At 57.5% G+C, this 229951-nt stretch carries 210 protein-coding genes and 1 rRNA gene (1 of these 211 cut by a window edge); 91 read left to right on the forward strand and 120 right to left on the reverse strand.

The window, feature by feature from the left end; genetic code table 11:
* The 6 genes from rrf to CFT68_RS00030 all read left to right on the forward strand — a co-directional run.
* Positions 1-85 (forward strand): 5S ribosomal RNA (rrf, locus tag CFT68_RS22470); the annotation flags it as partial.
* A gap of 467 nt (positions 86-552) precedes the next feature.
* On the forward strand, positions 553-2616 hold the full coding sequence (locus CFT68_RS00010) for a vWA domain-containing protein (RefSeq protein ID WP_088841387.1): 2064 nt from the start codon (positions 553-555) through the stop codon (positions 2614-2616).
* An 86-nt stretch (positions 2617-2702) separates the two neighbouring features.
* Complete coding sequence (locus CFT68_RS00015; RefSeq protein WP_170934655.1) at positions 2703-3194, forward strand: DUF4199 domain-containing protein; 492 nt, start codon at positions 2703-2705, stop codon at positions 3192-3194.
* Between the two features lie 39 nt (positions 3195-3233).
* The gene (locus CFT68_RS00020; protein ID WP_088841389.1) at positions 3234-3758 is read left to right on the forward strand and encodes a DUF4199 domain-containing protein; all 525 of its coding nucleotides are present in this window, start codon (positions 3234-3236) and stop codon (positions 3756-3758) included.
* Positions 3751-4737, forward strand: coding sequence for a glycosyltransferase family 2 protein (locus CFT68_RS00025; protein ID WP_088841390.1), 987 nt, complete (start codon positions 3751-3753; stop codon positions 4735-4737). Before CFT68_RS00020 ends, CFT68_RS00025 begins: the two co-directional genes overlap by 8 nt.
* Positions 4738-4821: 84 nt before the next feature.
* Complete coding sequence (locus CFT68_RS00030) at positions 4822-5952, forward strand: glycosyltransferase (RefSeq protein ID WP_088841391.1); 1131 nt, start codon at positions 4822-4824, stop codon at positions 5950-5952.
* Between the two features lie 95 nt (positions 5953-6047).
* Here the strand turns inward: CFT68_RS00030 and CFT68_RS00035 are convergent, their stop codons facing one another.
* Entirely contained in the window at positions 6048-7145 is a 1098-nt protein-coding gene (locus CFT68_RS00035; protein ID WP_088841392.1) for a glycosyltransferase family 9 protein, read from the reverse strand.
* A 60-nt stretch (positions 7146-7205) separates the two neighbouring features.
* Positions 7206-8570 (reverse strand): adenylosuccinate lyase, encoded by a 1365-nt coding sequence (purB, locus tag CFT68_RS00040; RefSeq protein ID WP_088841393.1) that lies wholly within the window; start codon positions 8568-8570, stop codon positions 7206-7208.
* A gap of 167 nt (positions 8571-8737) precedes the next feature.
* Between purB and CFT68_RS00045 the strand changes: the two genes are divergently transcribed.
* Positions 8738-10879 (forward strand): biosynthetic peptidoglycan transglycosylase, encoded by a 2142-nt coding sequence (locus tag CFT68_RS00045; protein WP_088841394.1) that lies wholly within the window; start codon positions 8738-8740, stop codon positions 10877-10879.
* Between the two features lie 139 nt (positions 10880-11018).
* On the opposite strand, the gene CFT68_RS00050 is transcribed toward CFT68_RS00045, so the two are convergent.
* The 3 genes from CFT68_RS00050 to hemG form a co-directional block, all read right to left on the reverse strand.
* Positions 11019-11972: a TerC family protein gene (locus tag CFT68_RS00050; RefSeq protein WP_088841395.1), complete on the reverse strand. Its 954-nt coding sequence runs from the start codon at positions 11970-11972 to the stop codon at positions 11019-11021.
* Between the two features lie 58 nt (positions 11973-12030).
* Positions 12031-12831: a polyprenol monophosphomannose synthase gene (locus tag CFT68_RS00055; protein ID WP_088841396.1), complete on the reverse strand. Its 801-nt coding sequence runs from the start codon at positions 12829-12831 to the stop codon at positions 12031-12033.
* A gap of 291 nt (positions 12832-13122) precedes the next feature.
* Complete coding sequence (gene hemG, locus CFT68_RS00060; protein WP_088841397.1) at positions 13123-14457, reverse strand: protoporphyrinogen oxidase; 1335 nt, start codon at positions 14455-14457, stop codon at positions 13123-13125.
* A 136-nt stretch (positions 14458-14593) separates the two neighbouring features.
* On the opposite strand from hemG, the gene CFT68_RS00065 reads away from it, so the two are divergent.
* Positions 14594-15130, forward strand: coding sequence for a D-glycero-alpha-D-manno-heptose-1,7-bisphosphate 7-phosphatase (locus tag CFT68_RS00065; protein WP_088841398.1), 537 nt, complete (start codon positions 14594-14596; stop codon positions 15128-15130).
* A gap of 79 nt (positions 15131-15209) precedes the next feature.
* On the opposite strand, the gene CFT68_RS21705 is transcribed toward CFT68_RS00065, so the two are convergent.
* The 3 genes from CFT68_RS21705 to CFT68_RS00070 all read right to left on the reverse strand — a co-directional run bounded on the left by CFT68_RS21705 (position 15210) and on the right by CFT68_RS00070 (position 17274).
* Complete coding sequence (locus tag CFT68_RS21705) at positions 15210-15359, reverse strand: hypothetical protein (protein WP_170934656.1); 150 nt, start codon at positions 15357-15359, stop codon at positions 15210-15212.
* A 181-nt stretch (positions 15360-15540) separates the two neighbouring features.
* Complete coding sequence (locus CFT68_RS21710; RefSeq protein ID WP_170934657.1) at positions 15541-15696, reverse strand: hypothetical protein; 156 nt, start codon at positions 15694-15696, stop codon at positions 15541-15543.
* Positions 15697-15870: 174 nt separating this feature from the next.
* Entirely contained in the window at positions 15871-17274 is a 1404-nt protein-coding gene (locus CFT68_RS00070) for a type III PLP-dependent enzyme domain-containing protein (RefSeq protein ID WP_088841399.1), read from the reverse strand.
* A gap of 285 nt (positions 17275-17559) precedes the next feature.
* Between CFT68_RS00070 and CFT68_RS00075 the strand changes: the two genes are divergently transcribed.
* Positions 17560-18534, forward strand: coding sequence for an arginase (locus tag CFT68_RS00075; RefSeq protein WP_088841400.1), 975 nt, complete (start codon positions 17560-17562; stop codon positions 18532-18534).
* Between the two features lie 108 nt (positions 18535-18642).
* Here the strand turns inward: CFT68_RS00075 and CFT68_RS21390 are convergent, their stop codons facing one another.
* Complete coding sequence (locus CFT68_RS21390; RefSeq protein WP_141106376.1) at positions 18643-19086, reverse strand: hypothetical protein; 444 nt, start codon at positions 19084-19086, stop codon at positions 18643-18645.
* Positions 19087-19445: 359 nt separating this feature from the next.
* On the opposite strand from CFT68_RS21390, the gene CFT68_RS22215 reads away from it, so the two are divergent.
* Positions 19446-19637, forward strand: a complete 192-nt coding sequence (locus CFT68_RS22215) for a YbaY family lipoprotein (RefSeq protein WP_212590350.1) — start codon at positions 19446-19448, stop codon at positions 19635-19637.
* Between the two features lie 47 nt (positions 19638-19684).
* Positions 19685-19864: a YbaY family lipoprotein gene (locus CFT68_RS22220; RefSeq protein WP_212590411.1), complete on the forward strand. Its 180-nt coding sequence runs from the start codon at positions 19685-19687 to the stop codon at positions 19862-19864.
* 16 nt (positions 19865-19880) lie between these two features.
* Here the strand turns inward: CFT68_RS22220 and CFT68_RS00085 are convergent, their stop codons facing one another.
* Positions 19881-20642, reverse strand: a complete 762-nt coding sequence (locus CFT68_RS00085) for a TerC family protein (protein WP_088841401.1) — start codon at positions 20640-20642, stop codon at positions 19881-19883.
* 415 nt (positions 20643-21057) lie between these two features.
* On the opposite strand from CFT68_RS00085, the gene argS reads away from it, so the two are divergent.
* The 6 genes from argS to CFT68_RS00120 all read left to right on the forward strand — a co-directional run bounded on the left by argS (position 21058) and on the right by CFT68_RS00120 (position 27379).
* The gene (gene argS, locus CFT68_RS00095) at positions 21058-22851 is read left to right on the forward strand and encodes an arginine--tRNA ligase (RefSeq protein ID WP_088843616.1); all 1794 of its coding nucleotides are present in this window, start codon (positions 21058-21060) and stop codon (positions 22849-22851) included.
* Between the two features lie 143 nt (positions 22852-22994).
* Complete coding sequence (locus CFT68_RS00100) at positions 22995-23576, forward strand: LOG family protein (RefSeq protein WP_088841403.1); 582 nt, start codon at positions 22995-22997, stop codon at positions 23574-23576.
* Positions 23577-23779: 203 nt separating this feature from the next.
* On the forward strand, positions 23780-24358 hold the full coding sequence (locus tag CFT68_RS00105) for a glutathione peroxidase (protein WP_088841404.1): 579 nt from the start codon (positions 23780-23782) through the stop codon (positions 24356-24358).
* Between the two features lie 129 nt (positions 24359-24487).
* Positions 24488-25156 (forward strand): HAD family hydrolase, encoded by a 669-nt coding sequence (locus CFT68_RS00110; RefSeq protein ID WP_088841405.1) that lies wholly within the window; start codon positions 24488-24490, stop codon positions 25154-25156.
* 154 nt (positions 25157-25310) lie between these two features.
* Complete coding sequence (locus CFT68_RS00115; protein WP_088843617.1) at positions 25311-26267, forward strand: 1,4-dihydroxy-2-naphthoate polyprenyltransferase; 957 nt, start codon at positions 25311-25313, stop codon at positions 26265-26267.
* 185 nt (positions 26268-26452) lie between these two features.
* Positions 26453-27379 carry an NAD(P)/FAD-dependent oxidoreductase gene (locus CFT68_RS00120; RefSeq protein WP_088843618.1) on the forward strand — a complete coding sequence of 309 codons (927 nt, stop codon included), beginning with the start codon at positions 26453-26455 and terminating at the stop codon, positions 27377-27379.
* 63 nt (positions 27380-27442) lie between these two features.
* Here the strand turns inward: CFT68_RS00120 and CFT68_RS00125 are convergent, their stop codons facing one another.
* A complete protein-coding gene (locus tag CFT68_RS00125; RefSeq protein WP_449404430.1) occupies positions 27443-29116 on the reverse strand; it encodes a DEAD/DEAH box helicase in 1674 nt (557 codons plus the stop codon).
* 138 nt (positions 29117-29254) lie between these two features.
* Positions 29255-30280, reverse strand: coding sequence for a Gfo/Idh/MocA family protein (locus CFT68_RS00130; RefSeq protein WP_088841406.1), 1026 nt, complete (start codon positions 30278-30280; stop codon positions 29255-29257).
* Positions 30281-30344: 64 nt separating this feature from the next.
* On the opposite strand from CFT68_RS00130, the gene CFT68_RS00135 reads away from it, so the two are divergent.
* The 5 genes from CFT68_RS00135 to CFT68_RS00155 all read left to right on the forward strand — a co-directional run bounded on the left by CFT68_RS00135 (position 30345) and on the right by CFT68_RS00155 (position 34335).
* On the forward strand, positions 30345-31088 hold the full coding sequence (locus CFT68_RS00135; protein WP_088841407.1) for a class I SAM-dependent methyltransferase: 744 nt from the start codon (positions 30345-30347) through the stop codon (positions 31086-31088).
* Positions 31089-31133: 45 nt separating this feature from the next.
* Positions 31134-31460 carry a hypothetical protein gene (locus CFT68_RS00140; protein ID WP_141106377.1) on the forward strand — a complete coding sequence of 109 codons (327 nt, stop codon included), beginning with the start codon at positions 31134-31136 and terminating at the stop codon, positions 31458-31460.
* Positions 31457-32134 (forward strand): ATP-binding cassette domain-containing protein, encoded by a 678-nt coding sequence (locus tag CFT68_RS00145; protein WP_088841409.1) that lies wholly within the window; start codon positions 31457-31459, stop codon positions 32132-32134. Before CFT68_RS00140 ends, CFT68_RS00145 begins: the two co-directional genes overlap by 4 nt.
* Positions 32135-32151: 17 nt before the next feature.
* On the forward strand, positions 32152-33297 hold the full coding sequence (locus tag CFT68_RS00150) for a CaiB/BaiF CoA transferase family protein (RefSeq protein ID WP_088841410.1): 1146 nt from the start codon (positions 32152-32154) through the stop codon (positions 33295-33297).
* Positions 33298-33486: 189 nt separating this feature from the next.
* Positions 33487-34335 carry a hypothetical protein gene (locus CFT68_RS00155; protein ID WP_245815237.1) on the forward strand — a complete coding sequence of 283 codons (849 nt, stop codon included), beginning with the start codon at positions 33487-33489 and terminating at the stop codon, positions 34333-34335.
* A 290-nt stretch (positions 34336-34625) separates the two neighbouring features.
* On the opposite strand, the gene trpS is transcribed toward CFT68_RS00155, so the two are convergent.
* From trpS to CFT68_RS00195, 8 genes are all read right to left on the reverse strand, one after another.
* Positions 34626-35603 (reverse strand): tryptophan--tRNA ligase, encoded by a 978-nt coding sequence (gene trpS / locus CFT68_RS00160; RefSeq protein WP_088841411.1) that lies wholly within the window; start codon positions 35601-35603, stop codon positions 34626-34628.
* Between the two features lie 7 nt (positions 35604-35610).
* On the reverse strand, positions 35611-36264 hold the full coding sequence (locus CFT68_RS00165; protein ID WP_141106378.1) for a hypothetical protein: 654 nt from the start codon (positions 36262-36264) through the stop codon (positions 35611-35613).
* 34 nt (positions 36265-36298) lie between these two features.
* Positions 36299-37048 (reverse strand): queuosine precursor transporter, encoded by a 750-nt coding sequence (locus tag CFT68_RS00170; protein WP_088841413.1) that lies wholly within the window; start codon positions 37046-37048, stop codon positions 36299-36301.
* A gap of 127 nt (positions 37049-37175) precedes the next feature.
* Complete coding sequence (locus CFT68_RS00175; protein WP_262490700.1) at positions 37176-38108, reverse strand: ribonuclease Z; 933 nt, start codon at positions 38106-38108, stop codon at positions 37176-37178.
* A 143-nt stretch (positions 38109-38251) separates the two neighbouring features.
* Positions 38252-38626, reverse strand: a complete 375-nt coding sequence (locus CFT68_RS00180; protein ID WP_044002696.1) for an STAS domain-containing protein — start codon at positions 38624-38626, stop codon at positions 38252-38254.
* A gap of 109 nt (positions 38627-38735) precedes the next feature.
* A complete protein-coding gene (locus tag CFT68_RS00185) occupies positions 38736-39557 on the reverse strand; it encodes a DUF4198 domain-containing protein (RefSeq protein ID WP_088841414.1) in 822 nt (273 codons plus the stop codon).
* A 152-nt stretch (positions 39558-39709) separates the two neighbouring features.
* Positions 39710-41548 carry a glycosyltransferase gene (locus CFT68_RS00190; protein ID WP_088841415.1) on the reverse strand — a complete coding sequence of 613 codons (1839 nt, stop codon included), beginning with the start codon at positions 41546-41548 and terminating at the stop codon, positions 39710-39712.
* A 109-nt stretch (positions 41549-41657) separates the two neighbouring features.
* Complete coding sequence (locus CFT68_RS00195) at positions 41658-43502, reverse strand: alpha-amylase family glycosyl hydrolase (RefSeq protein WP_245815238.1); 1845 nt, start codon at positions 43500-43502, stop codon at positions 41658-41660.
* Positions 43503-43795: 293 nt separating this feature from the next.
* Here CFT68_RS00195 and CFT68_RS00200 point away from each other — a divergent pair, with 293 nt between their 5' ends.
* The 3 genes from CFT68_RS00200 (at position 43796) to CFT68_RS00210 (ending at position 46611) form a co-directional block, all read left to right on the forward strand.
* Positions 43796-44197: a DUF6960 family protein gene (locus CFT68_RS00200; protein ID WP_088841417.1), complete on the forward strand. Its 402-nt coding sequence runs from the start codon at positions 43796-43798 to the stop codon at positions 44195-44197.
* Positions 44198-44363: 166 nt separating this feature from the next.
* Positions 44364-46214, forward strand: coding sequence for a PAS domain-containing sensor histidine kinase (locus CFT68_RS00205; RefSeq protein WP_088841418.1), 1851 nt, complete (start codon positions 44364-44366; stop codon positions 46212-46214).
* Between the two features lie 7 nt (positions 46215-46221).
* Positions 46222-46611, forward strand: a complete 390-nt coding sequence (locus CFT68_RS00210) for a response regulator (RefSeq protein ID WP_088841419.1) — start codon at positions 46222-46224, stop codon at positions 46609-46611.
* A 53-nt stretch (positions 46612-46664) separates the two neighbouring features.
* On the opposite strand, the gene CFT68_RS00215 is transcribed toward CFT68_RS00210, so the two are convergent.
* Positions 46665-48671, reverse strand: a complete 2007-nt coding sequence (locus CFT68_RS00215; protein WP_088841420.1) for a carboxypeptidase-like regulatory domain-containing protein — start codon at positions 48669-48671, stop codon at positions 46665-46667.
* Positions 48672-48884: 213 nt separating this feature from the next.
* Positions 48885-50234 carry a YfcC family protein gene (locus CFT68_RS00220; protein WP_088841421.1) on the reverse strand — a complete coding sequence of 450 codons (1350 nt, stop codon included), beginning with the start codon at positions 50232-50234 and terminating at the stop codon, positions 48885-48887.
* 367 nt (positions 50235-50601) lie between these two features.
* On the opposite strand from CFT68_RS00220, the gene CFT68_RS00225 reads away from it, so the two are divergent.
* Together CFT68_RS00225 and CFT68_RS00230 are read left to right on the forward strand one after the other, a co-directional pair.
* Positions 50602-50847: a hypothetical protein gene (locus CFT68_RS00225; protein ID WP_088841422.1), complete on the forward strand. Its 246-nt coding sequence runs from the start codon at positions 50602-50604 to the stop codon at positions 50845-50847.
* A 45-nt stretch (positions 50848-50892) separates the two neighbouring features.
* Positions 50893-52470, forward strand: a complete 1578-nt coding sequence (locus tag CFT68_RS00230) for a glycosyltransferase family 39 protein (RefSeq protein ID WP_088841423.1) — start codon at positions 50893-50895, stop codon at positions 52468-52470.
* Here CFT68_RS00230 and CFT68_RS00235 read toward each other — a convergent pair.
* On the reverse strand, positions 52430-54652 hold the full coding sequence (locus CFT68_RS00235) for an efflux RND transporter permease subunit (protein ID WP_088841424.1): 2223 nt from the start codon (positions 54650-54652) through the stop codon (positions 52430-52432). The genes CFT68_RS00230 and CFT68_RS00235 overlap by 41 nt on opposite strands.
* Positions 54653-55231: 579 nt before the next feature.
* Between CFT68_RS00235 and CFT68_RS21715 the strand changes: the two genes are divergently transcribed.
* The 3 genes from CFT68_RS21715 to CFT68_RS00250 all read left to right on the forward strand — a co-directional run bounded on the left by CFT68_RS21715 (position 55232) and on the right by CFT68_RS00250 (position 60116).
* Positions 55232-56146, forward strand: coding sequence for a UbiA prenyltransferase family protein (locus CFT68_RS21715; protein ID WP_088841425.1), 915 nt, complete (start codon positions 55232-55234; stop codon positions 56144-56146).
* A gap of 91 nt (positions 56147-56237) precedes the next feature.
* On the forward strand, positions 56238-58853 hold the full coding sequence (locus CFT68_RS00245; protein WP_088841426.1) for a PEP/pyruvate-binding domain-containing protein: 2616 nt from the start codon (positions 56238-56240) through the stop codon (positions 58851-58853).
* A gap of 204 nt (positions 58854-59057) precedes the next feature.
* Entirely contained in the window at positions 59058-60116 is a 1059-nt protein-coding gene (locus CFT68_RS00250; RefSeq protein WP_141106379.1) for a hypothetical protein, read from the forward strand.
* Between the two features lie 256 nt (positions 60117-60372).
* On the opposite strand, the gene CFT68_RS00255 is transcribed toward CFT68_RS00250, so the two are convergent.
* From CFT68_RS00255 to CFT68_RS00290, 8 genes are all read right to left on the reverse strand, one after another.
* Positions 60373-61617 (reverse strand): phosphotransferase family protein, encoded by a 1245-nt coding sequence (locus CFT68_RS00255; RefSeq protein ID WP_088841428.1) that lies wholly within the window; start codon positions 61615-61617, stop codon positions 60373-60375.
* 17 nt (positions 61618-61634) lie between these two features.
* A complete protein-coding gene (locus CFT68_RS00260; RefSeq protein ID WP_088841429.1) occupies positions 61635-62771 on the reverse strand; it encodes a DUF3419 family protein in 1137 nt (378 codons plus the stop codon).
* Between the two features lie 72 nt (positions 62772-62843).
* Positions 62844-64292 (reverse strand): AMP-binding protein, encoded by a 1449-nt coding sequence (locus CFT68_RS00265; RefSeq protein WP_088841430.1) that lies wholly within the window; start codon positions 64290-64292, stop codon positions 62844-62846.
* Positions 64293-64532: 240 nt separating this feature from the next.
* Positions 64533-65135, reverse strand: a complete 603-nt coding sequence (locus CFT68_RS00270; RefSeq protein WP_088841431.1) for a hypothetical protein — start codon at positions 65133-65135, stop codon at positions 64533-64535.
* Between the two features lie 140 nt (positions 65136-65275).
* Positions 65276-66946: a M28 family peptidase gene (locus tag CFT68_RS00275; protein WP_088841432.1), complete on the reverse strand. Its 1671-nt coding sequence runs from the start codon at positions 66944-66946 to the stop codon at positions 65276-65278.
* A gap of 180 nt (positions 66947-67126) precedes the next feature.
* The gene (locus CFT68_RS00280; protein ID WP_088841433.1) at positions 67127-67483 is read right to left on the reverse strand and encodes a hypothetical protein; all 357 of its coding nucleotides are present in this window, start codon (positions 67481-67483) and stop codon (positions 67127-67129) included.
* 42 nt (positions 67484-67525) lie between these two features.
* Positions 67526-68830, reverse strand: a complete 1305-nt coding sequence (locus CFT68_RS00285) for a PAS domain-containing protein (protein ID WP_088841434.1) — start codon at positions 68828-68830, stop codon at positions 67526-67528.
* 283 nt (positions 68831-69113) lie between these two features.
* The gene (locus CFT68_RS00290) at positions 69114-69563 is read right to left on the reverse strand and encodes a GNAT family N-acetyltransferase (protein ID WP_088841435.1); all 450 of its coding nucleotides are present in this window, start codon (positions 69561-69563) and stop codon (positions 69114-69116) included.
* 223 nt (positions 69564-69786) lie between these two features.
* On the opposite strand from CFT68_RS00290, the gene CFT68_RS00295 reads away from it, so the two are divergent.
* The 4 genes from CFT68_RS00295 to CFT68_RS00310 all read left to right on the forward strand — a co-directional run bounded on the left by CFT68_RS00295 (position 69787) and on the right by CFT68_RS00310 (position 73596).
* On the forward strand, positions 69787-70266 hold the full coding sequence (locus tag CFT68_RS00295) for a GNAT family N-acetyltransferase (RefSeq protein ID WP_088843622.1): 480 nt from the start codon (positions 69787-69789) through the stop codon (positions 70264-70266).
* A 206-nt stretch (positions 70267-70472) separates the two neighbouring features.
* Positions 70473-71453, forward strand: a complete 981-nt coding sequence (locus CFT68_RS00300; RefSeq protein WP_088841436.1) for an aldo/keto reductase — start codon at positions 70473-70475, stop codon at positions 71451-71453.
* Between the two features lie 116 nt (positions 71454-71569).
* Positions 71570-72106: a DUF4136 domain-containing protein gene (locus CFT68_RS00305; protein ID WP_088841437.1), complete on the forward strand. Its 537-nt coding sequence runs from the start codon at positions 71570-71572 to the stop codon at positions 72104-72106.
* A gap of 374 nt (positions 72107-72480) precedes the next feature.
* The gene (locus CFT68_RS00310; protein WP_088841438.1) at positions 72481-73596 is read left to right on the forward strand and encodes a glycoside hydrolase family 43 protein; all 1116 of its coding nucleotides are present in this window, start codon (positions 72481-72483) and stop codon (positions 73594-73596) included.
* Between the two features lie 245 nt (positions 73597-73841).
* Here the strand turns inward: CFT68_RS00310 and CFT68_RS00315 are convergent, their stop codons facing one another.
* Together CFT68_RS00315 and CFT68_RS00320 are read right to left on the reverse strand one after the other, a co-directional pair.
* Positions 73842-75047, reverse strand: coding sequence for a Gfo/Idh/MocA family protein (locus CFT68_RS00315; RefSeq protein WP_088841439.1), 1206 nt, complete (start codon positions 75045-75047; stop codon positions 73842-73844).
* A 65-nt stretch (positions 75048-75112) separates the two neighbouring features.
* Positions 75113-75934, reverse strand: coding sequence for an aldo/keto reductase (locus tag CFT68_RS00320; protein WP_088841440.1), 822 nt, complete (start codon positions 75932-75934; stop codon positions 75113-75115).
* Positions 75935-76092: 158 nt separating this feature from the next.
* Here CFT68_RS00320 and CFT68_RS00325 point away from each other — a divergent pair, with 158 nt between their 5' ends.
* Positions 76093-76377 (forward strand): hypothetical protein, encoded by a 285-nt coding sequence (locus CFT68_RS00325; RefSeq protein WP_088841441.1) that lies wholly within the window; start codon positions 76093-76095, stop codon positions 76375-76377.
* Between the two features lie 106 nt (positions 76378-76483).
* Here CFT68_RS00325 and CFT68_RS00330 read toward each other — a convergent pair whose 3' ends face one another.
* Positions 76484-77362, reverse strand: a complete 879-nt coding sequence (locus CFT68_RS00330; RefSeq protein ID WP_088841442.1) for a pirin family protein — start codon at positions 77360-77362, stop codon at positions 76484-76486.
* A 237-nt stretch (positions 77363-77599) separates the two neighbouring features.
* Here CFT68_RS00330 and CFT68_RS00335 point away from each other — a divergent pair, with 237 nt between their 5' ends.
* Complete coding sequence (locus CFT68_RS00335) at positions 77600-77836, forward strand: glycine zipper domain-containing protein (protein WP_141106380.1); 237 nt, start codon at positions 77600-77602, stop codon at positions 77834-77836.
* A gap of 121 nt (positions 77837-77957) precedes the next feature.
* Here CFT68_RS00335 and CFT68_RS00340 read toward each other — a convergent pair whose 3' ends face one another.
* Complete coding sequence (locus tag CFT68_RS00340) at positions 77958-78608, reverse strand: HAD family hydrolase (RefSeq protein WP_088841444.1); 651 nt, start codon at positions 78606-78608, stop codon at positions 77958-77960.
* Positions 78609-78819: 211 nt separating this feature from the next.
* On the opposite strand from CFT68_RS00340, the gene CFT68_RS00345 reads away from it, so the two are divergent.
* The 4 genes from CFT68_RS00345 (at position 78820) to CFT68_RS00360 (ending at position 84165) form a co-directional block, all read left to right on the forward strand.
* A complete protein-coding gene (locus tag CFT68_RS00345; protein WP_088841445.1) occupies positions 78820-81021 on the forward strand; it encodes a TonB-dependent receptor in 2202 nt (733 codons plus the stop codon).
* Positions 81022-81191: 170 nt separating this feature from the next.
* Complete coding sequence (locus tag CFT68_RS00350) at positions 81192-81884, forward strand: hypothetical protein (protein ID WP_088841446.1); 693 nt, start codon at positions 81192-81194, stop codon at positions 81882-81884.
* Between the two features lie 282 nt (positions 81885-82166).
* Positions 82167-83288, forward strand: a complete 1122-nt coding sequence (locus tag CFT68_RS00355; RefSeq protein ID WP_088841447.1) for a sensor histidine kinase — start codon at positions 82167-82169, stop codon at positions 83286-83288.
* An 85-nt stretch (positions 83289-83373) separates the two neighbouring features.
* Complete coding sequence (locus tag CFT68_RS00360; protein ID WP_088841448.1) at positions 83374-84165, forward strand: LytR/AlgR family response regulator transcription factor; 792 nt, start codon at positions 83374-83376, stop codon at positions 84163-84165.
* Between the two features lie 169 nt (positions 84166-84334).
* Here the strand turns inward: CFT68_RS00360 and CFT68_RS00365 are convergent, their stop codons facing one another.
* The 14 genes from CFT68_RS00365 to CFT68_RS00430 all read right to left on the reverse strand — a co-directional run bounded on the left by CFT68_RS00365 (position 84335) and on the right by CFT68_RS00430 (position 100758).
* Complete coding sequence (locus CFT68_RS00365) at positions 84335-85126, reverse strand: LytR/AlgR family response regulator transcription factor (RefSeq protein WP_088841449.1); 792 nt, start codon at positions 85124-85126, stop codon at positions 84335-84337.
* A gap of 18 nt (positions 85127-85144) precedes the next feature.
* Positions 85145-85654: a DoxX family protein gene (locus tag CFT68_RS00370; protein ID WP_088843623.1), complete on the reverse strand. Its 510-nt coding sequence runs from the start codon at positions 85652-85654 to the stop codon at positions 85145-85147.
* A 23-nt stretch (positions 85655-85677) separates the two neighbouring features.
* On the reverse strand, positions 85678-86730 hold the full coding sequence (locus tag CFT68_RS00375) for a sensor histidine kinase (protein ID WP_088841450.1): 1053 nt from the start codon (positions 86728-86730) through the stop codon (positions 85678-85680).
* A gap of 2 nt (positions 86731-86732) precedes the next feature.
* Positions 86733-87665, reverse strand: coding sequence for an alpha/beta hydrolase (locus tag CFT68_RS00380; RefSeq protein ID WP_170934658.1), 933 nt, complete (start codon positions 87663-87665; stop codon positions 86733-86735).
* 256 nt (positions 87666-87921) lie between these two features.
* Positions 87922-89046 carry a 3-isopropylmalate dehydrogenase gene (gene leuB / locus CFT68_RS00385; RefSeq protein ID WP_088841452.1) on the reverse strand — a complete coding sequence of 375 codons (1125 nt, stop codon included), beginning with the start codon at positions 89044-89046 and terminating at the stop codon, positions 87922-87924.
* Complete coding sequence (gene leuD / locus CFT68_RS00390; protein WP_088841453.1) at positions 89034-89633, reverse strand: 3-isopropylmalate dehydratase small subunit; 600 nt, start codon at positions 89631-89633, stop codon at positions 89034-89036. The genes leuB and leuD overlap by 13 nt, the downstream gene beginning before the upstream one ends.
* Positions 89634-89792: 159 nt before the next feature.
* Positions 89793-91190: a 3-isopropylmalate dehydratase large subunit gene (leuC, locus tag CFT68_RS00395; RefSeq protein ID WP_088841454.1), complete on the reverse strand. Its 1398-nt coding sequence runs from the start codon at positions 91188-91190 to the stop codon at positions 89793-89795.
* A 46-nt stretch (positions 91191-91236) separates the two neighbouring features.
* The gene (locus CFT68_RS00400) at positions 91237-92403 is read right to left on the reverse strand and encodes a 2-isopropylmalate synthase (RefSeq protein WP_088841455.1); all 1167 of its coding nucleotides are present in this window, start codon (positions 92401-92403) and stop codon (positions 91237-91239) included.
* 437 nt (positions 92404-92840) lie between these two features.
* A complete protein-coding gene (gene ilvA, locus CFT68_RS00405; protein ID WP_088841456.1) occupies positions 92841-94112 on the reverse strand; it encodes a threonine ammonia-lyase IlvA in 1272 nt (423 codons plus the stop codon).
* Positions 94113-94192: 80 nt separating this feature from the next.
* Positions 94193-95260, reverse strand: coding sequence for a ketol-acid reductoisomerase (gene ilvC / locus CFT68_RS00410; protein WP_088841457.1), 1068 nt, complete (start codon positions 95258-95260; stop codon positions 94193-94195).
* Positions 95261-95448: 188 nt separating this feature from the next.
* Positions 95449-96054 carry an acetolactate synthase small subunit gene (gene ilvN / locus CFT68_RS00415; protein ID WP_088841458.1) on the reverse strand — a complete coding sequence of 202 codons (606 nt, stop codon included), beginning with the start codon at positions 96052-96054 and terminating at the stop codon, positions 95449-95451.
* A 139-nt stretch (positions 96055-96193) separates the two neighbouring features.
* Positions 96194-97957, reverse strand: coding sequence for a biosynthetic-type acetolactate synthase large subunit (ilvB, locus tag CFT68_RS00420; protein WP_088841459.1), 1764 nt, complete (start codon positions 97955-97957; stop codon positions 96194-96196).
* On the reverse strand, positions 97914-99638 hold the full coding sequence (ilvD, locus tag CFT68_RS00425; RefSeq protein WP_088841460.1) for a dihydroxy-acid dehydratase: 1725 nt from the start codon (positions 99636-99638) through the stop codon (positions 97914-97916). The genes ilvB and ilvD overlap by 44 nt, the downstream gene beginning before the upstream one ends.
* Before the next feature lie 214 nt (positions 99639-99852).
* Entirely contained in the window at positions 99853-100758 is a 906-nt protein-coding gene (locus CFT68_RS00430; protein WP_088843624.1) for a branched-chain amino acid transaminase, read from the reverse strand.
* A 486-nt stretch (positions 100759-101244) separates the two neighbouring features.
* Between CFT68_RS00430 and CFT68_RS00435 the strand changes: the two genes are divergently transcribed.
* Positions 101245-102789 carry a hypothetical protein gene (locus tag CFT68_RS00435; RefSeq protein WP_088841461.1) on the forward strand — a complete coding sequence of 515 codons (1545 nt, stop codon included), beginning with the start codon at positions 101245-101247 and terminating at the stop codon, positions 102787-102789.
* Positions 102790-102897: 108 nt separating this feature from the next.
* Here the strand turns inward: CFT68_RS00435 and CFT68_RS00440 are convergent, their stop codons facing one another.
* From CFT68_RS00440 to CFT68_RS00465, 6 genes are all read right to left on the reverse strand, one after another.
* The gene (locus CFT68_RS00440) at positions 102898-104544 is read right to left on the reverse strand and encodes a sensor histidine kinase (RefSeq protein ID WP_088841462.1); all 1647 of its coding nucleotides are present in this window, start codon (positions 104542-104544) and stop codon (positions 102898-102900) included.
* A gap of 44 nt (positions 104545-104588) precedes the next feature.
* Positions 104589-105038 carry a hypothetical protein gene (locus tag CFT68_RS00445; RefSeq protein ID WP_088841463.1) on the reverse strand — a complete coding sequence of 150 codons (450 nt, stop codon included), beginning with the start codon at positions 105036-105038 and terminating at the stop codon, positions 104589-104591.
* Positions 105039-105050: 12 nt separating this feature from the next.
* Positions 105051-106097: a hypothetical protein gene (locus tag CFT68_RS00450; RefSeq protein ID WP_088841464.1), complete on the reverse strand. Its 1047-nt coding sequence runs from the start codon at positions 106095-106097 to the stop codon at positions 105051-105053.
* Between the two features lie 521 nt (positions 106098-106618).
* Complete coding sequence (locus CFT68_RS00455) at positions 106619-107485, reverse strand: hypothetical protein (RefSeq protein ID WP_088841465.1); 867 nt, start codon at positions 107483-107485, stop codon at positions 106619-106621.
* Positions 107486-107728: 243 nt separating this feature from the next.
* Positions 107729-108397: a CPBP family intramembrane glutamic endopeptidase gene (locus tag CFT68_RS00460; protein WP_170934659.1), complete on the reverse strand. Its 669-nt coding sequence runs from the start codon at positions 108395-108397 to the stop codon at positions 107729-107731.
* A 157-nt stretch (positions 108398-108554) separates the two neighbouring features.
* Positions 108555-109016, reverse strand: coding sequence for an ABA4-like family protein (locus tag CFT68_RS00465; protein ID WP_088841467.1), 462 nt, complete (start codon positions 109014-109016; stop codon positions 108555-108557).
* Positions 109017-109227: 211 nt separating this feature from the next.
* On the opposite strand from CFT68_RS00465, the gene CFT68_RS00470 reads away from it, so the two are divergent.
* A complete protein-coding gene (locus CFT68_RS00470; protein ID WP_141106381.1) occupies positions 109228-109881 on the forward strand; it encodes a hypothetical protein in 654 nt (217 codons plus the stop codon).
* A 78-nt stretch (positions 109882-109959) separates the two neighbouring features.
* On the opposite strand, the gene CFT68_RS00475 is transcribed toward CFT68_RS00470, so the two are convergent.
* The 8 genes from CFT68_RS00475 to CFT68_RS00510 all read right to left on the reverse strand — a co-directional run bounded on the left by CFT68_RS00475 (position 109960) and on the right by CFT68_RS00510 (position 118061).
* Positions 109960-110394: a hypothetical protein gene (locus tag CFT68_RS00475; RefSeq protein ID WP_088841469.1), complete on the reverse strand. Its 435-nt coding sequence runs from the start codon at positions 110392-110394 to the stop codon at positions 109960-109962.
* A gap of 281 nt (positions 110395-110675) precedes the next feature.
* Positions 110676-111809, reverse strand: coding sequence for an AMP-binding protein (locus tag CFT68_RS00480; protein WP_088841470.1), 1134 nt, complete (start codon positions 111807-111809; stop codon positions 110676-110678).
* Between the two features lie 473 nt (positions 111810-112282).
* Positions 112283-112792, reverse strand: a complete 510-nt coding sequence (locus CFT68_RS00485; RefSeq protein WP_088841471.1) for a hypothetical protein — start codon at positions 112790-112792, stop codon at positions 112283-112285.
* 59 nt (positions 112793-112851) lie between these two features.
* Positions 112852-113214 (reverse strand): DUF6370 family protein, encoded by a 363-nt coding sequence (locus CFT68_RS00490; protein ID WP_088841472.1) that lies wholly within the window; start codon positions 113212-113214, stop codon positions 112852-112854.
* A gap of 124 nt (positions 113215-113338) precedes the next feature.
* Positions 113339-114163 carry a 1,4-dihydroxy-2-naphthoyl-CoA synthase gene (gene menB / locus CFT68_RS00495; protein WP_088841473.1) on the reverse strand — a complete coding sequence of 275 codons (825 nt, stop codon included), beginning with the start codon at positions 114161-114163 and terminating at the stop codon, positions 113339-113341.
* A gap of 130 nt (positions 114164-114293) precedes the next feature.
* Positions 114294-116234 (reverse strand): 2-succinyl-5-enolpyruvyl-6-hydroxy-3-cyclohexene-1-carboxylic-acid synthase, encoded by a 1941-nt coding sequence (menD, locus tag CFT68_RS00500; protein ID WP_088841474.1) that lies wholly within the window; start codon positions 116232-116234, stop codon positions 114294-114296.
* A gap of 175 nt (positions 116235-116409) precedes the next feature.
* Positions 116410-117633 carry a chorismate-binding protein gene (locus CFT68_RS00505; RefSeq protein WP_088841475.1) on the reverse strand — a complete coding sequence of 408 codons (1224 nt, stop codon included), beginning with the start codon at positions 117631-117633 and terminating at the stop codon, positions 116410-116412.
* Positions 117630-118061 carry a hotdog fold thioesterase gene (locus CFT68_RS00510; protein ID WP_088841476.1) on the reverse strand — a complete coding sequence of 144 codons (432 nt, stop codon included), beginning with the start codon at positions 118059-118061 and terminating at the stop codon, positions 117630-117632. Before CFT68_RS00510 ends, CFT68_RS00505 begins: the two co-directional genes overlap by 4 nt.
* A 208-nt stretch (positions 118062-118269) precedes the next feature.
* Between CFT68_RS00510 and CFT68_RS00515 the strand changes: the two genes are divergently transcribed.
* Both CFT68_RS00515 and CFT68_RS00520 read left to right on the forward strand, forming a co-directional pair.
* The gene (locus CFT68_RS00515) at positions 118270-118896 is read left to right on the forward strand and encodes a histidine phosphatase family protein (protein WP_088841477.1); all 627 of its coding nucleotides are present in this window, start codon (positions 118270-118272) and stop codon (positions 118894-118896) included.
* 207 nt (positions 118897-119103) lie between these two features.
* Positions 119104-120786, forward strand: a complete 1683-nt coding sequence (locus CFT68_RS00520; protein WP_088841478.1) for a pyruvate dehydrogenase complex dihydrolipoamide acetyltransferase — start codon at positions 119104-119106, stop codon at positions 120784-120786.
* Between the two features lie 90 nt (positions 120787-120876).
* On the opposite strand, the gene CFT68_RS00525 is transcribed toward CFT68_RS00520, so the two are convergent.
* On the reverse strand, positions 120877-121455 hold the full coding sequence (locus tag CFT68_RS00525; RefSeq protein WP_088841479.1) for a hypothetical protein: 579 nt from the start codon (positions 121453-121455) through the stop codon (positions 120877-120879).
* 143 nt (positions 121456-121598) lie between these two features.
* Here CFT68_RS00525 and CFT68_RS00530 point away from each other — a divergent pair, with 143 nt between their 5' ends.
* The 4 genes from CFT68_RS00530 (at position 121599) to CFT68_RS00545 (ending at position 126528) form a co-directional block, all read left to right on the forward strand.
* Entirely contained in the window at positions 121599-124148 is a 2550-nt protein-coding gene (locus tag CFT68_RS00530) for a TonB-dependent receptor (RefSeq protein WP_088841480.1), read from the forward strand.
* 200 nt (positions 124149-124348) lie between these two features.
* A complete protein-coding gene (gene hslV / locus CFT68_RS00535) occupies positions 124349-124885 on the forward strand; it encodes an ATP-dependent protease subunit HslV (protein WP_088841481.1) in 537 nt (178 codons plus the stop codon).
* A gap of 18 nt (positions 124886-124903) precedes the next feature.
* The gene (locus CFT68_RS00540) at positions 124904-125413 is read left to right on the forward strand and encodes an STM3941 family protein (protein ID WP_088841482.1); all 510 of its coding nucleotides are present in this window, start codon (positions 124904-124906) and stop codon (positions 125411-125413) included.
* A gap of 143 nt (positions 125414-125556) precedes the next feature.
* Positions 125557-126528: a deoxyhypusine synthase family protein gene (locus CFT68_RS00545; protein WP_088841483.1), complete on the forward strand. Its 972-nt coding sequence runs from the start codon at positions 125557-125559 to the stop codon at positions 126526-126528.
* 120 nt (positions 126529-126648) lie between these two features.
* On the opposite strand, the gene CFT68_RS00550 is transcribed toward CFT68_RS00545, so the two are convergent.
* The 6 genes from CFT68_RS00550 to CFT68_RS22295 form a co-directional block, all read right to left on the reverse strand.
* Positions 126649-127557 (reverse strand): DUF3667 domain-containing protein, encoded by a 909-nt coding sequence (locus CFT68_RS00550; RefSeq protein ID WP_088841484.1) that lies wholly within the window; start codon positions 127555-127557, stop codon positions 126649-126651.
* Positions 127558-127727: 170 nt separating this feature from the next.
* Positions 127728-128492, reverse strand: a complete 765-nt coding sequence (locus CFT68_RS00555) for a hypothetical protein (RefSeq protein ID WP_088841485.1) — start codon at positions 128490-128492, stop codon at positions 127728-127730.
* Positions 128493-128625: 133 nt separating this feature from the next.
* Positions 128626-129450, reverse strand: coding sequence for a DUF3667 domain-containing protein (locus CFT68_RS00560; RefSeq protein WP_088841486.1), 825 nt, complete (start codon positions 129448-129450; stop codon positions 128626-128628).
* Between the two features lie 176 nt (positions 129451-129626).
* Complete coding sequence (locus CFT68_RS00565) at positions 129627-131015, reverse strand: DUF937 domain-containing protein (RefSeq protein WP_088841487.1); 1389 nt, start codon at positions 131013-131015, stop codon at positions 129627-129629.
* Positions 131016-131224: 209 nt separating this feature from the next.
* A complete protein-coding gene (locus CFT68_RS22290) occupies positions 131225-132013 on the reverse strand; it encodes a PLP-dependent transferase (protein ID WP_317044088.1) in 789 nt (262 codons plus the stop codon).
* A complete protein-coding gene (locus CFT68_RS22295; protein WP_317044105.1) occupies positions 132010-132252 on the reverse strand; it encodes a PLP-dependent transferase in 243 nt (80 codons plus the stop codon). Before CFT68_RS22295 ends, CFT68_RS22290 begins: the two co-directional genes overlap by 4 nt.
* A 410-nt stretch (positions 132253-132662) precedes the next feature.
* Between CFT68_RS22295 and CFT68_RS00575 the strand changes: the two genes are divergently transcribed.
* Complete coding sequence (locus tag CFT68_RS00575; protein WP_088841488.1) at positions 132663-132995, forward strand: hypothetical protein; 333 nt, start codon at positions 132663-132665, stop codon at positions 132993-132995.
* A gap of 97 nt (positions 132996-133092) precedes the next feature.
* Here CFT68_RS00575 and CFT68_RS00580 read toward each other — a convergent pair whose 3' ends face one another.
* The gene (locus CFT68_RS00580) at positions 133093-134127 is read right to left on the reverse strand and encodes an N-acetylmuramoyl-L-alanine amidase family protein (protein ID WP_245815239.1); all 1035 of its coding nucleotides are present in this window, start codon (positions 134125-134127) and stop codon (positions 133093-133095) included.
* Between the two features lie 309 nt (positions 134128-134436).
* Here CFT68_RS00580 and CFT68_RS00585 point away from each other — a divergent pair, with 309 nt between their 5' ends.
* Positions 134437-137907 (forward strand): PAS domain S-box protein, encoded by a 3471-nt coding sequence (locus tag CFT68_RS00585; RefSeq protein WP_088841489.1) that lies wholly within the window; start codon positions 134437-134439, stop codon positions 137905-137907.
* An 8-nt stretch (positions 137908-137915) separates the two neighbouring features.
* Here the strand turns inward: CFT68_RS00585 and CFT68_RS00590 are convergent, their stop codons facing one another.
* Positions 137916-138632 carry a LytR/AlgR family response regulator transcription factor gene (locus CFT68_RS00590; protein WP_088841490.1) on the reverse strand — a complete coding sequence of 239 codons (717 nt, stop codon included), beginning with the start codon at positions 138630-138632 and terminating at the stop codon, positions 137916-137918.
* 470 nt (positions 138633-139102) lie between these two features.
* On the opposite strand from CFT68_RS00590, the gene CFT68_RS00595 reads away from it, so the two are divergent.
* Both CFT68_RS00595 and CFT68_RS00600 read left to right on the forward strand, forming a co-directional pair.
* Positions 139103-139411 carry a helix-turn-helix domain-containing protein gene (locus tag CFT68_RS00595; RefSeq protein WP_212590351.1) on the forward strand — a complete coding sequence of 103 codons (309 nt, stop codon included), beginning with the start codon at positions 139103-139105 and terminating at the stop codon, positions 139409-139411.
* Between the two features lie 177 nt (positions 139412-139588).
* A complete protein-coding gene (locus CFT68_RS00600; protein WP_088841491.1) occupies positions 139589-140350 on the forward strand; it encodes an SDR family NAD(P)-dependent oxidoreductase in 762 nt (253 codons plus the stop codon).
* On the opposite strand, the gene CFT68_RS00605 is transcribed toward CFT68_RS00600, so the two are convergent.
* From CFT68_RS00605 to CFT68_RS00615, 3 genes are all read right to left on the reverse strand, one after another.
* Positions 140347-140562 carry a hypothetical protein gene (locus tag CFT68_RS00605; RefSeq protein ID WP_088841492.1) on the reverse strand — a complete coding sequence of 72 codons (216 nt, stop codon included), beginning with the start codon at positions 140560-140562 and terminating at the stop codon, positions 140347-140349. The two genes, CFT68_RS00600 and CFT68_RS00605, sit on opposite strands and share 4 nt — an antisense overlap.
* A 148-nt stretch (positions 140563-140710) precedes the next feature.
* The gene (locus CFT68_RS00610) at positions 140711-141181 is read right to left on the reverse strand and encodes a hypothetical protein (protein ID WP_088841493.1); all 471 of its coding nucleotides are present in this window, start codon (positions 141179-141181) and stop codon (positions 140711-140713) included.
* 100 nt (positions 141182-141281) lie between these two features.
* Positions 141282-141860 carry a 2'-5' RNA ligase family protein gene (locus CFT68_RS00615; RefSeq protein WP_088841494.1) on the reverse strand — a complete coding sequence of 193 codons (579 nt, stop codon included), beginning with the start codon at positions 141858-141860 and terminating at the stop codon, positions 141282-141284.
* Between the two features lie 254 nt (positions 141861-142114).
* On the opposite strand from CFT68_RS00615, the gene CFT68_RS00620 reads away from it, so the two are divergent.
* Both CFT68_RS00620 and CFT68_RS00625 read left to right on the forward strand, forming a co-directional pair.
* The gene (locus CFT68_RS00620) at positions 142115-144277 is read left to right on the forward strand and encodes an AsmA family protein (protein WP_141106382.1); all 2163 of its coding nucleotides are present in this window, start codon (positions 142115-142117) and stop codon (positions 144275-144277) included.
* 160 nt (positions 144278-144437) lie between these two features.
* Positions 144438-145088 carry a response regulator gene (locus CFT68_RS00625; protein ID WP_088841496.1) on the forward strand — a complete coding sequence of 217 codons (651 nt, stop codon included), beginning with the start codon at positions 144438-144440 and terminating at the stop codon, positions 145086-145088.
* Positions 145089-145346: 258 nt separating this feature from the next.
* Here CFT68_RS00625 and CFT68_RS00630 read toward each other — a convergent pair whose 3' ends face one another.
* From CFT68_RS00630 to CFT68_RS00640, 3 genes are all read right to left on the reverse strand, one after another.
* Entirely contained in the window at positions 145347-145790 is a 444-nt protein-coding gene (locus CFT68_RS00630; RefSeq protein WP_141106383.1) for a hypothetical protein, read from the reverse strand.
* Between the two features lie 136 nt (positions 145791-145926).
* Positions 145927-146175, reverse strand: a complete 249-nt coding sequence (locus CFT68_RS00635) for a KGG domain-containing protein (RefSeq protein WP_088841498.1) — start codon at positions 146173-146175, stop codon at positions 145927-145929.
* Positions 146176-146505: 330 nt separating this feature from the next.
* A complete protein-coding gene (locus CFT68_RS00640) occupies positions 146506-147132 on the reverse strand; it encodes a chemotaxis protein CheB (protein WP_170934661.1) in 627 nt (208 codons plus the stop codon).
* 40 nt (positions 147133-147172) lie between these two features.
* Here CFT68_RS00640 and CFT68_RS21720 point away from each other — a divergent pair, with 40 nt between their 5' ends.
* From CFT68_RS21720 to CFT68_RS00660, 5 genes are all read left to right on the forward strand, one after another.
* Positions 147173-147412, forward strand: coding sequence for a hypothetical protein (locus CFT68_RS21720; RefSeq protein WP_170934662.1), 240 nt, complete (start codon positions 147173-147175; stop codon positions 147410-147412).
* A gap of 135 nt (positions 147413-147547) precedes the next feature.
* On the forward strand, positions 147548-150250 hold the full coding sequence (locus CFT68_RS00645) for a PAS domain S-box protein (RefSeq protein ID WP_088841500.1): 2703 nt from the start codon (positions 147548-147550) through the stop codon (positions 150248-150250).
* 281 nt (positions 150251-150531) lie between these two features.
* A complete protein-coding gene (locus CFT68_RS00650; RefSeq protein WP_141106384.1) occupies positions 150532-150894 on the forward strand; it encodes an STAS domain-containing protein in 363 nt (120 codons plus the stop codon).
* A 514-nt stretch (positions 150895-151408) separates the two neighbouring features.
* Positions 151409-151774, forward strand: coding sequence for a hypothetical protein (locus CFT68_RS00655; RefSeq protein ID WP_088841502.1), 366 nt, complete (start codon positions 151409-151411; stop codon positions 151772-151774).
* Between the two features lie 34 nt (positions 151775-151808).
* The gene (locus CFT68_RS00660) at positions 151809-152321 is read left to right on the forward strand and encodes a PAS domain-containing protein (protein ID WP_212590352.1); all 513 of its coding nucleotides are present in this window, start codon (positions 151809-151811) and stop codon (positions 152319-152321) included.
* 84 nt (positions 152322-152405) lie between these two features.
* On the opposite strand, the gene CFT68_RS00665 is transcribed toward CFT68_RS00660, so the two are convergent.
* Complete coding sequence (locus CFT68_RS00665) at positions 152406-153431, reverse strand: SMP-30/gluconolactonase/LRE family protein (RefSeq protein WP_088841504.1); 1026 nt, start codon at positions 153429-153431, stop codon at positions 152406-152408.
* A 217-nt stretch (positions 153432-153648) separates the two neighbouring features.
* Between CFT68_RS00665 and CFT68_RS00670 the strand changes: the two genes are divergently transcribed.
* A complete protein-coding gene (locus CFT68_RS00670) occupies positions 153649-155289 on the forward strand; it encodes an amidase (RefSeq protein WP_088841505.1) in 1641 nt (546 codons plus the stop codon).
* Positions 155290-155481: 192 nt separating this feature from the next.
* Positions 155482-157377 (forward strand): ABC-F family ATP-binding cassette domain-containing protein, encoded by a 1896-nt coding sequence (locus CFT68_RS00675; protein WP_088841506.1) that lies wholly within the window; start codon positions 155482-155484, stop codon positions 157375-157377.
* Between the two features lie 129 nt (positions 157378-157506).
* Here the strand turns inward: CFT68_RS00675 and CFT68_RS00680 are convergent, their stop codons facing one another.
* On the reverse strand, positions 157507-158520 hold the full coding sequence (locus CFT68_RS00680; RefSeq protein WP_088841507.1) for a methyltransferase: 1014 nt from the start codon (positions 158518-158520) through the stop codon (positions 157507-157509).
* A 292-nt stretch (positions 158521-158812) separates the two neighbouring features.
* Between CFT68_RS00680 and CFT68_RS00685 the strand changes: the two genes are divergently transcribed.
* The gene (locus CFT68_RS00685; RefSeq protein WP_088841508.1) at positions 158813-160162 is read left to right on the forward strand and encodes a type IX secretion system plug protein; all 1350 of its coding nucleotides are present in this window, start codon (positions 158813-158815) and stop codon (positions 160160-160162) included.
* Between the two features lie 100 nt (positions 160163-160262).
* On the opposite strand, the gene lepB is transcribed toward CFT68_RS00685, so the two are convergent.
* On the reverse strand, positions 160263-161420 hold the full coding sequence (gene lepB / locus CFT68_RS00690; protein ID WP_088841509.1) for a signal peptidase I: 1158 nt from the start codon (positions 161418-161420) through the stop codon (positions 160263-160265).
* 544 nt (positions 161421-161964) lie between these two features.
* Here lepB and CFT68_RS00695 point away from each other — a divergent pair.
* Together CFT68_RS00695 and CFT68_RS00700 are read left to right on the forward strand one after the other, a co-directional pair.
* A complete protein-coding gene (locus tag CFT68_RS00695; RefSeq protein ID WP_088841510.1) occupies positions 161965-163263 on the forward strand; it encodes a cation:proton antiporter in 1299 nt (432 codons plus the stop codon).
* Positions 163264-163414: 151 nt separating this feature from the next.
* Positions 163415-164869 carry a M48 family metalloprotease gene (locus CFT68_RS00700; RefSeq protein ID WP_088841511.1) on the forward strand — a complete coding sequence of 485 codons (1455 nt, stop codon included), beginning with the start codon at positions 163415-163417 and terminating at the stop codon, positions 164867-164869.
* A 1-nt stretch (position 164870) separates the two neighbouring features.
* Here the strand turns inward: CFT68_RS00700 and CFT68_RS00705 are convergent, their stop codons facing one another.
* The 4 genes from CFT68_RS00705 to CFT68_RS00720 all read right to left on the reverse strand — a co-directional run bounded on the left by CFT68_RS00705 (position 164871) and on the right by CFT68_RS00720 (position 167440).
* Positions 164871-165428, reverse strand: coding sequence for a suppressor of fused domain protein (locus CFT68_RS00705; protein ID WP_088841512.1), 558 nt, complete (start codon positions 165426-165428; stop codon positions 164871-164873).
* Positions 165429-165507: 79 nt separating this feature from the next.
* Positions 165508-165717, reverse strand: a complete 210-nt coding sequence (locus CFT68_RS00710; protein WP_088841513.1) for an alkylphosphonate utilization protein — start codon at positions 165715-165717, stop codon at positions 165508-165510.
* A 26-nt stretch (positions 165718-165743) separates the two neighbouring features.
* Positions 165744-166841, reverse strand: a complete 1098-nt coding sequence (gene ychF / locus CFT68_RS00715) for a redox-regulated ATPase YchF (protein WP_088841514.1) — start codon at positions 166839-166841, stop codon at positions 165744-165746.
* 254 nt (positions 166842-167095) lie between these two features.
* A complete protein-coding gene (locus tag CFT68_RS00720) occupies positions 167096-167440 on the reverse strand; it encodes a DUF3276 family protein (RefSeq protein WP_088841515.1) in 345 nt (114 codons plus the stop codon).
* Positions 167441-167757: 317 nt separating this feature from the next.
* Between CFT68_RS00720 and CFT68_RS00725 the strand changes: the two genes are divergently transcribed.
* A complete protein-coding gene (locus CFT68_RS00725; protein ID WP_088841516.1) occupies positions 167758-168678 on the forward strand; it encodes a DUF58 domain-containing protein in 921 nt (306 codons plus the stop codon).
* A 37-nt stretch (positions 168679-168715) separates the two neighbouring features.
* Complete coding sequence (locus CFT68_RS00730) at positions 168716-168997, forward strand: hypothetical protein (RefSeq protein WP_088841517.1); 282 nt, start codon at positions 168716-168718, stop codon at positions 168995-168997.
* Between the two features lie 25 nt (positions 168998-169022).
* Here CFT68_RS00730 and CFT68_RS00735 read toward each other — a convergent pair whose 3' ends face one another.
* From CFT68_RS00735 to CFT68_RS00750, 4 genes are all read right to left on the reverse strand, one after another.
* Positions 169023-169646: a DNA-3-methyladenine glycosylase family protein gene (locus tag CFT68_RS00735; RefSeq protein ID WP_088841518.1), complete on the reverse strand. Its 624-nt coding sequence runs from the start codon at positions 169644-169646 to the stop codon at positions 169023-169025.
* Positions 169647-169675: 29 nt separating this feature from the next.
* Positions 169676-170329, reverse strand: coding sequence for a metallophosphoesterase (locus tag CFT68_RS00740; protein ID WP_088841519.1), 654 nt, complete (start codon positions 170327-170329; stop codon positions 169676-169678).
* A 119-nt stretch (positions 170330-170448) separates the two neighbouring features.
* Entirely contained in the window at positions 170449-171720 is a 1272-nt protein-coding gene (locus tag CFT68_RS00745; protein WP_088843626.1) for a cation:proton antiporter, read from the reverse strand.
* 170 nt (positions 171721-171890) lie between these two features.
* Positions 171891-172916 carry a threonine aldolase family protein gene (locus CFT68_RS00750; RefSeq protein ID WP_088841520.1) on the reverse strand — a complete coding sequence of 342 codons (1026 nt, stop codon included), beginning with the start codon at positions 172914-172916 and terminating at the stop codon, positions 171891-171893.
* A gap of 98 nt (positions 172917-173014) precedes the next feature.
* Here CFT68_RS00750 and CFT68_RS21725 point away from each other — a divergent pair, with 98 nt between their 5' ends.
* Entirely contained in the window at positions 173015-173173 is a 159-nt protein-coding gene (locus CFT68_RS21725; protein WP_170934663.1) for a hypothetical protein, read from the forward strand.
* A gap of 288 nt (positions 173174-173461) precedes the next feature.
* On the opposite strand, the gene CFT68_RS00755 is transcribed toward CFT68_RS21725, so the two are convergent.
* The 12 genes from CFT68_RS00755 to CFT68_RS00810 form a co-directional block, all read right to left on the reverse strand.
* Positions 173462-173962, reverse strand: coding sequence for a metallophosphoesterase family protein (locus tag CFT68_RS00755; RefSeq protein ID WP_088841521.1), 501 nt, complete (start codon positions 173960-173962; stop codon positions 173462-173464).
* 145 nt (positions 173963-174107) lie between these two features.
* Positions 174108-175031, reverse strand: a complete 924-nt coding sequence (locus CFT68_RS00760; RefSeq protein WP_088841522.1) for a universal stress protein — start codon at positions 175029-175031, stop codon at positions 174108-174110.
* 42 nt (positions 175032-175073) lie between these two features.
* Complete coding sequence (locus CFT68_RS00765; protein ID WP_088841523.1) at positions 175074-175802, reverse strand: sulfite exporter TauE/SafE family protein; 729 nt, start codon at positions 175800-175802, stop codon at positions 175074-175076.
* A gap of 78 nt (positions 175803-175880) precedes the next feature.
* Complete coding sequence (locus CFT68_RS00770) at positions 175881-176567, reverse strand: hypothetical protein (RefSeq protein ID WP_141106385.1); 687 nt, start codon at positions 176565-176567, stop codon at positions 175881-175883.
* Between the two features lie 90 nt (positions 176568-176657).
* Complete coding sequence (locus CFT68_RS00775) at positions 176658-177119, reverse strand: FixH family protein (RefSeq protein ID WP_088841525.1); 462 nt, start codon at positions 177117-177119, stop codon at positions 176658-176660.
* A gap of 57 nt (positions 177120-177176) precedes the next feature.
* Positions 177177-178586, reverse strand: coding sequence for a cytochrome c oxidase accessory protein CcoG (gene ccoG / locus CFT68_RS00780; RefSeq protein WP_088841526.1), 1410 nt, complete (start codon positions 178584-178586; stop codon positions 177177-177179).
* 153 nt (positions 178587-178739) lie between these two features.
* On the reverse strand, positions 178740-179621 hold the full coding sequence (locus CFT68_RS00785) for a cbb3-type cytochrome c oxidase N-terminal domain-containing protein (protein WP_088841527.1): 882 nt from the start codon (positions 179619-179621) through the stop codon (positions 178740-178742).
* Entirely contained in the window at positions 179615-179884 is a 270-nt protein-coding gene (locus CFT68_RS00790) for a hypothetical protein (RefSeq protein ID WP_088841528.1), read from the reverse strand. The genes CFT68_RS00785 and CFT68_RS00790 overlap by 7 nt, the downstream gene beginning before the upstream one ends.
* Positions 179878-180087, reverse strand: coding sequence for a hypothetical protein (locus CFT68_RS00795; protein ID WP_088841529.1), 210 nt, complete (start codon positions 180085-180087; stop codon positions 179878-179880). The genes CFT68_RS00790 and CFT68_RS00795 overlap by 7 nt, the downstream gene beginning before the upstream one ends.
* 95 nt (positions 180088-180182) lie before the next feature.
* On the reverse strand, positions 180183-182378 hold the full coding sequence (gene ccoN, locus CFT68_RS00800; RefSeq protein WP_088841530.1) for a cytochrome-c oxidase, cbb3-type subunit I: 2196 nt from the start codon (positions 182376-182378) through the stop codon (positions 180183-180185).
* Between the two features lie 408 nt (positions 182379-182786).
* Entirely contained in the window at positions 182787-182951 is a 165-nt protein-coding gene (gene ccoS, locus CFT68_RS00805) for a cbb3-type cytochrome oxidase assembly protein CcoS (protein ID WP_088841531.1), read from the reverse strand.
* An 85-nt stretch (positions 182952-183036) separates the two neighbouring features.
* Positions 183037-185463 carry a heavy metal translocating P-type ATPase gene (locus tag CFT68_RS00810; RefSeq protein ID WP_245815240.1) on the reverse strand — a complete coding sequence of 809 codons (2427 nt, stop codon included), beginning with the start codon at positions 185461-185463 and terminating at the stop codon, positions 183037-183039.
* Between the two features lie 178 nt (positions 185464-185641).
* On the opposite strand from CFT68_RS00810, the gene CFT68_RS00815 reads away from it, so the two are divergent.
* The 4 genes from CFT68_RS00815 (at position 185642) to CFT68_RS00830 (ending at position 188149) form a co-directional block, all read left to right on the forward strand.
* Entirely contained in the window at positions 185642-186127 is a 486-nt protein-coding gene (locus CFT68_RS00815) for a hypothetical protein (RefSeq protein ID WP_088841532.1), read from the forward strand.
* Between the two features lie 21 nt (positions 186128-186148).
* Positions 186149-186547: a group III truncated hemoglobin gene (locus CFT68_RS00820; protein ID WP_088841533.1), complete on the forward strand. Its 399-nt coding sequence runs from the start codon at positions 186149-186151 to the stop codon at positions 186545-186547.
* A gap of 390 nt (positions 186548-186937) precedes the next feature.
* Positions 186938-187636: an NUDIX hydrolase gene (locus tag CFT68_RS00825; protein ID WP_088841534.1), complete on the forward strand. Its 699-nt coding sequence runs from the start codon at positions 186938-186940 to the stop codon at positions 187634-187636.
* A gap of 27 nt (positions 187637-187663) precedes the next feature.
* Positions 187664-188149, forward strand: a complete 486-nt coding sequence (locus tag CFT68_RS00830) for a hypothetical protein (RefSeq protein WP_088841535.1) — start codon at positions 187664-187666, stop codon at positions 188147-188149.
* A gap of 87 nt (positions 188150-188236) precedes the next feature.
* Here the strand turns inward: CFT68_RS00830 and coaD are convergent, their stop codons facing one another.
* From coaD to CFT68_RS00845, 3 genes are all read right to left on the reverse strand, one after another.
* Positions 188237-188707: a pantetheine-phosphate adenylyltransferase gene (coaD, locus tag CFT68_RS00835; protein WP_088841536.1), complete on the reverse strand. Its 471-nt coding sequence runs from the start codon at positions 188705-188707 to the stop codon at positions 188237-188239.
* 123 nt (positions 188708-188830) lie between these two features.
* A complete protein-coding gene (locus CFT68_RS00840; RefSeq protein ID WP_141106386.1) occupies positions 188831-189739 on the reverse strand; it encodes a DUF3822 family protein in 909 nt (302 codons plus the stop codon).
* A 76-nt stretch (positions 189740-189815) separates the two neighbouring features.
* Complete coding sequence (locus CFT68_RS00845) at positions 189816-190328, reverse strand: NUDIX domain-containing protein (protein WP_170934664.1); 513 nt, start codon at positions 190326-190328, stop codon at positions 189816-189818.
* Between the two features lie 132 nt (positions 190329-190460).
* On the opposite strand from CFT68_RS00845, the gene CFT68_RS00850 reads away from it, so the two are divergent.
* From CFT68_RS00850 to CFT68_RS00880, 7 genes are all read left to right on the forward strand, one after another.
* The gene (locus CFT68_RS00850) at positions 190461-190925 is read left to right on the forward strand and encodes a PaaI family thioesterase (RefSeq protein WP_088841538.1); all 465 of its coding nucleotides are present in this window, start codon (positions 190461-190463) and stop codon (positions 190923-190925) included.
* Between the two features lie 86 nt (positions 190926-191011).
* Positions 191012-193234, forward strand: coding sequence for an ATP-binding protein (locus tag CFT68_RS00855; protein WP_088841539.1), 2223 nt, complete (start codon positions 191012-191014; stop codon positions 193232-193234).
* A gap of 107 nt (positions 193235-193341) precedes the next feature.
* Positions 193342-194766 (forward strand): ATP-dependent DNA helicase, encoded by a 1425-nt coding sequence (locus CFT68_RS00860; protein WP_088841540.1) that lies wholly within the window; start codon positions 193342-193344, stop codon positions 194764-194766.
* Between the two features lie 171 nt (positions 194767-194937).
* Complete coding sequence (locus tag CFT68_RS00865) at positions 194938-195474, forward strand: DUF1573 domain-containing protein (protein WP_088841541.1); 537 nt, start codon at positions 194938-194940, stop codon at positions 195472-195474.
* Positions 195475-195685: 211 nt separating this feature from the next.
* Positions 195686-196735 (forward strand): aldo/keto reductase, encoded by a 1050-nt coding sequence (locus CFT68_RS00870; protein ID WP_088841542.1) that lies wholly within the window; start codon positions 195686-195688, stop codon positions 196733-196735.
* 133 nt (positions 196736-196868) lie between these two features.
* Positions 196869-197867: an aldo/keto reductase gene (locus tag CFT68_RS00875; protein ID WP_088841543.1), complete on the forward strand. Its 999-nt coding sequence runs from the start codon at positions 196869-196871 to the stop codon at positions 197865-197867.
* A 92-nt stretch (positions 197868-197959) separates the two neighbouring features.
* Positions 197960-198874 carry a helix-turn-helix domain-containing protein gene (locus tag CFT68_RS00880; RefSeq protein ID WP_088841544.1) on the forward strand — a complete coding sequence of 305 codons (915 nt, stop codon included), beginning with the start codon at positions 197960-197962 and terminating at the stop codon, positions 198872-198874.
* Positions 198875-198881: 7 nt separating this feature from the next.
* On the opposite strand, the gene CFT68_RS00885 is transcribed toward CFT68_RS00880, so the two are convergent.
* From CFT68_RS00885 to CFT68_RS00905, 5 genes are all read right to left on the reverse strand, one after another.
* A complete protein-coding gene (locus CFT68_RS00885) occupies positions 198882-199259 on the reverse strand; it encodes a DUF423 domain-containing protein (RefSeq protein WP_088841545.1) in 378 nt (125 codons plus the stop codon).
* Positions 199260-199318: 59 nt separating this feature from the next.
* Complete coding sequence (locus CFT68_RS00890) at positions 199319-199984, reverse strand: YggS family pyridoxal phosphate-dependent enzyme (protein WP_088841546.1); 666 nt, start codon at positions 199982-199984, stop codon at positions 199319-199321.
* 11 nt (positions 199985-199995) lie between these two features.
* Positions 199996-201045, reverse strand: coding sequence for a vWA domain-containing protein (locus tag CFT68_RS00895; RefSeq protein WP_245815241.1), 1050 nt, complete (start codon positions 201043-201045; stop codon positions 199996-199998).
* 117 nt (positions 201046-201162) lie between these two features.
* Entirely contained in the window at positions 201163-202104 is a 942-nt protein-coding gene (locus CFT68_RS00900; RefSeq protein WP_088841547.1) for a hypothetical protein, read from the reverse strand.
* Positions 202097-202999, reverse strand: coding sequence for a DUF58 domain-containing protein (locus tag CFT68_RS00905; protein WP_088841548.1), 903 nt, complete (start codon positions 202997-202999; stop codon positions 202097-202099). Before CFT68_RS00905 ends, CFT68_RS00900 begins: the two co-directional genes overlap by 8 nt.
* A gap of 38 nt (positions 203000-203037) precedes the next feature.
* Between CFT68_RS00905 and CFT68_RS00910 the strand changes: the two genes are divergently transcribed.
* The gene (locus CFT68_RS00910) at positions 203038-203400 is read left to right on the forward strand and encodes a DUF4296 domain-containing protein (protein WP_088841549.1); all 363 of its coding nucleotides are present in this window, start codon (positions 203038-203040) and stop codon (positions 203398-203400) included.
* A gap of 18 nt (positions 203401-203418) precedes the next feature.
* Here CFT68_RS00910 and CFT68_RS00915 read toward each other — a convergent pair whose 3' ends face one another.
* The 6 genes from CFT68_RS00915 to egtB all read right to left on the reverse strand — a co-directional run bounded on the left by CFT68_RS00915 (position 203419) and on the right by egtB (position 209805).
* Positions 203419-203751, reverse strand: coding sequence for a tRNA-binding protein (locus tag CFT68_RS00915; RefSeq protein ID WP_088841550.1), 333 nt, complete (start codon positions 203749-203751; stop codon positions 203419-203421).
* 118 nt (positions 203752-203869) lie between these two features.
* Positions 203870-204454: a DUF922 domain-containing protein gene (locus CFT68_RS00920; protein WP_088841551.1), complete on the reverse strand. Its 585-nt coding sequence runs from the start codon at positions 204452-204454 to the stop codon at positions 203870-203872.
* Positions 204455-204585: 131 nt separating this feature from the next.
* Positions 204586-205962 carry an MATE family efflux transporter gene (locus CFT68_RS00925; protein ID WP_088841552.1) on the reverse strand — a complete coding sequence of 459 codons (1377 nt, stop codon included), beginning with the start codon at positions 205960-205962 and terminating at the stop codon, positions 204586-204588.
* 137 nt (positions 205963-206099) lie between these two features.
* A complete protein-coding gene (locus tag CFT68_RS00930) occupies positions 206100-207197 on the reverse strand; it encodes a pyridoxal phosphate-dependent aminotransferase (RefSeq protein WP_088841553.1) in 1098 nt (365 codons plus the stop codon).
* A gap of 192 nt (positions 207198-207389) precedes the next feature.
* Entirely contained in the window at positions 207390-208400 is a 1011-nt protein-coding gene (egtD, locus tag CFT68_RS00935) for an L-histidine N(alpha)-methyltransferase (RefSeq protein ID WP_088841554.1), read from the reverse strand.
* Positions 208401-208509: 109 nt separating this feature from the next.
* Positions 208510-209805 carry an ergothioneine biosynthesis protein EgtB gene (gene egtB, locus CFT68_RS00940; RefSeq protein WP_088841555.1) on the reverse strand — a complete coding sequence of 432 codons (1296 nt, stop codon included), beginning with the start codon at positions 209803-209805 and terminating at the stop codon, positions 208510-208512.
* Positions 209806-209987: 182 nt separating this feature from the next.
* On the opposite strand from egtB, the gene CFT68_RS00945 reads away from it, so the two are divergent.
* The 6 genes from CFT68_RS00945 (at position 209988) to CFT68_RS00970 (ending at position 217444) form a co-directional block, all read left to right on the forward strand.
* Positions 209988-211070 (forward strand): o-succinylbenzoate synthase, encoded by a 1083-nt coding sequence (locus tag CFT68_RS00945; RefSeq protein ID WP_088841556.1) that lies wholly within the window; start codon positions 209988-209990, stop codon positions 211068-211070.
* 152 nt (positions 211071-211222) lie between these two features.
* Positions 211223-212533, forward strand: a complete 1311-nt coding sequence (locus tag CFT68_RS00950; protein ID WP_141106387.1) for an aspartyl protease family protein — start codon at positions 211223-211225, stop codon at positions 212531-212533.
* 115 nt (positions 212534-212648) lie between these two features.
* Positions 212649-213815, forward strand: coding sequence for a lysophospholipid acyltransferase family protein (locus CFT68_RS00955; protein ID WP_245815242.1), 1167 nt, complete (start codon positions 212649-212651; stop codon positions 213813-213815).
* A 98-nt stretch (positions 213816-213913) separates the two neighbouring features.
* Positions 213914-214855 carry an alpha/beta hydrolase gene (locus CFT68_RS00960; RefSeq protein ID WP_141106388.1) on the forward strand — a complete coding sequence of 314 codons (942 nt, stop codon included), beginning with the start codon at positions 213914-213916 and terminating at the stop codon, positions 214853-214855.
* Between the two features lie 212 nt (positions 214856-215067).
* Entirely contained in the window at positions 215068-215571 is a 504-nt protein-coding gene (locus CFT68_RS21730) for a phasin family protein (protein ID WP_088841559.1), read from the forward strand.
* 181 nt (positions 215572-215752) lie between these two features.
* The gene (locus CFT68_RS00970; RefSeq protein WP_088841560.1) at positions 215753-217444 is read left to right on the forward strand and encodes an ABC1 kinase family protein; all 1692 of its coding nucleotides are present in this window, start codon (positions 215753-215755) and stop codon (positions 217442-217444) included.
* A 258-nt stretch (positions 217445-217702) separates the two neighbouring features.
* On the opposite strand, the gene CFT68_RS00975 is transcribed toward CFT68_RS00970, so the two are convergent.
* Positions 217703-219439, reverse strand: coding sequence for a phospho-sugar mutase (locus tag CFT68_RS00975; protein WP_088841561.1), 1737 nt, complete (start codon positions 219437-219439; stop codon positions 217703-217705).
* 209 nt (positions 219440-219648) lie between these two features.
* A complete protein-coding gene (gene hppD, locus CFT68_RS00980) occupies positions 219649-220782 on the reverse strand; it encodes a 4-hydroxyphenylpyruvate dioxygenase (protein WP_170934665.1) in 1134 nt (377 codons plus the stop codon).
* 166 nt (positions 220783-220948) lie between these two features.
* On the opposite strand from hppD, the gene CFT68_RS00985 reads away from it, so the two are divergent.
* Positions 220949-221335: a hypothetical protein gene (locus CFT68_RS00985; RefSeq protein ID WP_088841563.1), complete on the forward strand. Its 387-nt coding sequence runs from the start codon at positions 220949-220951 to the stop codon at positions 221333-221335.
* A gap of 156 nt (positions 221336-221491) precedes the next feature.
* A complete protein-coding gene (locus tag CFT68_RS00990; protein ID WP_088841564.1) occupies positions 221492-221836 on the forward strand; it encodes a DUF952 domain-containing protein in 345 nt (114 codons plus the stop codon).
* A 79-nt stretch (positions 221837-221915) separates the two neighbouring features.
* Here the strand turns inward: CFT68_RS00990 and CFT68_RS00995 are convergent, their stop codons facing one another.
* From CFT68_RS00995 to CFT68_RS01005, 3 genes are all read right to left on the reverse strand, one after another.
* Positions 221916-223814 (reverse strand): ABC-F family ATP-binding cassette domain-containing protein, encoded by a 1899-nt coding sequence (locus CFT68_RS00995; protein WP_088841565.1) that lies wholly within the window; start codon positions 223812-223814, stop codon positions 221916-221918.
* Positions 223815-223934: 120 nt separating this feature from the next.
* Positions 223935-225476 carry a hypothetical protein gene (locus CFT68_RS01000; protein WP_088841566.1) on the reverse strand — a complete coding sequence of 514 codons (1542 nt, stop codon included), beginning with the start codon at positions 225474-225476 and terminating at the stop codon, positions 223935-223937.
* Between the two features lie 24 nt (positions 225477-225500).
* Positions 225501-225734, reverse strand: coding sequence for a hypothetical protein (locus CFT68_RS01005; protein WP_088841567.1), 234 nt, complete (start codon positions 225732-225734; stop codon positions 225501-225503).
* A gap of 106 nt (positions 225735-225840) precedes the next feature.
* Here CFT68_RS01005 and murI point away from each other — a divergent pair, with 106 nt between their 5' ends.
* From murI to CFT68_RS01030, 4 genes are all read left to right on the forward strand, one after another.
* Positions 225841-226671, forward strand: a complete 831-nt coding sequence (gene murI, locus CFT68_RS01010) for a glutamate racemase (RefSeq protein WP_088841568.1) — start codon at positions 225841-225843, stop codon at positions 226669-226671.
* 63 nt (positions 226672-226734) lie between these two features.
* The gene (locus tag CFT68_RS01015) at positions 226735-227427 is read left to right on the forward strand and encodes a hypothetical protein (RefSeq protein ID WP_088841569.1); all 693 of its coding nucleotides are present in this window, start codon (positions 226735-226737) and stop codon (positions 227425-227427) included.
* A 28-nt stretch (positions 227428-227455) separates the two neighbouring features.
* Positions 227456-228646: a glutathionylspermidine synthase family protein gene (locus CFT68_RS01020; RefSeq protein ID WP_088841570.1), complete on the forward strand. Its 1191-nt coding sequence runs from the start codon at positions 227456-227458 to the stop codon at positions 228644-228646.
* A gap of 634 nt (positions 228647-229280) precedes the next feature.
* Positions 229281-229951, forward strand: partial view of a T9SS type A sorting domain-containing protein gene (locus tag CFT68_RS01030; RefSeq protein ID WP_088841572.1) — the 5' portion only. The gene runs 2500 nt beyond the window's last position; only the first 671 of its 3171 coding nucleotides appear in the window; the start codon lies at positions 229281-229283; its stop codon lies off the right edge, out of view.

Raw genomic sequence — 229951 nt, forward strand, 5'->3', positions numbered from 1 at the left:
CTCTTCCCATTCCGAACAGAGTCGTTAAGCCCCGGAGCGCCCATGGTACTGCCTTCACCGGCGGGAGAGTAGGTCGCCGCCAACCTTACTAGTGCACCGAGCTGCCCCCTTGTGGTGTGTGTCCCTCCCCCCCCGGGTAGGCGATGCCCCCGACGGAGGCAGCTCGTTGTCGTTTATACCATCCCCAGCCCGCCTCGGCATAGGCTGTTTAAGCTGGTGGTACTGGTCGGCGAGATGCCCAATGCCGCGGCCGCTAATTAGCGTCGGCTGCTGGATGAAGGCGCCTCCTACTGCCTCCGCGAAATGGCCCAGGTACCTAATATCAGCAGGTGCCTGGGCCATTTCGCTTATCCTATCTAGCTTGTGCTTAATGTGTAACGCCAGTAAGTGAGCTAAGCTATGCACGTATGTATAGCTGCCACTTAACCATTATCATCTTCAAATTGATATGTAATTTTTTGCTCCTCCAATTCATAGTAAAATCATAAGAGGCCTATTTATACGTTTGGGAGTAGAACTTTGTATCTACCTTCACCAGATACTACCTGATAGATGGTCTTCACATATCCTTGGTTTCTGCTAGGCTTAGTTGCAACCGCAATACCGGTTGTAATTCATCTGTTTGAGCTAAGGCGGCCGCAACGTGTTTTTTTTACTAACGTGGAGTTCATCCGTGAGGTGAAATTAATTGCCGCAAAACAACGCAAGCTGAAGCATCTGTTAGTACTCCTTGCCAGAGTTGGATTTATAATCTTTTTGGTTCTTCTTTTTGCCCAGCCTTTTATCCCTGCAAAAGACCAAGGTGATAATACTAGCGGTGCAGTCAGCATCTTGTTGGACCAGAGCGCAAGTATGCAACAGGTTGCTAAAAGTGGCGAATCAGCCTTTGAGGTAGCATTAAAAGAAGCAGAGGAATTGCCTTTGGCATTTCCTCCAACTTCCAGGTTCGTTTTACTGGGCCAGCGCGAAACTTCCACCGCTGCTGCATACCGAGCTAGTATTCAGCAGTTGCAACCCTCTGGGCATTTTAGAGGCATAGCCCAAATGTTAAGGCTTGCTCAGACGGGATTAGGTGGTAATAAAGGGCCCGTTTTTGTTTTCTCAGATTTCCAGAAAAATGACGCTATTACTCAGGCAATAGAGTCTATCGATACTGCTAAACAAGTGTATCTGGTGCCGGTTGCAGGCGAGGCAGGCTCTAATGTTTTTGTAGACAGCGTATGGCTGGATGATGCTTTTATAAGAGCTAATGTTGATGCACTGCTGCGTATACGGCTCCGCAACGGGGGCAACAAAGACGTTGCCACCTGCCCAACAAAGCTGTTCGTAGGTAATAAACAGGTAGGTGCGTTTCAGGCTGCTATACCGGCCAAACAGAGCATTGTTACAGCTGTACGTGTGCGCTTAGAAGGCACTGAAACACAGGCATGCAGGGTGGAGGTAGAAGATGTACCTGTCGAATTCGACAACACCTACTATTTCATGCTACAGCCATCTGCACGAATCAAAGTAGTAGAAATTGCGACTACTAGTTCATTAGATAAGCTATACGGCAACGAGCCGCTGTTCTCTTATCAGCATGTACGGCCGCAGCTTACCGATTACCGGGCCATTGCGGATGCAAATTTGATTGTATTACGAGAGGCAGAAAGCCTTTCTAGTGGCCTACAGCAAAGTTTAAGGCAAGCAGCACAGCGAGGTGCTACGATTGTAGTGGTGCCCTCCGCTTCTAAGCAAGCACAAGTGGCCTACAACACACTTTTCCGGGAATTAGGAATTGGCCGTATTCAATGGGAGACAAATGCTGCTGGTGTTACACCGGTATTGCGCGATGTAGCCGAGCCCAGCAAGCAAAATCCCTTCTTTCATGACGTTTTTGCTACCAAAAACCGGCCAGCAAGTATGCCAAAAGCTGCTCCGGTATTACGCTGGACCCGATCTGGAACGGATGTGCTGCAGCTACGGGATGGAGATGGATTTCTAGCGGCTTTTCCTAGTGGCAAAGGCAGCGTGTATTTGTTTTCGTCACCATTTAATCAAGCCTATTCTGATTTCACTCAGCATGCGTTGTTTGTGCCTGTGATGTATCGGTTGGCGATGCAGAGCCATCAGCAAGTGCAGCCACTGGCCTACCAGCTAAGTGAGCAGACTTTTAGAGTGAACTTACCCGAGCAACTGCCTGCTACCGCTAATCGGGAAGCAGTTTATCGCTTACGGCATGATAGCGCTACTTATATTCCTGCCCAACGTGTACAGGATGGCCGTTTGGTTATGGATGTGCCTCCCGGAATGCAGGAGCCCGGCTATTATGAACTATTACGCGGCGAAGCAATGATCAGCAAACTGGCTTTTAACTTTGATAAGCGCGAATCTGACTTATCGAGTTATTCTGCCGCTGAGTTTCGGCAATTGGTTGGCGACAATCATCCGAATGTACGAGTGTACGAGCCAGGGGCAGGGCAGACGGTGGCAGCTCAGTATAAGGCTACGCGTGTGGGAGTGCCTCTGTGGCGCTATTGCTTGGTAGGTGCATTAGTTTGTTTGCTTGCTGAAGCATTCTTACTTCGTTTCGCGGGGCGCAAGCACATTGCTGTTCCAGTGGCCCAGGCTGCATAGGTTGAGCAAAGCTTGTATCTTGCCGCATCACTAGTTTTTTGCGTTTGGAACCTGCCAATTACCCTTCTACTCCTGCCAGTCCAGTGTTGCGTACTGCCGTTTTGTGTGGCGCGGCTACAGGTGTACTTTGCCTTAGTTGGATACTGTTTTTGTATCTGACCAATAACAATCCTTATGGGCTGAAACGGACCTTGTCCGACTTTTTCCCACCTATTGCTGCTATTGTCAGTCAGATTCTGTTGAGGCGTTATTATGCTAACGGACCTGGCCTAGGCCGCTCGATAGGTGTAGGCCTCACTACAACTTTGATTGGGGCAAGCTTAGCTGCGGTTGGCATCTATATATTTGCCCGGGTAGCCGACCCTGACCTGATCAGGCAACATCTTACAGAGGCCAAGCAGATGTTGGCAGCTGCCAAGGATATGTATTTAAAGCAGACGAACGGCCGGCAGCAATACGAAGCAACACTTCGCAATCTGGCCCAGACCCCACAGGCGTTTGCTCAGGATGAGTTTGTGAAGAAGATGTTGTGGGGAGTAGTCTTGAGTATACCAGGTGGGGTGTTTTTGCGGAAATAATATACCTTCCCATCATTCTTTCACTTATTCCTACTCACAATGGAAAACACTACTACACCTACAACCCCTTCTTCTGTTGGCATTCGCTACGGACTCATCACTGGTTTGATAGCGACTGTTGTATCGTTGCTACAGTTAGCGCTTATCAGTGATCCAGAAACTCCACTGAGATGGTTAAGCTTGGTCATTATGGTGGTAGGAATAGTGCTAGCCCATAAAAGCTTCAAGAATATGAACGGCGGCTTCATGTCCTATGGCCAGGGCTTGAGTATCGGTACAATAGTTTCGGGTGTTACAGGAGCGCTGAGCGGCATTTTTAGCTATATCTACATGTCTTTCATTGACCCCGATTATATGAACCGGGTGATGGAGATAACTCGTAGTCGCATGGAGGAGAAAGGACTCGACGACGCTCAAATTGATCAGTCCATGGCAATGGTATCCAAATTCAGCGGAGGCCCGCTTACCATCGTCTTCGGTATTTTAGGCGCTCTGCTATTTGGGTTTATTATCTCGCTGATTATTTCAGCTTTCACGAAACACACCCGTCCCGAGTTTGAGTAAGCGTTTGCCGCATCATTATCCTGTTGAGCTGTCTATTGTCATTCCGCTGCTCAACGAGGCCGAATCTTTACCCGAGCTTACTCGCTGGATTCACCGTGTGCTGGCCCAGCATGGCCTAACGTACGAAGTCATCCTGATTGACGACGGCTCGACAGACACTTCCTGGGAAGTAATTGAAGACTTAGCTCTGGAAGACACCCACATTCGGGGCATCCGATTCAACCGGAATTACGGTAAATCGGCGGCTCTGAATGTGGGCTTCAAGGAAACTACCGGCCGGGTAGTGTGTACCATGGATGCCGACCTGCAGGACTCGCCGGAGGAACTGCCGGAACTCTACCGCATGATTACGCAGGATGGCCTAGACCTCGTTAGTGGCTGGAAAAAAAAGCGGTTCGATCCGCTGAGCAAAACCATCCCGACGAAGCTGTTCAATGGCGTGACACGCTGGATTTCGGGCATCAATCTGCACGATTTCAACTGCGGCCTGAAGGCCTACGACAGCCGCGTGGTGAAAAGCGTGGAAGTATACGGCGAGATGCATCGTTACATTCCGGTTATTGCCAAATGGGCCGGCTTCCGCAAAATTGGCGAGAAAGTGGTGCAGCACCAGGAGCGCAAATACGGCACCACCAAGTTTGGGCTGGAGCGCTTCGTATATGGCTTCCTGGACTTGATGAGTATCACGTTCGTGAGCCGGTTTCGGCGGCGGCCGATGCACTTTTTTGGCGCTTTGGGCACGCTCTCATTCCTGCTAGGAATGCTGATAACACTCTGGCTGGTGATTGAAAAAGTATGGCTGGCCGCCCATAACCTACGGGCCCGCGATGTAACAGCACAGCCATTGTTTTTTCTGGCTCTGGTGGCCGTAGTTATTGGCGTTCAGCTCTTTTTAGCAGGTTTTCTGGCCGAAATGGTGCAGCTCAACGGCTCCAACCGCAACGACTACTTGGTAAAGGAGAAGCTGAATTTAAATTGAACTCCCTGCGTGCAAAAACCTGCTCTCTAGGCCTCTTATAGAACCAGGAGCAGGTTTTTGACATGCAGGCAGAAATCCAGTTATATGAAAGTCGTTATCATCGGACCAGCATATCCACTGCGAGGTGGCCTAGCTACTTACAATGAGCGACTTGCGCGGGCATTTCAGGAGGCAGGTGATGAAGTGCGACTTGTCACGTTTTCGTTGCAGTACCCCGACTTTCTGTTCCCGGGCCAAACGCAATTCAGCACCGAACCTGGCCCCACGGATCTGGATATTGAGGTAAGTCTGAATTCGGTGAATCCGCTGAGCTGGTACACAGTCGGGAATAAGCTGCGGCGGGAGCGGCCCGATCTGGTCATATTTCGGTTCTGGCTGCCCTTTATGGGGCCAGCTCTAGGCACCGTGGCTCGCTTAGTGCAGCGCAACCGCCATACCCGCGTGGTGGCCATTACCGATAATGTGATTCCGCACGAGAAGCGCCCCGGCGACCGACCTCTGACGAAGTATTTCCTGTCGGCCTGCCATGGTTTCGTGACGATGAGCCGCTCTGTGCTAGCCGATTTGCGCCGCCTGCACTTCAAGCAACCAGCCCAGTACAAACCCCATCCGCTGTACGACAATTTTGGGCCATTGAAGCCGAAAGCAGAGGCACTACGTGGCCTAGGCCTATCTCCCGAGTTTGGGTATTTGCTGTTCTTTGGTTTTATCAGGGCCTACAAAGGGCTGGATATCTTGCTGGAAGCCTTTGCTGATGAGCGACTAGCGCAGCTGCCTGTGAAGCTCATCATAGCTGGCGAGTATTATGAGGATGCCGCGCCTTATGAAGTTCTGATTGCCCAGCACAACCTCGAAAGCCGCCTGATCAGAGCCACGGACTTTATTCCGAATGAAAAAGTGGTGGACTATTTCTGTGCCGCCGACCTGATTGTGCAGCCCTACAAAAATGCCACCCAAAGCGGCGTCTCGCAGATTGCCTACCACTTCGAGCGGCCCATGCTCGTGACCGACGTAGGAGGCCTCGCCGAGCTGATTCCGGATGGAGAGGTGGGCTACGTGGTGCCGCCTAAGCCCAAAGCCATTGCTGATGCCTTGGTGGATTTCTATCAGCACCAGCGCGAAGCCGAATTTACGGCTGGTGTGTGGGCGAAGAAGAAGGAATTCTCGTGGGAAGAAATGGTGAAAGCCCTGAAAGAGGTGGCCAACGTGGCCTAGGCCACTGCAGGTGCCTTCTACAAAGCAAAAGAGCCTCACCTGCGAACAGGTAAGGCTCTTTTTTAATAATGATATATCACGGCACTTTGTAACAGTTACCGAGGCACGCTCGCCTGCACAGCTGCAAACACTTTTTCTGCGGGCAACTCTTCCATGCAACTAGTTCCGAGCTTGCAGCTGCCCCGGTAGAAGCACACGCACTGGCGGTTGGGCTGCACGAGTTGGCCTCGGCCGTAGAGGTCGAATTCGTAGGGGTTGAAGATATTATTCATCAGAATGGTAGGCTTCCGCAAGGCAATGCTGATGTGCATAGCCATCGTCACTTGCGTTACAATGCCATCCATTTGGTGCATCATGTTGATGAACTGTTCCAAGGGGAAGGTACCCAGATACGCTGCGCCGGTAGCTGCCTGGAGGCGCTGGTTGCGCTCATCCTCGGCTAGGCCACCCAGCAGCACCGGGGCATAGCCGGCGTGTTGCAACTGCCGGATCAGCGAAACCCATTTCTCATCTGACCACAAGCGGGTCGTCCACCGGTCGCCGCAGCCAGTGTTCAGGCCGATGCGTAGGCCACCCGTTGGCAGTTGGGTCCAGTCGTAGCCTTTGTCTTCGTGCGTGTCGAACACGTATTCCTCGCCCCGGAATTCGTAGCCGCACAGCTCGAATATTTCCTGCACGTAAGGCTTCTCGTTCTGAATACTCAGTTCGTCGAACACGCCGGTCAGGAACTTGTGGTTAGCCAGCGTATTACTAGGCCATGCTACACCATATTCAGGGTGCAAGCGGTATCCAAACTTCTGATGCGCCTTAATGGAATCGTGCAGGGCGCAGGCTTCTTTGTCCTTGTCGAGGTTGAAGAGAATATCAAATTCGCGTTGCTGCAAATGCAAAACGGATGGCAAATCCAGCTTCAGCACTTCCTCAATTTCGCCGGCCGGCAGAATGGCCGGCGTGAGCGTAAGCCACGTGATTTTGGCTGCCGGATATTCCTGCCGTAACCGCCGCAGCAACGGTGTCGTCCGAATTACGTCGCCAATGGCGCCAAGTTTAATAATCAGGATACGCTGCTGGATAGGCGCATACACCGGGCAATTGGCGCACTGGTAGCCGTGCTCCTTGTTGGGGCGGCAGGGAATATCACCGCGAAAATGGCGGCAGTCGGGATGGACAGGAATGCCGTTGAGGTCGGGCATGAGAAACTTATAGATAAAGCATCTGTCGTCCTGCACAAAGGCAGAACGACAAGGTGAAAATTACATGCCCACGTAGCTGCTAGGCGAAATGGCGCGCAGCTCCTCTTTCACACCGTCGTTTACATCTAAAGTATCGATGAACTCCCGAATGGTGTGTTCTGTGACGGGTCCGTGCGTGCGGGTAAGCGCTTTGAGGGCGTTGTAGGGGTCAGGGTAGTTCTCGCGGCGCAGAATGGTTTGGATGGCCTCGGCCACTACCGGCCAGTTCGCTTCCAGGTCGCGGCGCAGGGCTTCTTCATCAAGGGCCAGCTTATCGAGGCCGCGCTGCAGGGAGGCCAAGGCAATGAGCGTGTGGCCTAGCGGCACTCCCAGGTTGCGCAGCACCGTAGAATCGGTAAGGTCACGCTGTAGGCGGCTGATGGGGAGCTTAGCGGCGAGGTGCTCCAGCACGGCATTGGCTAGGCCCAGGTTGCCTTCCGCGTTTTCAAAGTCAATGGGGTTCACTTTGTGAGGCATGGCCGATGAGCCTACTTCGCCGGCCTTGATGGTCTGGCGGAAGTAGCCCATTGAGATATACTGCCACACGTCGCGGGCTAGGTCGATGAGAATAGTGTTGAGGCGCTTGAGGCCGTCGCAGAGAGCTGCTAGGTGGTCGTAGTGCTCAATCTGAGTGGTCGGGTGGCTGCGCTTTAGACCCAGACGACCTTCCACAAATTGCTGGGCAAACTGATGCCAGTCGGTGGTAGGGTAGGCCACATGGTGGGCGTTGAAGTTGCCGGTGGCCCCACCGAATTTTGCTCCAAAAGGCACCTGCGCTAGCAACTCAACCTGGCCATCGAGGCGTGCTACAAATACTTCTATTTCCTTACCTAAGCGGGTAGGGGAGGCCGGCTGACCGTGAGTGCGGGCCAGCATCGGCACGGCGGCCCAATCATTGGCACGCCCTGCTAGCTGGTTGCGTACGCTGGCGTAGGCCGGCAGCAGTGTATGAATAAGCGCGTGCTGCAGGCTGAGCGGAATGGCGGTGTTGTTGATGTCTTGCGACGTGAGGCCGAAGTGAATGAACTCCAGATACTGGCCTAGGCCTAGCGCCGCAAACTTGTCGCGCAGGAAATACTCTACCGCCTTCACATCATGGTTCGTGACCCGCTCGTGCGCTTTCACGGCCTCTGCATCGGTCACTGAGAAGCCCGTATAGAGGCCACGCAGGGCGGGGAATACTTCGGCATCAACTTCTGTGAGCTGGGGCAATGGCAGTTCGCAGAGGGAAATAAAGTACTCTACCTCCACCAGCACGCGGTAACGAATCAGAGCCAGCTCCGAAAAATACGGGGCCAGCGGCGTGGTTTGCCGGCGGTAGCGGCCATCGAGCGGCGATATGGCAGTGAGTGGAGAAAGAACGGCGTAGTCGGCGGCAGAAGACATGCGTAGAAGGAGTTGGTAGGCCAAGTGCGCCAAAGGTAGCGAAAGGTGGGCCGTAGGGCCAGAACACGCGCGGGCCTTTTTCGCTACCTTTGTTTTCCGAGCGGCGGCGGGTTCGGCACGAATCTGGTACGAGCCGGCCGCGACTTCCTTTCTCCCTGACTGTTCGCGTGACTCCAGCAACCAAACGTAAAATCGGCATCGGCTTAGGCATTCTTGTCGTATTGCTCGCCGTAGGCCTAAGTATTTTCCTGCTCAAGCGGCAGCAGCTGCTCGATTATGCCCTGCAGCAGGTGAAAGCCAAAGTAGAGCGGAAGTTCCCCGTTAAGCTCACCCTCGGGCCCGCTCGCTTCACCGATCTGAATACCGTTCGGCTGGAAGGCATGAGCCTGGTACCAGCCGCCCAACCCGCCGATACGTTGCTGAAAGCTCAGGCCGTGCGCGCCTCGCTGAGTGTGCGCAGCCTGTTTGCTGGTAGGCCAGTGTTCAGCAATCTGGAAATAGATGATGCTCGCCTGACGGCTCATAAAACCGCTACCACTGATAACTATTCGTTTCTCTACCGCAAGAAAAAAGGCGAGCGAGTAGTGCCCCGCGACACGACCAAAGGCACCAACTACGGACTGCTGGCCAACCAGCTCCTGGAAGCGGCCTTCGATAACGTGCCTGTAGAAGCTGATTTTCGCAATTTCCTGGTCACGTACCGCAGCCCGCGCCACTCAGCCACGCTCACTATGCCGCGTCTGGCAATTAAGGATGGCGACATCACGGGCCAGCTCACGGCAGTTGTTGACTCCGTAACTAACCGGATGGGTGTGCAGGGTCGCATTGATGCCGGCGACTACCAAGTAGATGCCCGAATTTTTGGCCTCGATAAGCGCCCCGTGATCCTGCCGTATGTGCAGAGCCGGTATGGCGCCCGGGTGCAGTTTGATACTATCCGGGTGAGCCTGACGGACAAGAAAATGAATGACGATGAACTTACGGTAAAAGGCACGGCTTCCGCCACCAACTTCATCGTAAACCACCCCAAGCTCTCCGACAGCGACGTGCGCTTCCCACGCGGCGGCATCGACTTCGTGACGCGTCTAGGCCAGGCCTCGTTTGCGCTGGAGAAGGGCACAAGAGTGCTCCTCAATAAGATGGAGTTCTTTCCGGAGCTTTCGGTACGGCGGCTGCCGGTGCCACAACGCGTGATTGGCAAGCAAATCAATGGCCTCACCAACCGCAACCAGTTTCTGGCCGGCCTACAGGTGAAGCTGAATGTGGAATCGGCTGAAACGGCCGCCAACGACTTTTTTGCCTCGCTGCCCGAGGGCATGTTCGAAACGCTGGAAGGCACGCAGGCTGAAGGCACGCTCAAGTATCGCCTCAAAGCGAACTTGGACATGAACAAGCTAGATAGCCTTCAGTTTAACTCAGGACTGCAGGCCACCAAGTTTCGCGTAACCCGCTTCGGCCGCGAAAACCTGAACAAGCTCAACGAACAGTTCCCGTATACGGCCTACAACGACAAAGGCGACTCCGTAAAAACCTTCCTCGTAGGTCCCTCTAACCCAGAGTTCACGCCCTACAATCAGGTCTCTGATTATCTGAAAGCCGCCATCATGACGGCCGAGGACCCGCGCTTCATGACTCACCGAGGGTTTATGGAAAAGGCCTTCGTGAAATCAGCCATCCAGAACCTCAAGGAGCGGCGTTTCGCTCGCGGCGGCAGCACCATCTCGATGCAGCTGGTAAAAAACGTGTTCCTGACGCGCAAGAAAACCATCGTGCGGAAAGTGGAGGAAGCACTGATTGTTTGGATCATTGAGAACACGCGCTTGGCCTCTAAAGAGCGGATGCTAGAGGTGTACCTCAACATTATTGAATGGGGACCGAAAATTTATGGCGTCGATGAAGCCGCGCGCTTCTACTTTGATAAGCAGCCCGCCAACCTCAATTTGTCGGAGAGCCTATACCTGGCCAGTATTATTCCGCGGCCCAAGTACTACCAGCGTTCTTTCAACCAGTACGGCGAGATGCGCGGTTCAGCCCGCTACTTCCACCGGCTTATTGCCGACCTGATGCTGCGAAAAGGCCTGATTTCGGAGGGAGACCGGGGCACCTTAAGCTACAGCCTCAACTTCCCCGGTCGGGCCCATGGCTCCATCTTCCGGGCCGTGCGCGACACCGTGCGTACTGTGCAACCCGCCGATTCCTCGCAATTTGAGCCGCTCAACCTGATTGACTTGCTAGGCGGCGCCGCGGCGCCCGACGCCGGTGTAAACCAGGAAGTGCCCGCCACCCCGCCGCCACCCCCAAAGCCCTAGGCCACCTGAGAGGTCTTAATTATCACACAGGCCCCGCTAGCAGATACTAGCGGGGCCTGTGCCATATGTAGGAGCTTAACGATATGAGCCACGCAAGTGGCCTTTGGCTGCTAGGCCACTTGCGTGGATAAGATGCCGCCTATTCTGGTTGTTCGGTGCTAACAGGGTCTGGTACTTCTAGCTTCTTTGGCAGCAGCAACGATATGACCACTGACATAACCAGAATAAAGCCTACCACGGCCAAAGAAATGCCCATCGGAATGTGGTATATCTCCTGAAAAAGCAGCTTGCCACCAATAAAAATCAGGATGAGCGAGAGGCCGTAGTGCAGGTAATGGAACAGGCGCATCAGGCCTTCAAGCGCGAAGTACAGCGCCCGTAGGCCTAGCAGAGCAAATACGTTGCTAGTGTACACGATAAACGTATCGCGCGATACAGCCAGAATTGCCGGGATAGAATCGACGGCAAACATCACATCGGTTGTTTCCACCATCACGAGCACCACAAATAGGGGCGTCGCGAACCGTAGGCCATCTTTCTGGACAAAGAACTTGCCTTCGTGAAGGCGGCTGGTAATGGGCAAGTGGCGGCTCAGAAACTTGACAACCGGATTATTGTCGGGGTCGATTTCTGGCTCGCCGGCGCTGGTAGCCATTTTTACGCCAGTATACACGAGGAAGGCACCCAGCACATACAACAGGAAGTGGAATTTGGCCAGCAAGGCCGCCCCAACCAGGATAAAGGCCGCCCGCAAGACTAAGGCCCCAATAATCCCCCAGAACAGGATTTTGTGCTGGTACTGCTGCGGAACCTTGAAGTAGGTGAAGATGAGCAGAAAGACAAATAGGTTATCAACGCTCAGGGATTTCTCAATCAGGTAGCCTGTGAGGAACTCCATGGCGGCCTGCTTGCCCAGCCAACGATAAACCAGATAGTTGAAGGAAAGCGACAGCGCAATCCAAAAAGCACTCCACCCAAGTGCTTCCCGCATGCGGACCACATGTGCTTTGCGGTTAAATACCAGCAAATCAAGTAGTAACAACGCCACCACAAAGGCGTTGAAGGCAAGCCAGAATAGAGGAGTGTTGTCCATGCAGCCAAAAGATACGTATCCAGCGCCAGTTACTAGCGCGGCTGTATACTTCTGCTGCTTACCGGGTTTCGGGAGTTGGGGTTGCCGACATGGTAGCTGAGGCAGGAACAGCCGTTAGGGCTGCCGCCGGACGCTCAAACCGGCGAAACCAGCTGCTGATCTTCATTCGGATAACGCCCAGGAAAGCTTCCTGCACAATACCCTTGCTCATTTTGGAGGTTCCCCGGGTGCGGTCAGTAAAGATGATGGGCACCTCCTTAATGCGGAATCCAAATTTGTAAGTCAGCCATTTCATCTCAATTTGGAAGGCATAGCCCACAAACCGGATCTGATCAAGCGGAATGGTGCGCAGCACACGGGCCGTGTAGCACTTGAAGCCGGCCGTAGCATCCATGATGGGCATGCCGGTGATGAAACGCACGTAAGCCGAGGCAAACCACGACATAAGCACCCGGTTCATTGGCCAGTTCACCACGTTCACACCCTGAATGTAGCGCGAACCAATGGCCAGATCATATTCTTGGTGGGCGCAGGCGTCGTAAAGCCGAATTAGGTCGTCGGGGTTATGCGAGAAGTCGGCGTCCATCTCGAAAATATACTCGTAGCCGTGCGCCAAGGCCCATTTAAAACCGTGAATGTATGCGGTACCCAGGCCCAACTTGCCCTTACGCTCCTCCAGAAACAGGCGCCCTGGAAACTCAGGCATCAGGTTGCGGATAATGGCAGCAGTGCCATCAGGCGAGCCATCATCAATGATGAGCACATTGAAAGCTTTGGGCAATGAAAAGACCTTGCGGATGATCAGTTCCGCATTTTCACGCTCGTTGTAGGTCGGTATCAGGACAAGCCCGTTATTCATAGTCCAAAGGTATGTGGCGTGGTCGACTTATTTAGCGTCGGAAATAGAACAGGAATAGCTAATGCAGAATAAAGGAAGAAACAGCTAAGTAAGAGCAGGATCAAGGACATAAATACACTCCCCAAATTGCATGCAGGAAACGTATTCTTTCTGATGTTTATAACCGCGCACCGGGTGCATTATGTTCATCCTGGAGGCCGCAAATCTACTTATTCAGTAGAAAGCTAAGCAGTATATCTAAAATACTATTTCTATATGGATCACCTACGAATTTTGCTGGATAAATAGATTTTAGAGGAGTGCAGGAAATAGCTTGCCGGCCAACTCTTTGGCGTGGCGCACACAATCAGGCACACCGACGCCGGCTCGCCAATTGGCCGTAGCATGCAGCCCGAGCGGCGCCAGGGCATCGATAGCAGCATGTGCGGGCACAATGCGGGCATCAAACTGCGGAATAGCCCGCTCCCAATAGTAACGGTACTGCCACACCGGAGCTCCTTTTATGCCATAATAACGGCTTAGCTCAGCATGTACGGCGGCCTTTTGATCTGCTTCTGGCTCGCGAGCGTTGGCTTCATACTGGCTGCCGCCTACAAACGTGGTAAACAATACCTGCCCGGCCGGCACCCGATTTGGGAAAATAGAACTGGTCCAGACGCTGCCAGCAGCGTAGGCCTGTTCTGCCTTAGGGTGCAGAGCCCCGAATCCATCAAGCGGGTGTTGCACATCGGCGCGCTGATAGGCCGTGTATATGGCCGCCATTGGGGGATAATACACTTGACCTAGCGCGGCGGCAGCCTCCGGGAATCCGGGCTGCAGCAGGTCGGCAGCGGCGTAAGCGGGGAGGCACAGCACCACGGTATCATAGCGGCGCGGGGCGGGGCCGGCAGTGGTTTCTAATTCCCAGCGACCATCTTCGTCATCGCGGTGCAGAGAGGTGACAGCTGCTCCAATGTGGGCGCGGCGTAGTTGGGCAAGCAGCTTATCGGTGAGGGTTTGCAGGCCGTTGCGCAGGGTAAAGATGCGCCGGCGGCCGGCGGCTCCATCCTTTTTCTTCATGAGGCCGCGCAGCACGGAGCCGTGCGCCTGCTCCAGCGCCGCCAGCTGCGGAAAGGTTTTGTGCAGCAGCAGTTGCTCCGGGTCGCCGGCATAGATGCCCGAGATAAATGGGTTCAGGGCATAGTCCACGACTTCGGAGCCGAAGCGGCGGCGGAAAAAACTGGCTAGCGTTTCGGTTGGGTCGGGGGGCAGGGGAGGGCGCGTTAGTTCGCGCAGAATATTCCATTTGCCTTTCAGATTGAAAAATTTGCCCGTTAGTAAGCTCGGCGGTGTGCCTGGCAGCTGGCGGTATTTCCCATCACGCAGCACGTAGCGGTTCTGGCTCACGGCCGCTGCATCCTGCACCTGGTCGGCTAGGCCTAGCGCCTGTACTAGCTCTTCCAGCTCAGGGCTGAGCTGCAGCGAGTTCGGCCCGGTTTCCAGCAGATACTCGCCCTGGCGCTCTGAGCGCACAATGCCGCCGCCGCGGGGCGAGGCCTCAAACAGATCATAATGGGCTCCGGCTTTTTGCAGATGCCAGGCCAGGGTGAGGCCCGAAATGCCGCCGCCAATGATGGCTACATTCATGAAAACAGGGGTGCGAAGTAGATATGCAGCCACAAAGGTACTGCACCCTGGCCTAGCGAGGGTACGGTAGCGCCTAAGTGTGGCAACAAGTGGCCTAAAGCCCTGGTAACCGGGTCGCTGTTGTAGCTTTGGGCCAATGAATCCTCCTGTACCCACCCCGCCCCGCGGAAAAGCCGTGTTCCTGGACCGCGACGGCGTGCTCAATGAAGAAATTGGCGACTACGTATGGCAGCCGGAGAAATTTATGGTGCTGGATGGTGTGCCCGAGAGTCTGGCCCGCCTGAAGCAGGCCGGCTATTATCTGGTAGTCATCACTAACCAAGCGGGCATCGCCAAAAAGCTGTATACTGAAACCGATGTGCAGGCCTGCCACGAGAAGCTCCAGCTTGCCTGCGGAAACCTGCTTGATGCGCTCTATTTCGCCCCATCTCACCCCAGCGTATCGGAGTCTTTATCCCGCAAGCCCGACTCGCTGATGCTGGAGAAAGCAATGGCGCGCTTTGCCCTCGATCCGGCCCAGTGCTGGATAGTCGGCGACCGGCACCGCGATATACAGGCAGGGGCCAAGGTGGGCGTGCGTGGCATTCTGGTAGGCCACTCCGAAACCGCCGACTATCAGCCGCACGTTGCCGATTTAAGCGCCGCCACCGACCTAATTCTGGGAGCGAGCTAAGCCACTGGCCTAGCAACAAAAACAACGCGCCCACCTTTCCAATGGGAGACGGTGGGCGCGTTGGCAAGAGAAGTCTAGCCTACTGGCGCTCCGTGGGAACTTCCGCGCTGGCCGTGATGGTAGTGGACACGTGCGTGGCCGGTTTGGTGGTGGAATAAGCGGGACATTTGGTACGGCACGACCCAAGCGTAACCCCACCGAGGACTGCGAGTATAAGCAGTTTTTTCATGTTTTAGTGCAATTATTAAGAGGGCTTCACAATTCCAAACCTCTTGTAGCAAGTATGTTCCGCTTCGGAACGCTACCCAAGTGCAATTAATTGCACAGATGCACTGATTTTTTTCTACCATAAAAAAGCTCCTTCCGCTAGCAGCAGAAGGAGCTTTACAAGCTCTTTAGCAGAACCAAAATTACTGGCGGGGCGAAGCGGGAGCCGTGCTGGCCGAGATAGGGAACGACAGGCGCGAAGCCTCTTTCGTGCTCGAGTACGCTGGGCACTGCGACTTCTTATTACAGGCGCCCAGGCCTAGGGTGGCTACGCAAGCCAGGAGTAGAACTTTCTTCATGAGAATGGTAAATTGTAAAGACGAGCTGATTCGGAAAGGTAAAGGTAGATGAACCCCAGGCCGCGTCCAAGTTGCCGCGTTGATGTTTCTCCGGAAGGTGGCCTAGGCCAGTAAAAAGCCCCATGTCTGCCGTTTAACTGGCCTAGACATGGGGCTTTACAGTATTTCTAGGAACTATTGCTGGTAGCCCAGAATACGCATCATCGACTCGCCGGTTTGCTCTTCGGCAAACACACGGTCAGTAAGGGTGCCATCCTCGGCGCGGTCCAGAATGACCATTTTGGGGGCCGGAATCAGGCAGTGCTTGATGCCGCCGTAGCCTGAGAGGCTTTCCTGGTAGGCGCCGGTGTGGAAGAAGCCCACGTACAGCGGCTCCGTATCCTTAGCGGGCTTGCGCTCCGGCAGAAACACCTGATAGATGTGTTTCTCAGCGTTGTAGTAGTCCTGCGAGTCGCAGGTGAGGCCGCCGAGTTGGATTTTCTTGTACTGCTTGTTCCAGCCGTTCAGGGCCAGCATAATGAAGCGCTGGTTCAGGGCCCAGGTATCGGGCAGGTTCGTGATGAACGAGCCGTCAATCATGTACCACAGCTCCTTGTCGTTCTGCAGCTTCTCATCGAGAATAGAGTAGAGCGTTGCGCCCGACTCGCCCACAGTGAAAATGCCGAATTCCGTGAAGATATCCGGCTCCGGCACGCCTTCTTCCTGGCAGATGCGCTGCACCGTGCGCAACACTTCCTCTACCATATACTGGTAGTCGTACTCCTTCTGGATGCTGGTCTGAATCGGAAGGCCACCCCCAATGTCGATGGTAGTGAGGGTAGGGCACACTTTGCGCAGCTCGCAGTACTGGTGCACAAAGCGGCTCAGCTCCGACCAATAATAGGACGTGTCCTTGATGCCGGTATTGATGAAGTAGTGCAGCATCGTGAGCTCGAAGCGCGGATCATGCTTGATCTTCTGCTCATAGAGCGGAATAGCGTCGGAGTAGCGGATGCCCAGGCGCGAGGTATAGAACTGGAAGCGGGGCTCTTCATCGGAAGCCAAGCGCATACCCACGTTGCACTTTTCGCGCACGTTGTCGTGGTAGTAGGCCACTTCGTTTGGCGAGTCGAGGATGGGCATGCAATTCACGAAGCCATCATTAATAAGGCTAGTGATTTCGCGCTTGTATTCCTCGGTCTTGAAGCCGTTGCAGATAATGAACGTGTCCTTGTTCACCTTGCCTTTGGCGTGCATGGCCCGGATGATGCTGGTATCAAACCACGACGACGTTTCAATGTGGACGTCGTTTTTCAGGGCCTCTTCTACCACAAAGCTGAAGTGCGAGGCCTTGGTGCAATAGGCGTACGAATATTTGCCGGTGTAGCCGGTTTTCTCAATGCCCACCCGGAACCACTCTTTAGCCCGCTGAATCTGGGAGCTGATTTTGGGTAGATAGGTGAGGCGGAGCGGCGTGCCGTGCTTTTCTACCAGGGCCATCAGGTCGATGCCGTGGAAGCGCAGCTCATTTTGCTCTACTTGAAACTCTTGAGTGGGGAAATCGAAGGTTTGGGAAATCAGGTCGTGATAGGTATCCATTCGGAGGAAAGAGGGTCTGGAGGCTCAATGCAGGCTGCAGCACGCAGTAAATCAGGTTACTGACGAGAAGCCGCCACGAATGAGCGCGGAAACAATAGAAGAAACTGGACTGTGTGCGCGCTTTTTGCGAACTTAGTACCCGCAAAGATACCCCCTCGCGGGGGTTTTGGTTGTGCTATGTTCGTTGGTTGCGCCGGAAGGTCTGTGCGCGTCAAGCCTGAGGGGCGCTAGGCCCCTCAATCGGCAAGCATCTAAACCACTTAACCCTTTTCCTGCCAATGTAATATGCGACGTATTAAGCTTCTGGAAGTCCGCTCCGAACTCGGGGCCGGAACCCGTGGTGCCAGCCTGGGCGTAGATGCCCTCAAGGTGGCGTGCCTCAACAAAGGATCCGACTACTTCCGCCGCTTCAACTCGGTCAGTGTTCCTGACCTGAACCACGTGCTTTTCGAGAAAAACCACTTTCCGAAAGCCAAGCACATCGATTCTATTTACACGGTGCAAAAGGGCATAGCCAGCGCCGTAGAACAAACCCTGCGTTTCGGCGAGTTCCCGCTGGTGCTGGCCGGCGACCATAGCAACGCCTCGGCCACTATTGCGGGCATCAAGGCCGCCTATCCGCACAAAACGCTGGGCGTCGTCTGGATAGATGCCCACGCCGATATTCACTCGCCCTACACCACGCCCTCGGGCAACATGCACGGCATGCCGCTTGCAATCTCGCTCGGCGATGATAACCGCGAATGTCAGCGCAACCACGTAGAGCCAGAAACCGAGTTTTTCTGGCGTAAGCTCCAGAACCTGGGCGAGCCGGGCCCCAAAGTAACGGGTGAGCACCTCGTGTATGTAGTAGTCCGCGACACGGAGCACGAGGAAAACGCCATTATAGAGCGCCTGGGCATCAAGAATTACAAGCTAGATGAAGTAAAGGCGAAAGGCACGCGCCAGGTAGCCCGCGAAATCTATGAGCGGCTGCGCTTCTGCGACATGGTATACATCTCCTTCGATGTTGACTCCCTGGATTCGCGCTTCAGCAAAGGCACCGGCACGCCCGTAGAAGAGGGCCTGAATGTGGAAGAAGCCATCAGCCTGTGCCGCGCCCTGCTAGACAATGACCGGGTGGTGTGCTTCGAGATGGTGGAAATCAACCCCACCCTCGACAGCGAAAATACCATGGCCACCAACGCCTTCGATATTCTGGAAGCCGCCACCGACGCCATACAGAACCGGTTGCGCATGGAGGAAGTGGTGAGCCGGTAAACTGATATTTTTAATAGGTTGGTGCATAAGTTTATAGAAGACTAGCCTCCAATGCATTTACAAATGCATTGGAGGCTAGTCTTCTATAAACTTATGGAATGAGAGTTCTTATTTGTTGGTAATAGTCATTTTGAAGGTATTGGTACTAACATCAAATGTTGTAGTACAGTTGTACTGTACCCCAGTCTCACTTTCCGTATAGGGTACGATATATGGCCGAGTAGATGGTAATATAGCATCAGTCGGTAATGTGCCTTCCCAAACAGAAGTTCCTACCCCTTTGGGAGTAATCATCCATTTGGTCTGAGTCATCTCAGTGCAGCCTATTCCTGCATTTAACCCAGTTAAAGAGTGGATCATACATACGCTACGATCATATTTCTGTGTATAAGCTCCATTTCCATTTTGGGTGGCTCCGCCTGTATTATCATAAATGCCATTCTGCTGATTTTTAACAGACTGTGGTTTTACTTGTTCTGCTTCTTTGCTACAACCAGCTAGCATAAGGAGACTACAAAGCAGGGTAATTCTGGAATTGGAGATGTTCTTCATGATTTTTGCCTTTAAGGTTAAGATACCGTGGAATTATAGAACTAATATACTAACCAATATTAGTATTTATTAGAAAAATAAAAATAAAAGTTGTCATAGTTATATTTATGGTTTCTTGAAATTTTGCAAATATTCTTCTCACTAAATCAAAAGATTATGATTTTATGTACTTATCTGTTTTTGTTTAGTAGCTAGACGCTGGTACATTTTGTCCTATGTTTTCAGTGTGCCAGTGCAATCATTCTTAAACGTGATGCCTAGATAAGTTTCTTTAAATGAAGCGGATATATTAGGGGGTGCTGTCGTATCCGCTTTTTGTTGTTTCTATGAAATGCCGTTTTTTCTTGCTCACGCTTAGTATGGCCGCCTCGTTAGTATCATGCACCGCCACACCTTCTTCGCCGGGCACGGCAGGCACAGCAGCTACTTCTGCCGTGGCCATCGTGAAGAATTCTGTAACGGGCACCCTGGCATACCGGGGGAGGATAGCGCTACCAGCTACGGCTGTGGTGCGCGTACAGCTGCTGGATGTGTCGCGCCAGGGGATGTAGCTGCTGCCGTCATCAATTCCGTTACGCTACAAGCCAACGGCCGGCAGGTGCCCTTGGCATTTACGCTGCACTACGACACAGCCCGCATTCAGGAAAACGCCACGTATGCCGTGCAGGCCCGCATTTCATCCAACGGGCAACTCTTATTTCACATTGATGTGTCGTACCCTGTCATCACACGCGGCAACCTGAAGCAGGTACAGATACAGCTGCGCATGAACAAATAAGGGCCGTTAAAGTGGCCTAGCGGCTGCGCTGGTGATAAGGAACACCAAACAGCCACGAGGTAAGCAGTGGAACGGCGAACATGGCCACCGTGAGCACCGTAAGGCCAGCATCGGCGGTTTCGCTGCCTAGGAAGTGACTGATGGGGTGGTTTGGCCGAAAGTGCTCGAACAAGGAGAGTAGCAGTTTCAGGCCCAGCAGCGCAATAACCAGGAAAGCGGCCGTTTCCAGGAACGGGTATTTGCCCATCAGCAGCACAAACGCCTGCGCCACCAGCCGCATAGCCAGAATGCCAATGAATACGCCGGCACAGATCAGGATCAGGTTATCGGTGAAAGCCACCACGGCAAACACGTTGTCGATGGAGAAGGCCAGGTCCATGAGCTCAATCAGGGCCACGGTGGCCCAGAAGGGACCTAGCAGGCCGATGGTGCTGCGGTAGAGCCAGCTTTTGTCCTTATCAATATCCTCCTCGGAGCCGCCTTTGCTGGAAAAGTGGTCGTAGGCCAGGTAGAGTAGGTACAAGCCACCGAGGGGTTTCAAATACCAGAACTCAATCAGGAAGGAAGCAAACAAAATGCACAACCCCCGAAACACGTAGGCTCCAATGATGCCGTAGCGTAAGGCCTTGTGCCGTTGCTCTTTGGGTAAGTCAGACACCATGGTGGCCAGCACGGCGGCGTTGTCCACGGAAAGCAGACTTTCGATGATAATTAGATTTCCCACGATGGCCAGCGCGGCCAGGGGATTGTCGAGGATTTGTTGAAGATGGATGTTCATGCGGAGGGCGCAAGGTACTGACGAGTGGCAATACACGCAGAAAGAGCTAAACAGTTGCCAGGCAAAAATCTCAGTTCAGTATTTCCTACTGGCCTCTGCCTGCCATAGTTGGACGAGTGGCCTACGCAATTTTTTCGGGGGCTTCCGGCCGGGCTTTCTACCTTTGCAGTTGCGGAAGCTGAATGTAGCAGCCGCGTTATTTCCCCATGAAGCTGATTATCCGGACCCAAAATCAACGACGACTCTAGCGTAAGCTAGGGTTTGGCCCACCGCCGCACAGCCTGTAGTAAGGCAGCGGCCGTTGGTAGGCCAGCCCGTGGTTTACGCTGCATCGGTGGTATCGTCTTTTAATATTCATCTTCCGGAATCCTGAAACCGGGCTTCCTCATAAGCGTTTCGCTTTCTCGTGGTATCTGTGCAACAACTAGAACAAACCCTCAAGGCTGCCCTCGGCGCAGCTATCAAGAATATATTCGACGTTGAGGTAGCCTCGCCCCAGCTCGCGTTGCAGCCCACGCGCAAGGAGTTTGCCGGCCAGTTTACGCTCGTGACGTTTCCGTTCACCAAAACGCTGGGTAAAGGCCCCGAGCAGATTGGCCAGGCCATCGGCGACTGGCTGGTTGCCAACGAGCCGCTGGTGTCGGGCTACAACGTGGTGAAGGGCTTCCTGAACCTGGAAATTGCCGACTCGGCCTGGCTGGAAGTGTTTGAGCAGCTGCGCCAGACGCCGGCCGGCACGCCCGTAGAAACCGGCGGCCCCCAGAACGTGGTGGTGGAGTATTCTTCGCCCAACACCAACAAGCCGCTGCACCTAGGACATCTGCGTAATAACTTCCTCGGCTACTCGGTGGCCGAGATTCTGCAGGCTACCGGCGCCACCGTCACGAAGGCTAACCTCGTCAACGACCGAGGCATCCACATCTGTAAGTCGATGCTGGCCTACCAGCAATACGGCCACGGCGAAACGCCCCAAAGCGCCGGCATTAAAGGCGACCATCTGGCCGGCAAGTATTACGTGCTGTTTGAAAAGCACTACCGCGAGCAGGTGCGACAGCTCGAAGCTGAAGGCGTGCTGCCCGACGTAGCCAAGCGCCAAGCTCCCATGATGCTGGAAGCCCAGGACATGCTGCGCGCCTGGGAAGCCAACGACGAAGAGGTGGTAAGCCTCTGGAAGCAGATGAACGGCTGGGTGTACGAAGGTTTCGATGAAACCTATAAGAACATCGGCGTCGATTTTGACAAATATTACTACGAGTCGGGTACGTACCTGCTGGGCAAGGAGCGGGTAGGAGAAGGCCTGCAGAAAGGCGTGTTCTTTAAGAAGGAAGACGGCTCAGTGTGGGTGGATCTGAAGGAAGAGGGACTCGACGAAAAACTTCTGCTCCGCGCCGATGGCACCTCGGTGTACATCACCCAAGACCTGGGCACGGCCGAGCTGAAGTTCCAGGACTTCCACTACGACCTCTCGGTGTACGTTATTGCCGACGAGCAGAACTACCACATGCAGGTGCTGAAGGCAGTGCTCAAGAAGCTGGGCAAGCCCTACGCCGACGCCATCTACCACCTCAGCTACGGCATGGTAGACCTGCCCTCTGGCAAGATGAAAAGCCGCGAAGGCACCGTAGTAGACGCCGACGAGCTGGTGCGCGAAGTGGTAGAAGCCGCCAAGCAAGCAACCCTCGAAAAAGGCAAAACCGAGGGCCTCTCGGAGGACGAGCTGACCCAGCTCTACCACATGCTGGGCCTGGGCGCGCTCAAGTACTACCTCCTGAAAGTAGACCCCAAGAAGCGCATGCTCTTCAACCCCGAAGAATCGGTGAAGCTGGAAGGCGACACGGGTCCTTTCGTGCAGTATTCTCACGCCCGGATTGCCGCCATTCTGCGCAAAGCCGCTGAAATGGGCATTCCGACGGACGCCGACACCAGCACCATCACGACGCTACCGGCCTCGGCCCGCGAAATGGTGCAGGAGCTGGGCCGTTACCAGAGCGTAGTGCAGGAAGCTGGCCGCACGTTCTCGCCGGCCGTAGTAGGCCAGTTCGCCTACGATATTGCGCGGGCCTACAACCGCTTCTACACGGAGGTGAAAATCTTCACAGAGCCCAATGAAACCCACCGGGCCTTCTATGTGGCCCTGTCGGCGCAAGCGGGCAAGGCCATCAAAGCCAGCCTAGGCCTGCTCGGCATTCAGGTGCCCGAGCGCATGTAATTTCTCAACATCAGGAGGCTGAGCTTGCCAACGTCGCCTGATTCTTGTTTTTTGAGTTCAGCAGCAACGCTAGGTCCTGGCGTTGCTGCTGTTTTTCTTTAGCCATTCATCTGAGCGAGGAGCGATGCTGCTTGCTATTGCCTATGAAAAGCGTAGCCGTGTATTGCGGTGCCAGTGCCGGCACCAACGAAGTATATACCCAACAAGCGCTGGCCATGGGGCAAGCGCTAGCCGAGCGTGGTTTCACGCTGATATACGGCGGGGGCCGCGTAGGCCTCATGGGCGCCGTAGCCGATAGCGTGATGCAGCATGGCGGCAAGGCCATCGGGGTAATTCCTGACTTCCTGGCCGATAAAGAGCTAGCTCACACCGGCCTCACGGAGCTGCACATCGTGAAAAGCATGCACGAGCGGAAGCTGCTGATGGCCGAGCTAGCTGAAGGCTTCGTGGCCATGCCCGGCGGCTACGGCACCCTGGAGGAGCTGTTCGAAGTCCTGACCTGGGGCCAGCTAGGCCTGCACCGCAAGCCCATTGGCGTGCTGAATGTGGAAGGCTACTACGACCACCTGCTTCGCGCCCTCGACCACATGGCCGACGAAGGCCTGCTGCGCCGCGAAAACCGCAATCAGCTCCTGAGCAACCCCAACCCCCACGGCATGCTCGACGATATGCTGGCCTACCAACCTATAGCGCTGGAAAAGTGGCTCACGCCGCGCACTACGTAATTTACTTTCACAACTCGTCATGCTGAGCGGAGTCGAAGCATCTCTACCGCTTCGCTGCAATAGGCCTAGGCCAGTTGGTTAGCCAGAGGTAGAGATGCTTCGACTCCACTCAGCATGACGGTTATGTGACAGTCAGGCCACCTGCCGCGAACAATGCGTATATCCGTTGGTTTGTCACTGACAACTCCCTTCAACCTTCTCCCATGAAAGCCTTTGTTCTGTTGGGTGCGCTGCTTGCTGGCGGCCTGTCTTTTTCTCACCAAATTTCCTCCCGCGCCATGACCACTGAAACCACTGCTCCTACCACCGGCACCGTGTACGATTTCACCGTGAAATCCATTGATGGCAAAGATGTGAAGTTGAGTCAGTATAAGGGCAAAAAGCTCCTCATCGTGAACACGGCCTCCGAGTGCGGTTATACGCCGCAGTATAAGGAGCTGGAGGAGCTCTCGAAGAAGCACGGCGACAAGGTGACGGTACTGGGCTTTCCCGCTAACAACTTTGGTGGGCAGGAGCCCGGCACCAACGAGCAGATTTCTACCTTCTGCGAGCGTAATTATGGCGTAACATTCCCGCTCTTCAGCAAGATTTCGGTAAAGGGCGACGATACGGCCCCGCTCTATAAATTCCTGGCCGACAAGTCGAAGAACGGTGCCGTGAGCGATGCTCCCGACTGGAACTTCTGCAAGTATCTGGTAGATGAGCAGGGCCATGTAGTGGGCTTTTACCCTTCCAAAGTGAAGCCCATGAGCGACGAGTTGGTGGCCGCTATCCTCAAATAGAGGGTCTGATATAGGCGGCAGCCTGCGCTTTCCTTGCTGCTGAAGCACGGACGGCGCAGGCTGTTTTTCTTTGTGCCAATAGGAACGCAAGGTTCTCTACCTTCGCCCTGAATTCACCCCGCAACCCGCATGATTCGCACCGTTATTTTTGATATGGATGGCGTCATTGTCGACACCGAGCCCGTGCACCGCTACGCCTATTTCCGCCATTTCGACGACCTGGGCATTCAGGTTTCTGATGAGGAATACGCAAGCTTTACGGGCGCCTCGACCAAAAACGTTTACCAGCATCTGAAGGAAAAACATGGCCTAGAGCACCCAGTAGAGCAGTTGGTAATGGGAAAACGGGAGTTCTTCAACCGTGCCTTCGATGAAAAGCCCGACCTGGATCTGCTGGACGGCGTACGCACCCTCATTGAGGACTTGCACCAGCATGGCCTACAGCTGATTCTGGCGTCCTCGGCCTCTAAGTCTACCATTGATCGGGTGATGAAGCGGTTTGAAATAGGACCGTACTTCACCGATTTGGTGAGCGGCGAGGATTTTCCGCGCTCCAAGCCCGACCCGGCCATTTTCGAGCATGCGGCCTCGCTCTCCAAAGCACCAAAAACTGAGTGTGTGGTGATTGAAGATTCTGCCAACGGCGTGACGGCAGCCAAGGTTGCCGGGCTCTACTGCATCGGCTACAGCAGTGAGCATTCGCCCCTGCAAGACCTCAGCCACGCCGACCTGGTGGTAGGCCACTTCTCCGAGCTGACGGCCGCCCGGATTGCGGCCATTAACACGAAGGCTGAATAAGGCAGATAACTTGTCGTGCTGAGCAGACTCGAAGCATCTCTACCGCTGGATATTCAATTGGACTTGGGCTATATAACGAAGCGGTACAGATGCTTCTATCCCTGGCCTGATGCGCCACATGCTCAGCAGGACGTTCTTTTTTCATTTTACCCGTATGGCATCTTCCGCCGCCTCCGCTGTTTCTGTTTCTCCTGCTAAAGCCTGGCTCTCCGCTTTTCGACCCCGCACCTTGCCGTTGGCCTTGGCCAGCATTATGGCGGGCGGCTTTCTGGCGGCCAGCCACGGACAGTTCCGGGCATCCGTGGTGAGCCTGGCGGCTCTCACCACCATCCTGCTCCAGATCCTGAGTAACCTAGCCAACGACTACGGCGACTCCCAGAACGGCGCCGACAGCGTGCACCGCGAAGGGCCGCAAAGGGCTGTACAGAGCGGCGCCATTAGTCCTACTCAAATGAAGAAGGGCATGGGTGTGTTTGGGTTGCTGTCGCTCCTGAGTGGCCTAGGCCTGTTGTGGGTAGCACTGGGCACGGCCGGCGCCTGGATTTTTGTCGCGTTTTTTGTGCTAGGCCTGTCGGCGATCTGGGCCGCCGTGAATTACACCGCCGGCTCCAAGCCCTACGGCTACGCTGGCCTCGGCGACCTATCGGTATTTATTTTCTTCGGGATAGTAGGCGTATGCGGCACCTACTTCCTACAGGCCTACAGCCAAGTGCCTAGCTTGACGGATACTTTGCCGCTACCCGTGCTGCTGCCCGCTGCCGCGCTGGGCTGCTTTGCCACGGCCGTGCTCAATGTGAACAACATCCGCGACATCCGCTCCGATGAGTTGGCCGGCAAAATCACGATTCCGGTGCGCATGGGTCCCGTTCGCGCCCGCCGCTACCACTGGCTGCTGCTACTGCTGGGCTTTGGTTGTGCGGTGATTTATGTGTCCCTTACGTATCATTCGCCCTGGCAGTGGCTGTTCTTACTCTCGGCGCCGCTGCTGTTGCGCAACGCCCGCGCCGTGTGGCAGCGCCAAGACCCTATGCAACTAGACCCGTTGCTGAAGCAAATGGCCCTTACTACGCTGGTATTCACGCTGCTGTTTGGGCTAGGCCAGGTGCTGTAGAGAGTTGGTTTGGCTGTTTGCTTCTAAAGAACTTCCTCCTACTTTAACTACTCAAATACGCCTCTCAGCACTTGGTCTTGGCCAGGTGCTGAGAGGCATATTTGTTTAATGAAACATTGTTGCATTACATTTCATGTTATCATATATTTGTATGTGAAACAATGTTGCATTATTTCAAAAATGCTATGAATGAGATAGATGTGATTGTAGTAGGAGGGAGTTACGCCGGGCTAAGTGCGGCTATGCTACTGGGCCGCTCAATGCGCCACGTACTGGTCATTGATAATCAGCGCCCGTGCAATCGGCAGACACCGCACTCGCATAGCTACCTGACCCGCGACGGAGAAACACCCGCCGCTATAGCCGCCATTGCACGGGAGCAGGTGGCCCGGTATCCCACCGTTTCCTTCCTCACCGATACCGTAATCAGTGCTGAAAGACTTGAAACTAGCTTTCAGGTGCAAACCCAATCCGGCAAAACCTTCTCCGGGCGGAAGCTTCTGCTGGCTACCGGCGTGATAGATGAGCTGGCCCCTATTCCGGGCATCGCCGAGTGCTGGGGAATCTCAGTGTTGCACTGCCCATTCTGTCATGGCTATGAGGTGCGGGGGCAGCGGCTAGGCCTATTAGCCAACGGCACGACCGGCGCCGAGCTGGTGAGCATGATCCGAAACTGGAGCCAACGGCTCACCTTATTCACGAATAGCCCGGCTGATTTCACTCCCGAACAACTGGCAATCATCCAGCAGCATCAGGTACTTGTAATCGAGACGCCTATTACTGAGCTAGAGCATACTGCTGGCTACCTAACCGCCGTGCGCACTACCGATGGCCAGGAACACAAAGTAGAAGCCATATTTGCCCGCTTTCCCACGCACTTGGCTAGTGACTTACCCCAGCAACTCGGCTGCACGCTTACGGAAACAGGGCACATCAAAGTCACGGAGTTCGGAGACACCGGCGTTCCTGGGCTATACGCCGCCGGAGATGCTACAACGCCCATGCGGCAAGTGGCCGTAGCAGTGGCCAATGGTGCCAAGGCCGGTGCCGCCATAGTCAGAGAGCTGATAATGGCGGGATTATACGCCGACCTTACACCTTTTAACAACTAGTAAATCAATATCACACAAAAAAGCCCCGCTACTTTCGCAGCGGGGCTTTTTATGGTCTATTTATTACTCAGCGCTTGGGGCAGAAGTAGTAGCTTCAGCAGCGGGAGCAGAGCCTTCGGGGCGTGGGCCACGGCCTCGGCCACCGCGCTTGCGGCGGCGCTGGCCTTCCCGCTGTTCACCATCGGCGCGGGGCTCGGCAGTGCTGGCTTCGCCTTCCGGGCGCGGTGGGCGAGGGGCACGGGGCTCACGAGGTGGCCTAGTTTCGCCTTCCGGGCGTGGGGCGCGTGGTTCGCGGCGCGGGCGGCTCTCGCTGTCTTCGCGGGGGGGGCGCTGGTAGGGAGTAGCAGGGGCCTGTCCGGCGTCGAGGGCGGCTAGGGCCGCTTGGGCTTTGGCAATGCGCTCAATGTGCTTGGGGTCTTTGGGGTCGGGGGCGCCGGCGCGGGGTGGGCGGCTGCCGTCGCGGGCGCCACGGCCACCTCCTTCGGGGCGAGGGCCACGGTCGCGGTTACTGCCGCCGCTGCCACCCGAACGGCCGCCACGCTCGGGCCGGCCACCGATTTTACCGCGTAGGCCAGCAAAGCGCTTAGGATCAAACTCAGGAGCATCGCCCAGGCCTAGCTCTTCGGTGATGTTCTTCTTCTCGATTTCGCGCTCAATCAGCTGCTCAATCTTCACCACGCGGTCCTGATCCTGGTCGGAGATGAAGGTGATGGCGGTGCCTTTGGTAGCGGCGCGGGCGGTGCGGCCGATACGGTGAACGTAATCCTCGGCAGCGCGCGGGATGTCGTAGTTTACTACGTGGCTCAGGGAGTCGATATCAATACCGCGGCTCAGCACATCAGTCGCCACCAGAATGGGGAACTGCTTGTTCTTGAACTCGCGCATGATTTGCTCGCGCTCCTCCTGCGTCCGGTCCGACGAGATGCCCTGGGCCACATAACCCAGCTTATTGATGGCGCGCACAATACCGCTTACGGCCGCTTTCTGGCTCGTAAAGAGCACCATGCTCTGCACATCCTGGGTCTTGATGATGTGCTCCAGCAGGTAAATCTTCTGGCGGTCGAAGGCCATGTAGAACTGCTGGTCGATGCCGGCGGCAGGCTTGGAAACGGCCAACCGGATTTCATCAGGGTTCTTCAGAATCTGCTGCGAGAACTCCCGGATTTTGTTGGGCATGGTGGCCGAGAACAGCAGCGTCTGGCGCTCCTTAGGCAGCTGGCGCACAATGTTCATGATGTCATCGGAGAAGCCCATGTCCATCATTTTGTCGGCTTCATCCAGCACCAGATACTTAATCTGGTCGAACTTTACGTAGCCCATCTGCAGGTGCGCAATAAGGCGGCCCGGTGTGGCAATGATAATATCGGCGCCAGACGTGAGAGCACGCTTCTGTTGCTCCCAGTTCTCGCTTTTGCCGCCGCCGTAAATAGCGATGCTGCTAGCCTCAACGAAGTAGCCGAAGCCCGTTACCTGCTCATCAATCTGGGTGGCCAGCTCACGCGTGGGGACCAGAATGAGGGTGGAGGTATTGCCGTGCTTGGCGTGCGAAATCTTATCGAGCAGGGGCAGCAAGTAAGCGGCCGTTTTGCCGGTGCCAGTTTGGGCGCAGGCAATCAGGTCCTTGCCTTCAATGATTTTGGGAATGGCCTGCTCCTGGATGGGCGTGGCATTCTGGTAGTTCATGGCGTCCACGCCGGCGAGTAGGTCGTCGTGGAGGTTGAATTCGTGAAACGTCAAGGTTCAGCGAGTTAAGATGATAGATGGCTGACCTTGGTTTCCTGGTCAGCGAACCGCTTATTGTATGACAACAAAGATAGGAGGATTTCGTGCCGTACAGTCGGGCTCCTATTTTCAACAGGCCTAGGCCGCTATCTGTTATTCACTCGTTTGCTCCAAGGCTTGCAGCTGCCAGAAAAGCTCCTCCTCGCGCACCGGAAACGCTCGCCCATGCATCAGCGACTGATACACGGCCTCGAACAGGCCCATGTAATTGCCGCGCGGTGTAGGTACTTCGGTAGTGGATTTTTCTCCGTCCGGCTGCACTACGGTCAGGGCGCCTTCCGAGCCAGGCAAGTCGTGTCCGTAGGCCTCCTCCGTGGGCTTGAGTCCTTTGTCGAGCTGGGTTTCCTGCACATCGGTGCGCTGCTGCTTGTAGCTGCCTTGCGTGCCGTGCAGCACGTAGGCGGGGCCCGGTGCGGCCACCAGCAGGCTGCCAGATACAAACACGTTCAGGCCGCCGGGGTAAGAGAGGTGGAAGTGAAAATAGTCATCGACGCGGGAGCCGAAGCGGTGGCTGGCCAGCGTTTTGTGCACTTTTTCGGGCTTCCCAAACAAGCTCAGGGCCTGATCGAGCACGTGGGGCCCGAGGTCGAAGCTCAGGCCGGCGCCCGGCGTAGTAGGATCTTCTTTGAATACTTTGGTATGAATGGGCATTTTGTACCGCTCGAACCGAAAGTGTGCTTCAATCAACTGGCCTAGCTGCCCGCTTTCCACCACTTGTCGCACTGCCTGAAAGTCACTATCCCAGCGTCGGTTTTGGTAGCCGAACACCTGTAGATTCAGCTGACGGCCCAAGTCAAACAGCTCGGTAATTTCAGCGGAAGTAGTGCCCACAGGCTTTTCGATGAGTACGTGCTTGCCAGCCTGGAGCGCCTGCTTAGCCAAGGCAAAGTGGGTGTCATTAGGCGTATTGACAACGACTAGCTGAATCACCGGGTCTTTCAGTAGCTCCTCTACGCTGTCGTAGCTGATGATAGCGGGATAATCGGTGGCGGCTAGCTTGCGGCTGCGCTCCGTGATGGCGCGGAGCTGGAAACCCGGATGCGCGGCCAGAAACGGGGCGTGAAAAATGCGGCCCGACATGCCGTAGGCCAGTAGGCCCGCTTGGATGGGAGAATTCATTCGCTGTTCGTGAGTCGTTTTCGTACTCAAGTGTACGAACAACTCGCCATTCCCTCTGAAGTCTATGCCCGCTCTCGACCGTTTCTCTGCCCAAGCCGACCTCTACGCCCGTTACCGTATCGATTACCCAGTGGAGCTCTACGATTTCCTGCTGGCCCAGGTGCCCCGCCGCGTGAGAGCCTGGGACTGTGCCACCGGGAACGGGCAAGTAGCCGCCGTGCTAGCCACGTATTTCGAACACGTAGACGCCACCGACATTAGTCAGGCCCAGCTCGCCCAGGCCCCGGCTCTTCCTAACATCACCTACCAACTATCTTCCGCCGAGCACACACCTTTCGCGGATAGTTCATTCGATCTGATAACCGTAGCGCAGGCGCTGCATTGGTTCGATCAGGAGGCGTTCAACCAGGAAATCAGGCGCGTAGGCCACCCCGGCGCTACTATTGCGGAGTGGGGCTACGGCCTGGTGCACATCAGCCCCGAGCTAGACCCACTGATTCAGAAATTCCACGACGAAACCATGGGGCCGTACTGGGACGACAACCGCTGGCACATTGTGGATGAGTATGCTCGCCTGCCATTCCCGTTTGCCCAGGTGCGGCAGGCGCATTTTCCGGTACGGCGGCAGTGGTCGGCGGAGTGGTTTCTGAACTACCTCCGCACATGGTCGAGTGTGGCGAAATACCAGAAGCAGCACAACCAGCAAGACCCCGTGCTGCTCATTGCTGATGAGCTGACGCAGCTGTGGGGCGCTGGCGAGCGGGAGCTGCAGTTTCCGGTATTCCTGCGGACTGGTCTGATAGAATAAACCAGCCCAACCAGCGTTGTGCACCTGATCCAGAACGCCGGCTGCATGACCATTTCTACCTATCTGCGGGCGCTAGGCCTGTTTTACCGCACCGTGGCGCTGTTTACCACGCTGTTTTCGCTGTTGGTTGTGGGCGCCGCTGTGGCTGGTCCGTTTGGCAGCTGGCCTTTGCCGCTCACTGCAGGCCTATTCCTGACGAAACTGGGTACGCTCCCGGTGGTGTGGTACCTCTCGGAGCAGCTGAGGCCCCACCAGTATTGGCTGTATCTGAATCTTCACGTATCGCACTGGCAGCTGTGGGCCGGTATTGTAGCAGCGGATACTGCTGTATTCACCGCAGCGGTAAAGCTGCTGCATTGGCTGGCGGCATGAGGCCAATAGAGCCACATGTGCTGGAGGCCGATGGCATTCAGCTCTCGTTTGGGGAGCGGCGCATTCTTTCCGATGTGTATCTGCGGGTGCAGACGGGGCAGGTGGTAGGCCTGTTGGGACGAAACGGCTGCGGCAAATCAACGCTCCTACAAACCATTTTTGGCGGCCGGCGCGTGGCCGATGCGTCGGTGCGCGTGAATGGGCGGCGCGTGGTGCCCGCTTACCGTGAGCCGGGTTTGCTTAACTATTTGCCCCAAGTGCCTATGTTTCCTGACCGCCTCACGTTGGCGGAGGCCGCGCGTCTGCTGCAGATAGATGTCAAGCAGGCGTTAGAAGGCTTTCCGGAGCTGCAGGCGCAGCTTTCCAGGCCTATCGGGGAGCTTTCGGGCGGCACTACGCGGCTTGTGCAGGTGCTGCTCCTGCTGCACGCCGACACGCGTTTTTCGTTTTTCGATGAGCCGTTTTCGGGTATTATGCCCGTGCATATCGAAACGCTTTCCTCCCTGATTCAGCATGCCAAAGCCCGCAAAGGAATCCTGCTCACCGACCACCGCTACGCCGAGGTGCTGCCCCTCTGCGACGTGGTGTATCTGCTGCACGGTGGCCGGCTGGAGCAACTGCCCCACGGTAACTACACCGAAGCACTGCGCGACCGGGGCTATCTTGCGAGCTGACCCATCAGCCGCCCGTTATGCCTGCTCCTTTTTCCTCCCCTGCGCTTCCTTTCACTGGCCTACGCGTGTTGGAACTGGCTTCCGTGCTGGCCGGGCCGCAGGTAGGCCAGTTTTTCGCGGAGCTCGGCGCCGAGGTGCTGAAAGTAGAAGCCCCCGCCGGCGACGTAACGCGCACTTGGCGCACCCCGGCCGAAGCCCCGGATTCCAGTATTTCGGCCTACTTCTCCTGCGCCAACTGGGGCAAGCTTTCCGTGGTGCTGGACCTGACTACGCCTGAAGGGCAGGCGGAAATCCAGCGCCTCGTAGGCCACTCCGATATCGTGCTGGCCAGCTACAAACCCGGCGACGCCGAGAAGCTGGGCGTCGATTATGCGGCGTTATCGATTCAGAATCCAACACTGATTTACGGCCACATCACGGGCTATGGCCCCAGCGTAAACCGCGCCGGCTACGATGCGGTGCTGCAAGCCGAAGCGGGCTTCATGCACCTCAACACCCTGCCCGGCCAGGAACCCCTCAAGATGCCGGTGGCTATGGTAGACCTACTCACGGCGCATCAACTCAAGGAGGGCCTGCTCACGGCGCTCTATCGGCGTGAGCGAACTGGCCTGGGCGCGCTGGTGCAGGTCTCGTTGCTGGAAAGCGCGCTGGCTTCTTTGGCGAATCAGGCGGCCAGCTACCTAGTTACGGGCCGAGATCCGCAGCCTATGGGCTCGGGCCACCCCAGCATTGTGCCCTACGGCACCGTGTATGAAGCCGCCGATGGCGTGCGCCTGCTGCTGGCCGTAGGCGCCGACCGCCAATTTCAGCAGCTCTGCGCCGTGCTAGGCCACCCCGAGTGGGCCGATGATGCTCGGTTTCAATCTAACAAAGCCCGCGTGACACACCGTACAGAGCTGGAAGAGCTGCTGCGCCAGCAAATTGCACTGGTAGCCGGGGAGGAGTTTCTGCAGGAGTTGGAAAAACGACAGGTGCCGGCCGGTGCGGTGCGCACGGTAGGAGAGGCGCTGGGCCACCCATCGGCCCACGAAATGCTGCTGCCGGCTACTGCTGAGTTTCCGCACCAAGGCTTGCGCACGGTGGCTTTCCGCAGTGATGCGTGGCCCGTAAGCACAGAGTTGCCTGCTCCTCCACCATTGGGCAATCGGCTTGCCGACGCGTAATAATTGCTGCAGCCTCGCCCACAATACCGTGTGTTGGCCGGCATGGGCTGCAGGCAACCGAAACTCCCAGGCGGCTACTTTGCGTAGGTACTAGCGTCTGGCAGTACAAGGGTGTGGCCTGGGCCGCATCAGAAACTGAAATTTCACTTATTCCGGTGTGCCTTGTTGGGTGCGCCTTTTCTTCTTTGCATGGACGAAACGCCCCATACCTCCGCCGCCAATTCTGTCTCTCCAGCTCACCTGCACGATGACACGCCCGGCGCTCCGGCCATAAATACTGGCACCGGCTCGCCCAACACCGACAACGCCAAGCCCAACGAAGCGGGCTCCCCCGGCGAGGCGCCCACCGACCGCCTGGACCTGATTTTTGAGGGCCTGAAGCAGAAATCATCCGCCAAGCAGGCCATTTACCGCAACACCCTCAACACCTTCGATACGCTTCGGATGGTGTCGCAGGAGCTGGTGGTGGAGCTGAGCCGCCGCATTACGCCCGTCGATAACACCGTGATAATCGAGTATCGGCCGGTGAATGAGATGGAGTTTCACATCCGGTTCTCCGGCGATTTGCTGGTATTTGTGCTGCACTCCAACATCGTCACTTTCCCCGACGACTACGGCCCCATGCCCACCAAATACGTGGAAGAGGACTTCCGCCGGCGCTTCTTCGGGCACATCATGGCCTACAACTTCACCGCCGACAGCATCAAGTACCAGCGCATGAACGACCCCGGCTACCTCGTAGGCCGGTTGCTCATCAATATCGATAACCACTATTTCCTGGAAGGCGTGCAGCAGCTGGAACTGCCCGACAACGACATGTCGGACAACAAAGTCACAGCCGATGGCCTAAAGCTATTCGTGGAAAGCGCCATGATTGCCGCCGTCAACAACGACCTGATTGCGCCGCCGCTGGATGATATCCAGAAAATCAGCGTGAAGCAGAAGCTGGAAAACCAGCAAGTAAGCCGCGCCAGCAAAGTGGGCTTCAGTTTCTCCCGAGAGGAGCGCCACCAAAACATCGACGGCCTGCCTTATTAAGAGGTGAGATGGTGAACTAGCGAACTAGTGAATTTGCTGTGCGACTGGCCTAGACTGCGCGGTAAGCCTGTCATTGCGAGCGGAGCGACGCAATCCTTCCTTGTCTTTGCACGAAACATTGACCTATTCAAAAGCCCTTACTTCCACACAGGAAATAAGGGCTTTGAGTTTATGAAAGCTCCTAACTGTGAAAAGGAACGATTGCTTCGTCGTGCCTCCTCGCAATGACAGGGCTAGAGTGGCCTACAGCCCATCAAATTCACCATTTCACTAGTTCACCACTTCACCTTCTACCGCCGCGAATAGCCTACTTTTTCGCGCACTTTGTTCAGGACTTCGGAGCCGTAGGCCTGGGCTTTGCGGGCACCTTCGGCCAGCTTGCGGTCTATTTCCGGTAGGTTGTTAATGTAGAAGTTGAACTGCTCACGTTCCGTAGCAAAGCGGGTTTTAATCACTTCAAACAGCGCCTGCTTGGCGTGGCCGTAGCCGTAGCCGCCATTGAGGTAGTTCTGGCGCATGGTTTCCACATCGGCCGGAGAGGCTAGCAGGGAGTAGAGCTTGAACGTGGTGTCCGTTTCTGGGTTCTTGGGAGCTTCGAGCGGCGTGCTGTCCGATACGATGTTCTTAATGTTTTTCAGCAGCGCTTTGTCGTCGGCGAAGATATCAATGATGTTGCCGTAGCTTTTGCTCATCTTCTGGCCGTCCAGGCCAGGTACGGTCATCAGCTCCGCATCTACGCGCGACTGCGGCAATACAAAGGTTTCGCCGTAGCGGTTGTTAAACGCCGAGGCTATGTCGCGGGCAATTTCCAGGTGTTGGATCTGGTCTTTCCCCACCGGCACCACTTCGGCATCGTAGAGCAGAATATCGGCCGCCATTAGCACGGGATACGTGAACAGGCCCGCATTTACATCCGACAGTCGGTCCGACTTATCCTTGAACGAGTGGGCGTTGGCCAGCATCGGGAACGGCGTGAAGCACGAGAGGTACCACGTCAGCTCCGTCACTTGCGGCACATCCGACTGGCGGTAGAACATGTTTTTGTCCGTATCGAAGCCGCAGGCCAGCCACGAGGCCGCTACCGCGTACGTGTTCTGGCGGAGAAGCTCCGCGTCGCGTACGGTCGTGAGGGAGTGCAAGTCAGCAATGAACAACAGCGACTCATTCGTGCTGCTTTTCGACAGCTCAATGGCCGGAAGGATGGCGCCGAGTAGGTTGCCCAGGTGCGGGCGGCCAGTGCTTTGGATGCCGGTGAGAATGCGGGACATAAGAAAGTCAGTTGGAAGTACTAGAGGTGAGCAGTTCGTATTTCTGCCCCGAATTGAGTGCCCTTATAAGCTTTGGCAACTCATATGTAGTGATGCTGCGGTTCTGGATTAACTGCACTAAGTCGGGGCGTTGGGCAACGTAGGGCAACAGATCCTCTCGAAAATGAGCCCCACCACCGGTAAACCAGCTCCCTTGAATAGCCAAAACCGAAGTGCCCCTAGCCCAGCGCAATAAATACACTTCATTCTGGGACTGACCACCTGTCATAACGCCTCCTGTATTCATGGCTGGGGCACCCGTTGTGAATGCGTAACGCATCAGAACTACTTGGCCACTGTCAAGTTGCTCTACGAAAGCCTGTTCGACTACAGAGTCATACAGCCCCTGTTTTACTTCAAAGTCACAAGCTACAGTATAGGTGCGCTTTTCTATTCGAAAAGAATGTACTGCTTCTGGAGTCAGCTTGGTGCTTTTACCCTTATCATCTTTAACTAATAGGATGGTACTGCTCTTAAGCTTCAACTGACCATCCATTCGATGAGTACGGTCATTCAGCAACACATAGGAACCTGGCTTGTACGTGTTGAAAGGTTGTATTTGGGCGGTAGCAACCCGAGCAGAGAATAAACCTACAAGAGGGAGTAGGAGAAGAAAGCGCATTCGAAGGAATTATATGCTTGTTGGATACTGCGTATTACACACTAACATTCGCTGCGGCTTCCTGCTGTAGCTCCGTGGTTTCCTCCTGGCCCAGATAGCGGTCAATGAGGAAGTGCGCGAGGTACAGCACAGGGGTCAGCAGAATTGCTGCCGCGAATTTATACCAGTAATTGGTGTTGGCCACGCTCAGGACCTGATCCAGCGTCCAGTTTCCGAACAGGTAGAAAGCCACATACAGCACCACAAATGAATCGACAAGTTGGGAAACGAGCGTGGAGCCCGTGGCACGCAGCCACACAAAGCGGCCCCCGGTAACGCGCCGTATCAGCTGGAAAATGGTGGCGTCCAGCACCTGCCCAATCCCGAAGGCTGTAATGGAACCCGCAATAATGCCCAGGCCCTGCCGAAAAATACTTTGGTAGGCATAGTCGATGTTGAAGGGGCGGCCTTCCGCATCGGTCTTGTTGACATCAAGCCAGAAAGCGGCGGGCGGCAGCTTGGTAGTGGCATAAATCACGAGGAACGCGAACAGAATGAGGCCTACGGTGAGGTAGCTCACGCGTAAGACCCCCGCCTTGCCAAAATACTCATTGATAATATCCGTCGTGACGAACACCACGGGCCAAATGAGCACGCCTGCCGTGAGGTTGCCGGGCAAGCCCATCAGGGCATCAACGGAGAAAATCTTGACGCCAATGATTTCGGCCAGCAGAGCATTTACAATGAAAATACCGCTGAGAACAAGGTAGAGCTGCTGTTTTTTGTGCGTAAAAGAGTGAGGCATGCGCGCAGGAATGAGGGGAGGTAGAAACGCAGATAGTGCCGTATTGCCAAGTAAGCAAGGCTGATTCGGGCGTTTGATTCGGCTAAGAACTGGCCTAGGCTCAAATCGTTTTATTTCCTGCCCCCACTTACTCCGCTAGCTGCACAGTGAGGCCTTCTACGGCCAGCTCTGTCCACTCAAACATGGTTTTGGCTTCGGCCAGCAGCGGCTGTAAGTCGCGGTAACGAGACGAAAAGTGGCCTATGAGTAAGCGGTGCACCTGCGCTTTTCGGGCCAGCAGACCCGCCTGGCGCGCCGTGGAGTGGTGCGTGGTGTGGGCCCGGTCGCGCAAATCGTCCATAAAAGTGGCCTCGTGGTAGAGCAGATCAACGCCGCGCACCAAGTCGGCGAGGCTCTCTGTGTAGAGCGTATCGGAGCAGTAGGCGTAGCTGCGGGCGCGCTTGGGCTGGGTTGTTACGTCGGCATTCAGCGCCACTACCTGGTTGTTTTCGTCGAACACGTCTTCGCCGAGCGTAAGGGCAGTCAGCTGAGTAGGCGTCAGGCCCGCGGGCAGCCGCTCGGAGAGCAGCCGGCGGCGCTTAGGCTTTTCCCGAAATAGGAATCCGCAGCACGGAATACGGTGGCGCATGGGCAAAGTGTGTACCGTCACGTACTTGTCCTCAAAAATCTGGGCGTGCTGCGTGGTATCAATGGCCGTGAACTCCAGCTCGAAGTTGAGGTGCGTGTAGGAGTGTCGAAACTGCATGGTCAGCACTTCATCAAGCCCTGCAGGCCCAAACAGCCGCAGTGGCTCGGTGCGGCCGTTGAGGTGCATGGTACCCAGCAGCCCGAATAGCCCGAAGAAATGGTCGCCGTGGAGGTGGCTGATAAAAATGGTATGGATACGCTGATGGCGGATTTTCTGCTCCATCAGACGCCGTTGGGTGCCCTCGCCACAGTCGATCAGGTACTGGGTACCGCTCACCGTGAGCACCTGGGCCGTGTGGTGGCGGTCCATGAACGGGGTGGCGGAGGCACTGCCCAGAATTTTCAGCTCAAAATCCAAAATGGCTTGCGGCAAGTGGGCTAGGCCACCAGCGGTTAAATGATAAATAGAAAGAGCGGCCTTCTATAGGCCTAAGCCAAAAGAAAAAGCTGCTGGCCGGTAGCCGTCAGCAAAAGACTAACAGCTAACAGCCAACAGCTTCACAGCCTTACGAAAAGCTATTCTTTGCTGGTCAGGTCCCGCTCGATGGCGTGGAGGAAAATCCGGTCGATACCTTCTTCTACGGTAGGCAGAATGTGCAGAACCGACTCCAATTTGGAGATAGTAATGAGCTTCATCACGTGGTCTTGCAGGCCGGTAAGAACCAGTAGGCCACCCGTTGAGTTGCACAAGCGGTTAGCAATCAGGATAGAGCTAAGGCCCGACGAATCCGTGTACTTCACATTGCTGAGGTCGAGGATGAGGTTGTTGATACCCTCGGCATTAAGCTTCACGAATTCCGACTTCAGATCGGGCGCGACAGTAGTGTCGAGCTTCTTTTCGTCAATCGTGATAATCGTGTAGGTTTCTTTTTTATCTATGGAGTACTTCATACCGGCGGTCGTTCGGTGTTTATGGGAATTGCGAAGGTAACAAAAAAACTATTCGTGCACTGCAGGGTCGGCAATGGACAATCGGGAGAAATAAAAGCTGCATAAGCCGTTATTGTTTCCCGGAAAAGGCAAAAGTTAGGGTACTCCAGGTGCTCTGCCAGTCGGCTTGAGTGCGGTTGGACGAGGGAACCATCCGCACGGTACTTATCAAATAATGGCCGGGACTTAGTAATCGTAACAGCACGCGTCCGTTTTGGTTACTGTGGAGCTGTAGCGGCGGCTGAGCCGGAGAAACACCCCGCTGCCACACGCGCACCAGCTGCCCAGCCACGGGGCGGCCTTCGGCCAGGACTCGCAAGGTAATAGACATTCCCGGTTTGAGAAAATATGGGTTCTGCTCCGGCAAAATTTCAAGCGCTAGGCCAGTCGGGCGACTCCAGGCGCGGGCCGTATCGGAGGGCACGGGGGCACCTACTTGCAGCAGGGTAGTGGCACAGCGGCGGTAGGCCTCCCGCGCCGGCTTCTCTGCCTCGCCGCGCTCTTTGCGCTGAGCCAGCACGTGTTCCAGGCCCTCCGCCCGCAGATACGCTGCAAACGGCTGGGGCTCCATCGTCAGGAAGGCATTGTCGGTAGCCAGGGCCACCAGGTGGGTGCCGGGCTGCCGGAACGTGAGCGTAGTCTGTAGCGTGTCGGCGGCGGGGCTGGTGAGGTCCTGTAGGCCAGTGGGGGTAGCGTGCAGCAGTTGGGTAATGCGCCTGGCGTGGCCCTTCCAGTGGGTGCCCCGGAAGTTTTCGCCCGTGAATATCCGCACCTGCATGGTTGTACCGGGCAACACCGTAAACTGCGCAGGCTCCAGCCAGAACTCGCGCGCTACCACCGTGCCGGCTAGCAGCACAAACGGGAGCACAAGCAGGCGGGAAACACGCTTCATGCAGCAAAACAAGAGAGCTACTATTAAGAAATGATGAAGCTTGAGAAACGTAACTGGCCTAGCATGGTGCCGCGCCACCAATGAGCGGTTCTGCCAGTGCTAGGCCAGTAGTGCTTTCCGGGCCGCCGATAATTCGCTGCCCCGTCTGGAAATTAGTAGCGTTCCAGCGCCAGGGCATAGGCCCGCTCGTAGTAGATGCGCAGATTTTTCCAGTCAAACAGCTCTGAGGAGCTTTCCACGTTGTTGCGCTGCATGATTCGCTCGCGGCGGGTGAGCTGCACAAACTCCCACAGCATTTCGGTAAGCTCCTGCGCCGATTCCTCAAAGCTTTTCTCCTGGCGGTGCACTACAAAAATGCCTTTGTCCTCGTGGTTCGCCACATTCTGGAGCACATAGTCGCCGAAGCCCGAAAGGTCGCTGGTAATGGCCGGCACGCCACGGGCGGCGCACTCCAGTGGCGTATAGCCCCAGGGCTCGTAGTAGCTCGGGAAGATGCCCAGGTGGCAGCCGCGCACAAACTGCCCGTACTCCATGCCAAACAGAGGAGAGCTAGGCGAAACAAAATCAGGGTGATACACAATCTTCACCCGGTCGTGTGCATTGTTCACCAGGTTGGCCCGGCGCACAAAGTTCAGGATGTCGTCGTTGGCATCATCGATGAGGTTGTGCGTGATAACCGGCGGCAGCGCCTTGGTTTTCCAGCTTTGCAGCGTGCGGCGGTAGCGCAGCTTCCAGTAGTCGTCTACCATGCTGCTCAGGTCGGGCAGGCGCTGGTCGGTGCTGGCGGCGGCGGCAAAGAACAGCCGCTCGCCTACCTGGCGCTCAATGGCCTCACAGGTGGCGTGCACCTCGTCCAGCACGGCCCGGCTTTGTAGCACTTGGGGGTTGATACTGTGGAACGGCCGCTTCGTGATGAAAAACATCACCACGTTGCCTTCTAGTCCACTCTGCTGCAGACGGTAGTTCAGGCGGGCCAGGGCTTCCAGCGTCAGGTCGAAGCCCTTGTTGTGGTACTCGTAACGACCGCTCGTGAACAGGTACAAGGTGTTATCCAGATCAAAGGAATAGCTCTGGAAGAAGTGCGCCATCACGAACTCGTGAATCTTCGACTTGTACTGCTGGTGCAGGTTCTGGAACTCGTGCAGGGCCACAAACCGCTCAATGTTGAGGCCGTTGGGCAGCACCGCGTCCGGAATTCTATCCAGCAAATAAATGCATTCCCGCACCGTCAGTTCACTTACCGTGGTAAAGACGTGGGAGCCGTGCGCGGCTGCCCGCTCAATAGTTACGGCCGTTTCGATGTTGAAGCGCTGCGCCTCTGCTGCCCAATCTACCTGCATGAGGTGATCGTAGAAATTGGGGTCGTTCATGGCCAGATACCGGCCTAGCAGCGTAGCGTGCGTGGTGAACACAATGTGCAGCGGCACCTGCTCGCGGCGCAGATCCGGAATGGCCACGCCCGTCATCCACTCATGAAAATGGGCCAGCACCCGTTGCGGCGGCACCATCTCATCCGTCAGCGTCTTCAGAAACACCTTCGCCAGGTAACCGAATGCTTCTACCTGGTGCAGGAGGTCGTCGTTGTCGGGCGTCGGGATGTGGTGGTGGTCCCAGAGGTCAGCTTTGATCTGGCCCAGGCGGTCGTAGGCCTGGTAGGGGTTGATGAGCACCACGCGGGGCCGGCCCGTCACAAGCCAGATACCAATCTGAACGTCATATCCCTGGCGGCGCATTTCGCGCACGGCATTGGCATAGGGGTCTGAAGAGGTAGCTAGTTGATAGTCATCGTAGGGCTCAAACTCGCCCTGGGCCTGGTGGGCGAAGTAGGGGCCTAGCAGGCAGTACCGCTCGTCCCAGACCTCTACAGTAGCGGGTACTTTGCTGCGGATAACGGTATAGATGCCGCCCACCTGATTGCAGACCTCCCAGGCTACTTCTACGAGCAGTGCGTCGGGCGCAATTGGTTCGGGGGAGGTAATTGGTACTTGCATGGCGGATAGTTCGAGTGGGAGTAGTGGCAAGATAAGAGGGGAAGTGAGAAAAAAAACGTCATGCCGCGGCAAGCGCAACATGACGTTCTCTTGGTTTTCAGCAGGTGGCCTACGCGGGCTCCTGCGAAATAATCAGGACGGAATACGGAGCCAACCCGAATGAGCCGTGAAACGGATAGCCGTCGTACTCGCCTTCTTCAGCCTGGGTGTCCATGCTCTCGAAGTTGCCAAACTCCTCATCGTAGCCTTCCCAATCGGAGTTGAACCGCACGCGCCAGTGGCCGCCGTGGGGCAGCCCGATGGTGTAGGCCTCTTGGGTGCGGTCGGCGAAGTTGGCCAGAACGATGGTCGTGTCGCCGGGGCCACCGTCGCCGTCGGCCCAGCGGCAGTACGCCAGCGTTTTGTCTTCGTCGTTTACGTGAAATACTTCGGTGTGCTGGCCCTGGAGGCCACGCGTGTGGCCGGCCAGGTTGCGGCGCAGCCCAATCAGGTCGCGGTACATGTGTACCAGACCTGCATGCTGCTCCGCGTGTATCCATTCCAGGGGCTGATCATCGGAGAAGTAGCCATCGGCCAGCATTTCCTGGCCCTGAAACATCATCGGGATGCCCGGCGCCGTGAACACCAGCGCCGCACCCAGCGTAGCGCGTTTCTTCGGGAACCAAGTATGGGCATCGCCGGGCATAATTTCCTCCGTCACCCGCGACTTGCCATTGGCTACTTCGTCGTGCGACTCCGTGTAAATAATGCGCTGAAAAGCGTCGCCGTTGTAGGTATGGCCAATGATATCGGCCACGGCCGTTATGTTGCGGTCGGCGTCGGCTGGCGTCACCAGCGCGTCGCGGATGATGTTTACGAAAGCCGCATCCCACTGCGAGGCAAAGCCCTGGCCATCATCCGTAGTAGGCCTCGTGATGTACTCATTGCCCTGCAAGTCTTCGGCAATGGTGATTTTCCAGGGCATTTTGGCTTGAATCTCTTCATTAACCCACTTCATCAGGCTCCAGCCTTCGGGCAGGTCGCGGGAAGGGTCGTTGGAGCCATCTACATTTCGGATGTGGGAGATGGAGTCGCAGCGTAATCCATCTACGCGGTAGTCTTCCAGCCACATCAGAGCGTTGTCGAGGATGTAGCGGCGCACCTCTTCGCGGCCGTAGTCGGGGCGGTTGTGGCCCCAGGGCGTTTCGGCGCGCCAGTCGTTGTAGAAGTAGATGCCGCCGCCGTCGTTTTCCTGCCAGCCATCAAACTGCCAGAGGTCCAGGTCGCCGGGTCCGAAGTGGTTGTACACCACGTCCAGAATTACGGCAATACCGTGGTGGTGCGCCTGCTTCACCAGCTCTTTAAAGGCCTGGGGCCCGCCGTAGTCGGTTTCCAGGGCAAAGGGGTGGGCCGGGTTGTAGCCCCAGCTGCGCCCGCCCGGAAACTCTGTGGGCGGCATAATCTCAATAGCGTTGATGCCTAGGCCACTCAAGTAGTCAAGCTTATCCACTACGTCCAGGAAAGTGCCGGGCTTCTCAGGGTCGGGCGCGTTGAAGGTGCCCACGTGCAGCTCATAAATCACCAGCTCGTTCCAGGCCGGCATCTCGAAGTGGTCATCTTCCCAGTCAAAGCTGTGGTCGGGCACTACGGAGTTCCCGGCCGAGTGCGTGACTTCGCGGGCGTAGGGGTCATGGCGGGTTAGCTCGCCGGTTGGAGTTTTCAGCCAGAACTTATACTCCGTGCCCGAAGGCAGATTAGGGAAATCAGCAGCCCAATAGGCGTCGGCTTCGTGGGTAAGGGGGTGCGTGGTGGTTTTCCATTCATTGAAGGGGCCTACCAGCGCAACGGCTGTAGCGGCCGGCGCCCACACCCGAAACGTAGTGCCGTGAGCGTGCGGAATGGCGCCCATTCCGGGTTGTAAGGTAGCAGCAGGTGTGGTAGAAGTAGGAGCGGAGGGCGTGGCTAGGTCGGGCATTGGTGTGTAGGAAATACTGCATCGAAGTTCAACAGTGTTCCCTCTTACTCCATAGTGCAGCTTCAGGTTATGCGTGGGGCTTACCGGCCGCATCGGGCGCCGCTCCAATGCCCACAGACGGTTGAGGCGCATCGTTCGGGCCAGAGCTGTTCGGGTGCTTTTATGCTGTGGCTGCCGGGCATTTACTACACAAGGTGCCATACCTTCGGGGGCGTTTTATGCCTCTTTTAGGGCGCCGGAAACCTCCTCCAGCAGGTGGTTGTTATCCTGCCTCCAACCTTTTATCCTACCCTGTGCCCCGCCCGAAACCCGTCATCTACGGCCTGTATTCCTGGACCCCCGACTACGGCCTGAGCTATATTCATCCGGCCAACCGCCGCACCTTTGAGTGGCTGGAACCGCTGGGAAAAGTATTTGAGAAAATTGATGAAACCGACGACTGGATTCTGCTCCGCTACGATGAGCAGCAGTTCAAAGTCAGCGGCGAGCTGTTCAAGGAGCTTTATCAGAAGCCGCCGTTCAGCTTCGGCGATATCGTGCAGGAAGTAAGCCCCGAGTCTGGGCGCCCGGCGCACCAAGGCCAGGTTTCCGACGTGTATTGGGACGAAGCCGCCGACAAAGCCCGCTTTCAGATTGTGGAAAAGAAGCGCAAAGTGAAACGCGTTTTCGAAGCCGAGGAGCTGCGTTTTGCCTAGGCTAGTAGGGCGCTTCACTGGAAACGTTCCACTGGTCTGGTGCTAGTGGGTTGGTGCTGTAGTAGCCCGGGCAAGCACAGCAGTAGTTAGAGAAAAAACTATATATTCCTTCTTTGAAGCCTAACCGCAGCCTCCAAAGACGGCTCCACCCTTAGCCCTGCCGCAGATGAACGTGCATGATGTAACTCCCCTGAATAGATACCAGGGGCAGAATTCTGAAGCATTGTTCTTTCTGAATCCTGAGGGCGAGTTCACGTTTCTCAGTGAGCCGTTTGCCCGCCTTACTGGCAGCCCGGCCGCCGCGCTGGTAGGCCAGTCGCTGGCCTCTTTACTTCCCGCTGCAGAGCAGCAGGAGGCCACTGCCCGGGTGCTCCGGCACGCCCAACAGGGCGAAGTGCTCACCTTTGAAACGGAGCTACTTCGCCCCGGCAGTCAGCCGCAGCCGGTTGTCCTGACGTTGCTGCCGCAGCTCACCCGCCAGGCTCTGACTGGCCTAGTGGGCACGGCCCGCGCCCCGGAGGATGCCACCCGTGCCCTGAAGGCGCAAGGGGTAGATATATCCTTGATTTTCAAGACGGTTACGGATATTGTTTTTGTACTGCAGGTGGAGCCTGAGGAGCAGTACCGGTTTCTGTTTGTGAACCAAGCATTCGAAAAGGTGACGGGCCTGACAGCTGAACAGGTAGTAGGCCACCTGGTGCAGCAGGTGATTCCCGAGCCTTCTCTGCGCTTAGTTAAGGCCAAGTACCGCCAGGCCCTGGAACAGCAGGAAATAGTGACCTGGATAGAAGTAAGCCACTATCCTACGGGGCAGCTGGTAGGTGAAGTATCCGTGACGCCGGTACTTGATGCCGCTGGTAACGGCTGGCAGCTGGTAGGCCGGGTGCACGATCTGACGGCGCAAAAGCGGGTAGAAGAAGACCTGCGCATCAGCAATGAGCGCTTTGCCTACGCCCTCAAAGCCACGGCCGTGGCCCTCTACGACTGGCACATTGCGCCGGACACTCTCCTCTGGGGCGAGGGATTTACCGCGTTGTTCGGCTACACTCCCGGCAATGAGCCTCCTACCGTTCAGCAGTGGGCCGAGCGCCTCCATCCGGAAGATGAAGCACGCACAATGGATGATCTGTACTACACCATTCAGCAAACGCAGCAGGAGACTTGGCAGCAGGAATACCGGTTTCGGTGCGCCGATGGCTCCTGGGCCACAGTGCTGGAACGGGGCTGCATCATCCGCGATGAAGCGGGCCATGCCGTGCGCATGATTGGGGCTATGCAGAACATTACGGAGCGTAAAGAAGCTGAGGAAAAACAACGCCACATGACGCAGGAGCTGTTTCGGCAAAACGCCGATTTGCAGCAGTTCACTTACATCATCTCCCACAATCTGCGCGCCCCGCTGGCCAACGCCCGCGGCTTTGCCGATTTGCTGCCCCGGCTAGACAAGAATTCTGACATGTATGATAAGTCGGTGCAGCATCTGCAAACCAGCCTGCAGCAGCTAGATGCCGTTATTACCGATGTCAACACCATTCTCTCCATTCGCGACCGGACTGAGCTGGGCCGGCCGGAGCCGGTTTCCTTGCGTTTGGTGTGCCACCAAGTGTGCCAAACGCTGGCTCAGGCCCTGCGCGAATGTGGCGGCACCGTGAATTGCACCATGCCCGAGGAGTTGAAGGTGCCCGGTGAACGCGCTTACTTTTACAGTATCTTCTATAATCTGCTGGCTAACGCTGTAAAGTACCGCTCCGATGCACGTCCTTTGCACGTGGAGATAGCTGCCTCCCACACCCCCGAGCAGGGCACCGTAGTAACGATTACGGACAATGGAATGGGGTTCGATTCTGATAAGGCCGGCAACGACGTGTTTCGGCTCTACAAGCGGTTTCACCCTACCATGCCGGGCCGGGGCTTAGGCCTATTTTTGGTGAAGGCGCATATTGAGGCCATGCATGGGCAGGTGGCGGTAAGTAGCCGTATAGAGGAAGGAACACGTTTCACGTTGTTCTTTAGATAAGCCCGATATGAGGACATTTCTTATTGATGATGATAACCTGGGTAACTATCTCACGGAAAGCTTATTGAGGGTTGAAGGATTTTCCAGCTCCATCCAAACGTTTGAGTCGGCCGAAAATGCGCTGGAGGTGTTACAGCAGCGCCCGGCAGAGCTGCCAGAGATTATTTTCCTGGACCTGAACATGCCCGTCATGAACGGCTGGCAGTTTCTGGACGCGCTGGCCCCGTATGCCGACGTGCTGCGGGACCATTGTCATATCTATGTCCTTACCTCGTCGTTGGCGTTATCTGATCTGGAAAAAGCCAAAACCTACGATCTGGTGACCCGCCTGATTCATAAACCCATTGATGTGGAAGAGCTGCGTACCATTCGGGCGCAGCTGAAAGACAACGGCTGAGCGCCTCCAGGCGGCCGGGTTGGCCGGCCGCACTACCGCACTGCGGACCCAGTTTAGCGGTGCCCACCCACTGCTAGGCCCACCCGCACCAGCACTGGCCGGGGCTGAAACGGGGCGGTCTGGCGGGCCTGGTCCTGAAGCTTCACCTGCACCTCCGGGGAGGAAAGCGGCACGCGGGCCGTCGTGCGCGTCAGGAAAAACCCTTGTTTCTCTTCCAGCAGCAGCTCATTGCGTTCCGCCGTCTGAACGCGGTAGCTGGCTTCCGCAAACAAGTGCAGCGTGCTGCTGAGCTGAATTTCCAGCCCCAGCTGCGGCTCCAGAGCATGTGTCACGGACTGTAGGCCTATGGCCAAGCGATCGGCATCGAGAAGGGTGCCGGCCACGCGTAGGCCAGTATCGGGGTTATCGAAACGGCCCAGGCGCTGCCGGATGGTGATGCGGCTGTAGTCGAGGCCGGCGCGCACATATACTGGCCGCGCCCGCTCAGAAAGGTTGTGGGTGTAGCGCAGCCCGGCGCTTTGTAGGCCACCCCGCAAAGCGCCGCGCAGGCTACCCGCACCGTAGTGGAGCTGCCAGTCTGGCGTAAGCCACAGCAGATAATCGAAGCGCGGCAGCAGGCTTACCCGGCGCGGCGCCACCGTGGCCGTAGTGGTGGTGGCAAACGAAGAACCGGCCGGTCGGTAGGCCACCTGCATCCCCCCCGCCGCAACGGAAACCGGCACTAGTTCCAGACTCGATGAATAGCTCAGCCGCTCCAGCAGGCCCTTGCGGCGCGGCGCGGGTGGTGGTGCGGCAGCCGGCACCGCGGCCACCGAATCGGGGGTTACGGGCCGCGCTGCGGCCACAGCGGTAGAGTCGGAGAATAGCTGCTCGGCTTTGCGCTGGCGTTCCTCATCCAGCAATTGCTGCTCTACTTGCTTGGGCAACACCAGCGTGGTGAAGTTCTGCCAAAACGTAGAGTCGTAGGCCACCGAGTTGCGCAGAAACACCTCCTCCGGCCGAAAACGGTCGGCGTAGGCGGGCCGGCGGGAGCGGGCCGTATCAATGGCGGTGGTTATAAACTCGCTGGTGTGCTGGTACTCCCGGCCCGGCTGCTGGCTCACGGCCTGGTCCCAGACGCGCTTGAGGTACCAGCGGCCAGCGTAGCGCTGATAGCTTACCTGGCGCGCCCGCCGGTTGTACGCATAGCCGCCCATGGCCGCAAAACCGGCCTGGTAGCGCCGTACGCCCCCTAGGGTCAGGCTAAAATCGGCCCCCAAAAATGCGTAGGAGTCCAGATTAATAAACATCCGGCCCTGGTAGTTGGCCTTCGCCGAGCGCGGCGTAAATGAAATGGCATACACTGGCCTACCGTTGTAGGTCGTCACGTCGGCAATCTGGTAGTCGTACTCCGCGAAGTGCGCCTTGCTGATAAAATCGGCGCGGTTGTACACAAAGTCGAAGCGGTGTGGAATGAGGGGGCCGGCCTGCCAATTCAGCTGGGTGCGGCTGGTGTCGCGGGCTTCGTATTTGCGGGTTTGCTGCAGCTGCACGTCGCCGCTGGTGTGGGCGGTACGGTAGGTTTCTTTGCGCACCTGCAGCACGCCCTCGGCCAGGTAGAGGTAGTGCCCATCCGGCAGGTTGCTCGACTCCCGGTAGAAGCCCGTGAGCTGCACCGGGCGCGTGGCGTAGTTGCGCGGAATGCGCGCCACGGCAGCCCGCACAATCCCCAGTGCCGAGCCTGATACCGTGACGTTGGCGAGCTGGGTGGGCGCCGGCTCCAGCAACACCTGCACCTCCTGGCCTACGGGCACAGGCAGCGGCACCGTGGCCCTCTTGTAGCCAATAAAGGTGATGTCCAGTGCCTGCGGCTGGTATTCTGGCGGAATGCTGATGGAAAAACGGCCTTCCTCGTTGGCGCTGGTGCCGAGTTGGTTGCCCCTGATGCCCACCAGCGCATACGGCACTGGCCTATGCGTCTGGGCATCGAGCACGCGCCCTTTCACTACTACCGCCTGCTGGGCGGCAGCCGCGAACGACAGCAACCACAGCAGGAGGCCCAGAACCACAAAATGCCGCATAGACGTAAAGTAACAAGCTGGGAACTACTTCTTACGCACACACTCCCTAAACGAGTAGGATGGAGTTAGCGTGGCCGGCATGGATACAGCCCGCGTAGATATTCGCTACTAATATGCTGCTGATGCGCCTAACAGCGCACAAGAGTTCAAGCGGCTCTCTAAATAAGCCTGTTCAGAAGATTTCAGCGCCCCTATTGTTGTGCTAGGCCACTCCTACACACCCACGGCAATTCCGATAACAACCGCCACCGCACCCAAGGCTAGCAGCAGCAGATACAGAGGGAGCGCGAATTTCCACCATTCATCAAACCGTACGCCGCAGGCCGCCACAATGGCCATGAGGGCGCCGTTGGTAGGTGTAATCAGCTCGCAGAGGCCGGCACCGTACTGGTAGGCCAGTACCGTCACCTGGCGGGAGAGGCCGATGAGGTCGGAGAGGGGCACGAGCAGGGGCATAGTAAGGACGGCCTGCCCACTCACGCTGGGCACCGGTAGGTGCAGGGCCGTGTGAACGCCCATCATGCCCAGGGCCGCCACCCACGCCGGCAACCCCGCCAGCGGCGCCGACAACCCGTTTACAATGGTATCGACAATCTGGCCTTGCTCCAGCACCACGAAAATGGCGCGGGCAAAGCCAATGAGCAGCGCCGAAAACGCTATGTCGCGGAAACCATCGATAAAGCCCTCGGCGGTGCCCGTGAGGCCTAGGCCACCCAGCAGGCCCGCCAGAATGCCCAGCCCGAAAAACAGGGCTGCCATCTGCTCGAACTCCCAGCCCAGCTTCAGCACACCATAGGCAAAAAAGGCAAACGTGACGAAAAGCATCAGCAGCACCAAGCCGTGGTTGCGGCCCGGGTGCGCGGCGGCCGCCGGATCGGCGGTATCGGCGGTTTCGGGCTGCACGCGGTGGCGCTCGGCGTAGCGCACGGTGCCGCCAATCCAGATGAGCAGGGCCAGGGCCAGGAATACCATCCGGAATCCGCCCCCGGAAAGTAGTGGCAGCTGCGCAAGTTTCTGGGCAATGCCTACCTGAAACGGGTTCAGAGGGCTAAAAGCGGCGCCCACAGCCGCCGAGCCCAGACTAACGGCCGCCGCCGTGAGCGTGGGGTAGCCAATGCGGCGCATCAGAATCAGGAGCACGGGCACCAGCGGCACAATTTCCTCCTGCATGTTTTCCAGCGCGCCCATGGTGGCAAACAGCACCGAGATAATCGGAATGACGACAGCCTCGCGGCCCCGAAACTTAGTCAGCAGCCAATCGACACCGCTGCGCAGGGCGCCCGTTTGGTCTACCACCGTGAAAGCGCCGCCCGCCAGAAACACCAGAAAAATCACGGAAGCGGCGTCAATGAGTCCTTTCGGAATATCTACAATGGCCTGTAGGGGGCTAACTGGCGTAGCAGGCACGCGGTGGTAAGAGCCGGCCACTACCACGTCGCGGCCCGTGGCCACATCCGTATGGCGCTCAAATACGCCGGCCGGCAACACGTAGCTCAGCAGGCAAGCCAGCAAAATAAACCCCACCAAGAGCACCAGCGGGTGCGGAAAGCGAATCGTCTTCATCCCGCGAAGATGGGGAAATGAGCAATAAGGTAGGAATGGGCAGTGGATGCTCTAGCTCGTCATGCTGAGCCACAGGCGAAGTCCCTCGCGTGCTGACATCACTATGCTAGCCGTCATGCTTGATCTGGCGTCCGCTTGTCGAAGCATCTCTACCGCTTCGTTGCTGAGGCCTAGGCCACTTGATTAGTTAGAGGTAGAGATGCTTCGGGTGCGCTCAGCATGACGGTTACTCCTGCAAAGTGCTTCGCCTTCATCTCTGCAGGAGAGAATAAGTGGCATATTGGGTTTAGCCGTTTCGCATTATCTGTACCTCGGTATTTCGCCACTCCCGGAACCTGGCGGCGGTATCTTTGGGTTCTGCAAACCCATGAAACTCGACGCGTTTAAAGCCCTGCACCTGTACCGCCAGACGGAGCACCTGCGCAGCCACGGCCATCTGCTGGCCGAGCGCCGGCAGGATAGCTTCCGGTTGCGCCTCTTCGCGCTCGGTGATTTTTACGCCGAGGAGTGGCGTGTGTGGGACGAGGAGCGCGTGCTGTTCATTCACCTGTTTCAGCATCCCGTCGGCCTACGCGACTATCTGGAGCTTATTCGGCTGCCGAAGGAGTTCTAAGCCACTTGGCGCAGCAGGAAGTATAGTATTTACTATATTTTCAGCATGAAGCCTTCGCGTTTGCTGCCCGTACTGCTGGCCCTGCTCAAATTTCTTTCGGGATATCTGCTGGCTAGCTCGGCCTACGAGCTGCACCGCGATGAGTATCTGTACCTCAATTATGGGCAACACCTGGCCTGGGGCTACATAGAAGTTCCGCCCCTCACGGCCGCGCAAAGCTGGCTTACGCTGGCCATGGGCGGTGGGTATTTCTGGGTGAAGTTCTGGCCTCTGCTCTGGGGCAGCCTCACTATATATATAGTGGCTCGGGCCGCGCAGAGGCTGGGCGGCGGCACCTGGGCGGTGGTGCTGGCGGGCTTATGCTACTTACTAGGCGGGTTTTCACGGCTGAACTTCCTGTTCCAGCCGAACTCATTCGAGGTTTTTGCTTTCACGCTCTCCTGCTATTGGCTGATCCGGTATCAGCAGGAGCCCCGGTCGCGTTTCCTTTATGGGGTAGGTGCGGTGTTGGGGCTGGCTCTGCTGAATAAGTATTCCACGCTGTTTTTTCTGGCGGCGCTGGTGGGCAGCCTCCTGCTCACGCCCACCCGGCGGGTGCTGAGTACCCGTGCCTTCTGGCTTGGGGCCGGGCTGGCCCTGCTGCTGTGGCTCCCGAATATGGTGTGGCAGGTGCGCCACGGTATTCCGTTTCTGCACCACATGCAGGAGCTGCACGACACCCAACTGGTAAACGTATCATTGGCCGATTTCTGGAAAGACCAGGTGCTGATGTGCGTGTCCGCGGTGTGGGTGTGGGTACCGGGGCTGCTGGCCTTGCTGTTGTATAAGCCGTTTCGGGAGTACCGCGCTGTAGGCCTCATCTACTGCTTCGGGCTCCTGATTCTGAACTTGCTGCACGGCAAGAGCTACTACGCATTAGGATATTACCCAATTCTGTTTGCTGCCGGGGCCGTGTGGTGGGAGCAGCGGCTGCAGCACTGGCCTAGCGCGCAACGGTGGCTGCGGCCGGCGCTGCTGGTACTGCCGGTACTGCTAATGCTGCCACTGTATCCGTACCTGACCACGGTGTATGCGCCGGCGCATCTGGAAAAGCTGGGAGTGGCCTACCGCGGTATTGGGGTGTTGCGCTGGGAAGATGCCAAGGACCACCCGCTGCCCCAGGATTTTGCTGATATGCTGGGCTGGCAGGAACTCGCCGACAAAACCTGGCAGGCCTACCAGGCCTTGCCCGATTCTACACGGGCCCGCACGCTCATAAAGTGTGATAATTACGGGCAGGCGGGTGCCATCAACTATTTCAACCGCCACCGCGCCATGCCGGCTGCCACCAGCTTCAATGGCAGCTACCTGTACTGGTTTCCGCTGGTGCCCGCCCGGCCCTACCGGCATATGCTGCTCGTAGGCGAAGGCAACCCGACTGAGCTGGTTTCTTACTTTCAGGAGTTCCGGAAAATGGGCGAAATCACCAACCCTTACGCCCGCGAGAAAGGCACTTCCATCTACCTCGGCACCTACCCGAGTAAGGCAATTATGGCCCGCGTGTACCGGGAGCATCAGGAAGAGTTGGCGCAGTGGGAGGGGCCTACTCCCGATCAAAACGCTCCAGTAGCAGCGGGAAGATGATAACTTCGCCGTAGAGGGCGGCGGCAATAGAAAGCGAAGTGAGGAGGCCGAACAGGAAAACGGTTTGCAGGGAAGCCAGCATCATCACGGCATAGCCGCCAAACAGCACCGCGCTGGTGAGCACAATGGTAGGACCGACGTGCGCAATGGTGACGTGGCGGGCGGCATAGGGACCCAGGCCTGCGCGGCGCTGCTCCCGGTACGCATGAATGAAGTGTACGGTATCATCGGTGCAGAAGCTGAGCACGATGGCCGCAATGCTGGCCGTGGCGGTATCCAGCGCAATGCCGGCCCAGCCCATCACGCCCAGCAGTACCACCACCGGAAACACATTGGGAATCAGAGCCAGCAAAGCCAGCCGGAAGTTGCCCACGAAAGTCCACACCAGCCCCAGCACCAGCACAAACGACAGCAGCAGGCTGTTGGTCTGGGAAGTCGTGACGTAGTCGGTGATGCGGGCGTAGAGCGGCTGGTAGCCGGCGGGCCGCACATTGGCCACCGGGCCTAGCGTGTGGCGGGCCATGCGCAGCAGCGTATCGGTGGTGGCGGTGAGCTGCCGCGCCGAGAGCATTCGGCCCGAAACCGTGATGCGCCCCGTGCCCGAGGGCTTGTGCTCAAACTGGCCTAGCAGCTGCGGGTAGTCGTTTTGGAGGCGCGAAGCAATATCCTTCACGGCCCCTGACTGGCCTAGCAATTGCCCGCCCCGCGGCCCGTAGCGCGTTTCAAGCCCCGCCTGATACAGGGAATGAAAGCCAAATACTTCGCCGGCGCTGTGCAGGGTCCGGGCCGAATCGGAGAATGCCGCCGCTGCCCGTAGCACGGCTGGGCTGGAGAGCGAGTAGCCGGGGCGCGGCTCAACCAGCAGTTCCAGCGGCAGATACGGCCCCCAGGCGGCTTCCAGTGCTTGGTGGTCGCGCACCACGATGTTATCAGTTGGCAAATAGCCGAGCGTGTAGGTGTCGGCGCGCAGGCGGGTAGCGCCCCACAGGCCTAGGCCTACCAACACCACCGAAACCACTGTGGCCAGCCGCCGGTGCCGCAGCACAAAGCCGTAGAAAGCCACCAGCCGCGTGCTGGTGGTGTGCGTTGCGCGGGGGCTAGGGGCGGCATGGGGCAATAGCAAAACGCCCAACCCGAAGGTGAAAACCAGGCAGAGCGCAATGCCCAACGCCGCAAACACGCCAAACACGCGCAGAATGGCCATTGGGCTGCTGAGCAGGGCCAGAAACCCCGCCACCGTTGTGAGCATGGTGGCCAGACAAGGACGGGCGAGGTTACGCAGGGCCTGTAGGGTATCGGTGGGGCCGGTGCTGCCGGGCCCAGCAAGGTGGTTGCGCTCATTCACCACGTGCAGGGCATCCATGAGTCCCAGCAGAATAATGATAACCGGCAGCAGCACCGTCATGAGGTTAAGACGGTAGCCCAGCAGGCCATACAGGCCTAGCGTGATATAGGTGGCCAAGCCCACAATGCCCAGCGTGTACAGCAGCAGCCACAGATTGCGGTAAAGCAGCCAGAAAACCACAAACATCAGCACGTAGCCCAGGCCCAGAAACAGCCCAAAATCCTGCTGGGAAAGCGCATTGAGGCCCGCATACACCACGCCCACGCCGCCCAGCCAGGCGCGGCCTTTGGGTACATGCGCTTCCGTTAGTGTCCGCAACTGGCCTAGAATCTCGCCGCGGCGGTCATCAAAATCGGGGCTACTCCGCAGTACCACCAGCAGCCGGGCCGTACGATAATCGGGACTGAACAGCTGCGCTCGGAGCGTTGGCTGCCGCGCCAGGTAGCGCTGCACAGCTGCCGGAGTGGTGGTAGAATCCAGCAGCTGGCGGGCTGAGTGTAGGCCATCGGGCGCCGGCACGGAGGTAGTGCCCGCGCCGAGTACGGCCGCTACATCGGGGTGGTGCTCCAGGGCCTGGCTCAGCTGCCGCAGCCGCCGGAAGTTGCGCGACGTGAGCAGCGTAGCCGGGTCATGCACGCCAATGATAACCACCTCATCATTGCCGAAGCGTTGCTGAAAGGTGTGGTAGGCCACCAGGGCCGGGTCGCCTTCCAGAAACCAGGCAGAGAGTCTGTTATCAACCTGTACGCCGGCCTGCACACCTGGCCACAGTGCTACGCACGCAGCAGCTAAAGCGGCCAGAAACAGAAAGCGCCACTTGTAAAGCGAAGAAATCATAGAAGGGGGGTAGCGGCACCAACTGCGAAGTAGCCGATGCTGCCCCGAAGAAACCTGCTTTTATGGCCTTCATTCTGAAATAAGTACCGAATGAATGACTTTTCAACCAGATATTTTACGTGTTTAAAGGCCTTGTTAAGTGTTGTTATATGTCTGATATACAAGTAATTGAAAAGTATTGTAGGTGTGTTCTATTTAGACATTGACGCAATGCCTAATTTTCTATATACCGGTATCAGAGGCGCCATTCTTTCCCTATTGTTGCAAGCAGAAAGCCGCTCGTAAAATGCATTGGTTTTGCTAAGCTGTACGATAGGCAAAGGTGAAATAGGATGGAAATGACGACGTCCGAACTGTCATGCTGAGCGCAGTCGAAGCATCTCTACCTCTGACTAACCAACTGGCCTAGGCCTCTGCAACGAAGCGGTAGAGATGCTTCGACTGCGCTCAGCATGACAGTTTGTGTGGCAACGACACCACACCAAATGCTTCGCCTCCAACTCCACGTGACGGACTATTTTAGGCTGCTTACAATCCTCTCAACCTCGCTCCAATACCTCGAAACCCGTGACGCACGCCATGCTTTTTCCCGCTTCCCGCTCATTTGGGGCCTATTTGCAGGAGCGTTTTCCGCCTGTGAACATGGCGCTCTTTGCCATTGTGTTCCTGACGGTGCGGGCAGTGGTGGTGGCGGCCGGTGAGCCAGCGGGGTTTGGGTTGCGGGAGCTGTTGGGCATTGGGGCTACCATCTCATTCTTCTACCGGCTGCGGGTGTTTGATGAGGTGAAGGATTACGCCACCGACCTGGAGCATCATCCGCAGCGGGTGCTGCAAACGGGGCGCGTAACGTTGCCGCAGTTGGGGGCGGTGGCCGTGTTGGGCAGCCTTGGGGAGATGCTGTGGTCGTGGTGGATGGGACCGATGGCGCTGGCCGGATGGGGCATAGCCGTGGGCTACAGCCTGCTGATGCGCTACGAGTTTGGCGTAGGCCAGTGGCTGCGGCAACGGCTGGTGCTGTACGCCGGCACCCACCTGCTCGTGATGCCCCTCGTGATTTTGTGGCTCTGGTGGGCGCTGGCCGGCCCGGGTTACTTGCCGCAGGTGTTCTGGCTGCTGGCGGCCCTCAGCCTGCTGGGCGGACTGGCTTTCGAAATAGCGCGCAAAATTCGCCCCGCTGCCACCGAGGTGCCCGGCCTCGATTCTTACTCGCGGGAGCTGGGCTACGGCGGTGCCATTGGGGCGGTGTTGGTGGTGCTGCTGGCAGGGGTGCTGGTGCAGGCGCGGCTGCTGGCTTTGCTGCAGGCCGGGCCGGTGCCCCTGGTGGTGCTAGGCCTGCTTTACCTGCTCACGGCTGTGCATTATGTGTTGGCCTGGCGCCAGCCAGACACCGGGCGCCTGAAGAAAGCCGAGCTACTGACCTCCCTGTTCATGCTCGTCAGCTACGTTTCTATTCTCATCGAAATACATGGTCTAGGCCACCGCTTCGCCATCTAGCTGCCTATTTCCAGCACCATAAAACGCAGCACTCCGCTGCGTAAACTTCTGAGTCCCTCTGTGGGAACCACCGCCAGTTCAGCTACCACTCATGCTACTCCTCCCTCACACACCAGCCGCCGTGCGCCGCACCTACACACCAGGCGGGAAGGCGGCCGGACTGCAGAAATTGCAGGAACTAGGGCTGCCGGTGCCTCCCTTCGTAGTGCTGCCCGCTGAAACGTTCGAGCCCCGGCTACAGCCCCTGCCTACCACCCCTGAGGGCCTAGCACAACGCAGTAACGAGCTGCGCTCCTTTCAGTTATCGGCGTCAGATGCAGCGGCGCTAGATCATACTCTGGCCAGCTGGGGATTCCCTGAGCGGCCCGTAGTGGTGCGCTCCTCCGTCGCGGATGAAGATGGCGCCACCGCAGCCTTTGCCGGCCTCATGGATTCCTTCCTGAATCTTACTACGCTGCCTGATGTGCTGGCAGCTATTGGCGCTTGCGCGGCCAGTGCCTACTCAGAGCGGGCCGTGGCCTACCGTCAGCAAAAGGGCCTGCCGCTGGCCGCCCGCCCGGCAGTGGTTGTGCAGCGGCAGCTAACGGCAGAGGTGAGCGGGGTGCTGTTTACTACCTATCCGGAGTACCCGCTGTACGAGGCTATTCATGTGGTGCGGGGCTTTGGAGAAGGGCTGGTGGGCGGGCATTTCGATCCGCAGGAAACCTACCTAAGCAAGGCCACGGGCGCCGTGTGCGGGCAGCGCCAGCCGCTACAGCCAGAGCAGCTGGTGGCCGCTCCGAGTGGTTCGGGGTTATGTTTGGCGCCGGTACCGCCGAATCTGCAGGCCACCGAATGCCTCACGGCAGAGCAGCTGCAAAATCTGCACGAGGCGGCGCAGCTCCTGGAAAAGCACATGGGCCATCCGCAGGATGTGGAATTTGTGGTGGCCGAAGGCAAGGTGTGGCTGGTGCAGGCGCGGCCCATCACGCAGCCCATTCCGGAGGTGGTGGTCTATGATAACTCCAACATTCAGGAAAGCTACTGCGGCGTCACGACGCCCCTCACGTTCCGCTTTGCTCAGCGCGCCTACGCCACCGTGTATCGCCAAACGATGCGCGTACTAGGCCTGCCTCAGCACGTAATCGACGGGCATGAAACCGTGGTGACCCAGCTGCTGGGCCTGGTGCAGGGGCGCATTTATTACCACATCAACCACTGGTACCAGGGTCTGCTGCTGCTGCCATCATTCCGCCAGAACAAGGAGGATATGGAGCGCATGATGGGCCTGGAAGAACCCGCAGATGTAGTGCAAACTCGCGTGCGGAGCCTCCCGGAACGCCTCCGGATGCTGCCGCGCCTGCTGCTGAACCTGAGCCGGCTGCTGCGTGCTTTCCAGCAGTTGCCCAAGCAGATTACCCGCTTTCAAGCCAACTTCCAGACTCACTATGCGCGTTTCTATCAGCTGACCCTACCCACTCTTTCGGGAGCAGAGTTGCTGGCCGAAAAAGCGCGCCTCGATGCCGGTTTGCTGCAGCAGTGGACCACACCCATCGTGAATGATTTTCGGGTGATGATGGCCAACGGCCGCGCCCTACGCCAGCTCCGCCGCAGTGGCCTAGGCCACCCCGAGGAGTTTCTGCACCGCTACCTCTCAGGCGACGATACGCTGCCAAGTGCCCAGATGCCGCGCCTCATGCAGCAGTTGGCCCAGCAGACCGCTGCCCATCCCAATCTACGCGCCCTGATACTAGCACTGCCCCCCGATGTGCACACCCAGGTAGGCTACCTCGCGCCAGCTTTTCATGCGTCCGCCACCGAGTTCATTCAGCAATACGGCGACCGGACCGTGGGCGAGCTGAAGCTCGAAACCCGCACCATGCGCCTGGAACCGCGCATCTTCTATCAATACCTACGCAACTACCTGGTGGGCCCCAGCAGCCTCAGCACGGCATTGCCTGGTGGTGGCACACCGTTGAGCCAAAGCGCCGACGCCGATCTGGCCCAAGCCCTGCTAGGCCACTCCTGGTGGCAGCGCCGCCAGACGCGCAAGGCCCTAGGCCAGTTGCGCAGCGCCATTCATGCCCGCGAGGCCCTGCGTCTGGAGCGTACCCGGCTGTTCGGAATGTATCGGGCGCTGTACCTGGCCGCCGGGGAGCTACTGGCAAACACAGGTGGCCTGGCCACGGCCCGCGACGTCTTTTACCTGACAGAAGATGAAATTGACTCGGCTCTACAGCCCCAGAAAAATGCGCCGGTAGCTAATTATCAGCCTTTGGTAACGCTTCGGAAAGCAGAGTTTGCGGCCTATGCGCAGGTAGAGGTTCCGGCTCGTGTGACCGTTCCGGCAGCGCCCTCTTTCACGGCGCAACCAGACCTGAGCTCCGACGCAAGTAGCGTAGGCCACTTGCGCGGCACCGGCTGCGTGGCGGGCGTGGTGGAAGGTGAAGTATTGGTGATCCGCGGCCCCGAGGACAACCTGGATGTGGCGGGCAAGATTGTGTGTGCCCTGCGCACCGACCCCGGCTGGGCCGTGCTGTTTCCCAACTGCCGCGCCGTGGCCATTGAGAAGGGTTCCGCGCTTTCGCACTCCGTTATTCTGCTCCGCGAGTTGGGCATCCCGACCATCATCAACGTACCCCGTCTCACCGCCAGCCTGCAATCTGGCCAGCACGTGCGCTTTGATGGCGCTGCTGGTGAGCTACTGGTGCTGGCGGAAAGCGAGTAGTAATCCTGTCTGTCATGCTGAGCTTGCCGAAGCATCTCTACCGCTTCGTTGAGTTGATCCTAGGCCAGTTGATTAGCCAGCGGTAGAGATGCTTCGGCAAGCGGACGCCAGATGAAGCATAACGTTCTTTTTCATGACGTTCTCTTTCAAGTAATACTATCACGTCCACGAAGCCGCCACCATATCAACCTGTTTAGTCGCTCTATGGATACCAGTTTACTACACGCTTCTCCTTATTATGGCATGCTGCCGGCTGGCTTTTTTGAGGTGGCCGCACCGGCGCAGTCCACGCGCCCGGATAGGCAGGCATTGGCTGCTTTGTTTGCCGAAGAGGCCGAGCGCTATGATATCGTTTTCTATACTGATAATAGGCACGTGCGGCTTGTAGGCCTGTTTCCGAAGGAAGGCGGAGAGGCCCGATTCGGGTTTTGGGAAACCACTCCCGATGCCGCCGCCAATGCCCGCGCCTTTGCGGCGCTGGAAGCGGAAGCCCGCCGCCGGAACTGCCCGGCCATCACCGGACCCCTGGACTTCAACACGTTCCAACGGTACCGGCTGCGGCTGGGTGCGGCGCCTTCCTGGGGGCGCTTCGACCGGGAGCCCGTCAACCCGGCTTACTATCCTGAGTTGCTGGTAGGGCTCGGTTTTCAGGCGCATCTTACCTTCGAGAGCCGCCTGATCAGGCCCGAAACCGTGCCCGCGGTGTACCTGGAAAAACAGCCGCTGCTGGATGCGCTGGCCGCCATGCCGTTTGACTTTCTGCCCCTCACCGCTGAGACGTGGCCGCACTACGAAGCAGAATTGTTCGAGTTGGTGCAGGCGGTTTTCGGGGCTAATCCGGCGTACCGGGCGGTGTCGGGGGCGCAGTTTCGGGCGTTGTACAACAGCACGTATGCCGCCGGGCTGTGCCCGCATACCTCGGTGCTGCTGCGCGAGAAAGATTCCGGGCAGCTGGCGGCCCTCAGTCTGTGCCAGCCCAACTACGCCCCGCTAGGCCTGCCTGCCGCGCTACCGCCCAATTTTCAGCGCGACTACCCCAAGCTCACGGCTCCCACGCTGCTGGCCAAAACCGTTGGCGTACACCCCAGCTTCCGCAACCGCGGCCTCATGAATGCCCTGGGCGCCTACGGTATGGTGCACTTCCGCGAGTGGTATCAGCAGGTGATTTTCTGCCTGATGCGAACCGATAACTTCTCCCTGCACTTCACGGATGGTCTCCCCGCCGAAACCGCTCATTACGCGCTGTATCGAAAGGAGCTATAAAACAACGCTGGGGCATCAGCCTAAGCTACAGCAGTTATTCTAGCCGTGCAGTCGGCGTGATCCCACCCCCGGTCAACGGAGACAAGCGCTGGTTTAAATAGCACGTCATCCTGAGCAGAGCGAAGGATCTTTTCACGTCAGCACGAAGCGCTAGGCCAGTCGTTCCAGCCTTAGAAGATCCTTCGCTCCGCTCAGGATGACGTGCTTTAATAAAAGCAGATTCAAGAATAAATCAGCTGTGCGATACTTGATGATGCTACGCCGCGGCTACTTCCTGTGGCGCGGCTACCGGCTGGGGTAAAAACTCTTCCAGTGTGTCAAAAAAACTGTTGACTACGCGGGGTAGAAAAGGGTAGGGGCTCACGGCGTGGGCCATCAGGTACATGCCCAGGCGATGCAAGCCGAAGTTCAGCGCAGCCACTCCGAAAGTATGGCGGAAGGCCTCGGCATCGGGGTAGGCGCCGGTGAGCTGGTGGAGCTGCTGGCGGTAATACTCCAGGTAAGTGCCGCGCAGGGCGTAGCGGTCGGTATCCAGCACAAAGCAGAGCAGCTCGGCTACATCGTAGTGCGGCACGTGGTAGGTGGCCAGCTCCCAGTCGTAGGCCACGAACTGCAGCTCCCCGGCTGGCGTACGGCGGAAGCAGGTGTTGCGCGGATTCAGGTCGTTGTGGATGAGGGTGTGAGGCTCGGCCGCCAGCGTGGCCGCGTGCTGCGGTAAGTCGGCCAGGGCCTGGCGGAGGTGGCCTACGCGACTGGCGGAATACAGCTCAGGGAAGTGCGTGGCGGCGCTGTCGAGTAAAGCGTGCCAGAGGGGCTTCTGCTCCAGCAGATACGCGGGGCCGGCACACTCGCCGTTGGCCAAAGCAGGCAACCGAGCTGGAGTGTGGAGGTGGCCGGCGTGCCAGGTGGCCAGCTGGGTGAGGGCCGCGCGCAGGTGGGCATCGGTCCAGCGTTCGGGGTGCATCACGGAGTCCAGCAGCTCCACTTCTTCCAGAAATTCCATCAGCACCACATACACGCCGTGCTCCTCATCGGCATACAGGCCCCAGATTTCGGGTAGCAGCGGGTGGCCGGCATGCTGCTCGTACACAGCTAGTTCGCGCCCGTGCGTATCGGCAAAGCCAGTGCGAAATGTGTAGGCCGGGTAGCGGGAGGCCAATGGTTCGCCGGTGGCCTGGGCCAGGCTTGCGAGCATAGCCGCTACCTCCGCGCCGGGGGGCTTCAGCTTCAGCACCAGGCGCCGCGAGTGGGTGTGGCCGGCACTACTCCAGGTTATTTCTACGCCGAAGTGGCCTACGGGCCGGGCCGCGTGCCCCGCCGTGAGCACCGCCAGAATACTGGCCGAGTTATCTACCGCAAAAGGGCGCACGTGCAGCACGCGTAATTCGGCATCGGCACCGGGTTGGGCGCGCAGCAGGCTTTCCAGAAATGCAGGCGCAAAATAATGGGCAGGATCCATGGCGGAAAAAGGCAAGGCGTGAAACGAAAGGGGCTGACGCATAAGGACTAAGCTGCTGCTCAGAAGCGCACGTAGGCCAGTGGCCTGGGCTGCTCCACCGGTACTGGCATGCGCTGAGAATCGAAAACGCGCACACTGCGGAAGTAGAAGCAGCCATCGGAAGCAGTGAGGTCCTGAGCCAGATCCTGGACGAGGGGTAGGCCAGTCTCGGCCTCGCCCTGCGGCTGCAGCAGGTTCCAGAACACCAGCCGCAACGGCCGCTTCGGGTCGTGGAGCAGCGCCTGCGATACGTGCTGAAACTCGGCAGCACTCACGTACTCGAAGATGTTGGAGAGGCTGGCTTTCGTGACATGACGACCCGCGGGCGACAGCAGGAAATCGATGGCCTCTCCCTCCCGAATCTGGAGGCGCGGGAGCCGCTCGCGCAGGGCCGCAAAGTTGTGGGCCTGATAGCAGGGCGGAAGCAGACTTTCGGGAAGCGCATCGGGCCCGAAAATGAAGAAGCGCAGGAAGAAGTTGTCGCGGGCCAGCTGGGTGCGCAGCTGGTGGCGCAGGCGCTCATAAAACGCCTCCCCACCCGATTCGGGCGCATAGCGGAACAGCTGTGGGTCGCGCCCTTTGCTGAGATTGGCCTCATCAAAATACCGGATAAACTGCGTCTGGAATACGGTGCCGTGCAATTCGCGCTCAAAAAAATCAGTTTGAGCACTCACGGTGCTGAAGCCGAACAGCTGGCACAGCGCTGCCTGCGTGGCAGCGTCCAGGCTCGGCAAAAAGCCGGTCAGGTAGGTTTCCAGGCGGCCCGCCGTGAGTAGTCCGCCCGGATGGCTGCTGAAAAAAGGCGCCCAGTAATGGCGCAGCACGGTAGGCAGCGAAGGCGCCACCTCCGCCCAGGTAGCAGCCACCTGCGCCGGCCCCTGTAGGCCTAGCAATGCCTGAAACACCTCCGCCGAGTGATACTTGATCAGGTAGCACTTAAAGGACAGCAGGTGGTTTTGCACCGGGTTCAGGTCAAGAGCCGTGACGCGCCGGGGGCCGGCCAGCAGGGCGTTGAGCGCATTGCAGCCCGCCGAGGTTATCACCAGTACTTCATCGGTGGGGCTGAGGTTGAGGGCTTGGTAGAGCGTGCGGCTGTCTTCCCACACCAAGGAGTAGCGGACACGGTCGAGGGCGACGTTGTAGAACTCGGAATTCATGGCAGAGAGCAGATACAGGAGAAGACGAAAGGAGGAGCCGGAAAGCCCGACCGGAGTTGCAGCCCAGCGGCGCTAGGCCAGTTGGGAATAAAGGATCTTGGAGTGATGCCGCCCATCTACTGGCAGCTCTGCTCGAAAGAGAAATTCAATGCCCAAATCTGAGGGGAACCACTGGCTTAGCACTTTCCGCAAGGCCGGTTCCAGATCAGCGGGGCCCTGCACATACACTCTAAAGCCTTCAGCAAAAGGGCATGCAGCCACCCGCTCAGCGCCGCAAACCTCGCTCAGGGCGTGCTCCAGCTGATAGTGCTGCACCCCGGCCACCAGGGTTTCGTTGCCTTTGCGGCCCGTGAGCACCAACTGGTGCTGGTCGTTGAGGTAGCCAAAGTCGCCGGTCAGGAACCACTCTGAGCCGGTCACAGCTACGTGCGGGCCGCGCACAGCCAGTTCGCCCACCTCGGCCCAGGTGCCCGCCGGCGTCCGAACGTGGCCTAGCGGGCGCAATTCCCAAGTCAGCTCGGGCCGCAGGTGGCCTACGCAGTAGCCGGCAGCGGCTGGAGGAGCAGGAGCCGCTGCCGCATCGCGGATGGCCAGCGGCTCCGCTTCCGAAGAACCATAAATAACGAGACGCCGGGCCGCCGGGAAAAAGGGCTGCAAGGCCAGCAGCAGGGCTTCCGGCACCGGCGAGCCACCGATGCCCAGTGCCACCACGGCCGGGAAAGCAGCGGGGTGCTGCTCCAAATAATGCAGCAGGCGGCGGAAGTAAAACACGTTGCCGGTGAGCGTATGGATGCGGCCGGTGCCCAGCTGTGCCACTACCGCGGCTGGCTCCAGGCGGCGCACATCCAGGGCTGGCACGGCGGGCAGCACGCTGGTAACGCCGGCGGCTAGGTTGTGCAGCAGCACATTGGGGAACAGCGGAAAATCGTGCTGGCCGGGCAGGGGCGGAAAGGCGGCTTTGAGTACCTCATGCTGCGCCCGCAACACCGCATGCGTCCGGACTACCGTTTTGGGTGAGCCGCCCGTAGAGCCCGAACTGTGCGAAATAAGCGCGGCCTGCGTAGGCAGCACCGGCTGCGGCAGCAAAGCCGGCGCCACGGCTTTTTCCACTGCCGGTGCGGCCAGCAGCCGCAACCCCCGGAGCCGCGTGAGCAGGCGCGCCCAGGTGGGCACCGTTTCGGCCACCAGGCCTACCCGAATACCTTGTTGCTGCGCCAGCTTCCGCAGACTTTTAGCCGTGCTGCCAGCCGGAGGAAGCACCGGTATCGCGCCCACTGCCAACAGGCCTAGCAGCCCACTGAGCAGCGCGGGGCCCACGGGCAGCGCCAGAAGCACCTTCTGCCCGGGCCGCACGCCCTGGCGGAGCAGGTGCGCCCCTACACTTCCAATGCGTGCCAACAGGTGCTGGCCAGTATCGGGGGTGGGGGCGGGAGTGCCGGGAAGAGCTGGCCAGTGCACCCACTCCCGCCCGGGCTGGGCGGTGAGGTTGGCGTGAATCAACTCATAGAAATTGGCAGACATAGCAACGGGCGCGGGGGCAAAATCAAGAAGGGAAACAGGCCGCCAGGAGGTAGCCGAAGCGTGTTTCAAATGGAGCGTTATTCCGACCCGAATCAAAACCACAACCCGCTTATTCCTGACTTTTCAGTTAGGTGCTTCCGGTAAGTAGAAACCTGTTTTCTGGCTCAGAATGACACAAAAAAGTCCCGGTAGCTGGTGGCTGCCGGGACTTTAAGCGAAGTATAAATTCTGGCGAATATATCAGGGGCGCTCAACTTCCAGAATCTGCTCCTTCGTGAGCATGATGTTGAGGTCGTAGCGGGTGAGCTCTACCGGCTCGGCGGCGTAGAACTCGGGCTTGTCGAGCTTCTCTACTTCGCGCTGGCTTTCCATCTCGTAGTTGTTCGGGAGCAGCTTCACGCTATTGCCCGTTACATCCTGCACCTTGAGCAGGGAGTAGTGCCCATTTTCCGTCCGGATGTGGTATAGGTCGCCTTTGTGAGGGGTTTCCACAAAGAGCTGAGTATCCTTCTGGCTGGTGCCGTGTAGCACCAAACCCGATAGCACCGTGAGCAACAGCAGCGCTAGGCCACTAAAGTGCCAGCCCGGTACGCGCACTTGTTGCTGCACCTGCAGCATCGTCTGTTTCAGGGCCGGGTCCATTTCCTGGGGCTGTAGCACCTGCCGGCAATGGCGGCACTCGGCGGCGCCGGTTTTGCCCAGCGAAAACATGGGGACCCAGTAGAGATGGGCGTAGCGCCCGAAAATGCTCACCCGCCGGCTGTTGGGGGCGGCGCAGGTGGGGCAGGCGCCAGGTACGGGCTCAGTAACCAGGTGGGATGCGCGGTGGCCGTAAATGATCATGGGGAGCGGAAAGGCAGGCTAGTTGCCAGGGCGTGGAGTGGGAGTCTGCCGCCGACTGGCCTAGGCCTGCTACATATGTTAGGTGCATAATATTCGGCTTTTTGAACCGAATTTCCATACTTCTGCCCCGAAAATGTGGCTTAGCGCTGCTGCGCGAACCGCTGCCCGAAAAAGTCGCCGGAATTCCAGGTGGGTCGGGCGGGGTTTTGCGCCACCAGATACCCGATCAGGAAGTTCAGCTGCACGTATTTCTTGCCAGCTTCAAAGTCGAAAACACCGCTGGTATCGTCTTGGGGCTTGTGGTAGGTGACGGCCCGCCATTTCTGCACCTGCTCGCTGAGGTTGTTCTTGCCATCGGCGGTGCGGTTGCCGTATTTGATGTGCAGGGCCGGAATTCCCTGCATCACGAAGCTATACTGATCGGAGCGGATAAAGCGGTTCTGGTCGGGCTCGGGGTCGGCCTCTACCGTCAGGCCCAGATATTGCGCCGCTTCCGCTACGGGCTGGCTGAGAGTGGAGTGCTGGGCGCCCAGCGGCACCACCGAGAGCAGGGGCGCAATGATAGTAGGCATATCAGTATTCACATCGGCCACAATGTTGGCTTTGGGCACCGTCGGGTTGGAGGCAAAGTACGCCGAGCCCAGCAGGCCCAGCTCCTCGCCGGTTTGCAGCACAAACAGCAAACTGCGGCTGGGCTTCTGCTTGAGGTGGGAGTAAATGTTGGCTATTTCCAGCACCGAGGCCGCACCGGACGCGTTGTCATGGGCGCCGTTATAAATAGAGTCGCCATTGACGGGGGCGGCCACGCCCAGGTGGTCGAGGTGGGCGGAGTGCACCACGTATTCGTCGCGCAGCTTCGCATCGGAGCCCGTGATTTTGCCTACCACATTGTAGCTATCGAAATCCTGGTAGGCAGAGCGGTACTCGGCGCGCAGGGTGGTAGGCAGTGCTGCCGAGGCCGGCTTGCCCTGCCGCAGCGCTGCCAGCACCTGCCCCGAGTCGAGGGCGGCGGTGCGCAGCAGGTTCTGGAAGGCGCTGGCCCCCAGGTTGCCGACCACCTGCAGGCCTACGTTCGGGATAAACGTGCGCGAAACCGCCACCTTACCTTCCGCATTCAGTACACTGGTGGTAATGCGCTTGGTGGTAGGCGAGGGGGCAGTGCGCGGGGCTACGGTGGCCGCTACCAGCACGCCTACCGCGCCATGGCGGGCGGCGTTTTGCATGGTCATGAGCAAATCCTGACTGGCCGCTGCTACAGTGCTCGGGAAGTTGCGTGGAGCGCCGCGCACAATCATCACCAGCTTGCCTTTCACATCGAGGCCGGCGTAGTCATCGTAGCCCAGCTCGGGCGCGCTGATACCGTAGCCCGCAAATGCCACCGGCGCCTCTACCGTGGCGGCAGGCTGCTCTGGGTGAGGATTGAACACGAAATCGGTGGCGTAGGCCAGGGGTTGCGGACTGGAGCCCGGCGCTGCATCGCGGCGGGTGAGGGTAGCGCCGAGCAGGGCCGTGGCCCGGCGCAGACGGACCCGTTGCACGTAGGTGCCGTTTTCGCCGGCTGGCTCTACGCCCAGCTGGCGCAATTGTGCCGTTACGTACTCAACGGCCATCTGATAGCCCGGTGTGCCAGCCTGCCGACCCTGGAGCTTATCATCGGCCAAATACCAGATGTGGGATTTGATAGCCTCGGGGCGCACCTTGCTGAGGGCGCGGGCCACTTTTTTCGGGACGGGAGACGGCTGGGTAGGTTGGGCCGCCGCCGGAAGCGCCAGCAGCGAAGCCGCTGCCAGAAGGAGAGCTGCTAATTTCATAGGCCCAAAATACACAGCTCGGCCTTACCGCGTGGCATTGGCTGCCGGTATAGGGTCCAACTGGCCTAGCCAGGCTGGTAATGCCGGCCAAGATACAGGTGGCCGGCATTACGATTTTACGGAATGGCCTGACACAACAAGAGAGGCCTAGGCCTCTCTTGTTGTGGTGTGAAAGTCAGATTAAGCTACCGTAGAGGTTTCTACCGCTTGAAGCAGGTCCTCAATGCGGGTAGCGTGGGTGTCTATGCGTTCCAGGCCGGCGCGGGCCTCCTCTATTTGGCCGCGTTGGTACTGCTGCACCAAAGAGCGGGCCGTATCCAGCATGCGCGTTAGCTCAAACTGCAGCTGCTGCACTGCCGGCACGGTGCCGTAGCGCGGTTTCACTACCGCCTCCAGCCACTCGCCCAGCGGATTTTGGCGAAGGGAAAATAGCGCCTCATCGGGCTCTCGCACGCCATACAGCACCGAGCGAAGCCGGGATTTGAACAGCACCTGTTTAATCCGGGCCTGTTGAAAATCCAGGTTGGTTATGTCCATACTACGAAGAATAGTTGCCCGAAAGCAGGGTGGGAAACTATTTTATTGAACATTCTTTCCTGCATCTTCCAAGGCCAGCCGGGCCTTTACGAGGTCCGTTACATCGAAGGCAAACACGGTGATACCCGCTTTCTGCCCGCTTTCCTTGAACTGCTGATAGGTGAAATTGAGGAAGCGCCGCTGCAGCTGTCCGCTGCCATCCAGATCCAGCATAATGGACTGCTCATTGCCGATAAAGGTCTCGCCCGTGTTGTATACGCCATCTAGTAAGCCCACAAATCCTTGCTCAATCACTTCCGGCAGAGCTTCCGCTACGGTGCGGCCCACCAGCTCGCGGTGCGGAAACAGCTTCTGGTACTCGGGGTTCACAAACTCGAAACGGTGCTCGGGGCCACGCAGAATGCAGATCATGGCTGGCGTCTGCATGAACAGGTTGAAGAACGTCTCGCGCTGCTGATTGGCCAGCTGGTAGGCCTGGTAGGCCTGGTCGGAGAGGAGGGCCTGCTGCTCGTTGGTTTCCAGCAGTTCCTGCACCAGCTGCTTCTGATCCTGAATATCGGTTCCGCCACCAACCCACATCGTAATCTGGCCATTGGCATCTACGCGGGGCAGGCCGCGCATAAGCAGCCAGCGGTACTGCCCGTCGTGGCGGCGCAGGCGGTATTCTACCTGGTACGGTTGCCCGGTGGCAATAGCTGTCTGCCAGAGATGGCGTACGCGCTCCTGGTCCTCGGGGTGGATGTTCTCCATCCAGTTGTTGTTCAGCTCTGCCTCCAGGGGACGCCCCGTAAACTGCAGCCAGCGCGAGTTGAAGTAGTCCCGCTCACCGGTAGGGGTGGCCGTCCAGACCAGAATCGGAACAGACTCCTGCACGAACCGCATCCGGTCCTGGCTTTCGGCCAGCTCGCGCCGGGTTTGCTCGGCCTGGAGCTGGGCGCGGTACTGCTCCGTTACATCCTGCGTGCGCTGCAGAATAAATTGCAGTTCACCTTGCGGGCTGAGAATAGGGTAGTGGGTAGCCTCCCAGTACAGCTCCTCTAGGCCACCTCCTTGTTCAGCGGGGCGCTCCAGGTCGTACCGGATCAGGGGCATAGTGTGCGGCTCCAGGTGCCGACGTACGTGCTCGTGCGATTCCCGGATAACGGCAGCCGACTGCTCATCGGTAGCGGGGAAGGCTTCGAAAAAGGGCTTGTCTACGACTTCCTCCCGGCTTTTCAGCGACACCGCTACGTGGCTGTCGGTGTTGTCGATGATGGTTGCCTCAGCGTTTGGGGCAATGAGCAGGAAATTTTCGGGCAGCGAGTGAAACAGGTACTGATAGTCAACTGGAAAAGCGGACGCAGGCATAAGGTAGGAAAGGCGGTAGTTGTGGGATAAACAAGGGCGCTGCCACTGCAGGCAAGGGCAGAAAAACAGCAGCCAAAGAGTAGCTCTGTTACTAGGCTAAAGGCGCTGCAAAGGATAATACAATGCGTCTGGCACGAACCCAATCAGAAGGCTTGAGTAGGCAAAGGTCAGCAAAAAGAAGAGACAATCTATTCTTGATAGTTGAGCTCGGTGTTCTGCCAGTTGAACGGCTAAATTGCCAAGCTGAACAGTAAAATCAGAAGTAAGAAGCCCCTAGGCCAGGTTACGCCCGCACCATATGAATGTGCGGAATACCATCTTCCAGGTAGCCTTCACCCACCTGCTGAAAGTCGAAGCTCTCGTAAAAGTCCTGCAGGTAAAGCTGCGCCCCTATCTGGATGGGCTGCTCGCCGAACAGCGTACCAACAGCCGCTATAGATTGCCGCAGCAACTCGCGCCCCAGCCCAAAACGCCGCGCCTTTGGGCTCACAACCACGCGCCCAATACTGGCCTCGGGGTAGCTGATGCCGGCCCCGAACAGGCGCGTGTAGGCCACTAGCTCGCCCTCTTCGGAGTGGCCTAGCAGGTGGTAGGCCACCTGGTCCTGGCCATCAATGTCCTGGAAAGCACAGGTTTGCTCCACCACAAACACTTCGGAGCGCAGCTGCAGCAGGGCATAGAGTTCCGTAAGGGTGAGGGCGTGAAAGGGCTTGGAGGTCCAGGTGAGCGTCATGACGGGAGAGAAGGTGTGGTGTAAGCAGAAGGTCTACAAAGATTGGCGTTAATCCTTACAGACCGGCGTGTGGGGCAACATTGAATGGAAATCAACCCACAGAAACCAGCCTCAATAGAGGGCCTATCAGACGATAGGGTATATTGAGTGCAGGCTCGTCCAGCACCTTCTTCATGGGAGAAGTCAGAGCCAATGGAACCCAAAAATGACCCCAAGGCAGGCTATGCAGAACAGACAAGTACAGCTCAGACAAACCCAAACTGCTGACCTGGAATACCTCTTTCAACTTCAGCAGGACAAGGAGGCTACGTATTTGGCTGCCTTTACTCCGCCAGACCACAGTTCTAAAGAGGCATACCTTGAAAAATTCACCAGGTTTCTGCAGGGCCCCACCATCCATATGCTGACGATTTTGGTGGATGAAGGCATTGCCGGCAGCATTGCAAAGTTTGAAATACACGGCGACGCAGAAATTACCTACTGGATAGGCCGAAGCTTCTGGGGCGAAGGAATTGCAACAGCCGCGCTAAAGGAATTGCTGGTCATCGAAAGTACACGGCCTATTTTCGGTCGAGTGGCATTTGATAATATAGGCTCGCAGAAAGTGTTGGAGAAGTGTGGTTTTCTGAAAATCGGCACCGACAAGGGGTTCGCCAATGCGCGGCAGACAGAAGTGGAAGAGTTTATCTATAAGCTGTCCTGAGAAGTACCCGAATCTATGGCGGCTGCCTAGTTGAGTTGGAGCCGTTGGTGAGACGGTATGCTATGGCTAGCCAGTGCAGTGGGCTTAAGGAATACCCTACACAATGGATGGGTACGGCCAACTGAATTACATGCGAAGACGGCTGGAAGGCGTATAACCCTTTCCTACGCTAGGCCATATCTGGTCACTCAACCAACATAATTCGCATGGACTATATCCGCTTGGGGGCCACAGGCCTCAAGGTTTCCAAAATATGCTTGGGCACCATGACCTACGGCACGCCCACCGACCGCTGGCCCTGGGCCCTGAACGAGGAGCAGAGCCGCCCGTTCATCCAGAAAGCCCTGGAGCTGGGCATCAACTTCTTCGACACGGCCGACGTGTACTCCAACGGCGCCAGCGAGGAAGTAGTAGGCCGCGCCCTGCGCGACTTCTCTACCCGCGACGAAGTGGTGATTGCCACCAAAGTGTTCAACCCGATGGGGCCAGGCCAGAACGATAAAGGCCTTTCGCGCAAGCACATTATGAGTGCCATTGATGCCAGCCTCAAGCGTCTGGGCACCGATTACGTGGATCTCTACCAGATTCACCGCTGGGATTACGACACGCCCATTGAGGAAACCCTGGAGGCCCTGCACGACGTGGTGAAGGCCGGTAAAGCCCGCTACATTGGGGCCAGCAGCATGTTTGCGTGGCAATTCGCACAGGCCTTGTATCTGGCCGATAAACACAACTGGACGCGCTTCGTGAGCATGCAGCCGCACTACAACCTGGTGTACCGGGAGGAGGAACGCGAAATGCTGCCGCTGTGCCAGGACCAGAATATCGGCGTGATTCCGTGGTCGCCGCTGGCGCGGGGGCTGCTCACCGGCAAGCGCACCAAGGAGCGCAACGAAACTGAGCGCGCCCGCACCGATGCCTTCGGCAAAAGCCTCTACAGCCGCGACGATGACTTTACGGTGGCCGACCGTGTAACGGAAATAGCCGAAGCCCGCGGCCTGCCGAACGCGCAAATTGCCCTGGCCTGGATGCTCTCGAAGCCCGTCATCACGGCGCCCATTGTGGGAGCCAGCAAGCCGGGGCACCTGGAGGATGCTGTGGCGGCGCTGTCGGTGCAGCTTTCGGAGGAAGAAATCCGGCGGCTGGAAGAGCCGTACCAGCCGCATCCGGTGCTCGGGTTTTCCTGAGTTGCCCGTAGGGGTTGCCTAGGCCACCCTGGCACCTTCTGCGGCTGGCGTACGTTCGGGAAGTGTGGCTTCCTGATAAGGGAGCTGCGCTTCTCTGATCTTTATCTTCAATACCTATGAAAGCTTCTGTGTTTGTAGTTATGCTGGCGCTGGCGGGTTGCGCGGCGGAGCAGCCCAAAGCCACCTATCAGCAGCCTAACGCCAATTTTGCGGCCTACAAAACGTATAATTTCATGGACGTGAAAGCGCGCCAGCAAGGCGAGGCGCCCACCTACATTACGGGCGTGCCGGAGCTGAAAGAGGCCGTGCGCCAGGAGCTGGAACGGCGCGGCTATCAGCAGTCTGCCACCCCCGATTTGTGGGTGAATATCGGCGTTGTGACGGAGGACAAGGTGCAGACCCGCGAAACGAACATCCGGGATGCGCCCCGCTACATTGGGCAGCGCAACTATCACTGGCAGAGCGAGCAGGTGGTGGTGAATAAGTACTCGCAGGGCACCGCTTCTATTGAGCTGGTAGATGCCGCCCGCAACGAGCGGGTGTGGGAAGGCACGCTCACCAGCATTCTGGCCCGCAACGCCGATAAGCGCGCCAAGCGCATCGACAAAGCCACTGCCGAGCTGTTCGCCACCTATCCGGTGCCGGCCCGATAGCCACACTGGCTACATTGGCCGGAGCCTGGCAATTCTTTTACCACAAGCCTCGGCAGTTGCTGGGGCTTGTGGCATTTATGGGGGTGGCCTAGGCCACTCCTTGCAGGCATAGCAGCGGCTAACGACTGATTTTATGGGGTGGAAGGGGGGAGTGAAAACTGGCCTACCGATAAAGTTTTTGGCTATTGTGGGCAGTTGGGCTATCGGGAACGTTTGCGAATGACTACCGCAAACGATTAGATAGTTTATCTGGCCTAGCAACTGTTTAGCAGCGGTTTGGCAACTATTGCAGGCGTCTATATTTGGTGGCGCTGGTATCGGCCAGCAGACCTGCACTACCACTCTCACCCTCTTTTCCGCTGCCTTTGAAACGTATGTCTCACTTCCTGCTGAAGCCGACTCTGCCTGCCCTGGCCGTGCTGGCCCTGCTTGGCGCCTGCCAGAGCAACCCGTCTTCCACCGAAAGCGCTGCCTCTAAAGCTGCCGATGCCAATCGGGAAGCGGCGGGCACCAACGATAAGAAGTATCTGTCGGAGCCCCTGATCAAGGAAATCTACACCGCCGACCCCTCGGCGCACATCTTCAACGGCAAAATCTACATCTACCCCTCGCACGATATCGAAACGGGGATGCCGGAAAACGATAACGGCGACCATTTTGCCATGCGCGACTACCACATTCTGTCCATGGACAGTATTGGCGGCAAGGTGACTGACCACGGCGTAGCACTCGATATCAAGGATATTCCGTGGGCCGGCCGCCAACTGTGGGCGCCCGATGCGGCGTTTAAGAACGGCACGTACTATCTGTACTTCCCCGTCAAGGATAAGCAGGATATCTTCCGGATTGGCGTGGCCACCAGCAAGTCGCCCACGGGGCCGTTCAAAGCCGAGCCCAAACCCATTGCGGGTAGCCTGAGTATCGACCCCGCCGTGTTTACGGATACTGATGGCAGTACCTACATGTACATGGGCGGCATCTGGGGCGGACAGCTTCAGCGCTGGCGCACCGGCAAGTACGATGGTAGCAAGCCGAAAGAGCAGGAACCAGCTGCCAATGAGCCGTCAGTGGGGCCACGCGTTGCCAAACTAAGCAAAGACATGCTGAGCTTCGCTGAGCCCGTGAAAGAGGTGAAAATCCTCGATCAGGATGGTAAAGTGCTGCTTTCCGGCGACAACCAGCGCCGCTTCTTCGAGGGCGCCTGGATGCATAAGTACAACGGCAAGTATTACCTCACCTACTCTACCGGCGATACCCATTTGCTGGTGTATGCCACCAGCAACTCGCCCTACGGCCCCTTCACCTACCAGGGCGTATTTATGAACCCCGTGGAAGGCTGGACGACGCACCACTCCATCATCGAGAAAGATGGCAAGTGGTACCTCTTCTACCACGACACCCAGCTTTCCGGCAAAACCTGGCTGCGCAACGTGAAAGTCACGGAGCTGAAGCGCAACGTAGATGGCAGCCTTCAAACAATAACCCCCTAAGTGGCCTAGCGCCTATAATGCACAACGCCCAGATCTGCCTGCAGGTCTGGGCGTTGGTTTTTTATGTGAAGTGGAACCGTAACAAGTACAAAAAAGACCGTCATGCTGAGCTTGTCGAAGCATCTCTACCGCATTGCTAACTTCTTTGATTCCTAGGCCGAGATGCTTCGGCAAGCTCAGCATGACGGTTAGTTTGGCAATGTCAGCAGGATGCTCCACGTCTTCTTTACCTATCATTCACTGGCCTAGCGGCTGTTCGTTTTGTCCAGCACCTGCTGAATTTCCTTGGTAGAAACCTTCTGGCCGGTTTCGGCGGCGCGGTAAATGGCCTGCAGAATCTGGACGTCGCGCAGGCCCATTTCGCCGGGCACGCGGGTAGGCTTGTTGTTCAGCACGCAGTCGGCGAAGTCGTCCATCTGGCGGCCTTGCTGCGGCACGTTGGGCAGGTTCATGGGGCCTTTGCTGGTGCGCCCTGCTAGGCCACCGTACCCGAAGGCGGGCTGCAACTCCAAGAAGCCCTTGCTGGCTTCGGCGCGCAGGCGGCTGTTGAGATTTTCGGCGTAGCTGGTGCGACAGTCGGCCACGGCACCGTCGGCAAACTGCATCTGCCAGTTTACGCCGGCTTCCACTTCCTTGAACAATCCCTTGGGGTCGGGGTTGGGCGCGAGCTTAGCCGTGACGGAAACCGGCAGCTGGCCTTTGGTGTAAATCACGCCCTGCACGCAGTAAATACCCATATCCATGAGCGGCCCGCCGCCGGCCAGCTTCTTGTTCACTCGCCAGGGCGTGTCGTTGCCAAAGCGGAACCCGTTGTCGGCTACCAGCTTCGTGATGGGCCCGTAGGCCTGTTGCTGGCCCAGGCGCATCATTTCCTGATGGTGGGGCTCGAAGTGCAGCCGGTAGCCGATGCTGAATTTTTTGCCGGCCTTCTGCATAGCCGCGAGCATGCGGCGGCACTCCTCGGCGGTAGGGGCCATGGGCTTCTCGCAGATGACGTGCTTGCCAGCCCGCGCAGCCCGCTCCACGTACTCGGCGTGCAGGCCTACGGGCAGCACAATGTAGATAATGTCGATGTCGGGGTTATCGGCAATCCGGTCGAAGGTCTGGTAGTCGTAGATGTTCTTGTCGGGGATGTTGTACTGCTTTTTCCACTGCGCGGCTTTGCTGGGTGTGCCCGTCACGATGCCTGCCAGCTTGCAGAGTTTGGTTTCCTGCAGTGCCGGGGCCAGCTGTCCCGTGCTGTATTTGCCCAGGCCTACCAGTGCCACGCCCAGCTGCCGGCCGCTTTGCAGAGCTTCCACGCTGGCGGGCCCGTAACTGAGTTCCTCCAGCCATGATAGAGGCGCGCCCAGCGCGGAGGTGCCCACCAGCGTAGCGCCCAGGCCAAGTGAAAGGTGGCGCATAAACTCCCGGCGGGAAGCAGCAGAACGAATAGGATCAGGAGAAATCATAGAATATAAAGATTGATTTTCAAGTAGATACCGCGTTTCGTGGCAGCTGGTTACTTATAGGTGTTTTATAATGCCCGTACATACGCCGCCATTTTCTCGCGGGTGGCCACATCCGGCAACGGGCCTTCACCGGCCCGTAGGTTATCGGCAAGGTGTGCCGGATTGCTGGTACCCGGAATCACGCACGTAACTGACGGGTGGGAAACGATGAACTTCAGTAGAAACTCGGGCCAGCTCGCTATGTCTAGCTCCTGCGCCCAACCGGGCAACGGCTGATGACGCACTCGGGCCAGCAGACTGCCCTCCGTAAACGGCCGGTTGATGAGGGTGGCCACGCCCCGGTTGGCGGCGGCAGAGAGCAGGCGTTTCTCGGCGTGGCGGTCCAGGATGGAGTAGTTGAACTGTACAAAGTCGATGGGTTCTGTGGTCAGCACGCGCTCCAGCTCCGTGTGCATGGCATCGGTGTAGTGCGTGATGCCGATGTAGCGGATCTTGCCGGCTGCTCGCCAGTCGCGCAAGGTGGGTAGATGAGTTTTCCAGTCCACCAGGTTATGAATCTGCATCAGATCCAGCGAGTTGCGGCGGAGCTTGCGCAGCGAGGCCTCCATCTGCCGGATGCCGGCATCGCGCCCCTGCGTCCAGACTTTGGTCGCGTAGAAAAAGCTGTTCTGCGCATCTAGCGTAGCCGTAATATCTCCCACCACTTCTTCTGAGCGGCCATACATCGGCGACGAATCGATGAGGGTGCTGCCGGCCGCGTGCAAGGTTTGCAGGGTCTGACGCAGGGGCGGAAAAGCGGTGGTATCGTTTACGTCGAAGGTTTGCCAGGTGCCCAGGCCTACGGCGGGCAGTAGTTCTTGCGTGGCCGGAATCAGGCGAGTAAGCATAGGAAAAAAGTAGGTAGGATACTTTTTACGGAAAAGCCGGACCAGCGTAAAAGGCAACGGTGGCCTACAACTGGATTATACCCCGAAACGCTAAGCACGGCCATCCTCGCAGGCCAGAATTCGTATTACTGATACCTTTCATTAGACCCTCAACTGTTATGCGTAACAAGAAAAACAACACCAAAACCTGGGTAGGCGCCTCTCTGGCCGTGCTGGCCGCCGGCACCGCGCTTACCTACTCCCGGAAGCTCTGGCCCTTTGCCGCCAAAGCCAGCCAAAATGATTCGGGCGCTGCCAATAGCAACACTCGTAAAGGAGGCAAGCCCGGTGCGGCCGCCAAGGTAGATGTGGCCCTGACCAATGAAGTAGCCGAAGCAACGCAGTCGAGCCCCAAAACGGAGCAAAACTTCACCGACGAAGGCGCTACCGGCAACAACGACTAGGCCACTCAAACAGACTACCAATGGCCTAGACACATCCGCGGCCGGCACCTCCCCGAAGCATATGCTTCGGGGAGGTGCCGGCCGCGGATCAGTTATAAGATGTGGGCTATTCGTTTTCCGGGAAAGCTCCCATGCCGCCGCTTTCAAAGTCGGCAATGGCTTGCACCAATTCCTGGTTGGTGTTCATCACGAAGGGGCCATACGTGGCCAGGGGCTCTTCAATGGGGGCGCCAGCCAGCACCAGCAAAACCGCATCAGTAGTAGCGGTAACCTGAATATTGGGCGAATCCCAGCCAAACACAACTAGCTGTTTGGTGGTGGCGGCCTGGTCGCTGTGGAGCAGAATATCACCCTTCACCACGTAAATCCCCACGTTGTATTCGGCGGGAAGGTGCACGGTGGTGGTGGCACCTTGAGTGAGGTGCACATCCAGCAGCGTGATGGGCGAGAAGGTTTCGGCGGGGCCGGTGGCGCCCCCGTAGGTACCCGCAACTACCCGGATGTGGCCTAGGCCATCGGGCGTGGGCACGGCCGGGATGGTGGCGCCCACAATGTTCTGGTAGCGGGGAGGAGCCAGCTTGTCTTTCTTGGGCAAATTTACCCAGAGCTGCAGCAGCTCCAGGGTGCCACCGCGCCGGGCAAATTCCTTTTCGTGGCGCTCCTCATGGAGCAGGCCCGCGCCAGCCGTCATCCATTGCACGTCGGTAGGGCCGAGGGTGCCGCTGTGGCCGGCGGTATCGCGGTGCGCCAAGTGGCCCTCGTACACCACCGTCACGGTTTCAAAGCCCCGATGGGGGTGGGGCGGCGTGCCCAGGGGCGCATCTGTAGGGGCTACGGCCATGGGGCCGGTATGGTCGATGAGCAGGTAGGGGCTCAGTTGGCGGATGCGGGGGCCGGGCATCGGGCTGGTCACATCAAACCCATCACCCACAAACTTCTTGTTGCCATCAATCACCTGAAAAATACGGCGGCCGGTAGGGGTCATAAAGGAAATGCTAAGGAATGCCTGATCAATTCAAGGGTAATAAGTCCAGACCAGCCAAATGGTTACAGGCATCTTGCCCTGAGATGGTGGTTAGGCCCTTATCCCACCTGAGTTGTAGGCCACTTTAAGAACAGGCGCTATTTGTAGTATACAACTAAAAAATATGACAATCGTTGTATTAAATAGTGCTTATGCTTGGCTGACAAGGACTTGTCGTTGGATTTAACCCCCTGAAAAATGAGAACCCTACGATTTGCTTTCGTGGCTGCGGCCTGCTTTTTATTCTCCGATTGCAGCACCAGTAAAGGAACGGGCACCGTGGTTGGTGGTGCCGGTGGTGCCGTAGTTGGCGGAGCCATTGGCGGCACCCCCGGAGCTATTATTGGTGGAGCGGCAGGTGCCGTAGGCGGCCGGGCCATTGGCAAACAGCGCGACAAGAAGCGCGCCGAGCGCGAAGCTCGTCGTAACCAATAGCTTGGGTAGTGGCCTAGCGTACTTGTGGCTGCTGGCTTCTTAGCCTAACGCCCGCTTCTCGCCACTATGTAGCGGCAGGGAAGCGGACGTTATGGCGTAAGGCGTTGCTGCGCCGGCGCCTTTACAAAAGGCGTTGCATAAACGGATCGGTGAAATCAGGAGCGAAGTGTACCACGTTGTGCAGGTGGGTAAATTCCTCCACTTGGTGGGTGGTAGTGAGAATAACGGTTTGCATACCGGCACGTTGGGCCGCTTCGGCCCCTTTGGGGACATCCTCAAACACCAGGCACTCGCGGGGCGCTACACCAAGCTGTTCGGCCGCCTTCAGGAACGTTTCGGGGTGGGGCTTGCTCAGCGTCACGTCATCGGCGCTGACGATGGCCTGGAAGTAGTGCCGGATGTGCAGATTGTCGAGCACGAAATCAATATTGAATGGAATGGCCGCCGAGCCAATGGCCAGCAGGATGCCGCGCTCATTCGCCTGCTTCAGAAACTCCGCTAGGCCAGGCAGGAGCTGCAGATGCGGTAGAAATTCCTCCTGATACCGGGCCTCCTTGATAATGGAAAGGCACTCCATCTCCGGCTCACTGAATTTCTCCGGCCCGAAAAGGCGCATCAATACCTCATTATTTTTGCCGTACATCTGTGGCTTTAGCTCCTCCCAGCTAAACTGGGCGCCCAGCTCCGTTTGCAGCACGTGCTGCCAGGCGCTGGTGTGGTAATCCATGTCATGAATCATGGTACCATTGAGGTCAAAAAGGAAGGCTTTCATAGCGGAGTAGATGGGGGAAATGGCACTAGGCTGCAAATTCAGCTTTTTTCTTCAGTTGAATTTTTCGGCTGCCCCTGTGAGTGGCGTATTTTACAAGGGCCAGATAGGGGTTTTTACACTTCATCGGCCACATCCGACGCTTCGGTAACAGCAAATTTCATCTGCCTCAACAGCGGGCCACTTTTGGTCCATCACTTCGCTGCCACTCCCGATGAAACGTCTGCTACTCCTCACTCTGCTGTTCCTGACCCCGGCTCTAGGCCTGTTGGCTCAAATTCCTACCACCGTCAGCGGCACCATCCGCGATGCGGCGGGGCAGGCGCTGCCGGGCGTAAACGTGTTTCTTAAAACCACCTTCGATGGAGCCAGCACAGACTCGCTAGGCCACTTCCGGTTCGAGACTGCGCAGCCTGCGGGCAGCTACGTGTTGCAAGCCAGTCTGCTGGGATTTGTGACGGTAGAGCGGCCCGTAACGCTGAACCAGGAGCCGTTACGGCTGGAATTGGTGCTGAAAAGCACACCCCACGCCCTGAGCTCTGTGGTGATTACGGCTGGCGCATTCGAGGCCAGCGACGAGCACCGCAGCGCCGCCCTCAATACCCGTGACGTGCAAACCACCGCCGGCGCCCTGGCCGACGTGTCGGCGGCGTTTAACACGCTGCCGGGCACCACGCGGGTAGGGGAGGATGGCATGCTTTTCGTGCGGGGCGGGGCTGCTTCCGAAACCAAAATCTACCTCGATGGGCTGCCTGTGCAGAACCCCTACAACGCTACTGTGGCGGCGGTGCCCGCGCGGGGCCGGTTTTCGCCTTCGCTGTTCAAAGGCACAGTGTTCAGCACGGGCGGCTACTCTGCCTTGTATGGGCAGGCGCTATCAGGCGTGCTGCTGCTGAACTCCACTGATCTGGCCCCCGAAACTCAAACCGGCGTTTCTGTGAGTTCCGTGTTTGTGGGTGCCTCCCGCACTAAGCGCTGGGAGCGGACGTCCCTTGATGCCACCCTCGACTACACCAACCTCACACCCTACCAGCACCTGCTGCCCCAGAACGTGACGTGGTTTCAGTCGCCTAGGGGAGTGAATTCCTCGGTGGGGTTGCGCCACCGCACCGGGCAGGCGGGCATGCTGAAAGTGTATGGTACATGGAGCCAGCAGCAGCTCCGCATCGGACAGCCGAGCCCCGAGCCGGCCGGCACCCAGCGCGTGGCTCTGCGCAGCACCAATGGCTACCTCAACACCACTTTCCGAAGCCCTTTGCGCCACGGTTGGAGCTTGCAGAGTGGCCTAGGCCTGAGCCGCGACGACCAGCACCTCGCTCCCGACGCCGTGCGCCTTCGCACCCTGGAGCAGGCCGCTATTGCCCGCGTTGTACTCATCAACGACTCCGCTGCGGCGCGCTGGAATGTGAAAGTGGGCGCTGAGGTGCTGGCCCAGAAAGTCGTGCAGCAGGTGCAGCCCGATGCCGCAGTAGCTACCACCTACACTCCGTCGTTTGTGGAGCGCCGCGTAGCGGGCTTCGTGGAAAGCGACTTCCAGCTCTCCGACCGGCTGGCGGGCCGCCTGGGCGGGCGCGCCGAATACTCGGCGCTGCTAGGCCACTGGAACGCCGCCCCGCGCCTCGCTCTGGCTTACCAGACCACCGAAAACAGCTCCCTCTCCGGCGCCTACGGCCGCTTCTACCAAACGCCCGACAACAGCCTGCTGCTGGTGCAGCCTAACCTGCGCTTCGAGCAAGCCACGCACTCGGTGCTTACCTACCAATACACCCACGACCGGCAGCTGTTGCAGATAGAGGCCTACAGCAAAACCTACCGCCACCTCACCCGCTTCGATGGTCAGCAGGTGCGGGATGCCGCGGCCTACAACAACGGTGGCTCCGGCTACGCCCGCGGCCTAGATATCCTGTGGCGCGACCGGAAAACCGTCAAGAATCTGGAGTACTACATCAGCTACGGTTTCCTGGATACCAAGCGCCAATACCGCCAGGACCCCGTGGCGGCCGTGCCCACGTTTGCGGCGCGCCATAATGTGTCGGTGGTGGGGAAATACTGGGTGCAGAGCCTGCACATGCTGCTGGGTGCCACCGTCAGCTACGGCAGCCCCCGCCGCTACCACGACCTGAACGCACCTGAACAAGGCTACAACCAGGGCCAGCTGCCCACTTATCAGGATCTGAGCCTGAATGCCAGCTACATCACCCGTCTGTTTGGGCAGTACACCGTGGTGCACCTGGCCGCCAACAACGTGCTGGGCCGCCAGAATGTGTACGGCTACCGCTACGCCAGCCAGACTGGCCTAGACGGCACCTACAACCGCGTGGCCATCACGCCCACTGCCCCACGCATGGTGTTTCTGGGCGTGTTCATCTCCATCAATAAGAACCGCGCTGCCGACGTGAATGAGCGGCCGGAGTAGATTTTGTTGGCTAGTAGCTGTCGGCTTAGTGAGGGGTTGGGTTTCGAAACTGCTAACAGCTACTTGAACACACTTCATCCGGATAATCCGACGCTTCGGTAACGGCAAATTTCTTCCTGGCTGGGGCTAGGCCACCTTTGAATCATCAACCACCACAAACCCTTCTTCGCATGAAAACTACCCTGTTCACCTTCGCCCTCGTAGCCGCTTCTTTTGCCTCCCTAGGCCAGTCGGCGGCTCCCATTGCTGCTCCCACTACGGCGGCAACGGATGCTTACACCACTATGATGGCCGCCACCATTCAGGAGTTGATGAGCACGGGCGACGCCGCGAAGCTGAAACAGGTAGATGCCAAGCTGGAGCGCGCGGCCGCCGTGGCTCCCAAAGAGTGGCTGCCGCGCTACTACCAGGCCTACGCCCGCCTCATTACTTGCTTCGTGACCAAGGAAGATGGCGACACCAAAGACAAGTACCTCGACCAGGCCGAAGCGGCCCTGGCGCAGGCCCAGAACCTCGGTGCTGAGGAGTCGGAGCGGCTGGTATTGCAGGCGTACATTTACCAGGCCCGTCTAGGCGTGTCGCCCATGCTGCGCTCCATGAAGTACTCCGGAATGGTGATGGAAACTCTTGCTGAAGCTAAAAAGGTAAACCCTGCTAACCCACGCATTTACCTGGTGCAGGCCAACAACGTGTACTACACCCCCGCTATGTTTGGGGGCGGCGCCGATGTGGCTAAGCCCTTATATGAGGAAGCCAAGACCCGCTTCACGGCCTTCCAGCCCAAATCGGTGCTGATGCCCAACTGGGGTGAGCGGCAACTAACCGGCCGCTTGAAGAGCTACGAGACGGCTTCCACTAATTAATCTGCACAAAGAGTTGGCCGCTAGCCGGTCAGGCTGAGCGCCGGGGAAGCATCGCACGCGCTGACGTTGCCAGGTTGTAGTGACACAACATGTTGCGTCTGGGTGCCGGAACAACTGGCCTAGAACAGCGCAACCTGAGCATCGACAAGAGGCCACATATTGCGTCTCGTCGTTGCTCAGTCTCTGGTCTAACCAAGGCAAGCGGATACTTCTAGGCCACACTAGCCAGCCGTTTTTCAGTAACTTTTCGCCTACTTTATCAGCCTAGTGAGGCAGTCACTTATGCTTGAATCTGTTGCAGCCTCGTCGCCTACTATGCTTGCCGAAGCCACTCAACCCGCGCCGAAGTACTCCGCTGCCGATCTGGGCAAACACTACCCGCACCGACGCTGGATGGTGATGTTGGGCCTGATGCTGGTTATGTCTGTGGGCCTGACATTCCTGTTTTGCCGGGACTGCAAGATCTGGAGCGAGGATTTTCTGGTCACATTTGGCTACAACTTCTGCTACACCACTGGCCTATGGCTGGCCAATGGCTACCCCAACGAATGGCTTAACCGCCGCGTCGATTGGACGGTGCAGCCCATCCGACGCTTTCTCATCACGCTGGCATTCTCGCTGGTGATGTCGGTGCTGGTTATTCTGCTGGTTACGGGCGGCTTCCTGGTATTTTATCATCACCGGCCGCTCAGCTCGCTTACGTGGCGGCCGTTTGTGGTGCCGCTGCTCATTACGGTGGTGGTGTCGTTGTTTCTGCACAGCCGCTCGTTTTTGCTGGGGTGGCGCGAAGCGGCTATTCAGGCCGAGCGCCTGCAGAAGGAAAATGCCCAGGCCCAGGCCGACAGCCTGCGCCGACAACTCGACCCGCATTTCCTGTTCAATTCCCTGAATGCCCTGACCTCGTTGGTGGAAGAAAACGACCCAGCCCGCGCCTCTCGCTTTATCCGGCAGCTCAGCCAGGTGTACCGCTACGTGCTCGATAGCCAGGAGCAGGAAGTGGTGCCGCTGGCCGAGGAAATTCGCTTTGCAGAGGCCTATCTGTTTTTGCAGCGCACCCGCCTGGGCGAAGGGGTGCAGGTAGAAATGCACCTGCCGCCCGCCACCGAGCTGGAAACGCTACTGGTGCCACCGCTGGCCCTCCAGTTACTGCTCGAAAATGCCCTCAAGCACAACGCCACTTCCCAGCGCGACCCGCTCCACATAAGTATCCGGCTGGATGCGCCGGCCCGAACCCTTGTGGTGCGTAACACCCGCCGCCCGCGCCGCCTCGCCGAGGGCGAATCCATGGGCCTGGGCCTCAACAACCTCAAGGCCCGCTATGCCTTCCTCACCACTCAGCCGGTGTCGGTAGAACAAACCGATACCGAGTTCAGCGTGACGCTGCCCGTGCTGGAATTGCGGTAGCGAAGTGGCCTAGCACACACTTTCCCGCTACCTTGGCCGCTACTTCATTTTCCTCTATTGCTTTCTCAGAATACTCCCTGCTGCTATGGCCTCAACCGCTACCCTTCGGGCCCTGATTATTGAAGATGAGCCGCTGGCTGCGCGTCGCTTGGCGGAGCTGCTACGCAAGCAGCCGGTGCCGGTAGAGGTAGTGGGCAAGGCGGAGTCGGTGGCCGAGGCGGAGGCATTGTTACAGGCAGTGCGGCCGGCACCGGATGTGCTGTTTCTGGACATCCATCTGGCCGATGGGCTGAGCTTCGAGCTGTTTGAACGCCTCGAAATCACCAGCCCCGTCATCTTCACCACGGCTTATGATAAGTATGCGCTGCGGGCCTTTAAAGTGAACAGCGTCGACTATCTGCTCAAGCCCATTGACCCCGAGGAGCTGACGGCAGCCCTGGCTAAGCTGCAGCGCCAGCGCGAAGCTGCAACCCCCGCCTTCGATGCGAACCTGCTGGCCCAGGTGCTGCGCCAGGCCCAGCCGGCCAAGGAGTATAAGTCGAGGTTTGTGGTACGGGTAGGGGAGCACCTGAAGGCCATTCCGGTAGAGCAAATTGCGTACTTCGCCAGCCTCGAAAAGGTGACGCTACTGCACACTCGTGAAGGCCGCAAGTTCGTGGTGGACTACACGCTAGAACAACTCGAAGGCATACTCGACCCGACAGAGTTCTTCCGCCTCAACCGCGCCTACCTGACCCACGCCGAGGCCATTCACGACATCATCCACTACACCAACTCCCGCCTCCAAACCATCCTCAAGCCCACCGCCCCGGACAACGACACCGTGCTGGTGAGTCGGGAGAAGGTAGCTGCGTTTAAGGCGTGGCTGGATAAATAATCAGGCTTAATGGGTAGGCAACTTATAAACAGACCGTCATGCTGAGCTTGTCGAAGCATCTCTACCTCTGACTACTCAACTGGCCTAGGCCTATTGCAACGAAGCGGTAGAGATGCTTCGACAAGCTCAGCATGACGGTCTTTTGCAGTCGTTCTAGTAAGCTTCTTGTTCACCCTTCCAACCAGCTCTTCACCGCCGCGGCTTTCTCCCGGCTTACCAGCACCTCGTCACTGGGGGCGGGCTGCAGGTCCAGCAGCAGCTTGCCATTGAAATGCGGGTGCAGGCGCTGCACGGCAGGGAGTTGGGCAATGAACTGGCGGTTGATCCGGAAGAACTGCGTGGGGTCCAGCAGGCTTTCCAGTTGCTCTAGGGTGTAGTCGACCACGAAGCGGCGGCCGTCGGTGGCGGCGAGGGTAGTGGTTTCGTGGCGGCTCTGGAACCAGGCCACTTGTGCGGCGGGCAGGGGCAACAACTGTTCTCCGCTACGCACTAGGAAGCGGGTTTTGTATTGGCGGTCGGGGCGGGGCAGCGCATCCAGCAGGCGCTCCAGGCGGTGGGCCGTATCGTCCTTTTCGGGGAGAGGGGCGGCAGGTGCTTGCGGAGCCGTGCGCCACTCCCGCAGCTTGGTGAGGGCGGCCTGCAACTCGGCCAGTTTCACGGGTTTCAGGAGGTAGTCGACGCTGTTGGCTTTAAAAGCCCGGATGGCGTAGGCGTCGTAGGCCGTCGTGAAGATGACAGGGCTGCGTACTATAGTTTGCTCGAATACTTCGAGGCTGAGGCCGTCGGCGAGCTGAATATCGGATAAAATTAGGTCGGGCGCGGGGTGGGCATCGAGCCACTGCAGAGCGCCCGCTACACTATCGAGCACGGCAACCACTTGCGCTTCGGGTGCCGCTTGGCCTAGCAGGCGCTGCAGCCGTTCGGCGGCCGGATATTCGTCTTCGAGTAGCAGAACTGTCATCAGTATAAAGTGTGCGAGCTAGAAACTGGCCTTCATTAGAGGGCTGAAAAACCATTCGTAAAATGTTGTCACGAACGGCAGATATAGGGCAAAATACCACGTCCAGGCCATAAAAAGCAGCTGCAGCGGAATCCGGAACCAGAGGTAGCGTGGGCCTGGGCCATCGGGCGTGCCGGTTTGGTAGTTGAGGTGGCCTAGCGCCGCGTAAATGTTGGCTGGCAAAATCAGCACGAAGAAAGCCAGCAGACAATAGGCAGTTCGCTCACGCCATTCGGGTAGCAACATGCCTACCGCGGCGGCCAATTCCAGCACCCCCGTGGAGTACACCAGAGCTTTCTTCGCGGGCAAAAATTCCGGGAGCATCCGCATCATGCCTTGGGTAAAAGCAAAGTGCCCGATGGCGGTAAACACCAGCATGGCCGACATAGCTCCATTGCCAGCCAGCACAAAATCAGCCTGGCCCTGCAGGAAGTAGGTGCCGGCCGCCAGCACACCAAATGCAAGCAGAAGAACGAGTAGTGGTTTCATGGCAAGCAGCGTAAAAGAGTGGCCTAGGAGGCGCTCAGCAGCGGCAGCCGCACCCGAAACCAACCGTCTGCAGATCTGACTTCTACTAGCCTAGGTGCCCGCAGCAACTCGTATCGGTGGCGCACGTTGCGTAGGCCAGTTCCGGTGCCGGGTGCCAGGCCCGCCGTGCGCGGCCGAAGCGTATTTTCAACGGTGAAATAGCCTGCCGCGGTATCGGCCGAGAGGCGCAGCTCCAGGGGGTGCTCTCGCGAGGCCACGTTGTGCTTCAGGGCGTTTTCTACCAGCAGTTGCACGCTTAAGGGTGCTACGAAGTGGCCTAGCGCAGCGGACGGCACGGCGGTAGTTACGCGCAGGTTGTCGCGGAAGCGGGCTTTGTGCAGGGCCAGAAACGTATCCACAAAAGCCAGCTCTTCGGCCAGCGGCACGGTGGTTTTGTCGCGGGTCAGGAGCACGTAGCGGTACACGTCGGCGAGTTGCTCCACGAACTGTTGGGCGGGCTCGTTCTCCGGCTCGATGAGGGCGGAAAGAGTATTCAGGTTATTGAACAGGAAATGCGGATCTAGCTGACTTTGCAGCGCTTCCAGCTGACTTTGCACGCCGGCACTCTGAAGCTGCTCGGCCCGGCGCACATTCTCGGTCCATTGCTGAAAGAAGTGGCGGCTTTCGTAGATGAGCTGTACCACCACCGTAGGCACCATGTTCAGTCCAAACTCAAACCAGAAGGTGGCCGCATCTAGCTGCCCGCCCTGCGTCCAGGCCGCCACATTGCCCAGGCCTAGCGTGACCAACATGGCCGTGAGCGTGTTGGTGCCGGCCAGCCACCACAGCCGCCGGGCAGTCTGCTCTACCCGCGGCATGCGCCGGAACAGGCCTAGCCACAGCGCCCGCCCCGACAGCCAAAAGGCCGTAGTAAATACCAAGGATATCAGCCACGCCACCACCAGCTCCTGCCAGCTACGCACATGCAGCAGCCCGCGCGGCAGCAGTACCAGCAGCGCCAGCACGGGCACCCCGATAAACACAAACCGCCGGTCGTTGAGCGGGTGAAGAGGCGAAAGCGCGGCAGGCTCAGGCATGGTTACGACTTGCGGGGAAGTTTCTGCACGAAGCTAACGACTGCCTGCTTAAACCGGGCGGGTTGCTCCAGAAAGGAATTGTGCTTACCAGGCAGCACAACTACCTGCTGCTTCGGAAACCGAAAGGTCTGGGGAGTAGCCCCGGTGGTGCGGTCGTCCTGGCCTACAATCACCAGGGTAGGCATGGTGAGTTGGGCCGAAGCGGGCACATAGTCCTGGCCATAATCGGGCAGGCGGCCGCTGAATACCTGCGCGGCAAAGTCCTGGTTGGCAGGCACCGCCCGGCTTACGCGGCTGGCGCGAGTGGCCAAGGAATCGGCGGAGTACTGGAGCTGGTAGGCCAGTTTCTGCTGTTGAAGCGCGCCCATCAGCATGCCAAAGCGCTGCATCAGGGGCAGGGCGGGGTTGGGCTGCGCGGCGGTAGGCAGCAGCGAGGTGCCGTATTGCAGCATGCTTTCCAGAGAAGCCGTGGGATTTAGCACGCCATTCACGAGCACTAGTGCCTGCACCCGCTCGGGGTGTTGGGTGGCGTAGGCCGTGGCAATGGTGCCGCCAAACGAGTGCGCCATCACCACCCATTTCTCTAGGCCTAGGTGCTGCCGCAGCTCTTCCAGATCCTGCACCATGCGGGCCATAGAGTAGTCTTTGCGTGCAGAGCTAGCAGAGCGCCCACTACCGCGCTGGTCGAAATACACCATGCGCAGCTGGTCTTCGAGTTGGTTACCGCCCAGCTTCTCAAACGAGTAGCTGCCCGCGCCGGGTCCGCCGTGCACAAACACACACGGTGTGCCCTTGCCTGAGACCTGGACAAACAGCTTAACTGAATCGGAAGTGAGCAGGGTAGTAGCACCGTTGGTGAGCGTGGCCGGCTTAGTTTGCGCTATAGATTGGCCTAGGCCAGTCAGGAACAGCAAGCAGGCGAACAGGAAACGCATCGGACGGAGTTGAAGGCTGGTCATGGGAGTGTGGAGTGGCAGTGAAGGAATGACTAGGGGCGCAACTGCATCAAACCTCCAGAAAATCACGGCTCATTTCCAGCCTAACCAAGTCGAAACGCCCCAGCAGCAGGGCGAAGTGGCGGAACGAATGGGGCCAACTGAGGGAGGGGCTACGGCCTAAATAACAAGAAAGCCCAGCCGCCCGGCATTGCTGCCGGACAACTGGGCTAGGGTCCCCACCCATACTTCTTCTCTAAATAATAGTGCTCATCCCGAGCCTGATGTTGTTGCGGTGCACCTCACAATCGGCAATGTCCAGCACGCTGTAGGCAATGAAGTTGCCCACCTGCTCGGTGGTATACAGCGTGGTTGGGTTAAGCTCCGGCGTTACTACTCCTTGGTCGAGGGCGTGCTGCACGGCGTCGCGCACGCAGTCGGCTTCCTCTTGCAGGTGGAAGTGGTCGAGGAGCATGGCGGCCGAGAGGATGGTGGCAATGGGGTTGGCAATGCCTTTGCCCTTTGCCTGCGGGTAGGAGCCGTGGATGGGCTCAAACAGCGCCGCACCATCACCCACGGAAGCCGACGGCAGCAGGCCTAGCGAGCCGGCAATAACCGACGCCTCATCCGAAATAATATCCCCAAACATGTTCTCCGTCAGGATGACATCGAACTGGCGCGGGTTCAGGATGATTTGCATGGCCGCGTTATCCACGAACAGGTAGTCGAGGGCTACGCTGGGATACTCAGGTGCAATGTCCTGCACGGTTTCGCGCCAGAGGCGGGAGGTTTCCAGCACATTGGCCTTATCCACCAGCGTGAGCTTGTGGCGGCGCGTTTCGGCGGCCTTGAAGGCGCGATGCGCAATACGCAGGATTTCGTCGCGCGAGTAGGTGCAGTTGTCATAGGCCCAGGTGCGGTCCTCGCTACGGCCTTTCTCGCCAAAGTAAATGCCGCCGGTCAGCTCCCGGAAGATCAGAATATCGGTGCCCTGAATACGCTCGGCTTTCAGCGGCGAATGTTCCAACAGTTGGTCGTAAGCCGTGATGGGGCGGATATTGGCGTACAGGCCTAGGGCCTTGCGCAGGCCTAGAAGGCCCTGCTCGGGGCGCACCTTGGCTGTGGGGTCGTTGTCGTACTTGGGGTCACCGATGGCGCCGAGCAGCACCGCATCGGCGTGGCGGCAGGCGTCGAGGGTGGCATCAGGCAGCGGGGTGCCCGTAGCATCAATAGCGCAGGCGCCCATCAGCTGGTAATCGAACTCGAACTCGTGCCCAAAGCGGCTGGAAATGGCGCGCAGCACGCGCACCGCCTCGCTACATACCTCGGGGCCAATACCGTCGCCGGGCAACACCACAATACGCTTGCTTAGAATACCCATGACCGCTGTTGTTCGTAGGCCGTGATGGCCGCCTCCTGGCTGATTAGAAAATCGATGTCGTCGTACCCATTGATCAGGCACTCTTTTTTGTATAGGTCTAGGTCGAAGTGAATGACCTCATTTCTGCCTGGTACGGTGAGCGTTTGTGCCTGCAAATCCACGGTCAAGGCGGCCTGCGGATTTTGCGCCACCACCTCAAACAGGCCTAGCAACACCTCATCCGACACCTGCAAGGGCAGCAGGCCCGTGTTGAGCGCGTTGCCCCGGAAAATATCGGCGAAGTAGCTGCTAATAACCACTCGAAACCTTGCATCATACAAGGCCCAGGCGGCGTGCTCCCGGCTGGAGCCGCACCCGAAGTTCTTGCCGGCCAGCAGAATCTGGTGGCCTACGTAACGGGCATCGTTCAGCACAAAATCGGGCTTAGGCTGCCCGTCCGCGGTGTAGCGCCAATCGGCAAAGAGGTTCTCGCCAAATCCTTCGCGGGTCGTCGCCTTCAGAAAGCGCGCCGGAATAATCTGGTCCGTATCCACATTTTCTATCGGAAGGGGCACCACGCCGGAGCGCAGCGTCTGGAATTTTTCCATGGGGTGGGGAAGGGAATTATTTACACAAGAGTGTCATGCTGAGCGCAGTCGAAGCATCTCTACCTCTGGCTAACTCTAAGTGGCCTAGGCCTCTTGCAACGAAGCAGTAGAGATGCTTCGACTGCGCTCAGCATGACGGACTAATGAGTGGTTTTTATGTTAGTTTAAATACTGTGTGATGTCAACCAGACGGCCTTCTACAGCGGTGATGGCCGCTACCAGTGGCGAGGCCAGCAGGGTGCGGGCGCCAGGGCCCTGGCGTCCTTCGAAGTTGCGGTTGGAGGTGGAGACGCAGTAAGCACCCGCCGGAATCTTGTCGTCGTTCATGGCCAGGCAGGCGCTGCAGCCGGGCTCGCGGAGCTCGAAACCTGCGTCGGCCAGCACCTTGTCGAGGCCTTCGGCAATGGCTTGCTGCTCCACTTGCTTGGAGCCGGGCACGATGATGGCCTCCACGTGGGCCGCCTTCTGCTTGCCCCGCACGTAGGCCGCCACCGTGCGCAAATCCTCAATGCGCGAGTTGGTGCAGCTCCCAATGAACACGTAGTTAATTTCCTTGCCCAACAGCGACTCGCCCGGCTGAAAGCCCATGTAGCGCAACGACTTGTCGAAGCTGGCAGCCTCGCTACCCCCATTAAGCATCGGAATGTTAGCCGAGAGCGGAATGCCCATGCCGGGGTTGGTGCCGTAGGTAATCATAGGCTGAATGGCCGAAGCATCGAACTGAAGCTCCGCCTCAAACACCGAATCCTCATCGGAGTACAGCGTTTGCCAGTGCGCCACGGCCCGGTCCCAGTTCTCGCCCTGGGGCGCAAAGCGCCGGCCTTTCAGGTATTCGAAAGTAGTAGCATCGGGGGCGATTAGGCCGCCACGGGCGCCCATCTCAATGCTCATGTTGCAAACCGTCATGCGGCCTTCCATGCTCAGGCTCCGGATGGCGCTGCCGGCGTACTCTACAAAGTAGCCAGTCGCTCCGCCGGTGCCCAACTGAGAAATGACATACAGAATCAAATCCTTGGCCGAAACACCGGGCCGCAGGTCGCCATCCAAGGTGATGCGCATGCGCTTGGGCTTATCGAGCAGCAGGCACTGCGAGGCCATTACCTGCGTTACTTGGCTGGTGCCAATACCGAAGGCAATGGTGCCAAACGCGCCGTGGGTGGAGGTGTGGCTGTCACCGCACACCATCGTTAGGCCCGGCTGCGTGATACCCAACTCCGGTCCAATGACGTGCACAATGCCTTGGTACCGGTGGCCTAGGCCATACAATTCCACGCCAAACTTGGCGCAGTTCTCTGTGAGCTTATCCACCTGAGAGCGGGACAGCGGGTCCTGAATCGGTTGGTCCTGGTGGCGTGTGGGCACGTTGTGGTCGGCGGTGGCTACAATCTGCTCCGGGCGGTGCAAGGTGAGGCTGCGGGCCGTTAGCTCGTCAAACGCCTGGGGGCTGGTTACCTCATGAATCAGATGGCGGTCGATGTAAAAAACCGTGAGGCCGCCAGCTACTTCGCGCACCACGTGCGCGTCCCAAATTTTATCAAATAAGGTTTTAGACGACATGAGAGAGGGTGGGATAATTAATCGGAACGACATGCTGCTATTACTGTTACTCCACCGTCACCAACTGCTCTTGCTCCACCATCACGTGCAAGTCGTCGTCAACCACTTCTTTCTGGCGGTCGGCCAGCACGAGGAACGAGGCGTAGGCTTTATTGAGCGCGGTGCGGTCGAAGTCGTAGCCGATTTTCTGGAGGCGGTAGGCCAGGGCAGCGCGGCCGGAGCGGGCCGTAAGCACGATGGCCGAATCGGGCATGCCCACCTCGCGCGGGTCAATGATTTCGTAGGTCTCGCGGTGCTTAATGACACCGTCCTGGTGGATGCCGCTGGAGTGCGAAAACGCGTTGGCGCCCACAATAGCCTTGTTCGGCTGCACCGGCATCGACATGAGGTGCGACACCATGGCTGAGGTTTCGGCGAGCAGTTTGGTGTTGATGCCCGTTTCGAAGTTGAGGTAGGGATGCTGGCGGAGCACCATTACGGCTTCTTCCAGAGCCGTATTGCCAGCCCGCTCGCCCACGCCATTGATGGTACATTCTACCTGCTGGGCGCCGTTGAGCACGCCCGCAATGGAGTTGGCGGTGGCCATGCCCAAATCGTTGTGGCAATGAGTAGAGAGACGCACGTGCTCAATGCCACGCACATTATCCGCGAGGTATTTGATCTTGGCGCCGTATTCACTGGGCAGGCAATAGCCAGTGGTATCTGGGATGTTCAGCACCGTAGCGCCGGCGCGGATAGCGGCCTCGCAGACTCGGGCCAGAAACTCATTGTCGGTGCGGCCCGCGTCTTCGGCGTAAAACTCCACGTCTTCCACGAAGGATTTGGCCAGCTTCACGGCCGCCACGGCGCGCTCCAAGACCTTCTCCGGGGTAGTGCAGAGTTTGTACCGGATGTGCGAATCGGAGGTGCCAATACCCGTATGAATGCGCGGATATTTTGCTGATTTCAGGGCCTCGGCGGCTCTAACAATATCGGTTTCCACCGCCCGAGAAAGGCCGCAGACCGTAGCGTAGCGTGTCTGGGCCGCAATGGCCGCCACCGCCGCAAAGTCGCCGGGACTCGATACCGGAAAGCCGGCCTCAATTACGTCCACACCTAGTAGCTCCAGCTGGCGGGCAATCAGCAGTTTCTCGTCCCGGTTCAGCTTGCAGCCCGGCACCTGTTCCCCGTCGCGCAGGGTCGTGTCGAAGATGTGGATTTTTTGAGTCGCCATGTCTCTTGGGTTCAGTCAGCGAAATGTGCTGCCCGCAAGTACATGGCCTAGGTGTGCGAATGAAAACAGTTTGTTGGCAAGCCTACTATTTCTAAAAGATGATTTATAAATTATAAATTACTGATGATGAATTGATTGTATATTAATGAAATACAATGGCCAACATCCTAAAGAACGTAGCTCCCCTCCTCAGATGAGGAGGGGCTGGGGGTGGTTGAAATGCCTAGAACGACTCTATTTAGAACAACCTATCAGCCCGTCATGCTGAGCTTGCCGAAGCATCTCTACCGGTTCGCCGCTGTTCTAGGCCAGTAGGTTAGCCAGAGGTAGAGATGCTTCGGCTCCGCTCAGCATGACAGGCGTTGTAAACAACGATTGGACAACCACCCCCAGCCCCTCCTCATCTGAGGAGGGGAGCTACGTTCTTTCAAATCGAACTACACCAGCAAACTTAGGAAATCTTGCTTGCCGTTGAGGTATTCGTAGCCGAAGCCTTCGGCGGCCATGCGTAGCTGAATGCCCTCTATGTCGTGAGGGCGCTGCACTTCTAGGCCTATAAAGACGGGGCCTTTTTCCTTGTTGTTCTTCTTGATGTACTGAAACTGGATAATGTCGTCACCTTCGTGGAGGACGTGGTTCACGAAGCGGCGGAGGGCACCGGGTTTCTGGTTGAAAGTCACCAGGAAGTAGTGCTTGCGGCCTTGGTGGCGCATGGCGCGCTCCTTGATGTCCTCCATGCGGGTGATATCGTTGTTGGAGCCACTGAGCACGCACACCACCGTTTTGCCCCGGATCTGGTCGGCGTACTGGTGCAGGGCCGAGACGCTGAGCGTGCCGGCCGGCTCCAATACAATGCCTTCCTCGTTGTACATCTTCAGCAGGTCCTCGCAGACCTGGCCTTCCGGTACCAGCGCCACCTCATCCAGCAACTCCCGGCACAGCTCAAAAGTCAGCTCGCCGGGGCACTTTACGGCGGCCCCATCCACGAAGCTCTCGATGTGCTCTAGAGGTTGGCGTAGGCCAGTCTGGATAGCGCGCTGCATGGAAGGTGCGCCCAGCGGCTGCACGCCAATGAGCTTAGTATGAGGGCTCAACTGCCGAAACACGCTGCTGACGCCTGAGGCTAGGCCACCTCCGCCAATGGGCATGAAGCAATAATCAATGGAGCCGGGCGCGTCGCGCAGAATCTCTAGGCCTACGGTGGCTTGGCCCTCCACAATGGCCAGATCATCGAAGGGGTGCACGAAGGTTCTGCCGCGCTGGTCACAGAAGTCTTTCGCGGCCTTGTAGGTATCATCGAAGGAAGCGCCAGTCAGGACAACTTCTACCTGGTCTTTCCCGAACAAGCGCACCTTGTTTACCTTCTGAGCCGGGGTTTGGGCCGGCATGAAAATATGGCCTCGTAGCCCCAGCAGCTGACAGGCGTAGGCCACTCCCTGCGCGTGGTTGCCCGCGCTGGCGCACACCACATCCTGCCCCGACTGCTCCCTGCTCAGACCAGCCATCTTGTTATATGCCCCCCGAATTTTGTAGGAACGCACCACCTGCAGATCCTCGCGCTTCAGATACACCTGCGCCCCGTAGGCGTCCGATAGGCCTAGATTGTGCTGGAGCAGCGTTTTGTAGATAACGCCGTCCAGCGTGCGCGCCGCCCGTTCCACGTTTTCCAGCCGCACCGTGGGGGCAGAGGTTAGGGTTTCTGGTTCCATAGGGGTAGTTATGAGCAGAAAAAAAGAACGTCATGTCTGGACTGCGCTAGACATGACGTTCTTGATTATTCAAATGGCTATTAGCTTAGTTCTTCCACCTTTTCGGTGGCTTTGGAGCGCAGCTCACGCACGGTGGCTCCTGTCTGCCACAGCTCCGAGTCGCGCACTTCTTTCAGCTCCGCTTCCAGGTCTTGGCGGTAGCCAGGGGTAGAGCCACGCTGGATGGTGCGGGCGGCTTCTTTGCCGGAAGCTACACTGTCGTAGAGCTCATTGAGCACGGGCAGGGTGGCTTCGCGGAAGCGACCTTTCCAGTCGAGGGCGCCGCGCTGGGCGGTTACGGAGCAGTTGCTGAACATCCAGTCCATGCCGTTTTCGCCAACTAGGGGCACGAGGCTCTGGGTGAGTTCTTCCACGGTTTCGTTGAAGGCCTCAGAAGGGGAGTGGCCGCGCTGACGCAGCACTTGGTATTGAGCCTCTATGATGCCCGCCAAAGCGCCCATCAGCACGCCCCGCTCGCCGGTGAGGTCGGAGTACACTTCGCGCTTGAAGTCGGTTTCAAACAAGTAGCCCGAGCCTACCCCGATACCGAGGGCAATAGCCTTCTCGTAGGCCTGTCCGGTAGCATCCTGGAACACCGCAAACGACGAGTTCAGGCCACCGCCCGCCACAAACAGGCGGCGCAAGCTGGTGCCGCTACCCTTGGGAGCTACCAATACCACGTCCACATCAGCAGGCGGAACGATGCCGGTTTGGTCGTTGAACGTGATGCCGAAGCCGTGTGAGAAGTACAGCGTTTTGCCGGGCGTGAGTTTGGCTTTCAGCGTAGGCCACACCGCAATCTGGCCGGCATCGGAGAGCAAGTTGGCGATGATGGTGCCGCGCTCCGCTGCTTCTTGAATGTCGAAAAGTGTTTCGCCTTCTACCCAGCCATCGGCTTCCGCCTTGCTCCACGACGCAGAGTCGCGGCGCTGCCCAATGATGACGTTGAAACCGTTGTCGCGCAGGTTCAGCGCCTGGCCGGGACCCTGCACGCCGTAGCCAATCACGGCAATGGTTTCGTCTTTTAGGATAGCGCGAGCTTTCTCTAAAGGAAATTCGTCGCGAGTAACTACGTGCTCTTCTACGCCGCCAAAGTTGATGGTTGCCATGATGTTGGGTATTGGGTTGGAAGATGAATTTGTGTCGGTTTGTTGGCTTTCTGGCCGTCATGCTGAGCGGAGTCGAAGCATCTCTACCTCTGGCTAATCAACAAGCTTAGCAATGACTCAACGAAGTGGTAGAGATGCTTCGACAAGCTCAGCATGACGTTCTTTTTTGCTCACGACGGCAAGCGTTTTTACATCGTGAACACCTTGTCGCGGCTGTTGAGGTAATCGTTTTCACTGACCTCGTGGCTGGGTTCCACTCGCTCAAACTCGCGGAGTTTATGGTGAAAGCCCTGGCTGTTTTTGATGATGGCAATGCGGGCCGAGCGCACAAACTCAATAAGGCCGTAGGGGGCCAAAACGGACAGGAGTTTGTCGGTTTCCTCGCGGTGGCCGGTGGTTTCGAATACCGTATAATCTTTCCGAATCACCACGACGCGGGCGCCATGTTCTCGTAGCAGGCGCTCCACAATCACGCGCTCGGCAATGACGTCAGTGGGAACTTTGTACAGCGCCATTTCCTGCCAGATCACGTCCTCGTTGGTATTGAAGTACACCTTCAGCACCTCGATCTGCTTTTCAATCTGCCGGGCAATTTTGCGTACTACCTCCTCGGTTTCCACCACCACGATGTTGAAGCGGTGGATTCCTTCGATTTCGGAAGGGGAGGTGTTGAGGCTCTCGATGTTGATTTTGCGCCGGGAGAAAATGATGGCAATGCGGTTCAGCAGTCCCACCTGATTCTCGGTGTAGGCCGTGATGTTGTACTCCTGCCGCTCGATGGGTTGCTGGTTCATGTAATTTGCCTCTATCTGAACGTCATGCTGAGCGGAGCCGAAGCATCTCGCGTGCTGACGTTGCAATGCTATTAATTACTCTCTAGCGAGATGCTTCGGCTCCGCTCAGCATGACGTTCTGCTAGGCTTTCAAATCGTTCTACTTCAACCTTATCTCCCCAACCCCACAGCCTTGGGGAACCATGGGGAAGATGTTGTTCTCCTTCGTCACCATGACCTCCAATAGGAAGGAGCCAGGGTGCTCCAGCATTTCGCGGAGAGCGGGTTGTAGCCCGGGGCGTTTATCCACTCGGCGGCCGGCAATGCTGTAGCCGCTGGCCACCATCACGTAATCGGGGCTGGCAATATCCACGAAGGAGTAGCGCCGGTCGTGGAACATCTCCTGCCACTGGCGCACCATGCCCAGGAACTGGTTATTGAGCAGCAGAATCTTCACGTTGGCGCCAGTTTGCATAATCGTGCCCAGCTCCTGGATGGTCATCTGGATTCCGCCGTCGCCGATAACGGCGACTACCGTGCGCTCCGGCGCCCCAAACTTGGCCCCAATGGCGGCGGGTAGGGCGAAGCCCATGGTGCCTAGGCCACCGCTGGTGATGTTGCTGCGCGTGTGGTTGAGCTTGGCGTAGCGGCAGGCTACCATCTGGTGCTGGCCTACGTCGGTCACGATGATGGCCTCGCCCTGGGTCAACTCGTTTAGCTGCTGAATCACCTCGCCCATGGTCAACTCGTCGGAGGTCGGGAAGAGCTCGTCCTGGATGACGGCCGCTATTTCCTCCGCGTCGTGGTCCTGGAAGCGTTGGCGCCACTCGGGGTGCGTGCGGGCTTCGATTAGCTCGGTGAGCAGGGGGAGGGTTTCCTTGCAGTCGCCCCACACCGGCACGGTAGCTTTCACGTTCTTGTCGATTTCCGTGGGGTCTATGTCGAGATGAATGACCTGGGCTTGTTTGGCGTACTTATCTAATCGGCCAGTTACCCGGTCGTCGAAACGCATGCCGATGGCAATGAGCACGTCGCACTCGTTGGTCAGCACGTTGGGGCCGTAGTTGCCGTGCATGCCCAACATACCCACGTTGAGGGGATGGCCGGTTGGCAGCGCGCCAGCACCTAGGATAGTCCAGGCGGCCGGAATACCGCTTTTCTCAATGAACTGCTTGAACTCCTGCTCTGCCTGGCCTAGCAACACGCCCTGGCCCCAGAGCACCAACGGCCGCTTGGCTTGGTTGATGAGGGCGGCAGCCTGCGCCACGTACTCGTGCCGAATAAGTGGCCTAGGCCGATAGCTGCGGATATGGGTGCAGGGTTGGTAGGGCTCGAAGTCAGCCTTCTGAATTTGAGCGTTTTTGGTGATGTCAATCAGCACCGGACCAGGCCTACCGCTGCGCGCGATGTAGAAGGCTTTGGCCAGTACCTCCGGAATCTCACGCGCATCCGTTACCTGGTGGTTCCACTTGGTAACGGGCGTTGTGATATTGATGATGTCGGTTTCCTGAAAGGCATCCGTACCTAACAGGTGCGCGAATACCTGCCCCGTGATGCATACCAGCGGCGTGCTGTCAATCTGGGCGTCGGCTAGGCCAGTCACGAGGTTAGTAGCGCCGGGTCCGCTGGTCGCGAAGACGACGCCCACCTTGCCCGACGAACGCGCATAGCCCTGCGCCGCATGGATGCCGCCCTGCTCGTGGCGCACCAACACGTGATTGAGCTGCTCCTTGAAGTCGTAGAGCGCGTCATAGATCGGGATGATGGCGCCGCCGGGGTAGCCGAATATGGTATCCACGCCCTCCGCCAGCAGCGCGTGCAGCGTGGCCTGCGCGCCCGAAAGTGTCTGGGTGCTAGGCTCTGCCGTGGCTACGGCCGTTTCAGGCGAGGTTGGCACGGGCTGGGGTTGTGGGTTCAAGTACATGGTCTTCCTGGTAATCGGTGATACAGCCGCGGCTCGCGTCGCTGACCGTGCGGATATACTTCAGCAGCACGCCTTGTTGCACGTTGGGCCAGGGCCGCTGCCACTGCTGGCGGCGTAGCTCCAGCAAGGCGTCATCTACCTGCACATCAATGGTGTTGGTGCCGGCGTCCAGCACAATCCAGTCGCCATCTTCCACTAGGGCAATGGTGCCGCCGTCGTAGGCCTCCGGGCAGACGTGTCCGATAACAAAACCGTGGGTGCCGCCTGAAAAGCGGCCATCCGTAATCAGGGCCACTTTGTCGCCTAGGCCGGCCCCAATTATGGCCGAGGTAGGCTTGAGCATCTCGGGCATGCCGGGCCCGCCCTTGGGCCCCACGTAGCGAATCACGACGACCTGGCCGGGCTGAATCTTGCCCTGCGTGATGCCTTCGTTCAGTTCTTCCTCGGAGTTGAACACGATGGCCGGACCTTCAAACCGGAGGCCTTCTTTTCCTGTGATTTTCGCAACGGCGCCCTTCTCGGCCAGATTGCCATACAGAATCTGAATGTGACCATCGGCCTTGATGGGGTTGTCCAGGGGGCGCAGCAAATCCTGCTCGGCGCCGAGAGGCTGCACGTCGGCGAGATTTTCGGCTATGGTTCGGCCTGTTACCGTCAGCAGGTCGCCGTGGAGCAGGCCTAGGTTCAGTAGCGTTTTCATCACGGCCGGCACACCGCCTAGTGCCGAGAGGTCTTCCATCAGGTACTTGCCACTAGGCTTCAGATCAGCCAACACCGGCGTGCGGTTGCTCACGGCCTGGAAGTCCTCCATCGTGAGGTGCACGCCGGCGGCGTGGGCAATGGCAATCAGGTGAAGCACCGCGTTGGTAGAGCCGCCGAGCACGGTAGTCATCACCAGGGCATTTTCGAAGGCCTCGCGCACCAAAATGCCGCGGGGCTTGAGGTCGAGTTCTAGCAGGCGGCGCAGGTAGGAGCCAGCCGTGAGGCACTCCTGCTGCTTCTCCTGGCTAACCGCCGGGGAGGACGAGGAAAACGGGACGCTCATGCCCAGCGTTTCGATGGCCGCCGCCATGGTGTTGGCTGTGTACATGCCCCCACACGCCCCCGGACCCGGACAGGCGTTGTGGATGATGCCCCTGTAATCCTCGTCCGATATCTGTCCCTGCAGCTTCTTGCCGTAGGCCTCAAAGCACGACACAATGTTGAGCTGCTGCCCCTTAAAGGTGCCCCCCTTAATAGTGCCTCCATACACCATCAGGGAAGGCCGGTTCAGGCGCGCCATGGCAATAAGGGCGCCGGGCATATTCTTGTCGCAACCCATCACGCAGGCCAGCGCATCGTAGTTGTGCGCCCCGGCCATAGCTTCAATGGAATCGGCAATTATTTCCCTGGAAACCAGGGAGTAGCGCATGCCCGCCGTGCCGTTCGTAATGCCATCCGAGACCCCAATGGTGTTGAACCGCAACCCCACCAGACCCTGCTCCTGCACGCCTACCTTCACCTGATCGGCCAGGCCATTCAGGTGCATGTTGCAGGTGTTGCCCTCGAAGCCCGTGGAGCAGATGCCCACGAACGGCTTGCGCAAATCAGCATCCGAAAGACCCGAGCCAATCAGCATGGCTTGGGACGCTGGCAGGCTGTCGTCCTGGGTGTAGATGCGGCTGTATTTATTCAGGGCCATTGGATGGAGTTTGTGCTGTTTTATCGGAGAAAAAGGCCGTCATGTCGAGCTTATTGAGAATCTCGCATGCTGACGTTGTCACACTATCTGTCATGCTGAGCGGAGTCGAAGCATCTCTACCGCTTCGTTGAGACGTTGCTAGGCCAGTTGATAGAGGTAGAGATGCTTCGACTCCGCTCAGCATGACGACCTTTTTAGTGTGCTAGGCCACTACCTACCGTTGCTCTGCGAAGCTGGCGTTGCGGCTCACTGCTTGCCCCGTCACCAGCGCGTGGTAATGGCCGGCCAGCATGCCGCCAATGGAATGCTGGAACGACTTTTCAAACACCACATCATCCACGGAGGCAATGCCGATAACCTCGGCCGCGGTGCCCGTCATGAAGGCGGCAGAAGCGGTGCGTAGCTCCTCCGGCGTGAAGAACTTCTCGTGCACCGTGATGCCGGCCTCGCGGGCCAGGTCAATAATAGTGTTGCGGGTGATGCCGCGCAGAATGCTGCCTTGGGGGGCCGTGTATAGCTCCCCGTCGCGCTCGAAGAAGAAGTTGGCGCCGGGGCCCTCGGCCACGTAGCCGTTCATGTCCAGCAGCAGGGCTTCATCATAGCCGCGGCCCTTGGCCTCTGTGCTCGCAATGATGGAGTTGACATAGTGGCCGCCTACTTTGGCCTCAATAGGCACCGCCTTGGGGTTGGGGCGCTCGTAGGGCGAGATGGTGAGGCGCAGGCTTTGGTCGCCGAGGTATTTGCCCCATTCCCACACCGCAATCAGCAGGTTGCTGGTAGTGGCGGCTTTCAGGCTCATGTTGGGTGTGCCGGCAAACACCAGTGGCCGGATGTACGCGTCGTTCAGGTTGTTGCGTTTCAGTACCTCATAGCTGATGCGCGTAAGCTCCTCCACCGAGTACTCTAGCGGCAATCCAATGCACTTGCACGAGTAGTGCAGCCGCTCGTAATGCTCCTCTGCCTTGAAGATGCGGGTGCCGGCGGGCGTATTGTACGCCCTGATGCCTTCAAAAACGGAGTAGCCGTAGTGCAAGGATTGGGCATACACGCCACAGGTAGCCCGCTCAGCCGGCACGAACTCGCCATCCAGAAAGGCAACGGTGTTACTGGTAAAATACATAGTGGTAAGCAGAAAATCGTACAAAAAAGCCTTCCTGAGCGCTGGGCTGAGAAAGGCTGGTCGAATCAGGACAAGGCGCTTCCTTTCAGCCCGGCAATGGCAGAATAATGACTAGCAGGACGGGATGGGAAGCAGTGGTCATGGAACGCGGAAGTGGAAGCAGGAAGAGGGATGGGGGAGTGGCCTACTGGAGCCTTGGTTTGCTGCAACTCTTTGCAGGGAGTAGCATCCGCTGATGGTGTCTTCAGAGGGAGCAACCTGCGTGATAAGGGCCCGCAAGCCGGCCGTTACGTGCGGAAGAAAAATTGCAGACCAGAAGGTGGAAAAGTGCTCAGGCATATCATCTTTACGATCTATTGATGAGCACAAGTACACTAGCCTATTCTGGTAGCTCAAACTTTCTTCTTCAGGTGTTACTATTTCTATATGTTTATTTTAAATAAATAAATATCTGTATAACAGTGATTTAACTTTTGGCCTCATACAATGCCCAACGAAAGTTCCGATCCGGTTTTTCAATTAATCAAGACCCTGACCCGCACCGAAAAGCGGCACTTCCGGCTGTTTGCCAACCGGCAGGGCTCCACTGATGGGCTAAAGTTTTTGCAGCTTTTCGATGCGCTGGATGGGCAGGAGAAGTACGATGAGGAGCGCGTGCTGGCCCAGGTGCCGGCCATCAAGAAAGTACAAGTAGCCAACCTCAAGGCGAATTTATATAAGCAGCTGCTAGCCAGTCTGCGCATGTACCACGCCGGCCATAACCTCGATATTCAGCTTCATGAGCAGCTGGATTACGCCCGCGTACTCTACAACCGCGGCCTCTATCAGCAGAGCCTGCGCATGCTGGAGAAGATAAAGGCCACGGCCCACCAATCCGAGATGCTGCACATTGTGCTGCTGGCCCTCGATTTTGAGAAGCTGATTGAAGGGCAGTACATCACGCGCAGCCTGCGGGGGCGGGCCCGGGAGCTGTCGGATGAGGCTACGGATACGGTGGTGCACCTGGCCCGGGAGCACGAGCTGTCCAACCTGGCGCTGCGCATGTACGGGCGCTACCTCAAAATTGGACACACCCGCAACCAGCAGGATTACGAGAAAATCACGGCCTATTTCCGCGACGGTTTGCCCACGCTGGACCCGCGGCAAGCTGGTTTTTATGAGCAGCTCTACTACTACCAGGCACACGTGTGGTACTACACCATCACGCAAAACTTCCGCCTGTGTTTTCGCTACGCGCAGAAGTGGGTAGATCTGTTTGAGAATAACCCCACCATGCGCGAGCAGCAGGCCATGCTCTACATCAAAGGCCTGCATAACCTGCTGATTACGGCGCACAATATGCTGTACTATAGCAAGTTTGAGCAGGTGCTGACGCAGCTAGAGGCCTACGCCGCTGATCCCGACCGGCGCACCAGCCCCAACATTGAAATGCTGTTGTTCCTGTATATCTACACGAACCGGCTCAATGGGTATTTCATGCGCGGGCAGTTCACCGAAGGCCTCACCATTATCCCGGAACTGCTGGAAAAGCTGGACCACTTCCGCATTCAGCTCGACTCGCACCGGCGCTTGGTGTTCTACTACAAAATTGCCAGCCTCTACTTCGGCAGCGGCCAGCCCGACAAGGCCATTGAGTACCTCAACAAGGTGATTTTCTTCAAGGAAGCGAACCTGCGCGAGGACATCCAGTGCTTTGCCCGCATCCTCAACCTGATTGCCCACTACGAGGCCGGCCGCGACGAAGCCCTGGAGTATCAAATCCGGTCGGTGTACCGCTTCTTGGGCAAAATGAACGACCAACAGCAGATGCAGGAGGCCATCTTCCAGTTCCTGCGCAACCTCGGCGATGTAGCGCCTTCGCAGCTCAAAGAGGCGTTTATTAAGCTCAAAGACAAGCTGATTCGTATTGCCGAAAACTCCTTCGAGCGCCGCCCCTTCCTCTACCTCGATATCATTTCCTGGCTGGAAAGTAAGATCGAAAACGTGCCCGTGCAGGAGGTCATTAAACGTAAATTCAAACAGCTGAAGTAAGCTGTGTTGGGAGCACAATAAGGTGCCACTTTTGGGGCTCAGGTGCTAGCCCTTTACTCTGCAAGTGAACGAAGATTGGTATACCGAGGATATAACGTTCATCTCTTATTAAACTATAGCGGACGTTGATAGTGGTAATCGGATTGTAAATGCCGTGAATGCATCTTTCTGTGTGTCAACAGATATGCTTCCCTTGTGCATTTTAATAATATCCTGGCTGATGAATAGGCCTAGGCCTATTCCCTTGGAAGTAGGCTTGGTTGTGAAGAAAGGAGAGAATAATTGTTGCCTTTCAATATCTGACATCCCATTGCCATTGTCTTCAATTCTTATTTCTGCAAATTGGTCATTGACACTAGTTTTGACAATGATTTTAGGTTGAAATGATTTGTCTATAATTGATTTTTCATTTAGAGAATAGACGGCGTTGCTGATAATATTATAAATAACTGAATTCATTTCTGCTGGTAAGATCTTAATAGAGCAGTCGTTTTCAGGTTCGTGCATCAACTCAAGTGAAATACCACCTTGAGCACTATTGATACTGTTTCTGTACAAGGCAAGCTGACTATCTATAAAAGAATTAAGAGTAGTCCCAACAAAAACATCGGACTTTATCTGTAGGATTTTGTCCATGCTTCTGATGATTCTCGTCATGTTATGCCCATGCTCCTGAATCTTTTCCGTATTAGCTTCAATCATGGAGAGTAATGGCATTAGCTCATGCTGAAGATGGTCATCTTGTACGTATACGTCTTTAGCTAATAGCTCTTTACTTTCATCCAATAGCTCATTAGATACTGCGGCAAAGTTGTTTACGTAGTTTAACGGATTAAGCAAACGGTCAACTAGGCCTTTGGTAAGCTGACCAATGGATGCTAATTTTTCTTGCCGAATTAATTGCTCCTGCGTTTCTTTTAGATCGGTAAGCGTTTTATTAAGGCCCTCAAATAAATCATCAGATTTCTCTTTTTCCTTGATCAATTCTTTGGTTCTGTCTTCTAGCTCCTGACGAGCCGCCGATAAGTCAGTGACCATTTTGTTAAAGGCTAAACCAAGTTCGCCTATTTCGTCCCTTGACTTACTGAATACTCGTTGAGTAAGGTCGCCTCTGCCCACCTTTGTAGCAGCATCTCGGAGTTTTAGTACTGGAATGGAAATATTTCTGGCTAGGCCAAAGCCGATAACAATACCTATGCTGAAAACTAGAAAGCTAAAGAATAAAGAGGTGATGCGAATTTGTCTTTTGCTTTGAATTATTTCTTTGGTGGAAAAAGCCAAAGCAACTTCCCCGTGCATAAGGGCGGTGCTGAATGCAGTTCGCTTTACAACTATTGAGTCGTTAGATATGGCATCAACATCAATCTGCTTGCTGTCAGGGTACGTTTTAAAAACGGTTCTATTTATTTTAAAGCTAGAATGGGTCTTATTCCACACCGTATCGGTTTGCAATAAACTAACAAATCGGAGCAAGGGGTCTTTTTTAACAAAATCCATAGCAGTCTGAACGCCTTCGAAATTTTGTTCAGTCATGGCTATTTTAACGCCAAGCGCAACAGTATTTGCTTGGTTTTGCACTTCCTTATTGAAATTACTAAGAAGTGTTCTTTCTTGTATTGCGGGTAAGTAAAATAGAACGAAGAAGGAAAATAGCAATACTATACTAGTCACCGTCATCCATATTTTAGTCTTGACCGTGAGGCGTAAGCCTTTTATAATTTGAAAAAGTTGTGGTTTGGGTAAATTAGTTACCATAGCGCAGATATAGGTAAGCAATTAGTGCTTCTAGTGGATGGGCGTTACAAAGACTTCTTTCCATCAATAGCTATAACCTTATTGTTAGCCGAGGCTTGTGTGACAATGCCAATTGCGCCGCTTGTCTGTGAAACGAATTCTTCAAGATCAGATTCGCTATTGAAAAAATTTGGTGCAGCAGCCTTGCCTTGAAATACCAGAGCAAGCCAATATTTATTTAGATCATTTGGGCTCATGTTGTAAATCTTTTTGCTGGTAACAACCCCTATTGGTGTATTGCTTTTTAGAAGTGCTATAACTACTTTACTGCCATCTGGCCAGCGTAGTTTTTCTCCTCGCATCACAGACTTAAGCTGCTCTATTTTCATTTCGGCTGGTATTGCTTTTCCATTCGCAATCACCACAAGATTACTATTGTCTTGAGAATTAGCCGGTAGCGAGAGGTATACAAAAAAGAGAAAGGGTAGAGTAAGGCGTCGGTAAATCCAATTCATCGCGTATATAAGTTAGAAACCGACTGCTACTTGAAAGATCAATTTGTCTGGTGTGCCAACTGTTGATCTTTGTATATGTTGATATTCAAGCTTGAGCACGGCTAAATAGCTTATTTCATACCGTAGGCCACCAACAAATGATCGGACGTTGTTATTTAAATAATACACCTCTTTATTGCGATATTGAATATTGTCGAGCCTGATATACGGAATGATTTTATCAGTAATTCTAAAACCTGCATATGCATACGAAGCTAATGCCTGCTGCATTCCAAGGCTGTCGGACCTGTTTATAGCCATGCTGCTTTCTGCTAAGAGCTCATACCTTTTAGAGAAGACAGAATCGGTGTAGGAAACCGAGGCGGTCATTATATTTTGAGTGACCTTAGACGGAATCAGGGTGTTAGTGCCGCCAGAATGATTGTGCGACATACTGCCTTTCGAAAGGACATCATGATACAAGGAGGCCCCTAGGCGGAAGCCATCAACGGGCTTCACGTGCACAGCGGCTGTCAGCGATTTGAAAGGGTTATTATCAGCAATATCTCCTGAGCCTAGCCCATTGCCAACCATAACGTCATAGCCAAACCGGAGTCTGCCAAGGTTTTGCCCTTGTAAGCTGATGCCAGTAGTGTGCAGTGGTATTATACCCTCGGAAAAAACTAAAGGGCGCTCAACCGTTGGAAAGAAAACTCGGCCATGGTGGTAAGTATCATTCCAATAGTTGATGGGAGTATGGTGTTTGCCAATTAAGACGCTATGATTGCCCGCATAATTGTATTTCAATATTATGCGTTCTACACTGATATCGAAATCGGTGGGAGAATCCAAGGAATATTTAAAAACGGTTTCCCCCAGAAATGATAATCTCTCGGTTATCTCTGATGTAATAAATAAGTCCTGCTCACCAAGCCCAAAATTCGCTTTGCCTTTTTGGTAATAAGAATAGGCATCTACAAACCCTCTTATCTGGGTACGCTGGGCCACTACCCGGTGTGCCGAGCACAAGAGTAGAGTACTGATGAATAAAAGGATTAATGAGTACTTAGTTCTTTCCATACCTGCTGTTTGAATTTATTCGATAAATGAAGGAGGTGATGTCACCAACTGAAAAGCGGGTAGTCGATTACGCAGGTAGTGGTCTGCGTTGCGTACTTGCTGGGCGCCAACTGCTTATACACTAGGCAATAGATACAGGGAGAAAAGGACGTTACTACATAGCTGCCGGCTTAGGCGATTACTGTTAGCTAAAGGCTCTTTCAGGGCCTGAATCATAAGCAACGTAGGGGTGTGTGTAATGTGGTTTTATTCAGTTTATATGAATAAAATTTATTAAAATGTTTCTAAATGTATGTTATTCTCTGCAGTTCAGCTAATGGTTATGGAGGGTATTTTTTAGGAGTATCCACTTGTCAGCAGAAGCTTATTCCCGATAGGCCTTTTCTTAGTTCTGGCGCATTAAAAAGCCCTTGGCAACCATATTGGCGCCAAGGGCTTTTCCTACTCTGCTCTAGTGTACTTAGCTTATAAGAAGCTGTGCAGTGGGCGTGGTGATTGTGATTCTTGCCCGATGGCAATAGTTACCACCTTAGAAACGGACTGGCCTGCATAGCTTGTGCAAACAGCGCTGCTACCAACCCAGTGTACATTGCTGCTCCCAGCCACGTAATCAGTACGGCGCGAGAAGGTATCTTTCGGCTGACCCACCAGCCAAATAGGGGAACCACTTGCAGCGCATGCAGGCCTAGAAAGTGGGCAATTCGCAGGTCGCCGGCCCGGGTGCTCCAGCCGAGGCCCGGTAGGCCAGGACCGCCATCGGGGGCACCGACGGTGTGCTGGTTGAGGTGAATCATCATGCCGCCCAATACGCTCCCGATGAGGAATAGCAACAGGCCTAGGCGCACGCCCCACACATAGCCAGCGGGGCCATCTGGGCGGTACCGCCAGACCAGGTACACGGCCCACACTGTCAGGAGCGTATTGACCAGGATAAATACGCCCATGAGGCTGAACAACAGCCCATCGAAGGCAGTGGCATTGTTGAAATGAGAAGTGGTGCCGCGAGCCGCTTGCGTAGCGATACACGCCATTTCTACCGCCATGCTTAGGCCTATACCCCAGCTGATGCGGCGCACGGCGCGTTGCGCCGGAGAGGGTAAGTCGGCGAGCAGCCAGGCCAGCGTCCAGAGGTAGAGCAGGCCTGATAGCGCGAACTTGATCGGCTTCACCCAAACTGGTAGGCCAGTCACTGCCCGCGTATCAAAGGGCAGCAGCACCAGTGCCAGCAGCAAAAAACCTACGTGCAGCCAGCCCACCCACGACAGCACCGGATTCACGCGGTGCAGTACCCGCAGCCAATCGGCAATAAACCTCAAGGGCGAGGAGTGGGCTGTGCTCGGTTGAACGGGGTATGTTGAAGCGGGCTTCAGGGGATAAGTGGCAGCCATTGCAGTAGAGCGTTAAGTAAAAGCGGGGAATAAGTAGGTTGCGAATCCATACATGGGCGGTTCCTAATTTCTGGCAGGATATTACTGCTAACCACAAAATTATTGCGCCTTATAATCTGTCTGTATTGATTAGGATATTCGCAATGCCAAGCTATTTCTTGTGGCTGGTATGAGCCGAATGCTAGAAAATATGCAGCAGCGTGAATTGGATGAAATAGGTATATGGCTTACTGTGGCATGTATTCAAAATAATAATGTTCTAAGCGTGTCATAGTAATTTAAATAAAGGATAGTAAGGCCGGTCAGATTTATAAACCCATGTGTCAATATAGAATACCATAGATTCTGTTTAATGAGTAAAACGATGCCCAGAATAATTCCAATAAAACCCGTGCTTAAAACTCCACTCCAGCCCTGATAGGCGTGGCACATTCCAAAAATTATGGAGGTGGATAGCAAGCCGATTATGTTTCCTGTTGATGCATTAGAAAACAGAGCGAATACCCTCGTTAAAAGGAACCCGCGAAATAAAATTTCCTCCAGAAGTCCGCCCAGAATAAAGCCTACTATAACCCAGCCTGCGTAAATAAAAATATTGTTCTTAAAATCGACTTGAGTCAGATCGATCGGTGTGTTAGTTGTTTTTTCAACAAGAGGGTTAAAAAGAGTCTCGACAAATAACTCAATTGCCACACCTAATACTGCCGAAACCGCAATTGCTTTCAACCAACTGAGGGGTTGCACAAATCTCATGGAATTGAGCAAAAGTGGCCTCGCCTTGCTTCTTCTTATGTAGGCAAATACAAGAATAAAAGCGCCAATTACTCCAACCTGTGGAATGCCCAGGATTAAGGCAAAGCAAAGGATAGTGAGGATCAACTCGGTTTTGGGTAACCTAGTGAGGTAGCTCATGCGGAGGGGAGTGTTGGCTACTGACCGAATAGCGGCCGTGGCGCGGAAGGGGTATGACATAATGGGGTTGGTGAAATGATTAGCTCCGAGATAGTGCGGTTGGTGCTATGCAACCTGGGTCCTGCGCATCAACAGGAGGGCGCTTTACTGCTAAGTGTTAGGGCGTGGCAGCGGAAACCGGAGCAGCAACTTCGCAGGCGTAGAAGCGCCGCACCAGGCTGTAGAGCAACAGCCCCACCGGCCCAAACAGGAACGTGAGCAGCAGGCACGGCACCAGCAGCAGGTGTGGTACGCCGCGCCGGCGGGCATCGAGGGTTTCCCAAATACCGATGCTCATATCAAAGCATAAGTAATGCACCCAGCCGGCCAGCAGCGCCCACGGGCTGCGGAACAGGGCCGCAACCTCTGCTAAGGAGCTAAATCCGCCTTCGGAAGTGTGCGGCCCCAGGTAGTGTGACCCGATCAAAAGGGTGTAGGCCACTGCCAGCACCAAGGGCAATGCGCCACTGAGCACTACTTGCCGGGTGCCACGCCAGCGCGGGGCCAGCAGCAGCAAGGCCCAACCCAGCATTGCTACAAAATTGGCTAAGGAAAACAGCAGGTCGGGGGTGAGTGCCATGCGGGGTAGAAGTTTCTTGAGCCAAACTTGCACAATGTAGGTAGCATTGCCGCGTCAAAACGGGGTGAACCGTCAGGGGAAACGGGTAAACCGGAAGAAGCCGTAGGCCAGTTATGCCGCGCATAGAACACCGTTCAGCTAGTCCGCGTACCTTTGCAGCGTGAAGGCAGCATTTTTACCGAGACGGGCTTACCTGGTTACCCTATTCCTTGTGGGGGGAGCCGGAGTGGCCTACGCTGCCCCAGGAGCTCTTCTGAAAGATGATTCCACTTTCGTGCGGCAGTCGCACCGCCGGGCCGTATTCCAGTTTGATCAGCGCTTTAGCTTGCTCAATGGAAAGGTGGTCGGCATCAATGGCCTCAAAGGCGGCATAGAGTGGCGTGGCCGCTGGCGCGCGGGCTTGGGCTTGTACCGTCTTTCGGGCGGCGTGCCTACCCGCATTGCGCAGCCCGAAGGCACGCCCAGCGGCACCCGCGACGAAGTGCGGTTTCGCTACTTGGTGGCCTACGGCGAGTATGTGTTCATCGGCAACCCGCGCTGGGAGCTGAGCACGCCGCTACAGCTGGGCGCGGGCAGCTACTATACCAAGTATTATTTCCCCGATGGCGGCATTCGGCGCACCGACCGGGAGGTGCTCTTCGTGCTAGAGCCTTCTATTGCCGCGCATTACCGCGTATTTCGTTGGATTGGCGTGGGCGCGGGCACGGGCTACCGGCAGGTGATGGCCGCCGGCAAACAGCCCCAGGACGATATGAGTGGCATCATCTTCTTTGGCCGTGTAAAGTTTTTCCTCGGCGACTTTATCAAAGTAGTGCGGGGCCGCGAGCGGCTGTTCTCGCAGCAAGGTCTGGAAAGCCACAAATAGCCATTCTACGCAAAAAGCACCACCAGCCCGTAGGCCAGTGGTGCTGCGCAAATGCATGAGAAATCCGTTGAGGCTGGCCTAGCGCGGAGCGCCGATGCCTTTGGCCGTGAGTGGGCGTCGCAGCATGTAGCGGTACACGAAATTGCCGGGAGTGCTGGCGCCTTTAGCGCTGGCGGGTTCCTCCAGAATCTGCACAATTTCCCAGCCCAGAGAGCCCATATAATTCAGGGCGCTGATGGAAGTGGCAAACACCTGAATTTTGCCCGCTTCCCGCATCACCTGCTCGGAACCGCCCAGCTTCTCATAGCCATAGCCGAAGTCGACGTAGATGTCGCCGCTCTTTTCTTTTTCCGGCTTGCCACTCGGTATGGTTCCCGTGCGCATCAGCTCACAGAACTCATACCGCACCGGCTCCAGTGGGCCAGTTCGTACGCCCGGGTTTGGGGCTTGTGCCGCCGCCGTAGAAGCAGCCAAGGTGCCAGCAAGTAGCAGAGAAGCGAAAAGGTGTTTCATGTAATAAGGTTGGAAGAATAGTCACGCGAAGTGTTGTAGAAGGCCTGTCAAGGAGCTTTCTACAGCGCGCGGCTATCAGGTTGTGAAGGTGTGTGGGAAGTTGAGTTGATGACGAATGGCTGCTTTCCCGCAATCAGGTTGAGAGAAAGCAGCCCGATGTGATGCAGGCAAGACTTCAGCGCGAGGCCCAAAGCGTTGTATAAAACAGCGAATATTTCACGGCAGTAAGAAAGCGAAACGCCCTGCGTAAAGCAAACCGCTGCAGGCTGCTGCTAGGCCACTTACCGCTGATGGGCAGACGGCGCCGCGGCCTGCCCCCGAATGGTGCCCAGCCGGTCGAGCTTGCCAGAAGCCGTGGTTTTGAACTGCGGCACGTAGGCCACTTCGCGCGGACGCTCGTACTTTTCCAGTCGCTCCGAGAGCAGCGAGAGTAACTCTTGCTGCTGATGCGGCGGCAGCGGTGGGCCTTCAACAAACGCCGTAACCTGCTCTCCCAGGCGCGCATCGGGGCGGCCGGCCACAAATGCGCGGCGGGATAGGCCTAGCTCCGTTAGGGCCACTTCCAGCACAAGTTCTACTTTCTCGGCCTGCACCTTCACGCCTCCGCTGTTTATCACGAAATCGGCGCGGCCCAGCCATTCAAACGTGTGATTTTCGGGCTGCAGATTTACCCGGTCGTTGGTGGTGATGAGCTGGTCGTTGGTAACGTCGGCGCGCACCGTAAGGCAGCCGCGCTCATCCTGGCCTACCTGAATTCCGGGCAGCACCTGGTACAGCGGCGACACGTTGGGGCCATTAAGGCGGCGCAGGGCAATGTGCGAGGCGGTTTCCGTCATGCCATAGGTCAGGTACACCGGCACCTTCAGCTTCTGAATTTCCTTCTCCAGGCTTTTCTCCACCGATGCGCCGCCTACCAGAATGGCCTTCATGCGGTTCAGGCGCGGGCCGTGGCCATTGGCCAGTACCTCACGCAGCTGCAGCGGCACAAAGGAGGCAAAGTCGAAATTGCCGGTGGGCACCAGCACCATAGGGTCGGCCTGGGGCTCTACAATGGTCAGGTGCATATTGCGCTCAAAGGCCCGCACCAGCATCATGATGCCGCCCACAAACTCGCAGTTCAGGCACACCAGCATCCGGTCGCCGGGGCCCAGGTCGAAGTAGTCGCCGGTGCGGCGTGCCGAGGCTTCCAGCTGCCGCCGCTTCATCTGTACCAGCTGTGGCTTTCCCGTTGAGCCAGAGGTGCGCAAGCCAAACTCCTGCGCCCCGTTCAGCCACTGCCGGCAGAAGTCGAGCACGCGGGCCTCGTAGCCATTAAGGTCGGTGGGCGAGTTGGCAGGATACTGCTGAATATCGTGGTAGCGGAACTCACGGCCGTTGAGCAGCAGAGAGTCGGGGAGGAGCGTGGAGGCGGACATAAGCGGTGCAGAAGACAGGGCAAATATTCAGAGCTATAACCGCAAAAGCATACGTAGCTCCTGCAAAACCGGCAACAAAACCTGCTTCCCCTTGACATTGAAGCCGTTAAAACCGTATATTACCTACGTCACCAAACTCCCACCGCCATGCTCCCTACCGTATCAAGTCCGTTTGCCTTGGCTAAAACCTTTGTTTTCCGACGCTACCTCACTGTCCGGAACCGCATAGCGGCTCCCACCACTAACCCGGTTGCGGAGGCAGCGCGCAAAGCCCGAAAGCTGCTCAAGAAACGCGCAAAGGACGAACGACTTCGTAACTTTTTCGGCTGGTGCGAGGGTTGCGCCGGGTACGGCTCCATATTTTAACCAACAACTTATAACGCAAAAAGCGCCACCCAGATCGGGCGGCGCTTTTTGCGTTATAGGGTAGGCTGAGCCGCGGGTTAATGCACGAACCACACGAAGCTAGAATATCAGGTAGCTATGGCGATGGTGGTAGCGCCAGCAGCCATTGCCATACTGTAATTGGCGCAATGGACTGTGGTAAGCAAAAGCAGCTCCTTGTAGTCGAGAGCCTCAAACTCGTTGGTGCTTGTGAGCATGTAATTGCAATTCAGCGTGTTCCACTTGAAAGAGGGCTGCACCAGCAATAGCTCTCGTTCATCCTTATTCTGCAAGACATACGTGTTCTTGAGCAGGCTTTTCAGCTTGAACACGTAGGCTTTGCTGGTGGCTTTCGACTTGATCAGAATAGTGCCACCCCAGTTCATCTTAAAATTCAAAAGCACCGCCTCCTGGTCTCTCACCTCGATGGTAGTTCCCCAGAAACCACGGGGCGCAATCTGAAACGTAGAGCCATCGGCCAGCGCTATAACGGCCTTGAAGGAGAACCATTCGGTGTAGTGCAGGGCCCCCAGTATCTTGTCAGCCTGCAGTAGCTGAAAGTCTCGGGTGCCGTTGGCTAATATGGTATAATCTGCCATCGTGCTAAAAAATAGAGGCTGGTTCAGGCACCTGATCGAAGAGTAAGGACCGCCCTCTACTAGTGCGCTTTTGCAGGTTCCGGAACAAGTTTGAAGTATGTAGCCTTGAAACGTCCATCTGCTACTTCGCCCTGTACCTGCGCTTTCCGGACGGAGTTGCAGAAGCCGTCTTTAGCATGCGCGTCGCCGTGCGAGTCGATGGTGGTGCCGTCTACGAAGTAAGCTTTGCCATCCATCCGAATGGCCAGGTCGCAGCTCTTGCCCGGCAGGCCTAGGCGGCACTGCCCGCAGGCGGCGTCTACCAGCAGAAGCTCTTTGTTTTTATCAGGCGAGGCCGTGCTGGCGGCGGTGGGGGCAGTTTGGGCTTGTGCGGTTGCTACGCCCGCGAAGCTTAGCAACAGCAGTGTCAACAGGAATTTCATACGGAGAGGCATCAGGGGAAATATACTTGTGGCAATATAGCCAGAGGCCAGCTAAGCGAACAAAAGAAAACGGCTCGCACCCCGAGGCGCGAGCCGTTTCAAGAGGCCTATGCCACTTGGTCCGTTATGGGAACTTGGGGAACTTCGAGAAGTCGGGCTTGCGCTTTTCGATGAAGGCGTTTTTGCCTTCTTTGGCTTCTTCGGAGAGGTAGTAGAGCAAGGTGGCGTTGCCGGCCAGCTCCTGAATACCCGCCTGTCCATCCAGCTCCGCGTTGAAGCTCGATTTGAGCATGCGCAGCGCCAGAGGGCTCTTTTCGAGGATTTTGTTGCACCACGCCACGGTAGTTTCCTCGAGCTTATCGAGAGGCACCACCTTGTTCACGAGGCCCATATCAAGGGCTTCTTGGGCGTCGTACTGGTCGCAGAGGAACCAGATTTCGCGGGCCTTCTTCTGGCCTACCACGCGGGCCAGGTAGCTCGCACCAAAGCCCCCATCAAACGAGCCTACATTCGGGCCGGTCTGGCCGAAGCGGGCGTTATCGGCGGCAATGGTCAGGTCGCAGACTACGTGCAGCACGTGGCCGCCGCCAATGGCCCAGCCCGCCACCATCGCCACCACGGGCTTGGGAATAGAGCGGATCATTTTCTGCAGATCCAGCACGTTCAGTCGGGGAATGGTGTCCTCGCCTACATAGCCGCCATGGCCACGCACGCTCTGGTCACCACCCGAGCAGAAGGCTTTACCACCTTCACCCGTGAAAATGATAACCCCGATATCGGTGCGGTTGCGGCAGATATCCATGGCCTCAATCATCTCCTGCACCGTGAGGGGCGTGAAGGCATTATGCACCTGCGGGCGGTTGATGCTGATCTTGGCGATGCCGCCATGCTGCGTGAAGAGAATTTCGCGGAACTCCTTAATCGGGGTCCAGGTAATTTGTTCGGCCATAGTTAATGGGTGGTTTAAGACACTGCGCTATCTGCGAAACCTTCGGTGCTCTCCATGGGCTACAAGTCGTAGATGCCGTTTTAGGCCGCCGAGGGCGCGGAAGGTTTCGCAGATGGCGCAGTGTCGTTCTTTAGGAAGAGAAAGAAGTCCGGACCATGGCCCGGTAATGTTCAAAGAAGTCGGCGTTGGTCTTGCTGTCGGTGGTGATTTCGAGCAAGCTGGCGCCGGATTCGGGTGCAAAGAAAACCGGTAAAGCCGATTCTAGTTCAGCAAAAGAAGAAACGGCCGTGTAGCGCAGCCCAAAGTCGCGGGCGGTGTTCTCGGCCCGGAGCATCTGGCGCGTCTCGAAGAACTCCTCCAGCTCCGGCTGCTGGCGCGGCCCATCAATCATGCGGAAGATGCCGCCGGCGTGGTTGTTTAGCAGAATTACGCGCAGGTTGGGCGTGGGATAGTTGTGCCAGAAGGCGTTGCGGTCGTAGAAAAACGCTACGTCGCCGGTAAGCAATACCACTGGCCTAGCGGGCTGCGCCAGCGCCGAGCCGATGGCCGTGCTGGTACAACCATCAATCCCGCTGGTGCCCCGGTTCGCAAATACCTCTACCCGGTGGCCTACGGGCAGGCCCAGAATGTTGGGGTAGCGCACCGCCATGCTATTGGCCAGGTGCAGCGCCGACTGATTGGGGAGGCGTTGGAGGCACTGATAGATGGCCGTGAACTCATTGAACGGCTGGTTGGGCTGCTGCATGAATTCAGCCAGGAAATCGGTGGCCCAGTTTTCGGCGGCGAGCCAGGGCTTGAGGTAGGCAGCTTTGGCAGTAGCTTCCGTCTCGGAAAGCTGTGCTCCGCTGCTAGGCCAGGCCAGGCGCACCGGGCCAGTAGGAGCAGGGCGGGGCGCTACGCGGGTAGCATCGGGCTGGGCCACGTGCGCCTCACTCCCCAGCCCTCTCTCCAAAAAAGGAGAGGGGGAGCCTGACGATTCAGCTCTGTTTACATCAGGCTCCCCTTTCTTGGAGAGGGGGCCGGAGGGTGAGGCAACCGCTGCGAAGAAATCAGCCGGCTCCATGCGCACCGTTTTGGTGAGCGACTGGAACGTGTCGGCCACTACGCCCGCTGACTGAATGTGCCAATGCTGGGCCGGTCTGGCGTTGCGCAGGTAGAGCTTCAGAGCTTTGGAAATCAGTGACTGGCCGAAGGTAATGAGCAGCTCAGGCTTCAGGGCTTCCTTCAGCCCCAGCTCCGGCACAGCCATAAACACATCTTGGTGGCCTAGCGGGCGTAGGCGCTGGTCGAAGCTTGGGGCAGCGGGCAGGTGCAGGTTCGCAATTAAGTCGCCCACCACGGGCACCTGGTAGGCCACGGCAAACTGGCGCAAAGCCAACAGAAGTGCTTCGTCGGCAGGGTGCTGCCCGGCCACCACTACCACCCGACTGGTACCACTGATTTCAGCCCGAAGCTCTGCCAACACGTTGGCGGGCAGTTGGGGCCGCCCTGGCAGCTCACGAGTAACCTTAACGGCCTCAAACTGCAGCTCTTCGCCAGCTTTCGGATAGAAAGGCTCCCGTAGCGGGATATTCACCTGCACCGGACCTGCCGGAAACTGCTCTGCTAGGCCTATGGCTTCTGACACCACGCGCGTGGCGTGCCACTTGGCATCGGCGTGCGTGGTATCGGCAGGGAACGTGAAGGAGCCTTTGGCGTGGGCACCGTACAAATCGGTTTGCCGCACCGTTTGGCCATCCAGCTGATCAATCCACTCCGGCGGCCGGTCGGCGGTGAAAACCACCAGAGGAATCTGCTGAAAAAAGGCTTCGGCCACGGCAGGCGCGTAGTTCAGGCCCGCCGTGCCGGAGGTGCACACCAGTGCAACCGCCCGCCGCTGGGTCTGGGCCAGGCCTAGGCCTATGAAAGCCGCTGCCCGCTCATCCGGCACCGTCCGCACCTTAATAGCCGGATGCCTCGCAAACGCAATGGTGAGCGGCGCACACCGGGAGCCCGGCGACAACACTACATCGGTAATGCCTAGCTGAGCACAGATTTCCGGGATGTTATGAACCGCTTGAAGGGAAGACATTGCAGTAAAATTGATAGGGGACAAAAGGAGCTAAAAAGGCACGTCATCCTGAGTGTGCGAAAGATCTAGTCAGGTATGAACGACAGGCCTAGCGCCTCGTGCTGATATGATAAGATCCTTCGCAAGCTCAGGATGACGTGCCTTTAACCGGCAGGATGGGGCTTTTAGCGTTAATTCAATCATGCAGAATCGCGCTAATGGTGCGCAGCTTCAGCTCCGTCTCCTGCCACTCGCGGGCAGGTTCAGAGTCGATAGTGAGGCCAGTGCCGGCGTAAAGTATGGCTTCCTGAGGGCGGAGCTGGAGGCAGCGCAGGTTTACGTACAAGCGCGCCACGCCCGCTTCGGGCAGGTTCACGGGGCCCAGGAAACCGGCGTAGTAGGCGCGGTCGTAGCCTTCGTGGCGGCGCAGGAAATCCAGAGCGGGCTGCTTGGGTACGCCGCCCACGGCCGGGGTGGGGTGGAGGAGGCGGAGCATATCGGTGCCCAGCGTAGGGAAGGGAACCTGGGCGAGGTGCACGGCAAAATCGGTACGCAGGTGCAGAAGCTGGCCCGCCGCTACGGTTCGAGGTCCTTGTTCATCGTACTCGCGGAGGCGCAGCTGCTTGAAGCAGTTTACAATATAGCGGGCCACCATGGCGTGTTCTTCCAGGTCTTTGTGGGCCCAGCGCGCGGTGGCGGGTTTCATGCCGGGCAGCAGCGGCTGGGTGCCGGCCAGCGCCATCGTCCGGAACACCTGCTGGTCGTCGATTTCGGCAAGTACCTCCGGCGTGGCGCCCAGCCAGGTGCCCACCCCCGGCGCACTCACCAAGGATACAAACGCATTGGGGTAGCGCTCCTGTAGTTCCTCAAAGGCCGTCAGGGCATCAAACCCGGCGGGCAGCGGCTTGCGCACCGCTCTGCTCGACACCACTTTCCGAACCACGCCCGCCTCAATAGCCGCCACGCCGGCTGCTACCAGCGCTTCGTACTCAGTCTGAGAAGCCGTGGCCGGAGCCGGCTGCTGACTGACGTGCCAAGGCAGCTCCTGGGTGTCCGGCAATGCTGAAAAGCGCTGCCGCAACTCCGGCAAGCGGGCCGCCGCCGTAGCACTCACCTGAATTTCCTCGGGGTGGCCTAGGTCAAAAAACAGATCAGCGGGCAGAAACAGCGGCGGGTTGTGGTCGGAATCCCAGAAGGGAAAAAACGCAAAACCCGCCGGCGCCGTAGCCTCCAGCGCGGGCGGCAGGCCCACGTACGCCGAATCGGTTTTGATGCTGAGGCAGAGCCGTGCGTGCACAGCGCCCGGCAGCCGCCACAGCGCCACTGGTTTACCACTGGTGAGGGCCAGCGCCACCAGGCGCCGAAGCCGATCAGGGGTAGTTAGGTTTGGGTTCCAGGGAATGCGCTGTAGGCCACTCATGCCTTCGGAGCTGCCGCTGGTAAGTCGATAATGGCCATGGTAATGCGGCTGATGCAGACCAGTGCGCCGGTTTCCTCGTGCGTAATCCGGATTTCCCAGACCTGTGTGCTACGCCCCACGTGCAAGGCCGTGGCCCGCCCAATTACGTGGCCGTCGCGTACTCCTTTGAGGTGGTTAGCATTAATTTCGAGGCCTACGCACGCTTGTTTGGTGGGGTCGATTTTGGTGGCGGCGCCCACGCTGCCCAAGGTTTCGGCCAGCGCTACAGATGCGCCGCCGTGCAACAGGCCCATGGGCTGGTGCGTGCGTCCATCAACCGGCATGCGGCCTTCCAGGTAGTCGTCGGTGAGAGCGGTTAGCTCGATGCCCAGGGCATCGGCGAGGGTAGGGCGGGTGCCAACCCATTGTTTAATTTGCTCCAGCTTCATGCGTGAGAGAGTTGCTGCTTCATGGGGCATCCTACAGGTGGCCTAGGGTTCTCGTCAGGCTAGAAGGAATTGCTGATAGCATAACCATTCTGGCGGGAAAAGGTCCTACGCACTAGTTCGGACGACAAAAGGAACCAAACGCCCAAACGTATCCGTCCGGACGAAAAGGCCGTACTTTAACGGCATAAACAGCAAAACTAGCGGGAAAGTGAGCGTCAAAAAAATATACCTGATTCGGCACGGGCAAACCGACTTTAACGTGCGGGGTATCGTGCAAGGCAGCGGCGTCGACTCCTCGCTAAATGAGGCCGGACGGCGGCAGGCGGCGCGTTTTTTTGCGGCTTATCGACACATTCCTTTTGATAAAGTTTATACCTCCGTGTTGCGGCGCACGCACGAGTCGGTGCACGATTTTCTGGCGCTAGGCCTCCGGCATGAGCAGCACGCGGGCCTCAACGAGATTAGCTGGGGCACCCGCGAAGGCACCCGCATCACGGCCGAGGAAGACGAAGAGTACTTTGGTGTATTGCAGCAGTGGCGCGCCGGCCAAACCAGTGCCCGCCTCGAAGGCGGCGAAAGTCCCGACGATGTGGCGGCCCGTCAGCGCCCGGTTATTGAGCTGCTGACCTCCAGGCCCGAAGAAGAAACGGTACTGGTGTGCATGCACGGCCGGGCCATGCGCGTAATTCTGTGCCAAATGCTGGGCTACCCGCTAAGCCAGATGGACAGCTTCGAGCATCACAACCTCTGCTTGTACCAGCTTGATTACACCGGCTCTATGTTCACCGTCCGGAATTTTCTGGATGTTAGGCATTTACAGGAAACGCATGTGTAACTGCTACGGCTGACTTTCCTGATTAAAACCCTGCTATTTTGCTCGGGTAACACCTGGCAAAACAGTGAAGTACATAAATAAGGCCTTGTAGGCCACCTGGGGCGAAAATTCGCTGTTCTAGGCCTGTCATTAGAAGACGCGCTATAGTTTGCACCCCCGGATTTTCGGGCTAATTTTGGCCCCACTCAATTCCAACCGAAGAAGCTGATGGCCGAACTCATAAAAATGCCCAAAATGAGCGACACAATGACCGAAGGGGTTATTGCTTCGTGGCTCAAAAAAGTAGGCGATAAAGTGAAATCAGGGGATATCCTGGCCGAAGTCGAAACCGACAAGGCGACGATGGAACTCGAAAATTACGAAGACGGCACCCTCCTGCACATCGGTCCGAAAGAAGGCGACGCAGTACCCGTGGATGGCCTATTGGCTATTGTGGGAAAAGAAGGAGAAGATATTTCTGCACTACTAAATGGCGGCGGTGCTCCGGCTCCGGCGGCTCCAAAAGCAGAAGCAGCCCCCGCGCCTGCCCCCGTGGCAGCACCAGCTCCGGTCGCCGCGCCGGTAGCGGCTGCCCCAGCTGGCAACGGCAAGAAAGCCACCATCATCCGGATGCCCAAAATGAGCGACACGATGACGGAAGGCACTATTGCCGCCTGGCTCAAAAAAGTAGGTGACAAAGTGAAGTCAGGTGATATTCTGGCGGAAGTGGAAACCGACAAGGCGACCATGGAGCTGGACAATTACGAAGACGGAACCCTGCTCTATATCGGCCCAAAGGAAGGTGAAGCTATTCCGGTTGATGGTATTTTGGCCATCATTGGGGAAGAAGGCGCCGACGTTCAGGCCCTGCTCGGTGGTCAGTCGGGTGGTAGCGCGGCTCCGGCTCCGGTGGCTGCTGAAGCGGCTCCAGCCGCTGTTACGGCCTCGGCTTCCGCTTCGGCGGCAGAAGCTGCACCTGCCCAAAATGGTGGCCGCATTTTCGCCTCGCCGCTGGCCAAGAGCATTGCCAAAGACAAAGGCATTGACCTGAGTACTATTAAAGGATCTGGCGAGAATGGCCGCATCGTGTCGCGCGATGTAGAAGGCGCTCAGCCTTCCGCCGCTGCACCTGCCGCTCAAGTTGCGCCGGCTCCACAGGCCGCCCCCGAAGCTCCTGCCGCTACCGCGGCACCGGCCCAGGCCACTCCGGTTGCCCCCGCAGCCGCCGAAGGCACCTACACCGACACGCCCGTGTCGCAGATGCGCAAAGTCATTGCCCGTCGTCTGTCGGAAAGCCTGTTCACGGCGCCGCATTTCTATCTCACGATGGAAATCCTGATGGACCGTGCCATGGAGGTTCGTACCCAGCTCAACACTTTGTCGCCGGTGAAGCTCAGCTTCAACGACATGGTGATCAAGGCCGCAGCTGTTGCCCTGAAGCAGCACCCCGTAGTAAACTCCTCGTGGCTCGGCGACAAAATTCGCCAGAACAAGGTGGTGAACATCGGAGTAGCCGTTGCAGTAGACGAAGGATTGCTAGTGCCCGTAGTGCGCAACGCCGACGGCAAAGGCCTCTCGACCATTGCTACGGAGGTGAAAGAACTCGCTGGCAAAGCCAAGAGCAAGAAGCTGCAGCCCGCTGAGTGGGAGGGAAGCACCTTCACCATCTCGAACCTGGGCATGTTCGGCATTGAGGAATTCACGGCCATCATCAACCCACCAGATGCCTGTATCCTGGCAGTGGGTGGCATCAAGCAGACGGCCGTGGTAAAAGACGGTCAGCTGGCCATCGGCAACATCATGAAAGTGACCCTTTCGTGCGACCACCGCGTGGTAGACGGTGCCACTGGCGCTGCCTTCCTCCAGACGCTGAAAAGCCTGCTGGAAGACCCAATGCGTATGCTCATCTGATAAGTCAAGCGCTTATAAAGCAGGAAAGCCGGCCCTACCTAGGGTCGGCTTTTTTGTTTGCTGGTAGCGGCCCAATAACTATCGTTGTGGCTATTGCCGATGCCAGAGGCCAGCTCGTTTGGTAGTGAAGGCTACCAGGCCCTCTGCCCGGGAGAAGTAAGCGTTAGTTAGGGTGTCGGTTAGGTGGGCAGCTGTGGGCACACCCATGCGGCCCAGGTAGCGGTAGGTACGGCCACCAATCATCGTATCCTGCGCCACAATGGGGTTGCCGAGGCGAGGTACTTCGTAAGAATTAAACGAGGTGCGGCCGGGGCTGTTGGACGTATTGATGACGCCGCAGCGCGAACCCAGGTGGGTTACCGTAATAGAATTCGATATGGCCTCCAGCGTCAAGTTCAGCAATGAGTCGGGACCGTTGCGGTAGTGTAGCGTAATGATTTCGGTTTCAAAAGAGCCTGCCTTGGACTGGCCCTGCAGAATCTGCTCTTTGCGTGCTACCGTGATGGTGCGCACCTGCCCAGCGGAGTTACGAAAGGTAAGCACCTGACCATGCTGCTCCCGCAGCCATTCTTTGGTATAATCAGGAACTTCGGATTGGTCCAGCGAATCTACTACGTCGCCGCAGGATGTGAGCAGCAAGCTCATGCCCATAATATATACTAGCTTCATCGCGTAAGCTTAAGGAAAATATTCTGCAGGCCACCTGGCAGCAGACTCCTTACCAAACTTTATTGCAAAACCCCTATACTTGCCGGCAGTGGGGGCAACGCCGGAGGCACCCGATTGTTAATATATTCAATCGTGTAAAGGGTATGAAGCAGAATCTACTAGCAGCAACGCTGTGCATTGTAAGCACAGCCGCTTTTGCCCAAGGGCAGGCCCTGACGGGCCAAGTGCTGGACAGCGCAGGAAAGCCCGTGATTGGGGCTACTGTAGTCGAAAGAGGTACCAACAATGGCACGGCCACCGGCAACGATGGCCGTTTTACGTTGCGCACGCGCACGGCCAACCCACGCCTGCAAATCAGCTCGATTGGGTACGCCTCGCAGGAAGTGGAGGCCACGGGTGGCGAGGTGAGTGTGCGGCTAAACGATGCCTCTACTGGCCTAGGCGAGGTGCAGGTGGTGGGCTCGCGCAGCCAGAACCGCTCCGTAACCGATTCACCGTCGCCGGTGGATATTATTGACCTGCGGGAGGTGACCACCAAAACCGGGCAGCTTGATGTAAACCAGCTGCTGCAGTTCGTGGCGCCTTCGTTCAACTCCAACCGCCAGACCGGCTCCGATGGCGCCGACCACGTAGACCCTGCCACGCTACGTGGCCTAGGACCCGACCAGACGCTGGTACTCGTGAACGGCAAGCGCCAGCACCAATCGGCCTTGGTGAACCTGTTTGGTACCCGTGGCCGCGGCAACACCGGCACCGACCTGAACGTGATACCCGCCGCCAGCATCGAGCGGATTGAGATTCTGCGCGATGGTGCGGCGGCTCAGTACGGCTCCGATGCTATTGCCGGCGTCATCAATATTGTGCTGAAAAGCTCCGTGAAAGAGCTGACGGCCAACGTAAACTACGGCGCCTACGATGCCAAATACCGCCGCGACGACGAGAAGTTTGATGGCGGCAACTTCAACGCCAACCTGAACTACGGCATAGGCCTAGGAGACAAGGGAAGCTTCGTGAATGCTACCCTCGACTACAACAAGCGCGAGCACACCCAGCGGGCCGCGGTGCCAGCCCCCGATGGCCTGGCTCGCCGCGAGTACGGCGACCCGGAAATCAGCAATACGTCTGCTTACCTGAACTCCCGGTTTGCACTTAGTGATAAGTCGTACGTGTACGTGTTTGGCGGCGGCAACAAGCGCAAAGGTGATGCCTTCGCCTGGACGCGCTTCGCCGACGACGACCGGAACGTGCCCGCCATCTACCCCAACGGCTTCGACCCCATCATCACCAGTGATATTGTAGATGCCTCTGCCGTAGCTGGCCTACGCACGGCCGTGGGAGGCTGGGAGTTGGATTTGAGCAACAACTTCGGCTCCAACCGCTTCGAATACGGGGTGCGCAACTCGCTGAATGCTTCGCTGGGTGCCAGCTCGCCGACTTCGTTTGATGCGGGCGGGTTCCAGCTCCAGCAAAACGTGGTAAACCTGGGCCTAACGCGGAACTATAAAACTGTGCTGCAGGGCCTAAACCTGGCGGCTGGCGCAGAGTGGCGCCGCGAATGGTACTCGCTGTTTGAGGGCGAGGAAGCCTCCTACAAAAATTATAATCCTGATTTATCGGGTGGCTCCCAGGGCTTTCCGGGTTACCAGCCCAGCGACGCCATCAAGGCTCAGCGCGACAACTTTGGGGTGTATGTAGATGGGGAACTGAGCGTGACGCAACGCTGGCTGCTGGCCGCTGCCCTGCGCTACGAGCATTACTCTGACTTCGGGAGCACGCTGAACTACAAAGCCTCCACCCGCTACAACCTCACCGAGTTCCTGACGCTGCGCGGCACCTACAGCACTGGGTTTAGGGCGCCGTCATTAGCACAAATCAACTTCAACTCCACCTTCACCAACTTTATCAACGGGGAGCCGGTGGAGGTGCTGCTGGCCCGCAACAACAGCGCCGTCACGCAGAAGCTAGGCATCCCGGAGCTTAAGCAGGAAACCTCCAACAGCGCCAACGTAGGCCTCACCAGCCGCATCGGTTCCTCCTTGAGTCTGACCTTGGATGGCTACTACATCAAGGTGAAAGACCGCGTGGTGCTCACCAGCCAGTTCTCATCCGATGACCCGGTAATTGGTGCTGATTTGCAGGCTCTGAACGTAGATCAGGCGCAGTTCTTCGCTAATGCTGCCGATACCCGTTCGCTAGGCCTGGATGTGGTCCTGAACCACACGCTCACACTCGGCACTGGCCGCCTGAACTCCACGCTGGCCGCCAACTTCAACAAGCTGCGCATTGATCGGGTGCAGACTTCGGGCCGCCTGACGGGGCGGGAGGAAGAGTTCTTTGGGCCGCGGGAGCAGGCCTTCGTGAAAGCCTCGGCGCCTCCCTCCAAAATCAACCTCACCTTTGACTACCAACTCGGTCGCTTCGGGGCCTTGGTTCGTTTCGTGCGGTTCGATAAGATTACGCTCATCGACTTCAACGGCGACCCGATGAAGTACGACAGCCGCATCACCACTGATCTGACCCTGAACTACGCCCTCACTAACCACTTGCAGTTCATTGTGGGGAGCGCCAACGTGTTCAACAAGTACCCTACGCTGTTCAACCCCCAACTCACGGAAACCGGCGGCGCCTGGGACCCCGTGCAGATGGGCTCCAATGGTCGGTTTTACTTTGCTAAATTGCAGGCCCGTTTCTGATACTTGTTTAGTCAGGAGATGGAAGTCAGCTGTCGGTTTTCAAAACGGGCAGCTGACTTCCTTTTTCCCAGTATGTAGAGACGCATACGTGCATCTCAGGGTCTGAAATACTGGCCTAGAACACACTAGACGAATAACTCTGGTAACGGGAGGCGCAAAATGTTGCGTCTTTACCCCTTTAAGCACTATTCTCACCTGATATGAAAATCCGTTCCACTACCGTGCTGGGCGTGCGCCACAACGGCCAAATTGCCCTCGGCGCCGATGGCCAGGCCACCATGGATAAGCACGTGGCCAAGAGCAACGTACGCAAGGTCCGTAAGCTGCAGGATGGCAAAGTAGTCACTGGCTTTGCCGGCTCTACCGCCGATGCCTTTATGCTGCTCGATAAGTTTGAGGAGAAGCTCAACGGCTACGGCGGCCAGCTGCGCCGCGCTGCCATTGAACTGGCCAAAGAGTGGCGCAAAGACCAGTACCTGCGCAAGCTGGAAGCCATGATGGTGGTAGCTGACAAAGACGAGCTGCTCATTATTGCGGGCACCGGCGACGTGCTGGAGCCCGACTTCGATGTGGCCGCCATTGGCTCCGGCGCCATGTACGCCCAGGCTGCCGCGCTGGCCCTCAAGAAGCACGCGCCCCACCTCACGGCCCGCCAGATGGTGGAAGATGCTCTACACATTGCCGCCGACATCTGCATCTACACCAACCACAACCTGATGATTGAAGAGCCCAGCTAGGCCACTCCTGTGCGTCGCATGACTGAAGACCTGATTTATTACAACTCGCGCAAGCGCCATGCTCTGTTAACCCTAGGCGGGTTGGCGTTTGTAGCCATGGGGGTGTTCATGATCGTGACCAAAGGCAACTGGGGCCTAGGATTGATAACCATTGCTTTCTTTGGCACTGGCGCTGCCATTGGCGCCAAGCAGTTTTTTGATACTCGACCGCGTCTGCAAATCACCGATGAAGGTATTCTGGACCGCACGTTGGGCGCAGGCCTGATTCTCTGGACTGACATCACCGATGCTTACGTGCGGTCTATCAACCACGAATACTTTATCTGTCTGCAACTGCGTGATGAACAGGCCTACCTGAGTCGTTTGTCGCCGCTGAAGCGGAAGCTAGCGGGTGCTAACGAGGCGCTGGGCTTCACGCCGCTTTCCATCAACCTGAGCGGTGTCGATCTTAACCCCGAGCAGCTGCTAGAGTATATTCTTAAACAGAGCGCAGCTGCGCAACTTTCCCCCAACAAATTCACGGAGTAAGCCTGTCCTAGGCCTGTTTTTGTGAGCAACCCAGCCGTAATAGTACGCTATTCAGAATCTTCGATATAGCAAATGCGTATTGAACGATTCCGGGCTGTAATTTGATTGTACACCGCACACCCATTACCATAGAACCCCAATCCATGCAAATCACCAACTTCCTCAAGCACCACTACCGCCACTTCAACGCCGCGGCGCTGATTGATGCCGCCGAAGGCTACAACAAGCACCTCGCCGATGGTGGCAAGATGATGATTACCCTCGCCGGCGCCATGAGCACCGCCGAAATGGGCATCCAGCTGGCCGAGCTGATTCGCCAGGACAAGGTGCAAATCATCAGCTGCACGGGTGCCAACCTGGAAGAGGATATCTTCAACCTGGTCGCCCACGACTTCTACGAGCGCGTGCCTAATTACCGCGACCTGACGCCCGCCGACGAGCAGGCCCTGTTGGAGCGCCACATGAACCGCGTAACCGATACCTGCATTCCGGAAGAGGAGGCCATGCGCCGCCTGGAGCACTCGGTGCTCAAGTTCTGGGAGAAGGCCGACAAAGCCGGCGAGCAATACTTCCCTCACGAGTTCTTCTATCAGATCCTGAAATCAGGCGAGCTGGAGCAGTACTACCAGATTGACCCCAAGGATAGCTGGATGCTGGCCGCTGCTGAGAAAAACCTGCCGATCATCTGCCCCGGTTGGGAAGACTCCACGCTGGGCAACATCTTCGCGGGTCACGTTATCTCGGGTGACATCAAGAACGTGCACACCGTACGCACCGGCATCGAGTACATGATTTACCTGGCCGACTGGTACACCCAGCAAGCCACTGATGCCAGCCCAGTAGGCTTCTTCCAAATTGGCGGCGGCATTGCCGGCGACTTCCCGATCTGCGTAGTACCGATGCTGCACCAGGACCTGGGCCGCACCAGCGTTCCACTGTGGGGCTACTTCTGCCAGATTTCGGATTCGACCACGTCGTATGGTTCGTACTCCGGTGCCGTGCCGAACGAGAAAATCACCTGGGGCAAGCTAGGCCAGGATACGCCCAAGTTCATCATCGAGTCGGATGCTACCATTGTAGCGCCGTTGGTGTTTGCCATGGTGCTAGGCCAGTAATTGCCGCCTGAAGCAATAACAAGAAAAGCCCGCCGCTGACTGTCAGCGGCGGGCTTTTTATGTGTAATCAACTGCCTTCTGAGTGAATAGTCTGGAACAAGCCTATTCTTTGTTTGCCACTTAATGAGCCGGTGCGGGAGTCGATATAACTTTATGCTGGAGCCGTTGCTGCTGGTCTACCTCTTTTTTAATTGTGCTCAATTTCAACCCCACCCCAACCATGCCCAAGAGCATAGATGGTACGATGATGCCCAGCACAAACGGAAAAAAACCTCGTATCAGACGACCTGCCAAGCTCAGGCCCGTATGCGCCAGCATGGAACCGTAGGCCCAGGTGGCGTAGCTCAAGCTTAGTAGCGACATTATATACCCCACTTTTGTGATGTAGACAGTACCGGAGTAAAAATAGGAGACGGGTAGGGAGAATAGAGTTATAGAGTTGCAAACCGCCGTGATGAATGCCGCAATAACAAGACACTCCGCATAGTTGTAGCCCCCACGGCGTAAAAAAAGCCGCGCAAACGCGGCTATCACCGGCACCAGTCCTACATACACCCAACTCATGTATTTGGCCACGAATTCAACGCCCGCCTTTTGTGCCTGCCATACGGCCTCTGGGATGGCAGGGTCGCGCGGCGGCAGCAGATCAACGTGTAGTGTTGAGGAAATAAAAGCGTAGATACCAGTCACCAGCAGCAGCAATGACAGCGGCGGGAAGTGGTACTTGCGCTGCCCAGCCAGATAGCTGCGGATGGTGGAGCCGGGGCGGGTAAGAATGTTCCAGATGGAGTAAAAAATGCCCTTGTCCACGTGCCAAACCGAGTGGGGAATGTCGTGGAGCATGTGGGCCATCGTGAGGCGGTGGGTATGGTGAGCGTCTTGCCCGCAGTGCCCGCAGAACTGCTTAGGCACTAGGGTGCCGCAGTTCAGGCAGGTGGCGGGGCCATGCTCGGGGGCGTGGCTCCCCGCTGCCCCGTGGCTGGATTGGGCTAGAGCGAGGTCGATAGCAAGGGTAGAGGTAGCTTCCATATAAGTCAACGTGGATTTTTTGAAATAAAGGCACTTATTCTAGAAATAGCAAGCAAAAAGGCCTGTCACTGAATACTAGCGACGGGCTTTTATTTCTATAGTATAGGTCAAGAAGCCAACTTATTTTTTCTCCTTAAGCTTTAGGCAACCTAACTTAGTAAACTGACCTTCTACATCCCCGACGTATTCAACCACAAGTTCAACCCTGGCGTGGCGGCGTTGGCGCGCTTTACGTAGGCCTGTATGCGCTCAGGAGAGCCGGAGTAATTGGCTAGCAACAGCAACGCACGCGCACCCGCGGACACCTGCGGCGGCTCTGGTAGGCCATTAGCGGCAATAGTAAACTGCGAGTATACGCCCGGCGTCAGAGTGGTTGGCGTGGCGCTGAGGCGTTGCAGAGAGTCGCGGAGGACTTCTACGGATGCCTGGCTTTGCGGCAGCATAGTGGTAGCGTAGCCCCACACGATATTTTTGGGCATAAAGCGTAGCTCCGGCAGCGTCACGTTTACTACGCTGGGGTCGTTGGTGGTGAGGCGCAGGAAAGCACTCTGAATTTCCAGGGTGCCGGTGGTGCTGCGGGTGCCGGCCTGCAGGCGTAAGGGGTAAGTACCCGCGGCTAACTCCGAAATATCAATACTGGAGCGCGCCGGCCCGATAGACGTCAGGCAAATGCCCGTCGGGGCCGCAACTCCAGAAAAAGCAAAGCTCAGGTTCTTGTCGGCCCGCTCGTAGCTAGTGCCTAGGCAATAATTAGAGCACGGGTATTGGCCCTTGTCCTGAAAGTTGAGAAAGAGCTTGCGTGCCTGCCCCTCACGGCTTTCCAACGCTTGCATCTGAATAGGACCCGCGAAACTATCCGCCGGCTCGGGGGTAATGTCGGAATCGCAGCTGCTGAGCAGCCCAACAGATAGCAGGGCAACGTAAAGAAAACGCATAAGGTAACGGAGTAAATGAGGTGAGAACCTGCTAGCAAGCACAAGCCAGCTGTTTTTTGAGAGGAGCCTCTAACCCCAAAAAGAGTTGCAAGCGCTGCTTATGTAGTGCCTTACTCCATAAAGCGTGAGTGGCCTAGCGTTGCCAATAGACGCTCAACTGCTGCCAATTGACGGCTACCAACAGGCCTACAGCCGAGAGTAGCGTAAGCAGGTAAGCTCCTGCCGCCGTAGCAAACCCCCGCAGCCATTGGCCGGCCTTGGTGAGGCCGGTGCCCTGCAGCAGGCTGGCATACGCCCACGTTTGATACACGAATGTGAGAAGCAAAACGCCGCTCATCAGTTGCTGCCCGCTCCGGGTACCGTTCAGGACGTACAAGGCCGGCAGCGCCAGCAACGAAAAGAAATGGAAAGTGCCCGTAACGTACGTTGTTACGGTGAGGCATTCGGCGTAATTGAAGCCGCCCCGGCGCAGAAACAGCCGGGCCACCAGCGCCGCTAAGGGCAGCAGCGCCACCGTAAACCAGTTGATATATTTCGAGAAGAACTGTAGGAAGCGTTCCTGCATGGCTTGTATGGCCGCTGGCACGCTGGGGTCGTGTGCGTTGTATGGGCGCAGGTGCAGAGTTACATAGCTGAACGTGATAAGCCCCGTGATGAGAAGCAGGTAGGTTAGCGGTGGGAAAAACGGAGCCCGCTGGCCCGCCAGATACCGCTGCAGCGTAGGGCCGGGGCGCCGTAGCATCTGGCCTAGCGTGTACGGCAAGCCTTTATCTACGTGCCAAATGGAGTGCGGAATATCGTGAAGCCAGTGCGCCAGCGTGATGCGATGAGTGGCGGCCGACTGCCCACAGTGTGAGCAGAACTTATCGTGTAGCGGCGTGCCGCAGCTCAGACAGGTCGGGTGGCCTACGTGAGACGATGAACTGAAAGGAGCGGAGGGCTGCACAAGTGTTTCCATAGAGTAAAGCCAGGTCAAGCAATTGCTCAGGAAATATACCTTAAAAACGATATGTATAGGACTGTTTGCCAATCAGTCACTTAGCCTACCGGCAAGATGGCTAGGCCTATCTGCGTCAGCAAAAAAAAGCCCCCACCTACTTACAGGTGGGGGCTTTTTCTGAAGGAAGGGAAGAATTACTTCTTCGTCACGCGCACGTCTACGCGGCGGTTCTGGGCGCGGCCTTCGGGCGTATCGTTAGAGGCAATGGGGTGCTCCTGACCGTACCCTTCCGCAGTCACGCGGCCGGCGTCGATGCCATTGTTCAGCACCGCTTTGCGAGCCGCATTGGCGCGGTCGGCGCTCAGGGTCAGGTTCATATCGGCTTTGCCTTTGTTATCGGTGTAGCCGCCCAGCTTTACAGCTGCGTTCGGGAAAGCCTTCAGGATAGCCGCCAGATTCTTCAGCTGCGCCTGCGACTCCGCCGTGAGCGTCGACTTGCCCGTGTTGAAGTACACACGGTCCAGGCTCATCCAGCCCTGCGTTTTATCGGTGCTGACGGTCTGGTTGGCGTCATTGAGGAAGTTGTACAGCCTCGACTCGAAGGAGTTGCTGCCCACGTTCAAAGTCGTGCCATCAGAAAGCTTGATGGCCGTGTTGGCGCCCGTATCATAAATATAGTTGCCGCTGGCCTCGTCGTAGCTGCCAACAGGAGCGGTAGCCACCGGCGCCACGGCTGCTGACGTGGTGGTGTCAGTCATGGTGGTTTCGGTGGTCGTGGCCGTGGTAGTATCAGCGTCTTTATTGCAGCCGCGCATGAAGTAGAACAGCGCTGCCAGCACGGCTAGCAATAGCAGCAACCAAGGCCAGCGGCTGGGGGTAGCAGCAGCTGTTTCTACGTCGCGGGCAGTATCCCGAACGGCGTCGCCGGTGCGGTGCGCAGCGGCCGAAACCGTATTGCCTACCGTGTTTGCCGTGGCACTGGCTGCATTGCCAACCCCTGTGGCAGCAGCTCCCAGGCCTAGGCCAGATAGCACAGAGCCCAGGCCGCCTGGCAGGTTGCCTAGGGCGCCCATGATGCTGCCGCGCTGACTACCGAGGTAGTTGTTGAAGCCGTTGGCATCCAGATTATTATCGGCGACGTGCTTGCCGAGTAGGCCTAACACCACCGGCACGGCCATGTGCAGGAGGCTGCTGGTGGTAGAAGTGCGCACGCCTGCCTGCTGGCTTACGCCTTCCACTGCAGTCGTGTAATGATTACCAAATACGGAACGAAGCAGCTCGGTGCCTTTATTCAGGAGGCCGCCATCAGCAGCCGGGGAGGTGCTGTTTACATTCATGCCGCCCAGCAGGCTGCTCAGGTTGCCCAAAATACCGCTGCTGTGTGCCTGGTTAGCCATTCCAAACAGCTCAGATGAGCCACCGGGCTGCTGCGAACGGGCAAACAGACCACCCAGTACCAGTGGTATGATGCTCCGCAGAGCGGTACCGATGCTGCTTTCGTTTTCACCCAACGTGGTGCTGGCCTGGCGCACGGTGTCGCCGCTGAAGTAGTTCTGCGCAAGTTCTATTAGGTTCTGACTCATGGACTTTGGGAGTAAAAGGATGAGAATATAGCCGCATACGCAACCATGGTGCTTAAGTCTAAATTATATGGATATTTCTATGTTAAACGCTGCCATTGCTGGTTTGAATTCGTGCTGATGCAGCCAAAAAAAGCCCGCCGCTATATCCTGCGGCGGGCTGTGCTACATAACGTACTGTAGTGAAGCGGAAGCTCCTGGTTTGCTTCTCTCTAGGCCAGTTCCGCCACCCGAACCTCTTTCGGAATTCCTACCGCTTCAAACGCCTGGCTCAGATCCAGCATCAGATCCTGCGGATCTTCAACCCCAATACTCAGGCGCACCATTTGGCTGGTAATACCCATTTGTAGCTGGTCGGCGGGGGTAATGTCGGAGTGGGTCATTGTGGCAGGGTGCTCGGCCAGGCTCTCGGTGCCGCCCAGGCTTACGGCCAACTTGATGAGGCGTAGGGCGTTGAGGAAGTGGAAGGCCTCGGCCTCACCACCCCGGATATCAAAGGAAATCATGGAGCCGGGCGAGAGGCAATGGCGGCGGTAAATGTCCTGCTGCACGGGGCAGTGCTCCAGGTGCGTGAGGTAGTACGTGCGCTCCACGAGCGGATGCTCCCGCAGCCAGTCGGCAATAACCTGGGCTGAGGCGGCGGCGCGCTCCATGCGTAGCTTGAGGGTTTCGAGGCTGCGCATGAGCATCCAGCCGGTGTTGGGGTCGCACATGGTGCCCATAAAGGTGCGCATGGCTTTAATTTCCTTCATCAGGGCCTTGCTGCTGAGGGCCGCGCCCGCAATCAAATCGGAGTGGCCACCCAGGAATTTGGTAGCCGAGTACAGCACCACATCGGCGCCGTGCTTGAGCGGATGCTGGAAAACAGGACCCAGGAAGGTGTTGTCCACCACCAGGCGTACGGGCTTGTCGGGGGTGGCATACTGGCGGGCCAGGGCGGCGCAGGCTTCCAGATCTACGAGGTGGTTGGTAGGGTTGGCGGGCGTCTCCACAAAAATCATGGCCAGGCGGCCAGCTCCTCAGGCGTGGCGGTGGGCAGGAAGCCCTGGGCCTCAATGCCAAACTTGCGCAGCACGTTTTTCAGGAAAAAATCGGAGCCGCCGTACACGGGTTCGGAGTGCAGCACCACGTCGCCGGGCTGCAGCAGGGCCAGCAGGGTGGTGCTGATGGCCGCCATGCCGCTGGCGAAGCTGGCCGCTTCCTCGGCGCCGTCCCAGAGGGTGAGGCGGTGCTCCAGAATTTCGAGGCTGGGGTTGTTGAGGCGGGAATAAAGAGGCGGGAATAAATCAGGCCCATTTCCTCATCTGGGCCCTGCTGGCGCAGTCCGTAGGCCAGTTCGAAAAAGGCTTTGCCCTCTTCGGCATTCTTAAACACGAAGGTGGAAGTCTGAAAAATGGGCGGCTTGATGGCGCCTTCGCTCCAGGCAGGCGTGTAGCCGTAGCTCATCATTAGGCTCTCGGGGTGGAGGCGCTGCCCGTTTATACAGGCATGGTCTTGAGGGTTAGTCATGACGGGAAAGGTTGGGTGGGTGGGAAAATTGGGTTCTGCGAAGGTAGCTTTTCCCGGCAAGTAGCTACTCGCAACTGAAAAGGCCACCGCAACCCAGAGCCGCTTACCTTCGTCCCGACATCATCCTAGCTGCCCCTTGCCATGCCCCTCGACACCGCCAGCTTCCTGCTTCACACGCCCGAGTCCGAGAAAACCACCATTCATATCCGGTCGGCCGATGGCCTGAGCACTACGCCCTGCGAGGCACTGCTCATTGCCCAAACCAAACGGCAAAAACTGTACATCACGCTGGAAAAAAAGCGGCGCTACCTGGGCTACACCCAAGTTCCCAACTCCGAAGAGGAGGAAATTGACTTCCTGCGGGACTACGAAGAAGTGGAAGCCCTCCTGGAAGATGCCGGCCTCGACGGAGTCTATGATGGCGAGCAAGGGATTCTCTATCACAATCTGCTGTTCCTCCTCATGAACCCCTAAGGTTCAGTTGTCAGTTGTGATTTGTCGGTTTTTAGTAATAAAAATGCTGATAAATAACAACTTGCAACCAAAAATTCACAACCGGCAACTCCCTAACCTAGCGGCCGCGGTAGTCGGCCAACAGGCCTTCGTAAATCCAGTTGGCCAGGGCCTGCCGGTTGTCGGCTACCAAAAAGCGGCGCTGGTCTTTCTGGTTCCGAATGTTGCCAAGCTCCATGAATACGGCCGGAGCATGGCTGTTGCGGACCTCATACAGGCTGCTGCGCTCCGATACATTACCCGAGTAGGGGCGGTTAGGCTGAGCGCGTTTGTAGCGGTTCGTGAATACGGAGTGGATGTTCTTGGCCAGACGTAGGCCAGTAGCACTGTTGGCATGATGGTAAAAGAACACATCAATGTTCTGACCCTCGCTGCGGCTATCTACGTGCAGCGCCAGCAGACGCTGGTAGGCGCCTTTGTGGCGGGCGTGCAACCGGTTCACCTCCGATATGCGCTGGCGCAGGCGGCCAAGCTGACTGAGCGGAATGCGCTGCTGCGGATAGGTCATCTCATCATGGTCCAGCTTCAGCACGTTCTCATCCCGGATGCCGTCATTGGGGTCCTGCACCATTACGTACACAGTGGCGCCGTGCTCCAAGAGCACGCGGGCCAGGCGCACCGTTACATCATAGGCGTACTCATCTTCTGATAGCTTGGCGCTACCGTACTGGCCTATAGCGCCTGGGTCGGGCCCGCCATGCCCCGACGACAGGTAGTACACGGCCCCACCCAGCGCCCGGTCTCGAACCTGAGGGGCGCCATACTGCCCGCCAAATAGCTGCGAAAGAGGAATGGGCTTTTTGCTGGTAGCAGGGGTAGCAGCAGTGGTGCGGGCGGCTGGTTTCTTCTTGGTAGCGCTGCCAACATTGGGCAGCAGATATGCCCGGCCGACCACCAGCGTCTTGTTGCGGCCCAGGCGCTTTTTGTTCAGCTCCTGAAACTGCCGCAGATGCCGGCTTGGGCTGAGTCCGTGCCGCAGGAGCAGCGTCTGGTAGCCGTCGCCGGGTTTAGCTACGGCCCTCCGATAGGAGCTTTGGCTAAAGGCCTGAGTAGAAAACAGAAAGAGCAGAACGAGGAGAGCAGCGGTGCGCAAAAGCAGAGAACTATAAGGATACTTAGGGGAGCTGGTTTCGGCCTAGGCCACTACAACCGGCTGAGCAGGCGCCAAAGCGGTACTGAGGCAGTACGCGTTTTGGACATATGGTACTACAAAGGAGGTGGTAAAAATTCAGAATACGAACAAAAACTACCACAGCCCAACGCTAGGCACCCCGGAAATGGTACGTAAACGAGGCCTAGGCCACTGCCTGGCAGCGGTAGCCACACGGGCCAAAGTACACGGCATAAAAAAAGCGGAGTTAGGTTACCGCCTCGTATTTTTGAGTGTCCCTCACCTGTTTTTATGGCACTTCCCTCGTCGCAGCCCTCTTCAAACCTCCATGCTCGTATTGAGGAGCTGGAACTGGCCCTCCAGCAAGCCAGGGCCGCCCAAAAGGTGCTGCAGCAGGAAGTTGCGGAGCTGCGGGACATTGCCAATATTCCGCAGCAGAACCCCAATCCTATTTTGCGGGTCGGGCTGCAGGGAGAACTGCTCTACACCAACCCAGCGGCCCAGCGGCTTTATGCCGCTGCATCCGAAGCCGATCAGCTCTTATTGCAAAGCCAGGCCCGGGCGCTAGCCACCCAAGTGCTGGCTACGGGGGCTGCGGTGCAGGTAGATATGCCCGGTGCAAATGCTGGCAGTTACACGGCCTACGTGCAGCCTTTCCCCGAGGAAGGATACATTAGTATGTATCTGGTAGATATTACGGCCCGGGTGCAGGCACAGCAGCAGCTGGCGGAGCAGCGCGCTTTCTACGAAACTATCCTCGATGAGCTGCCCAGCCAGATTGCCGTCTTCACGCTGGAGCAAAAGTACTTGTATCTCAATGCCTTTGCCTTGCCCAATGCCCAGGCCCGGCAGGCACTCGTAGGCCAGGGGGTGTTCGAGCTGGCCGCCTCGCAGGGGTGGCCTACAGCGTTGGCTGAGAAGCGCCAGGAGCAATTCAGGCGGGTCGTGCAGGAACAGCAGCAAATGGTTTGGGAAGAAGCGCTGGAACTGCCCGATGGCCGCATGCGCTATGCACTGCGGCACTATCAGCCGGTGTTTGATAAGAGCGGGAAGCTGCAGCTGATAATCGGGTACGGCTCAGACGTGACCCAGCGGCGCGAGGCAGAGCTGCAGAAGATTGCAGACGAAGCAAAAATCAGAGCCCTCTTCACGGCCCTGCCCGATACCATTGTGGTGCTTGATGCCCAGGGCCGGGTGCTGGAAGCCAAGCCCGGCACCACGGCGCTAGGCCACCCCGGACAGCCGCTGGAAGGCGCCATGCTGGCCGATCTGCTGCCGCCGCCGGTAGCACAGACCCTGGGGGCCCTCATTGCCGGCGGACTTACTCAGGCTGTGCAGGAGCAAGGGTTTGAGCTGCCCCTGCCCGATGGTACCGTTTCATACCACAGCGCCCGGCTGGTAGCCTTGCAACAGGGGGCAAGCCTCCTGATTATGGCCAATATCACCCGCGAGGAAATGGCCCGGCGGGAGCTGCTGGAACAGCAGCAGTTTATGCAGCAGGTACTCGACACCAGTCCGAGCGCTATTCTGGTGCGGAATGCAGCCGGCCAAGTCTTGTTTCATAACCGAACTGCCGAAACGCTGCTCACCGACGCGGCCCAGGCGCACCAACTAGCTGCCCAGGCCCCGGAAAGCATTCAGGCCAAGGAGTTGGCCCTCTATGCCGAGTCGGATGCCTATGTGCTGACGACCGGTGAGCAAACCGATCAGGAAACCCCCATGACGCTTCCTTCGGGAGAGATACGGTGGTTCCAGGTAGTGAAGCGCCCCTTGCGCGTGACCGATGGCAGCCTGCATGTGCTGGTGGTAAGCACCGAGATTACGGCCATCAAGCAGGCCCAGCAAACGCTGGAACGCAATGAAAAGCAGTACCGCGACCTGATGCAGTACTCCCAGGCGCTCATTTGTACCCACGACTTATCCGGTAAGCTCCTGACTATAAACCCCGCAGTAGCCCAGTTTATGGGAGTGCCCGCCGAGCAGCTGCCCGGCCGTAACCTCCTGGAAGGCTTGTTGCCGGAGCATCAGGCAAAGTTGGCGCAATACCTCACGGAAATAGCCCGGAAAGGCGAGCAGCGGGGCGTAGTAGAAATGCAGACGGGCTTTGGGGAGCGGCGCTACATCCTCTACCAGAACTACTTGGTGCAGGAAGAAGCGCGCGTGCCCTATGTAATTGGCTACGGGCAGGATATTACCGAGCGCATTCTGGTAGAGCAGGAGCTGAAGCGCGCTAAAGAAGAAGCAGAAGCCGCCGTACGCTCCCGCGAGAACTTTCTGGCCAACATGAGCCATGAAATCCGGACGCCCATGAACGGCGTGATGGGCATGGCAAATCAGCTCAGCAAAACAACACTCGATGCGCGCCAGCAGGAGTTTTTGCGTATCATCCGCAGCTCCGGCCAGCACCTGCTCAGTATTATCAACGATGTGCTGGACATGGCTAAAATTACCTCCGGCAAGCTGGAGTTCGAGCAAACCCCCTTCAACCTCTGCGATTCGATGGGGCAGGCCTTGCAACCGCTCGTGCTGCAGGCCCAAGAAAAGGGCCTCGCAGTGCACGGAACTATGCTGCGCGAGTCGTGTCCGCATCCGTGGGTGCTCGGCGACCCGTATCGCATCAATCAGATACTAATCAACCTCGTCAGCAATGCCGTGAAGTTCACGCCGGCGGGAGGCAGCATCACGGTAATCAGCCGACAGGTAGCCGAAACCCAGGATACGCTCACGGTAGAGTGCAGCGTCACCGATACCGGTATCGGGATTGCGCCGGCGCAACAGGCGCGGGTTTTCGAGGGCTTCACGCAGGCCTACGCCGATACCACCCGCCGCTTTGGTGGCACGGGGCTGGGCCTGAGTATCTCTCAGGCGCTGGTAGAGCAAATGGGTGGCCAGCTGAAGCTGGAAAGCGTGGTAGGCCAGGGCAGCAGGTTTTCATTTGAGCTCACGCTGCCCCGCACAGCCCCCGCCGCCGCTGCCGCAACGCCCGCCATCAATTTGGGAACGTTGGAGGGCCGGCGGGTGCTGCTTGTGGAAGACAATGAAATCAACCGCCACATTGCGCGCCTCTTGCTGGAAGAGTGGGGCATGACCGTAGATGAAGCCGAAAACGGGCCGGAAGGCCTAGCGCTTTATAGCCAACAGGCCTACGATGTGGTGCTGATGGATATCCAGATGCCCGGCATGAGTGGCCTAGAAGCCACCGCTATCATCCGGCAGCTACCCGATGCCATCAAGTCTGGGGTGCCTATTCTGGCCCTCACTGCCAACGCCTTCCGGGCCGATAACGAGCGGTACCTGGCCGCCGGCATGGATGCCTGCCTGACCAAACCCTTCGAGGAAGGAGCACTGTACCGGCAGCTGGAGCAGTTGCTGAGGCCCGGTACCCAGCCTACGCCGCCACCCGTGCCCAGCTACAACCTCGCCAAGCTGCGCGAAATGGCCCAGGGCCACGAGGCCTTTGTGGGTAGAATTATCCGCTCTTTCCTCACGAATATGCCGGGCAGCTTAGCGGAGCTGGAGGCTGCTGCCGCTACCGGCGACTGGCAGCGGGTGGCCGCCGTCACGCACCACATCAAGCCCAGCTTGGATTCCTTGGGGGTGCCCCATGTGGCTGAAGTTGTAAGGCAGCTGGAGCGTATCGAAGAAGTGACCAGCTCAGAACACCCCTCTCGGCAGCAGGCGGTGGCCCGGCTGGTGGTTCAGGTACGGCAGGCGCTGGAAGCGCTTCCCCAGGAGCTCCCGCCTGATGCTGCCCTGGCCTAGCGCCTGCGCTAAAGCCCGCGCAACGACTTATAAAAGGTGTCTTGGTAGGATTTGCCCACCGGTACTTCGTGTTTGCCCAGCTTTAGCAGGTTGTCCTCTACACTATCCACTAGGTTCGTATTCACAATGTAGCTGCGGTGTACTCTGATGAAGTGCGCAAAAGGCAGCCGCTCGGCCAAGGACTTGAGCGTGAGGTACACAATGTGCTTCTGCGTTTTCGTGACGAGCACAGAATACGTGGATAAGGCCTCTATGTACAATACCTCATCGAAGTTGATGCGCAGCACCCGGGAGCCTACTTTCACGAACAGATCGGAGTCGGGGGCGGTGGGCTGGGGAGCTTCCGAAGGAGCTTCGTTGCGTTGTACCACGCGCGCTACCGCCTGCCGGAATCGGGTAACATCAACCGGCTTCACGAGATAATCGACGGCCTGCATGTCAAATGCTGTAACGGCAAAATCGCGGTGCGAGGTGACCATGATGATGGCGGGGGCAGGCTCAGGAAGCAGCTGCGGCAAATCGAGGCCGGAAAGATGGGGCATCTCAATATCCAGCAACAGCAAGTCGGCGTGGCCTCCCTGGCGAAAGTAATTCAGGGCCTCAACGCCACCGGACAGGGAGGCGGCCAATTCCAGATCCGGATCCAGCGCTACCAAGTGTTCCAGAGTCAGGCGGTTGATTTCGTTGTCATCCACGATGACACAGGCAAGCGGCGAGAGAGGCATGTAAGAAACGTGGGTACTACGGACGAGCTATAAGGATGCGGCAGCTATAAACGATTCTTTTCGAGATGCGGATTGCAGGCAGCAGGGCCAAACTTTCAATTTATATATCCCAAAGTGGGAGTGGCCGCTTAGACAAAGCATCTGGGTATAAAAATGAAAACAGAGAGGGCAAAAAGTGGAGCTTTTCGGTAAGCGGCAGGCTTTGTCAGCTGAACGGTATCCGGTGCCAGACCGAGCGCTCTGGCCTGTTTCACTCGGATAGCAAACCAGTGCTGGCTCTTGGTCCACAAAGAAGTCGGGCACTGGCGCTGTGGAGAAAAGCTCCCCTTGGTCCAACATTTGGGCTGAGGCTCCGCTTATCTTTGAACTGGCCTAGGGCAAAGGGCGGCACCCAAACGCCCGGCATGCCTTGGGCCTGCCTTGGCAGCGCAGTGCCTGCAAGGCTATAGTTGGAATGACGCTGAAAACCTATGGCAACTCCTCTTCCTAAAAAAGTCCTGGCCCGCCAGCACGAGATTACTGCCGATTTTTTGCGGGCACTGGACCGGCACTTAGCTGATTTGGAGGTGGGTAAAGCCACCGAAATGCTGGAAATCCGGGATTTCGCCGACCAGTTGCATCTGCATCCTACTCACCTGAGCAACATCATCAAGCTCACCACGGGCCATGCTCCCTGCTACTTCTTCGAGGCCCGAATTCTGGAGCTGGCCCAGCGCCGCTTGTGCGAAACCAAGCTGCCCATTGCCGAAATAGCGGCCCAGCTCACCTACGACCCCTAGAACTTCACAAAATTCTTCAAGCGCTTTGCCGGCCTTACGCCCAAGCAGTACCGCGAGCAGGTGTGGGCAGAGGGGCGAGTGGTAGAATCGGAAACAGTCACCATTTAAACTGTAACTGTCACCATAGTTTCGGGTGGTAGGGCGTGCAATTTTGTGGCGTAACCTAACCCCGTATTCATGAGCACAAACAAGATAGCCCTCGTCACGGGCGGAAGCCGTGGCCTGGGCAAAAACATGGCGTTGCAGCTGGCCCAGGCCGGCCACGATGTAGTCCTGACCTATCATAGCCGGCAGGAAGAAGCACAGGTAGTAGTAGGCCAAGCGGAGGCACTGGGGCGCAAGGCCGTAGCCCTGCAGCTAGACTCGGGCAAAGCAGCCACCTTTCCGGCGTTTGCGGAGGCACTAGGCCACTCATTGCAGGCCAGATGGGGCCGCAACAGCTTCGATTTCCTGATTAACAACGCCGGCATCGACGTGGCCCGGCCCATTGCGCAGACCACCGAAGACGACTTCGACCAGTTGCTGAATGTGCATTTTAAAGGTGTCTTTTTCCTGACCCAAACTCTGCTGCCCCAGCTGGCCGATGGTGGCGCAATCGTGAACCTCTCAACGGGACTTACGCGCTTCACTACGCCTGGCTACGCGGCCTACGCCTCTATGAAAGGCGCCGTGGAGGTGTTCACAAAGTATCTGGCCAAGGAGCTGGGCAGCCGGGGCATCAGGGCCAACGTGGTGGCGCCGGGCATCGTCAAAACCGATTTTACAAAAGCAGCCCGCGAAGCGCACCCGCAGCTAGAGGCCTACATGTCGGGGCAAACGGCGCTGGGCCGCATTGGCGAGCCAGAGGATATTGGGGGCGTAGTGGCGTTCCTGTGCTCCGATGCGGCCCGGTGGGTGAATGCCCAGCGGCTGGAGGCTTCGGGTGGCTACTCGCTCTAGGCCACTTGGCGGTCGGGGGTGCCATCAAAATCTCCGCCCGAAACGCTGGCGAGGATGGCTAGCTCCCGGCGCAATACCGATAGCAGCACCCGATGGTTAGCCATGGCATCCGGCCGCGCTTCCAGCTCCTTCAGATGATCCTGAATGAGGCTGGTAAACTCGGTGGAAGAGAACCGAGGCTGTGAGGTGGATGAGTAGTTGAGGGGTGGCATGAGTAAGCCAGAAAGCAGGAATGCCTAAGTAAAAGTATATACGCTGGTTTTTGAGCAAAGTACTCAATTTGCCAAAACACTTCATAACAAAATGAGCCGGCCTCCCATAAAAGGAAGCCGGCTCATGTGTGATAATGTAACCTCGACGTTAGAATCGGAAAGCAGGACGGGCCGGGTTCCAGATTCCCCACGGAATCATGATCAGCACCAATATCAGCGCAATAAGGAACCAGGTGAAGGCTTTCTTGTGCTTCAGTACAGCATCCGGGGCTTTTTTGGAAAGCGTGCGGCCTACCTGCGCGGCTATCACGGCCAGCAGCATGCCCACCAGGTGCTCTACGGCAAAGAAACGGCTGCCCGCATCTTTCATAACGGCGCCACCGGCGGTTTCAAAGGCTTTTATGCCATAAGGGCTCAGGCCGAAATACAGGATCAGGCCCAGCAGCAGCTGCAGGTGCATAGAGCCCACGAAAGCGGCGCCCATGCCGTTATCAGCCCCCGTCCAGGCCTTGCGGCCCTGCCAGCCCGAGAAGGCCCGGAAAATGGCAATCAGTCCGAAAATCAGCACCAGCCAGCGCGACCAGGAGTGCAGCGCCAAAACAAGAGAGTAAGCAGTCATACAAGGAAAAGGTGAGTTGGAAACGATAAAGGTCGGGGGAGGCGGCGAAAATGCGGCACCGCTGGCCGGAAATTTCGGGTGCCCGCTGCGGCCGAGTGGCCTAGGCCAGCTGCTGAAATAGGTCGGGGGTGGTTTCTTGCTTGTGGCCCTCAAACCCAAAGGATTTCTCCTGCAGAAACTGTTCGCCCTGCTGCCGCAGAATGGTAATGTTGTTGATGGTAAGCTGCAGATTGAACGTTTGGTTATTGAGGTACTGCAGCACGGGGCCCAGAAGCTCGGGCGTGGTATCGTGCAGGGCCAGCGAAATGTGCGGTAGCCAGCAGTCGGGGCCACTGAACTTATCGGTGCGCAGGCACAGCGGTGCGGTGGCGTGCAAAATGCGCTGGTGCAGGTGATTGAGGGCGTCGGAGCGTAGCACCGGAATATAAATCACGGGATTGGGTCCCGGGAACAGGCCTAGGCCTGTAGTGAAAGCCGTGAAGGGGCGCGTAGTGCGGGCTACATCGCGCAGCACTTGCTTCAGGGAGGAAAGCTTCCGGACGCCGGCCAGCTGGTAGGTGAGATGCGGGTCGGGAGTGGCCTGCACATCATCCAGACCAAATTCCGTTTCCAGACTTTTGATAATCCGGTTGATGCGGTCGGCGTTCTGGGGGTTGAGCAGAGACGTTATTGCAAGCATATGCTGATTATCTGAGCGGCCTAAAGGAAATTAGTAGTGGGCACCTTGGGTAACAAAGCAGCCAAAGGTGTGCCACGGCCTACTTTCTTACAACCGCTACCACGCCCAACCGGGGTTGGAAGGCCGGCAAATAACTCGATTTTTTAACGTGGTAGCCTCCGATATGAAGTTTTCGGTAGAAAAATTTAGGCGCAAAGGTTTAAAAAGCAATCAGAGGGGAGACTTTGTTCGTAGTGCGGAACTACTGTCTGCTTGTGCTTTACGAACCTACTACATCCGCTCCTGTTTCGGAGGAGCCCCGCGTTCAGGCTGCCCGCCCCTGGTGGTGGCTATTGGGTGTGCTGCTCCTACTGACGGTGGGCGTAGCCGTAGCCCTGCAACTGCTTGACCCCTGGCTGCGCCAAAAGCTGGAAAAGCAGGTAGCCACCAGCAGCCACGGCCGCTACCAGCTGCGCATTGCCACGCTGCACACCAGCCTATGGAAGCGCACGGCTACCCTACGCGGCATACAGCTGCGCACCAGCAAAACCGCCCCCGATTCAGTGGGCAAGCCCCGCGCCGATTTAGTCATTGGAAGGCTTGAAGTGGCGGGCGTAGGACTGTTGGCGCTGTTGCGCAAACAGGTGGTGCCCATTGATAGCATTGTGCTGGATTCTGTAGGCCTACGCCTGGCGTCGCTACCGGCTGCCGGCAAAAGCCCTTCGAAACCGCTCCACCAGCAGCTGCCTTTGGATGGGGTGCGCGTAGGCCTGTTCCGCCTGGGGCATGTACACGGAAGCTACGGCCCAGCCCAACAGCCTACGGTACAACTGGGCCGCGCCAGCCTGCAGCTGCGTGATGTGCTTCTGAGTGCCACTGGCGCCGCCGACTCGCAGCGAGTGGCCTACGCCACTACCGTGGCCGCTGATGTGCATGGCCTGACTCTGCAGGTGCCGGAGCACCGGGTGCAGCTGCTGCACGCCGGCTTTTCCTCCACTCAGCAGCGCCTCACCCTCGATTCGGTGGTGGTGCATCCGCAGAAGCCCATCAACAACCAGCGCGACAAAACGGCTCGTATCAGTCTGGCACTGCCTCGGCTGGAGTTGACGGGCCTGAACGCCGCCCAGCTCGCCCATCAGCATTTCCGGGCCGATACTTTGCGGCTTACCGGGCCCCGCCTGGCCCTCACCCTACCAACCGTGAAACCTGCTTCTTTGCATGTGCTGCTGGCGCCTTATCTGCAGCAGATGCGCCTGAAGCGGCTGGAAATGACGGGCGGCAGCCTGCGGGTAGCGGGGCTGGAGCAGGCGCCGGTAATAAGCAATGTGCGCGCCTTCGCTACCAATATTCAGGTGCTGCCTTATAAGCGCCCAACCAACACACTTTACTACGCCGAAGCCTGGTCCATCCGGACGGGGCTTGCCGTCATGACCTTCAATGCTCCGTATTACAATGCCTCGTGGCAGCAGCTCCAGCTGGATAGCCGGCCCGGCACCTTGCGGCTCGTAGGCGTGAAAGTGCTGCCTACCATGTCGGCTACGGAAATGGCCCGCCGCAAAGGACACCAGGCCGCCAACCTCATGATCCGGCTGCCGGAAGTGCTAGTGGCGGGCCTCGATTACCGCTTGGCTCAGCGGGAGCACGTGCTGCATGCTACCACCCTCACGCTGCGCAAGGCAGAAATAAACAGCAAGAACGACGGCCGGTTTCCCATCAATCCGGCTATTTCCATCATGACGCCGGAAGCGCTAGGCCAGGTGCCGTTCCGGTTTGATGTGCGCCGGATGCGGGCCGAGCAGGCTACCATCCGGATGGCCTACCGCGCCCCCCGCGACCCAGTGCCGGGTACCATGTCGATCAACCGCCTCTCCGTTACGCTGCGCAATGTCAGTAACGAACCGCGCCGCATGAATGCCGCCACACCGCTTACGGGCGAGGCTACCGGGTGGCTGCAGAACCGTTGCTACGCCCAGGTAAAGCTGCGCGCCAATGTGCTCGACGATAGTGGCCTACACACGCTATCGGGCAGCTTCGGGCAAACCCCTTTGTCCATCCTCGACGATATGACGGTTCCAACGCGCGGCATCCGGTTTAAGAGTGGCACCGTGCAGCACATCCGGTTTCAGATGACGCTGGACCGCACCTCGGCACGGGGCACCTTGTGGGGCCGATACTCCGATCTGAAGCTGCAGTTGCTGAACCAGAAGGAGCGCCCCGGCCTGCTGAAGCGCGTCGAGACATCCTTGGTCAACGGCATCGTTCTGCGCGACAACAACCCCCGCAAGCCCGGTAAGCCCTTGGAGCCCGGTCGGATGGATTCCAGGCGCGAACGGCGGTTTTCAGTTTTCTCCTTGTGGCGGCAGGGGCTGGTGAGTGGTATGCTGCATAGCGCCGGCGTGCCGGCTCCCCTCGCCAAGAAGCTGAGTGAGAGTGAATAGTACCCGGAAAGTTGATATTTTTACAGGAACACTACGTGCGTATAAGTACGCAGCATCGTCCGTTATATGCGTATTTCAAGGCCTTGGCGGAACATTTGCTGGCCTGCCATCGTCGTAAGAAGGAAAAGGGTTTGAGTCCTTTTTTGCTTTCCGCTTCGCTATGATTCGTATCATTTTAGTTGATGACCACACTATAATCCGGGATGGTGTCCGGGCGTTATTATCTGATCAGGAAGGGATTGAAGTAGTGGGCGGCGCCGGCAACGGTCAGGAACTGCTTGACCTTCTGGCCCATACGCCCGCCGATGTAGTGCTCATGGATATCAATATGCCCGTGATGGACGGGGTAGAGGCAACCCAGCAGCTGCAAGCGCAGTTTCCGCAGGTGCGCGTGCTGGCTCTCTCCATGCTCGACCACGAGGAATATGTGAACCGCATGTTTGAGGCCGGTGCCTTGGGCTATGTGCTCAAGAACGCCGGCAAGATGGAAATCGTGTACGCCATCCGGACGGTGGCTTTGGGAAAACAGTTTTTGTGCGCCGAGCTGGGTGTCAAGTTCCTGTCCAGGCTCATGCAGGCTCCCGCGCTGGATACCACCATTTCCCCTAAAAAAACCGACTCCCTGTCGAAGCGCGAAACCGAGGTGCTGCAACTGATTGCGGAAGGCCTGACCAACGCGGAAATAGCCGATAAGCTTTTCACCAGCAAGCGCACCATCGAAACGCACCGCCAGAATATCATTGAGAAGACCCAGGCCAAGAACACCGCCGCCCTCATCAGCTACGCGGTGCGCCAGGGCCTGCTCGACTAGCCTTCTCAACTACTGCTCAAAACGCCACCAGCTCGGGGCGGCGGCTCGCTAGGCCACTAGCAGCTGCCGCCCCGAGCTGGTGGCGTTTTCAAGAAAGCTCAGAAAGAACGTGAAAGGGAGGGCGCAGGCGCTGGTCGGCCGTTAACCAGCCTGGCACTCAGCTGATGCAGGCTGGTAGGCTGCAGAATGCATGGATAGGTGAGGGGCGAAGCCAAACATCAGGGAGCGGCAGGGCCGGGTGGGAAAGGAATGCTTGGCTTAGCCATGGCGGAACAGGGCCACCCCTGACTTAGCTCCCGATACGTTGACATTGCCCGGTTGCTTGCCCGTCAGGTAGGTAACCGGGCTCAGCAACCACGCCAGACTGGTAGCATGCAGTCGAATAAAGGAGTAGGTGCCGGTTATTTCGGCCCCGGAAAACGTGAGGAGCATGCGGCCCGAAGCTATGGCCGCGCGTAGGCCACCACCCGTAGCAGGGAAAGGCTCGTAGGCCTGCTGGCAGGGCCCTTGCGCAACCAAAGCGGGAAGCTGAAGAGCTTCAGTTGACTCCAGCAACAAGCTGCGCTCCAGCTTGCCCGTAGCTTTCCGGCCCGCCATAGTTGGCAACACCCAGTGCATGTACGGACGCTGCCGAACAAGCAAAATCAGATGCTGCAACGAATCAGCAGGGCCTCCATACAATGCAAATCGGATACCTGACATACAGAGAACACGGAAGAGGAGAGGAAGAACAGAACAGAACAGACAAAAGCCCCGGAATAATCCGAGGCCTTATCATAGTGCGACAATAACCAAAGAAGCAGCCTACGTAGTAGTCAGCGAAGGTTAAGAGGGCATATTAGCGGCTGGCGCTAGTACTCGCACGGCTGGTGGTGCGGCTGGCCTGGCCTCCCTTTCGGCCGGCGGCGCGGGCTTCTTCCGACGTGAAACGGTGCCCACGGCCACTCTCATGCGAAGCCCGTCCGCCTTCGCTGGCGATGCGGCGCTGCATTTCGGGGTCCATGCTGGCGAAACCACGCTTGCTGGTATTGTTGGCAGCCTTAGGTGCGGCAGAAGTATTGGGCAGGTTTTTCGATGTGGTGGCCATGGTGAGGGGGATGAAATGAGTAGTATTTAAATCTACTCTTTCAACGGCGCCCGGCCATGCATCAGTTGCCTTTTAACTTGCGAAATAGGGCGTTAAACGCGTAAATGGTATGTTTTACGGATGAGTTGTGCTACTAATACGGATGAGCTCTGCTACTAATACGGATGAGCTTTTGCGTGCCTACTGAACAGCTTCGGTGGGCTGCGCGCCGGACTTTGTCTGCTTGCCTCCCGTGGCGCTGCTCAGCAGGAAATCGCGCAGCCGATTGATGTGCTGCTTAAGCTCCTCCACACGTTCATGCTGCTTCTCACTCCACTCTGCCGAGCCGTGCTAAGCCATGCTGGTCAGGAGGTTTTTGCGCTCCTCCATCATCCGGATTGCCACCCACAAGGTTTCTTCCAGCGGGGCCTGCCCGGCTTCCAGCAGTGCCTCGGCCGAAAAAGCGTGCCGCGTGTGGCAGCGGTAGCGCAACACGTTGCCAGACTTCATTTCCCATAACGAGCCCCCGCAGTCTAGGCAGGTAAGCGTGACCTGTTGCCCAATTCTCTCTATTTCCTCGGCTGTTCCCACAACACGTTCCGCAATAGCAGCTTCCGCTTGAAGATCGTTTGGAATAGCCAGCTGGGGGTGGCGAGCCGAAGAATGCCGGGTAAGCTGCACCAGCAAGGCCCTCATCTCGGCCAGCGGCACCGAGTAGTCTATATCTACGTTGCGCAGGGCACTTTCGGGCATGCTGGAAAACTCCGCATCGGCGGGATTCTGCACCACCGCCGTTCCTCCACACCGCTTGATAAAGTCTAGGCCAGCGGTACCATCGTGCAGCATACCCGTGAGCACTACCCCAATTACATGAGAGCCATAGGTAACTGCCGCCGACCGGAACAAGGCATCGGCGGCTGAGCGGAAACTGTTTTCACGGGGGCCGTTGGCTACCACAGCGCCGACGAGGAGCTGCAAAGCACAAACGAGGAGGCCATGACCAACCGATGCCGAAAAAGTGAAAGGCCAGCCCCTCAGTATCCTCAACGGCGGGGCCTGGAGCCAGCCGGAACTACAACGCCGGCTTTTGTTGCTGCTGACGGCCGAGGCCCTGCAGCTCGATGATCTGGAGCTGGAAGCCGATTTTATGCCCGTAGGCCACCACCAGGTGCGGGTATATGGGCGGCGTATTATGAGCGAAGGCAGTCAAACAGAACGTATTCTGCTCAGCATCGAGCTGATTGCTGGTAAGGCATAACTTGTTGATTATGTTTGTGTAGGCCTGTCTGAAGGGTAGGTTTTGGAGAACGAATACACATCGCAGATTGTAGCGTATGTTGCATAGGGCCGAGAGACGCCTCCAAAGTAGAAGCAGCCAGCTAGTTTTTATACCATGGATTTCGCACCAGATATGCCCCACCACGACCCGCAATCAGATTCGGCGCAGGCCTTGCGCCACCTACGGGATGATGCGGAGCGTAAGCGTCTGGTTGCGCAAAGCATAGAAACCAAAACGCCGGAAGAAGTCCGGCAGCTGGCTCAGGGGCTGCAGATTCATCAGATAGAGCTGGAAATGCAGCTTGAGGAATTGCAGCGGGCCCAAGTCGAGAGTGAAAGCATTCGGGCACAGTACGTCGACCTCTATGATTTTGCCCCGATAGGCTACTGCACCCTCACCCAGGCCGGCGAAATCAGGCAGCTCAATCTCCACCTTAGCAACCTGCTAGGCCACACGCGGCGGGAATTATTGGGCCGGAGCTTTGCCCTGTTTGTGGCACTGCCGCAGCGCAACGAGTTCAGCGAGTTTCTGGAGGCCGCCATGCAACAGGAGCAGCGCCAGTCCTGCGAGGTAGAAATTCGCTGCTCCTCCGGGACCAGCATTTTTGCCCGGCTGCAAGGACTGGCCTACACCGATGCAAATGGCGAAAGGCTCTGCCGCCTCGTGGTGCTGGATGTAACCCCCCAGCGCACAGCTACTGAGGCGCTAAAAGCAAGTGAGCTGCGCTTTCGCACCCTGTTTGAGCAAAGTGCCGATGCGGTACTACTCGTCGAGAATGGGTACTACATCGACTGCAACAATGCGGCAATGCGTCTGCTCGGGGCCACCGACAAAAGCCAGATACTGGGCAAAACCATTCAGGAAACCTCGCCGGAATTTCAGCCGAACGGACAACGCTCCAGCACCTTGGTTATGGAGTATATGTTGCGGGCTCAGCAGCAAGGCAGCTACCGGTTTGAGTGGTTGCGCAACCGCCTGACCGGAGAGGCTCTCTGGATGGAAATAGTAGTCACGCCGCTGGTAGTGGAAGGCAGTACGGTACTGCACGTGCTCTGGCGCGACATCACGGAGCGCAAATTCAACGACCAGCGTCTGCGGGCAAGCGAGGAGCGGCTGCGGCTGGCCCTGCAGGGCTCTGCCATGGGCGTGTGGGTTTGGGATTTGAACACCGATGAGCTGTATTGGGACCAGCGCGCCCAGGAAATCATCGGCCACCCGTTTAATGCGAATCCGGTGTCGTTCAGCCGCCTTATGGCCGCCATTCATCCCGAAGACCTGGCCAACGCTTCGGCCGTGTTGTTGCGCGCCCGTCAAAATCAGCAGCCATTTGAGCTGGAGCACCGCGTAGTATGGCCCGATGGTACTATTCGGTTTGTAACCACCAGCGGACAGGTGCTGCCTGTGGCGCCCGGCGAGCCTCTGCGCCTCACTGGTCTTATCCGCGACGTAACGGCCCGCTACGAGCGGGAAGAAGAGCTGGACTATAAAAACCGACTGCTAGAGCATATCGTCAATAATACGCCCGTGATACTGGGCCGCCTCACGCCGGAAGGCAAGTATCTGGAGCTGATAGGCAAAGGCTTGCGGCGCATGGAAATAGCCGATAATCAGCTGGCCAACCAGAGCATATTCGATCTTTTTCCGAACGTGTCGGAAGAGGTGAAGCCCTTGCTGGCGGGGCAGCAGGTCAGCTTTATTAGCAGGGGGCCTCACAATGACGAGATGCTGTACTTTCAGAACTACGGCTTCTTTGATGAGCAAAAGAAGCAGGCGATTCTGTTCGCTATCGACATAACGGCCTCGGAGCAGATGAAGGTGCAGCTGCATACGGAAAAGGAGTTCACGGAGCAGCTCCTGGATAGCACCGTTGACATGATTGCCGCCCTCAACCAGGAAGGCCACATAACCGCCTGGAACCATACGGCCGAAATTCAGACCGGCTTATCGGCGGAGCAGGTGCTAGGCCACCCTCTGCGCGAGTTTCAGCTGAGTAACAACCAGACGGAGTTTTGCGCTTCCATAGATAAAGCGCTGCACGGCGAGCCTGTAACACGCCTGGGCTGGAAAGATATCATCCGGACTGGAGCGTATTACGATGTGTATCTGGTGCCCCTCTTGCGCGACAATGCGAACGTGGGGGCGCTATTGATTATGCGCGAGGCTACGGCCCGAGAAGAGCTGCTGATTGAAACAACCCGCCTGAAACTGCGCCAGCAGAAAGAGGTGCTGGATGCCATCCTGACCGCGCAGGAAGACGAGCGCCGCCGCATTGCCGAAGCCCTGCACAATGGCGTAGGCCAGTTGCTGTATGCTATTAAGCTACACTTGGAGAATACGGCCGAGCTCCCGCGCACCAATGCCGGCCTGGCCTTGCTGGACGAAGCTATTCGGGCCACCCGGGGCATTTCCTTCGAGCTTACGCCTGGTGTGCTGGAAGACTTTGGGCTGGAAACGGCCCTGAAGGAACTGGTGAAGCGCATCCCCAAGCCCCCCATCCGGCTGCACTGTGATATTCCGCGCAACCTGCCCCGGACCATTCAGGTGGCGCTGTACCGCATTGTGCAGGAGCTGCTCAATAATATCATGAAGCACGCCAAAGCCGGTGAGGTATTCGTGTACCTGGAGCAGGTAGACCAGCAGCTGCATCTGAGCGTGGAAGATGATGGCATCGGCTTCGAGTACCAACAAACCACGCCTTCCAAAGGCATTGGCCTGAGCAGTATCCGCAACCGGGTAGAGCTCCTGAACGGGCACTTCACCATTCAGTCGCGGCCGGGCCACGGAACTATTGTGACCATACAAGTGCCCCTGGCCTAGCGAATGGCAGCAGTAGGCTCATTATGAGATAAATACGGACAATAATTAGGTTTTAAATTCTGAAAACACGTATTTATAACGAGTATAAGTCAAGTAGTAAGAAGTAGATTTGTTTGGACGGAAGCTAGGTTGCTGGCTTCTCAACAAAAGAGGATGTTGGGTTCAGTTGGTCTTATTAGTGGCTAACTGACAGCTGCCACAGCCTAGGCTGCCGTGGCGTAAGGATGATGGGAAAAGCACTGGTAGTGCTTGCGATGTTGAGGTAGGTTGAAGGCACTAATATGCGCGTGTATAGAGAGATTTTACCCAATAGTTTCCTGCTGATTTTAACGGGTTCCGGCGAATCGAGTGTGGCGGTGCTGCTGCTCACGGAGGCCCTGGAACAGGCCTGCCACAGCGGGAAAACCAGCATCTGGGTTGATTGCAGCCAGGTGCAGCAGTTAAGCACACTGGAGCTGGCAGTGCTGGAGCATTACTCAACCGAGCTGCTGGTGCGGGGCATCACGCTGGTGGTATGCCACCCGCCGGATTCGCTCTCAACCGCGCTGCCCAAGGCACATCTGCTGCTGGCGCCCTCCCTGCTGGATGCGGAGCTGCAATGCCGCTCGGCCGCTATGCAGCCGCCTTGGCCGCTGGCCGCCTAGGCCACCCGGCAGCCCCCAGCTTCCCCCTGAGCTGGCTGTTATCGGAGAGGCAACGGTAGTGGCGGGGCGCCCCAGGTGGCCTATAGTACAGGGTAGCAAGCCGCCCCCACCCACGCCAGGGAAGCAGGGTAACGGGCAGGAGGTGCACCAAGTGTTGATATTTTTTAAGAAATTCAGGCCAGAATGCCAGGCGGGCGCTCTGGCCTGAGCCTTTTTCTCTCGCTACTTCTCCCGCTGGCTTTCGCGAGGGGCAGCAGGATAAGCGTCAAGCTATCAGGGAGAAGCGCTGGTTTTTCTTGGATTTGAACAAGCACAAGTAACTCTGGCGCTGAACCAGGCAAGGCAAATTTCGCACCCGACCTAACCTGGATGTACGCAGTAAAATGCACACGGCCTCTTACTGCCAATGAACTCTTTCCTGAATATATAGCTTCTTAAAGCCCTGCCAGCTCCCAGCTGAACAGTAGGGGGCACGTGTGCCTGCTGCTTTCCTTCGGGATACTTACTTTATTCTATGTCTGAACCACTTTTTGACATTAACCTGCAACAGTTTCCCGACGAGTATCTGACGGGGGAGTGGTGTGTTGCGGATCGGATTCTAAACCGAACCGACCCTACTACTTCTCTGGCGCAGGCTACGTTTTTTCGGCTTCAGCCCGGTTCCATGCAAATTGAAACGCCTAGCCTCCAGGACCACGGAAACTGGTCGGTGGAACGCGATGCCTTGCTGAACCGCCCGTACCTGGAGCTGCAGCTCGCCGCCGAGAAAACCCGTGCCCTCGTTACGCGCCTGCGCCGCTCCGTGGATGGGCAACACAGCCAGTTGAATTTATACTTTCAATCGGGGATGGAGCTGCAGTTAGCGCAGCCCTCCTGCTAATTGCCCGTTCTTTGCGATGGAGACTACCGTAGAGATGACTAAAAACGAACAATTCCGGTTTTTTGCCGACATGATTCCCCAACTGGTATGGTTTACGGACCCCACGGGCTTCCATACCTACTTCAACCAGCGCTGGATTGATTTCACGGGCTACACCCTGGCTGATAGCGTAGGGCCCGATATGTGGAACAACCTGCTGCACCCCGATGACCGAGCACACGCCCGTGAGGTGTGGGGCCGCTCTCTGGCCACCGGCGACTTCTACGAAATAGAGTATCGTTTCAAGTCCAGCACTGATGACTACCGTTGGTTCCTGGGCCAGGCCCAGCCTCAGTTCGATGAGAACGGCCAAATACAGCAGTGGTACGGCACCTGCACCGATATTCATGAGCAAAAAATGACCGAACTGGCCCTGCGCAAGCGGGAGCAGGAACTGGAACAGGCCTACGCCGACCTCGAAGTGAAAGTGACTTTCCGCAATCTGGAACTGGAGCGCGAAGTGCAGGAACTGCGCAAAAAGTTGGAAAGCAACTCCAAGCTGGCCTAGGCCACTCAGAATAAAACGAGTAAGCCCGTCCTGCTGAACACAACGTTCAGCAGGACGGGCTTGCTTATAATAGTGCTGGCAGTCTTAAAACCGCACGCGGGCAATCGTGAATACCGATACCGGCTGGTTTGCCTGCAGCGCATTCAAGTTAGAATACAGCACGTAGCTGTCGGCGCCGCTGCGGCGGGCCAGGGTAGTAGGGTACTGCGGCGGCGTAGAGAAGGTACCCGAAAGCGTGGCCGCTCCCCAGGCATTAGCAGTAGTGAGGCGGTACACTTTGGCCTGGGCATTCGTGACGACCTGCAGCGTGGTATTATCCTGCAGCAGCATGCCATCGGCTCCTTTCAGGTCCTGGCTGATGCTGACTTTCGTGAAGCTGGCGGGGTTGCTGATGGGTACTTTGAAAAGGGCCCCTTCATCAGACTTCGCTACCAACAGGTAGCCATCGGGGTGATATACAATGCCGTTGAGGCCGAACATGCCCGCTGGTGCGGCTAGCTGTGCGTTTTCTAGGAAGATGGAGGCCACACCCTGCGCATCTACTTTGTAGATGATGGGGGAGAAGCTGTCGGTTACGTAGGCATTGCCCTGCGCATCCACTGCAATATCGTTGGCGAAGTGGTTTTGCGTAGGGCGTAGGCCACCCAAATCGGTGGTGGAAATGAGCTGTCCGTTGTCGCTGTTGAAGATGGCCAGCCGCGCCAGTTTCCGCAGCGTAGCCGCCGACGTGCGTTGCGTGTTATAGCCAGGGTCAGATACGGCTACTAGCAGGCGGCTGCGGCCTTCGTCGAGGTTCATGCCAATACTGGAAACCAGCGCCGCATTCTCGGCGAAAACTGAATACGTGCCATCGTCTTTCACCTGGCCTACGGTGCCGGCGGTTTGGGAGCTGACGTAATAGCGCGTGTTTTTGGCATCATACTGAACGCCTTCCGGAAACAGATTGGCCTGCGTGAAAGCTACCGTTTCTGGTAGGCTGGGGGCAGCATCGTTGTCGTCGTCATCGGAACAGCTGGCCGCTGAAAACAAGAGGCCTACGCTCAAGACGGACAGCAGGAGCGCGCGGGAGCGGGTAGAGCGAAGGGTGATGGTTGGTGAAAAAGACGTCATAAGAAGCTATAGCAAGTCTGAAAATGCAGTTAATCATACGGTTAGCCTGGTGGGCATGATGAGCGTAAGCCCATATTTTGCACCTCTGGCTGATGCTGGAGATTGAGTAAGATTAACACGATGAGTGCTAGGCCAGTGTCGGCCCGAATTTTCTTTTGCGGCAGTCTTTCCAACGTGCAGGCGCGGGACCTATCTTGAGGGCGTAAACCCTGTTTCTATGAACCGCCGAATATTCCTGCGTAACGGCTCCCTCGCCGGCCTTGCTCTTTCCACCTTTTCCCTTGGAGCCTGCTCCACCGACAAAACCCAAACGCCCGCCGCTGATGCTGCCACCCCCAATGGCACGCCCGACACAGCCGATACGTTCGAGCTGCACGAAACCACCGTGGCCGATCTGCAGCAGAAGATGGCCAGCGGTGCCCTCACGGCCCGCAGCATCACAGAGCTGTACCTGAAGCGCATTGAGGCCATCGACAAAGCTGGCCCCAACCTCAATTCCGTAATCGAGCTGAACCCTGATGCCCTGACCATTGCCGACACGCTGGACAAAGAGCGCAAAGACGGCAAAGTGCGTGGCCCTTTGCACGGCATTCCAGTCCTGATTAAAGACAATATTGACACCGCCGACAAGCAGCAAACCACCGCGGGCTCATTGGCGCTGGCGGGCCACAAAGCCGCGCAGGATGCATTTATTGTGAAGAAGCTGCGTGAGGCCGGGGCCATCGTGCTCGGCAAAACCAACCTGAGCGAGTGGGCTAACTTCCGCTCCACGCGCAGCACCAGCGGCTGGAGCAGCCGCGGCGGCCAAACCAAGAATCCGTTCATTCTGGACCGTACGCCCAGCGGCAGCAGCGCCGGCTCGGGCGCCGCCGCTTCCGCCAACCTGTGCGCCCTGGCCATCGGCACCGAAACCGATGGCTCGATTGTGTCGCCGGCCTCATGCAGTGGCCTAGTGGGTTTCAAGCCGACCGTAGGCCTATGGAGCCGCGCAGGCATCATCCCTATTTCGGCCACCCAGGACACAGCCGGCCCCATGACGCGCACCGTCCGCGACGCGGCCGTGCTGTTGGGCGCCCTGGCCGGTGAGGATACCGCCGACGGCGTAACCAAGGAAAGCAACGGCAAAACCCAGCCCGACTACACCAAATTTCTGGATGCCAACGGCCTCAAAGGCAAGCGCCTAGGCGTGGAGAAAGGCCACCTGAAAGGCGCCTCCGACGCCATTCCGCTCCTGAAAGCCGCCGTAGAACTCCTAAAAGCGCAAGGCGCCACCATAGTGGAAGTAGAGGTGGAGAAGCTGACAGACCCGCTCGGGGAAGCAGAGTACGATGTACTGCTTTACGAGTTCAAGGACGGCGTGAATAAGTACTTGGCCACGGCCAATGCGTCCATCAAAACGCTCACCGACGTTATCAACTTCAACACCCAGAACAAGGCGAAGGCCATGCCCTTCTTCCAGCAGGAAATCCTGGAAAACTCGAACAAGCTGGAAGGTCTGGAAAGCGCCAAATACAAGGCGGCCCTAAGCAAGTCGCACAACGGCGCCAAACAGGCTCTGGACAAAGTACTGGCTGATAACAAGCTCGACGCCATTGTGGCTATCACTAACGCCCCGGCTCGCTGCATCGACCTTATTAACGGCGACTCGGGCGGTGGCCCTGGTTTCTCCTCACCCGCTGCTATGGCTGGCTACCCCCACATCACGGTGCCCATGGGCCAGGTGTATGGCTTGCCCGTAGGCCTGTCCTTCGTGGGCGGCGCCTACAAGGAAGCTGAGTTGCTGACTGTGGCCTACGCCTATGAGCAAGCCTCGAAGAAGCGCGTGGCTCCGCAGTTTAAGGCGCCGTTTGTGGGGTAGGGGAGTTGAGTGGCCTACAAGAGCAAGAGAGCCCACCGATATGGTGGGCTCTCTTGTTTTTGGGAGTTTTGATTCGGACTTGTAGACTGCCTTGAGTCAGGTGTGAAGGATCTGGAACAATGGATTCAAAACCCATAGAATAGTAGCGCTCAGAAACCCGTACCTTTGCGGCTTCATAGCCCGCAAAGTAGGATGATTTCCATTACTGACCTCGACTTTCATTTCGGCTCGCGTACCCTGTACGATAAAGCCAGTCTGCACATCAAGCCCAAGGATAAGATCGGCCTTATTGGCCTCAATGGCCGGGGTAAATCTACGCTGCTGCGCATTCTGGTGGGCGAATACAAGCCCGACGGCGGTAGCATTTCTATGAGTAAGGATGTGAGCCTGGGCTTCCTGAACCAGGATTTGCTTTCCTACGACTCGCACGAGCCCATCCTGATTGTGGCCATGCAAGCCTTCGGCGAGGCCCTCAACATTCAGAAGCAGATTGATGAGGTACTGCTGGAGTTTGAAACCAACTACACCGATGATCTGGTAGAGAAACTGGCCGATCTGCAGGAGCGCTTCGAGGCACTGGGCGGCTACACCATGCAGGCCCGCACCGAAGAGATTCTGGAAGGCCTGGGCTTCACTACCGAGGAGCTGCAACGCCCCCTGAAGCTGTTCTCGGGTGGCTGGCGCATGCGCGTGATGCTAGCCAAAATCCTGCTTCAGCAACCCTCGCTACTTCTCCTCGACGAACCTACCAACCACTTGGACTTGCCCTCCATTAAGTGGATTGAGAACTACCTGGCCGGCTACGAAGGCGCCGTGATCATCGTGTCGCACGACCGGGAATTCCTGGACCGCACCACCAACACCACGGTAGAGGTAACGGGTGGTAAGCTGGTGCCCTACGCCGGCAACTACAGCTTCTACCTCGAAGAGAAAGAGGAGCGCAACGCCATTCAGAAAGGCGCTTTCGAAAACCAGCAGGCCCAGATTAAGCAGGCCGAGAGGTTCATTGAGCGCTTCAAGGCCAAGGCCTCCAAAGCCAAGCAGGCCCAGAGCCGCGTGAAGGCCCTGGACAAGCTGGAGCGCATTGAGGATGTAGCCGGCGACGACGCCAAAGTGAACATCAAGTTCAACTTCACCGTGACGCCGGGCCGCCATATCCTGCGCATGGAGCACGTGGGCAAGAAGTATGGCGAGAAGCTCATCTTCCGCGATACGCACGTGCACATCGAGCGCGGCGACAAAATCGCGCTGATTGGGGCCAACGGTAAAGGCAAATCGACGCTGATGCGTTTGGTAGCCGGCTCCGAGACGCCTACTACCGGCAACCACCAGCTAGGCCACAACGTCATCATGTCGTTCTACGCCCAGCACCAGCTGGAAAGCCTGCGCATCGATAACGAGATTCTGCAGGAAATGGTAGAAGCCGGCTCGAAGCGCTCCGAAATGGAATTGCGTTCGGTGCTCGGTTCCTTCCTGTTCACCGGCGACGAGGTGTACAAGAAAATCAAGGTGCTGTCGGGGGGTGAGAAAAGCCGTGTGGCCCTGGCCAAAACGCTGATTTCGGAAGCTAACTTCCTGCTCCTCGACGAACCGACCAACCACTTGGACATGCAGTCGGTGAACATCCTGATCCAGGCCTTGGATCAGTACCAAGGCACCTACATCGTGATTAGCCACGACCGTTTCTTCGTGGAGAACGTGGCCAACAAGATCTGGTATATCGAGGACTACCAGCTGAAGGAGTACCCCGGCACCTACGCCGAGTACGAGCAGTGGCAGGAAGACCGCGAGAAGGCCGCCAAAAAAGCGGGCCTGCCGTCGCCTTCGGCCCCAAAGCCGCTTCCTAAGCCCGAGCCAGTTAAGACGACGAATAGCCCTAGCAGCTCCAAGCAAAAGAAGGAGTTGGAGGAAGTGGAAGCCCGCATTGGCATCTTGGAGAAGGAGTTGGCCCAATATGAAGCTCAACTTGCCGACCCAGCTACCTACAACAACACCTCCCAGCTCAAAGACGCCACGCTCAAATTTGAGCAGGTGAAAAAAGAGCTGGCCCAGCTGAACGACCGTTGGGAAGTACTAGCCGAGATGTAATAGAAAGCATTCTATAGAAACGCCCCGCTTGAAGCAGATTCAAGCGGGGCGTTTCGTTTTCAACGACTACAGACTTCCCACAAAGCCGGGATTCTGCCCAGAACAGATGGAGTTTTTCGTTGGCTAACGTCACGCCTTACTGACGCCTTCCAGGATACTGAATGGCGACATCGTTGGTACAATTCGGGCTAGTTCAAAACCTGCTTCATGAAGCAGCTCGCGGTATTCTTTTGCCGTACGTTCACATCCGGGCAAGTACTGCAACATCTGCAAATCAAGGAATTTAGCCGGCGAAGGCTCGTTCCCTTCCGGCACAATCATCTCAACAATCAGCACCTTGCCGCCTTCTTGCATGGCGCCACGGCAGTTTTTGAGTATCGTGATGCATTGGTCATCATTCCAGTCATGGATGATATGCTTCATGATATAGGCATCTCCTCCTGGAGGGACATGGTCAAAGAAATTACCCCCAACTCGCTCACATCTTTCCAACACACCATGACGCGCTAAAAGCTCTCCAGCTGCTGTAATGACTGCCTGTGTGTCGTACAGAATCCCTTTAACGCTGGGGTACTTTTCCAGAATAGACGCCAATAAAAAGCCATGCCCGCCGCCTACATCAACTAATGTAGAAATAGGAGAAAAATCGTAGGCATTCACAACGGCAACGCTGCTGAAAGCACTGTTGCTCGTCATGGCATCATTAAACTGTTTCCCTTCTCTTTCGTGCGTCCAGAAATAATCAAACGACGACATGCCATGCACTTTGTCAAAGGATGGTTTGCCGGTTTTTACACTATAGGTTAGCTCTGCCCAGGTTTGATATTGCCAATCTGTTGTAATCATTTCGGCAAAAGCTCGCAAACTGCCGGGCGCATCACTTAACAAGGGCTCTGCTAAGGGCGTTAAGGAAAAACGCATTTCCTCATCTTCAGCAAACACGCCAATGCTGGCGCACGCGCGCAGTACACGGTACAAGGACCGGGCATGAACTGCTAAGTGCATTGCCAGTTCCTCCGCTGTTTTCGGGCCGTGTTGCAAATGGTCAGCAACGCGGAGCTCAGCCGCAACTCCGATGGCGCGTGAAGCAGCAAAGCCGAAAAGCATTTGCATGAGTTGGTCGGGGGCAGATGCTTGCTTCATGGTTGTATATAGTTTTTATACAATGTAAGTTAATTATTGGAATTGTATTATTTAATATATTATTTGGATATTATAGACTGACTTCAGCTGGTAATGGGCTGTTATTACCATACTATATGTCCCGAACTACGCTCCAAATTTCCCTGCTGCCACTCCGCTTGACTGATGAAGGCAGCTATTAAGGAGAGCTGCCTGCCAGTCATCATAAAAGAAAAGGAGCAATGAGGCACAAAAAGGAGCTGAAAACGTAAGTAAAGTAGTGAGGAGCTCCTGCTTCGCGCTACTTTCGCCTATGCGCTTACTGCCTACCCTCCCGCTTCTGCTGCTTGCTGCTACTGCCTGCGTTCCGCTGGGCACGCCCATCACCGACCCCAACGCGGCTCGTAGGCCACCCGCCACCGGGCAGAAAGGCGGCACAGAATACTACGCCGACAAAACGCTACGCTACGAAGACGCCATCTACGACCCCAACGTGCGGACGGTGCAGTGCTACGTGCCCACGGGGCAGGCCAATGAGGTGTTCAACCCGCCCATCGTTTCGTTAGGCCAGGGGCAGCCCGTGATGCTGGAGTTTGATGTAATAGGAGGGCAGGGCGGAAGGCTCTCAGCGAAGCTGGTGCATTGCGATGTTAACTGGCAGCCCTCGGTGCTCACAGATATGCAGTTCCTGAGTGAAATCAACGAGCAGTTCATCACGGACTATCGCGTTTCTAACGCCACCAAGGTGCCCTACTACCACTACCGCACCCAGATGCCGCGCGTGAAGCTTTCGGGCAATTACTTGTGGGTGGTGAGCAGCCCCGGCGGCACACCGTTGGTGTCGCGGCGGGTACTGGTGTATGATGAGGACGGCGTGCAGGTGGTGCTGAAGCAGGGCATTCCGGTGGCCGGAGCGGAGCGGTACACCCTGCAGCAGCTCGACTTTGGGATTCGCTACAACATGCAGATCATCAACCCCTCGCAGGAAGTGAAGGTGGTGCTGCGCCAGAATTTCCGCTGGGATAATGCGAAGTACAACCTGCGGCCCACGTTTGTGCGCGAAGCCGAGCGCCAGCTCGACTACCAATACTTCAACTTCGAAAACACCTTTCCGGGACTGAGCGAGTTCCGCTTTTTCGATCTGCGCACGTTCCGCTCGGCGGGGGTAGGCGTAGGCCAGATAGATGCCAACAGCGCGCCCCGTACCGCCGAACTGCTGCCCGAAACTACCCGCAACGGCCAGCGCTATACCCAATACGACGACATCAACGGGCAGCGTGTGATTGAGAGCCGCGAATACGGCAACGGCGCCACCAACGGCGACTACCTTATGGTTGGCTTCCATCTGAAAGCCGAACAGCCGGCGCCGGGTCCCGTGTACGTGCTAGGCGCCCTCACCGATTGGCAGTTCAAGGATGAGTTCAAGCTCACCTACGATGCCGTTGCCCAGGAGTACAGGGGTCAAGCGCTACTCAAGCAAGGCTACTATAATTACATCTACGCCGTCCAGACGCCACAGGGCCCTAACAGCGTATATTGGGAAGGTAGCCATCAGGAAACCGAAAACCGCTACGACCTGCTCGTGTATTACCGCCCACCCGGCACCCGCGCCGATTTGCTGATCGGGTACCAGACCATAGATGTAAATGGTCGTCAGCCCTAGGCCACTAGAAACAGCAAGAGGCCGCCAGTTACTGGCGGCCTCTTGCTGTTTCTAGTGGCCTAGAAGGCGTACGTGTACAGTACCCCAAGGGCAAACGTCCTCAACTAAATGGGCGGAACATATGGCTCCAGCGGATTTTGTGGAGCAGGTCGGCATTAGGATCAACGGATAACCAGACCAGCACGGCCTTGCCTACCACATGATCTTCGGGCACGAAACCCCAAAAGCGCGAGTCTTCGGAGTTGTGACGGTTGTCGCCCATCATGAAGTAATAGTTCTGCTTGATGGTGTACTGGGTCAGGAGCTTACCGTTTTGGTAGATGAGGCCATCCTTCCAGGTTACGCCCTCGTTGTGCTCGTACTGCGCAATGATTTTGTAGTAGATAGCGGCGTTGTCAGCAGTAAGCGCAATGGTCTGGCCTTTTTTCGGGACGGGGAGCGGACCGTAGTCGTCGAGCTGCCAGTGGTGCGGGGCGGCACTGACGGCCTGGGATACGTGGAAGTCGGCGGCGTCGGGAAACAGGGTGTAGTCCGGCACCTGAATATCCTCCAGGGTAAGCTCCTTAACATACGGCTGCCGGCGCAGGTAAGCGGCCACTGGTTCGGTGCAGCTGATGCTGAATCCCGTTTTTCCCGTTTCGGGGTTGGTGAAGGCCTGCGGGATGCCGTCGGGCTGGTTGTAGTCTACCACGCCCTGGTCGTGGAGGGCCTGGCGGACTTCGTCGTTGGGCGTTTCTACTTCCAGGAAGTAGTTGGTCTGGAGCTTGCCGGCCGGTGTGCTCGGCTTGCCATTCACAAACACCTGCCCCTTCCGGATTGCCACCATATCGCCGGCAATGGCCACACAGCGCTTGATGAGGTGCGTGCGCTGATCGGCGGGGCGCTGCTGCTCGTGCGGCACATGAAACACCACCACATCGTTGCGCTGAATGGAGCTAAACCCTGGGAAGCGGTAAGTGGGAAGCTGAATCAGATCGGAGTAGGTTTTGAGGCCAAAAACCGGGTCTTTCTGGTGGGTAAGCGGAATCTGCAGGGGTGTTTGGGGCGTGATAGGGCCGTAGTGCAGCCGGCTCACAAACAGATAGTCGCCGACGAGCAGGGAGTTTTCCATGCTGGGCGTCGGGATGGTGTAGGCCTCTACCGCCGACCACCGAATGAATGTGGCAGCTGTGATGGCGAAAATCAGGGAGTTGCGCCACTCCTGGAAGGTAGTTTTGGGCGGAGCCGAAGTTGTGCGCTTACGGGTAAATAGCTTCATAAGAGTATGTAAAAAGATGGCGTGCCTGCAACACCAACGGAGATTTTCCTTAATCGCCTGAATGCTTGGCGAACCTCATACGTAGACGCATTGCTATATATTGTCTTAGCAAGAAGCTTTCTTTAAGCTGGCTGCGAAGATGCGTGGAGATGAGTGTTACCCGCTCCCGTAATAACAGGCATTCCGAGCTTGTCGAGGAATCTCGCGGGTTTATTCTAGCACGTCATCCTGACGAAGCAAGGATCTTCTCACGCTGGCACAACTCGTTTAGAACGAGTCATTCATACGTGACAAGATCCTTCCTTCGTCAGGATGACGTGCGGTTTACAGCAACGTCAGCATGCGAGATTCTTCGACACGCTCAGAATGACCGTGCTTTCTTTACTGTCCGCGCAGTCTAGGCCACTCGCTTATGGGAGTATCCTCCGCACCCCTGTTTACGCTCATTGTAGACTGGCCTAGAGCGAGTAATATCCGGTCAGTTGCAGCCAGTATGGCTGGGCTTGCGTAAGGGCGAGAAATCACCTGTCCTGGACTCTGCTACATGCCGCACTACAATCTAGTCATGGTCGTGCTGGGCGTCGCCATTTTGGGCGTTGCCTGGCTGCCCTCTCTGCTGAAAAAGTATCCGTTGTCGTACCCAATTTTGTTCGTAGGGTTGGGGGCCTTGATTTACTGGCTGCCCATCGGCTTGCCAACTCCCGACCCAATCGAGCATGCCAACTTCTTCATGCACCTCACAGAGCTCTGCGTGACGGTAGCTCTGACGGGTACCGGGCTTAAAATAGACCGCAAGTTTTCCTTCCTGCGCTGGCGCACCCCGTTGCAGCTGGTGATGATTCTGATGGTTATCACCATTGCCATTTTTGCCGTAGTGGCGTGGCGTGTGGCGGGCCTGCTGCCTGCTTCGGCGCTGCTGTTGGCTGCCACGCTGGCCCCCACTGACCCCGTACTGGCCGGCGACGTGCAGGTTGGCAACCCGGGGGAGGGTCGTGAAGATACCGTCCGGTTTGCCCTCACTGGTGAGGCGGGGTTGAATGATGGCCTGGCGTTTCCATTCGTGCATCTGGCCCTGGCCCTGACCGTTGTGGCCCTGCCTTTCACCGAGCGCCTTCTGCATTGGGCCTGGATGGATGTGCTCTACCGCTCGGGTATGGGCTTGCTGGCGGGTTGGCTGGCGGGGCGGGCACTGTCGTTTCTTATTTTCGACCTGCCCCACCGTGTCCGGATAAGCCCGGAGGCCTACGGATTCGTGGCGCTGGCCGTCACGCTCACGGCCTACGGTGTCACGGAGCTTCTGCACGGCTACGGCTTCCTGGCGGTGTTTGTGGCCGCCGTCACGCTGCGCAGCCACGAGCGCAGCCATGAGTACCACACCGAAATGCACGAATTTACGGACCAGATGGAGCGCCTGCTTATTGTCGTGATTCTGATTCTGTTTGGGGGCGCTCTTGTGCGTGGGCTGCTGGCACCACTCACGTGGGGCGGGGTGGCGCTAGGCCTGTTTCTGGTGCTGGTGTTGCGCCCGTTAGGCGGCTTGCTGGTGCTGGCACGCAGCCGCGCCAGCTGGCCCGAGCGGCTGGCTATTTCGTTTTTCGGCATTCGGGGCATTGGTTCCTTCTTCTACCTGGCCTACGCCACCAACGAGCGGCACTTTCCCGATGCCCGCGAGCTGTGGGCTACTACTGGCTTCACCGTACTGTTGTCAGTGGTGCTGCACGGTACGCTGGCCACGCCCGTCATGAACTGGGTAGACCGCTACCACGGTCGCCCGACGGTGATAGAAGAGGAGGAAAAAGCGTTGCAGGAGGGCGAAAACAAGCCGCAAATTCGGGCTTCCTGAGGCGTTTGCGCAGCCAGACAGAAAACCCTGGCACGCCTTTCGCCTACCCTAGGCCAGTGTAGGCCACCAGTCTGGTCCGCAACTTGGACTAGCCAAGGCTCGTTGCAGACGTATCTCTGCCCTTGCTACAACCATTAAGCTCTCTCCCACCATGTACTCTACGCTCTCCTATGCTCTTAGCGCCGGCCTTTCGCTGACGCTTCTGCTGCCGCTTACCGGCTCTCGTTCCAGCGCGCCAACCCTGGCTGTTGCCCCTGCCACCAAGCCGGTGCAGGGTGCCCAACCCGACCCTGGTGTCATCGCGCAGTTTGGCTTGCTTGATAATGCCAAGCTGCAAAGCTACATCGACCAGAGAGGCATGCAGATGGGCAAAATATCCGACCGCCCAGCTGATGTAAAGGGCTTTACTGTGGTCGATTCGCCCATCATCAACGCCTTTGCCACACCCGATGGCCACGTGTACTTTACCCGTGGTATTCTGGCGTATTTCAACAACGAAGCCCAGTTTAGCGGGGTGCTCGGTCATGAAATCGGGCACATTACGGCGCGCCACGGCCAGAAGCAGCAAACCCGCTCCACCATTGCCAACGGTGCCCTGATTCTGGGTTCCATTCTGTCTAAGCGCGTGGCTTCTATTGCCCAGCCGGCCTCGCAGGTGGTGGGCATCGGCCTACTGAAGTATGGTCGCGATGATGAAAACGAATCGGATAAGCTGGGCGTAAAGTACTCTAGCAAAATCGGGTACGATCCGGCTTCTATGGCCGATTTTTTCCTGACGCTGGCGCGCACCGAGCAGAGCAGCGGCGCCGCCACCGTGCCTACGTTCCTGTCGTCGCACCCCAACTCCGCTGACCGGTACACCAACGTGAAAAAGCTGGCTCTGCAAGCTGAACAGCAGGCTGGCCGCCAGTTAGCCGTCAATCGCGACCAGTACCTGCGGATGATCGAGGGCCTGCCGTACGGCGACAACCCCCGCGAGGGCTACATAGAAAACAGCGTGTTCTACCACCCCGATCTGAAGTTCCAGTTCCCGGTGCCTCAGGGCTGGAAGTCGCAGAACTCACCCAGCCAGTTCCAGATGGCCGAGCCCAATGGCAAAGCCGTTATGGTGCTGCTGCCCGCCGGCAACAAAGGCCTCGATGAAACCGCCCAGGCCCTGGCCGAGCAGCTGAAACTGCAGAATGCCCAGGCCCAGAAGACCACCGTCAACGGTTTCCCGGCCGTAGTTATCCAGGGCGACCAGGTAGGCCAGGATCAGCAAACCGGCCAGCAGGGCATTACGGCCAGCACGCTTAGCTATCTGATTCAGGATGGGCAAACGGTGTATGCGCTGGTAGGCCTCTGTGGCCCCGGTACCCTAAACACCTACGGCGGCACCTTCCAGAGCGTTGCCCAGGGCTTTAAGCGCCTCACGGATGCCAACAAGCTCAACAAACAGCCCGAGCGGGTGCGCATCAAAACCGCTAAAGCCGGCCAGACGCTGGCCTCCGCCCTCGCCGCTAACGGGATTCCCTCGAAGCGCTACGAGGAAATGGCCATCCTCAACGGCATGAAAACCACCGATAAAATGACGGCTGGTATGTTGTTTAAAGTGGTAGGGAAGTAAACTAAAGTTGAATTCTTTTCCGCTTTACATCATACATATCAAAATCTGGATGATGCCAGAACTTCTCAAAACCCATTTCGTGGCAAACGCCAATTTCAGAGGAGTAAATAGGAAACAGACCGGCAACATTAATCTTGTATTCCTGCCCAATATCAATGTTCAGATAGTCTTGGCTGTCTAGAATTGCCGGAGCAAAGATCAAGAATGCATCCATCTCTGAGTCATCGGCTATTTGAGCTCGAAAATTAATCGTATCCCCGTAGCAAAAACCTAGCTTACCACGACCCTGATTCGCTAGGTATCCTGCAACCCGAGCCCAAGAGGTGTCGTCAGACTCGACACTAATACAAAGTTCTGGGCGACTGAGCTGCCATTCAGGGTGGTCCAATAATGAGAGACCAAAAGTTATACCTGTGACCATGCCAGGTTCCGGTATATCTCTATAAACGATGCTCGTCACACCATACAGTCCCTCAATAAGTGTCCTTTCAGGATAGAACTCAGGCTCTATTTGAAATATTCTATCAAGGTGTTCTAAATACTTTTCAAGTGCACCCATCAAACTGATCTAAATAAAAACGCCCCGGTCGAATCAATCGGCCGGGGCGTTTAAGTTACAGAGTAGCTACGGAAGTGGCCTAGGCCTTCTTCACGAATTCGGTTTTGATAACCAACACACTGCCGCCGGCTCTGCCTTCAATCTCAGCAGGGCTGTTGGTGAGGCGGATGTTTTTAACCACGGTGCCGCGCTTCAACGCCTGCGCCATGCCTTTCACCTTCAGGTCCTTGGTAATGATAACCGAGTCGCCTTCGGCGAGCAGGTTGCCGTTGCTGTCTTTTACGTCCATGTGAGTAAACAGAGTAGGAGAAGCAGTTAGACGTTGAAGCGGAAGTGCATGATGTCGCCGTCCTGCACCACGTATTCTTTGCCTTCTACGGCCATCTTACCGGCTTCCTTGATCTTTACTTCGGTCTTGTACTCCTGGTAATCGGCCAGCTTGATTACCTCAGCCCGGATGAAGCCTTTCTCGAAGTCGGAGTGGATAACGCCGGCGGCGGCGGGGGCTTTGTCGCCGCGGTGGATGGTCCAGGCGCGTACTTCCTGCACACCGGCCGTGAAGTAGGTAATTAGGTTGAGCAGGGAGTAGGAGGCGCGGATCAGGCGGTTCAGGCCCGACTCCGTGAGGCCGTACTCGCCCAGGAACATTTCCTTTTCCTCGGGGTCTTCCATCTCCGCAATCTGCGACTCGATGGCGGCCGACACCAGTACTACTTCCGCGCCTTCCTGAGCCACGTGCGCTTGCAGAGCCTCCGTGTACTTGTTGCCGGTAGTGGTGCTGGCCTCATCTACGTTGGCCACGTAAATAACCGGCTTGATGGTGAGCAGCTGCAGATCGGCAACGGCCTCCAGCTCCTCGGGGGTAGCGGCTACGGCGCGAGCGTTCTGGCCATCTTCCAGAGCAGTCTTGAATTTCTGCAGGGCCGCTACTTCCTTCTTAGCCTGGGCGTCGCCGCCTTTGGCCGAGCGCTCCGACTTCGCCAGCTTCTTATCTACGCTCTCCAAATCTTTGATCTGAAGCTCCGTATCAATCACGTCTTTATCAAACACGGGGTCAACGCCACCGGCTACGTGCACAATGTTCGGGTCATCGAAGCAGCGCACCACGTGGATAATGGCATCTACTTCCCGGATGTTGGCCAGGAACTTGTTGCCGAGGCCTTCGCCTTTGCTTGCGCCTTTCACGAGGCCGGCAATGTCCACGAACTCAATGATGGTGGGCAGCACCCGCTTGGGGTTCACCAGCGCCTCCAGAATCTGTAGCCGCTCGTCGGGCACGGTAATCACGCCCACGTTCGGCTCGATAGTGCAGAATGGGTAGTTGGCCGACTCGGCCTTGGCATTAGAAAGAGCGTTGAAGAGCGTGGATTTGCCGACGTTCGGCAGGCCGACGATACCGCAGCGGAGACCCATATAGTAGAGTTGTGAAGTTGAGAAGTTGTGAAATCGGCCGCTAGGCCACCTCGTGGCGCAAAGGTACGGGGCTTTTTCGGGGAAAGCACGGCCCCAAGTGGCCTAGGCGGCAGAACGGCCCAATGGGATTCCCACTAGGCCACCCGCAAACCCAAAACGGCGCGCCTGGGCCGAAGCCGGGCGCGCCGTGTAGTGGGAAGCGGAAAAATGCGGTTAAGTAAGGAGTGTTTCTCTAGACTTCCGGAAAAAGGTGATTAAAAATTGTCGTCGGCGGAGCGGGAAGGAGCGAAGCCTTCTCCATCGTACGTGGGCCGGGGGCGGTCCAACTCTGCTACTTCCTCAGCCGTCAGGAGCTCTTCACGAACGTAGTCCACTGCGTCCTGCAGGGCATCTACAAACTTCAGGAAGTCTTCCTTGTAGAGGAAAATCTTATGCTTCTCATAGGAGAAGGTGTCGTCATCGCGCAGACGACGTTTGCTTTCGGTAATAGTCAGATAATAATCCTGTCCGCGGGTGGCTTTCACGTCGAAAAAATACGTGCGTTTGCCAGCCTTAATGCGTTGGGAATAGATTTCTTCCTGGTCTTGACGATCTTCCACAGGGCCTTCAGTAAAGTTTTGTTATTCCAAGATGTTTGAAGTTCAGCGCAAAATAGCAGCTTGGTACCAGATATAAAAATTTAAAGACTAGCTTTTTCAATCCAAAGTCTGACCTACCGCACTCACTAATGGCAGATTACGCTCCGACAAGAATCAGGCCCTTTTTGCGTTAGCACTGTTACTAAATTAGGTAGACCTGATATATTAAATTATCCCTATGTGGTGGCCTAGAACCATAGACGTGGTTTCGGGCTTACCAGTGGGAGTGCACGCTGCGTTGTACCTTGCCTTTCTCATGCTTTTTTCGCGTTATCGTTATGGCTCAACCGCTCGATCTGGCCGCCGTTCGCTCTTTTGAGAACCTGGAGTTTCTGGCCCGCCAACTGGTGGAAGGCTTCATCACGGGCCTGCATCAGTCGCCGTATCATGGCTTCTCGGTGGAGTTCTCGGAGCACCGCCTCTATAACCCCGGCGAAAGCACGCGCCACCTCGACTGGAAGGTGTTTGCCCGCACCGATAAGCTGTTTGTAAAGCGCTACGAGGAAGAAACCAACCTGCGCTGCCACCTCCTGCTGGACGTGAGCCCCAGCATGTATTACCCCGCGCCGGGCCACGATAAGCTGCGGTTTTCGGTGCTATGCGCCGCGGCCATCACTACGCTTCTGCAGAAACAGCGCGATGCGGTTGGCCTCGTTACGTTCTCCGACCAGGTAGAACTCCAGACACCAGTACGCTCCACCAGCACCCACCGCCACACGCTGCTGCTCACGTTGCAACAACTTCTGGAGCGCGATGCGCCGGCGCGAAAGTCCGTTACGGATGTGGCGGCCGTTATCCATCAGATTGCCCAGCAAATCCCGAAACGGTCTTTGGTTATCCTGTTTTCGGATATGCTGGGGCGCGCTCCGGAAGAGCAGACGCAGGTGCTGGCCGCCCTGCAGCACCTGCGCCACCAACACCATGAGGTGCTGCTGTTCCACGTGATGGACCGCGCCACGGAGTCGGATTTTAATTTTCAGGACCGGCCCTACATCTTCGAGGACGTGGAAACGGGCCAGACGATTAAGCTGCAACCCGGCCAAGTGCGCGACCAATACCGCACGGCCATGCTGGCCTATGAGCGGGAACTGGCCCTGCGCTGCGGGCAGTATAAGATTGACTTCGTGCCCGTAGATATCCGGGAGCCGTTCGACAAGGTGCTATACGCCTACCTAGTGAAGCGTGGAAAGGTGCGGTAAGTGGCCTAGCGCTACTATTTAGACGATCTTTGCAACTATGAACGTACCGATTATTGCAGGAGGGGTGGTGGCCTGGTTTTTACCGCTGGTATTTACCGTGTACACCGCGCACATGTATGGCCGCTCCTGGTGGAAATGGCTGTTGGTGGCCATGGTGCTGCCGTATATTTCGGTAGCTATCATCATGGCAGTGGTGTGGAAGGAAAGCCAGCAGCGCGAGCAGGCCGAGGAAGCTAAAATTGCCGCCGAACGAGCCGCCCGCTATACTTCTCGTCCGGAGCCCGCAGGCTCAGGTGAGGCGCCCAATGCTTCTGAGTAGGGAAGTTAAGGTGGCCTAGCGGCTGCTACTTGGCGGGCGTGTTATCCAACGACTGCCACAGATACTTGCTGGCCAGCGTGCGATGCGGGCGCCAGGCTTCCGCTATTTCCGTCATGCGTTTGAGCAGGGCCCGGCCGGTCTCCTCCAGGCCATAGTGCTTGCGCATGGCGTTCTGAATGCCTAGGTCGCCCTCCGGAAACACATCAGGCTGATCCAGGGCAAACATCTGCAGCATCTGGGCAGTCCAGCGGCCGACGCCTTTTATCTGGGTGAGGTGAGCCGTGAAGGCATCGGCATTAAGCTGGCTGAGATGGGCGTGGTCGAGCTGGTCGCGTTGGGCGAAATCGGCAATGGCGCGCAGATAGCCCGCTTTCTGGCGCGAAATGCCGGCGGTGCGCAAGTCTTCATCCGTGAGCAGCAACAGGGCCGCCGGCTCGGGGTAGCCGTCGGGGGCAAACAGCGCCTGCACCTTCCGCCAGATGGCGGCGGCGGCTTTCGTGGAAATCTGCTGGCTCACAATGGCCCGCAGCAGCGCCAGGTACAGGTCTTCGTGGGCGGCTGGCTGAATAGGGCGGCCCTGCGCAATGAGGCGAGCCAGAACAGGATCAGCCCCGGAAAGGTGGCCTAGGGCGGGGTCAGGAGAATGCATAAGATCAAGTAGTGGCCTAGCCAGGTCGGCTAAACAATATCCATGGTATGAGTGGGTACGGAAAATTCGGCCAGTAGCTCGCCGGTGGGGGAGAGCCGTAGGCCAGTCAGGGCGCGGCCCATGTAGGCGCCCGTATCAATATTGAAGACGTTGGCGGTAGGGTCGAAGGTTGGCTCGCCGTTGGCAGTGGGCGTGTGGCCAATTACCTGCCGTTTGCCCACGTTCAGGAGCGGGCCGCGGCGCCAAAGCACGCCATCCATATTCGCTGGGTTGAGGGGTTCGGCTACATCGGCAAAGCCGGCATGGCTGACGAGTACGTGGTCGTTTTCCCAAAACAAGGGTCGCTGCGCTACCCAGGCCAGATGCGGCTGTAGCCACGAAGGGCGCGCTTTGTACTGCTGCACGGTTTCGCGGCCGCCCCACTTCATCCAGGCCAGGTTGGGGCCGTGGGGGCCGTAGTGCTTCAGCATCTCATACTCGTGGTTGCCCAGCAGAAACACAGTGCGGTCGGGGTGGCGGGTTTGCAGATCCTGGGCCAGCTGCACGCACTCGGGGCTGTAGTGGCCGCGGTCTACCAGGTCGCCGGTTTGCAGGAGTACCTCCTCGGCGGGGTTCCACTGCTGCAGCAGCTCCAGCAGCGTATGGTAGCAGCCGTGTACATCACCGATGACGAATAGATTCATAGCGGGCGGGTAAGGGGAGAAGCGGAGCAAGTACAACTACGGGCCACTTCTGGTGCGTTGCCCGGAAGTGAACTAGCGGAGGTACACGGTGGTCTGCTAGGCCACTGCTCTGAGTAGAATTAGTGTACGGTTATGGGCTCGTCATCGGGGGCCATGGTAAGCCCCAGGCGCTTTACCAATGGCCCAATTGTGAGGCCCTGTACAATAATGCTGAAGATAACTACTACATAAGTAATGCCCACAATTAGGTCGCGGGGCATGGTTTCCGGCAGCGAGAGAGCCAGCGCCACCGAGATGCCGCCGCGTAGGCCACCCCAGGTGAGTATGCGCAGGTTGGGCCGGTTGAACTCGAAGCGGCTGCGCAGCAAGCTCAGGGGCAGGGCCACCGATGCCAACCGGGCCAGTAGCACTACCACAATGGCTACGGCCCCTACCAGCAGAATAGTGCGGTTGATGTCCAGAATCAGCATTTCCAGACCGATTAACACAAACAGCACCGCGTTCAGAATCTCATCCAGAATTTCCCAGAACTTATCCAGGTACTCCCGCGTGAGGTCCGACATGCCCAGGGCGCGGCCTTTGTCGCCTACAATGAGGCCCGCCACCACAATGGCCAGCGGCCCGGACGTATGCAAGGCCGTGGCCAACGCCGTGCCGCCCATCACCAGTGCCAGCGTGATAATGACTTCCACCTGATAGTTGTCAATGGTCCGCAGGGCCCAGAAAGTGGCGTAGCCCAGGGCCGCGCCCAGCAATATTCCGCCCACGGCTTCCCGCAAAAACAGTTCGCCTATCACACTAGCCGTGGCCTCGGCCGCCCCGAACTGGGCAATCTGAAACAGGCTCACGAACAGCACCACGGCAATGCCATCGTTGAATAAGGATTCGCCGACGATATTGATTTCCAGTGATTTATTGATGCGAGCCTCCTTGAGAATTCCCAGCACCGCAATGGGGTCGGTGGGAGAGATAAGGCAGCCGAAAAGCAGGCAGTAAATAAAGTCGATGTTGAGCCCAAACAGCGGCAATATATAATACATGGTGCTGGCTACCAGCGCCGTAGAAACCAAAGTGCCCACGGAGGCCAGAGCCGCAACCGGCAAGCGTTGGTCGCCAAGGGCGCGCACATCTACATGGATGGCTCCCGCAAAGAGCAGAAAGCTGAGCATCACCTGCATGAGCACCGTATGAAAGTCGATGGCTCGCAGGAGCTGGCTGGCCGTTAGTACCCAATCAACGCCCAGGTGGCCCAAGCCAACCGTAATCAGCGAGGAAACCAGCGCCAGAATCATCAGGCCAATGGTGCTGGGCAACCGCAGAAAACGGTGGTTGATGTACCCAAAAATGGCTGCCATCACCAGCAGGAGTGCGAACGTATTGTATAGCTGCATAGGCAGAACGGGAAAAGCGTAGGAAAACCAGCTTACGCAGAATGCACCATGCACGGTGCCAACCTGAGTTGGTTGGGCGGTGGGCAAGAACAAAAAGCACCCTGCCAGAAGCCTCCTTACCAGGGAAAAGAAGCTTTTGGCAGGGCACCAAGGTAACCTGATAAACTGGCTTATAGGCCAGTCAGGGCGGCTTCAATGCGCTCAATCATGGCATCATCCACATCCAGGTGGGTCACGAAGCGAATCATCTGGGGGCCGAAAGACGATGCCTTGATGCCTTGCGCTTCCAGCTTCGTCAGGAATTGCTCAGCTGGCATGCTATCTTCTAATTTGAAGATAACTAGGTTGGTCTCGACGGGCAATACAGTAGCCACGTAGGGCTGCATGGCTAGTGTAGCCCCGAGGCGTTGGGCGCGAGCGTGGTCGTCGGCGAGGCGCTCCACATTGTGTTCGAGGGCATAGAGGCCAGCGGCGGCAATGTAGCCGGCCTGGCGCATGCCGCCACCCATCACCTTCCGGATGCGCTTGGTTTTCTGGATGAATTGCTTGCTGCCCAGCAGCACGGAGCCCACCGGCGCGCCCAGCCCTTTAGAGAGGCACACCGAAATCGTATCGAACAGGCGGCCGTATTCCTTCGCCGACTGGCCCGTGGCTACCAGCGCGTTGAACACGCGGGCGCCATCTAGGTGGAGCGGAATGCCGTGGCGCTGAGCTACTTCAGCAATGCTCTCGATTTCCGACAGTTCATAGCAGCTTCCGCCGCCGCGGTTGTGGGTGTTTTCGAGGGAGATGAGGCTGGTGGTGGGGTAGTGGACGTTCACGGGCCGGATGGCGGCTTCCACCTGCTCGGCCGTGAGGCGGCCGCGGTTGCCGGGTAGCAAAGCCACCGAAGCCCCCGAGTGGAAGGCAATGCCGCCTACTTCCCACAAATAAATATGCGAAGTCTGCTCACAGACCACTTCCGACAAAGGCTCGGTGTGGGCCTTGATGGCAATCTGGTTGGTCATGGTGCCGGAGGGGCAGAACAGGCCGGCTTCTAGGCCGAAACGGCTGGCGGCTTCCTGCTCCAGGGCCCGTACGGTGGGGTCTTCCTCGTATACATCATCGCCGACGCGGGCATGAAACATGGCGTCGAGCATGGCAGGAGTGGGGCGCGTGACGGTGTCCGAGCGCAGGTCAATCAAGGGGAGGCTCATAAGATGTTTGCTGGAAATACGGGAAAGGTTTCCCGGTGTCAAATTTAGTACTTACTTTTGCCCCTCATTTACAGAAAGACTTTAACCGACCCGGAAAAATGAGCGTTACCCGTCTGAAGCGGAAGCACCGCAAGAATATTGCCCGCGCTAACAACAAGCAGCGTGTTATCAAGCAACTACTCCTGACCCCCGTTCTGAAGAACGTAGACATCGAGGAGCTGAAAGCCCGCTTCACCAAGACCGAAGCCGCCGCTTAAGCTGCGTTTTTGTGTCTGGCACACCTACCCCGGTGTCGGTGGGTTTTCGTCAGAAATTCCAAAGCGTCTTTCCTGCAAAGGAGAGGCGCTTTTTTGTTGCTAGGCCACTTTAACGTTGTGCGGCCGTTGACCCCACCCCAACCCCTCCCCTCGGGGAGAGGGGTTTATTTTACTTTGGCAACCTCAGCTAGAGAAGTCGTTACAGTGCTAATCTAAGCCCCTCTCCCCGAGGGGAGGGGTTGGGGTGGGGTCACCGGCCGCACGAAATTCTCCTAGGCCAGTTAATGGCTACCCCACGCGCGGCCCCAACTCAATGGCTTGCAGCTGCTGGACTTTACCGTTTTCTACCTCGAAGCGAAGCATGGTGCGCACTTTGTGAAAGCCGTGGCGTCCCGCGGCGCCGGGGTTAAGGTGCAAAAGGCCCAGGCGCGAGTCGGGCATTACTTTGAGGATGTGGGAGTGGCCGCTGATGAAGAGGCCAGGGCGCTGCTCCTGCACCAGGGCGCGGCCTGCGGGGCTATAGTGGCCCGGGTAGCCGCCAATATGCGTCATGAGCACCCACAGGCCTTCCACCTCGAAGTGCTGCACCAGCGGCTGCGTGAGGCGTACGTCGCGGCCATCGATGTTGCCATACACGCCGCGCAGAGGGGACACTGTTTCCAGCTCTTCTGCCACGGCAGCGGTGCCGAAGTCGCCGGCGTGCCAGATTTCGTCGCAGCCTTGGAGGTGGTGCAGGATGCGGTCGTCGAGGTAGCTATGGGTATCGGAGAGCAGGCCGATTTTCTTCATGTTGATGCTGAGGAGGTAGGTTTGAGTGGCCTATACGCGCCGGAAGCGGGCAACGTATACCGCCAGGCCTGAATCAGCCGAAAGGTACACGCTGCCCGCTTCCGCCGCAGCTCAAAAAATCAGGAAGCTGATGGCCTCAATAGGCCTACGTCAGGCTAGTCGGCCGTTTTGTGATGGAAGCCTCCACCAGTAGCTGCTCTACGCTTTTATTGTGCAGCTCCTTGGCGCACCGCTCGCAGCAGACGGTAGAGGCCTGCTGGGCGGGCTGGCCCAGTACCAGCACCGGAATCTGGAGGTGGTAGGCCTGGGTGAGAGCGTAGCACTTATCGAAAAAGCGGATGAGCTCACTTTCGCTTGAGGGCGTGAGGATTAGCAGCTGGGCTTGGGTACGGGCACAGTAGTCGCTGATGCCCTCGATGGGGTCATCGTCTTCCACCATCTTGGTAGTGATGGTAGGCCAGGCCAGCTGGGCTTTGCTGGCGGCTACGGCGCGCTTGAGGTAGGTGAGGTTGCCACGCTGCTGAGGCGAGTACATCTGCACCAGTTCCAACGTGCCCGGTAGTGCCCCCGCCAGCGCCGACAAGCGCGGCAGCGTGGGCAGCGGCAGATGCCCAAAATCGGTGGCGTACACCATGCGGGTAGGCAACGAACGTCGGCCCGGCGGCACCACCAGCACCGGGCAGGGCACCAGCTCCGTGATGCGGACGGCATTGTCGCCATTGGTGGCAGGCTTGCCGCAATCAGTGTGCTCCAGGCCCATTACTACCAGATCGGCACCGTAGCGGGCCACCAGGGCTTGCACCTGGTCGTGGAGGCAGCCCGACACCACTTCGTAGCTGTAGCGGATACGGCGGGCATCCTGGCGCACCAGTTCCCGGTAGCGCAGACGCTCGGCCAACGTCTCCAGCCGACCCTTTAGTGCTTCCCGCTCTTCAGTGGCCAGCTCAGGGCCGGCTTGGCTATATACCAGCACGATTTCGGCGGGCCAGCGCACAGCCAGCTTGTTGGCGTAGGCCAGGGTAGGTTCGGCAGCGGCGGTAAAGTCGATGGGAACGAGGATGGTTTTCATCAGGAGCAAAGGGTAGGGCCGTGGCCGAAGAAGGAAGAGAAATTAATGACAGTAATGCACGCTGCGGGGCTGTTCTAGGCCACTCTGGGCTGCTGCCGGTGGGCTCAGGCGCGGACTCATGTAGGGAATGCCCAGGCCCAGGCCGCGCACGATAAAGAGCACCGCCAGCACCGTGGCCATATAGGGCACTGCCCGCGTGAGGCGCCGCCGCCAGAGCAGTGGCACCAACTGGCCCGTAAGGGAAAGCGCCAGCATAAGCGGCAGCGTGCCCAGCCCAAATAGCGCCATGTAGGCCGCCGAGCCCCCAACGCCGGGCGCGCTCAAGGCCCCGGCCAGCGCCAGGTACACCATGCCGCAGGGCAGCAACCCGTTCAGTAGGCCAGTGGTGTAAAGCGCGCGGGCCGTGGGCTGCTGGAAGTAGTAGGCCAGGCGGTTTTTCACGGCGGCCAGCACCCGGCTCAGACCCAGTACAGCCGTTACACGGCTTGTGTAGCGTTCGGGCACAGCCACTAATAGCAGAATCAGGAGGCCTGAGGCAATGGAAAGACCTTGTTGCCAACCAGCTAGGCGCAGGCTCTGGCCTAGCGCACCGGCCGCCACGCCCAGGAACGTGTAGGTCGTGACGCGGCCCAGATTGTAGAGCAGCCGCCCCCACACGAAGTGCCTGCGCCCGCCCGTGCTCTGCCCCGGCAATGCCAGCGCAATAGCCCCGCACATGCCTACGCAGTGAAAGCTACTTAGCAAGCCGAATAAGAAACCAGTCCAGAGCATGATGAAAAACGGGGCAGAGTGGCCTCGCGGCCGAGGATAGGAGTGGGAGCGCGCTTGGGTTAACTCAGCTGAACTGGTCTATACCCCGCAGGCGCCGCGCAGATCAATAAAGACCAAGCGCCAGCGCCCGCCGGAGCCGGCCGATTTAGAGAAGTGAAACTGATAGCCGGTGTTGGTTTGGAGCACAGAGCGAACTATACGGCCTTGTGCAGCCTCGCCCTGCTGGCGGGTGCCGCCCTTAACGGTAGCGCCAGGCCAGAAACCCAGTGCCCGAAACGCGGTGGCAGGCCCATGGAAGCAGCCTGATTCTGGGAACTTGCCGGCCGGGCAAGCGGCCACTGGCAGCTTGGGCAGGGAAGTAGGAGCAGCGCAGGTCATGAGCTTTTTATCCAGAGCAAAAATCGGCTGTTGGCGCTGGTCGCGGAAGGCGTCTACATCGGCTACGCGCGTAACCAAGGGCTTGCCGCCCGCTTGTTCCAGCACCCAGAGGCCATACTCGGGGTCCATGAGCTGGTTGAGCACCTGGGCATCGTGGCTGCGTAGGGCGCCGTCTAGCAGCAGCCATGCCCCGGCCACGGAAGTATCGGCGGGCATCACGGGGTTTTCGGTTTTGGCGGCCTGCGGGTCGGGCTTTGCTGGGTCAGCGGATATGATTTTCACTGGCTCCTGGCTGGTGGGCTGATCGGGCATGCCGTTGGGATTTTTCACGTCTCCGCAGGCAGTCAGGAAGAGGCCTAGGCTCAGCACAGGAAGGAAGTATTTCATAGCGAGAATGATGCAGGACGGGCCGTAGGCCACTAAATTCTGATAGAGTTATTAAGCAGAGAATCTGCTTAGGTAAGCAGCTTTTTCGCCTCAGATGGAAAGCTCTTTTTCCAGGTAGTACTGTTGGGTGCCAGCCTTGAAATCGAGGCGCAGCTGCCAGCGGCCGGGCTTTAGCTTGCTGGTGTTCAACTCCTGCTGGTGCGGGGTGCCAGTGGGCTCGAAGGGCAGCTTGAAATCCAGTTGCTTATCGGAGGGGCGGAAAAAGTGCAGCGTGCCCTCCACGGCTTGGCCAGCCATAGATGGCGGCAGCTGCAGCGTGAGGCGTTGGGTGGCGGCCTCATACTCTACCACCACCGGGGCCGGCAGCGCCGCCGTACGCGCCACCGACTCGATGCGCTGCTGGTAGGCCAGTTCCTGCTGATAATAATCGTCGCTGACCAGGTCTACGCTGGTGCGCATGGCTTGCTGCACCATGAAGCCGATGTAGCTGGCAAACAGCACGAAGGCGGCAATGATGGCGTAAGGCCAGAGGGTGCGTTTTGTGGTTGTCATGGGAAGAAGGGAAAATGCCGGGGGCTTCGCTGGCCAGTTGAGGCAGGCCTAGCGGGACTATTGGACCGGCCCCAGGAACTTGGTTTTCGTTTCCGTAATCAGTTGGCCGCCGCTGAACACGCCAATGCGGATTTTCTCGTTGGTGGTATGCAGCGAAGACTTGGGTAACTCGGCGAAGAAGACGCCTTCTGTAATGCCCTGCGCCGGCAGCGTCAGCCCATCCTTGCCTACCAGCGAGATGGTGCCGCCGGCTGGCTCCAACACCCGCAGCGTGATAGGGTAAGGGTGGTTGGTTTTGTTGATGACGGAGATATTGTAGAGGTTGGAAATGGTGCCGCGCTCGGTTTTCTGGAACAGCTGGCCCGGCGTGCGCAGGACGGTAGCCTGCACGTTGGAGCGCGAAGCCAGCAGGAACGTGAGGCCCATCAGCAGGACCACCAGCGCCCCCGAAAGCGCCTTCATGCGGCCCGTTAGGCGGAAGGGCGTGCCCTGGGCAATGTTGTTTTCCGAAGCGTGGCGGATGAGGCCCTGGGGCAGATCCACGAGGGCCATGATATTGTTGCAGGCATCAATGCAGGCGGTGCAGTTAGTGCATTCTAGCTGCTGGGCGCCGTTGCGGATATCGATGCCGGTGGGGCACACCTGCACGCACTGGTGGCAGTCGATGCAGTCGCCAGCGGTGCGCTGCTGGTTTTTGCGCAGCTTCTCGCGGGGCTCACCGCGCTGGTAGTCGTAGGCCACTACTGGGGTGTCTTTGTCAAGCATCACGCCCTGTAGGCGGCCGTAGGGGCAGGCAATGGTGCACACCTGCTCCCGAAACCGGGCAAACACCGCGTAAAACACGCCCGTGAAAACCACCATAGAGGCTAGGCCACCCAAGTGCTGGCTAGGCGAATCCGTCACGATCTGTACCAGCGCATCCGTCCCGATGATGTAGGCCAGGAAGGTGTTGGCAATCAGAAACGAAATCAGCAGAAACAGCGCGTGCTTGGTGGTTTTGCGCCAGGTTTTGTTCCAGTCCCAGTCGGCGCGGTCGAGGGCTTTTTGCTGGGGCGCGTCGCCTTCCAGCCAGTACTCAATGCGCCGGAATACCATTTCCAGGAAGATAGTCTGGGGGCAGACCCAGCCGCAGAACACCCGCCCATACACCACCGTGAACAGGATAACGAACAACGTAAACGCCAGGGCCGCCACCAGCAGAATGAAGAAATCCTGGGGCCAGAAGATCTGACCGAAGATGATGAACTTCCGCTCGGGCAGGTTCATCATCAACAGGGGCAGCCCGCCAATTCGCAGCCAAGGCCCCGCAAACAGCATGGCCAGCAGGCCGTAGCTGATCCACTTGCGGGCCTTGAAGAGCCGTCCGCTGGGTTTCTTGGGGTACAGCCAGACGCGCTTCCCTTCTGCATCTACCGTCGAGATGGTGTTGCGGAAGTCGTCGTTAGGATGAAACGTTTTCGTGGCCATTATACTGGTATAATTGTCCTGCTTGATCTGGCGTCCGCTTGTCGAAGCATCTCTACCTCTGGCTAATTGACTGGCCTAGGCCTATTGAAATGAAGCGGTAGAGATGCTTCGACAGGCTCAGCATGACGCCCTGTCTGGGTCTTATGTGTGGCCTTACTTAGCCGCAACGGGTTTGCCGGGGGCTTCCTTTTCGCCCTGGGGCTCTTTAGCGTTGGCGGGCTTTGAGCCTTGTAAGGATTGGATGTAGGAGGCGACCTGCAGAATCTGCTTGCCGGCCAGCTTGCCTTTCCAGGCCACCATGCCTTTGCCCGTGACGCCGAACTTGATGGTTTTGTACACGTGGTTGATTTCGCCGCCGTGCAGCCAGTATTCGTCCGTGAGGTTGGGGCCTACTTTGCCCTCGGCGTTGGCGCCGTGGCAGGGGGCGCAGTTGGTGGTATAAATGGTTTTGCCTTCGCTGAGGTCGGCGGGAGATAGCAGGGCAGTGTAGGTGGTGAGCTTGTTGGGGTCGTCGGCATCAGCCGATACCAGCAGCGTGGCCTGTTGCATCTCGGTTTCGTACTCCGCGGCCTGTAGCTGCCCGGCGTTGGCCACGTGGTAGTAGCCCATGTAGGCCACAGCAAACACTATGGTGAAGTAGAATCCGTATTTCCACCACGGCGGCAGGTCGTTGTCGTACTCCGTGATGCCGTCGTAGTCGTGGCCCATCAGCTCATCTTTATGCTCGCCGGTTACCAGGCGTGTGTCGCCAATGAGTAGGCCGATTACTTTGCCGCTCCAGCTTTCGTGCACCGTGGGCAGCTCGTAGAGCTTGCGCAACTGGGGCTTCATTTTCACCACAATCAGCACAAACAGCAGTAGGAACACCATCAGGACCAGGCCTAGCGTGGCGAGCAGGAACCAGAACAGCAGAATCTGCGCATTGGGCTCAGCAGCTTTGGCGGGGGCGGCTTCTGGGGCCTGAGCAACTGCCGAGAGGGCCGGCAGCAGGAGGGCGGCCAGAGGCCAGTGAAGTTTTTTCAGGCGGGTTAGCATGTGGCAGATCCTTCCTCAGCTTGCGTGGATGATGTTTGCTCCGAAGACTCTAGGCCAGTCTGGTGATGTCGGCGGGTGGCGAGGGCCAGCGAACTGCCGGTTACCAGCACCATCAGGAGCACGATGCCCAGAACGCCCGCCAGCAGCCAGAAAAGCAGGTCGGAGCCTTGGTCAGCGGCAGCCGGAGAAGTGGTTTGAGCGGCGGCGAGGTAGCCCGTGAGTAGGCCCGTGGCCGTCAGTAGGCCAGTGCGGAGGGTTAGCATATGACGTCGGAGTCGAGGAGCGTGGCCTGAGCAGTGTCGTCGTCATCGGAGAGCAGCGGCAGCTGGCTCATAGTGTGCAGGTGCTGGCGGTTGGCCACCACCACGTACACGAGCAGGCCCAGGAAAAAGAGGAAGAAGATGGCGAAGGAGATGAGAGGATATATCTCGACGCCGGCAATGGATTGCAGAACTTTCTTGTCCATGATTGATAGGGTGCAGAGGTTATCTGTCTGCCTTTTAGTAGGGTAAGGGAAGCATCGGCGCGGACTCAAGCAGCCCGCGCCTCTTGCAGAGTGGCCTACTGAGCGGCCGCAGCGGCCTGCTCAGGCTTCACCTTGATATCGGTGCCCAGGCGCTGGAGGTAGGCAATGAGGGCCACGATTTCCCTGTCCGATTTCACCTCGATTTCCTCTTTGCGCAGGTCCCGGACGATGCCCTCGGCTTGGCGCTTGGCGTCGGCTACCGCCAGTTTATCGTAGCCAGCGGGGTAAGGCGTGCCCAGCTGTTGCAGCACCTGAATTTTCTTGGGCAGTGTGGAGTAGTCTATGGTGTTTTCAAACAGCCATGGGTAGGGCGGCATGATGGAGCCCGGCGACATGCTGGTGGGGTCTAACATGTGGTTGTAGTGCCAGGAGTGCGGATATTTGGCGCCCACGCGGTGCAAATCGGGGCCGGTGCGCTTGCTGCCCCACAGGAAGGGACGGTCGTACACAAACTCGCCGGCTTTGCTGTACTCGCCGTAGCGCTCAGTTTCGGAGCGGAACGGGCGCACCATTTGGGTGTGGCAGTTAGAGCAGCCTTCCTTGATGTACAGGTCGCGGCCCTGCAGCTCCAGCGAGGTGTAAGGCTTCACGGAAGCAATGGTAGGCACGTTCGACTTCACCAAGAACGTCGGAATCATCTCCACCGCACCACCAATCAGGATGGCGATGGTAGCACCCACAGCTAGTTGCATGGGGCGGCGCTCAATCCAGCGGTGCCAGTGGCCGGCATCGGCGTGTGGGTCTTCGGTGGCGGGCAGCAAGGCCGGAGCCTGGGCTTGTTCCTGGGCCAGCAGGGAGCCGGCTTTGGCCGTCTTGATTAGGTTGAACATCATCAAGAAAACGCCGCTCAGGTAAAGCACGCCGCCAATGCCGCGCAGATAATACATCGGCACAATCTGCAGCACCGTTTCCAGGAAGTTGGGGTATTGCAGCATGCCCTCGGCATTAAACTGCTTCCACATCAGGCCCTGGGTGAAGCCGGCCCAGTACATGGGCAAGGCATAGAACAGGATACCGATGGTGCCCAGCCAGAAGTGGGTAGTAGCCAGTTTCTTGGAGTACAGCTCGGTACGGTAGAGGCGGGGCCACAGCCAGTAGAGCATAGCGAAGGTCAGGAAACCGTTCCAGCCCAGGGCACCTACGTGCACGTGCGCTACAATCCAGTCGGTGAAGTGGGCAATGGCATTCACGTTTTTCAGTGAAAGCATGGGGCCTTCAAACGTAGCCATGCCGTAGGCCGTAATGGCCACCACCATGAACTTGAGCACGGGCTCTTCGCGCACTTTATCCCAGGCACCGCGCAAAGTCAGCAGGCCGTTGATCATGCCACCCCAGCTGGGTGCAATCAGCATGATGGAGAAAGCTACGCCGAGGCTCTGGGCCCAGTCGGGCAGAGAGGTATAGAGCAAGTGGTGCGGCCCGGCCCAGATATAAATAAAGATCAGGGACCAGAAGTGAATGATGCTCAGGCGGTACGAGTACACCGGCCGGCCGGCAGCCTTAGGCAGGAAGTAGTACATCAGGCCCAGGTAGGGCGTGGTCAGGAAGAAAGCCACCGCGTTGTGGCCGTACCACCACTGCACCAGCGCATCTTGCACGCCAGCGTAGGCAGAGTAGCTCTTCATGAAGCTTACCGGCACCTCCATCGAGTTGACGATGTGCAGCACCGCCACCGTCAGGAACGTGGCAATGTAGAACCAGATGCCTACGTATAGATGCCGTTCGCGGCGCTTAGCAATGGTGCCAAACATGTTCCAGCCGAACACCACCCACACCAGTGTAATGGCAATGTCAATAGGCCACTCCAGCTCGGCGTATTCTTTGCTGGTGGTGAAGCCCATCGGCAAGGAAATCAGGGCGCTGAGGATGATGAGCTGCCAGCCCCAGAAGTGGATCTTGCTGAGGGCCTTCGAGTACATCGGGGTTTTGCACAGGCGCTGCAGCGAGTAGTACACCCCCATAAAAATGCCGTTGCCAACGAAGGCGAAAATAACGGCGTTGGTGTGCAGCGGCCGGATGCGCCCGAATGTGGTAAACGACGTATGCAGGTTGGCATCGGGCAGGGCCAGCTGGAAGGCAGCCAAAATTCCGACGATCATGCCGGCAATGCCCCAGAACACGGTAGCAATACCGAAGTCGCGGACAATCCGGTTGTCGTAGAAGAAGGTATCCACGGCCCGCGCTGGTGGTGTTTCGGGCCGGGCCACCAACGGTTTCGGATCAACTATCATAGCGAGAAGAAGTGAGTGATTAACTTCTCCAAAGGTCCCCGCTGCAGGCTTTCTAAAAGATGACGAAAGTCAGGGGCAGGGGTGATAGTTGTCAGGCAGAGTGGCCTAGCATGGTACTAAACGGGGTTGCGGATGTGGCAAGCAGATTTTCAGGAATGGTAAGAACAGGAGTTCCCCTCCTTAGATAAGGGGGGAGTTGACCAACTATAGTTTAAAAGAACGTCATGCTGAGCTTGCCGAAGCATCCCTATCGCTTTGTCTAGGCCAGTTAATTAGCCAGCGGTAGAGATGCTTCGGCAAACTCAGCATGACGGACTAATAGGGCTGTTCTAGCGTAGGCGTTCTAGGCCACTTCAACTACCTCCAACCCCTCCTTATCTATGGAGGGGAGCTACGTTTATTACTCCGCTACTTAGGCGGAACTGGTCCGGCCGCATCTTCTTCAAAGAGCACCCGAACCGAGGGCGTGTAAGTATCGTCGTATTGCCCGGAGCGGACGGCCCACAGGAAAGCACCTAGAAACGCCAGGGCTACTGTGAGGCTGATGCCGATGAGCAGGAAAATTATAGTCATAAGACGGAGCGAAAACAACGTGAGAAAGAAGCGGAGTGGCCTAGCCACCGGAAAACTTTGCGGCTAGGCCACTCCACAAATGGTGCTACAGCTTCCAGCGCCGTGCGGCCAGCTTCACCAGCAGCGTGGCGAACAGAATCACGCTCAGGGAGCTGATTGGCATCAGGATGGCCGACACAATGGGGGTGAAGTGGCCTTGCACGGCCAGCGTGAGTCCGATGCCATTGTAGAGAAACGACAGCACGAAAGTAGCCAGCACGATGCGCATGCAGCTGCGTGAGAACTGCAGAAACGTGCCCAGCTGCCCGAAGCTGCGCGCATCCAGAATAGCGTCGCAGGCGGGGGAGAAGTGGGTGATTTTATCGGTGAGGGCAATACCTACATCAGCTTGGCGGAGGGCGCCGGCATCGTTCAGGCCGTCGCCGAGCATGACCACGTGGCGACCCTGCTGCTGCAGCGCGGCTACATACTCCAGCTTGCTTTGCGGCGATTGAAAGAACCGAAGCTCCGCCTGTGGGCCGAACATCTGGCGCAGCCGTTCTTCCTCCGCGTCATTATCGCCGGATAGCACCACCAGCTTGTACCGGGGGCTTAGCTCACTCAGGACCGTGGCCAGCTCCGAGCGGTAAGCATTCCGGAAGATAAAGTAGCCATTGGGTTGGCCATCCAGCGCTACATACACACGGGAGGCGCCTGGGTTAGTCGCTGCCGCAGAAGCCAGCGCATCCGTAACGCCCACAAACTTCGCGGAGCCGAGCTGTACTCGATGGCCATTCATCACGCCTTGCACCCCTTGGCCGGGCACCTCTTTAAATTCTGTTACGAAACGCGCAGGGTGGCCTAGCGTCTGGGTCAGGCGCTGGCTGAGCGGGTGCGTGGAGTGACCCGCCACAGCTGCCACTAGCGCTTGCTCCTGCGCCGTGAGAGCTTCTCCCATGTACTCAACGTGTGAGCGGGAAACCTCCGTGAGGGTGCCGGTTTTATCGAATACAATGGTATCGGTGCGGGCCAGGGTTTCGGCTACGGCGGAGTTCTTGAGGTAGAAATTCCGGCGGCCGAATACGCGCAGGGCGGCTCCCAGGGCAAACGGCGTGGCCAGCGAAAGAGCGCACGGACACGCAATAACCAACACCGAGGTGAAGGCGCGCAGGGCCATCTGTGGGTCGCGGGGGTACCAGTAGAGGACCGCGCCAGCCGCCAGCACCAGCGTGAGGCCCACAAAGTAGCGGCCTACGGTGTTGGCGTAGGTTTCTAGCGTCTGCTTTTCGGCTTTCTGGAAAATGGGGTTGTTCCAGAGTTGCGTCAGGTAGCCCTGCGACACTTCGCGCACCACTTCCAGCTCCACGCTTTCGCCCACCTGCCGGCCGCCGGCATACACCAGCTCGCCAGCCGCTTTGCTCACCGGCTCACTCTCACCCGATACAAAGCTGTAGTCAATCTGCCCGCGGCCCTGCATGAGCACGGCATCGGCAGGTACTACTTCCTGATGGCGCACCCGGATGCGGTGGCCTACGCGCAACTCTTTCACGGAAATGGTCCGTTCGCCTTCCGCAGCCAGCAGCGTCACGGCCACCGGGAAGTAGGAAGTGAAGTCGCGGTCGAAGCGCAGGGTGTCGTAGGTGCGTTGCTGGGCCCATTTCCCGATCAGCATAAAGAACACGAGGCCCGTAAACGAATCGAGGTAGCCGGGGCCGCGCTGCGTAACCACATCGTACACGCTGGTCAGGAACAGCGCCGATAGGCCTAGGCTAATGGGAAAATCGAGGTTAATATAGCGGTGCCGCAGCCCTTGCCACGCCGACTCGTAGAAGCCGCGCGCACTATACAGCAGCACCGGCAGAGCCAGCAGTAAGCTTAGGTAGCCGAAAAACTGCCCCAAGCTGGAGGCCAGGCCTTCGGTAAAATCAAAGTAATCGGGGAAGGCCAGCAACATCACGTTGCCGAAGCAGAAAGCCGCTAGGCCCAGCCGGTAATAAATAGTGCGGTCGGGGCCCGCCTGCGCCGGACCGAGTTCGGCAAGCGTAATCTGCGGCTCATAACCTAGAGCTGCCAGCAGCTTGACTACCTCCTTTAACGTTGTCTGGCCGGGGTGGAAACTGATGACAATTTCCTTCCGCATAAAATTCACCTGCGACTCCTGCACGCCTGGGTTCAGCTGGTACAAGCGTTCCAGCAGCCAGATGCAGGAGGCGCAATGCATCTGCGGGATGGTGAGCGTGAGGCGGGCGCGGGTATCGCTGCGGAACGAAAGCAGCTGAGTTTGCACGGCTTCCGAATCCATATAGTCGAAGCGGCCGGGCAGCTCTACGGCGGGAATCTTCTGACCGGGCCGCGGCTCGCTCACGTTATAATAGGAGCAGAGGTTGTTCTCGCTCAGCAGCTCATACACAGTGCGGCAACCGGCGCAGCAGAAACTCTGGCCGTGGGAAAGCACTAAGTCGTTATCACAATCGTCGCCGCAGTGGGCGCAAACGGTGCGGGTAAGCGGTTCGGGAGCAAGCAGAGGTGGCACGCGCAGGCAGGTACTGATGAACAGCCCAAAGGTCCGGCACGGCCGTGCTGGGAAAGATGACGAAGGTCAGGTGTCCGGTTGAGAATAGTCAGCACAGCACGCCTGTCCGAACTGGTACCTTTGGGCCGTTGTTCAGAGAGTGGCCTAGGCCACCTGTCGCCTGTAATTTTTGCTGCCGATGCGTATCACCCGCTCCGTTTGGTTTTTGTTTCTGGTCCTGATCCTGTTTTTGTGGGCCGGTATGGTGTCGGGCATTTCCTTCCTGGAAGCGCCGCTGAAATTCACGGCTCCACAAATTACGGTGGCGCTGGGCCTGGGCATCGGCCGCATTGTGTTTCACGCCCTCAACAAAGTGGAACTAGCGTTCCTGTTGGTAGCCCTTGTATCGGCACGTGCCTTGCGGGTGCCGACAAGTATCTGGGTTGGCTTGGGTATCCTCAGTTTTGTGCTGGCGCTCCAGACGCTGTGGCTGCTGCCGGCACTGGATGTGCGCGCCGTGCGCATGCTGGCCGGGAAGCCCGTCATGCCTTCTCATCTGCACACTTTCTACATTGGCCTGGAAATAGTGAAGCTCCTGACGTTACTCCTCACGGGCGGCCGCGCGTTCCTCTCGGCGGTAGCCGTGACTGCTACTGAGCCCAAGGAGACTCACCAGGTGGCCTAGCATTTCTTATTTGCTCTCCTCATGCCTGATTCCCAAATCCTCCCCGATATCCAGACCGAAGCCGACATCAAGCGGCTGATTGACACGTTTTACGATAAAGTCAACGCCGACGAGCTGCTTGGGCCTATTTTCAACACCGTAGCCCAGGTGCACTGGCCAGCCCACCTGCCTACCATGTACGATTTCTGGAGCAGCCTGCTGCTGGGCACTTCCCGCTACCGGGGCCGCCCTTTCCCGAAGCACATGGCCCTACCCGTCGATATCACCCATTTTGAGCGGTGGCTGGCCTTATTTACCGGCACCGTCCGCGAAAATTTTGAGGGCCCCAAAGCCGACGAAGCCTGTGTGAAAGCCGGCAACATTGCCCGCATGTTCGAATACCGCATCCGGCAGGCCCGCAACCCATTGGCCATTCTGTAGGCCTGTTTGAATTCATTTCGTTCTTAACTCACTAAAAAGCACGTCATCCTGAGAGCAGCGAAGGATCTTTTCACGCTTGAACGACTAGCCTAGCGCTTCGTGCTAACGTGAGAAGATTCTTCGCTGCTCTCAGGATGACGTGCTTCTAGCTTAGAAAAATGCGGCAATGGTTGCGAGGAATCCAGCCTTTCGATTTTAATTATCCCTTAATCTAAGTCCGTTGCGAAACGTATGTGCTTCACCTGGTGCATAACGCAGCCAACAAGACAACACAACGGTTTACATCCCGTATCTTGCCCGACCTGGAAGACGTTTTCGTTTTCCGGGAATTATGTTGTGTTTTGCAGCATACCTGCCTGGATTTACTTTTGCCCTCCTGATTATCCCGCGATGAACGTCTTCATCAACGATATCCCGCTGATCATCAAAAAGAACAGCGAGAAAATATACAAGCACAAGTACGACCTGATTCTGGGCCCCGAAGATGAGTTCATCTCCAAAGACCTGGTAGGCGACGTGCTGGTGCGCGACGTCACGGACGTATTCATCGACCGGCTTTTGCGGCTGATGGAGGTGAAAAAGCTTAAAAAGCTGAAGTCATTGACGTTGCTGGCCCGCAAGAAAAAGCGCCTCATTCTGCACCTCAAAGACCAGTTCCGCATCGTGAAGGCCGCTGGCGGCCTGGTGGTGAAGGATGGCCTGGTGCTGATGATTTACCGCCTCGGAAAGTGGGATTTGCCCAAGGGCAAGCTCAAGAAAGAGGAAGACCCCGGCATTGGGGCCTTGCGCGAAGTGGAAGAGGAGTGCAACATCAAGATTGAGCTGGCGGAAAAACTGCCCAGCACTTGGCACTCTTACGCCTACAACGGCAACAAAATCCTCAAGAAAACCAACTGGTACATCATGCGCTGCCTCGACGACTCGCTGATGAAGCCCCAGGCCGAGGAGTACATTGAGGAAGTGCGCTGGATGACGCCCCAGGAGGCCCTAGCCGTGCTAAACGAGTCGTACGCCAGCATTGAGCTGGTAGTGCGCCACTACCTCAGCGATGTAGCCGGCGAAACTCCCGCCAGCAAGGAATCTGCCTAACCGTGTTCTGATTTTCACCCGCTGCCTATGGTCCTGAACCGCTACATAACGGTGTTTCTGGTGCTGGCAGGGCTTGCCGGCTGCACGGGCGCCCAATCGTCTGCATCAGAAGTCATAAACCCTACGTCGAAGGAGTCTACTTCGGTAGTGGCTGTGGCAGTAGATGTGCCGCAGCTTGTAGGCCACTCCATTGATGAGGTGCGTAAGGTATTGGGCCCGGCCCGCGAAAAATCTTCCGCGACGATAGGCCTAGAGCCTACTCCTGCCCAGATGAAGGCCACCAAGGGCGAAGATTGGATCAATACGTTTGAGCAAGGCGGCCAGACGCTGGTAGTGACGTTTAACGCCCGCACCCGCACCGTACGCGACATTGTGCTCATCGGCTCCGACGAAGACTACCTGCTCCGCGCCGGCAACCTCAACCTGACGGCCTCCAACTACATTGTGCTACCCGTGCCCAACCCCAAAGACACCCGCGAGGTGGTGGGCCTGCGAGTAATATCGCGCAAGTAAGTTCCAAACGCAGATCGGCCCGTCGCAGTGGCCTAGCACCGTGCTAGGCCACTGCGGCGGGCCGAATTGTGTTGGGGCTGAACGCGGCTACTGCTCCTTGGGTACAGCGGGCAGCTGAAAAGGCACGAAGTCATCGACGTTGCCGCCGAAGCGGTGAATTTCGCGGATGATGGTGCTGCTGATGGCCGCCAGGGCAGGAGCCGTAATCAGAAACACGGTTTCCAGCTCCGGATTTACGTGGTGGTTGGCTTGCGCGATGGTGTTTTCATACTCGAAATCGGTGGTGTTGCGCAGACCGCGGAGCAGGAATCGGGCGCCCGTTTCGCGGGCGAAGTCGGCGGTAAGCCCTTTGTACGACTGCACCGAAACGCGCGGCTCATCCTGGAAAACCTCTTCAATCATCGTCACCATTTGCTCTACGGGCAGGTAGCGTTGCTTGCTGCTGTTGTTGCCGATGGCAATAATCACCTGATCGAACAGCGAAACGCCGCGCCGCACCACATCCAGATGCCCGTTGGTGAAAGGGTCAAAAGAGCCGGGGAAAAGAGCAACGCGCATGAAAGGAAAGGGTGAAGTGGTGAATTTGTGAAGTGGTGAAATGCTAGGTTGACGTTCTGGCTTCATGCATTGCGCTAACTGCGCACTGTAGGGCAGGAGAACATAAAACTCACCAGTTCACCTTTATTCGCAGAGGTGCAGGGCAAACAGCTCGAAGAAACGGTATTCGAACACGTCATTCAGGCGGTAGCTGTAGCTGAGGTCGAAGGGACGGTTGCCGAAGCGGATGTTGCGGATGTACTTGCGCAGAATCGTGAACAGCTCGGAGTCGTGCATCAGGTCGCCCCACACCATCACGGAGTCCTGATCTGGGTTGAGCTGCAACTCCTGCATCACCAGAATGGTGTAATAAATCAGGTCTTCGGGCGTGCTGAAGGGAAAGACGTTGCAGAACTCCGGGCGCTTGTCGCGCACGGCCAGGATCGTAACTTCCTGGTGGCCAATGCTGAGGTAGATGCGGCGCGGCGCCGACTGCTCGCTTTGGTGGATGACGCCTTCGAGCAGCGCACTAGTTTGGTGCAGCAGCTTGCCCTCCGGGTAAACATTCTGAAACCAATCGGCCAACACTTTCTCAGCCGCAAATAAGCTCACCACCTCCAGGCTGGCGTGGGAGTAATGGTGCACCGTTTCGTGCTGCGGATCTACGCGGTGGTGCAGCTGCAGATAGGCCTGCTCATCGCCGGCCCGAAACAAAGGCGCCGGTAGCAGCGTGAAATGGCGGTTTTGCACGGCCAGCCGCACCCGGTTCCAGCCCGACTGGCCTACCAGATCATGCTGCGTAACCAGCGCCTGCAGCTGGCCGGCCAGGGAGGTGGCGGGCGTCGCCTGATAATCTTCCAGCACCACAAACTTGTTGCGCCTGACGTCGGCTACCCCAATGCGTAGGCCAGTAGCACCGGCCGTGATATACAAATTATACGCCCCCAGATTGGATGGGTCCAGCGTTTCGTCGCGCAGGCGGTACTGAGCTACCGGAACAGGAACATGGCTGGGCATAGGCGCGGCAGGAGAAACGAGAGATTCAGCAGACACGAGCAAAATAGAGAAGTGGGGCTAAAGGTACGGAGTGCGCGCACGTTGGCCTACTGCCCGCAGGAGTTAGACCAAATCAGCCCTGAAACCGAATCTGCGGAATAAATACATCGTCGGTGCTGATAACGTCGCGCAGCACCGGGTGCAGTTGGGTGGGTAGTAACTGGCCTAGCTGGCGCGGCGTCACGAACTCCAGCTGCGTAAGTAATTGGGCATTAGTACTGTGCTCGGGGTCGGTGCCAAGCTGGGGCTCGGCATGCTCATCAAGCGGCGTCACCTCAAAAAATAGCTCCAGCGCCTGAAGCGTGTCGCTCTTAAACTCGTGCAGATGCAAAAACCGGCCTACGGTCACGGCTAGGCCAGTCTCCTCCTGAAACTCGCGTTGCAGACACTCGCGCAGGGTTTCGCCAAACTGCCAGCCCCCGCCGGGCGGCGACCAGAAAGCGGCCTCATTGGGCAGCATGCCGCGGTGGGCCGCTAGCAGCAAGGCACCGTTGCGCACCAGAATGCCACAGATGCGCACGCGCACCTGGCCTATGTAAGGCAACAATAAATCGGGTTCAGGAACGGAAGAGGGGGAATCGGGCATGGGAATGGGCAGTTGCAGGTAGAGAAGAACAGTAGAACGGCAAGTTGGGTCGCAAATTTCACCTTTCCCTTCAAATAACGTGCGGCCAGGTACGAACCAGCAAGCAGGTCGCGGCCTTATCTTTGAGCCTTCATGATTGACTCTTCTCTCCCTGCCACCGAATCGCTGGAAGCCCGCATTCGTCGTCGCCTCACGCGCCAGCATTTCATGCACCTGATCGGCGCCGATCTAACGCTTATTGAACCCGGCCGGGTAGAAGCCGAGCTACTGCTGGAGCAGCAGCATGAGCAGCACAGCGGCTACGCCCACGGCGGGCTGGTGGCTACAATGGCCGACCTAGCAGCCGGCTTTGCGGCCGTGACGCTGGTGCCCGAAGGAGAAGGCGTAGTTACGGTGGAGTTGAAAACCAGTTACCTGCATCCGGGCGTAGGTAGTAAGCTCCGGGCTATTGGCTGGGTACTGAAAGCAGGCCATCGGTTGCACTTTTGCGAGGCGGAGGTATGGTGCGATGAGCGGCTGATAGCTAAGGCTTCCGCTACGATGGCGGTGGTGAAGGCTAACCCCAAAGCGCCTGCTGCAACCGACGCGCCTGCCTAGGCCAGTCAGCCCGCAGAAATCATATTCCCCTATCTTGTTGCCATGTTGGCCTCTTAACTGCTCGGGGCTGGCTGATAAGACTTCGCATGAAATGGATATTTGCGGCCCTTCTTGTATTGCTGGGTAGCCCCGTGGGGGCACAGCACCGCTACTGGGCCGCTTCCTACGACTCGCTCAGACAGGCGCTCCAACGCCCACAGCCCGATACGTCGAAGCTGCGGACGCTTGTGCACTTATTGGACATAACCGAGCTTACGGAAATCCGCCGCCGCGAGCAGGCGCTGCCGCTTTTGGATGAACTATTGCAACTGAATCAGCAGGCGCACTTCCTGCAGGATGCCCCGTATCAGGAGCTGCGAAAGGGAGTGAACCTGTGGCTGGAGGGCAAGAACTACACGGCCGCCATGGACGCCATGCACCGGGCCGTATACCTGTTTGACAAGGCCGGGCACCCAGTGCCGCGTCTACTCATTGATCTGGCCCCGTTGTACAACCAGATGAAAGCCTCGGAGGCGCGTTTTACCTACTTCCAGCAGAAGCTCACCTACTACCGCGTCCATAAGGTTCAGGAGAATATGGCGGCGTGCTACCTGGTGCTGGGCGGCTCCTACCGCCACCGCGGCGACTACAACCGCGCCATCAGCAACTATCTGCAGGCCGCCGATTTATTTGCCGGTTTCGACCATATGCTGCAGGCTAGCGAGTTGGTAGTGGCGGGCTCGGCCTACGCCGATTGGGGCAACAACCAGAAAGCGCTGCACTACATGAAGCAGGCAGTAGATCTGGAAAGTCGCTATGGTATTGCGGGTCTGCCTCGCTTCTATACCTTGCTGGCAGTAAGTCGTTTGCAGCTGATTCAGGGAAACCCTTCGGAGGCGCTGCGCTACGCCGAAAAGTCGCTGGAATTTGCCGCGCAGCAACCTGATAAAAGAGCTGAATACACGGCCTATGCCCTGGTGCAGAAAAGCGCCGTGTTGCTTCAGATGCAACAGCTCCAGCAGGTGCGGCCTCTGCTACAACGCGCGCAACACCTCGCCGACTCTCTGGCCCTGCCGATTACGGGCCGTCCCGGTGAGTTTGCGTTAGAGGCTACCTGGGCGCAGTACTATACCATGCGGCGCGAGTATGCGCAGGCCGAAGCCAGCTGGCGACAGGCCTACCAGAAAGCCAGCGCGGCGAATTACAATATGCTGCTCCCCAAATATCTGCAGAACCTGGTGCGCTTCTATGATGACCACGGCCAGGCCAAGCAGGCTCAGTATTTTGCTCGCATTTACCTCAATCTAGCTGACACGCTGAGCACGGCCCAAGGCGCCCACCACGTGGCCCAGTACGAAGGTGAGCGGCTGGAGCAGGCCCGCAATGCGCAAATAGCGGAACTTCGCCAGGCCCAGCTGTTGCAAGCGGAGCGTATCAAGCAGCGCAACCGGCTGCTGGGCGTGGCCAGTGTGGCCATCGTGCTGATTTCTGCTCTGGGCGTACTGGCCTACCAACAACTGCAGGTAAAGCGCCGGACGCTGGCGCAGCTCCGCCAAACCCAGAATCAGCTGGTGCAGTCGGAGAAGTGGGCCTTTGTGGGTGAGGTGTCCGCGGGTATTGCGCACGAGCTTCAAAATCCGCTCAACTTCATGAAGAAATTTGCGGAGGTGAGTACACGCATGGTCGATGGCATGCACCACCAGGGCGCCAGTCAGGACTCAGAGCTGGAACAGGAGATACTGGAGGGGTTGCGGCAGAATTTGCAGGAAATCAGCCAGCACGGCATGCGCGCTTCTTCCATCATCCGGGGTATGCTGGACCATTCCCGGGCGGGCACGGGCCCGCGCGAGGCCTCCGACCTGAATGCTCTGGCAACTGAAAATTTACACCTGGCCTACGAGAGCCAGCAGGCACAGCACCCGGCGTTTCAGGTAAAGCTTGTGGCTGAATTATCTCCCGATTTGCCCTTGGTGCCCGTAGTTCCGCAGGACATTGGCCGCATGCTCCTGAACCTGTTCACGAATGCTTTCTACGCCGTGCAGCAGTGCCACGAAACGGGAGCAAGAGTGGCCTACGAGCCCACCGTGCACATCAAAACCCACAAGTTGACGGGCTGCATAGAAATTCGGGTGCGCGACAATGGTTGCGGCATGGCGCCCGAAGTGCAGGCCAAAGTATTCCAGCCCTTTTTCACAACTAAGCCTCTGGGTGAGGGTACTGGCCTAGGCCTCTCTCTCAGCCACGACATCGTAAAAAGCCACGGCGGCACCTTGAAAGTAGAGTCGCGGGAAGGGGAGTACACGGAGTTTGTGGTGCGCCTGCCAGCATAGGCGTTCGAAACACACCTGCCCGTAATCCAGCAAACCTTCTCGCCTAAAATACGGCGGCAACAGGGAGCGGAAAGGAGCGTAGCTTTGTTCTGTTCGAATACTCCGCTATGCTCTCCGTCAGAACTCCCTCCGTCCGCGACTACTTCCCCTACGAACCCACTCAGGATCAGGCGCTACTGTTTCAGCAGCTTGATATATTTCTAAAAGACCAGCTGCCAGGCCGCAAGGCTTTCGTGCTGCGTGGCTACGCCGGAACGGGCAAAACCACAGTGGTAAGTGCCTTGGTGCAGTGGCTGCATCAGATGGGGCGCAAGTACACCCTGATGGCGCCCACGGGCCGTGCTGCCAAGGTGATGAGCACGTATTCGGGAGTGGCGGCCAGTACCATCCACAAGAAAATCTATCGCCAGACCAGCGGCACGCCCAGCCAGGGTCTCACGTTCCAGCGCCAGCCTAACCGCGCTCAGGATACGCTCTTTATCGTGGATGAGGCTTCCATGATTTCCGATGAGAAAGCCTTTGGTCAGAACGGTCTCCTCGATGACGTCATCAACTACGTGTTTGAGAAGCCCACAAACCGGCTGCTGCTCATCGGCGATACGGCCCAGCTGCCGCCTGTAGGTCAGTTGCTGTCTCCGGCCCTCGACCCGGAGCTGCTGCAGCACCGTTTCCGGGCCGATGTACTGTCGGTGGAGTTGCGCCAAGTGATGCGCCAGGCCGAGCAGTCGGGGATTCTGATGAACGCTACGGTGCTGCGCGAAGAGCTGCGGGAGGAACAGCCACACATCCAGTTCTTCACCAAAGGCTACCCCGATATCTTCTCCATGCAGGGCGATAAGCTGGAAGATGGCCTACGCTGGGCCTACAAGAACTTCGGACACGAGAACAGCACCATCATCTGCCGCTCTAACAAGAACGCCAACCAGTACAACCAGTACATCCGGCGCATTCTGTTTGAGGCCGAGGACGAGATTGAATCTGGGGATTACCTCATGGTAGTGCGCAACAACTACTACTGGCTCCCGAAGGACTCCGAAATCGGCTTCCTGGCCAACGGCGACTTTGTGCAGGTAGTCAAAATCATCCGGCGCACCGAGGAGTTTGGCTTCCGCTTCGCCGATGCCCGCGTGCGACTCGTGGATTACCCGGATGAGCCCGACATTGAAGTAAAGCTGCTGCTGGATACGCTCCACACCGACAGCCCGGCCCTTTCCAGCGACCAGAACAAAGCGCTCTACGACGCCGTGAACGAGGATTATGCCCACCTCGAAACCAAGAAAGACCGCACTGCCGCGCTGCGCAAAGACCCGTTTCTGAACGCGCTACAAGTAAAGTTTGCCTATGCCCTTACGTGCCACAAAGCCCAGGGCGGCCAGTGGCAGGCGGTGTTCGTAGATCATGGCTTCCTGAAGGAAGATATGGTGAATAGCGAGTTTGCCCGTTGGCTCTACACAGCTGTTACGCGGTCCTCCGAAAAGCTGTTTCTGCTCAACTTCAATCCTAAGCTCATCGGCGACGCGCCTACGGAGTAAACCTGCCCGGTTTTTGCGCGTAGGGCAGGGCTACACGGAACGCAACCTGTGCCACACGTGGTTAGGGCTTCATAAGAACTTCACGGCTTCGGTAGAAAACTGGCATTCAACTTGCCTCGGCTGCCGAAAAACGTATTTTTGTTTACTTCAACGCTTTCAACTCCCTCCATCATGAAAAAGATACTCTTGCTGGCCTTGTCGCTCTCGACCATGGGCTTCGCCGCGCAGGCGCAGGCCGTGAAACCCGCCAACGCCCAGACCAAAGTAGCTGGTCCGCAAATCCAGTTTGAGGAAATGAAGTTTGACTTCGGCTCGATCAAGCAGGGTGATATCGTTGACCACACCTTCAAATTCAAGAATGTAGGCACCCAGCCCCTGGTAATTTCCAACATCGGCGTGAGCTGCGGCTGCACCACCCCCGACTGGACGAAAGAGCCCGTGATGCCCGGCAAGACCGGCACCGTAACGGCCAAGTTCAACAGCGCCGGCAAAATGGGCATGCAGAACAAAGTCCTAACCATTGAGTCGAACTCAGCTGCCGGCAACGCGATGGTATCGTTGGTAGGTGAGGTGAAAGATGCTACTTCGGCAGATGCTTCAATGGCTACGCCAGCTGCCGTTTCGCCTTCTGAGATGGACGCCAAAGATGCCAAGCAAAAGACCAAAGTGAGCGACAGCAAAATTAAGATGAAGAAGAAAGCTTCCTAAGCTAACCTTCTCCTAAAGAGCTCCACAAAAAGGGTGGCCTACCAGCTTGGTAGGCCACCCTTTTTTATTTGCTTACTCCCGTTAAGCGCTCTATCCGCGTTTTGTATTGCGGAAGCTGCACTTTGTGTAGCTCCCAATGGGAACGGAAGGTTGACCTTTGAGAACCAGGGTTTTGCAAGTCCGCGAAACACCCGCTTCCAATATTTTTACTATGGATCTTACTTCCTTCCGAACCCTAGGCCACTCCGGCCTCGTCGTCAGCCCGCTTGCGCTGGGCACCATGACCTTCGGCACACCGCGCTGGGGCTCTCCCGATGCGGTTTCCCAGCAAATCTTCAATGCCTATATAGACGCCGGCGGCAATTTCCTAGACACGGCCGATGTGTATTCTGGCGGGCGGAGCGAGGAGCTAGTGGGTACCTACATCACGGAGCGGCGCTTACGCGACCAACTGGTGCTGGCTACTAAGTTTGGCTTCAATGCCCAGCCCGGCAACCCGCACGCGGGCGGCAATGGCCGCAAAAACATCTACCGCGCCCTGGAAGGCTCCCTCCGCCGCCTCCAAACGGATTATGTAGACCTATACTGGCTGCACGTTTGGGATATGGTGACGCCGGTGGAAGAAGTTCTGCAAACCCTCGGCGACCTGGTGCGCGCGGGCAAAATCCGCTATTTCGGCTTCTCCGATATGCCCGCCTGGTACACCGCTAAGGCTGCTACGCTGGCCGCCGCGCATGCTGTACCCGGCCCCATTGCCATGCAACTGGCCTACTCTCTGGTTGAGCGGAATATTGAACACGAGCACGTGCCCGCTGCGCTAAATAGTGGCCTGGGCATCACGCTGTGGAGCCCCTTAGCGGCCGGTTTTCTGGCGGGCAAATACGAACGGGCCGAAGCGGGTGCTACCGGCGAAGGCCGGCTCAGTGGGCCCAACTCCTTCGGCGATGCCCTCTTCACGGAGCGTAACTGGCGCATACTGGAGGCCCTGCGCAACGTGGCAGCCCAGGCAGAGCGCCCATTGGCGCAGGTAGCCATGGCGTGGGTACTAGCTCAGCCCGGCGTAACCTCACCCATTATAGGCGCCAGCCAGGTAGAGCAGCTGCACGACAGCCTGGCCGCACTGGATGTGCAACTGAACTCAGAGCAGCTTACGATGCTAAATGAGGCCAGCGCACTTGCTCCAACTTTTCCCTACAGCATCTTCACGCCAGCTATAAACCGCGGCATTTTTGGGGGTAACACCGTGACGGGCTGGCGGTAAGATGCGGCTAGGCCACAGTGTCTGGCTACGTTTTGTATTGCAGAAGCCACGGTTTGTATAGCTCCCCGGCAGGGTGCCTGCCAGACCTTTGTAAGGTCAAGTAGACGGGCATACAACACTGAAAAACACTGCAATGAGCGCTATCAAAAAAGTAGCCCTGGGAAGCCAGGGATTAGAAGTACCAGTTGAGGGATTAGGTTGCATGGGTATGACGGCGGGCGTGAACGGCATGAGTGTGTATGGCGAGGCCGATGAAGCCGAGAGCCTCGCTACTCTGCACCGGGCGCTGGAGCTGGGCGTGAACCTGCTGGATACGGCCGACTTATACGGCCCCATGCTCAATGAGCGCCTGGTGGGACGTGCCATTGCCGGACGCCGTCAGGAAGTTATTCTGGCCACTAAGTTCGGCTTCGAGGTTGATGATAACGAGAACTGGACCGGCCAGCTGAACGGCCATCCGGCCTACGCCCGCAAGAGCCTCGAACGCTCCCTGCGCAACCTTGGTACTGAGTACATCGACCTGTATTACCTGCACCGCCACGACCCCACTGTGCCCATCGAGGATACCATTGGTGAGATGAGCCGGTTTGTGGCCGAGGGCAAAGTGCGCTACCTGGGCGTCTCGGAAACCCCAACTGAAGTGTTGCGCCGTGCCCACGCCGTGCACCCCATTACAGCCCTGCAAACCGAGTACTCGCTCTTTGACCGGGGCGTGGAGGAGAAAGGCAGCCTGCAGGCGGCGCGGGAGCTGGGCATTGGCTTCGTGGCCTACTCGCCGCTGGGCCGGGGCTTCCTCTCCGGCGACATCAAGTCTCCCGACGATTTTGAGGCCAATGATTCGCGCCGCTATTTCCCGCGCTACCAAGGCGAAAACTTCTACAAGAACCTGGAGCTGGTGGAAAAACTAACGGCGCTGGCCGAAAGCAAAGGCGTGACCACCGCGCAGCTGGCCCTGGCCTGGGTACTAGCCCAGGGCGTAGTGGCCATTCCCGGCACCAAGCGCCGCAAGTATCTGGAGCTGAACGTGGCCGCCGCTGGTATGGCGCTGACGCCGCAGGAGCTAGCTGAACTAGAAGCCATTATGCCGGTTGGTAGTTCGGCGGGCGATGCTTACCCAGAGCTGTTCAACTAAAAAGAGGCCTAGCGCTCCATTTTCCTGCTCCGCTGAGTGGGAAAATGGAGCCTGACTTTCGCCCACAATCTTGATACTAGAAGCTCATACTGATGAAACAGCCCGTCAAAGAATTTCGGTTGCTAGAGTCCGTTTCAGATTTCACGCAGCATTTTGGCTTTCCCAGCCCGGTGCATCCGTTGGTGGCGGTTATTGATCTGGAGCAAACCCGGCACGTGGTGCCTCAAACGGCGCCTGCTCTGCGTCAGCTCTACATCATCACGCTCAAGAAAAACCTGAAGGGAGTGATACAGTACGGTCGCGGCGCCTATGATTTTAATGCCGGTGTACTGGCATTTTATGCGCCCGGCCAACTGTGTGAGAGCAACGACTCGGTTGATATTTCGGAGTTGAGTGGCTGGATGCTGGTCTTCCATCCTGATCTGCTGCACAAATACCCACTCGGCAAGAAAATTACCAGCTACGGGTTCTTCTCTTATCAGGTGCACGAAGCACTGCACTTGGCGGCTCGTGAGGAAGGTATGCTGGATGGCTTGGTTAAAAATATCCGGCGGGAGTGTGAGCAGCCAATTGATGGCTTCAGTCAGGATGTGCTGGTGTCGCAACTGGATGTGCTGCTGAGCTACTCCAACCGCTTCTACCACCGGCAGTTCCTGACGCGCCGCCCCGCCGAGCACGATTTACTTACTCGCTTCGAGGAATACCTGACGGCGTATTTCGCGCAGCAAGAGGAGCACCCGCTGCCCACGGTGCAGCACTTTGCCGATGCGCTCCATGTGTCGCCGGCTTACTTGGGTGATATGCTTCGGGTGCTGACCGGGCAGAACACGCAGCAGCATATTCATCAGGCCCTGATCAATAAGGCCAAACAACTGCTGCTCGGTACCTCGCTTACCATCAATGAAACGGCGTTTCAGCTGGGCTTCGAGTATCCGCAGTATTTCACCCGCTTGTTTAAGAGCAAAACGGGCCTTACGCCAGCGGCCTTCCGCTTTTCGGCACAATAGGGGTGGCCTAGAGCTGGCGGGCGGCCAGAAACAGCGTAATCCAGCCGGCAATGAGCAGCACGCCCCCGATGGGCGTAACGGCGCCCAGCTTGTTAATGCCCGTAAGGCACAGCACGTACAGCGAGCCGCTGAAAATGAGCACACCGCCCAGCCACAGCCACGCCGTGGTGCCCAGGCCGCGCAGTTCGGGCCGCAGGTGGTACAGAATGCCGATGGCCAGCAAGGCCAGCGCATGGTAAAACTGGTAGCGAACAGCCGTTTCGAAAGTTTCGAAGCGGCCGGAGGCTTCCAGCATCTTGCGCAGGCCGTGCGCGCCAAATGCGCCAATGCCCACCCCGAGGGCGCCCAGCAGAGCCGCCAGTTGAAGAATAATGCGAGCCGTCATGAAGAGTAGCTTAGGTAATGTTGAAACATGGGGGAGTGGCCTAGGCCACTCCAATAGGCCTAGCGGGCACCAAAAATAGCGCTGCCCACCCGAATAAGGGTGCTTCCTTCCTGCAGGGCCAGCTTGTAGTCGGAGCTCATGCCCATGGATACTTCCCGAAAAGCTTCGTCGTCAGGGAAGTACAACGACTTTAGGTTGTCGAAGTAGCCGCGCAGCTCCCGAAACTCGCGGCGTAGCTGGTGCTCATCGGGGGTGTTGGTGGCAATGCCCATCACGCCGGCCACGCGCACGTGCTGCATGGCCCGGAACTCCGCCGACTGCAGCAACGCTTCCGCCTCAGGCAGCGAAAGGCCGGTTTTGGTTTCTTCCTTGGCAATGTGAAACTGCAGGAGCACCTGAATTTGGCGCTCAAAGCGGGCGGCCTGTTTCTCCACTTCCTGCAGCAGCTTCAGGCTATCAATGCTCTGAATGGTGTGCACGAAGGGGGCAATGTACTTCACCTTGTTGGTCTGGAGGTGGCCGATGAGGTGCCACTCAATGTCGGCGGGAAGCTCGGGCTGCTTGGCGGCCATTTCCTGCACGCGGTTCTCGCCAAAGATGCGGCTGCCCGCGTTGTAGGCCTCTTGCAGCAGCTCTACTGGATGCGTTTTGGTCACGGCGACGAGCCGGGCAGAAGTGCCGGTGAGGTCTTGCTGCAGGCGGTGAATGTTATCGGCTATGGACATGAAGTTCGGTGTTAATCTTCCAGTGCGTTGGTCAGGAAGGTGTTTTTGAGGCCTAGCCAGAGCAGCCAGAATCCCAGAGACCAGAACAGATAAATGCGATAATAGTCTTTGGTGTTGCGGTAGCGCGTCTGCTTGATTTCGGATTTCTCGAATTTGTCTATCTGGCGGAATACCTGACGCAACGCCGCATTATCGGTGGCCCGGAAGAACTGGCCTTCGCCGGCCTGCGAAATCTGACGCATGGTGGTTTCGTCGAGGCGGGTTTGCACAAAGCGGGGGCGGCCGGTTTCGTCGGTGCCGTAGGGCACGAGGCCATCCTGGCCTAGGCCTATGGTATAGATTTTCAGGCCGTAGGCGTGAGCCAGTTGCGCCGCCGTGAGCGGGTCGAGGCTGCCGGCGGTGTTCTCACCATCGGAAATCAAAATGCACACTTTGGAGCGTGAGCGGGAATCGCGCAGGCGGTTCGTGGCCACGCCCAGCGCTGTCCCGATGGCGGTGCCGTCGTTGGGAATCATGCCTAGCCGGAGCCCCTCGAGGTCGTCGCGCAGCAGGTCGTAGTCGGTGGTGAGCGGGGCGAGGGAATAGGCATCACCGGCAAACACTACCAGGCCTATCCGGTCGCCCTGGCGGCCGTCAATAAACTCTTTGGCCACGCGTTTGGCAGCTTCCAGGCGGTTGGGGCGCAAATCCTGCAGCTCCATGGAGCCCGATACATCCAGCACCAGCAGCACATCAATGCCCTCACCGGTCTGCACCACGCGTTCATCCGTGCGCTGGGGGCGGGCCAGGGCCACGAGTGCAAAAGCCATACTCAGACCTAGTACCACATCGGGCAAAAAACGCAGCAGCGTGCTCCAGTCGCGCGGAATCTGGCCTTTCACGAAGGCCACCCCGAGCTTGGAGCGGCGCCGATGGGCCAGCAGCCACCGCACCACAAACAGCAGCGGAATGGCCGGTATCAGCAGCAACAGGCGTGGCTCGGCCCAGGTGTAGCTGGCCAGCGTGGCGTAGCGCACACTTTCCAGAACCGGGGCCAGGAGCTGCTGCCAGAGTTGTTGCATGAAAGAAATACGGGGAAAGTAAGTCGTAAAAGTAGCCCGAATCGGCTGGTAATTCTTATTCTGAGTGGCCTAAGAAGCAGGATTCGTGGCCTTGCCAGTCAGAATCTCCAAACGCTGCTACGCCGGTGCCATGGGCGCTACTACGCGCTGGTACTGCCGTTCGGCAAAGTCGCGGAGTAGCACAAAGGCCAGATCGGTTTCCGTGTCGTCTTCGGTAAACTGATTGCCATAAATAACCCGGTCGGCGAGGCCCAGCGCCAGGCGCACATCGGAGTCGTTCTGGTAGTGCGCCACAATCTCGCGGGTCGTCAAGCTATTGATGGCGTTGTTTTCGAGGTTGGAGAGGTAGTTTTTCCAGAGCGTAATGGCGCGCTCCATGTTGGTGAGCGAGCGGGAAAGCGTGAAGCGCTCTACGTGGCGGGCATATTGGGCCAGAAAGTAGACGTGGTTTTTCCGGAGGCGGTAGCGGCGGTAGCGCAGCCGCAGCTTGCGCCGAAACCCGAGCACAATGCCCCCAGCCAGCAGCAACAACGCCACCGTTCCGGCTATCCAATAGGGGTAGTTAAAAGCAGGCTCCACGGGCAGTGCGCGCAGGTTTTGACGCAATGCCGGCGTTTGGCCGGCCGGCGCCAGCGGCGCTGTGCGCACCAGCCGCAGCTGAGCGGGGGCCGAGGCAATGGTAAGCGTATCTCGGCCGCTAAGCAGCGTGATAGGCAAGCTCAGGCGCTGCACCGAGTTGAGGGCGAAGGTACGCAGGCGGTACACAGTGCGGTCGGTGCTGCGGCCCTGCCGAGTGCGCGTGGGGCTGTAGCGCTTGCTCACAAACTCAAAAGGCGCAAACTCGGCCGATGAATCAGGGAAGATGACCTCTAGGCCAGGAGCATGCTGATAGAGCAGCTCATATTCCACTAGCTCACCCACTTTGGCTGAGGGGCGCAGGAAACGGCCTTTTGGCAGCGTATCCGTAGGGGTTTGAGCCGTAGCCGTGAGGTTAGCCAGTAGCAACAGGGCTAGGCCAGTGGTCCACTGCGCCAGGAAAGAGCGGAGGAACTTACCCACGGCCGCCCCGTTGGTTGCGCTGCCGAAACAGCCGAACCAGCTGCGGAATAAAATCGGTGTCGGTAGCAATGGAAAGGTATTCGGTGCGGTGGCGGCGGCAAATCTGGCCGATTTGCTCGCGGTTTTGCTCGTAGGTGGCGCGGTACCGCTCCCGAAACGACTGGGCCGAAGTATTTACCCACACCGTCCGGCCCGATTCCTGGTCGTGGAGCGGAATGATGCCCAGCGGCGGAAACTCCCGTTCCCGCTTATCCAGCAGCTGCAACACCACCAGATCGTGTTTGCGGGCCAGCATGGTCAGCTCCCGCTCGTAATTGGTGTCAATGAAATCGGAAATCAGGAGCACAATAGTGCGGCGTTTCAACAGGCCTAGGGCTTGCTTTATGCCAGCTCCTACGGCCGTTTGGCGGCTTTCGGGCTCCAGCGAAAACAGCCGTTTGATGAGGGCATACGCGTGCCGGATGCCTTTGCCGGGGGGCAGATAGAGCTCTTTCTGATCAGAAAAAGCCAGAATACCGAGCTGGGCATCTTGGCGGGCGGCCGCTAGGGCCAGCACCCCGCAAATTTCGCGGCCCACATCCAGCTTGCGGCGGTTGGCGGCCCCTACTTTCTGCGAGCCGCTCACGTCCAGCAATAAAAGCACCTGCTGCTCGCGTTCTTCCTTGTAGGTTTTCACGAAGGTGCCGTGGCCCTTGCTGGATACGGCCCAATCGATGGCGCGCACCTCGTCGCCGTACTGGTAGAGGCGCACGTCGTCGAACTCCAGGCCAGTGCCTTTGAAAACCGAATGAAAGTTTCCCTGCAGTTGCGCGTCCACCGTTTTCAGAATACGGATTTCCATCTGGCGAAGTCGCCGGACGAGCTGCTGGAAGGGAGAAGGCGTGGCAGGATTCATTTGGGCTAAAACTACGCGTTCCTCCTAACTTTGCGGCTGTGAAAAATCGTTTTGTACTTCTACTGTTTCTCCTGAGTGGTATCGTCGGGGCCTGTCAAAAGCCCGAAGATGTAGTGCCGCCGCGCCAGCTGGTGCCCCAAAACAAGATGGTGAGCCTGCTCGCGGATATACACATTCTGGAGTCTCGTGTAGATGCTGCCGCCCTGCCCACCGACTCGGCCCGGGCCCTGTTTCGGCAGCAGCAGCAGCAGCTGTTTAAGCGCTACGATGTCACGGATTCCTCGTTTCGGCAGAGTTACCGCTATTACGCCGTGCATGGCAAAGACCTTGACGACATCTATAAAACGGTGGTAGACACGCTCAGCAAGCGCGAAATCCGGCTGGGCGGCCACCCAGAGTAGGCACTCTAGGCCACTCCTTTAGTGCAGTCGGCTGCCATTAGGCACCGGCACCGGAAACGAAGCCAGTACGATGTGCCCAACGGCGTCGGCCGCGCCCGTTACCAGCACTTCCGACATAAAATTAGCAATCTGGCGTGGCGGGAAATTGACCACGCACAGCACCTGCCGGCCTATTAGGTCGGTGGGCTGATAATGATGCGTGATTTGAGCGCTCGACTTTTTGTGGCCTAGCTCCGGGCCGAAATCAATGAGCAGCTGATACGCAGGCTTGCGAGCCGCCGGAAACTCCCTGGCTTCCAGAATAGTGCCCACGCGCAGATCCACGCGCTCAAAGTCAGACCAGGTTATCATGCAGTGCTGAAATTGTGAAATGGTGAGTTTAATGGTTCTACTGGCCTAAACGGCGCCAGTTGCGCAATCTGCGCGAAATGAACAGCAAACTCACTATTTCACCACCTCTCTATTTCACTTATTTGAGCGCAAAGGCCTCAAACTGCTGAAGCTTCTGCTTAGTCTGCTCTTCCCAAAACTGCTGGCGCGGAATGTTCAGGCCGTGGTTGGTATCCACGTCGTACTTGGCTTCTTCGCGCTGCCATTCCAGAAACGCGAGCTTCGTGATGTTGTTGAAGGCTGGCTGCAGGTGCAGGCAATCCAGCTTCACGAGGCTCAGCTTCTGGCGCAGCTTTCGGGTGTGCAGCTCCGTTATATCGAAGTGCAGCTGCTCGTGCCGGAGTAGGTTGGGGCTGGCCGTGGCGGGGTTACGCACCCACGACTCAGTAGGCACAAAAATGGCCCGCACCTGCGCCGAGAACTGGTAATCGATGCAGCCCACTTTGGCATCGATGGTGGAAGAGGTAAGGGCCGCCAGCCGGTCGGTATTGGGGCGGGCCTTGAAATCCTCCCACGTCAGGCGGCGGTCGGCGCGCCACTCGATGGTGGTAGGGGCTGCCGCAGGGGCTGGTTTGGCCGCTGTGGCTGCGGGCGTGGTAGGGCCCTGCAGCAGTCGGCCCAGGGAGCTCAGCAGGAGCAGCGGAATGGAAAAAGTCGACAGCATCAGCGACAGATACGATTCAGTAGTAAAGAAACCGGGCAATCAAAACCACCAGAGAGCCCAACAGTTTCAGGAGCATCAACGGCTAACCGAGGTGCTATAGTACGTTGCCAAGGCCGTGGTAATGTAGTGGCCTAACGCACGATGGCTACTACTTCGTTCAGGTGGGCTTTGGCCAGCATCTGGCTGCGATGGCGGAAGCGCAGCAGCAACAGGCCCGCCACCAACGTAAGCCCCGTAAGCAGGCCCAGCCAAACGCCCGTAGCGCCCATGCCCAGCGGGAATCCCAGCACATAGCCCAGGGGCAGCGCCGCCGCCCAGTAGGCCAGCAGGGCCACCACAGAGGGTATTTTTACATCTTCCAGGCCGCGCAACGCCCCCAGTCCCACCACCTGTAGGCCATCGGAAACCTGGAAAGCAGCCGCAATAAGGAGCAGGGAAGCCGCCTGGGCAATTACGGCGGGGTCGTGGTTGTAATACTGCGGAATGTAGTGGCGGCCTACAATCAGCAGCAGACCCATTAGGCTCATGAATGCAAACGTGATGACGTAAGACGCAAAGCCGGCCTGCCGGGCTTCTTCGGGATGGCCGGAACCGCGCAGCTTGCCTACCCGAATGGTGGCCGCCGCCGCAATTCCGCTGGCGGCCATGTACGTGACGGAAGCCACGTTGATAGCAATTTGGTGAGCCGCTAGCTCCGTAGCGCCCAGCCAGCCAATCATGATGGCGGAGAAGCTGAACGCACCCATTTCAAACATCATCTGCACACCAATTGGTGAGCCCAGGCCTAGCAGGCGGTGCAGTCCGGCTGCATCGGGCCACAGATTGAGGGCGGCAGCCTCGCGGTAGGGGCGCACCCGCACGGCCACCAACACGTAGGCAGCCATGAGCACCGCCATCAGGGTGCGGGCAATGACGGTAGCCCAGGCGGCGCCAATCATACCCATTTCAGGAAAGCCGAATTTGCCAAAGACCATAGCGTAGCACAAAAAGGCATTGAGCAGGTTGGCCTGCACCGAAAGCAGCATGGCCTGGCGCGTGAGGCCCAGCCCCTCGGCGAATTGCTTGAAGCCCTGAAACACCATGAGGGGCAGCAAGGACAGAAAAATCACCCGAATCCAGGGAGCAGCAAGGGCAGCCACGGCGGGTTCCTGCTGCAGATACGGCAGAAACGGCGGCAACAAGAGGCCTAGGCCACCCAGCACCACTCCGGCCACCGTGCATAGCCATACGCCGTTCACGAGCAGGCGCCCCAGTTCCGCTACATCGCGGCGGCCATCGGCGGCGGCTACCAGCGGCGTAATGCCCATGGCCAGCCCCATCCCGAACACCATCACGACGGTGCAGACGCTCACGCTCAACGATACGGCCGCTAGCGCTACCTTACCCGTTTGGCCTACCACCATACTATCGCACACGTTTACCAACACGTGCCCGAGCTGGCTGAGCATCACAGGATAGGCTAAGTTGAGGGTAGGACGAAGGTGGGAGCGAAGGGCAGAAAGAGGCATAACAGCAGCATCGAAAAACGCCGCAAAGGTACCACTCCTGGGCTGAGCAATAGGTAAAATAATGGGGCAGTGGCCTAGCGGGCTTAACAAGGAAACGGGAACCCTTTTTCTGCTACCAGGCCACTATGGACCTCCGCTCAGCTTTCCAATGCGCGACGTATGCGGCCCACTGCCTCCTGCAGCAAGGGTTCCGGCACGGCATAAGAAATCCGCATGAAGCCCGGTGCTCCACAGCTGGTGCCATCTACCACCTCTACTCCGGCCTGCCGAAAACGGGCAGTAAGCTCAGCCGCAGCTTTAGCCGGAGGTAGTGTGGCATTGAGGTACGCACGGAAGTCGGGGAAGGCGTAGTAAGTGCCTTCCGGCTGCGTGGCGGGCACCTTCGGGATAGAGGCCAAGCCAGCCAGCAGCACCGGCCGCGTGGGCCGCAACTGCTCCAGCAGGCCCGCTGCAATACCAGAAGTGCCCAAAGTGGCGGCCAGCGCTGCGTACTGATTGGGGGCTGGAACGGCCACGCTGGTAGCAAATTGCCAAGCCGTGCAGGCCGCTGCTACTGCCGCCGGGGCCACCAGGTAGCCCACGCCCCAGCCAATAAGCGCCAAGGATTTCGAGTAGCCATTAACTACCAGGTGCCGCTCCTGCGGATCTGGAAAGTCCAGCAGCGACGGCACCGGCTCAGGACCAAACGTGATGAGGTTGTAAATCTCATCCGACACCACATAAAGGTCTGGAAAGCGACTGGTTACTTCCAGCACTGCCGCTAGCTCGGCCCGGGTATACACCCGGCCGGTGGGGTTGTTGGGGTTCGAGAGGAGCAGGATGCGCGTGCTCGGCGTGATGGCTGCCTCCAACCGGGCAGGGTCTAGTGCGTAGTTGTCTTCCGCAGCAAGAGGTAAGTGCCTGACTTGCCCTCCGGCGCGCTCAATGAGCTGCGAAAAGCCAAACCAGTTAGGCGTTGGCAGCAGCACTTCATCGCCGGGGCGCAACAAAACGCTGAACAACGCAAACAAAGCTGATTTCGCGCCTGGCGTTACAACTACTTGTTCAGCAGATACAGCAGACGCGGTGCCTGGCCGCTGGTACTGTTGCGCCAAGGCCTCACGAAGTTCCGCTAGGCCACCTGCCGGACTAACAGGCAACGGCCCCGCCTGAATAACACGGATTGCGGCTTCCGCCGCTTCAGAAGGAACCGGGAAGGTGCCATAGCCTGAGGCTAGGCTAATCAACTCCTGCATACAAAGAGGATGGTTTCAGGGCAAAAAGTTGGGGCAGCCACGCAAGGTACTGGCCTAGGCCGGTAGGCCTCTATCTTCGGCTAAAAAGTCAGCGGCCGTGGCATCCAATCCAGTGTGATGCAACCACGGCCGCTAAAGAAATAAGGGAGGCGAGTGGCCTAGCCGGTGCCAACACTGGGTGCCCGTCCGTTCTTAGCTTTGAGGTGCCAGCACTACATCGGAGAAGAAGGCCCGCTCATCCGTAAAAAACTCCTGCATCCGGAAGCCCGCTTCGGCGGCCAGTGTTTCGATGAGGGGCTTGGTAAACTTGTAGGAGTTCTCCGTATGAATCATCTCCCAGGCGGCAAACGACACGCTTTCTTGCAGGGCCGCGAAGTGCACGGTTTGGGCTTTGGTACTTACCAGGAAAGAGCGTACGGCGCCCGTCAGCGGGTCGTAGTCAGTGTAGTGCTGCCAGTTGGCTACGTCGATATCGGCCTGGAGCTCCCGGTTGAGGCGGTGGAGCAGGTTGAGGTTGAAGGCGGCTGTTACGCCCTGCGCATCATCGTAGGCCGCCCGGATCTGCCGTGGGTCCTTCTGTAAGTCGAAGCCAACGAGCAGGCGGTCATCGGAAGTCAGGGGTTGGCGGAGCCGCCGCAGGAAGGTGTGGCGGTCGGCGGGCAGGAAGTTGCCGATGTTGGAGCCCAGAAATAGTACTGCCTTCCGGCCCGGCCGCGAGGCCATGAGCGTGAGGGCATCGGCATAATCAGCCACCACGGTTTCTACGGCCAGGTCAGGCAATTCGGCTTGCAGGGCTGCAGCCAGGCCATCGAGCGCGGCCGTTGAAATATCCACGGGTACATACGTGAATTTCGCTCCCGTATCCAGCAGATGACGCAGCAGGATTTTGGTTTTAAGGCCGTCGCCGGCGCCCAGTTCCATCAGGTAAAAATGCTCATCGGTGGAGGTGGGGCGCAGCGCCGCACAAATGGCCGCGCGGTGCGTGGTGAGCAGCCCAAACTCGGTACGCGTGGGGTAATATTCTGGCAATGCCATGATGGCCTGAAAGAGCCGGCTGCCTTCATCATCGTAGAAATACATCGACGACAAGGTTTTGAAAGGCTTGCGCAAGCCTTCGCGCACATGGTTGGCGAGGCTGGAAGTAGCAGCAGCAGGAGCAGCTGAATCGGAGGCAGCCGGAACCGTCGCGAGCAGAGAAGTCATAAGGAGCAGAGTGGCCTACACGAGGTAAGCAGTGGGAAGAGAGGGCCGAAGAATAGGAGAGAGGAAGCTCCAGCCGCTAAAATATACGTAAGCGCAACCGTATCCGGCTTTAGCGAGCCAGCCGGATACCCGTAAACTGCCAGCGCTTATCGGCGTGAAAGAAGTTGCGGTAAGTAACTCGGATGTGGCTTTCCGGAGTGGCGCAGGATCCGCCGCGCAGCACCAGCTGGTTGACCATAAACTTGCCATTGTACTCGCCAAGTGCTCCGGCGGCGCGCTGGTAGCCGGGGTAGGCGTGGTAGGCAGAGTAGGTCCATTCCCACACGTCGCCGAGGAGCTGGTGGCACTGGTGGGCAGGTGCCGATGGAGAAAGTGGCTGCGGGTCGAGCAGGCCGCTTTCCAGGAAAGTGCCGCCCTCGGGTGTAGCGCCAAAGTGGCGGGCGGCAATTTCCCATTCCTGCTCGGTGGGCAGGCGGCATCCGCGCCACTGCGCGTAGGCGTCGGCCTCATAAAAGCTCACGTGGGTAACCGGGGCTGCCATTTCTACCGGCACCAGCCCATGGTGCGTGAAACGGTGCCAGCCCGTTTCGTGCTTCACCCAGTAGAGCGGCGCGGTCCAGTGCTGGCTTTGCACCAGGTCCCAGCCTTCGCCCATCCAGTAGCGGAAATCCTGGTAGCCGCCGGCCTCTATAAATTCCAGAAACTCGGTGTTGGTCACAAGGCGATTCTGCAGCTCAAAATCGGCTACATAAGTTTCGTGCGGTGCCAGCTCATTATCAAAACAGAATCCCTCGCCCTCAAACCCAACCCGATGCACGCCGCCCGGCACAGGCAGCCACGCTACGGCAGGTGCGGCAGTTTGGGGCTGCCGCGCCGGAGCCGGCTGATAGGCCGGAGCCAGCGGGCTTGTACTCAGGATGTATTTGATATCGGTAGCCAGTAGCTCCTGGTGCTGCTGCTCGTGCTGCAGGCCTAGTTCCAGAACTTCGCCGAAGGCTGCCGGCAGCGTGTCATGCAGGGCCAGGAGCTGCTCCATGTGGGCATCTACGTGGTTGCGGTAGGCATATACATCCTGGAGAGGTGGCCTAGAGAGCGTGCCCCTGTCGGCGCGGTTTACGCGCGAGCCCAGGGAGTTATAGTAGGAGTTGAACAGGAAAGCGTAGTCGGGATGAAAGACCTCGTAGCCTGGCAGGTATTCGCGCAGCAGGAACGTTTCCCAGAACCAGGTGGTGTGGGCCAGGTGCCATTTCGGCGGACTCACATCAATCATGGGCTGCACCACGGTATCCTCGGGTAGCAGGGGGCGGCAGAGGTCCACGGATTGGCGACGGATGGCCTGAAAGCGTGCCAGATGCGAAGGAAGCGCAACAGCAACGGGGGCAGCAGATGGTGAGGCAGTGGACATGGCGATGAGAGTAGAGCGTATGCTGAGTAACTACAAACCCCAGCTTCTGGTTACGGGCTATGGGGGTAAAGATTGCCACATAGTAGGCGCGCCTTCGTATAGGAAGTGTTATTTCGCCGGGCAAACAATTTTTGGCCGGCGCACTTGTAATCGTTCGGTTTCCTGTCCCAACCCTTGCCCGCATGCTTCAGCTGAGTACTTCCCGCCGCGCCCTGCAGTTCAACTTCCCGGCCCGCACCTCGCGCGGAGCCCTCACGGAGCACGTGGCCCACTATCTGCAACTTTATGATAGTGCCCGTCCGCACGTAGTAGGCCTGGGCGAAGCGGCTCCGCTGGCAGGCCTTAGCCCCGATCATCGCCCCGACTTCGAAGCAACCTTAGAAGGATTCTGCCGGGAGTTTAACCGGCGCCAACTGCGGGGGCTGTTGCCCGAGGAAGCCGCGGCACTTGTCGGGCCGGAGTGGCCTGCTTTGCGCTTTGCCCTGGAAACGGCCACGCTGGATTTGCAACACGGCGGCCGCCACTGCCTCTACGACAACGCCTTCAGCCGCGGCGAGGCCGGTATTCCTATCAATGGCTTGGTCTGGATAGGCGATGCCCCATTTATGCGCCAGCAAATAGAGAAGAAGCTGGCCGAAGGCTACAATTGCCTCAAGCTGAAAATAGGTAGCCTGGATTTCGAAACTGAACTGACGCTGCTACGCGAAATACGCGCCGTGGCCGGCCCCGAGCAACTGACGCTTCGGGTAGATGCCAACGGCGCCTTCCGCCCGACTGACGCGCTGCAGAAGCTGGAGCAACTGGCGGCCTTCAACCTGCATTCTATTGAGCAGCCCATTGCGGCCGGCCACTGGAAAGCCATGGCGGAGGTGTGCCGCCAGTCGGCGGTGCCGGTTGCGCTGGATGAAGAACTTATTGGCGTGACGGATACCGAACAACGGACTGCTCTTCTGGAGCAAACGCAACCCGCCTACATCATCCTGAAGCCTACCCTGCTAGGTGGCCTAGGTGCCTCTCAGGAATGGATAACGGCTGCCGAGGCGCACGACATTCAGTGGTGGCTGACTTCGGCGCTGGAGTCCAACATAGGCCTGAATGCGGTTAGCCAGTTCGCGGGCTCGTATGCTCAGCCAGGGTTTCCGCAGGGACTGGGAACCGGGCAGCTTTATCATAACAATGTGGCAGCGCCCCTGCGCATTGAGGCCGGGGCGCTGCACTACGCGCCGCAAGGAACCTGGGAACCGCTCGTTCCGGAAGAGGCCTAGGCCAGTATTGCGCAAGAAAACCTCAGGTGTTAACTTAATGATAGAATACCAATAAACTGATTGACAGCTGCTTAGCCGGGCTGGGTTTGCTAGGCCACTGCGGCGGCCAGAGACCGATACAAGAGGCAGGTTTTTTACCTAACTTACCCGGCTTGCACATCTCTCCTATGCCTCTGCGCTGCGTGTTTAGTTGGCTGTTTCTGGGCCGATTACGGCCGGGATGGCTATGCGCAGGTGCCGCCGCTTTTCTACTGTTGCTCCTGAGCGGTGCCAGCCCACTGCAGGCGCAGCCGGGCCCCTTCCGGTTCGAGAACCCGAAACAGACCAAGGTCCGGGTGCCGGCATTTATGCAGCGCAACCTGGTAATAATTCCGGTGCAGCTGAACGGGCAGGGGCCGTTCAACTTTCTGCTTGATACAGGCATCAGCAGCTCCCTTATCACCGACCCCAAAGTGCGTCAGCAGCTGCGCTTGCGCACCAAGGAGCGGTATATGATTTCCGGTGCCGGGGAAGAGGAGCCCCTAGAGGCCTACCGCGTAGATAGTGTGCGTGTGCAACTCAAAGGCATAGACTGCCCCAGACTGTCGTTTCTGAGTCTTTCGAATGATGTATTGAACCTCTCGGGCTACGTGGGCATGCCCATTCATGGTCTGCTTGGGTCGGATATCTTCCGCAGTTTTGTGGTGGAAATCAGGCCCCAAGACCAACAAGTCGTCTTTTATACTCCCACATCGTACAAAGTGCCCCGGGGGCGGCAGTGGACAAGTATTCCCTTGGATATCGAAGGCAACAAAACCTACGTCACGCTACCCGTCACGCTCAGCGACTCCCTGACGATACCCCTGAAACTGGTGCTGGACACGGGGGCAGGGCATGCACTTTCCATAGAAACCACTTCCGATCCGCGGCTGAAGGTGCCGGCAAAAAACCTGCGCACCCAATTGGGGCGGGGACTCAATGGGTACATTAATGGGTACCTGGGCCGCGTGCAGGCATTGCACCTGGGTAAATACAAAGTGCCTGCTTTGCTGACTTCATTTCCGGATGCCGCCGATGTGGCCCAGCGGGCCGATGTGTTCCGCAACGGCAACCTGGGGTTTGAGCTGCTGAAGCGTTTTGTCGTGGTCATCGACTATACCCACAACCGCCTGTTGCTACGCCCCAATATCACGTTCCGGGAGCCGTTTGAGCACGATATGGCCGGTTGCGAGATTGTGGCCTCTGGTTCGGAGCTGCGGCGCTACTTGTTCGCGCGCATCATGCCCGACTCGCCGGCTGCGGTAGCCGGCCTGCAGGCCAACGACGAGCTGGTTTCCGTCAACCTGATTCCTGCTTCTCAGCTCAATCTCACCCAAGTTAGCAACCTGTTCCGCTCCTACGATGGGCGTATTATGCTGCTGGTCGTGCGGCGGCCTTCGGGCAAGCTCTTCACGGCTGCGCTCCGGCTGCGGCGCCAGATCTGACGTACTCTTACTGGCCTAGGAGGCCTACAGGGCATCCAACGCTCACCCGTAGTCGGTGGGCTTCCTGCATAAATTGCCTACATTAGAAACTCCGCACCTCTCCCCATCCCGCCCAATGTCCACGGCTTCTCCGCCCTCCGCGCTGCCCCAGCCGACTTCCGCTATTCTGGCGAATCAGCACATCTACTCCGATTATTTTGATGAGGAATTTGTAGAAACGCTGGATCGGAACATTCTGCAGCTCCTGGATCGGGTGTGGTTTCGGTCGCAGCTCGTTGGGTTTGATGATTTTCCGCAGCGCAACAACCCTGAGCGGCCCCTGCTTTTTGCCTCCAACCACTCGGGTATGGCTTTCCCTTGGGATGCCATTGTGGCCCTTTCGCACATGTGGCGCCGCCTGCCCGACCTGAGCAACCTGCCTAGGCCACTCTCGGCGCCCATGCTGTCGCAATCGGTGCTCATGAACCCGTTTCTGGTCAAGAATTTCTGGAAGAAAAGCGGCTGTGTAGATGCTACCACGCTCAACTTCGAGACGATGATGTTCTACAACGACCACAACCTGATGCTATATCCGGAGGGGGTGCCGGGCATCGGGAAGGGGTTCAACCGCAAGTACAAGTTTCAGCGCCTGGCCACCAGCATTGTGCGCCTGGGCATCCAGCACCGCACCGATATTGTGCCGTTCTACACCATCAACGGCGAATACCTGAACCCCTACACCTACAGTTGGGAATGGATAAACCGGATCAGTAAGAAAGTGGGCATTCCGTTTATTCCGGTAGGGCCCATTCTGCTGATGGTGCTGCTGCAGCCCTGGTTTTTCTATATGGCGTATCCAGCCAAGCTCACCTTCGTACTGGGCACCCGCATCAAGCCCTATGAGCTCACCGATAAGCCTGCCGAAGACCTCTCCCGCGCCGATTACGAAGCTCTGTCGGAGGAAGTGCGGCGGCGCATGCAGCGCGAAATGGACGCCGCCGTGCAGGAGCATGGGCAGCAGCCCTACCGCTGGCGCGAGCTGTGGCAGCGCATGAAGGAAAACCGCCGCTTCTTCCCGTTTTTCCTGCCCTGGGCCTGGCCAGCGCTGTTCCAGGAGTTTGAGCGTCAATACGTGCTTAACGGCCGCCGCGACTTCGATCTGGATTTGCGCAGCCCTGGTGCCTACTGGCGCATGATTTGGCGCAATCCGTTCACCCTCACCTTCTTTATTCCCGTATTAGGCTGGATTCCGATTGCCATTCGAGGGTACCGCGGCCATCGGCTCGGCGACAACTCAAAATAGCCAAATTCCCCCCCCTTCGGAGTACAAAATAGGCTGATAGCAGAAATCCGCTTCGAGTCTGCCATGCCGCATTGCCCAATACTTTTACCTACTCTCTGATGCCCTCCACCCAGCATCTGCTTCTGAAACAGTTTATTACAGCCGCTACCAGGCCTTTAGCCCGAAACCGCCCCCGGCTTTCTACCATGCGACTGGCGGCTGAATTCCTGTCGCTGGGCCAGCTAATGCCCTGGAACGTGTTCCTGACTGATGTGAAACTGGAGGGTATGGCCGCCGAATGGGTGATACCAGCCGGGGCGCCTCTGGATCGGGTGCTGCTGTATCTGCACGGCGGCGGCTACGTGCTGGGCTCCCTGAACACGCACCGCAGTCTGGTAGGTACACTGGCCCAGCGCTGCAACCTGCAGGCCTTAGCCATCAACTACCGCAAAGCCCCCGAATACCCATTTCCAGCTGCGCTCGACGATGCGCTACTGGCCTACCGCTGGCTGCTTCAGCAGGGCTACCAAGCCCAGAATATTGTAGTAGCCGGCGACTCCGCCGGCGGTGGCCTGGCCCTGGCGTTGCTGCTGGCCCTTCGCGAAGCAGGAGAGCCCATGCCTGCTGCCGCCGTAGGCCTCTCCCCCTGGACTGATTTGGTGCTGCCGGCCCCCTTGCTGCGGCGAGTGGCGCACGAGGAAAGCCAAGTGCTGGAGGCGTTGGAAATACATAACTGGGGCGCTATGTATGCTCATCATCTGCCACTTTCGCACCCGCTGGTTTCGCCCGTACAGGCCGAGTTGCACGGCCTGCCGCCCTTGCTCATTCAGATTTCTGATGCGGAAGTGCTCGGCGAAGATGTAATGCGTTTTGCTGCCAAAGCCCAGGCGGCTGGGGTACCCATCACGCTGCAGGTGTTTGAAGGGTTGGTGCATTGGTGGCATCTGTTCTGGCGTTTCGTGCCCGAAGCGCGGCAGGCGCTGGATCAGGTAGCGGCCTTTACGCAAGCAGTTTGGGAAACCCAGGACAGACCGACGCTTCCTGTTGCGGCGGTGGCCTAGGCAGCTGTCCTAAGCCACTTTATAACAGCCATTAGCAATTCAAAAGGCGTTAGGATGAATCAAAATAAAAAGTTAACTCTCAGTCTCAACTATATAGCGTTCCTTTTGTAGGTTTGCTGAAATTAGTAGGCTTGCATACTAATTTTGGCTTCCGCCATCAGTGACCTCGCTTTCTCATCCTTTTTCCCACTTTTCTTTAATCAATCCGTCTTATGGAAGACCTGTTTAAGAAGTTCATCAATGCTGGCGTTGGCCTTGTTTCGCTCACGAATGACCGGGTGCAGAAAACCATCGATACGCTGGTGAAAGAAAGCAAGCTGTCGGAACAGGAGGGAGCCCGCATCATGGACGACCTAAAGAAAAACACCGATACCAAGCGGCAGGAGATGGAAAAGCAGTTCCAGGGCCTGGCTTCCCGCCTGATGAAAGGCGCTGGCCTAGCCACCAACGCCGATGTAGAGGAGTTGAAGCGCACCGTGAAAGGCGGTAGCAAAGCGTCTGCTCCGGCTGCCAAAAGCGCTAGCAGCAGTGCCAGCGCGAAAAAGCCAGCTGCTGCTGCCAGCAAAGCCGCTGCACCTGCTAAGAAGGCCCCTGCTGCTAAGCCGGCCGCTAGCGCCAAACCAGCTGCTCCCAAAGCTGCAGCCGCCAAGAAGCCAGCTCCTAAAGTGAGCGGCAACACTACTTCGGCTGGCTCCTCCGACGGCGGCAATTCCTAATATAGTGCCTTACAAAGTCAGAAACCCCTTTTTGCTCCTGGCGAACGGGGTTTCTGACTTTGTAGCGCTGCCCTGGAGTTGGCCGGAAATGCGTGGGGCCACATCCCTCTCAAATGGCTTTACAGAGTAGTAATATCCATCCGCTAGGCCAGTATCTTCGTCCGCATAAGCTGCGCTGACTATGTTTAAAAACACGATTTCTAACCTCACCCGGATCCGGCAAGTGGCGGAGGTGCTGATTCGCTACGGCTTCGAGGACGTGGTGACGAGCACGGCCCTTCGGCGGCTGGTGCCGAAAAGCCGGCGGAAATCGTGGCAGGAGGGGGAGCACACCGTGTTCGAAACCACCCGCTGGCAGCGCATTCGCATGATTATCGAGGAGCTGGGCCCTACCTTCATCAAGCTGGCCCAAGCCCTGAGCAACCGCGCTGACTTGCTGCCACAGCCCCTAATTGACGAGTTTGAGAAGCTGCAGAGCAATGTGCCGCCCTTCCCTGCTGTCCAGGCCCGCCAGATTATTGAGCAGGAGCTAGGCCACCCGTTGGAAGAGGTTTTCCTGGAATTTGAGGAAGAAACGCTCGGCTCGGCCAGCATCGGGCAGGTGCACAAGGCCCGTCTGCTCACCGGTGAGGTAGTGGTGGTAAAAGTGCAGCGCCCCGGCGTGCAGGAAAAAGTCCGCACCGATCTGAGCCTGCTCCACGAGCTGGTGCGGCTCACGGCGCCTTTTCTGCGCAAACAAGGCCTTTCCAACCCCCAGGATATTGTAGACGCGTTTGAGCGCAGCATGACCAAGGAGCTAGATTACAACTCCGAGGCGCGCAGCATGGAGCAGTTCCGCAAGCTCTACGAGAGCTACGATACCTTCTACATTCCGAAGCCGTATCGGGAGCTGAGTACTAGCAAGATGCTGGTAATTGAGTACGTGAGCGGCTGCAAAATCACTGACAAAGCGCAGCTGTTGGAGTGGGGCTTAAGCCCGGAAAAAGTGGCTGAAACCGGCATGGATATTTACCTGACTCAGATTTTCGAGTTCGGGTCGTTCCATGCTGATCCGCACCCCGGCAACGTGCTGGTGCGCCCCGATGGCACGCTGGTACTCATCGATTTTGGGATGGTAGGCCATTTGCCCAAGCAGCAGAAATACGCCTTTGCGGGCGTATTCATCGGGATGGCGCGGCAGGATGCGCGCAGCATGGCGCTCAACTTCCGCCGCCTCGCCCTCACGGCGGAAATTCCGGATATGCGCGCCTTCGAGGCCGATCTGGCCCAGCTCATCGATGACTTTGCGACGCTGGAAGTCAAGGAGATGAGCATGTCTGATTTGGCCGATGCACTGCAGGGCGTCATCTACCGCTACAAGCTGCAGGTGCCCGGCGCCGTGTTCCTAATTCTGCGCGCCCTCGTGATTCTGGAAGGCATTGGCAAAGTGCTGCACCCGCGCTTCAACACCTTCGAGTTTGTGCGGCCCTACGGTGCCCGCATCGTAGCGGAGCAATACTCCCCCGAAAACATCCTCAGCGAGGCCCAATACACCGGCGCCCAACTGCTGGCCCTTCTCCAGACCCTGCCCACGGATCTGCGCCAGATCATGCGCAAAATCTCGCGCGGTGATTTGCGTGTGCGCGTGGAATTGAGCGGCTACCAGCTGCTCCTTCGCAAAGCCGACCAGCTGGTAAGCCGCAGCATCTTGGCTGCCATTTCCGTCGCCATGATTCTGTTCGCGGGCCTGAGCCTGCTAGGCCACTACCCGGCCGGGCAGATGCGTTATTTCCGCGGCCTACCCCTCGTGACGTGGTACAGCCTCGGCATTGCGGCGTTTCTGCTGCTTATCCTCTTCATCCTGGGCACCAAAAATGAGCGCCGTCGGGAATAACAGTCTACCTATTTTTCGAACAGAGCATACCCCCCCGCTTGCAAACCGAAGCTATTCACATCAATTAAGCGCTGATACATAGCTGCAAGTTTTACCTCCTACCGATTGCCGGCTGGCAGCAGAATAAGAAAAATGCCAATACGTAAAATCGTACCATTTAATCGGTATAGAAGGATGAAGGGATAGTGTTGGATAAACATAGAAAAAAGCCTGAACTACATAGTTCAGGCTTTTTGTGTATTACAAATAAAGACAATTTTATTTCAGGTTCATGTCCTCAATTATCCGCTGGATTTTCTCACCAGCCAGGCGATCGGCAAGGTCAAAGTCAACGGCTGATTTCAGGGGCTCGCGCACGCTGAAGTAGAACTTGATTTTGGGCTCAGTGCCGCTGGGGCGTGCTGAGATTTTGCTGCCGTCTTCCAGAATAAACTGGAGCACGTTGCTGGCTTCTAGGCCAGTCTCCTGCTCTAGGCCAGTACGCAGGTCCCGGATTTTGCCGGTCTGGTAATCGCGCATTTCCACTACGGGCAGGCCGGCAATGGTAGTAGGAGGCGTGGTGCGCAGGTCGCGCATCATCTCTTGAATTTCCTCGGCGCCACGCTGTCCTTTCTTGGTCAGCGAAATCAGGTGCTCTTTGTAGAAACCGTAGGTCAGGTACATGTGCACCATTTCCTGGTAGAGCGTGTGACCGTTGTTTTTAGCTACTGCGGCCATTTCCGCTAGTAGGGCACAGGCCGAAATAGCATCCTTGTCGCGTACGAAGTCACCGATCATGTAGCCGTAGCTTTCCTCGCCACCCCCAATGTAGTTCTGCTCTCCTTCCAGGTCGCGGATGATGCCGGCAATGTACTTGAAGCCCGTGAGCGTCTGGTAGGCCGTAACGTCGTTGGCGCGGGCAATATCGCCAAGCACATCGCTGGTTACGATGGTATAGACGATGAAGTCCTTATCGGTCATCTTGCCGGCGCCTTTGCGGGCCGAGAGCAGGTAGTGCGTGAGCAGGGCGGCGGTCTGGTTGCCGTTCACCAGCACCCATTCACCCTTCAGGTTCTTCACCGCAATACCTACGCGGTCAGCATCAGGGTCGGTGGCGATAACCAAGTCAGCGTCGAGCGCCTTGGCTTCATCCAGGGCAATCTGCATGGCCACCTTTTCCTCGGGGTTCGGCGACTGTACCGTAGGGAAGTTGCCGTCGGGGGTGGCCTGGGCCTGTACTACGTGCACGTTGGTAAAGCCCAACTGGGCCAGCGCCTGCGGAACCAGCGTGATGCCCGTGCCGTGCAGGGGCGTGTACACAATCTTCAGATCGTGCTGGCGCTGAATAGCTTCGGGGTTGATGCTCAGCTCTTTTACTTTCGTCAAGTAGGCGGCGTCCAGCTCGGCGCCAATCAGGTGGATGCGTGAGTTATCGGCCTCAAACTTTACCTCACTTACGGATTGAATAGCATTGACCTTCTGGATGATGTTCTTGTCATGCGGGGCCACTACCTGCGCGCCATCATTCCAATACACCTTGAAGCCGTTGTATTCCTTAGGGTTGTGCGAGGCCGTAACCACGCAGCCACTCTGGCAACCCAAGTGCCGAATGGCAAACGAAAGCTCCGGCGTAGGGCGCAGGGCTTCAAACAGAAATACCGTGATGCCATTGGCCGAGAAAATACCCGCCGCGATGCGCGCAAATTCCGAGCTGTTGTTGCGAGAGTCGTGAGCAATGGCCACCTTAATTTCCTGGCCCGGAAACTCCTGCAACAGGTAATTGCACAAGCCCTGCGTGGCCATGCCCAGCGTGTAGCGGTTCATGCGGTTAGAGCCGGCGCCCATGATACCGCGTAGGCCACCTGTGCCAAACTCCAGGTTGCGGTAAAAGGCATCAGACAGGAAATCCTCCTGATTCTGGGCCACCATTCCCTGGATTTCGGCGTGCGTATTGGCGTCGTAGCTGTCAGTGAGCCAAGTATTGATTTTTTGCTGGATTTCGGGGGTAATAGCCATAGTAGGTGTTGGAAGGAAGTGGGTTCTGAGAACGGGAGTAAAGAAAAGAGGTTTTCTCCGGCATTGCGAGCAACGCGAAGCAATCCTTCCTTTTAGAAGGCAGGATAAGTAATGTCAAGCAAAGCCCCTACTCCCAGGCGGAAATAGGGGCTTTGGTGATGATAGCTTCGTTACGAACTCAGGCTCGCAATGAACGGCGCAGCAGTGGCCTAGAGGTTGCCGCGCAATGCTTGCTCGCGCTCAATGGCCTCGAACAACGCTTTGAAGTTGCCTTTGCCGAAGCTCTTGGCACCTTTGCGCTGAATGATTTCGAAGAACACAGTAGGGCGGTCTTCCACAGGCTTTGTGAAAATCTGGAGCAAATAACCTTCTTCGTCGCGGTCTACAAGCAGGTTCAGGTTACGGATGCTGTCGAGGTCTTCGTCAATGTGGCCTACGCGGTCCAGCAGGTCTTCGTAGTAGGTGGCAGGCACCTGCAGAAACTCTACACCGCGGCGGCGCAGCTCCGTTACGGTTGTGCGGATGTCGTTGGTGATGAGGGCCATGTGCTGTACCCCAGGCGAGTGGTAGAAATCGAGGTATTCCTCAATCTGGCTCTTCTTCTTGCCTTCAGCGGGCTCGTTGATGGGGAATTTCACGAAGCCGTTGCCGTTGGAAACCACCTTGCTCATCAGGGCTGAATACTCCGTGCTGATGTCGTCGTCGTCGAAGGTGATGAGCAACTTGAAGCCCATTACGTCCTCGTAGAACTTCACCCACTGGTTCATTTCGCCCCAGCCCACGTTGCCAACGCAATGGTCTACTACCTGCAGGCCTACGGGCGCGCCCTGCGGAATGCCGCTGGTTTTGGCCACAAAGCCGGGCAGGAAAGGCCCCGAGTATTTGCTGCGCTCCACAAAGGTGTGGATGGTTTCGCCGTAGGTATAGATGCCGGCCATCGTCACCTCACCGTGCTCATCGGAAATGGTGTAGGGCTCGAAAGCGGGTTTGGCGCCGCGCTTAGTGGTTTCTTCGAAGGATTTGCGGGCATCGTCAACCCACAACGCCATCACCTTCACGCCGTCGCCGTGCTGGGCTACGTGGCGCGTGATGTCGGAATCGGGCAGGAGGGAAGTGGTCAGGACGAAGCGGATTTTGTTCTGCTGCAGCACGTAGCTAGCCCGGTCGCGTAGGCCCGTTTCGGGGCCGGCGTAGGCCACTAGCTCGAAGCCGAAAGCGGCCTGGTAATAGTAGGCCGACTGCTTGGCATTGCCGACGTAAAATTCCAAGTAATCAGTACCGTTGAGGGGCAGGAAATCGTGGGCGGGGTGGGCCTGCACGGCCGGCGAAGTCATCGTTTCCATGGATAGCTGCGGTTGGGTGGGATGGTGGATATGGTTGGGTAAAAATACGGGAATACCTGAATTGAAGCCGCCCTTTTCAGTCGAGAGGTCAAACCCATCGTACTGCTATGGGATTTTCCGGAAACCTACGCACCTTTGCGGTGCACCATTTCGATTACCCGTAGCTATGAACAAGGAGGACCTCAACCGCGCCCTCGTCGCGCTTATCGAGAAGAAACAGGTGTTGCATGAACTGGCCTACGACGACGCCCGCTACGATGACGTGGAGGAAGAGCTGCATGACCTGGAAGACGACTTCAACGAAGAATATGGCCCTTTCCTGGAGGCGGCCCTGGAGAAAGTGCACAACGACCTGAACTCCGATACCGACGTGCTGCTGCCCACAGCCTACCTGCCTTCCAGCACCGGCGGCAAACCCTCGCCCAAAGAAGGCGTTTGGGTTGACTCGGAAAAGTACCCCGGCAAGGAAGCCCGCATCACGCTGATTCCGAACCCCACCCGCATCGTACTGACAGTAGGCAAAGCCGTGCAGCAAGATCTCTGGACGGCATAGAAGAACTGTTAGGCTGACGTAAGCTTTGATAAAAAAGAACGTCATGCTGAGCTTGTCGAAGCATCTCTACCGAACGAAACAGCGCGGTAAAGATGCTTTGACAAGCTCAGCATGACGTTCTTTTTCGTTTAACCATTCTGAGAATACTTCCACACTATGCTTTACCGCATTGCTACCGCAACCGATTGGCAACAGGCCCAGCAAACCGGCCTTTTCGCAAGCGCCGACCTTGCTGCCGAAGGCTTTATCCATAGCTCTGAGCAACACCAGATTCTGGAAACGGCCAAGCGCTATTACGTAGGCCAGTCGGGGCTGGTGCTGCTGGAGTGGGATGAAGATGCACTGGCAGCAGCAGGGGTGCGTGTGAAGCGGGAGTGGGTAGAAAGCCGGCAGCAGCATTTCGCTCACCTATTTGCTGCCGTGCCACTGGCGGCGGTGCGGCGCGTGTGGCCGTTTGTAGTAGGTCCCGATGGAACGGCCACATTGCCGGTTGATCTGTAGGCCACTGCTGCCACCGATTTCCACACGAAAAAGCCCAACTGACAATTTCAGTTGGGCTTTTCTACAGAAGTTAAGTGGCCTACACGAACTCAGCTAGCTCCAGCCACCGCTCGCCTTTGGAGTCGAGGTCCTGGTCGGTGCGCTTGAGCTGGGCGGCCCAGTCAGCTAGCTCCTGGTGGTTGCCGGCGCCGGAGTTGAGCTTCTCGATAAGCTGCTGCTTCAGAATTTCGAGCTGCTCAAGTTCCTTTTCCAGCGTTTCGTACTCCTTTTTCTCCGCAAAGGAAGCCTTGCGCTTCGGGGTAGCTGGAGCGGCAGCGGGCGTAGGCGGCACGGCCACCGGTGCAGCCGATGCGGTGGCTTTCGGTGGCCTAGCAGCAGTTTCAGCGTCCTGGTCTTTCTGCCACTCACGGTAATCGGTGTAGTTGCCGGGAAACTGACGGATATGCCCGCCGGGCTCTAGGGCAAACACTTGCTCCACCAAGGCATCCATGAAGTACCGGTCGTGCGACACGATGATCAGGCAGCCCTGGAAGTTGAGCAGGAAGTCCTCCAGAATATTAAGCGTGATGATGTCGAGGTCATTGGTCGGTTCGTCAAGAATCAGGAAGTTCGGATTCTTGATGAGCACGCGCAGCAGTTGCAGTCGGCGCTTTTCGCCACCACTCAGCTTACTCACCAACGTGTACTGCTGGGCCGGCGGAAACTGGAAGTGCTGCAGAAACTGCGAGGCCGTCACCTGGGTGCCGTCGGCCATTTCTACTACTTCGGCCACTTCCTTCACAATGTCAATCACGCGCTGCGATGGGTCGAACTCCAGTTCGTTCTGGGTGTAGTACCCAAAAACGGTGGTCTGGCCCGCATCTACCACGCCGGAATCGGGCGTGAGCTTGCCCGTGAGCATGTTCAGCAGCGTTGATTTGCCGGCGCCGTTCGGGCCAATCAGGCCAATACGGTCTTTCTTTTTAAAGACGTAACTGAAGTCATCCAGCACCACCTTGCCACCGAACTCCTTGTGCAGGTGCTCTACCTCAATGATTTTACCGCCCTGGCGGGTGGTTTTCACCGAAAGCTCCATTTCGGGGCCTTTGATGCGGCCTTTGGCTTTTTCCTGCGTGTCGTAAAACGCGTCGATGCGGGCTTTTTGCTTGGTACCACGGGCCTGGGGCTGGCGGCGCATCCACTCCAACTCTTTGCGGAGCAGGTTGCGGGCCTTCTCCACTTCCACGGTTTCCATCTGCTCGCGCTCGGCCTTCTTCTCCACAAAATAGGAGTAGTTGCCCTGGTAGCGGTGCACACGGCCCTGGTCCAGCTCTATAATTTCGTTGGCTACTTTATCCAGGAAATAGCGGTCGTGGGTCACCATCAACAGCGTAAGCGAAGGCGAAGCCAGCCGGTTTTCCAGCCACTCAATGGTAGCCAGGTCCAGATGGTTGGTGGGCTCGTCGAGGATCAGTACATCGGGCTCCTCAATGAGCACGCGGGCAAGGGCCACGCGCTTACGCTGGCCACCCGAGAGCTTACTCACGGGCCGTTCCAGCAAATCGCCGAGGATGCCGAGGCGGCCCAGGATCTGCTTTACTTGCGCCTCGTAATCCCAGGCATTGTAGGTGTCCATCAGCTCCATCACCCGTTGCAGGTCGTTGGAGGAGTGGTTGGGGTCATTAACTACGTGCTCGTAGTCGCGGATGGCGGCAAGCGTATCGTTCTGGCTGGCGAAGATGGTTTGCTCCACATTCAGCGACTCATCGAATACGGGCTGCTGGCCCAGAAAAGACACCCGGATATCCTTCCGGACGCTTACTTCGCCCGTATCGGGTTGCTCCAGGCCCGCCAGAATGCGGAGCAAGGTGGTTTTGCCGGAGCCATTGATGCCCACCAGCGCCACGCGCTGACCTTGTAATAGGCCAGTATTCAGATCCCGGAACAGCCACCGGTCGGCATAATTTTTTGAGAGATTCTCAGCAGACAGCAAATTCATAGCTGCAAAGGTACGATTGGTGAAATTGTGAAGTGGTGAAATTGTGAGTTGGCCGTTCTGTTGGGGCGGCTGGCGCTACTGGCGCGGTCTAGGCCAGTAGAAATCCAACTCATCATTTTACTACCTCATCGCACGCAACTGGTAAAGACGACAATGGAACCCGCATGCACGCAGGTGGGCTCGCTCTGCTGGGTTAAAGCCCTCGAACCCATACGCCGGGAAAGAGAAAAAATGCGGTGCATCAAAGACTAGTCTGGCCCCGGTCGGAGGAGGAACGAAGCCACATGATTCTGTGGAAAGCCAGAAGGGATAGGTGAAGTTGATGAGCACATACGAAGCTCCGGAACCCGCTGCCCTGGTAGTGGCTGCCGGGGGAGGGGCAAAGTCCCAGCCGTGCGGAACGGCGCTTTCATTGAGATAGGTAAGACTATCCTTGGGCTGCACGTTGTGCGCTGCGAGAATATCGCGAGGATAGGTAAGGGGCAGGAATTGCTGCAGGAATTGCCCGAACTGTCCCAGCGTCACTATAACTAGCCCTGCTAGGCCTATCCGGCGGGCTGATGGAGGCAGGGCAGCAAAAGCCGTGACGGCATACAGTACCAGAAAAGGAATGAAGAAGTGCACGATGCGCCCGTAGAAAACAAAGCTGTGCGCGAAGTACACAAGTATCGCATGCAGCAGCCACAAACCCAGCGGCAACAGGCCTAGCGTGCGCATAACCGACTTTGCAAGCGGGCTTTGTGTGCGTGCAAGCAACCAGGCACCTGGCAACGCAGTTAGCAACAACAGCAGCCCCATTACGCCTTCTGCCTGCCACAAATACTTCCCGATAAACGAGAAGCCTTCAGTAAAATCTCCTTGGGTGATGGTAGAGGAGATACTTTGCAGGGAGCGTAAGTAGGAAATATGGCCATAGCGCGTGAGTGCCTCCAGGGGAAGCACCAACGCCAACGCCCCTGCCAAGCTACCCGGGAACCCCTTCCACCAACTGCGCCAAGGCAAGCGAATCAGCAGCAAACTACCTAAGAGTAAAGGCGCGAAGTAATAGCCCGGATAAACCGCCACCGTCAGTAGGCTCAGTAGGCCAGTGGCCAAACCCAGCCGAAATGGATGAACCGTTGAGTGAGGATTGGTGAGGTGGCCTAGCGCCAGCAGCACTATCCCCAGTGCCATATCATAGGGCAGCAAATGCCGCACATACATATTGGTGCTGGCTAGCGCAGCGTATACCAGCACCGTCATAAGCGCCAACTGCTTCGACTGCCAGCGGCGCGCTAAGTGGTACAACAGCAGCGCGTTGCCGAGCAATACCAGGTAGTTCATGAGCTGGGGCAGCCGCAACGAAACCGGGGTATCTGGTGCGGGGCCGCCCATCTGGTGCCACACCACCTGCAGCGCCGCAACAGGCAGGCGCAACAGCCCATCGGCGGGACGGCCCTGGGTATCGGCCAGGTGTAGGCAGGCCTGTTCCAGGTTTCCGGCCACAAGTTGTTCTATGGCCTTTACTGACTCCAGATAGCGTTCCTCATCAGGAAAAGCCAGGGCGCCGCCGTTGGCCAGGAGCGCCAGACGAGCCAGCACCACCAGCACCAAGAGGCCTAGCAGCGCCGGTGTAAGGCCGCGACGAAAGACACGTGTCGCGGTGGCCAAAAAATCAGACATGCAAGGGCAGAAACGAACGAAAGTCTAAAGCACGCGCACCCGATCCATGTGCAGCTCGTCCCGTAGAATTTCCAGACCACGGTAGGCCAGTGGCCTACCGGTGTTGTGGGTCAGGTCGCCACCATCGGCGTGCAGGTAGGCCACATCCAACACTAGTTGGGTGTATTTACGCTCGCCCAGTTCAATGGCAATGGGGCGGCCCCGAGTGGAATCGAACGTGGCCAGAGCCTGATCTATTTCCTCCAGAATCTTACTCATGGGGCCAAGATAGGAAAATGAGTGGAGGCGCAAACACGTTATAAGTCAAGTTTGCCACCGGCTCAGCATGCCAGCATCCGGCGCAACGATGTACCTTCGCAGGGTTATGGCTTCAACTGCATCAGAAGTATCCTTGCGCCCCATTGGCGTTTTCGACAGCGGAATTGGCGGACTCACCGTGGCCCGGGCCGTCAGCCGGGTGCTGCCCCACGAGCGGCTCATCTATTTCGGCGACACGGCTCACCTGCCCTACGGCGACAAAAGTACGGCAGCCATCCAGGCTTACTCCGTCAAAATCTGCGACTTACTGCTCAAGCAGCAGTGCAAGCTTATTCTCATTGCCTGCAACTCTGCTTCGGCGGCGGCCTACGAGCTGGTGCGCGAGTATGTGGGCTCCAAAGCACGCGTGCTTAATGTCATTGACCCGATAGTGGCCTACGTAGGCCAAGCCTACGCCGGGCGCACGGTAGGCCTCATCGGCACCAAGCAAACCGTAAATTCCAACGTCTACAAAAAGAAAATCGACGATTTGGATGTTGGTGTTCAGCTGCAGTCATTGGCCACCCCGCTGCTGGTACCCATGATTGAGGAAGGATTCTTTGAGAATAATATCAGCGACAATATTATCCAAACGTATCTGACCAACCCGGCACTTCAGGGCATTGAGGCGTTGGTGTTGGGCTGCACGCACTACCCCTTAATTAAGGAGCAGATTGCGGAATTTTATAAAGGGCATGCTGAAGTGCTGGATGCCTCCGATGTGGTTGCTGAGCACGTAAGGCACTATCTGGAGACGACAGGGCTGGCCGCACAACCTTTGCCTACGGCACCGGTTCACCACTTCTACGTATCAGATTTTACCCGTTCGTTCGAGGAAAGCACCCGTATATTTTTTGGGCAGGAAGTGCATCTCGAACATTATCCGCTGTGGGAGTAGACGCTTTTTGCACGCAGTTATCGTTTAAGAAATAGTAACACCAGGCCTACGTACTCTACCCTCATGAATAAGCCCTATTTCCCTCTCGGCGACTGGCGTCGGAACGTCTTGCTGGTAGCCGCTGCGGCCAGCTTAGGCCTAGGCCTACCCGCCTGTTCCTCCGGCACCGATTCTGATTCTTCTGCCTCCAATGGCGATTGGAGCGACGGTGACTCGTACTCTGAAGGCGTGATTACGGAGATGACCGAAGTGAAGCCTGGCGACTGGAAAATCACGGCTGAGAAGCCGGCTGGTAAGGAAGAAGTGGCCGCTATTCTGAAGCATTTTGATGGCAAAGTAGATACGCTGCAAGGGCAGGCCTTACAACAGCAGATGCAGAACTACAGCCGCCGGAATCCGGAAAACCGGGTCGGAAGCATCGGCATGATGGATGTGCTGATGTGGAGTGGCATTGGGTATATGGCTGGCCGTTTCCTTACGCCCCAACCTTCCTATTACGCCAATCCGGGCGTTGTGCAGCAGAACATGGGCTGGCGCGGTCGGGTGGCACAGGAGCGGGAGCAGGGACGGGGCTTCTTCGGCCGTGGATTTTCCGGTAGCCGTACTTCACCATCAGGCAGTGGGGTCCGGCCCAGTACTACCGTTACGCGTAGCACGGGGTACGGCCGCAGCTCTATCCGGAGCAGTGCGCCACGCTCAGGGCGTAGTTCCGGCTTTGGCGGCCGGGGTTACGGTGGCCGTGGGTTTGGTGGATAATCAACACAAATAGCAGCTGCGTATCTCCATGTCATTGTCGCCCACTATTCGTCTTCAGCCACTCTCCGGTGATGTAGCGCCGGTTCTACACAAATTGGGTTGGGAATGGGCAATGGAGAATGCCTGCCAAAACTACGTGGCCCGCGAAGCCGTGCAGCTTTCTGAGCAACAGGCCGATGAACTGCTGCAAGCCGCCGACACGATTTATGACTTGTTAGTCCAAAGTATTCCTGATCCGATTCCCGATGCTTTATTGAAGCTTCTCGCCCTTCCGGAGAATCTGTGGCCGGCCATCCGGCACTCCTGGAACGATGACCGGCATTGGCACCTATACGGCCGCTTTGATATAGCCCAGACCCCCGATGGCCCGAAACTTCTGGAGTTTAATGCCGATACTGCCACCAGTATTCCAGAAACGGCAGTAGTGCAATGGGCCAGCCTGATTGCGGCAGGCCTAGGCCAGGAGAATCGTCAGGTGAATGGATTGTTCGAGGGCCTGCAGGCGCAGCTAGGCCACTGGCTGGAACTCAACCAGGATCTGGAGCCTACCCTCGTGCTAGCACACCTGCCTGGCAGTGCTGAAGATGAAGCGAACTGCACTGTTCTGGCAGAAGCTGCTTTGGCTGCGGGCTTTCAGCAAACTTATATCTGCCCCATCGATGCCCTGCAGGTGGCAACGGAAGGGGAGGAGCGAGGCATATGGGCGGAAACAGCGCCCGACCAATGGCAGCGTTTTGGGTTCCTTTTCAAACTAGTGCCCTGGGAACTGCTGGCCGAAGAAGAGCCCGAACTCACTGCCGACCTGACCCAATTGCTGTTGAGCCGGGATGCAATAATTGCCAACCCAGCCTATACAATGCTTTTTCAGAGCAAGGCAATCTTGGCCTGGCTCTGGAAATGCTACCCCGACCATCCATTACTACTGGAAGCAAGATTAGGCGAACCATTAATGGGGCACAGCGTTCAAAAGCCATTATTAGGGCGCGAAGGGCAGGATGTGCTAGAAATGCAGAACGGAATAGCTCTTCCAGCCCAATCTGGAGACTTTGCTGATCAACTGCCTGTGTATCAGCGCTACGCCCAATTGCCTTTCGATAACCATAAGCAATTCTACCAAGCAGGAGTATTCTGGACTGGTTCGGCCAGCGCCATCAGCTACCGACGAGCTTTAGGGTTCATAAATAACCTCTCCGAATTCGTGCCTCATATATTGATATAATTATATTGTATTTCTCCTGAAATTGTAATGCACTAAATCTTTTTCGTTGAATATTATGGATGTCGCATTAAACGGCACTGACATTTATTTGACTATTCACGAAAAGTGACTATATAATTTATAATGTTATATATATAAATAGTTAATCTAATTGTTGGTGATCTTTTCCTGAATCCTATAGCAGAGATGAATGTATGCTGATGGCTTCAAACCAGTGTTTTAGACGTCGCCAAGATCTCCTTAATATGTTTGTATAAACAAATCAAAGTATAGTAATACTAAATTCAGAACCATCTAAAAATTAGGATTTTATTTTACTGAATTGTCGGAAACTCTGTAATAATGATTGACATTTGCAGAGTGTTGTCGGGTGCAAGCATTGGTGTAGCAAGCGAGCCGATACGATGGTCGGTCATAATCCTATATAGCAAATTTTTGGCATGAAATATGAGTACTGCGAGCAGCGCAAAGGCTATATGTGCTTGTATTTGAAAAATTATAATAATGCTTGAAAAAATCATTAGACAATTATCAATTGAGCACGTAAACGTCGCCAATACAAGGCCCTCCTATTTTACAATAAGCTTGGTACAAGGCTAAATCTTCACTTCGTAACCATTTCTTTCCACTTCATATGAAAAACACTTACATGAGTGCGCCCAGTAAAATGGGCCGTCCTTGGTTTTGGGTGCTTTTATTGGTTGCCGCATGGCTGCCATTCATGGCATCTGCCCAAGAAGTAATAATAACGCCAACAGCTTTAGGTGACCCTCAAGATTTTGGTGACGTTGCTGTCGGGCAAGCTTCCGCTAATAAAACTTATTCAATAAGTGGGAGTAACCTCAATAATGACATAACAATAGTCATTCCTGCGGGTTTCCAAGGGAGCTTAAATAACGGCACTACGTTCACTAATAATGACGGTGCGCAGCTAACAGTTGCTAGAAGCGGTAATTCAGCTTCAGGCACCTTAACCCTGCGTTTTGTGCCTAAGCAGGAAGGTCAGAATCAGTCTACTTTGTATGCTAGCACCAATCGGCAAAACGGTCCCCCTGTTTTCTCGAATTTTGTTAGTCTGAAAGGTAATGGTATCCCTGGCGCTCCCACTATTACTGTTAATCCAGAAGCATTAGCATTTGGTAACCAAATTGTTGGAACAACATCTGCTTCTAAGAGCTTTACGGTGAATGGTACTTCTTTAGGTACTACCCCTATAACTGTAAATGCTCCTACAGGCTTTCTGGTAAGTTACAACGGTAGTGCTTTTGGCAGCACCGCGAGCATCAACCCAACTAATGGCTCTGT

It is taken from the genome of Hymenobacter gelipurpurascens, from assembly GCF_900187375.1.
Lineage (GTDB): Bacteria > Bacteroidota > Bacteroidia > Cytophagales > Hymenobacteraceae > Hymenobacter > Hymenobacter gelipurpurascens.

Bases quoted from the DNA above. Each gene is read 5' to 3' on its own strand.
- CFT68_RS00010 (WP_088841387.1), top strand. From the start codon at position 553: ATGGTCTTCACATATCCTTGGTTTCTGCTAGGCTTAGTTGCAACCGCA.
- CFT68_RS00020 (WP_088841389.1), top strand. From the start codon at position 3,234: ATGGAAAACACTACTACACCTACAACCCCTTCTTCTGTTGGCATTCGC.
- CFT68_RS00030 (WP_088841391.1), top strand. From the start codon at position 4,822: ATGAAAGTCGTTATCATCGGACCAGCATATCCACTGCGAGGTGGCCTA.
- CFT68_RS00035 (WP_088841392.1), bottom strand. From the start codon at position 7,145: ATGCCCGACCTCAACGGCATTCCTGTCCATCCCGACTGCCGCCATTTT.
- purB (WP_088841393.1), bottom strand. From the start codon at position 8,570: ATGTCTTCTGCCGCCGACTACGCCGTTCTTTCTCCACTCACTGCCATA.
- CFT68_RS00050 (WP_088841395.1), bottom strand. From the start codon at position 11,972: ATGGACAACACTCCTCTATTCTGGCTTGCCTTCAACGCCTTTGTGGTG.
- CFT68_RS00055 (WP_088841396.1), bottom strand. From the start codon at position 12,831: ATGAATAACGGGCTTGTCCTGATACCGACCTACAACGAGCGTGAAAAT.
- hemG (WP_088841397.1), bottom strand. From the start codon at position 14,457: ATGAATGTAGCCATCATTGGCGGCGGCATTTCGGGCCTCACCCTGGCC.
- CFT68_RS00065 (WP_088841398.1), top strand. From the start codon at position 14,594: ATGAATCCTCCTGTACCCACCCCGCCCCGCGGAAAAGCCGTGTTCCTG.
- CFT68_RS21705 (WP_170934656.1), bottom strand. From the start codon at position 15,359: ATGAAAAAACTGCTTATACTCGCAGTCCTCGGTGGGGTTACGCTTGGG.
- CFT68_RS21710 (WP_170934657.1), bottom strand. From the start codon at position 15,696: ATGAAGAAAGTTCTACTCCTGGCTTGCGTAGCCACCCTAGGCCTGGGC.
- CFT68_RS00070 (WP_088841399.1), bottom strand. From the start codon at position 17,274: ATGGATACCTATCACGACCTGATTTCCCAAACCTTCGATTTCCCCACT.
- CFT68_RS00075 (WP_088841400.1), top strand. From the start codon at position 17,560: ATGCGACGTATTAAGCTTCTGGAAGTCCGCTCCGAACTCGGGGCCGGA.
- CFT68_RS21390 (WP_141106376.1), bottom strand. From the start codon at position 19,086: ATGAAGAACATCTCCAATTCCAGAATTACCCTGCTTTGTAGTCTCCTT.
- CFT68_RS22215 (WP_212590350.1), top strand. From the start codon at position 19,446: ATGGCCGCCTCGTTAGTATCATGCACCGCCACACCTTCTTCGCCGGGC.
- CFT68_RS00085 (WP_088841401.1), bottom strand. From the start codon at position 20,642: ATGAACATCCATCTTCAACAAATCCTCGACAATCCCCTGGCCGCGCTG.
- CFT68_RS00100 (WP_088841403.1), top strand. From the start codon at position 22,995: ATGAAAAGCGTAGCCGTGTATTGCGGTGCCAGTGCCGGCACCAACGAA.
- CFT68_RS00105 (WP_088841404.1), top strand. From the start codon at position 23,780: ATGAAAGCCTTTGTTCTGTTGGGTGCGCTGCTTGCTGGCGGCCTGTCT.
- CFT68_RS00110 (WP_088841405.1), top strand. From the start codon at position 24,488: ATGATTCGCACCGTTATTTTTGATATGGATGGCGTCATTGTCGACACC.
- CFT68_RS00115 (WP_088843617.1), top strand. From the start codon at position 25,311: ATGGCATCTTCCGCCGCCTCCGCTGTTTCTGTTTCTCCTGCTAAAGCC.
- CFT68_RS00120 (WP_088843618.1), top strand. From the start codon at position 26,453: ATGAATGAGATAGATGTGATTGTAGTAGGAGGGAGTTACGCCGGGCTA.
- CFT68_RS00130 (WP_088841406.1), bottom strand. From the start codon at position 30,280: ATGAATTCTCCCATCCAAGCGGGCCTACTGGCCTACGGCATGTCGGGC.
- CFT68_RS00135 (WP_088841407.1), top strand. From the start codon at position 30,345: ATGCCCGCTCTCGACCGTTTCTCTGCCCAAGCCGACCTCTACGCCCGT.
- CFT68_RS00140 (WP_141106377.1), top strand. From the start codon at position 31,134: ATGACCATTTCTACCTATCTGCGGGCGCTAGGCCTGTTTTACCGCACC.
- CFT68_RS00145 (WP_088841409.1), top strand. From the start codon at position 31,457: ATGAGGCCAATAGAGCCACATGTGCTGGAGGCCGATGGCATTCAGCTC.
- CFT68_RS00150 (WP_088841410.1), top strand. From the start codon at position 32,152: ATGCCTGCTCCTTTTTCCTCCCCTGCGCTTCCTTTCACTGGCCTACGC.
- CFT68_RS00155 (WP_245815237.1), top strand. From the start codon at position 33,487: ATGGACGAAACGCCCCATACCTCCGCCGCCAATTCTGTCTCTCCAGCT.
- trpS (WP_088841411.1), bottom strand. From the start codon at position 35,603: ATGTCCCGCATTCTCACCGGCATCCAAAGCACTGGCCGCCCGCACCTG.
- CFT68_RS00165 (WP_141106378.1), bottom strand. From the start codon at position 36,264: ATGCGCTTTCTTCTCCTACTCCCTCTTGTAGGTTTATTCTCTGCTCGG.
- CFT68_RS00170 (WP_088841413.1), bottom strand. From the start codon at position 37,048: ATGCCTCACTCTTTTACGCACAAAAAACAGCAGCTCTACCTTGTTCTC.
- CFT68_RS00180 (WP_044002696.1), bottom strand. From the start codon at position 38,626: ATGAAGTACTCCATAGATAAAAAAGAAACCTACACGATTATCACGATT.
- CFT68_RS00185 (WP_088841414.1), bottom strand. From the start codon at position 39,557: ATGAAGCGTGTTTCCCGCCTGCTTGTGCTCCCGTTTGTGCTGCTAGCC.
- CFT68_RS00190 (WP_088841415.1), bottom strand. From the start codon at position 41,548: ATGCAAGTACCAATTACCTCCCCCGAACCAATTGCGCCCGACGCACTG.
- CFT68_RS00195 (WP_245815238.1), bottom strand. From the start codon at position 43,502: ATGCCCGACCTAGCCACGCCCTCCGCTCCTACTTCTACCACACCTGCT.
- CFT68_RS00205 (WP_088841418.1), top strand. From the start codon at position 44,364: ATGAACGTGCATGATGTAACTCCCCTGAATAGATACCAGGGGCAGAAT.
- CFT68_RS00210 (WP_088841419.1), top strand. From the start codon at position 46,222: ATGAGGACATTTCTTATTGATGATGATAACCTGGGTAACTATCTCACG.
- CFT68_RS00215 (WP_088841420.1), bottom strand. From the start codon at position 48,671: ATGCGGCATTTTGTGGTTCTGGGCCTCCTGCTGTGGTTGCTGTCGTTC.
- CFT68_RS00220 (WP_088841421.1), bottom strand. From the start codon at position 50,234: ATGAAGACGATTCGCTTTCCGCACCCGCTGGTGCTCTTGGTGGGGTTT.
- CFT68_RS00225 (WP_088841422.1), top strand. From the start codon at position 50,602: ATGAAACTCGACGCGTTTAAAGCCCTGCACCTGTACCGCCAGACGGAG.
- CFT68_RS00230 (WP_088841423.1), top strand. From the start codon at position 50,893: ATGAAGCCTTCGCGTTTGCTGCCCGTACTGCTGGCCCTGCTCAAATTT.
- CFT68_RS00235 (WP_088841424.1), bottom strand. From the start codon at position 54,652: ATGATTTCTTCGCTTTACAAGTGGCGCTTTCTGTTTCTGGCCGCTTTA.
- CFT68_RS21715 (WP_088841425.1), top strand. From the start codon at position 55,232: ATGCTTTTTCCCGCTTCCCGCTCATTTGGGGCCTATTTGCAGGAGCGT.
- CFT68_RS00245 (WP_088841426.1), top strand. From the start codon at position 56,238: ATGCTACTCCTCCCTCACACACCAGCCGCCGTGCGCCGCACCTACACA.
- CFT68_RS00250 (WP_141106379.1), top strand. From the start codon at position 59,058: ATGGATACCAGTTTACTACACGCTTCTCCTTATTATGGCATGCTGCCG.
- CFT68_RS00255 (WP_088841428.1), bottom strand. From the start codon at position 61,617: ATGCGTCAGCCCCTTTCGTTTCACGCCTTGCCTTTTTCCGCCATGGAT.
- CFT68_RS00260 (WP_088841429.1), bottom strand. From the start codon at position 62,771: ATGAATTCCGAGTTCTACAACGTCGCCCTCGACCGTGTCCGCTACTCC.
- CFT68_RS00265 (WP_088841430.1), bottom strand. From the start codon at position 64,292: ATGTCTGCCAATTTCTATGAGTTGATTCACGCCAACCTCACCGCCCAG.
- CFT68_RS00270 (WP_088841431.1), bottom strand. From the start codon at position 65,135: ATGATCATTTACGGCCACCGCGCATCCCACCTGGTTACTGAGCCCGTA.
- CFT68_RS00275 (WP_088841432.1), bottom strand. From the start codon at position 66,946: ATGAAATTAGCAGCTCTCCTTCTGGCAGCGGCTTCGCTGCTGGCGCTT.
- CFT68_RS00280 (WP_088841433.1), bottom strand. From the start codon at position 67,483: ATGGACATAACCAACCTGGATTTTCAACAGGCCCGGATTAAACAGGTG.
- CFT68_RS00285 (WP_088841434.1), bottom strand. From the start codon at position 68,830: ATGCCTGCGTCCGCTTTTCCAGTTGACTATCAGTACCTGTTTCACTCG.
- CFT68_RS00290 (WP_088841435.1), bottom strand. From the start codon at position 69,563: ATGACGCTCACCTGGACCTCCAAGCCCTTTCACGCCCTCACCCTTACG.
- CFT68_RS00295 (WP_088843622.1), top strand. From the start codon at position 69,787: ATGCAGAACAGACAAGTACAGCTCAGACAAACCCAAACTGCTGACCTG.
- CFT68_RS00300 (WP_088841436.1), top strand. From the start codon at position 70,473: ATGGACTATATCCGCTTGGGGGCCACAGGCCTCAAGGTTTCCAAAATA.
- CFT68_RS00305 (WP_088841437.1), top strand. From the start codon at position 71,570: ATGAAAGCTTCTGTGTTTGTAGTTATGCTGGCGCTGGCGGGTTGCGCG.
- CFT68_RS00310 (WP_088841438.1), top strand. From the start codon at position 72,481: ATGTCTCACTTCCTGCTGAAGCCGACTCTGCCTGCCCTGGCCGTGCTG.
- CFT68_RS00315 (WP_088841439.1), bottom strand. From the start codon at position 75,047: ATGATTTCTCCTGATCCTATTCGTTCTGCTGCTTCCCGCCGGGAGTTT.
- CFT68_RS00320 (WP_088841440.1), bottom strand. From the start codon at position 75,934: ATGCTTACTCGCCTGATTCCGGCCACGCAAGAACTACTGCCCGCCGTA.
- CFT68_RS00325 (WP_088841441.1), top strand. From the start codon at position 76,093: ATGCGTAACAAGAAAAACAACACCAAAACCTGGGTAGGCGCCTCTCTG.
- CFT68_RS00330 (WP_088841442.1), bottom strand. From the start codon at position 77,362: ATGACCCCTACCGGCCGCCGTATTTTTCAGGTGATTGATGGCAACAAG.
- CFT68_RS00335 (WP_141106380.1), top strand. From the start codon at position 77,600: ATGAGAACCCTACGATTTGCTTTCGTGGCTGCGGCCTGCTTTTTATTC.
- CFT68_RS00340 (WP_088841444.1), bottom strand. From the start codon at position 78,608: ATGAAAGCCTTCCTTTTTGACCTCAATGGTACCATGATTCATGACATG.
- CFT68_RS00345 (WP_088841445.1), top strand. From the start codon at position 78,820: ATGAAACGTCTGCTACTCCTCACTCTGCTGTTCCTGACCCCGGCTCTA.
- CFT68_RS00350 (WP_088841446.1), top strand. From the start codon at position 81,192: ATGAAAACTACCCTGTTCACCTTCGCCCTCGTAGCCGCTTCTTTTGCC.
- CFT68_RS00355 (WP_088841447.1), top strand. From the start codon at position 82,167: ATGCTTGAATCTGTTGCAGCCTCGTCGCCTACTATGCTTGCCGAAGCC.
- CFT68_RS00360 (WP_088841448.1), top strand. From the start codon at position 83,374: ATGGCCTCAACCGCTACCCTTCGGGCCCTGATTATTGAAGATGAGCCG.
- CFT68_RS00365 (WP_088841449.1), bottom strand. From the start codon at position 85,126: ATGACAGTTCTGCTACTCGAAGACGAATATCCGGCCGCCGAACGGCTG.
- CFT68_RS00370 (WP_088843623.1), bottom strand. From the start codon at position 85,654: ATGAAACCACTACTCGTTCTTCTGCTTGCATTTGGTGTGCTGGCGGCC.
- CFT68_RS00375 (WP_088841450.1), bottom strand. From the start codon at position 86,730: ATGCCTGAGCCTGCCGCGCTTTCGCCTCTTCACCCGCTCAACGACCGG.
- CFT68_RS00380 (WP_170934658.1), bottom strand. From the start codon at position 87,665: ATGCGTTTCCTGTTCGCCTGCTTGCTGTTCCTGACTGGCCTAGGCCAA.
- leuB (WP_088841452.1), bottom strand. From the start codon at position 89,046: ATGGGTATTCTAAGCAAGCGTATTGTGGTGTTGCCCGGCGACGGTATT.
- leuD (WP_088841453.1), bottom strand. From the start codon at position 89,633: ATGGAAAAATTCCAGACGCTGCGCTCCGGCGTGGTGCCCCTTCCGATA.
- leuC (WP_088841454.1), bottom strand. From the start codon at position 91,190: ATGTCGTCTAAAACCTTATTTGATAAAATTTGGGACGCGCACGTGGTG.
- CFT68_RS00400 (WP_088841455.1), bottom strand. From the start codon at position 92,403: ATGGCGACTCAAAAAATCCACATCTTCGACACGACCCTGCGCGACGGG.
- ilvA (WP_088841456.1), bottom strand. From the start codon at position 94,112: ATGGAACCAGAAACCCTAACCTCTGCCCCCACGGTGCGGCTGGAAAAC.
- ilvC (WP_088841457.1), bottom strand. From the start codon at position 95,260: ATGGCAACCATCAACTTTGGCGGCGTAGAAGAGCACGTAGTTACTCGC.
- ilvN (WP_088841458.1), bottom strand. From the start codon at position 96,054: ATGAACCAGCAACCCATCGAGCGGCAGGAGTACAACATCACGGCCTAC.
- ilvB (WP_088841459.1), bottom strand. From the start codon at position 97,957: ATGTACTTGAACCCACAACCCCAGCCCGTGCCAACCTCGCCTGAAACG.
- ilvD (WP_088841460.1), bottom strand. From the start codon at position 99,638: ATGGCCCTGAATAAATACAGCCGCATCTACACCCAGGACGACAGCCTG.
- CFT68_RS00430 (WP_088843624.1), bottom strand. From the start codon at position 100,758: ATGTATTTTACCAGTAACACCGTTGCCTTTCTGGATGGCGAGTTCGTG.
- CFT68_RS00435 (WP_088841461.1), top strand. From the start codon at position 101,245: ATGCCCAACGAAAGTTCCGATCCGGTTTTTCAATTAATCAAGACCCTG.
- CFT68_RS00440 (WP_088841462.1), bottom strand. From the start codon at position 104,544: ATGGTAACTAATTTACCCAAACCACAACTTTTTCAAATTATAAAAGGC.
- CFT68_RS00445 (WP_088841463.1), bottom strand. From the start codon at position 105,038: ATGAATTGGATTTACCGACGCCTTACTCTACCCTTTCTCTTTTTTGTA.
- CFT68_RS00450 (WP_088841464.1), bottom strand. From the start codon at position 106,097: ATGGAAAGAACTAAGTACTCATTAATCCTTTTATTCATCAGTACTCTA.
- CFT68_RS00455 (WP_088841465.1), bottom strand. From the start codon at position 107,485: ATGGCTGCCACTTATCCCCTGAAGCCCGCTTCAACATACCCCGTTCAA.
- CFT68_RS00460 (WP_170934659.1), bottom strand. From the start codon at position 108,397: ATGAGCTACCTCACTAGGTTACCCAAAACCGAGTTGATCCTCACTATC.
- CFT68_RS00465 (WP_088841467.1), bottom strand. From the start codon at position 109,016: ATGGCACTCACCCCCGACCTGCTGTTTTCCTTAGCCAATTTTGTAGCA.
- CFT68_RS00475 (WP_088841469.1), bottom strand. From the start codon at position 110,394: ATGAAACACCTTTTCGCTTCTCTGCTACTTGCTGGCACCTTGGCTGCT.
- CFT68_RS00480 (WP_088841470.1), bottom strand. From the start codon at position 111,809: ATGTCCGCCTCCACGCTCCTCCCCGACTCTCTGCTGCTCAACGGCCGT.
- CFT68_RS00485 (WP_088841471.1), bottom strand. From the start codon at position 112,792: ATGGCAGATTATACCATATTAGCCAACGGCACCCGAGACTTTCAGCTA.
- CFT68_RS00490 (WP_088841472.1), bottom strand. From the start codon at position 113,214: ATGAAATTCCTGTTGACACTGCTGTTGCTAAGCTTCGCGGGCGTAGCA.
- menB (WP_088841473.1), bottom strand. From the start codon at position 114,163: ATGGCCGAACAAATTACCTGGACCCCGATTAAGGAGTTCCGCGAAATT.
- menD (WP_088841474.1), bottom strand. From the start codon at position 116,234: ATGTCTTCCCTTCAAGCGGTTCATAACATCCCGGAAATCTGTGCTCAG.
- CFT68_RS00505 (WP_088841475.1), bottom strand. From the start codon at position 117,633: ATGAGTGGCCTACAGCGCATTCCCTGGAACCCAAACCTAACTACCCCT.
- CFT68_RS00510 (WP_088841476.1), bottom strand. From the start codon at position 118,061: ATGAAGCTGGAGCAAATTAAACAATGGGTTGGCACCCGCCCTACCCTC.
- CFT68_RS00520 (WP_088841478.1), top strand. From the start codon at position 119,104: ATGGCCGAACTCATAAAAATGCCCAAAATGAGCGACACAATGACCGAA.
- CFT68_RS00525 (WP_088841479.1), bottom strand. From the start codon at position 121,455: ATGAAGCTAGTATATATTATGGGCATGAGCTTGCTGCTCACATCCTGC.
- CFT68_RS00530 (WP_088841480.1), top strand. From the start codon at position 121,599: ATGAAGCAGAATCTACTAGCAGCAACGCTGTGCATTGTAAGCACAGCC.
- hslV (WP_088841481.1), top strand. From the start codon at position 124,349: ATGAAAATCCGTTCCACTACCGTGCTGGGCGTGCGCCACAACGGCCAA.
- CFT68_RS00540 (WP_088841482.1), top strand. From the start codon at position 124,904: ATGACTGAAGACCTGATTTATTACAACTCGCGCAAGCGCCATGCTCTG.
- CFT68_RS00545 (WP_088841483.1), top strand. From the start codon at position 125,557: ATGCAAATCACCAACTTCCTCAAGCACCACTACCGCCACTTCAACGCC.
- CFT68_RS00550 (WP_088841484.1), bottom strand. From the start codon at position 127,557: ATGGAAGCTACCTCTACCCTTGCTATCGACCTCGCTCTAGCCCAATCC.
- CFT68_RS00555 (WP_088841485.1), bottom strand. From the start codon at position 128,492: ATGCGTTTTCTTTACGTTGCCCTGCTATCTGTTGGGCTGCTCAGCAGC.
- CFT68_RS00560 (WP_088841486.1), bottom strand. From the start codon at position 129,450: ATGGAAACACTTGTGCAGCCCTCCGCTCCTTTCAGTTCATCGTCTCAC.
- CFT68_RS00565 (WP_088841487.1), bottom strand. From the start codon at position 131,015: ATGAGTCAGAACCTAATAGAACTTGCGCAGAACTACTTCAGCGGCGAC.
- CFT68_RS22290 (WP_317044088.1), bottom strand. From the start codon at position 132,013: ATGATTTTTGTGGAGACGCCCGCCAACCCTACCAACCACCTCGTAGAT.
- CFT68_RS00575 (WP_088841488.1), top strand. From the start codon at position 132,663: ATGCCCCTCGACACCGCCAGCTTCCTGCTTCACACGCCCGAGTCCGAG.
- CFT68_RS00585 (WP_088841489.1), top strand. From the start codon at position 134,437: ATGGCACTTCCCTCGTCGCAGCCCTCTTCAAACCTCCATGCTCGTATT.
- CFT68_RS00590 (WP_088841490.1), bottom strand. From the start codon at position 138,632: ATGCCTCTCTCGCCGCTTGCCTGTGTCATCGTGGATGACAACGAAATC.
- CFT68_RS00595 (WP_212590351.1), top strand. From the start codon at position 139,103: ATGGCAACTCCTCTTCCTAAAAAAGTCCTGGCCCGCCAGCACGAGATT.
- CFT68_RS00600 (WP_088841491.1), top strand. From the start codon at position 139,589: ATGAGCACAAACAAGATAGCCCTCGTCACGGGCGGAAGCCGTGGCCTG.
- CFT68_RS00605 (WP_088841492.1), bottom strand. From the start codon at position 140,562: ATGCCACCCCTCAACTACTCATCCACCTCACAGCCTCGGTTCTCTTCC.
- CFT68_RS00610 (WP_088841493.1), bottom strand. From the start codon at position 141,181: ATGACTGCTTACTCTCTTGTTTTGGCGCTGCACTCCTGGTCGCGCTGG.
- CFT68_RS00615 (WP_088841494.1), bottom strand. From the start codon at position 141,860: ATGCTTGCAATAACGTCTCTGCTCAACCCCCAGAACGCCGACCGCATC.
- CFT68_RS00625 (WP_088841496.1), top strand. From the start codon at position 144,438: ATGATTCGTATCATTTTAGTTGATGACCACACTATAATCCGGGATGGT.
- CFT68_RS00630 (WP_141106383.1), bottom strand. From the start codon at position 145,790: ATGTCAGGTATCCGATTTGCATTGTATGGAGGCCCTGCTGATTCGTTG.
- CFT68_RS00635 (WP_088841498.1), bottom strand. From the start codon at position 146,175: ATGGCCACCACATCGAAAAACCTGCCCAATACTTCTGCCGCACCTAAG.
- CFT68_RS00645 (WP_088841500.1), top strand. From the start codon at position 147,548: ATGGATTTCGCACCAGATATGCCCCACCACGACCCGCAATCAGATTCG.
- CFT68_RS00650 (WP_141106384.1), top strand. From the start codon at position 150,532: ATGCGCGTGTATAGAGAGATTTTACCCAATAGTTTCCTGCTGATTTTA.
- CFT68_RS00655 (WP_088841502.1), top strand. From the start codon at position 151,409: ATGTCTGAACCACTTTTTGACATTAACCTGCAACAGTTTCCCGACGAG.
- CFT68_RS00660 (WP_212590352.1), top strand. From the start codon at position 151,809: ATGACTAAAAACGAACAATTCCGGTTTTTTGCCGACATGATTCCCCAA.
- CFT68_RS00665 (WP_088841504.1), bottom strand. From the start codon at position 153,431: ATGACGTCTTTTTCACCAACCATCACCCTTCGCTCTACCCGCTCCCGC.
- CFT68_RS00670 (WP_088841505.1), top strand. From the start codon at position 153,649: ATGAACCGCCGAATATTCCTGCGTAACGGCTCCCTCGCCGGCCTTGCT.
- CFT68_RS00675 (WP_088841506.1), top strand. From the start codon at position 155,482: ATGATTTCCATTACTGACCTCGACTTTCATTTCGGCTCGCGTACCCTG.
- CFT68_RS00680 (WP_088841507.1), bottom strand. From the start codon at position 158,520: ATGAAGCAAGCATCTGCCCCCGACCAACTCATGCAAATGCTTTTCGGC.
- CFT68_RS00685 (WP_088841508.1), top strand. From the start codon at position 158,813: ATGCGCTTACTGCCTACCCTCCCGCTTCTGCTGCTTGCTGCTACTGCC.
- lepB (WP_088841509.1), bottom strand. From the start codon at position 161,420: ATGAAGCTATTTACCCGTAAGCGCACAACTTCGGCTCCGCCCAAAACT.
- CFT68_RS00695 (WP_088841510.1), top strand. From the start codon at position 161,965: ATGCCGCACTACAATCTAGTCATGGTCGTGCTGGGCGTCGCCATTTTG.
- CFT68_RS00700 (WP_088841511.1), top strand. From the start codon at position 163,415: ATGTACTCTACGCTCTCCTATGCTCTTAGCGCCGGCCTTTCGCTGACG.
- CFT68_RS00705 (WP_088841512.1), bottom strand. From the start codon at position 165,428: ATGGGTGCACTTGAAAAGTATTTAGAACACCTTGATAGAATATTTCAA.
- CFT68_RS00710 (WP_088841513.1), bottom strand. From the start codon at position 165,717: ATGGACGTAAAAGACAGCAACGGCAACCTGCTCGCCGAAGGCGACTCG.
- ychF (WP_088841514.1), bottom strand. From the start codon at position 166,841: ATGGGTCTCCGCTGCGGTATCGTCGGCCTGCCGAACGTCGGCAAATCC.
- CFT68_RS00725 (WP_088841516.1), top strand. From the start codon at position 167,758: ATGGCTCAACCGCTCGATCTGGCCGCCGTTCGCTCTTTTGAGAACCTG.
- CFT68_RS00730 (WP_088841517.1), top strand. From the start codon at position 168,716: ATGAACGTACCGATTATTGCAGGAGGGGTGGTGGCCTGGTTTTTACCG.
- CFT68_RS00735 (WP_088841518.1), bottom strand. From the start codon at position 169,646: ATGCATTCTCCTGACCCCGCCCTAGGCCACCTTTCCGGGGCTGATCCT.
- CFT68_RS00740 (WP_088841519.1), bottom strand. From the start codon at position 170,329: ATGAATCTATTCGTCATCGGTGATGTACACGGCTGCTACCATACGCTG.
- CFT68_RS00745 (WP_088843626.1), bottom strand. From the start codon at position 171,720: ATGCAGCTATACAATACGTTCGCACTCCTGCTGGTGATGGCAGCCATT.
- CFT68_RS00750 (WP_088841520.1), bottom strand. From the start codon at position 172,916: ATGAGCCTCCCCTTGATTGACCTGCGCTCGGACACCGTCACGCGCCCC.
- CFT68_RS21725 (WP_170934663.1), top strand. From the start codon at position 173,015: ATGAGCGTTACCCGTCTGAAGCGGAAGCACCGCAAGAATATTGCCCGC.
- CFT68_RS00755 (WP_088841521.1), bottom strand. From the start codon at position 173,962: ATGAAGAAAATCGGCCTGCTCTCCGATACCCATAGCTACCTCGACGAC.
- CFT68_RS00760 (WP_088841522.1), bottom strand. From the start codon at position 175,031: ATGAAAACCATCCTCGTTCCCATCGACTTTACCGCCGCTGCCGAACCT.
- CFT68_RS00765 (WP_088841523.1), bottom strand. From the start codon at position 175,802: ATGCTCTGGACTGGTTTCTTATTCGGCTTGCTAAGTAGCTTTCACTGC.
- CFT68_RS00770 (WP_141106385.1), bottom strand. From the start codon at position 176,567: ATGAAATACTTCCTTCCTGTGCTGAGCCTAGGCCTCTTCCTGACTGCC.
- CFT68_RS00775 (WP_088841525.1), bottom strand. From the start codon at position 177,119: ATGACAACCACAAAACGCACCCTCTGGCCTTACGCCATCATTGCCGCC.
- ccoG (WP_088841526.1), bottom strand. From the start codon at position 178,586: ATGGCCACGAAAACGTTTCATCCTAACGACGACTTCCGCAACACCATC.
- CFT68_RS00785 (WP_088841527.1), bottom strand. From the start codon at position 179,621: ATGCTAACCCGCCTGAAAAAACTTCACTGGCCTCTGGCCGCCCTCCTG.
- CFT68_RS00790 (WP_088841528.1), bottom strand. From the start codon at position 179,884: ATGCTAACCCTCCGCACTGGCCTACTGACGGCCACGGGCCTACTCACG.
- CFT68_RS00795 (WP_088841529.1), bottom strand. From the start codon at position 180,087: ATGGACAAGAAAGTTCTGCAATCCATTGCCGGCGTCGAGATATATCCT.
- ccoN (WP_088841530.1), bottom strand. From the start codon at position 182,378: ATGATAGTTGATCCGAAACCGTTGGTGGCCCGGCCCGAAACACCACCA.
- ccoS (WP_088841531.1), bottom strand. From the start codon at position 182,951: ATGACTATAATTTTCCTGCTCATCGGCATCAGCCTCACAGTAGCCCTG.
- CFT68_RS00815 (WP_088841532.1), top strand. From the start codon at position 185,642: ATGCGTATCACCCGCTCCGTTTGGTTTTTGTTTCTGGTCCTGATCCTG.
- CFT68_RS00820 (WP_088841533.1), top strand. From the start codon at position 186,149: ATGCCTGATTCCCAAATCCTCCCCGATATCCAGACCGAAGCCGACATC.
- CFT68_RS00825 (WP_088841534.1), top strand. From the start codon at position 186,938: ATGAACGTCTTCATCAACGATATCCCGCTGATCATCAAAAAGAACAGC.
- CFT68_RS00830 (WP_088841535.1), top strand. From the start codon at position 187,664: ATGGTCCTGAACCGCTACATAACGGTGTTTCTGGTGCTGGCAGGGCTT.
- coaD (WP_088841536.1), bottom strand. From the start codon at position 188,707: ATGCGCGTTGCTCTTTTCCCCGGCTCTTTTGACCCTTTCACCAACGGG.
- CFT68_RS00845 (WP_170934664.1), bottom strand. From the start codon at position 190,328: ATGCCCGATTCCCCCTCTTCCGTTCCTGAACCCGATTTATTGTTGCCT.
- CFT68_RS00850 (WP_088841538.1), top strand. From the start codon at position 190,461: ATGATTGACTCTTCTCTCCCTGCCACCGAATCGCTGGAAGCCCGCATT.
- CFT68_RS00855 (WP_088841539.1), top strand. From the start codon at position 191,012: ATGAAATGGATATTTGCGGCCCTTCTTGTATTGCTGGGTAGCCCCGTG.
- CFT68_RS00860 (WP_088841540.1), top strand. From the start codon at position 193,342: ATGCTCTCCGTCAGAACTCCCTCCGTCCGCGACTACTTCCCCTACGAA.
- CFT68_RS00865 (WP_088841541.1), top strand. From the start codon at position 194,938: ATGAAAAAGATACTCTTGCTGGCCTTGTCGCTCTCGACCATGGGCTTC.
- CFT68_RS00870 (WP_088841542.1), top strand. From the start codon at position 195,686: ATGGATCTTACTTCCTTCCGAACCCTAGGCCACTCCGGCCTCGTCGTC.
- CFT68_RS00875 (WP_088841543.1), top strand. From the start codon at position 196,869: ATGAGCGCTATCAAAAAAGTAGCCCTGGGAAGCCAGGGATTAGAAGTA.
- CFT68_RS00880 (WP_088841544.1), top strand. From the start codon at position 197,960: ATGAAACAGCCCGTCAAAGAATTTCGGTTGCTAGAGTCCGTTTCAGAT.
- CFT68_RS00885 (WP_088841545.1), bottom strand. From the start codon at position 199,259: ATGACGGCTCGCATTATTCTTCAACTGGCGGCTCTGCTGGGCGCCCTC.
- CFT68_RS00890 (WP_088841546.1), bottom strand. From the start codon at position 199,984: ATGTCCATAGCCGATAACATTCACCGCCTGCAGCAAGACCTCACCGGC.
- CFT68_RS00895 (WP_245815241.1), bottom strand. From the start codon at position 201,045: ATGCAACAACTCTGGCAGCAGCTCCTGGCCCCGGTTCTGGAAAGTGTG.
- CFT68_RS00905 (WP_088841548.1), bottom strand. From the start codon at position 202,999: ATGAATCCTGCCACGCCTTCTCCCTTCCAGCAGCTCGTCCGGCGACTT.
- CFT68_RS00915 (WP_088841550.1), bottom strand. From the start codon at position 203,751: ATGATAACCTGGTCTGACTTTGAGCGCGTGGATCTGCGCGTGGGCACT.
- CFT68_RS00920 (WP_088841551.1), bottom strand. From the start codon at position 204,454: ATGCTGTCGACTTTTTCCATTCCGCTGCTCCTGCTGAGCTCCCTGGGC.
- CFT68_RS00925 (WP_088841552.1), bottom strand. From the start codon at position 205,962: ATGCCTCTTTCTGCCCTTCGCTCCCACCTTCGTCCTACCCTCAACTTA.
- CFT68_RS00930 (WP_088841553.1), bottom strand. From the start codon at position 207,197: ATGCAGGAGTTGATTAGCCTAGCCTCAGGCTATGGCACCTTCCCGGTT.
- egtD (WP_088841554.1), bottom strand. From the start codon at position 208,400: ATGACTTCTCTGCTCGCGACGGTTCCGGCTGCCTCCGATTCAGCTGCT.
- egtB (WP_088841555.1), bottom strand. From the start codon at position 209,805: ATGTCCACTGCCTCACCATCTGCTGCCCCCGTTGCTGTTGCGCTTCCT.
- CFT68_RS00945 (WP_088841556.1), top strand. From the start codon at position 209,988: ATGCTTCAGCTGAGTACTTCCCGCCGCGCCCTGCAGTTCAACTTCCCG.
- CFT68_RS00955 (WP_245815242.1), top strand. From the start codon at position 212,649: ATGTCCACGGCTTCTCCGCCCTCCGCGCTGCCCCAGCCGACTTCCGCT.
- CFT68_RS00960 (WP_141106388.1), top strand. From the start codon at position 213,914: ATGCCCTCCACCCAGCATCTGCTTCTGAAACAGTTTATTACAGCCGCT.
- CFT68_RS21730 (WP_088841559.1), top strand. From the start codon at position 215,068: ATGGAAGACCTGTTTAAGAAGTTCATCAATGCTGGCGTTGGCCTTGTT.
- CFT68_RS00970 (WP_088841560.1), top strand. From the start codon at position 215,753: ATGTTTAAAAACACGATTTCTAACCTCACCCGGATCCGGCAAGTGGCG.
- CFT68_RS00975 (WP_088841561.1), bottom strand. From the start codon at position 219,439: ATGGCTATTACCCCCGAAATCCAGCAAAAAATCAATACTTGGCTCACT.
- hppD (WP_170934665.1), bottom strand. From the start codon at position 220,782: ATGGAAACGATGACTTCGCCGGCCGTGCAGGCCCACCCCGCCCACGAT.
- CFT68_RS00985 (WP_088841563.1), top strand. From the start codon at position 220,949: ATGAACAAGGAGGACCTCAACCGCGCCCTCGTCGCGCTTATCGAGAAG.
- CFT68_RS00990 (WP_088841564.1), top strand. From the start codon at position 221,492: ATGCTTTACCGCATTGCTACCGCAACCGATTGGCAACAGGCCCAGCAA.
- CFT68_RS00995 (WP_088841565.1), bottom strand. From the start codon at position 223,814: ATGAATTTGCTGTCTGCTGAGAATCTCTCAAAAAATTATGCCGACCGG.
- CFT68_RS01000 (WP_088841566.1), bottom strand. From the start codon at position 225,476: ATGTCTGATTTTTTGGCCACCGCGACACGTGTCTTTCGTCGCGGCCTT.
- CFT68_RS01005 (WP_088841567.1), bottom strand. From the start codon at position 225,734: ATGAGTAAGATTCTGGAGGAAATAGATCAGGCTCTGGCCACGTTCGAT.
- murI (WP_088841568.1), top strand. From the start codon at position 225,841: ATGGCTTCAACTGCATCAGAAGTATCCTTGCGCCCCATTGGCGTTTTC.
- CFT68_RS01015 (WP_088841569.1), top strand. From the start codon at position 226,735: ATGAATAAGCCCTATTTCCCTCTCGGCGACTGGCGTCGGAACGTCTTG.
- CFT68_RS01020 (WP_088841570.1), top strand. From the start codon at position 227,456: ATGTCATTGTCGCCCACTATTCGTCTTCAGCCACTCTCCGGTGATGTA.